159 protein-coding genes, 5 tRNA genes and 8 pseudogenes (2 of these 172 cut by a window edge) are annotated in these 230,686 nt (G+C 73.0%); 64 read left to right on the top strand and 108 right to left on the bottom strand.

Annotated elements, in window-relative coordinates; genetic code table 11:
- Both OYE22_RS24130 and OYE22_RS24125 read left to right on the top strand, forming a co-directional pair.
- Positions 1 to 259 carry the 3' portion of a protealysin inhibitor emfourin gene (locus OYE22_RS24130; protein ID WP_187062578.1) on the top strand. The gene continues 8 nt to the left of window position 1, outside the view, so only the last 259 of its 267 coding nucleotides appear in the window; its start codon lies off the left edge, out of view; it ends in the stop codon at positions 257 to 259.
- 73 nt (positions 260 to 332) lie between these two features.
- Positions 333 to 1,166: a GNAT family N-acetyltransferase gene (locus tag OYE22_RS24125; protein ID WP_277322340.1), complete on the top strand. Its 834-nt coding sequence runs from the start codon at positions 333 to 335 to the stop codon at positions 1,164 to 1,166.
- 120 nt (positions 1,167 to 1,286) lie between these two features.
- Here the strand turns inward: OYE22_RS24125 and era are convergent, their stop codons facing one another.
- The 7 genes from era to OYE22_RS24090 all read right to left on the bottom strand — a co-directional run bounded on the left by era (position 1,287) and on the right by OYE22_RS24090 (position 8,873).
- The gene (gene era, locus OYE22_RS24120; RefSeq protein ID WP_277322339.1) at positions 1,287 to 2,228 is read right to left on the bottom strand and encodes a GTPase Era; all 942 of its coding nucleotides are present in this window, start codon (positions 2,226 to 2,228) and stop codon (positions 1,287 to 1,289) included.
- A 244-nt stretch (positions 2,229 to 2,472) separates the two neighbouring features.
- Positions 2,473 to 2,961 carry a hypothetical protein gene (locus OYE22_RS24115; protein WP_277322338.1) on the bottom strand — a complete coding sequence of 163 codons (489 nt, stop codon included), beginning with the start codon at positions 2,959 to 2,961 and terminating at the stop codon, positions 2,473 to 2,475.
- The gene (locus tag OYE22_RS24110; protein ID WP_277322337.1) at positions 2,958 to 3,311 is read right to left on the bottom strand and encodes a cytidine deaminase; all 354 of its coding nucleotides are present in this window, start codon (positions 3,309 to 3,311) and stop codon (positions 2,958 to 2,960) included. Before OYE22_RS24110 ends, OYE22_RS24115 begins: the two co-directional genes overlap by 4 nt.
- An 85-nt stretch (positions 3,312 to 3,396) precedes the next feature.
- Positions 3,397 to 4,740 carry a hemolysin family protein gene (locus tag OYE22_RS24105; protein ID WP_277322336.1) on the bottom strand — a complete coding sequence of 448 codons (1,344 nt, stop codon included), beginning with the start codon at positions 4,738 to 4,740 and terminating at the stop codon, positions 3,397 to 3,399.
- 10 nt (positions 4,741 to 4,750) lie between these two features.
- The gene (ybeY, locus tag OYE22_RS24100) at positions 4,751 to 5,248 is read right to left on the bottom strand and encodes an rRNA maturation RNase YbeY (protein ID WP_277322335.1); all 498 of its coding nucleotides are present in this window, start codon (positions 5,246 to 5,248) and stop codon (positions 4,751 to 4,753) included.
- Between the two features lie 103 nt (positions 5,249 to 5,351).
- Positions 5,352 to 7,454, bottom strand: coding sequence for a PhoH family protein (locus OYE22_RS24095; protein ID WP_277322334.1), 2,103 nt, complete (start codon positions 7,452 to 7,454; stop codon positions 5,352 to 5,354).
- A gap of 294 nt (positions 7,455 to 7,748) precedes the next feature.
- Positions 7,749 to 8,873: a PfkB family carbohydrate kinase gene (locus OYE22_RS24090; RefSeq protein WP_277322333.1), complete on the bottom strand. Its 1,125-nt coding sequence runs from the start codon at positions 8,871 to 8,873 to the stop codon at positions 7,749 to 7,751.
- 598 nt (positions 8,874 to 9,471) lie between these two features.
- Here OYE22_RS24090 and OYE22_RS24085 point away from each other — a divergent pair.
- Positions 9,472 to 9,633, top strand: a pseudogene (locus OYE22_RS24085) (alpha/beta hydrolase); the annotation flags it as partial.
- Between the two features lie 212 nt (positions 9,634 to 9,845).
- Complete coding sequence (locus OYE22_RS24080; RefSeq protein ID WP_277322332.1) at positions 9,846 to 10,394, top strand: RICIN domain-containing protein; 549 nt, start codon at positions 9,846 to 9,848, stop codon at positions 10,392 to 10,394.
- An 89-nt stretch (positions 10,395 to 10,483) separates the two neighbouring features.
- Here OYE22_RS24080 and OYE22_RS24075 read toward each other — a convergent pair whose 3' ends face one another.
- From OYE22_RS24075 to hrcA, 7 genes are all read right to left on the bottom strand, one after another.
- On the bottom strand, positions 10,484 to 11,419 hold the full coding sequence (locus tag OYE22_RS24075) for a ribonuclease Z (RefSeq protein WP_277322331.1): 936 nt from the start codon (positions 11,417 to 11,419) through the stop codon (positions 10,484 to 10,486).
- Positions 11,420 to 11,424: 5 nt separating this feature from the next.
- Positions 11,425 to 11,784, bottom strand: a complete 360-nt coding sequence (locus tag OYE22_RS24070; RefSeq protein ID WP_277322330.1) for a histidine triad nucleotide-binding protein — start codon at positions 11,782 to 11,784, stop codon at positions 11,425 to 11,427.
- 222 nt (positions 11,785 to 12,006) lie between these two features.
- A complete protein-coding gene (locus OYE22_RS24065) occupies positions 12,007 to 12,447 on the bottom strand; it encodes a hypothetical protein (RefSeq protein ID WP_277322329.1) in 441 nt (146 codons plus the stop codon).
- 265 nt (positions 12,448 to 12,712) lie between these two features.
- The gene (locus OYE22_RS24060) at positions 12,713 to 13,456 is read right to left on the bottom strand and encodes a 16S rRNA (uracil(1498)-N(3))-methyltransferase (protein WP_277322328.1); all 744 of its coding nucleotides are present in this window, start codon (positions 13,454 to 13,456) and stop codon (positions 12,713 to 12,715) included.
- Entirely contained in the window at positions 13,453 to 14,571 is a 1,119-nt protein-coding gene (locus OYE22_RS24055) for a nitronate monooxygenase (RefSeq protein WP_277322327.1), read from the bottom strand. Before OYE22_RS24055 ends, OYE22_RS24060 begins: the two co-directional genes overlap by 4 nt.
- A 285-nt stretch (positions 14,572 to 14,856) precedes the next feature.
- Positions 14,857 to 15,990, bottom strand: coding sequence for a molecular chaperone DnaJ (gene dnaJ, locus OYE22_RS24050; RefSeq protein WP_277322326.1), 1,134 nt, complete (start codon positions 15,988 to 15,990; stop codon positions 14,857 to 14,859).
- Positions 15,991 to 17,007 carry a heat-inducible transcriptional repressor HrcA gene (gene hrcA, locus OYE22_RS24045; protein ID WP_187064880.1) on the bottom strand — a complete coding sequence of 339 codons (1,017 nt, stop codon included), beginning with the start codon at positions 17,005 to 17,007 and terminating at the stop codon, positions 15,991 to 15,993.
- Positions 17,008 to 17,207: 200 nt separating this feature from the next.
- Between hrcA and OYE22_RS24040 the strand changes: the two genes are divergently transcribed.
- Together OYE22_RS24040 and OYE22_RS24035 are read left to right on the top strand one after the other, a co-directional pair.
- Positions 17,208 to 17,942: an MBL fold metallo-hydrolase gene (locus tag OYE22_RS24040; RefSeq protein ID WP_277322325.1), complete on the top strand. Its 735-nt coding sequence runs from the start codon at positions 17,208 to 17,210 to the stop codon at positions 17,940 to 17,942.
- A 234-nt stretch (positions 17,943 to 18,176) separates the two neighbouring features.
- Positions 18,177 to 19,028, top strand: a complete 852-nt coding sequence (locus tag OYE22_RS24035) for a DUF3097 domain-containing protein (protein WP_277322324.1) — start codon at positions 18,177 to 18,179, stop codon at positions 19,026 to 19,028.
- 64 nt (positions 19,029 to 19,092) lie between these two features.
- On the opposite strand, the gene OYE22_RS24030 is transcribed toward OYE22_RS24035, so the two are convergent.
- From OYE22_RS24030 to lepA, 5 genes are all read right to left on the bottom strand, one after another.
- Positions 19,093 to 19,665: a Uma2 family endonuclease gene (locus OYE22_RS24030; protein WP_277322323.1), complete on the bottom strand. Its 573-nt coding sequence runs from the start codon at positions 19,663 to 19,665 to the stop codon at positions 19,093 to 19,095.
- A 153-nt stretch (positions 19,666 to 19,818) separates the two neighbouring features.
- On the bottom strand, positions 19,819 to 21,051 hold the full coding sequence (gene hemW / locus OYE22_RS24025) for a radical SAM family heme chaperone HemW (RefSeq protein WP_277322322.1): 1,233 nt from the start codon (positions 21,049 to 21,051) through the stop codon (positions 19,819 to 19,821).
- Between the two features lie 168 nt (positions 21,052 to 21,219).
- Positions 21,220 to 23,544, bottom strand: a complete 2,325-nt coding sequence (locus OYE22_RS24020; protein ID WP_277322321.1) for a SpoIIE family protein phosphatase — start codon at positions 23,542 to 23,544, stop codon at positions 21,220 to 21,222.
- Between the two features lie 648 nt (positions 23,545 to 24,192).
- Complete coding sequence (locus OYE22_RS24015) at positions 24,193 to 26,079, bottom strand: long-chain fatty acid--CoA ligase (protein ID WP_277322320.1); 1,887 nt, start codon at positions 26,077 to 26,079, stop codon at positions 24,193 to 24,195.
- Positions 26,080 to 26,321: 242 nt separating this feature from the next.
- Complete coding sequence (lepA, locus tag OYE22_RS24010; protein ID WP_277322319.1) at positions 26,322 to 28,196, bottom strand: translation elongation factor 4; 1,875 nt, start codon at positions 28,194 to 28,196, stop codon at positions 26,322 to 26,324.
- 234 nt (positions 28,197 to 28,430) lie between these two features.
- Here lepA and rpsT point away from each other — a divergent pair, with 234 nt between their 5' ends.
- On the top strand, positions 28,431 to 28,697 hold the full coding sequence (rpsT, locus tag OYE22_RS24005) for a 30S ribosomal protein S20 (RefSeq protein WP_277322318.1): 267 nt from the start codon (positions 28,431 to 28,433) through the stop codon (positions 28,695 to 28,697).
- 431 nt (positions 28,698 to 29,128) lie between these two features.
- Here the strand turns inward: rpsT and OYE22_RS24000 are convergent, their stop codons facing one another.
- Complete coding sequence (locus OYE22_RS24000) at positions 29,129 to 30,289, bottom strand: GDSL-type esterase/lipase family protein (RefSeq protein WP_277322317.1); 1,161 nt, start codon at positions 30,287 to 30,289, stop codon at positions 29,129 to 29,131.
- Positions 30,290 to 30,732: 443 nt separating this feature from the next.
- On the opposite strand from OYE22_RS24000, the gene OYE22_RS23995 reads away from it, so the two are divergent.
- Positions 30,733 to 31,737, top strand: coding sequence for a hypothetical protein (locus tag OYE22_RS23995; RefSeq protein WP_277322316.1), 1,005 nt, complete (start codon positions 30,733 to 30,735; stop codon positions 31,735 to 31,737).
- A 344-nt stretch (positions 31,738 to 32,081) separates the two neighbouring features.
- On the opposite strand, the gene holA is transcribed toward OYE22_RS23995, so the two are convergent.
- Complete coding sequence (gene holA, locus OYE22_RS23990) at positions 32,082 to 33,071, bottom strand: DNA polymerase III subunit delta (RefSeq protein WP_277322315.1); 990 nt, start codon at positions 33,069 to 33,071, stop codon at positions 32,082 to 32,084.
- Between the two features lie 473 nt (positions 33,072 to 33,544).
- On the opposite strand from holA, the gene OYE22_RS23985 reads away from it, so the two are divergent.
- Positions 33,545 to 33,772 carry a hypothetical protein gene (locus OYE22_RS23985; RefSeq protein ID WP_277324298.1) on the top strand — a complete coding sequence of 76 codons (228 nt, stop codon included), beginning with the start codon at positions 33,545 to 33,547 and terminating at the stop codon, positions 33,770 to 33,772.
- An 80-nt stretch (positions 33,773 to 33,852) separates the two neighbouring features.
- Here OYE22_RS23985 and OYE22_RS23980 read toward each other — a convergent pair whose 3' ends face one another.
- Both OYE22_RS23980 and OYE22_RS23975 read right to left on the bottom strand, forming a co-directional pair.
- Positions 33,853 to 35,382, bottom strand: coding sequence for an MFS transporter (locus tag OYE22_RS23980; RefSeq protein ID WP_277324297.1), 1,530 nt, complete (start codon positions 35,380 to 35,382; stop codon positions 33,853 to 33,855).
- A gap of 14 nt (positions 35,383 to 35,396) precedes the next feature.
- Positions 35,397 to 36,143 carry a helix-turn-helix domain-containing protein gene (locus tag OYE22_RS23975; RefSeq protein WP_277324296.1) on the bottom strand — a complete coding sequence of 249 codons (747 nt, stop codon included), beginning with the start codon at positions 36,141 to 36,143 and terminating at the stop codon, positions 35,397 to 35,399.
- A gap of 274 nt (positions 36,144 to 36,417) precedes the next feature.
- On the opposite strand from OYE22_RS23975, the gene OYE22_RS23970 reads away from it, so the two are divergent.
- Positions 36,418 to 37,914, top strand: coding sequence for a substrate-binding domain-containing protein (locus tag OYE22_RS23970; RefSeq protein WP_277322314.1), 1,497 nt, complete (start codon positions 36,418 to 36,420; stop codon positions 37,912 to 37,914).
- Here OYE22_RS23970 and OYE22_RS23965 read toward each other — a convergent pair.
- From OYE22_RS23965 to OYE22_RS23955, 3 genes are all read right to left on the bottom strand, one after another.
- Positions 37,817 to 40,582, bottom strand: coding sequence for a ComEC/Rec2 family competence protein (locus OYE22_RS23965; protein WP_277322313.1), 2,766 nt, complete (start codon positions 40,580 to 40,582; stop codon positions 37,817 to 37,819). The two genes, OYE22_RS23970 and OYE22_RS23965, sit on opposite strands and share 98 nt — an antisense overlap.
- A gap of 293 nt (positions 40,583 to 40,875) precedes the next feature.
- Complete coding sequence (locus tag OYE22_RS23960) at positions 40,876 to 41,886, bottom strand: ComEA family DNA-binding protein (RefSeq protein WP_277322312.1); 1,011 nt, start codon at positions 41,884 to 41,886, stop codon at positions 40,876 to 40,878.
- Between the two features lie 1,121 nt (positions 41,887 to 43,007).
- Positions 43,008 to 43,544, bottom strand: coding sequence for a hypothetical protein (locus tag OYE22_RS23955; protein ID WP_277324295.1), 537 nt, complete (start codon positions 43,542 to 43,544; stop codon positions 43,008 to 43,010).
- Between OYE22_RS23955 and OYE22_RS23950 the strand changes: the two genes are divergently transcribed.
- Positions 43,536 to 43,772 carry a hypothetical protein gene (locus OYE22_RS23950; RefSeq protein WP_277324445.1) on the top strand — a complete coding sequence of 79 codons (237 nt, stop codon included), beginning with the start codon at positions 43,536 to 43,538 and terminating at the stop codon, positions 43,770 to 43,772. The two genes, OYE22_RS23955 and OYE22_RS23950, sit on opposite strands and share 9 nt — an antisense overlap.
- Here OYE22_RS23950 and OYE22_RS23945 read toward each other — a convergent pair.
- Positions 43,683 to 43,880, bottom strand: a pseudogene (locus tag OYE22_RS23945) (helix-turn-helix transcriptional regulator); the annotation flags it as partial. The gene OYE22_RS23950 and the pseudogene OYE22_RS23945 overlap by 90 nt on opposite strands.
- Before the next feature lie 217 nt (positions 43,881 to 44,097).
- Between OYE22_RS23945 and OYE22_RS23940 the strand changes: the two are divergent.
- Positions 44,098 to 44,874, top strand: coding sequence for an SDR family oxidoreductase (locus OYE22_RS23940; RefSeq protein WP_277322311.1), 777 nt, complete (start codon positions 44,098 to 44,100; stop codon positions 44,872 to 44,874).
- An 839-nt stretch (positions 44,875 to 45,713) separates the two neighbouring features.
- Here the strand turns inward: OYE22_RS23940 and OYE22_RS23935 are convergent.
- The 7 genes and pseudogenes from OYE22_RS23935 to OYE22_RS23905 all read right to left on the bottom strand — a co-directional run bounded on the left by OYE22_RS23935 (position 45,714) and on the right by OYE22_RS23905 (position 55,852).
- Positions 45,714 to 46,559, bottom strand: coding sequence for a DegV family protein (locus OYE22_RS23935; RefSeq protein WP_277322310.1), 846 nt, complete (start codon positions 46,557 to 46,559; stop codon positions 45,714 to 45,716).
- 146 nt (positions 46,560 to 46,705) lie between these two features.
- Positions 46,706 to 47,611: a hypothetical protein gene (locus tag OYE22_RS23930; protein ID WP_277324294.1), complete on the bottom strand. Its 906-nt coding sequence runs from the start codon at positions 47,609 to 47,611 to the stop codon at positions 46,706 to 46,708.
- Between the two features lie 180 nt (positions 47,612 to 47,791).
- Positions 47,792 to 48,663, bottom strand: a pseudogene (locus tag OYE22_RS23925) (IS5 family transposase).
- Between the two features lie 660 nt (positions 48,664 to 49,323).
- On the bottom strand, positions 49,324 to 52,218 hold the full coding sequence (leuS, locus tag OYE22_RS23920; RefSeq protein ID WP_277322309.1) for a leucine--tRNA ligase: 2,895 nt from the start codon (positions 52,216 to 52,218) through the stop codon (positions 49,324 to 49,326).
- Between the two features lie 400 nt (positions 52,219 to 52,618).
- Positions 52,619 to 53,170, bottom strand: a complete 552-nt coding sequence (locus OYE22_RS23915; protein ID WP_348652240.1) for a hypothetical protein — start codon at positions 53,168 to 53,170, stop codon at positions 52,619 to 52,621.
- Positions 53,171 to 53,265: 95 nt separating this feature from the next.
- Positions 53,266 to 54,948, bottom strand: a complete 1,683-nt coding sequence (locus OYE22_RS23910) for a HAMP domain-containing sensor histidine kinase (protein WP_277322308.1) — start codon at positions 54,946 to 54,948, stop codon at positions 53,266 to 53,268.
- Positions 54,949 to 55,156: 208 nt separating this feature from the next.
- Positions 55,157 to 55,852 (bottom strand): response regulator transcription factor, encoded by a 696-nt coding sequence (locus OYE22_RS23905; protein ID WP_277322307.1) that lies wholly within the window; start codon positions 55,850 to 55,852, stop codon positions 55,157 to 55,159.
- A gap of 133 nt (positions 55,853 to 55,985) precedes the next feature.
- On the opposite strand from OYE22_RS23905, the gene OYE22_RS23900 reads away from it, so the two are divergent.
- The 4 genes from OYE22_RS23900 to OYE22_RS23885 are packed head-to-tail and all read left to right on the top strand — an operon-like array spanning position 55,986 to position 59,588.
- Entirely contained in the window at positions 55,986 to 56,633 is a 648-nt protein-coding gene (locus tag OYE22_RS23900; RefSeq protein WP_277322306.1) for a hypothetical protein, read from the top strand.
- Positions 56,630 to 57,706, top strand: coding sequence for a peptidoglycan-binding protein (locus OYE22_RS23895; RefSeq protein WP_277322305.1), 1,077 nt, complete (start codon positions 56,630 to 56,632; stop codon positions 57,704 to 57,706). Before OYE22_RS23900 ends, OYE22_RS23895 begins: the two co-directional genes overlap by 4 nt.
- The gene (locus tag OYE22_RS23890) at positions 57,703 to 58,398 is read left to right on the top strand and encodes an ABC transporter ATP-binding protein (RefSeq protein WP_277322304.1); all 696 of its coding nucleotides are present in this window, start codon (positions 57,703 to 57,705) and stop codon (positions 58,396 to 58,398) included. The genes OYE22_RS23895 and OYE22_RS23890 overlap by 4 nt, the downstream gene beginning before the upstream one ends.
- On the top strand, positions 58,395 to 59,588 hold the full coding sequence (locus OYE22_RS23885; RefSeq protein ID WP_277322303.1) for an ABC transporter permease: 1,194 nt from the start codon (positions 58,395 to 58,397) through the stop codon (positions 59,586 to 59,588). Before OYE22_RS23890 ends, OYE22_RS23885 begins: the two co-directional genes overlap by 4 nt.
- A gap of 76 nt (positions 59,589 to 59,664) precedes the next feature.
- Here OYE22_RS23885 and OYE22_RS23880 read toward each other — a convergent pair.
- The 10 genes from OYE22_RS23880 to OYE22_RS23835 all read right to left on the bottom strand — a co-directional run bounded on the left by OYE22_RS23880 (position 59,665) and on the right by OYE22_RS23835 (position 65,718).
- Positions 59,665 to 59,737 (bottom strand) — tRNA-Ala (locus tag OYE22_RS23880).
- 97 nt (positions 59,738 to 59,834) lie between these two features.
- Positions 59,835 to 60,068, bottom strand: a complete 234-nt coding sequence (locus OYE22_RS23875; RefSeq protein ID WP_176161576.1) for a hypothetical protein — start codon at positions 60,066 to 60,068, stop codon at positions 59,835 to 59,837.
- Positions 60,069 to 60,071: 3 nt separating this feature from the next.
- A complete protein-coding gene (locus OYE22_RS23870; RefSeq protein ID WP_277324444.1) occupies positions 60,072 to 60,332 on the bottom strand; it encodes a hypothetical protein in 261 nt (86 codons plus the stop codon).
- Positions 60,333 to 60,837: 505 nt separating this feature from the next.
- A tRNA-Ala gene (locus tag OYE22_RS23865) sits at positions 60,838 to 60,910 on the bottom strand.
- 137 nt (positions 60,911 to 61,047) lie between these two features.
- Entirely contained in the window at positions 61,048 to 61,701 is a 654-nt protein-coding gene (locus OYE22_RS23860; RefSeq protein WP_277324292.1) for a histidine phosphatase family protein, read from the bottom strand.
- The gene (gene rsfS / locus OYE22_RS23855) at positions 61,698 to 62,150 is read right to left on the bottom strand and encodes a ribosome silencing factor (RefSeq protein ID WP_277322302.1); all 453 of its coding nucleotides are present in this window, start codon (positions 62,148 to 62,150) and stop codon (positions 61,698 to 61,700) included. Before rsfS ends, OYE22_RS23860 begins: the two co-directional genes overlap by 4 nt.
- Before the next feature lie 170 nt (positions 62,151 to 62,320).
- Positions 62,321 to 64,528 carry a LytR C-terminal domain-containing protein gene (locus OYE22_RS23850; protein ID WP_277322301.1) on the bottom strand — a complete coding sequence of 736 codons (2,208 nt, stop codon included), beginning with the start codon at positions 64,526 to 64,528 and terminating at the stop codon, positions 62,321 to 62,323.
- A gap of 10 nt (positions 64,529 to 64,538) precedes the next feature.
- Complete coding sequence (nadD, locus tag OYE22_RS23845) at positions 64,539 to 65,150, bottom strand: nicotinate-nucleotide adenylyltransferase (protein ID WP_176161579.1); 612 nt, start codon at positions 65,148 to 65,150, stop codon at positions 64,539 to 64,541.
- A gap of 43 nt (positions 65,151 to 65,193) precedes the next feature.
- Positions 65,194 to 65,364 (bottom strand): hypothetical protein, encoded by a 171-nt coding sequence (locus tag OYE22_RS23840; RefSeq protein ID WP_277322300.1) that lies wholly within the window; start codon positions 65,362 to 65,364, stop codon positions 65,194 to 65,196.
- 159 nt (positions 65,365 to 65,523) lie between these two features.
- Complete coding sequence (locus OYE22_RS23835; protein ID WP_277322299.1) at positions 65,524 to 65,718, bottom strand: hypothetical protein; 195 nt, start codon at positions 65,716 to 65,718, stop codon at positions 65,524 to 65,526.
- Between the two features lie 96 nt (positions 65,719 to 65,814).
- On the opposite strand from OYE22_RS23835, the gene OYE22_RS23830 reads away from it, so the two are divergent.
- Positions 65,815 to 67,017: a M48 family metallopeptidase gene (locus OYE22_RS23830; protein WP_277322298.1), complete on the top strand. Its 1,203-nt coding sequence runs from the start codon at positions 65,815 to 65,817 to the stop codon at positions 67,015 to 67,017.
- A 92-nt stretch (positions 67,018 to 67,109) separates the two neighbouring features.
- On the opposite strand, the gene OYE22_RS23825 is transcribed toward OYE22_RS23830, so the two are convergent.
- From OYE22_RS23825 to proB, 5 genes and pseudogenes are all read right to left on the bottom strand, one after another.
- Positions 67,110 to 68,282, bottom strand: coding sequence for a hypothetical protein (locus tag OYE22_RS23825; RefSeq protein ID WP_277322297.1), 1,173 nt, complete (start codon positions 68,280 to 68,282; stop codon positions 67,110 to 67,112).
- A 297-nt stretch (positions 68,283 to 68,579) separates the two neighbouring features.
- A pseudogene (locus OYE22_RS23820) lies at positions 68,580 to 69,170 on the bottom strand (hypothetical protein); the annotation flags it as partial.
- A gap of 169 nt (positions 69,171 to 69,339) precedes the next feature.
- Positions 69,340 to 70,632 (bottom strand): glutamate-5-semialdehyde dehydrogenase, encoded by a 1,293-nt coding sequence (locus tag OYE22_RS23815; protein ID WP_277324291.1) that lies wholly within the window; start codon positions 70,630 to 70,632, stop codon positions 69,340 to 69,342.
- 157 nt (positions 70,633 to 70,789) lie between these two features.
- A complete protein-coding gene (locus OYE22_RS23810) occupies positions 70,790 to 71,239 on the bottom strand; it encodes a hypothetical protein (RefSeq protein WP_277322296.1) in 450 nt (149 codons plus the stop codon).
- 278 nt (positions 71,240 to 71,517) lie between these two features.
- Positions 71,518 to 72,621: a glutamate 5-kinase gene (gene proB, locus OYE22_RS23805; protein ID WP_277324290.1), complete on the bottom strand. Its 1,104-nt coding sequence runs from the start codon at positions 72,619 to 72,621 to the stop codon at positions 71,518 to 71,520.
- Positions 72,622 to 73,271: 650 nt separating this feature from the next.
- Here proB and OYE22_RS23800 point away from each other — a divergent pair.
- The gene (locus OYE22_RS23800) at positions 73,272 to 75,386 is read left to right on the top strand and encodes a hypothetical protein (protein ID WP_277322295.1); all 2,115 of its coding nucleotides are present in this window, start codon (positions 73,272 to 73,274) and stop codon (positions 75,384 to 75,386) included.
- A 144-nt stretch (positions 75,387 to 75,530) separates the two neighbouring features.
- On the opposite strand, the gene obgE is transcribed toward OYE22_RS23800, so the two are convergent.
- The 9 genes from obgE to OYE22_RS23755 all read right to left on the bottom strand — a co-directional run bounded on the left by obgE (position 75,531) and on the right by OYE22_RS23755 (position 91,022).
- Positions 75,531 to 76,967 (bottom strand): GTPase ObgE, encoded by a 1,437-nt coding sequence (obgE, locus tag OYE22_RS23795; RefSeq protein ID WP_277322294.1) that lies wholly within the window; start codon positions 76,965 to 76,967, stop codon positions 75,531 to 75,533.
- 174 nt (positions 76,968 to 77,141) lie between these two features.
- The gene (gene rpmA / locus OYE22_RS23790; RefSeq protein ID WP_176161586.1) at positions 77,142 to 77,396 is read right to left on the bottom strand and encodes a 50S ribosomal protein L27; all 255 of its coding nucleotides are present in this window, start codon (positions 77,394 to 77,396) and stop codon (positions 77,142 to 77,144) included.
- Between the two features lie 14 nt (positions 77,397 to 77,410).
- Positions 77,411 to 77,731 carry a 50S ribosomal protein L21 gene (gene rplU, locus OYE22_RS23785; RefSeq protein ID WP_176161587.1) on the bottom strand — a complete coding sequence of 107 codons (321 nt, stop codon included), beginning with the start codon at positions 77,729 to 77,731 and terminating at the stop codon, positions 77,411 to 77,413.
- Positions 77,732 to 78,138: 407 nt separating this feature from the next.
- Positions 78,139 to 82,503, bottom strand: coding sequence for a ribonuclease E/G (locus OYE22_RS23780; RefSeq protein ID WP_277322293.1), 4,365 nt, complete (start codon positions 82,501 to 82,503; stop codon positions 78,139 to 78,141).
- Positions 82,504 to 82,778: 275 nt separating this feature from the next.
- Entirely contained in the window at positions 82,779 to 83,522 is a 744-nt protein-coding gene (locus OYE22_RS23775; RefSeq protein ID WP_277322292.1) for a TIGR03936 family radical SAM-associated protein, read from the bottom strand.
- Between the two features lie 277 nt (positions 83,523 to 83,799).
- Complete coding sequence (locus OYE22_RS23770; protein WP_277322291.1) at positions 83,800 to 85,521, bottom strand: protein kinase; 1,722 nt, start codon at positions 85,519 to 85,521, stop codon at positions 83,800 to 83,802.
- A 142-nt stretch (positions 85,522 to 85,663) separates the two neighbouring features.
- The gene (locus tag OYE22_RS23765) at positions 85,664 to 87,601 is read right to left on the bottom strand and encodes a TIGR03960 family B12-binding radical SAM protein (RefSeq protein ID WP_277322290.1); all 1,938 of its coding nucleotides are present in this window, start codon (positions 87,599 to 87,601) and stop codon (positions 85,664 to 85,666) included.
- Positions 87,602 to 87,774: 173 nt separating this feature from the next.
- Complete coding sequence (locus tag OYE22_RS23760) at positions 87,775 to 89,511, bottom strand: CYTH and CHAD domain-containing protein (RefSeq protein ID WP_277322289.1); 1,737 nt, start codon at positions 89,509 to 89,511, stop codon at positions 87,775 to 87,777.
- 161 nt (positions 89,512 to 89,672) lie between these two features.
- Entirely contained in the window at positions 89,673 to 91,022 is a 1,350-nt protein-coding gene (locus OYE22_RS23755; protein WP_277322288.1) for an alpha/beta hydrolase, read from the bottom strand.
- Positions 91,023 to 91,180: 158 nt separating this feature from the next.
- Between OYE22_RS23755 and OYE22_RS23750 the strand changes: the two genes are divergently transcribed.
- A complete protein-coding gene (locus OYE22_RS23750; RefSeq protein ID WP_277322287.1) occupies positions 91,181 to 92,176 on the top strand; it encodes a winged helix-turn-helix domain-containing protein in 996 nt (331 codons plus the stop codon).
- 152 nt (positions 92,177 to 92,328) lie between these two features.
- Positions 92,329 to 94,971, top strand: a complete 2,643-nt coding sequence (locus OYE22_RS23745; protein ID WP_277322286.1) for a SpoIIE family protein phosphatase — start codon at positions 92,329 to 92,331, stop codon at positions 94,969 to 94,971.
- A gap of 139 nt (positions 94,972 to 95,110) precedes the next feature.
- Here the strand turns inward: OYE22_RS23745 and rodA are convergent, their stop codons facing one another.
- The 9 genes and pseudogenes from rodA to OYE22_RS23700 all read right to left on the bottom strand — a co-directional run bounded on the left by rodA (position 95,111) and on the right by OYE22_RS23700 (position 107,474).
- The gene (gene rodA, locus OYE22_RS23740) at positions 95,111 to 96,310 is read right to left on the bottom strand and encodes a rod shape-determining protein RodA (RefSeq protein ID WP_277322285.1); all 1,200 of its coding nucleotides are present in this window, start codon (positions 96,308 to 96,310) and stop codon (positions 95,111 to 95,113) included.
- Complete coding sequence (gene mrdA / locus OYE22_RS23735; protein ID WP_277322284.1) at positions 96,307 to 98,571, bottom strand: penicillin-binding protein 2; 2,265 nt, start codon at positions 98,569 to 98,571, stop codon at positions 96,307 to 96,309. Before mrdA ends, rodA begins: the two co-directional genes overlap by 4 nt.
- A gap of 118 nt (positions 98,572 to 98,689) precedes the next feature.
- Positions 98,690 to 99,430 (bottom strand): rod shape-determining protein MreD, encoded by a 741-nt coding sequence (gene mreD / locus OYE22_RS23730; RefSeq protein ID WP_277322283.1) that lies wholly within the window; start codon positions 99,428 to 99,430, stop codon positions 98,690 to 98,692.
- The gene (gene mreC / locus OYE22_RS23725) at positions 99,427 to 100,365 is read right to left on the bottom strand and encodes a rod shape-determining protein MreC (protein WP_277322282.1); all 939 of its coding nucleotides are present in this window, start codon (positions 100,363 to 100,365) and stop codon (positions 99,427 to 99,429) included. The genes mreD and mreC overlap by 4 nt, the downstream gene beginning before the upstream one ends.
- Before the next feature lie 309 nt (positions 100,366 to 100,674).
- Positions 100,675 to 101,694: a rod shape-determining protein gene (locus OYE22_RS23720; protein ID WP_277324289.1), complete on the bottom strand. Its 1,020-nt coding sequence runs from the start codon at positions 101,692 to 101,694 to the stop codon at positions 100,675 to 100,677.
- Positions 101,695 to 102,014: 320 nt separating this feature from the next.
- Positions 102,015 to 102,428, bottom strand: coding sequence for a nucleoside-diphosphate kinase (gene ndk / locus OYE22_RS23715; protein ID WP_176161598.1), 414 nt, complete (start codon positions 102,426 to 102,428; stop codon positions 102,015 to 102,017).
- A gap of 385 nt (positions 102,429 to 102,813) precedes the next feature.
- Positions 102,814 to 103,146: pseudogene (locus OYE22_RS23710) on the bottom strand (DUF4233 domain-containing protein); the annotation flags it as partial.
- Positions 103,147 to 103,159: 13 nt separating this feature from the next.
- Positions 103,160 to 104,704 carry a folylpolyglutamate synthase/dihydrofolate synthase family protein gene (locus tag OYE22_RS23705; RefSeq protein WP_277322281.1) on the bottom strand — a complete coding sequence of 515 codons (1,545 nt, stop codon included), beginning with the start codon at positions 104,702 to 104,704 and terminating at the stop codon, positions 103,160 to 103,162.
- Between the two features lie 136 nt (positions 104,705 to 104,840).
- Positions 104,841 to 107,474: a valine--tRNA ligase gene (locus tag OYE22_RS23700; RefSeq protein ID WP_277322280.1), complete on the bottom strand. Its 2,634-nt coding sequence runs from the start codon at positions 107,472 to 107,474 to the stop codon at positions 104,841 to 104,843.
- A gap of 140 nt (positions 107,475 to 107,614) precedes the next feature.
- Between OYE22_RS23700 and OYE22_RS23695 the strand changes: the two genes are divergently transcribed.
- On the top strand, positions 107,615 to 108,688 hold the full coding sequence (locus OYE22_RS23695; protein ID WP_277322279.1) for a hypothetical protein: 1,074 nt from the start codon (positions 107,615 to 107,617) through the stop codon (positions 108,686 to 108,688).
- A gap of 144 nt (positions 108,689 to 108,832) precedes the next feature.
- Positions 108,833 to 109,774 (top strand): hypothetical protein, encoded by a 942-nt coding sequence (locus OYE22_RS23690; RefSeq protein WP_277322278.1) that lies wholly within the window; start codon positions 108,833 to 108,835, stop codon positions 109,772 to 109,774.
- Between the two features lie 95 nt (positions 109,775 to 109,869).
- On the opposite strand, the gene clpX is transcribed toward OYE22_RS23690, so the two are convergent.
- The 5 genes from clpX to OYE22_RS23665 all read right to left on the bottom strand — a co-directional run bounded on the left by clpX (position 109,870) and on the right by OYE22_RS23665 (position 115,049).
- Positions 109,870 to 111,156: an ATP-dependent Clp protease ATP-binding subunit ClpX gene (gene clpX / locus OYE22_RS23685; protein ID WP_176161603.1), complete on the bottom strand. Its 1,287-nt coding sequence runs from the start codon at positions 111,154 to 111,156 to the stop codon at positions 109,870 to 109,872.
- Positions 111,157 to 111,319: 163 nt separating this feature from the next.
- Positions 111,320 to 111,985 (bottom strand): ATP-dependent Clp protease proteolytic subunit, encoded by a 666-nt coding sequence (locus OYE22_RS23680; RefSeq protein ID WP_277324288.1) that lies wholly within the window; start codon positions 111,983 to 111,985, stop codon positions 111,320 to 111,322.
- A 47-nt stretch (positions 111,986 to 112,032) separates the two neighbouring features.
- Positions 112,033 to 112,650, bottom strand: a complete 618-nt coding sequence (locus tag OYE22_RS23675; RefSeq protein WP_269475461.1) for an ATP-dependent Clp protease proteolytic subunit — start codon at positions 112,648 to 112,650, stop codon at positions 112,033 to 112,035.
- 492 nt (positions 112,651 to 113,142) lie between these two features.
- Positions 113,143 to 114,597: a trigger factor gene (gene tig / locus OYE22_RS23670; RefSeq protein ID WP_277322277.1), complete on the bottom strand. Its 1,455-nt coding sequence runs from the start codon at positions 114,595 to 114,597 to the stop codon at positions 113,143 to 113,145.
- 375 nt (positions 114,598 to 114,972) lie between these two features.
- Positions 114,973 to 115,049 (bottom strand) — tRNA-Pro (locus tag OYE22_RS23665).
- A gap of 192 nt (positions 115,050 to 115,241) precedes the next feature.
- Between OYE22_RS23665 and OYE22_RS23660 the strand changes: the two genes are divergently transcribed.
- Positions 115,242 to 115,315 (top strand) — tRNA-Gly (locus OYE22_RS23660).
- Positions 115,316 to 115,862: 547 nt separating this feature from the next.
- Here the strand turns inward: OYE22_RS23660 and OYE22_RS23655 are convergent.
- The 4 genes from OYE22_RS23655 to OYE22_RS23640 form a co-directional block, all read right to left on the bottom strand.
- Complete coding sequence (locus OYE22_RS23655; RefSeq protein WP_176166046.1) at positions 115,863 to 116,057, bottom strand: hypothetical protein; 195 nt, start codon at positions 116,055 to 116,057, stop codon at positions 115,863 to 115,865.
- Between the two features lie 1,182 nt (positions 116,058 to 117,239).
- Positions 117,240 to 117,785: an HD domain-containing protein gene (locus OYE22_RS23650; RefSeq protein WP_348652239.1), complete on the bottom strand. Its 546-nt coding sequence runs from the start codon at positions 117,783 to 117,785 to the stop codon at positions 117,240 to 117,242.
- A gap of 101 nt (positions 117,786 to 117,886) precedes the next feature.
- Positions 117,887 to 120,430, bottom strand: coding sequence for an FtsX-like permease family protein (locus OYE22_RS23645; protein ID WP_277322276.1), 2,544 nt, complete (start codon positions 120,428 to 120,430; stop codon positions 117,887 to 117,889).
- Positions 120,427 to 121,386 (bottom strand): ABC transporter ATP-binding protein, encoded by a 960-nt coding sequence (locus OYE22_RS23640; protein ID WP_277322275.1) that lies wholly within the window; start codon positions 121,384 to 121,386, stop codon positions 120,427 to 120,429. The genes OYE22_RS23645 and OYE22_RS23640 overlap by 4 nt, the downstream gene beginning before the upstream one ends.
- A gap of 379 nt (positions 121,387 to 121,765) precedes the next feature.
- Between OYE22_RS23640 and OYE22_RS23635 the strand changes: the two genes are divergently transcribed.
- Positions 121,766 to 122,995, top strand: a complete 1,230-nt coding sequence (locus OYE22_RS23635) for a cation:proton antiporter (protein WP_277322274.1) — start codon at positions 121,766 to 121,768, stop codon at positions 122,993 to 122,995.
- Between the two features lie 122 nt (positions 122,996 to 123,117).
- Here the strand turns inward: OYE22_RS23635 and OYE22_RS23630 are convergent, their stop codons facing one another.
- The 3 genes from OYE22_RS23630 to OYE22_RS23620 form a co-directional block, all read right to left on the bottom strand.
- On the bottom strand, positions 123,118 to 124,257 hold the full coding sequence (locus tag OYE22_RS23630) for a PP2C family protein-serine/threonine phosphatase (protein WP_277322273.1): 1,140 nt from the start codon (positions 124,255 to 124,257) through the stop codon (positions 123,118 to 123,120).
- 263 nt (positions 124,258 to 124,520) lie between these two features.
- Positions 124,521 to 125,366: a DNA-formamidopyrimidine glycosylase family protein gene (locus OYE22_RS23625; RefSeq protein ID WP_277322272.1), complete on the bottom strand. Its 846-nt coding sequence runs from the start codon at positions 125,364 to 125,366 to the stop codon at positions 124,521 to 124,523.
- A gap of 180 nt (positions 125,367 to 125,546) precedes the next feature.
- Positions 125,547 to 126,032, bottom strand: a complete 486-nt coding sequence (locus tag OYE22_RS23620; RefSeq protein ID WP_277322271.1) for a ribose-5-phosphate isomerase — start codon at positions 126,030 to 126,032, stop codon at positions 125,547 to 125,549.
- A 157-nt stretch (positions 126,033 to 126,189) separates the two neighbouring features.
- Between OYE22_RS23620 and OYE22_RS23615 the strand changes: the two genes are divergently transcribed.
- Entirely contained in the window at positions 126,190 to 127,692 is a 1,503-nt protein-coding gene (locus OYE22_RS23615) for an amino acid permease (RefSeq protein WP_277322270.1), read from the top strand.
- A 125-nt stretch (positions 127,693 to 127,817) separates the two neighbouring features.
- On the opposite strand, the gene OYE22_RS23610 is transcribed toward OYE22_RS23615, so the two are convergent.
- On the bottom strand, positions 127,818 to 128,417 hold the full coding sequence (locus OYE22_RS23610) for a biotin transporter BioY (protein WP_277322269.1): 600 nt from the start codon (positions 128,415 to 128,417) through the stop codon (positions 127,818 to 127,820).
- A 292-nt stretch (positions 128,418 to 128,709) separates the two neighbouring features.
- Between OYE22_RS23610 and OYE22_RS23605 the strand changes: the two genes are divergently transcribed.
- The 5 genes from OYE22_RS23605 (at position 128,710) to OYE22_RS23585 (ending at position 136,962) form a co-directional block, all read left to right on the top strand.
- Positions 128,710 to 130,116 (top strand): amino acid permease, encoded by a 1,407-nt coding sequence (locus tag OYE22_RS23605; protein WP_277322268.1) that lies wholly within the window; start codon positions 128,710 to 128,712, stop codon positions 130,114 to 130,116.
- Positions 130,117 to 130,383: 267 nt separating this feature from the next.
- Positions 130,384 to 131,805: an amino acid permease gene (locus tag OYE22_RS23600; RefSeq protein ID WP_277322267.1), complete on the top strand. Its 1,422-nt coding sequence runs from the start codon at positions 130,384 to 130,386 to the stop codon at positions 131,803 to 131,805.
- Between the two features lie 256 nt (positions 131,806 to 132,061).
- Positions 132,062 to 132,703, top strand: a complete 642-nt coding sequence (locus tag OYE22_RS23595) for a superoxide dismutase (protein WP_176161617.1) — start codon at positions 132,062 to 132,064, stop codon at positions 132,701 to 132,703.
- 329 nt (positions 132,704 to 133,032) lie between these two features.
- Complete coding sequence (gene pepN / locus OYE22_RS23590) at positions 133,033 to 135,621, top strand: aminopeptidase N (RefSeq protein ID WP_277322266.1); 2,589 nt, start codon at positions 133,033 to 133,035, stop codon at positions 135,619 to 135,621.
- Positions 135,622 to 135,945: 324 nt separating this feature from the next.
- The gene (locus OYE22_RS23585) at positions 135,946 to 136,962 is read left to right on the top strand and encodes a hypothetical protein (protein WP_277322265.1); all 1,017 of its coding nucleotides are present in this window, start codon (positions 135,946 to 135,948) and stop codon (positions 136,960 to 136,962) included.
- On the opposite strand, the gene OYE22_RS23580 is transcribed toward OYE22_RS23585, so the two are convergent.
- Both OYE22_RS23580 and OYE22_RS23575 read right to left on the bottom strand, forming a co-directional pair.
- On the bottom strand, positions 136,946 to 138,238 hold the full coding sequence (locus OYE22_RS23580; protein WP_277322264.1) for a serine hydrolase domain-containing protein: 1,293 nt from the start codon (positions 138,236 to 138,238) through the stop codon (positions 136,946 to 136,948). The genes OYE22_RS23585 and OYE22_RS23580 overlap by 17 nt on opposite strands.
- A 215-nt stretch (positions 138,239 to 138,453) precedes the next feature.
- Entirely contained in the window at positions 138,454 to 140,229 is a 1,776-nt protein-coding gene (locus tag OYE22_RS23575) for a TIGR03767 family metallophosphoesterase (protein ID WP_277322263.1), read from the bottom strand.
- A gap of 508 nt (positions 140,230 to 140,737) precedes the next feature.
- Here OYE22_RS23575 and OYE22_RS23570 point away from each other — a divergent pair.
- The 3 genes from OYE22_RS23570 to pepN (OYE22_RS23560) all read left to right on the top strand — a co-directional run bounded on the left by OYE22_RS23570 (position 140,738) and on the right by pepN (OYE22_RS23560) (position 147,955).
- On the top strand, positions 140,738 to 141,010 hold the full coding sequence (locus OYE22_RS23570) for a DUF1876 domain-containing protein (RefSeq protein WP_277322262.1): 273 nt from the start codon (positions 140,738 to 140,740) through the stop codon (positions 141,008 to 141,010).
- A 754-nt stretch (positions 141,011 to 141,764) separates the two neighbouring features.
- Entirely contained in the window at positions 141,765 to 145,094 is a 3,330-nt protein-coding gene (locus tag OYE22_RS23565) for a S8 family serine peptidase (RefSeq protein WP_277322261.1), read from the top strand.
- A 254-nt stretch (positions 145,095 to 145,348) separates the two neighbouring features.
- Positions 145,349 to 147,955, top strand: a complete 2,607-nt coding sequence (gene pepN / locus OYE22_RS23560; RefSeq protein ID WP_277322260.1) for an aminopeptidase N — start codon at positions 145,349 to 145,351, stop codon at positions 147,953 to 147,955.
- Between the two features lie 166 nt (positions 147,956 to 148,121).
- Here the strand turns inward: pepN (OYE22_RS23560) and OYE22_RS23555 are convergent, their stop codons facing one another.
- From OYE22_RS23555 to OYE22_RS23535, 5 genes are all read right to left on the bottom strand, one after another.
- Complete coding sequence (locus tag OYE22_RS23555; RefSeq protein ID WP_277322259.1) at positions 148,122 to 149,090, bottom strand: acyl-ACP desaturase; 969 nt, start codon at positions 149,088 to 149,090, stop codon at positions 148,122 to 148,124.
- A 148-nt stretch (positions 149,091 to 149,238) separates the two neighbouring features.
- A complete protein-coding gene (gene alc, locus OYE22_RS23550) occupies positions 149,239 to 150,477 on the bottom strand; it encodes an allantoicase (protein WP_277322258.1) in 1,239 nt (412 codons plus the stop codon).
- A gap of 362 nt (positions 150,478 to 150,839) precedes the next feature.
- The gene (locus OYE22_RS23545) at positions 150,840 to 151,835 is read right to left on the bottom strand and encodes a LysR family transcriptional regulator (RefSeq protein ID WP_277322257.1); all 996 of its coding nucleotides are present in this window, start codon (positions 151,833 to 151,835) and stop codon (positions 150,840 to 150,842) included.
- 332 nt (positions 151,836 to 152,167) lie between these two features.
- Entirely contained in the window at positions 152,168 to 152,410 is a 243-nt protein-coding gene (locus OYE22_RS23540) for a hypothetical protein (protein ID WP_187059818.1), read from the bottom strand.
- 502 nt (positions 152,411 to 152,912) lie between these two features.
- On the bottom strand, positions 152,913 to 153,176 hold the full coding sequence (locus tag OYE22_RS23535; RefSeq protein ID WP_277324287.1) for a hypothetical protein: 264 nt from the start codon (positions 153,174 to 153,176) through the stop codon (positions 152,913 to 152,915).
- Positions 153,177 to 153,887: 711 nt separating this feature from the next.
- Here OYE22_RS23535 and OYE22_RS23530 point away from each other — a divergent pair.
- Positions 153,888 to 157,034: a beta-N-acetylglucosaminidase domain-containing protein gene (locus tag OYE22_RS23530; protein WP_277322256.1), complete on the top strand. Its 3,147-nt coding sequence runs from the start codon at positions 153,888 to 153,890 to the stop codon at positions 157,032 to 157,034.
- A 552-nt stretch (positions 157,035 to 157,586) separates the two neighbouring features.
- Here OYE22_RS23530 and OYE22_RS23525 read toward each other — a convergent pair.
- On the bottom strand, positions 157,587 to 158,123 hold the full coding sequence (locus tag OYE22_RS23525) for an HNH endonuclease (RefSeq protein ID WP_176161630.1): 537 nt from the start codon (positions 158,121 to 158,123) through the stop codon (positions 157,587 to 157,589).
- 278 nt (positions 158,124 to 158,401) lie between these two features.
- Between OYE22_RS23525 and OYE22_RS23520 the strand changes: the two genes are divergently transcribed.
- The 9 genes from OYE22_RS23520 to OYE22_RS23480 all read left to right on the top strand — a co-directional run bounded on the left by OYE22_RS23520 (position 158,402) and on the right by OYE22_RS23480 (position 168,494).
- Entirely contained in the window at positions 158,402 to 159,472 is a 1,071-nt protein-coding gene (locus OYE22_RS23520) for a mechanosensitive ion channel family protein (RefSeq protein ID WP_277322255.1), read from the top strand.
- A 336-nt stretch (positions 159,473 to 159,808) separates the two neighbouring features.
- Positions 159,809 to 160,963: an ROK family transcriptional regulator gene (locus tag OYE22_RS23515; protein ID WP_277324286.1), complete on the top strand. Its 1,155-nt coding sequence runs from the start codon at positions 159,809 to 159,811 to the stop codon at positions 160,961 to 160,963.
- Between the two features lie 405 nt (positions 160,964 to 161,368).
- Positions 161,369 to 162,715 (top strand): ABC transporter substrate-binding protein, encoded by a 1,347-nt coding sequence (locus tag OYE22_RS23510; RefSeq protein WP_277322254.1) that lies wholly within the window; start codon positions 161,369 to 161,371, stop codon positions 162,713 to 162,715.
- Positions 162,716 to 162,726: 11 nt separating this feature from the next.
- Positions 162,727 to 163,716, top strand: a complete 990-nt coding sequence (locus tag OYE22_RS23505; RefSeq protein ID WP_277322253.1) for a sugar ABC transporter permease — start codon at positions 162,727 to 162,729, stop codon at positions 163,714 to 163,716.
- Positions 163,717 to 163,719: 3 nt separating this feature from the next.
- Positions 163,720 to 164,628 carry a carbohydrate ABC transporter permease gene (locus OYE22_RS23500; protein ID WP_277322252.1) on the top strand — a complete coding sequence of 303 codons (909 nt, stop codon included), beginning with the start codon at positions 163,720 to 163,722 and terminating at the stop codon, positions 164,626 to 164,628.
- Positions 164,629 to 164,634: 6 nt separating this feature from the next.
- A complete protein-coding gene (locus OYE22_RS23495; RefSeq protein ID WP_277322251.1) occupies positions 164,635 to 165,918 on the top strand; it encodes a 6-phospho-beta-glucosidase in 1,284 nt (427 codons plus the stop codon).
- On the top strand, positions 165,909 to 166,904 hold the full coding sequence (locus OYE22_RS23490; RefSeq protein ID WP_277322250.1) for a BadF/BadG/BcrA/BcrD ATPase family protein: 996 nt from the start codon (positions 165,909 to 165,911) through the stop codon (positions 166,902 to 166,904). The genes OYE22_RS23495 and OYE22_RS23490 overlap by 10 nt, the downstream gene beginning before the upstream one ends.
- Before the next feature lie 464 nt (positions 166,905 to 167,368).
- Positions 167,369 to 167,647 carry a hypothetical protein gene (locus OYE22_RS23485; RefSeq protein WP_277322249.1) on the top strand — a complete coding sequence of 93 codons (279 nt, stop codon included), beginning with the start codon at positions 167,369 to 167,371 and terminating at the stop codon, positions 167,645 to 167,647.
- Complete coding sequence (locus OYE22_RS23480) at positions 167,640 to 168,494, top strand: hypothetical protein (protein ID WP_277322248.1); 855 nt, start codon at positions 167,640 to 167,642, stop codon at positions 168,492 to 168,494. Before OYE22_RS23485 ends, OYE22_RS23480 begins: the two co-directional genes overlap by 8 nt.
- A 270-nt stretch (positions 168,495 to 168,764) precedes the next feature.
- On the opposite strand, the gene OYE22_RS23475 is transcribed toward OYE22_RS23480, so the two are convergent.
- A complete protein-coding gene (locus OYE22_RS23475; protein WP_277322247.1) occupies positions 168,765 to 169,307 on the bottom strand; it encodes a hypothetical protein in 543 nt (180 codons plus the stop codon).
- 389 nt (positions 169,308 to 169,696) lie between these two features.
- On the opposite strand from OYE22_RS23475, the gene OYE22_RS23470 reads away from it, so the two are divergent.
- From OYE22_RS23470 to OYE22_RS23420, 11 genes are all read left to right on the top strand, one after another.
- Positions 169,697 to 171,169 (top strand): hypothetical protein, encoded by a 1,473-nt coding sequence (locus tag OYE22_RS23470; RefSeq protein WP_277322246.1) that lies wholly within the window; start codon positions 169,697 to 169,699, stop codon positions 171,167 to 171,169.
- Between the two features lie 13 nt (positions 171,170 to 171,182).
- Positions 171,183 to 172,229 (top strand): glutamate ABC transporter substrate-binding protein, encoded by a 1,047-nt coding sequence (locus OYE22_RS23465; RefSeq protein ID WP_277322245.1) that lies wholly within the window; start codon positions 171,183 to 171,185, stop codon positions 172,227 to 172,229.
- A gap of 24 nt (positions 172,230 to 172,253) precedes the next feature.
- The gene (locus OYE22_RS23460) at positions 172,254 to 173,603 is read left to right on the top strand and encodes a hypothetical protein (protein WP_277322244.1); all 1,350 of its coding nucleotides are present in this window, start codon (positions 172,254 to 172,256) and stop codon (positions 173,601 to 173,603) included.
- Between the two features lie 47 nt (positions 173,604 to 173,650).
- On the top strand, positions 173,651 to 176,431 hold the full coding sequence (locus OYE22_RS23455; protein WP_277324285.1) for a serine/threonine-protein kinase: 2,781 nt from the start codon (positions 173,651 to 173,653) through the stop codon (positions 176,429 to 176,431).
- A gap of 369 nt (positions 176,432 to 176,800) precedes the next feature.
- The gene (locus tag OYE22_RS23450) at positions 176,801 to 178,330 is read left to right on the top strand and encodes a protein phosphatase 2C domain-containing protein (RefSeq protein ID WP_277324284.1); all 1,530 of its coding nucleotides are present in this window, start codon (positions 176,801 to 176,803) and stop codon (positions 178,328 to 178,330) included.
- Positions 178,331 to 178,606: 276 nt separating this feature from the next.
- Positions 178,607 to 179,965, top strand: a complete 1,359-nt coding sequence (locus tag OYE22_RS23445) for a VWA domain-containing protein (RefSeq protein WP_277322243.1) — start codon at positions 178,607 to 178,609, stop codon at positions 179,963 to 179,965.
- Between the two features lie 201 nt (positions 179,966 to 180,166).
- Positions 180,167 to 182,029 carry an FHA domain-containing protein gene (locus OYE22_RS23440; RefSeq protein WP_277322242.1) on the top strand — a complete coding sequence of 621 codons (1,863 nt, stop codon included), beginning with the start codon at positions 180,167 to 180,169 and terminating at the stop codon, positions 182,027 to 182,029.
- Positions 182,030 to 182,220: 191 nt separating this feature from the next.
- A complete protein-coding gene (locus OYE22_RS23435) occupies positions 182,221 to 182,625 on the top strand; it encodes a globin (RefSeq protein ID WP_277322241.1) in 405 nt (134 codons plus the stop codon).
- A gap of 393 nt (positions 182,626 to 183,018) precedes the next feature.
- The gene (locus OYE22_RS23430) at positions 183,019 to 186,486 is read left to right on the top strand and encodes an ABC transporter permease (protein ID WP_277322240.1); all 3,468 of its coding nucleotides are present in this window, start codon (positions 183,019 to 183,021) and stop codon (positions 186,484 to 186,486) included.
- A gap of 3 nt (positions 186,487 to 186,489) precedes the next feature.
- On the top strand, positions 186,490 to 189,507 hold the full coding sequence (locus tag OYE22_RS23425; protein WP_277322239.1) for an FtsX-like permease family protein: 3,018 nt from the start codon (positions 186,490 to 186,492) through the stop codon (positions 189,505 to 189,507).
- The gene (locus OYE22_RS23420; RefSeq protein ID WP_277322238.1) at positions 189,504 to 190,643 is read left to right on the top strand and encodes an ABC transporter ATP-binding protein; all 1,140 of its coding nucleotides are present in this window, start codon (positions 189,504 to 189,506) and stop codon (positions 190,641 to 190,643) included. Before OYE22_RS23425 ends, OYE22_RS23420 begins: the two co-directional genes overlap by 4 nt.
- Positions 190,644 to 190,902: 259 nt before the next feature.
- Here OYE22_RS23420 and OYE22_RS23415 read toward each other — a convergent pair whose 3' ends face one another.
- The 7 genes and pseudogenes from OYE22_RS23415 to OYE22_RS23385 all read right to left on the bottom strand — a co-directional run bounded on the left by OYE22_RS23415 (position 190,903) and on the right by OYE22_RS23385 (position 199,945).
- Positions 190,903 to 191,766, bottom strand: a complete 864-nt coding sequence (locus OYE22_RS23415; protein ID WP_277322237.1) for an alpha/beta fold hydrolase — start codon at positions 191,764 to 191,766, stop codon at positions 190,903 to 190,905.
- Positions 191,767 to 192,390: 624 nt separating this feature from the next.
- A pseudogene (locus tag OYE22_RS23410) lies at positions 192,391 to 193,125 on the bottom strand (hypothetical protein); the annotation flags it as partial.
- Positions 193,122 to 193,586: a thioesterase family protein gene (locus OYE22_RS23405; RefSeq protein WP_277322236.1), complete on the bottom strand. Its 465-nt coding sequence runs from the start codon at positions 193,584 to 193,586 to the stop codon at positions 193,122 to 193,124. The gene OYE22_RS23405 and the pseudogene OYE22_RS23410, both read right to left, overlap by 4 nt.
- Positions 193,587 to 193,592: 6 nt before the next feature.
- The gene (gene ettA, locus OYE22_RS23400; protein ID WP_277322235.1) at positions 193,593 to 195,257 is read right to left on the bottom strand and encodes an energy-dependent translational throttle protein EttA; all 1,665 of its coding nucleotides are present in this window, start codon (positions 195,255 to 195,257) and stop codon (positions 193,593 to 193,595) included.
- A 574-nt stretch (positions 195,258 to 195,831) separates the two neighbouring features.
- On the bottom strand, positions 195,832 to 197,289 hold the full coding sequence (locus OYE22_RS23395) for a Cys-Gln thioester bond-forming surface protein (RefSeq protein ID WP_277322234.1): 1,458 nt from the start codon (positions 197,287 to 197,289) through the stop codon (positions 195,832 to 195,834).
- A gap of 214 nt (positions 197,290 to 197,503) precedes the next feature.
- The gene (locus OYE22_RS23390) at positions 197,504 to 198,007 is read right to left on the bottom strand and encodes a single-stranded DNA-binding protein (protein ID WP_277322233.1); all 504 of its coding nucleotides are present in this window, start codon (positions 198,005 to 198,007) and stop codon (positions 197,504 to 197,506) included.
- Between the two features lie 360 nt (positions 198,008 to 198,367).
- Positions 198,368 to 199,945, bottom strand: a complete 1,578-nt coding sequence (locus tag OYE22_RS23385) for an MFS transporter (RefSeq protein ID WP_277322232.1) — start codon at positions 199,943 to 199,945, stop codon at positions 198,368 to 198,370.
- Between the two features lie 241 nt (positions 199,946 to 200,186).
- Here OYE22_RS23385 and OYE22_RS23380 point away from each other — a divergent pair, with 241 nt between their 5' ends.
- Complete coding sequence (locus tag OYE22_RS23380; RefSeq protein ID WP_277322231.1) at positions 200,187 to 203,087, top strand: BTAD domain-containing putative transcriptional regulator; 2,901 nt, start codon at positions 200,187 to 200,189, stop codon at positions 203,085 to 203,087.
- Positions 203,088 to 203,623: 536 nt separating this feature from the next.
- Here OYE22_RS23380 and OYE22_RS23375 read toward each other — a convergent pair.
- Positions 203,624 to 205,363, bottom strand: a complete 1,740-nt coding sequence (locus OYE22_RS23375; protein ID WP_277322230.1) for a SpoIIE family protein phosphatase — start codon at positions 205,361 to 205,363, stop codon at positions 203,624 to 203,626.
- 272 nt (positions 205,364 to 205,635) lie between these two features.
- Between OYE22_RS23375 and OYE22_RS23370 the strand changes: the two genes are divergently transcribed.
- Together OYE22_RS23370 and OYE22_RS23365 are read left to right on the top strand one after the other, a co-directional pair.
- On the top strand, positions 205,636 to 206,037 hold the full coding sequence (locus OYE22_RS23370; RefSeq protein ID WP_277322229.1) for a hypothetical protein: 402 nt from the start codon (positions 205,636 to 205,638) through the stop codon (positions 206,035 to 206,037).
- 110 nt (positions 206,038 to 206,147) lie between these two features.
- Positions 206,148 to 207,045, top strand: a pseudogene (locus OYE22_RS23365) (IS5 family transposase).
- A gap of 163 nt (positions 207,046 to 207,208) precedes the next feature.
- Here OYE22_RS23365 and OYE22_RS23360 read toward each other — a convergent pair.
- The 3 genes from OYE22_RS23360 to OYE22_RS23350 form a co-directional block, all read right to left on the bottom strand.
- Positions 207,209 to 207,886, bottom strand: coding sequence for a hypothetical protein (locus OYE22_RS23360; protein WP_277322228.1), 678 nt, complete (start codon positions 207,884 to 207,886; stop codon positions 207,209 to 207,211).
- 1,213 nt (positions 207,887 to 209,099) lie between these two features.
- A complete protein-coding gene (locus OYE22_RS23355; protein ID WP_277322227.1) occupies positions 209,100 to 210,842 on the bottom strand; it encodes an ABC transporter ATP-binding protein in 1,743 nt (580 codons plus the stop codon).
- Positions 210,839 to 212,788: an ABC transporter ATP-binding protein gene (locus OYE22_RS23350; RefSeq protein ID WP_277322226.1), complete on the bottom strand. Its 1,950-nt coding sequence runs from the start codon at positions 212,786 to 212,788 to the stop codon at positions 210,839 to 210,841. Before OYE22_RS23350 ends, OYE22_RS23355 begins: the two co-directional genes overlap by 4 nt.
- Positions 212,789 to 213,044: 256 nt before the next feature.
- Here OYE22_RS23350 and OYE22_RS23345 point away from each other — a divergent pair, with 256 nt between their 5' ends.
- Complete coding sequence (locus OYE22_RS23345) at positions 213,045 to 213,752, top strand: TetR/AcrR family transcriptional regulator (protein WP_277322225.1); 708 nt, start codon at positions 213,045 to 213,047, stop codon at positions 213,750 to 213,752.
- A 108-nt stretch (positions 213,753 to 213,860) separates the two neighbouring features.
- On the opposite strand, the gene OYE22_RS23340 is transcribed toward OYE22_RS23345, so the two are convergent.
- From OYE22_RS23340 to OYE22_RS23325, 4 genes are all read right to left on the bottom strand, one after another.
- Complete coding sequence (locus tag OYE22_RS23340) at positions 213,861 to 214,727, bottom strand: AraC family transcriptional regulator (RefSeq protein WP_277322224.1); 867 nt, start codon at positions 214,725 to 214,727, stop codon at positions 213,861 to 213,863.
- Between the two features lie 101 nt (positions 214,728 to 214,828).
- Positions 214,829 to 215,605 carry a phytanoyl-CoA dioxygenase family protein gene (locus tag OYE22_RS23335; protein WP_277322223.1) on the bottom strand — a complete coding sequence of 259 codons (777 nt, stop codon included), beginning with the start codon at positions 215,603 to 215,605 and terminating at the stop codon, positions 214,829 to 214,831.
- A 168-nt stretch (positions 215,606 to 215,773) separates the two neighbouring features.
- Positions 215,774 to 216,256, bottom strand: coding sequence for a GNAT family N-acetyltransferase (locus OYE22_RS23330; protein ID WP_277322222.1), 483 nt, complete (start codon positions 216,254 to 216,256; stop codon positions 215,774 to 215,776).
- 64 nt (positions 216,257 to 216,320) lie between these two features.
- A complete protein-coding gene (locus tag OYE22_RS23325) occupies positions 216,321 to 217,379 on the bottom strand; it encodes a helix-turn-helix domain-containing protein (RefSeq protein ID WP_277322221.1) in 1,059 nt (352 codons plus the stop codon).
- Positions 217,380 to 217,485: 106 nt separating this feature from the next.
- Between OYE22_RS23325 and OYE22_RS23320 the strand changes: the two genes are divergently transcribed.
- A complete protein-coding gene (locus OYE22_RS23320) occupies positions 217,486 to 218,382 on the top strand; it encodes an alpha/beta hydrolase (RefSeq protein ID WP_277322220.1) in 897 nt (298 codons plus the stop codon).
- Positions 218,383 to 218,428: 46 nt separating this feature from the next.
- Here the strand turns inward: OYE22_RS23320 and OYE22_RS23315 are convergent, their stop codons facing one another.
- The gene (locus tag OYE22_RS23315; protein WP_277322219.1) at positions 218,429 to 219,085 is read right to left on the bottom strand and encodes a TetR/AcrR family transcriptional regulator; all 657 of its coding nucleotides are present in this window, start codon (positions 219,083 to 219,085) and stop codon (positions 218,429 to 218,431) included.
- Positions 219,086 to 219,180: 95 nt separating this feature from the next.
- Between OYE22_RS23315 and OYE22_RS23310 the strand changes: the two genes are divergently transcribed.
- Positions 219,181 to 220,677, top strand: a complete 1,497-nt coding sequence (locus OYE22_RS23310) for an MFS transporter (RefSeq protein ID WP_277322218.1) — start codon at positions 219,181 to 219,183, stop codon at positions 220,675 to 220,677.
- A 203-nt stretch (positions 220,678 to 220,880) separates the two neighbouring features.
- On the opposite strand, the pseudogene OYE22_RS23305 reads toward OYE22_RS23310, so the two are convergent.
- The 3 genes and pseudogenes from OYE22_RS23305 to OYE22_RS23295 form a co-directional block, all read right to left on the bottom strand.
- A pseudogene (locus OYE22_RS23305) lies at positions 220,881 to 220,976 on the bottom strand (IS5/IS1182 family transposase); the annotation flags it as partial.
- 81 nt (positions 220,977 to 221,057) lie between these two features.
- Positions 221,058 to 222,932: a TerD family protein gene (locus OYE22_RS23300; RefSeq protein WP_277322217.1), complete on the bottom strand. Its 1,875-nt coding sequence runs from the start codon at positions 222,930 to 222,932 to the stop codon at positions 221,058 to 221,060.
- A gap of 304 nt (positions 222,933 to 223,236) precedes the next feature.
- A tRNA-Arg gene (locus OYE22_RS23295) sits at positions 223,237 to 223,309 on the bottom strand.
- A gap of 377 nt (positions 223,310 to 223,686) precedes the next feature.
- Between OYE22_RS23295 and OYE22_RS23290 the strand changes: the two genes are divergently transcribed.
- The 4 genes from OYE22_RS23290 to OYE22_RS23275 all read left to right on the top strand — a co-directional run.
- Positions 223,687 to 225,660: an ATP-binding protein gene (locus tag OYE22_RS23290; protein WP_277322216.1), complete on the top strand. Its 1,974-nt coding sequence runs from the start codon at positions 223,687 to 223,689 to the stop codon at positions 225,658 to 225,660.
- A gap of 965 nt (positions 225,661 to 226,625) precedes the next feature.
- A complete protein-coding gene (locus tag OYE22_RS23285; protein WP_277322215.1) occupies positions 226,626 to 228,734 on the top strand; it encodes a GTPase in 2,109 nt (702 codons plus the stop codon).
- Between the two features lie 358 nt (positions 228,735 to 229,092).
- Positions 229,093 to 229,533, top strand: coding sequence for a hypothetical protein (locus OYE22_RS23280; RefSeq protein WP_277322214.1), 441 nt, complete (start codon positions 229,093 to 229,095; stop codon positions 229,531 to 229,533).
- Positions 229,523 to 230,686 carry the 5' portion of a hypothetical protein gene (locus OYE22_RS23275; protein ID WP_277322213.1) on the top strand. It continues 1,998 nt past the right edge of the window, so only the first 1,164 of its 3,162 coding nucleotides appear in the window; its start codon is at positions 229,523 to 229,525; its stop codon lies beyond the right edge, outside the window. Before OYE22_RS23280 ends, OYE22_RS23275 begins: the two co-directional genes overlap by 11 nt.

The following is a 230,686-nucleotide window of genomic DNA, read 5'->3' as shown; positions in this document are numbered from 1 at the left end:
TACCGTCACCAGAACCGGCGGCTTCGCCGGCATCACGCGCCGGGCGGGCCTCGACAGCACCGGCCGGGCCGACGCCCCCCACCTGGAGGAACTGGCCCGCGCCGCGCTGGCCGACGGGGCACCGGACCGGCCGGCGGGCGTGCCCGACGGCTTCCAGTACGGCATCGAGGTGGACGGCGCCACGGTCTACTGCGCCGACCCGCGACTCAGCGCGGCGCAGCGGGAGTTGATCAGGACGGTGCTGCGGGAGGGGGCGTAACCGGCGCACCCCGGCCGACTACGGAGCGTACAAACCACTGGCCCGCGCAGCGGGGTGTTGCTTGGATCGCGACATGATCTCTCACCACCCCACGCTGGATCGCCTGGAGCGGTACTACGACGCGGTGTTACGCCCGCTCGCCCGGGCCGAGGATGTCGGGCCGCTGACCCTGTTCGTCCGCGACGGGGCCGGCTGGCCGCTGTACGCGCGGCCTGCGCTCGGGCTGACGGCGGGCGTGAGCGCGGACGACGTGGACCGGATGCGAGCCAGACAGCGGGCGCTCGGCCTCCCGGAGAGCTTCGAGTGGGTGGCGGAGACCACGCCCACGCTGCGCGCCGCCGCGCAGCGGTCCGGCCTCGTGGTGCGCGAGCACCCGCTGCTGGTGCTGGGGGCCGGCGCGCTGCTGCCGGTCGTGCGCCACCGGCCCGACGGCGTCACGGTGCGCATGGTGGCCCCCGCCGATCCCGCGCTGCCCAGCGCCCTGACGGTGCCGCACCTCGCGTTCGCGGAACCCGGCGGGCGGGTCGGCGCGACGGGGCTCGCGGAGTTGGAGGCGGCGCTGCCCCGGCACGGCGGGCAGCCGGCGGTGCGGACCGTCGTGGAGGGGATCAGGGCCGGGCGGACGGCGGTCGCGGCGGCCGTGGACGACGAGAGCGGGCTCGCGCTGTGCGCGGGCCAGCGGCACGTGGTCGCGGACGTGAGCGAGATCGTCGGCGTGGGCACGCTACCGGCGGCGCGCCGCCGCGGGCTGGCGCTCGCGGTGACCTCCGCGCTCGCGACGGACGCCCGCGCCCGCGGGGTGCGCACCGTCTTCCTGTCCGCGTCCGACGCGGAGGTGGAGCGGCTGTACGAGCAGATCGGCTTCGTGCGGGTGGGCACGGCGATGGTCGCGAGCCCGGCGGCGTGACGCCGGCCCCGGGGCGGTCGCCCGGCACCGGCCGGGACCGCTCGGGGCGGGCCCGCGCCGGAGCGCACGCCGGGGCACAGGGCCCCGGCTCACCTTGCCGGGATGGCCCGGAGCTGTTGCTCAGAAACCGAGCTTGCGGAGCTGCTTGGGGTCGCGCTGCCAGTCCTTGGCGACCTTGACGTGCAGGTCGAGGTAGACCGGGGTGCCGAGCAGGGCCTCGATGTGCTTGCGGGACTTCATGCCGACCTCCTTCAGGCGGGCGCCCTTCGGGCCGATGATGATGCCCTTCTGGCTCGGCCGCTCGATGTAGACGTTGGCGTGCACGTCGAGGAGGGGCTTGTCCTTGGGGCGGTCCGCGCGCGGGATCATCTCCTCGACCACGACCGCGATGGAGTGCGGCAGCTCGTCCCGTACCCCCTCCAGGGCGGCCTCGCGGATCAGCTCGGCGACCATGACCTGCTCCGGCTCGTCGGTCAGGTCGCCCTCCGGGTAGAGCGGCGGGCTCTCCGGCAGGAGCGGCACGAGCAGGTCGGCGAGCAGGTGGACCTGGGTGTCCGCGACGGCCGAGACCGGCACGATCTCGGCCCATTCGATGCCGAGGTCGCGGCCGAGCTGGTCGATGGCGATCAGTTGCTCGGCGAGCTGCTGGGAGTCCACGAGGTCGGTCTTGGTGACGATCGCGACCTTGGGCGTCTTCTTGATGCCGGCCAGTTCGGTGGCGATGTAACGGTCGCCGGGCCCGAGCTTCTGGTCGGCGGGCAGGCAGAACCCGATCACGTCGACCTCGGCCCAGGTGGTCCGCACGACATCGTTCAGGCGCTCGCCGAGCAGCGTGCGCGGCTTGTGCAGGCCGGGGGTGTCCACGAGGACGAGCTGCGCCTCGGGGCGGTGCACGATGCCGCGCACGGTGTGCCGCGTGGTCTGCGGCCGGTTGGAGGTGATGGCCACCTTGGTACCGACCAGAGCGTTCGTCAGGGTGGACTTGCCCGCGTTCGGGCGACCGACGAAACAGGCGAAGCCCGCGCGATGGGGAGCTTCCGAAGAGGGAGTACGAGCGCTCATGCGGGCTATTCTCCCCGATCGGGGCACCGGCCCCGACCAACCGGGCCCGCTACGGGCCCGGCCGGGCCCGCCACCACCGGTTCCGCGCGGCCGTCGGCGGGGTCGGCCCGCCACCGGATCGGCTCGACGGAACGGGTGGCGCGGCGCAGCGGGCCAGTTCCCTGCCGGCGGGGCGGGGCCGACTCGTCGAGCGTGCGGTCCAGGTGCGGCAGCCGGCCCACGGGCCCCCTCGACTCGGCGGTGGCTACCGGCGCTCCAGCAGCCTGCGGGCCAGCCAGGCCACGCCGCCCACGGTCAGCAGCACGGTCGCGATCAGCACCAGCCAGCTCGTGCCGTTGCCCTGGGACCAGTCGTAGGCCAGGCCGGCCCAGCAGATCGCGGTGGCGGCGACCGTGCAGAGCGCGGCGACGGGGCCCATCAGTTCGGCCCGGCGCGTGTGACCTCGGCCGGCGTAGATCCGGCGTACGCCCTCCGGCAGCAGGATCAGCGTCCAGGCGAGGGTGACCCAGGCCAGGCCCTCGCCCTCCACCACGACGCCCAGCAGCAACAACGAGCCGCACACGAGCAGCGCCCAGTCCATGGCCGAGCCGCCGGTTGGCGCGGCGGCCGGGGTCCCCTGGTGGGCGGCGGCGCCGGTGGGCTCGTCGGCGCCGGCCGCGCCGGGGGCGGCGTCGGGGGTGACGTCGGCCGAAGTGGTCAGGGAGGCGCGCTCGGGCTGGTCGCCCGCGCTCACCCGGCGGTCACCGTGGCGCGCGGCGTGCCGTCCGGGCCCGCGAGGATCACCGGGGTCAGCGGCCCGCCGAGGTCTCGCACCGCCGCCCGGTCCTCGTCGGAGACGGCCGCGACGTCGCTGACCACTGCGGCGGCCTCCAGCGAGGTGGCGCCGCTGGCCACGGCCATCGCGACGGCCGTGCGCAGCGCGCTCAGGTGGAGCGACTCCAGGGCGACGGTGCCGGCGACGTAGGTGCGCCCGGTCTCATCGCGGACGGCCGCGCCCTCGGGCACGCCGTTGCGCGCCCGCGTGGCACGGGCGAGCGTGATGATCTTCTGGTCTTCCGGGGCCAACGCCGTCGTATCGCTCATGTGCACGAGGATACGGCGACGCTGGTGGGGGCCCGGTCCCAGGCGGAAGCACGCGTCAGCCCGCGCGCGGCGGCGGCCCGCGCGGCTAGCGCTCCGCTTCCACGCCCCGCGCCTCCGCCTCCGGCTGTGCCGGGTCTTCCGTCTCGCGTACGGGCTCGACCAGGACCGTCAGGATGCGGTTGCGCCGGCCGGCCGAGGACTCGGCGGTCAGGCGCAGGGCCGTCAGGTCCGGGTCGGTGGCGTCCTCGCTCAGGTCGACGTCGGCCACCGCGCCGGCGATCGGGACCCGGCCGAGCGACTTGGCCAGCAGCCCGCCGACGGTCTCCACGTCCTCGTCGTCCAGGCGCAGCCCGTACAGCTCGCCGAGGGTGCCGATGTCGAGGCGGGCCGTGACGCGGTAGCGGTCCTCGCCGAGGCTCTCGACGGGCGGCAGCTCGCGGTCGTACTCGTCGGTGATCTCGCCGACGATCTCCTCCAGGATGTCCTCGATGGTGACGATGCCGGCCGTGCCGCCGTACTCGTCGATGACGACGGCCACGTGGTTGCGCTCCTGCTGCATCTCGCGCAGCAGGTCACCCGCGTTCTTCGTGTCGGGCACGAACGTCGCCGGGCGCATGGCGGTGGAGACCAGGTCGCTCTCGGAGTCCCGGTTGACGTGCGTCTTACGGGCGAGGTCCTTGAGGTAGACGATGCCCACCACGTCGTCCTCGCTGTCCCCGGTGACCGGGATGCGGGAGAACCCGGAGCGCAGCGCGAGGGTCAGGGCCTGCCGGATGGTCTTGAACCGCTCGATGGCGACCAGGTCGGTGCGCGGCACCATCACCTCGCGCACCAACGTGTCCCCCAGCTCGAAGACGGAGTGCACCATGCGGCGCTCGTCGTCCTCGATCAGCGACTCCTGCTCGGCGAGGTCCACCATGGCGCGCAGCTCGGCCTCGGAGGCGAAGGGGCCCTTGCGGAAGCCCTTGCCCGGGGTGAGGGCGTTGCCGATGAGGATGAGGAGTTGCGGGATGGGGCCCATCACGCGGGCCAGCGGCAACAGCACGTAGGCGGCGGCCGTGGCCGTGTTGAGCGGGTGCTGCCGGCCGATCGTACGGGGCGAGACGCCGACCGCGACGTAGGAGACGAGGACCATCACGCCGATCGCGATGGCCAGCGCCTCCCAGGTCTCGTCGTACGCCCGCACGCACGCGTAGGTGACGACGGCGCCGGCCGCGACCTCGCAGGCCACCCGGACCAGCAGCGCCACGTTGAGGTAGCGGGTGGGGTCCTCGGCGACGGCCATCAGCTTGGCGCTGCCGCGCCGGCCCGAACGCACCGCCTCCTGCGCCCGGAAGCGCGTCGTGCGCGCCAGGCCGGCCTCCGCGCAGGCCGCCAGCCAGGCGACGACGACCAGGAGGACGGCCGAGGTGATCAGTTGTGCGGTCATCAGGCGGCGCTCACCTGGTGGTGGGGGCCGGGGACGGGCCGGTCATGCCGCGCTCGGCCCGCCAGTCGTCCACGATGGCCTTCTGCAGGGCGAACATCTCGGCCCGCTCGTCCGGCTCCTCGTGGTCGTAGCCGAGCAGGTGCAGGCAGCCGTGCACGGTGAGCAACTGGAGTTCCTCGTCCATCGAGTGCTGCGTCGGGGCCTGGGCGCCCTGCTGCTTGGCCACCTCGGGGCAGAGCACGATGTCGCCGAGCAACCCCTGGGGCGGCTCGTCGTCGTCCTTGCCCGGTGGGCGCAGCTCGTCCATCGGGAAGGACATGACGTCGGTGGGGCCTGACAGGTCCATCCACTGGATGTGGAGCTGCTCCATGGCGTCGGCGTCGATGACGATGATCGACAGCTCGGACAGCGGGTGGATGCGCATCCGGGCCAGCGCGTACCGGGCGACGTCCAGCACCGCCTGTTCGTCGATGTCCGTGCCGGATTCGTTGTTGACGTCGATCGCCATGGGGCTGTTGATCTCTCCGATTACCGATGCCGGTTAGCTCGCCGTGCCGCACCACGCCGCGACCACCGGGTCGCGGCGGGCGCGGGCACGGCCGGGGGCCTGCTCAGCCCGACTGCCCGGTGCGGCTGTCGTACTGCTCGTACGCGTCGACAATACGGCCGACGAGCTTGTGCCGGACGACGTCGGTGCTGGTGAGCCGCGAGAAGTGGACGTCCTCGACGCCCTCCAGGATGTTCTGCACCTGCCGCAGACCGCTCTTGGTGCCGCCCGGAAGGTCGATCTGGGTGACGTCACCGGTGATTACTATCTTGGATTCGAAGCCGAGCCGCGTGAGGAACATCTTCATCTGCTCGGGGTTCGTGTTCTGCGCCTCGTCCAGAATGATGAACGCGTCGTTGAGCGTGTTGTGCGTAAGCAGGTAGTCCTGGGTGACGTACAGCGAGTCCTCTGCGGCGACCTGGATGCAGACCGTCTCCTCGCGACCTGCCGGCTCGATGCTGTCGATGAAGCGCATGGGACGTCCGCCGCCTCCGGCCGTGTGGTACTTCTCGGCCTTGCGGGCGAGACGGAAGGGCTCGATGCCTTCGGGGAGGCGGATGTCGATGACGTGGGCGTCGCGGCGGTGGTGCACCTCGCGGCCCTTGACGCTACCGGGTTTGCGCCCTGCGACGGCCCGACGCCTGGCATATGCGACACCGCCCAGGGACTGCACCAGGGCGATCACGTCGTCGCGGAGCAGGATCGACGTCGTCCCGTACTGGATGCGGCAGGTGCGGTCGGCCTGCGCAACCGGGCCGCCGTCGGAGTCGAGGAGCCCCTGGAGCACCGCGAGCCGGACCTCGGCGGAGTTGTGCAGGTAGGCGTCCGGAACGAACTTGGTGTGCGAGCGGCAGCCGAGCAGATCCAACTCGCGCAGCGCATGCACCACCGGATTTTCGAGCGTGACGACGTCACCAGGCTCCTTGATCCGGTTCAGGACGTAGTCGGGCCCTCCCCTGGGGCGCGCCTGGGTACCCGGCAACGCGGCTTCCAGCGATGCGGCGAGCTCCGGGTCCTCGGTCGAGAACGACGGGGTGGTGGACCCCGTGATACACCCGTCGCCCAGCAGGAGCCCCAATGCGTACGGGTCGACAGGGACCTCGCGCTCGGGGAAGCAGACCGGCGCGGTGAGCAGTGGCAGCTCGTACCGGCGTGCGTGCGCCGCCCGCAGGTTGCCGATCATCTCCTGGGTCTCCAGGACCCGCCACGGCTTGTTGCGGCGCTTGTCCGCAGCCGTCCGTACGGTCCACAGATGCTCACCGCAGCATAGGGTCCAGGAACCGTCCTGGGCCGTGACGCGGTAGATGTCCCGCTCGCCCTGCGGGTAGACACCGAGGACCGGCGTCGGCTCACCGTTCGAGCCGACGACCAGGTCGCCAACCTGCAGGTCTCCAATGGGACGCCACCCGTCCGGTGTGAGGACGTTGGTGAACACAGGTTGGCTGCGCCCCCGCATGTACGCCAGCGGCGCCACCTCGATCGTGCCCGCGGCCATCAGGCGCGGGATGGAGTCGGGGTCGAGCATGTCGTGCAGCGCGTCGTAGAGCGGGCGCAGGTACGGGTCGATCTTCTCGTAGAGCGTGCCGGGCAGGAAGCCGAGCCGCTCGCCCGCCTCGACCGCGGGCCGGGTCAGGATGATGCGGGTGACCTGCTTGGACTGGAGCGCCTGGACCGCCTTGGCCATGGCCAGGTAGGTCTTGCCCGTGCCGGCGGGGCCGATGCCGAAGACGACCGTGTGCTTGTCGATGGCGTCGACGTAGCGCTTCTGGTTCAGGGTCTTCGGGCGGATGGTGCGGCCCCGGTTGGAGAGGATGTTCTGCGTGAGGACCTCGGCGGGGGTCTCCGCCTGCTCGCCGCCGTTCTCCGCCGCGCGCAGCATGGCGATCGAGCGCTCCACCGCATCCTCCGTCATGGGTTGACCGGTGCGCAGCACCAGCATCATCTCGTCGAAAAGACGCTGGATCAGAGCGACTTCCCGCTGGTCGCCGATCGCGCTGATCTCATTTCCCCGGACGTGGATGTCGGTGGCCGGGAACGCGTTCTCGATCACGCGCAGCAGGGAGTCTCCGGAGCCAAGGACCGTGACCATCGGGTGCTTGGCCGGAACCGTGAAGTGGGCGCGTGCCTGCCCCTGCGCGGGGCTCTGGGCTGTGGGTGTCTGCGTCATGGGCCGGCTCTGGGGCCTGCTCATCCCTCTTTCCGTGGTTCAGCGGCTTGGGATACCCAGCGTACGACGCCGCACTGACAAGACCAGAGCCTTTTATCGAGGGCCGCGGCCGGTCGGTGCCCGGCGCCCTGCCACGACGTGAACGCGCGCCGACGCTCCGGCGGCTTCCACGCGGAGCACCGACAGGCGCGCCCCGGGTGAGCGTCAGGGCCGGGCCGGGGTCGGATCGGGGCCGGTTCAGAGCGCGCTCGGGGGACGGACCGGGGCCGGTTCAGGGCGCGCTCGGGGGCCGGTTCACGACTGGCGGAAACCGATGGTGGGTACCGCACGGCGCAGCGGCCAGGGGCGGGGCGCGGAGGGCAGCAGGCCGTCCAGGAACGCGTACCGGCGCAGCGCGCTGCCCTGCCCTGCGACCAGGCTCTGGTCGTCGAAGGTCCGCACGTGCTGCCACCAGGCGGCGATCTCCACCCAGCCCGGCGCGGACAGCGATCCGCCGAACTCCTGCACCGACAGGGCGGCGGTCAGGCCGGCGAAGGCGAGCCGGTCGGCGAGCGGCCAGCCGGCCAGGCTGCCGGTGATGAACCCGGCCACGAAGACGTCCCCGGCGCCGGTCGGGTCCAGCGCCTCCACCGCGATCGCGGGCACCTCGGCGCTCTCGCCGGTACGGCCGTCCACGGCGTACGCGCCTTCGGCGCCCAGCGTCACGACCGCCACCGGCACCTTCTCGGTCAGCGCGCGGGCCGCGGCGCGCGGGCAGTCGGTGCGGGTGTAGCGCATCGCCTCGACGGCGTTGGGAAGGAACGCCTCGCAGTGCTCCAGGTCGGCGAGGTCGGCCGGGTCCCAACGGCCGGTGTCGTCCCAGCCCACGTCGGCGAAGATCCGGCTGCCCCGGCGCGCGGCGTGCGCGATCCACTCCTCACGGCTGCCGGGCACCAGCGAGGCCACGCAGGCGCGCGCCGGCGGCGGGCACTCCGGGGCGGGCTCCCCGTCAAACGCCCCCTCCGCCGCCCCCGCCCGCGTCGGCGGCGCTTCGTGCCCGTGCGAGACCATCGTGCGCTCGCCCTCGTACGCCATGGAGACGGTGACCGGCGAGTGCCAGCCCGGCACCGTGCGCGACAGCGACAGGTCGATGCCCTCGCCACGGTCGAGGGCGTCCCGGCAGTAGTCGCCGTACATGTCGTCGCCGAAGGCGGCGGCGAGTGAGGTGCGCAGCCCGAGCCGGGCGAGCGCGGTGGCCATGTTGGCCACGCCACCGGGGCTTGAGCCCATGCCGCGGGCCCAGGACTCGGTACCGCGCACGGGAGCCGAGTCGAGGCCGGTGAAGACGATGTCGAGGAAGACGGGGCCGGTCAGGTAGACGTCGCAGGCCGGGTCGTCGGGGCGGCGGACGGCGGCGAGCGGATCGAGCACCGGGCGCACTCCGCCCTCGCCGGGAACCGGCGCGCCGAGCGGGCTCCTCCCTTCCCGACGCCCGGGCCCGGCACCTGGCCTGGCCCCGGTTCCCGGCCCGGGGCCGGTCCCTGGTCCGTCCCCCGGGGGCCCCGGGTGTGCGCCGGCGGACGTTTCCCCGTGCGCGGTTCCCGGCCGCCCGGCGCACGCCCCGGGGCTCGACTCGGCGTGCGCCTCACCGGTCCGCGCGCGGAGGGCCGCGCCCGGCCCGCCGGCCTCCTCGGGCCGCTCCGGCGGCTCGTGGTGGGCCCGGTCGTCGCCGTTCGCCCGGGTGGCGCCGTCTCCGTCTCGCCGTGTCACGGTGTCGCTCCCTTGCCGTACCTCGCTGTACTGCCCCCGCACGACCCAGCCCCGGGTGCCCTGCCGTACCGCGGGCGCGCCGGACGGTGCGGGTGGGGCCAGTGTGCCCGATCGCCGCGTACGCGCCCGGCCGGCGGGGCGGCTCCGGGACGGGCCCCGGGTCGCCGTGGCGCCGTGCGAAAGGGGCCGCGCGGAGGCGCTGAGCGCGGGTGTCCACGCTGCTCCCCCGTCGTCTCGTCCCTCGCCCACCGCCGCGAAGGAGTAGACCCTGCGTGAGGCAGCGGTGACGCCCGAGGGGGACCGGATGCGCTGGGTCGAGCTGCCCGGACGGCAGCCGGCGCGCGTCTACGCCCACGGCCTGGGCGCCTTCTCGCCGGCCTACCTCACGGCGAGCGCGGCGCATCCGCCGCTGGCCGGCCACCGTTCGCTCGACCAGAGCCGGGCGCGAAGGGTGCGCTTCCCGAGCAACTCCCTTGCGCCGACCCCGTGCTGCGCCCATCGGAGCGGGTCGCCGACCGGCTGAGCACTCCGGTCTTCAGTGGCGGCGGAGCAAACGGATGAACGCCGACTATTCGGCGTTTCTCATACTCATACCGCGCCAATCCTGCTAAGGGGGTCAACTTCGGAACAAGGAGCACCAACATGCGCGTTCGCGCGAAAGTTCTGCGCTGTCTGTCCACCGTCGCCGTCACGGCCGCCGCGGCGACCGCCCTGCCGGCCAGCGTCCAGGCGGCCGAGAGTTCGGCCATGCTGCCCCGTGAGGGCACGATCAGAACGTTCGCCAGCAAGTGTCTCGACGTCCACCGCGGCAGCCAGGCGAACGGCGCGCCGATCATCCAGTACACCTGCGGTGCCGGCAAGGCGAACCAGCGCTTCGACTTCATCCCGGTCGGCGGCGGCCTGCACAAGATCCACCCCACCCACACCAGCGGCAAGTGCCTCGACGTCGCCAACAGGAGCACGCGCGACGAGGCCCCGATCATCCAGTACTCCTGCAAGCCCGGAGGCAGCGACGCCAACCAGCGGTTCCGCATCGTCGCCGACGGCGGCGACCGGGTCCTCATCAAGACCTTCGCCGGCAAGTGCTTCGACGTGAAGGGCGCCAGCACCGCGAACGGCGCACCGATCATCCAGTACCGGTGCAAGGCGCCGGGCGCCAACGCGAACCAGAGGTTCCGCATCATCGCCTGACCGGCACCCCGCACAGCGGCAGTGGCGCGCGTTCGGGGCCCGCGCCACCGCCGCTCACGCTCGCGGGCCGACCCGCGAGCGACCCCGCGTCACTGGCCGCCCGTGCCGGCCCGAGACGGCACGGCCACCCGCATCAGGTCGCTGGCCACCACGAGTTCGCCGGCGAAGCCCGCCGCCCGGGCCTGCCGCTCGAACTCGGCCGGGTCGCCGTAGCGCTGCGAGAAGTGTGTGAGCACCAACTGCCGCACCCCCGCCTCCGCCGCGACGCGCGCCGCCTGACCAGCCGTCAGGTGACCGTGCTCGCGGGCCAGCGCCTCGTCCTCGTCCAGGAACGTCGACTCGATGACGAGTTGGTCGCACCCCTCGGCGAGGGCGTACACGCCGTCGCACAGCCGGGTGTCCATCACGAAGGCGAAGCGCTGCCCCCGGCGGACCTCGCTGACCTCCTCCAAGGCGACCGTGCGCCCGGCGACGCGCACCTCGCCCTCCCGCTGCAACCTGCCGACGAGCGGCCCGGCCAGGCCGTGGGCGGCGAGTCGGTCGGGCAGCATGCGGCGGCCGTCCGGCTCCACCAGGCGGTAGCCGTAGGACTCGACCGGGTGCGAGAGCCGCGTCGCCGTGAGCGTGTACGCGGAGGTGGTGGCGAGCGTCGCGCCCGGCCCGCGCACCGGCTCCTGGGCTATGTCGACCGTCTCGCGATAGGCCGTCGCGTACCGCAGCCGCTCGAAGAACCGCTGGCCGCTGGCCGGATAGTGGGCCGTGATCGGATGCGGCACCCGGTCGAGGTTGATCCGCTGGATGACCCCGGCCAGGCCGAGCGAGTGGTCGCCGTGGAAGTGCGTGACGCAGACGCGGTGCAGGTCGTGGGCCGCGACCCCGGCGCGCAGCATCTGCCGCTGGGTGCCTTCACCGGGGTCGAAGAGGATGCCCTGGCCGTCCCAGCGCAGCACATAGCCGTTGTGGTTGCGGTGCCGGGTCGGCACCTGGCTCGCGGTGCCCAGGACGACCAGTTCACGTACGGACAACTGGCTTACCCGGGAGGCCAGTTCAGGCCGCGACCGCCCAGGACGTGCGCGTGCGCGTGGAAGACGGTCTGGCCGGCGCCGCTGCCCGTGTTGAACACGATGCGGTAGCCGGTGTCGGCGATCCCCTCGTCGACGGCGACGAGGCCGGCCTCGCGCAGGACGTCGGCCGCAGCCTCCGGTTCGGCGGCGGCCAGCGACCCGGCGTCCGGGTGGTGGGACTTGGGGATAACGAGGACGTGCGTGGGAGCCTGCGGGTTTATGTCGCGGAAGGCGAGGGTCGTCGCCGTTTCGCGCACCACGGTCGCCGGCACCTCCTTCGCCACGATCTTGCAGAACAAGCAGTCGGCCTGCGGTTCTCCCGCCATCGCCGCGTCTCCTTAGCACCGTCCGTTGGGGTACGTCGCATGCTAGCGGCCCGGTGGCGCGGGCCCGGTCGCTGCCCCCGCCGCGCGGTACCCCGATGTCGTCGCGCCGGGTCGCCCGCCGGCGTCGCACGGCGGGCGGCGGGCGGCGGGCGGCGGTGGAGCGGGGACCGGCCGGGCCGGCTCCGATCGCGGTCCGGCCGGCCGCGCCTCCGGGAACACGCCCTAGGCGGACCGGCCACTTCCGCACTCGCCGATCAGGTCCGCCTCGAAGACCACGCGGCCAGCCAACTTGCCGGTCAGCGCGCCGCGTACGCAGCGGTCCTTGCGTACGTAGCTGACGGTCCCGCCGATCTCCAGGTCCTGGCTCTTCTCGGTCTTGCCACGGCAGCTCACCTGCGCGCGGCCCGTGTTACGTGCACGTGGCTTGCCACTCGCCTCGTTCTCCTCCCGTTTGATCTGTGCCGTGCAGGTCAGCCACTGCACGTCGATGCCGCCGCGCTCCAGCGCCCGGGTCCCCACCTTGTCCGTGGTGACCGCGACCGTGGATGCCCGCAGTCCGCCCTCGACGTCGTCGCACGCCGCCAGCGTGCCCAGTGCCGCGCCGACCGCGCCCAGTGCGATGACCGTGTGCCGCCATCGCCGTACTCGTGTTGGTGCCCCCATGGAGTGCAGCCTGCCACCCCCTCCCACGTGCTCGAAAGGGCACCATCGGCCACTCGTTTGGGCACCCCGTCACCCGTGTGGGGCACACTTCGCGCGATCACCGGGCCGTACGGGCCGGCATAGGCGAGACATCGGTACGCGCGCGGGCACCCCGCGCGCGCCCCCGTCGGCATGCGCGCGCCCCTCGTCCGGCGTCACGGCCGCCCCACGCCTTACCCCACACCGCGCGGGAACCCGTCGCGTCGCGGGTGGCTCACCCCAGTGGCTAACCCCACCGGCCGGTGCGGCCGAGCAGCAGCGCGAGGGCCGCCGTGCCCGCGGTGGAGGTCCGCAACACGCTGGGCCCGAGCCGGTAGGGCTGGGCACCCACGGCGGCGAAGGCGGTCAACTCCTCCGGGGACACGCCACCCTCGGGCCCGACGACGAGCACGACCTCGCCCCGCGTCGGCAGCTCGGCCGTGGCCAACGGCTGGGAGCCCTCCTCGTGCAGCACGGCGGCGAAGTCGGCCCGCGACAGCAGCTCGGCCACCTGTGGCGTGCTCATTGCCTCGGCGACCTCGGGGAAGCGCAGCCGGCGCGACTGCTTGCCCGCCTCGCGCGCGGTGGCCCGCCACTTGGCGAGCGCCTTGGCGCCCCGCTCGGCGCGCCACTGGGTGATGCAGCGCGCGGCGGCCCACGGCACCACCGCGTCCACGCCGGTCTCGGTCATGGTCTCCACGGCGAGTTCGCCCCGGTCGCCCTTGGGCAGCGCCTGCACGACGGTGATGCGCGGCTGCGGCGCCGGCTCCCCCCGCACCTCGTCCACCTCGACCGTCAGACGGTCCTTGCCCTCCACGGCGGTGACGGTGCCCGAGGCGCCTCGGCCCGCCCCGTCGGTGAGCACGATCTCCTCGCCGACCCGCAGCCTGCGCACCGAGACCGCGTGCCGCCCCTCGGGGCCGGTCAGCGTGAGCGCGGCGCCGACCGCCGCGCCCTCCAGGGTGTCGGCGACGAAGACCGGCGCGCTCACGCCACGCCTCCGGCGCCCGACCGTGGCTGCGGCGCCGCCAGCCCGGCCCGCGCGGCGAGCCCCGCGCGGGCGGCCTCCAGCTCGTCGACGAGGACCTCCACCAGGTGCCCCGCCGGCATCTCCCGGGCCAGCCGGTGCCCCTGGCCCGCCCAGAGCGCCATGCCCTGCGGGTCACCGGCCTTGGCGGCGGCCTTGCGCAACCCGGAGGTGAGGTGGTGCACCTGGGGGTAGGCGACGGGGGCGTACGGGCCGTGCTCGCGCAGGAAGCGGTTGGCCAGGCCGCGAGCGGGGCGGCCGGAGAAGGCGCGGGTGAGTTCGGTGCGGGTGAAGGTGGTGTCGGTCATGGCCCGCTTGTGCAGCTCGTGCGCGCCGGACTCGGGGCAGACCAGGAACGCGGTGCCGAGCTGCGCGGCGCTCGCGCCGGCCGCCAGCACGGCGGCGATCTGCGTGCCGCGCATCAGTCCGCCGGCGGCGATCAGCGGCAGCGGCACCGCGTCGCGCACCAGCTCGATCAGGGCCAGCAGCCCGAGCCCCGCGCCCATGCCCTGGGCGTGCGGGTCGTCGCGGTGCGTGCCCTGGTGGCCGCCGGCCTCGATGCCCTGGACGCAGACGGCGTCGGCCCCGGCCGCGTGCGCGGCCAGCGCCTCCTCCACGGTGGTGACGGTGACCACTGTCACGGTGCCCACCCGGGCCAGCGCCTCGCACACGGCGCGCGTCGGGCAGCCGAAGGTGAAGGAGACCACCGGTACCGGGTCGTCGAGCAGTATGGCGAGTTTGGCCTCGTAGGCGTCGTCGTTGCCCGAGTCGGGGTCGCCGAGCGGCGTCTCGTACCAGGCGGCCTCGCCCGCCAGTTGCTCGGCGTAGACGGCGACGGCCGAAGGGTCGCTGGTCGCGGGCTGCGGCATGAAGAGGTTGACGCCGAAGGGCACGTCGCTCTGCGCCCGCAGGTGCTTGATCTCCTCGTACATCGCCGCCGGCGTCTTGTACCCGGCGGCGAGGAAGCCGAGGCCGCCGGTCGCGCCCACGGCGGCTGCGAGCTGCGGGCGCGAGGCGCCGCCCGCCATGGGGGCCTGCACGATCGGATACCGGGAGAGACCGGTCAACGCGGAGGACATGACCACATCGTGTCACGCCCTCCACAGCACCGGGTAACGCCCCCGAGCGTCCACTCCGTGGACGCCCGCCACGCACTCCCCACCTGCCGGGCACGCGCCGTTCACGCGGTGCGCACGCCGCCCACACGTACGGAAGCGGCACCGTGCCCTCCCGCGCCCCGGCGCACCGCCCGCTCCCGCCCCGGCGCTCACCGCGCCGACGCACCCACGCGAAGGGCGCCGGTCCCGTACGCGACGGAACCGGCGCCCACCGGCGATTCATGGCCCGAGCAGCCGGGCCGGGCCTCAGCGGCCGTTGAACGCGTCCTTGAGCCGCGAGAACAGCCCCTGCTGGCCTGGCTTGAATTCGCCCAACGGGCGCTCCTCGCCCCGCAACTTGGCCAACCTGCGCAGGAGTTCCTCCTGCTCGGGGTCGAGCTTGCTCGGGGTGGTGACCTCCACGTGCACGATGAGCTGGCCCCGGCCGCCGCCGCGCAGGTGCGTCACGCCGCGCCCGTGCAGCGGGACCGACTGGCCGGACTGGGTGCCCGGCCGGATGTCGATCTCCTCCAGGCCGTCCAGCGTCTCCAACGGCACCTTGGTGCCGAGCGCAGCCGCCGTCATCGGGATGGTGACCGTGCAGTGCAGGTCGTCGCCGCGCCGTTGGAAGACCGGGTGCGACGCCTCGTGGATCTCCACGTACAGGTCGCCGGCGGGGCCGCCGCCCGGGCCGACCTCGCCCTCGCCCGCGAGTTGGATGCGGGTGCCGTTGTCCACGCCCGCGGGGATCTTGACCGTGAGCGTGCGGCGCGAGCGCACCCGTCCGTCGCCCGCGCACTCGGGGCACGGCGTGGGCACCACGGTGCCGAAGCCCTGACACTGCGGGCACGGCCGCGAGGTCATGACCTGCCCGAGGAAGGAGCGGGTGACCTGGGAGACCTCGCCGCGACCGCGGCACATGTCACAGGTCTGCGCCGAGGTGCCGGGCGCGGCACCCTCGCCGCTACAGGTCGTGCACACGATCGCCGTGTCGACCTGGATCTCCTTGGTGGTCCCGAACGCCGCCTCGTCCAGCTCGATGTCGAGCCGGATCATGGCGTCCTGGCCACGCCGGGTCCGCGAGCGCGGGCCGCGCTGGGAGGCGGTGCCGAAGAAGGCGTCCATGATGTCGGAGAAGTTGCCGAAGCCGGCACCGAAGCCGCTCTGGCCGCCGCCCGACGCGTTGGACAACGGGTCGCCACCGAGGTCGTAGACCTGCTTCTTCTGCGGGTCCGACAACACCTCGTAGGCGGCGTTGATCTCCTTGAAGCGCTCTTGCGTCTTCGGGTCGGGGTTGACGTCCGGGTGAAGCTCACGCGCGAGCCTGCGGAACGCCTTCTTGATCTCGTCCTGAGAGGCATCGCGCCGCACGCCCAGGACGGCGTAGTAGTCCGTCGCCACTTACGACTCCGCCAGGATCTGTCCGACGTATCGTGCCACTGCGCGTACCGCTCCCATCGTTCCGGGGTAGTCCATGCGGGTCGGTCCGACCACGCCGAGTTTTGCGACTGCCTCGTCGCCCGAACCGTAGCCGACAGCGACCACGGATGTGGAGTTCAGGCCCTCGTGAGCGTTCTCATGACCGATTCGCACGGTCATGCCCGAATCCTTGGCCTCGCCGAGCAGCTTCAGGAGGACGACCTGCTCCTCCAGGGCCTCGAGCACCGGCCGGATGGTGAGCGGGAAGTCGTGGCCGAACCGGGTGAGGTTGGCCGTGCCGCCGATCATCAGCCGCTCTTCGGTCTCCTCGACCAGCGTCTCAAGCAGCGTCGCGAGGACCGTGGAGACCGTACCCCGGTCCTCCTGCTCAAACGATTCCGGCAGGTCCTGCACGAGTTGCGGCACGTCCGCGAACCTGCGCCCGACCACCCGACTGTTCAGGCGCGCCCGCAGGTCCGCCAGGGCCGTCTCGCCCACGGGCGCCGGGCAGTCCACCATCCGCTGCTCGACCCGGCCCGTGTCGGTGATCAGTACGAGCATCACGCGGGCGGGAGCGAGCGCGAGCAACTCGACGTGGCGCACCGTGGAGCGGGTCAGCGACGGGTACTGCACCACCGCGACCTGCCGGGTGAGCTGGGCGAGCAACCGCACCGTGCGCCCCACCACGTCATCGAGGTCCACCGCGCCGTCCAAAAAGTTCTGGATGGCCCGGCGCTCCGCCGGTGAGAGCGGCTTCACACCGGCCAGCCGGTCCACGAACAGGCGGTAGCCCTTGTCGGTGGGGATGCGGCCGGCGCTGGTGTGCGGCTGGGCGATGAAGCCCTCGTCCTCAAGCGCGGCCATGTCGTTACGCACCGTGGCCGGCGAGACGCCGAGCTGGTGCCGCTCGGTCAGCGCCTTGGAGCCCACCGGCTCCTCCGTGCCGACGTAGTCCTGGACGATGGCGCGAAGAACCTCAAGTCTGCGTTCGCTCAGCACCGCGCACACCTCCAGTCAAACCGTCTATCAGGGGACTTTTCCTGGCACTCATCACACCCGAGTGCCAAATCCCCTGAGCCAGTGTACGGCCGGTCGCCACGGTCCGGGCAAGAGTGGCCCCGGTCGCTGACGGGTGGGGGCTGGAAACCGCCACCGCACCGGCCGGGCGGGCCGCCCCGCCGGGGACTAGCGTCTCCCCCATGGACAGCGTGACGGAAGAGCGCGTACGCGAGCGCTGGGAGGTGCTCGCGCCGGATGTCGCCCGGCGCCGGCTGCCCGGCTGGGACGCCACGGTCGGGGCCGTGGCCGGCCCGGAGGGCGTCCTCGTGGTGGACACCGGGGCGACGCTGCGTGAGGGCGCCGAGATCCGCCGGGAGGTGCGCGCCCTGTTCGGCCGCCCGGTCACCCACGTCGCCCTCACCCACCCGCACTTCGACCACGTGCTCGGCACGGCCGCCTTCGCCGGCGTACAGGTATACGGGGCGGCGGGGCTCGCGGACGTGCTGGAGCGGGGGCGGGAGGCGTTGCGCGCGGACGCGGTGCGCCACGGCGCCGACCCCGAGGCGGTCGCCGAGGCCGTCGACCTGCTGGTCTGCCCCCGGCACTCGGTGAGCGGCGAGGTGACCGTCGGGCTCGGCGCCGGACGCCAGGTGCTGCTGGCCAACGTCGGCCCCGGCCACACCGGGCACGACCTGACCGTCCTGGTACCGGGCCGGCCCGAGGTCGTCTTCTGCGGCGACCTGGTCGAGGAGTCCGGCGAACCGCAGGCGGGCCCGGACGCGGTCCCGGCCCGGTGGCCGGCGGCCCTCGACCGGCTGCTGACGCTCGGCGGCGAGGACGCGGTGTACGTGCCGGGGCACGGGGCGGTCGTGGACGCGGCGTACGTCCGCGCGCAGCGCGCGGAGTTGGCCCGCCGCTACGCGACGGCGCCCTGACCGGCGCCCACCGACCCAATTCACGCGCGGGGCACGCGCCGGCGCCCGCGGGCGGGCCTGTGCGGCGAGCGGGCCAGACGGCAAGCGGGCCCGGGCGGGGTGGCGTACGCGGTACGGCGCACGCGGTGGCGGCCCGCGGCACCGCGCACGCCGCGCGCGCCGGGGCGTGATGGGGGGACGCCGGGCGCGGTGGGTGCGCCGGGCGGGAGCCGGGCGGAAGCTATCGTCTGCCGCATGCGCAGCAGACAGTACGGGCCCGACCTGACCCCGCCCTGGAAGAAGCCCACATCCGTGCCCGAGGTGGCGGCCGAGGTGGATCTCGTGGTGGAGGAGGTGGCCACCGGCTTCTGCGGCGCCGTCATCCGCTGCGAGAAGACCGCCGAGGGCCCGACCGTCACCCTGGAAGACCGTTTCGGCAAGCACCGGGTGTTCCCACTGAGCCCGGCCGGCTTCCTGCTGGAGGGCCGCCCGGTCACCCTCGTACGGCCACGGCCCGGCGCCGGCGCGGCGCCGGCGGCCGGGGGTGGCGGGAAGGCGCGCACCGCTTCCGGCTCGATCGCCGTCCCCGGGGCGCGCGCCCGGGTCGCCCGCGCCGGGCGCATCTACGTGGAAGGCCGCCACGACGCCGAGTTGGTCGAGCGGGTGTGGGGCGATGACCTGCGCATCGAGGGCGTGGTCGTGGAGTACCTGGAGGGCGTCGACGACCTGCCCGCCATCGTCCGGGAGTTCGCCCCGGCCCCGGACGCCCGGCTCGGCGTCCTGGTCGACCACCTGGTGCCCGGCTCCAAGGAGTCCCGCATCGCGGCGGAGGTCAGCGCGGACGGCGGCGACGTGCTCGTCGTCGGGCACCCGTACATCGACATCTGGCAGGCCGTGAAGCCCGCCTCGCTGGGCATCCCCGCCTGGCCCGTGATCCCGCGCGGCCAGGACTGGAAGACGGGCGTGTGCCGCGCCCTGGGCTGGCCGGAGAACACGGGCGCGGCCTGGCAGCGGATCCTGGGCTCGGTCCGCTCGTACAAGGACCTGGAGCCGGAACTGTTGGGCCGGGTCGAGGAGTTGATCGACTTCGTCACGGCCCCGGCGTGAGGCGCGGCCGTCGGCTCCCGACGTGTGACGTGCGGGCAACGGCGTACGGCCCCGACGTGCTGGGCTACGGCCCCGCGGGCAGGGTGCCGAACTCCGAGGTGTCCAGCTCGATGTCCAGCACACCGATCGGCACCGGCTCGCCGAACTCGCTGGTGCGCTCGGTTCGGTAGTCGGCCGCCTCGCCCGCGCCGTACGGCTCGGTCAGCAGCACGCAGGTCGCCGCGTACGGGTCGATGACCAGGTACGCGGGGACCTGCCCGGCGGCGTAGATCGAGCGCTTGGTGACGTGGTCCCGGTGATTGCTCGTCTTGGAGACGACCTCCAGGAGGAGGGTGGTCGCCGGCGCTGGTACGAGCCGGGAGCGACCGTCGAAGGCGTCGTGCTCGATGACGACGAGGTCCGGCTGCGGCTCGCTGGCCTCGCCGGGGATGGCGATGTCCTGCCTCTGCATCGGATACCAGCGGTTCTGCGGAATCTGGTTCTGCACCTGCAGAACGATCATGTTGTGGACCCAGTCGGGCCCGCTGGTCATGACGATCTCCCCGCGGATCAGCTCCGCCCTGAGTTCACCGGGAGCCTCCAGCGTCGCGAAGATCTCCCTGATGTCGGTCACCAGACGGGCCTTCGCACCACTCATCCCCGTGGACCTCCCCATGTGCGCCGCGACGTGTGGGGGCAGCGTAGAAACGACCGGGAGCAGGGCGTCGGGCTCCCGCACGCATTCACCCGTTCGAGCGGCCAGCCCGCCGGCCACTCCGTCCGTCAGCAAGCCGGTCAGTCAGCCGCTCAGTCAGTCAACAAGGTCCCGCACCACCGCGTCGGCCAGCAGTCGGCCGCGCAGGGTCAGTACGGCGCGGCCCCGCTCGTACGGGTCCGGCTGTAGCAGGCCGTCGGACAGGGCGCGCTCCGCAGCGCGTGCGCCGGCGGGGGCGAGGATGTCCAGCGGGCAGCCGTCCGCGAGGCGCAGTTCCAGCAGGATGCGCTCCACGCGGCGATCCTCGGCGCTCAGCACCTCGCGGCCCGCGCCCGGCGAGCGCCCCTCGGTGAGCGCCTGCGCGTACGCCCCCGGGTGTTTCACGTTCCACCAGCGCACGCCACCCACGTGGCTGTGCGCCCCGGGGCCCGCGCCCCACCAGTCGGCGCCGCGCCAGTACAGCTCGTTGTGCCGGCAGCGGCCGGCCTCGGTGGTGGCCCAGTTCGACACCTCGTACCAGGCGAACCCCGCGGCCGTGAGCGTCTCCTCGGCGATCAGGTAGCGGTCGGCGTGCACGTCGTCGTCGGTCATCGGGACCTCGCCGCGTCGGATGCGGCGCGCGAGCTGGGTGCCCTCCTCGACGATCAGCGCGTACGCCGAGACGTGGTCGGGGCCGGCGCCGAGCGCGGCGTCGAGGGAGGCCCGCCAGTCCGCGTCGCTCTCCCCCGGCGTCCCGTAGATCAGGTCGAGGTTGACGTGCTCGAACCCCGCGGCGCGGGCCAGCTCCACACAGCGCTCGGGGCGGCCCGGGGTGTGGGTGCGGTCGAGCACCTTCAGCACGTGCTGGCGCGCGCTCTGCATGCCGAGCGAGACGCGGTTGAAGCCGCCCTCGCGCAGCGTGGCCAGGTAGCGCTCGTCCACGGACTCCGGATTGGCCTCGGTGGTGATCTCCGCCCCGGGGGCCAGGCCGAACTCGTCGCGGATCGCCGCCAGCATCCGCACCAGGTCCGCGGCGTCCAGCAGGGTCGGCGTGCCGCCGCCGACGAAGACGGTCTCGACGGGGCGCGGATCGTCCCCAAGCACCTTGCGTGCCAGCCGCACCTCGTCGGCGACCATCGCGGCGTAGTTGTCCCGGGAGGCGAGCGCGCCGCCGGAACCGCGCAGCTCGCTGGCGGTGTAGGTGTTGAAGTCGCAGTATCCGCAGCGGGTCGCGCAGTACGGAACGTGCAGGTAGAACCCGAGCGGTCGCGCCCCGGCCCCGTCCAGGGCGTGCCGCGGCAGCGCCCCGTCGTCGGGCATGGGCTCACCGTCGGGCAGTGCAGAAGGCATGTACCCATTCTCCGGCATCGCCCGGGCGACCGGGCCCGCCACCGCTGCGGTGGCGGGCGCGGCGCGGTGGAGCGGGACGGCGCAGGTCACAGGGTAGGGCGGGCGCGCGGGCCGGGGCGCGCGCCGGCGGGCGGCCCCGGCTCGGGTCGTGAGCGGCGGCGGGCGGGGTCAGGGCGCCGCCTTGAGCACGAGCATCGCCAGGTCGTCGTTGGGCGGCGCCGCCCCGAACGCGTGCACGGCCGTGCGGACGCGCTGGGCCACCTCCTGCGCGCTGAGCCCGGCGCACATCGCCAGCGCCCGCGCCAGGCCGTCGTCGTCATCGAACTGCGCGTGGTCCGACCTGCGCTCGGTGACACCGTCCGTCACGCACAGCAGCGTCTCGCCCGGCAGCAGGTCGAAGGTCTCACTCTCGTACCGCACGCCGTCCAGCACCCCCAGCAGGAGCTGCGGCGCCGCCCGCGCCACCACCCCGCCGTCGGCCCGCAGAAGCAGTGGCAGCGGATGCCCGGCGCTGGCCAGCGTGCACCGCACGCCGCGCCGCGCGCCTCGCGCGCCCTCCCCCGCCGGACCGCTCCGGCCCTCGCCCCGGGGCTCCCCGTACGCCATCGGGCCGTCGCCCGGCACGGACTCGCCAGGCGACACCGTCTCGCCGTGCGGCGCCAGCCCGCCTCGGGGCGCCGGCTCGCCGTGCGGCACCGACCCGTCGGGCCCGTCGTACGGCGCCGGCCCGTCGAGCCCGTCGTACGGCACCAGTTCGCCGTAGAGCAGGGACAGGAACCGGGACTCCCCCGGCCCCTCGGCCGCGACGGCGGAGGCCGCCGCCTCGACGGCCTTCTCGCCCAGGGTGCGGTTGAGCCGGTCCAGGACCTCGGTGACGCCGTAGCCCTCGCGGGCGAGCAGGCGCAGCACCGGGCGGGCCAGGCCGGTGACGACGGCCGCCTCCGGGCCGTTGCCGCACACGTCGCCGAGCGCGAAGCACCAGCGTCCGTCACCGGCCGGGAAGACGTCGTAGAAGTCGCCGCCCGCGCAGGTGCCCCCGGCCGGCTCGTAGACCACCGCCGTGTCCATGCCGGGGATCGCGGCCAGCCCGCTGGGCAGCAGTCCGCGCTGGAGTACCTCGCTGATCTGCGCCTGTCGGGTGTACTGGCGCGCGGCCACGACCGCGAGCGCGACCCGGCGCGCGAGGTCCTCGAAGAGCCGCGCCACCTCGTCCGGAAGCTGGCGCAGCCCGCTCCGGCCGATCAGCAGCGTGCCCACCGACCGGCCGCCGGTGACCAGTCCGCAGGCGAGCGCCGCGCCGCCGGGTCCCGCCGCGGCAGGATCGCCGGGCCACGGCCAGGGCACCGCGCGGCCCCTGGCGGTGGTCGGCAGGGTCGGCGGGCGCTCCCCCACCTGGCGTCGCAACTCGGCCATCTCACTCTCGCTGGCGTGCCAGACCCAGGGGGCGGCGGGTCCGGCGTCCGCGGTCTCCAGCCACACCGCGCACCAGTCGGCCAGCCGCGGCACCAGAAGCTGGCCCGCCAGCAGGGCCACCTTGTCCGCGTCGAACTGGCCGGCCAGCAGGTCGGACGCCTCGGCCAGGAAGGAGAGGCCGCCGTGGCTGAGCAGTTCCGGCGCGCCACGGTCCTGCGCGGTCTCGCGGAGCGCGGGGGCCAGCACGTTCGCGGTCCGCAGGTCGGCGCCGGGAGTCCGGTCGCCGGGGTCCTGGTCGCCGGGGTCTCGGTCGCTGGAACCCGCCTCGCGCGCCGGCGTAGCGCCCCCTTCGGCGTACGCGCTCCCCGGGGTGGGTGTCGGGCCCTCGGCGGGCGCGGGCCCCACCGGTAGCCGGAACCACACCGTCTTGCTGGCCCGGCGGTAGATCGTGCCCCAGGAGTCGGCGATGGTGCCGACCAGCCGTAGACCGCTGCCGGGTCGATCGCCGCCGCCCACCACGGCTCGCGCGCCCCCGCGCGCGACCGTCCCCGCGGCGACCCCGACCGCGCCGGCGCGCGGCAACCCGTCGACCGTGCCGACGGCCTCGGGCGCCGCCTCGTACAACGCTGACTGGCCACGGACGGCGCGGGCCGGGTGGTGGTCGGTCACCTCCGCGTAGAGCGTGGCCCCGGGCTCGGGCGCCTCGGCCGGCTCCAGTGCGCAGCGCACGACCACGCCGGTGCCGGCGTGCACCACGGCGTTGGTGACCAGTTCACTCACCAACAGCACGGCGTCGTCTCGGAGTTGACCCGTGATCAGCTCGCCCTGCGGCATCCCGTGCGCGGCCCAGTCAGCCAGCGCGTCCCGCACGAACCGCCGCGCCGCGGCCGGCGCCAGCACGTCACCGGGCAGGGCCGTGCGGCAGATGCGCCCGGGGGCCGGGACAGTGGCGGAAGCGCTGCCGGGCGGAGCGCCGGGGACCAATGCGTCAGGTCTCGGGACCGCCGTACCGTCCCCCTCGTACGCTCCTACGGCCTCGGCGCCGCGGGCGCCCCACTGCGCGTTCACACCCGTACCCATGCACTCCCCCGGGGGTTCTCGTGCACGCCACCCGTCCCCCGTCGGGCCCGGCCCACGACGTGGGGACGCGAGGCGTCCGCGCGGGCCGGAAGGACGTGCGTCACGTGGTGTTCGCCCACCACGTGGCTCAATGTCCTGATACCGACAGCGTGGCAGAACGCTCGCGTTCATATGCGCCGAGTTACGGAAATGGGCTGCCATGAGCTGCGATATGACGCGTACGACCACAACTGCGCCCCACTCGGCCCCCGTTTCCCCAACGGGTGGTGAACGGGACCGGGGCTCGAAGTGACACTAGCCCGCCTCGGGCACCACCGGGTACGGTTCGCGCCGGCGCGCCGACTACGCCGGCGACTTGGCCGGAACGCGATCACCCCACACGCGGCCCCACGGCCAGCCGATCCGATCAGGCTTCCGATCGGGCGTCCGGGCCGGTGGGCGCGGGGGGGGGCGCCGCCCCGCCCGCGCCCGCCGACAGGGCTGACCGCGCCCCGCCCTGCCAGGTGGGGCGAAACGGGGACGGGCGGCCGGGACAGTGCCCCGGCCGCCCGTAGAGCAACCCACCCGCAGGGCAGCCCGCCCGTAAGGCGGCCCGTCCGCGCGGCCGCCCGGCCGCTCACGCGCGCCGGCGGAACGCGCCGGCGCCTGTTATGCCTCGCGCGCGCCGGCGTACATCTCCTCGATGAGTGCCTTGTACTCGCGCTCGACGACCGGGCGCTTGAGCTTGAGGCTCGGCGTGAGTTCGCCGTGCTCGATGTCCAGGTCGCGGGGGAGCAGCCGGAACTTCTTGATCGTCTGCCAGCGCTGGAGGCCCTCGTTGAGCTGCCGTACGTAGCCGTCGATCAGCTCCTGCGTCTCCCGCGCCGCGGTGACCTCGGCGTAGTCCTTGCCGGCCAGCCCGTTCTCCTTGGCCCAGTCCATGATCGACGGCTCGTCCAGCGCGATCAGCGCCGTGCAGTAGTTGCGGTCCGCGCCGTGCACCAGGATGTTGGAGACGTACGGGCACACGGCCTTGAACTGGCCCTCGACCTCGGCCGGCGCGATGTACTTCCCGCCCGACGTCTTGATCAGGTCCTTCTTGCGGTCGGTGATGCGCAGGTAGCCGTCCGGGGACAGTTCGCCGATGTCGCCGGTGTGGAACCAGCCGTCCGGCTCCAGCACCTCGGCGGTGCGCTCCGGCAGCCCGTGGTAGCCCGCCATGATGCCCGGGCCGCGCAGCAGGATCTCGCCGTCGTCGGCGATACGCACCTCAAGGCCGGGCAGCGCCTTGCCGACGGTGCCGGTGCGGTAGTCGCGCGGGTTGACGAAGCTGGCGGCGCTGGACTCGGTGAGCCCGTACCCCTCCAGGATGTTGATCCCGGCGCCCGCGAAGAAGTAGCCGATGTCGGGGGCGAGCGCGGCCGAGCCCGAGACACAGGCCCGCAGCCGCCCGCCGAAGGCCGCGCGCAGCTTGGCGTAGACGAGCTTGTCGGCGATGCCGTGCTTGGTGCGCAGGCCGAGCGGGACGCTGGCGGTGCCGGTGGCTCGGAAGTTGTCCTGGGAGACCCTGGCGTACTCGCGCGCGACCTCGGCGGCCCACTTGAAGATCTTGTACTTGGCCGCACCGCCCTCCCGGGCCTTGGCCGCGACGCCGTTGTAGACCTTCTCGAAGATGCGCGGCACGGCGGCCATGTACGTCGGCCTGACCACCGGCAGGTTCTCGATGATCTTGTCGACGCGACCGTCGACCGCGGTGGTGTGCCCGACCGCGAGCTGCCCGGCGACCAGCACCTTGCCGAAGACGTGCGCCAGCGGCAGCCACAGGTAGCCGATGTCCTCCTCTTCGAGGAGTTCGATGGCCTCGATGGCGCGGCCCATGTAGGCCCAGGCGTCGTGCGGCAGGCGTACGCCCTTGGGGCGCCCGGTGGTGCCGGAGGTGTAGATGAGCGTGGCGAGCTGGTCGGACCGCAGGCCCCGCACCCGGTCCCGCACGCTGTCCGGGTGCTTGGCCAGGTACTTCGCGCCCCGACGCTCCAACTCGGCGAGCGAGAGCACCCAGCCCTCCGGGTCGCCGTCGGCCGGCACCGCGTCGGCCTCCTCGATCACCACCACGCGCTCCAGCGCGGGCAGGTCGGCGCGGCTCGCGCGGGCCTTGCGCAACTGTTCGGCGTCCTCGGCGATGAGCACCCGGCTACCGGAGTCGGAGAGGATGAACGCCGTCTCCCCGTCGTTGGTGGACGGGTAGATCGTGGTGGTGGCGGCGCCGGCGCAGAGGACGGCCAGGTCCGCGAGGATCCACTCGACCCGGGTGCTGCTCGCCAGGGCGACCCGCTCCTCGGAACCCAGCCCCAGGTCGATGAGGCCGGCCGCGATGGCGTAGACGCGGTCGGCCGTCTCGGCCCAGCTCATCGACCCCCAGTCCGACGGCCCCTCGCCCGACGCGGGCGGGATCGGATAGCGGTACGCCTCCCTCTCGGGTGTCGCCGCGACGCGCTCCACGAAGAGCGTGGCCATCGATGGCGGCCGGTTGTCGAGCAAGGCTTGGGTGTCGGTCACGGCTTCCTCCCGGGCCCGCCTCAGCGTTAGTGACTCATGAGTAACCTTCGAGCAGTGATCAGAGTAGATGGCCGCGCCCCGGTGCGTAAGGGGCTGCAACCTCCTTGTTAAAACAGTGACCGGCGCCTTTGCGCGCGCGGACAGGCGAGGGGCCCGCAGCGCGCGGCTGCGGGCCCCGATGCCCCCACGACCGGACGGGACCGGCCCGCATGGCGGGGGCGGGCCCAGGTGGGGCGGTGTCGCTACTTCTTCGCCTTGGCGTCCCCGCCGTCGGAGTCCGAGGACAGCACCGCGATGAACGCCTCCTGCGGCACCTCCACGCTGCCGACCATCTTCATGCGCTTCTTGCCCTCCTTCTGCTTCTCAAGGAGCTTGCGCTTACGGGAGATGTCGCCGCCGTAACACTTCGCGAGCACGTCCTTACGGATCGCGCGCACCGTCTCACGGGCGATGACGCGGCTGCCGATCGCGGCCTGGATGGGCACCTCGAAGTTCTGCCGCGGGATCAGCTCGCGCAGCTTGGCCACCAGGCGCACGCCGTAGGAGTACGCCTTGTCCTTGTGCGTGATCGCGGAGAAGGCGTCCACCTTGTCGCCGTGCAGCAGGATGTCCACCTTGACCAGCGAGGCGGTCTGCTCGCCGGTGGGCTCGTAGTCGAGCGAGGCGTACCCACGCGTCTTGGACTTGAGCTGGTCGAAGAAGTCGAAGACGATCTCGGCCAGCGGCAGCGTGTAGCGCAGTTCGACGCGGTCCTCGGAGAGGTAGTCCATGCCGAGCAGCGTGCCGCGGCGGGCCTGGCACAGCTCCATGATCGCCCCGATGAACTCGCTGGGCGCCAGCACCGTGGCCCGCACCACCGGCTCGTACACCTCGGCGATCTTGCCGGTGGGGAACTCGCTCGGGTTGGTGACCGTGTGCTCCGCGCCGTCCTCCATGATCACGCGGTAGACCACGTTGGGGGCGGTGGCGATCAGGTCGAGGCCGAACTCGCGCTCCAGCCGCTCCCGGATCACGTCCAGGTGCAGCAGGCCGAGGAAGCCGACGCGGAAGCCGAAGCCGAGCGCGGCCGACGTCTCCGGCTCGTAGACCAGCGCGGCGTCGTTGAGCTGCAACTTGTCGAGCGCGTCCCGCAGCTCCGGGTAGTCCGAGCCGTCCAGCGGATACAGGCCCGAGAACACCATCGGCTTGGGGTCCTTGTAGCCGCCGAGCGGCTCCGTGGCGCCCTTGCTGAACGCCGTGATCGTGTCACCGACCTTGGACTGGCGGACGTCCTTCACGCCGGTGATCAGGTAACCCACCTCGCCGACGCCGAGCCCGTCGGACGCCGTCATCTCGGGCGAGGAGACGCCGATCTCCAGGAGTTCGTGCGCGGCGCCCGTGGACATCATCCGGATGCGCTCGCGCTTGTTGAGCTGGCCGTCGATCACACGGACGTAGGTGACGACGCCGCGGTACGAGTCGTAGACCGAGTCGAAGATCATCGCGCGGGCCGGGGCGTCGGCGTCGCCCACCGGCGCGGGCACCGTGTCCACCACGCGGTTCAGCAGCTCGGCCACGCCCTCGCCGGTCTTCGCCGAGACCTTCAGCACCTCGCTCGGGTCGCAGCCGATGAGGTGTGCCAGTTCGGCGGCGAACTTCTCGGGCTGCGCGGCCGGCAGGTCGATCTTGTTGAGGACCGGGATGATCGTGAGGTCGTTCTCCATCGCCAGGTACAGGTTGGCGAGGGTCTGCGCCTCGATCCCCTGGGCCGCGTCCACGAGCAGGATGCAGCCCTCGCACGCGGCGAGCGAGCGGGAGACCTCGTAGGTGAAGTCCACGTGGCCCGGGGTGTCGATCATGTTCAGGACGTGGGTGGAGCTCTGGAACTCGCCCTCGGTGGGCGCCCAGGGCAACCGGACCGCCTGGGACTTGATCGTGATGCCACGCTCACGCTCGATGTCCATACGGTCCAGGTACTGCGCGCGCATCTGCCGCTGCTCCACCACACCAGTCAGCTGGAGCATCCGGTCGGCGAGCGTGGACTTGCCGTGGTCGATATGCGCGATGATGCAGAAGTTACGGATGAGAGCCGGATCGGTACGGCTCGGCTCCGGCACGTGGGTAGGGATCGCGGGCACGCAGGGGTCCATTCGGTGATTGAACGCAGCTAGCAGCTAGGTGGGACGTGGTGACAGTCCCGCCCATCGTCCCACGAGTGGCAGCCGCCGTCTGGTTTGGGAGGCCACAGCACCTGCTGGTAATCTGGACGACCGTGCCTCGTGACCTCTCTTGTACGCGGCACTCTGGGGAAACGCCCTTCGGGGCCTTTCCCGGAAAACCGAGAAATCCGACGAACCTGCAAAGGCTCTTTCGTGGCGAACATCAAGTCCCAGATCAAGCGGAACAAGACGAACGAGAAGGCGCGCCAGCGCAACAAGGCCGTCAAGTCCTCGCTCCGTACCGCGATCCGCAAGACCCGTGAGGCCGTGGCCAGCGGTGACCTGGAGAAGGCCACCGTCGCCGCCCGCGAGGCGTCCAAGAAGCTCGACAAGGCCGCCAGCAAGGGCGTCATCCACAAGAACGCCGCCGCCAACAAGAAGTCGGCGCTGGCCGCCCAGGTTTCCGCCCTGAGCGCCTGATCCACCGCCTCACCAGCGGTTACGGCCAACTTCGGCCAACCGCGAACCGTGGCTGACGCCCGCGAGGCGATCACCTCGCTCGCATTCCACGCGTCACCCGACGGTGCCTGACCGAGCTTCGTTCTCCACGTCGATACGGACTCCGCGGACCCTCTCTCCCGCGCCGTACGGCAGTCGTCCCGCCAGCCCCGGAGCGCACGCTCCGCAGGCCGGTCACCACGACATCGCACGACACGCGGCCTGCGTTCGCCACGCGGGTGTCGTGCGCTTAGCTCGCGGATTCTTCGCCAAGGCCCCGCGCCCCTTCCGATTCCCCCGGAGGGCGCGGGGCCTTCGGCGTACCTCCCGGCGGCGGCGTTGGTCCTCGGGCGGCGGCGTGGGTGCGCTGACCCTGGTGCGCTGGCGTGGTGATCGTGACGGTGACGGTGGAGCTAGTGCGGGGCGAACGGGCCGCCGGCGGCGAAGGCGATGCGGGCGAAGCGCTCGCCGATCAGCGCGTGGCCGCCGGCATCGGGGTGGAGCAGGTCGGGCAGCGGGAGGTCGGCGAAGTCCCGCTCGCCGTAGAGATCGCGCCCGTCGAGGTAGTACAGACCCGGGTCGGTGGCGGCGCGCTCGGTGACCACGCGCGACAGGTCGTCGCGGATGACGCGCAGGCTCAGTCGCCCGGTGGCGACATCCGCCGGATCGCCGAAGGTCCTGAAGCGCGGCACGGGGGCGTCGGGGTCGGGCGCCGTGGGCCCCGGGGCGTCCTCGACCAGCGGGCAGTGGATCGGCGAGACGACCAGCAACGGGGTATCCGGGTGGCCCTCGCGCACGGTGTCGAGGAAACCGTGGACGGCCGGGGCCAGGGCGCGGCGGCGCATCAGGTCGGTGTTCACAAGGTTGATGCCGATCTTGACGCTGATCAGGTCGGCCGGCGCGGCCCGGATGGCGCGCGCCGTGAACGGGTCGAGCAGGGCGTTGCCGTTCAGCCCGAGGTTGGTCAACTCGACGCCCGCGCGGGCGGCGACGATGGCGGGCCAGGTCCGGGTGGGGCTGGCGATCCGCACGCCGTGGCTGATGGAACTGCCGTGGTGCAGCCACACCCGCCGCCCGGACTCCGGGGCCGGCCGCAGGGGGGCGTCGGCGCGCAGCGCGCGGAGGTGGGTGACCTCCGTCTGCGGGAGCCAGATCTCGATGTCCTTCTCGCCGGCGGGCAAGCCGGCGAAGCGTACGGTGCCCGGCGCGCCGGATGCGTACGCGACGGCCCGCGTCACCGGGTCGACGGTGACGGTCGCCCCGCCGGACGGCGCGGCCTGCGCGGCCAGCCGGCCGTCGACCAGCAGGTCGTACCGGCCGGCCGGGCCGGCGACCGCGCCGCGCTGCACGGTGCGGGTGGCCAGCACGTCCAGCTCCAGCACGGTGGCGACGCCGCGCAGGGCCAGGCGCACGCCGGCGGACTGGGACGCCATCAGGGTCAGGTGGTCGTCGTGCGCCTGGGCGATGGCGTGCGGTGGAAGCCGGCGCGGGAGGAGGCCGTCGGCGGTGGCCTCGGCGTGCAGGGCGCCGCGCAGCATGGCTGGTGCGAGGGGGATGGTGACCAGTTCCGTCATGGGTGGTGCGCTCCTCCGTAAGCGGGTCGACAGGGTGCCGTACCGCGCGCCGCCGGGCCGCGATCGACGCTGCCCCCCTTTCCCTTCCCCAGCACGGCCGCCCCGGCCCGCCCCACCGGAGGCGGAGCTTCCCCCCTACCGCCCGCGCGGGCCGCGGTCCGCCCGGCGCGCTACCGGCGTGCCGGGCAGTGGTGTCTTGGGGAGCCGGCGTAGGAGGTGATGGCGGGCACCGGGTGGCGTACGAGGCGTGGACCGCGAGGTCCCCGGCCCCCGCCGTGGTCGCCGTGGTGGTGTGCGAACGGCGGTTCGGGGGGCTGTTGTCGGGGCGCGTGCCAGCGCGCGGTGGGGGTGGAGCGGGGGCGCGGCGCGGTGAATGTCGCGGTCCGGAAGCGATGCCGCGGACAGCACCGGGACGGCTTGGGGGGTCGGGTAATGTGCACGCCATGTCGACACCGGGGGATCAGCCCAATCCGTACGCCCAGCCACCGTCGAACCCGTACGGAAACGTCCCAGCACAGCAGCCGGGCGGGCAACAACCGGGCCAACCAGCGCCCCATCCGTACGCGTATCCGCCCACTCCGGCCGGCTCGCAGCCGGGACAGTCCGCCGCGGCGCACCCGACGATGCCCGGCGGCGTACCGACCCAGCCACCAGGTCAGGCACCCGGCCCGTTGGGACAGCCCGCGAGCCCCTATCCCGGCCAGGTCGCGGCCGGTTACGGCCCGGGAGCCCCTACGCCCGCCGCGCCCGCCAGTGGCTCGAAGAAGCGCGGTCCGCTGTGGGCGCTGGGTGGCGCGGTGGTGGCCTCGGCCGTCTGGGCTGGCGTCACCTTCGCCACGGGCGGCTTCGAGGGCGACCCGGAGCCCGAACTCGGTAGCTACGCCTACACCGGCAACCTGTGCGACTACACCGACTACGCCCCGATCAAGAAGGCCGGGTTCAGCAAGGAGGAGTCGACCGGGGAGAAGAAGAACCCGTTGGCGAGCGGCACCGAGCACGAGGCGCTCGACACGATGCAGTGCAACACCGACCTGGAGGCGGAGAACACCAGCAGCTCCGACTACGCCTCGACCTGGCTCTCCACATCGGCCCTGCTCCACCGCGAGACCGACCCGGAGCCGGAGTTCGAGGCGCAGTACCGCGCCTACGAGAACCAGCGCGGGACCACGTACACGTACAAGGTCGCCCCGGTTCCCAACCTCGGCGACGAGGCGTACGTGGTGACGCAGGTGGAGAAGGACGGCGAGGACGACGGCAGCTACGTCATCCTCGGGGTCCGCGACGGCTGGATGACCTACCAGTTGTCCTGGTCCAACTACATCTCCAGCAGCTCCAGCGTCACCCCGCCGGACAGCAAGAAGGTGACCGAGATGCTCTCGGAGAGCGCCAAGTCCACCATGGAGCACTGGCAGAAGCAGGAACCGCTGCCGAAGGACGAGTCGGAGTAGTCCTCCCTCCTCCGCGCCCCGGCTCTGCCGGCCCGGCGGGAGCCGCTGCCCGCTCTCGCCGGTCCGGAACGTTCCGCATGGCCCTGGCCCCCTCTGGAGAGTTTCGCGTACGTACGGCCTCCCTGGAGCGGCCGCCTCGCGGCGGCGCTTCCGGGAGGACGCGACACGCCAGGGCCGGCGCCGGAGGCGGTAGAGAGCCGAGACCTGCGGGCCGGCGGCTCTGCGGGACGGCATCCCGTGGCACGGCGTCTCCGGTGGCCGGACTCGGCCCTCAGGTGCCCCGGCCACTCGGCGCCGCCGCATACCGCGCAGCCCCGCGTATGCCAACGGGCCCCGGCCCAGGGTCAGCCGCGGCCGGAACGGGCGGCCCGGGCCACGGCGACCACGGCCTTCTCCAACGCGTACTCCGGGTCGTCGCCACCGCCCTTGACCCCCGCGTCGGCGTCGGCCACCGCCCGCAGGGCTATGGCCACGCCATCCGCCGACCAGCCGCGCATCTGCTGTCGCACCCGGTCGATCTTCCACGGCGGCATGCCCAGCTCGCGGGCGAGGTCGCCGGGGCGCGCACCGCGCGGGGCCGAGGCCAGCTTGCCGATGGAACGCACCCCCTGCGCCAACGCGCTGGTGATCAGCACCGGGGCCACCCCCGTACCCAACGCCCAGCGCAGCGCCTCCAGAGCCTCCGCCGTCCGCCCCTCGACCGCACGGTCGGCCACGGTGAAGCTGGACGCCTCGGCCCGGCCCGTGTAGTAGCGCCCGACGATCGCCTCGTCGATGGTGCCCTCGACATCGGCGGTGAGCTGGGTGCAGGCGCTGGCCAGCTCCCGCAGGTCGCTGCCGATGGCGTCGACCAGGGCCTGGCACGCCTCCGGCGTGGCGGAGCGGCCGATGGCGCGGAACTCCGACCGTACGAACGCCAGTCGGTCGGCCGGCTTGGTCATCTTGGGGCAGGCGACCTCGCGTGCCCCGGCCTTGCGAGCCGCGTCGAGCAGCCCCTTGCCCTTCGCCCCTCCCGCGTGCAGCAGAACGAGCGTGATCTCCTCGGCCGGCGCCGCCAGATACCCCTTCACGTCCTTGATCGTGTCGGCGGAGAGGTCCTGCGCGGAACGGACCACCACCACCTTGCGCTCGGCGAACAGCGACGGGCTGGTCAACTCGGCCAGGGTGCCCGGCTGCAACGCGTCCGGGGCGAGGTCGCGCACGTCCGTGTCGGGGTCGGCGGCGCGCGCGGCCGCCACCACCTGCTGCACGGCGCGGTCGAGCAGCAGGTCCTCCTGGCCCACGGCCAGCGTCACGGGGGCGAGCGGATCGTCGGTCGTCGTCTTCTTGGCCATCGCTCACAGCATCCCACGCGCCACTGACACACCGGACGACCAGCCCGCTCCCGCCTCCGCTCGCCGCCTCTCGCGTCCATGTCAGCTCCCTCTCCCGCATGCCTGCGGCCTTCCTTGCTCTGCTCTGCGCCGTGCCCTGTGCCCGGCCCCTCGGGTACGCCGTACCCGAGCCTGAGCCCCGCGCCGGCGCCGGCTCGCCCCTCGCCTGGGACTGCCCAGGGCGGGGTGGCTGACCGTCGTCGCCTCCGGGCCGAGCGACGGTGTGGCGTCGCGCTCGCGTGTGCGCGTGGGCGCGGGCGTGCGCCCGCGCGGGGTCGCCCGTCTCGTGGGGTGACCTGTCTCGTGGGGTGGCCCGTCTCGCGGGGCGTCCCCTCTCGCGGGGTAGCTGGGAGCGCTCGTCCGCCGTCGCGCACAATGGGCCGGTGAGCGCACGCCCCCTGACCGACGAGCAGCCCGAACCCGCGACCCGCCACCTGCTGGTCCTCCCCGACCGCGACGCCGCCGAGGCCGCGGCCCAAGAGGTCGTGGACCGCTTCGGGCTCAGCGAGGAACCGCAGGTCGTACGGGAGGCGCTGGCCGGAGAGGACGACGCCGAGGACGCCCAGTGGCTCGTCGTCATCGAGGACCCGGAGGCGGCCCTCGCCGTGCCGGCGCTCGACGCCTTCGCCGCGGAGTACGACGGGTGGCACGAGGTGGAGTGAGGGTGGCGTCGGGCGGCGCCGTCACCCATGGCCTCGCCCCGGCTCCCGCCGCTACCGCCCCCTGCTTCTGGCCCCCCTTCCTACCTCGGGGATCCTTCTCCCTCTGAGGGCGCCATGGCCTCCGCCGCGACCCCGGGCCCCACTCCGGCCGCCGCCCCGGTCCGGTCGCCCGGCCCGGCCTTGGTTCCCAGCCCGACCTGGGTTTCCGGTTTGGCTCCCGGTCCGGCCTCACTTCCCGGTCCGACCTTGGTTCCCGGTCCGGTCTCGGTGTGCGGCCCGTTCCCGGTCCCCCGCTCGGTCTCGGAGCCCTTCCCAGTCCCGCGCTCCCCCGGCGCGTCGGTCGCGTCCGGTGCGTCGGTCGCGGCGGCGGGGCCGGCGACGGCCTCGGCTTCGGGTGTGGGCAACTCGCGTATGTGCGGCACCGGCGACGGCAGGACCCACAGCAGGCACAGCACGGCACCCGCGGTTCCGATCCACAGGGTGGGGCGCAGCCCGATGGTGGACCCGAGCGCGCCTGCGGTGAGGGCGCCCAGCGGGCGGACGCCGTGGGTGAGGGTGCGGTAGGCGCCGGTGACCCGGGCGCGCAACGCGTCCGGTATGAGCGCGGCCTGCAGGGAGCTGACGGAGACGTCGGCGATCATCGCGCCCACGCAGGAGCCCAGTTCCGCGAGGAAGAGCAACCCCAGGACGAGTGGCGTCGGCCCGCCCGCGAGCGGCACGAGCAGCAGCGGAGCGGAGAAGAGGGTGTATCCCAGGACGGCGGAGCGGCCGATGCCCAGGCGGCGGGTCACCCGTCCCGCCGTGGCCGCGCCGACGAGTCCGCCGGCCGCTCCCACCGCGAGCACGATCCCGAGCAGGCCGGCGCCCAGCCCGAGTTCTGAGGTGACGTAGAGGACGAAGAGGGTGTGGAACATGAAGTTGAAGAACTGGATGGTGGAGGAGGCCGCGAAGGTGGCGCGCATGACGGGTGAGCGCATGATCCACCGCAGGCCGGCCGTGAAGTGTCCCTTGGCTGGCGCCGAGGGCGGCGGCTCGACGGGGTCGATCCTGGTGAGGCACCGCGCCGACAACAGGTAGGTGAACGCGTCGGCCACCAACGCGAGCGGAGCAGCCAGCATCTGCACGAGGAAGCCGCCGGCGCTCGGCCCCGCCACGTAGGCGAGCGAACGGCTGCCGTTGATCAGCGAGTTGGCCTCGACGTAGCGCGTGCTGGGGACCAGCGCGACGAACAGCGTGGCGTTGCAGACGTCGAAGAGCACGGTCAGCGAGCCGACGGCGAAGGCCGTGAGGTAGAGCTGGGTGAGGCTGAGGACGTCGAAGGCGTACGCGACGGGCAGGGACGCGATGAGCCCGGCCCGCGCGAGGTCAGAGACGATCATGATCCGACGGCGGCTGGCCCGCCGGTCGACCCAGGAGCCGGCGACGAGCGAGAACAGCAGCGCGGGCAGCAACTGCGCGGTGGCGAGCCACCCCATCTCGGCCGCGTCGGCATGCAGGATGATCACCGCGGCGAGGGGTAGCGCCAGTAGGGAGATCTGGTCGCCGATCAGAGAGACGCTCTGGCCAACCCAGTATCGACGGAACGGGCCTTGGCGCAACAGCGCAGGCACTCTCTCAGCGATGTTCACGTGCCCTCCGGGTTCGGAATGTCGCTCACTGCCGCCTCGCCCGGCGTTGCCGGGCCCGCCCCTGCGGGCTTCGTTCCTGCGGGGTTGTCCAGCCGCTGCCCGTCGCTGTCCGCCGCCGCCGACGTGGCCTCCACCGCTTCCCTGTGCGTCGACGCCGCGTCGGTGGTCCGGCTCGCCTCGGAGACTGATCCTGTCGCTGCCACCTGCGGCAGCGCGAAGCCCGCCTGGATGACCTGCACGAGCCGAGCCCCCGGCGGTCGTGAGTCCGGTCGCGTCCCACGCGCTTCGAAGGGACGCAGCAGCGCATCGATTTGCTGCTGGACAGCGGACAGTTCGCCCGCTGTCAGGTACAGCAGGGCGTCGCTGATCCGACCGGCCTCCTGCCAGTCTCGCGGTAGCGTGCGTGCCTCGATCGCGGCGCTGAGCAGCTCGGAGTACCGCTTCACGACCGCGAGCTCCACCGCTTCCGCGGCGTCGGCCAAGGCCGGTTCCGGGGAGTAGGCGGGCCACTGGGTGAAGCGCGCCGTAGCACGCCACGGCTTCTCCCTGCCCCAGCCGCCCCCTGCCGCCTCGACCAGGCCGTACTTGGCGAGCATCCGCAGGTGGTACGAGCAACTGGCCACCGACTCGCCGATCAGACCGGCCGCCCGAGTCGCGGTACAGGGCCCTTGGGCGCGGAGCAGGCCGACCAGACGCATCCGTGTGGGGTGGGCGTAGGCCCGCAGGGCACGTGGGTCGGCCAACCACGTCTCGCGCGCCGGGGGTTGCGCCGGACCCGAGGCGTCGGATCGCCCTGGGCCGTGGGTGACGCCTTCGCCATGCTCCGACATCTTCTGAAGCTAGCTTTAGAAAGGCTTCTTTACCACGGTCCGTACAGGGGGCATGCGCATACCAACGGGACGACACCTGGCGGCCAGTAGATGAATCTCTGGTGTTGGCCCAGCCAAGCGGGCGCGGAGTACGAGCCTCCTTCGTAGATTTCTCGCATCCCTGTACGACCATGTGTGCGAGGTTGCCGTGGCAGTCCCTGACACCGAGACGTTCCTGACAGCCGCCGGCCTGGTACTGACCGGCGCGGTCTGGGCAGTGGAGCGCTTCCTCCCCGGCCGCAAACGCATCGGCTACCGCGTGCAGATGGACACAGCGGTCAGCATGAACCCTCAGGCCGCTCGCGACATCGTGCAGCTTCGGCTGCTGCTGAACGAGCAGGAAGTCACGGACGCCACCGTGGCGTTGCTGCGGATCGAGAACGATGGCAGCAAGGACGTCGCGCGCCACGACTACCAGGAACCGCTCGTCGTCGAGTTCCCCGGCCGCACGATCCAGGCAGTGACGGTAACCGAGACCGATGCCTCGCTGCGTTCGATGCTGACGCGCAACAACGGGCTGCGTGTGGCGGGCGACCGACTCACCCTGCCCGCCGTGCCGCTCAACCGCAGGGACCACTTCAAGCTCCTCGTCCTGCTGACCGGGGACGGCGATCAGGTGACGATGAGCGGGTTCCTGAGCGGCGGCTCCATCCGGCGCAACGCGCAGCGTCGCGGGCCCAGCAAGCTGAGCCTTGCCCTGGGCGGGGTGTTCATCATCCTGATGGGGTTGCTCGGTGGACTGCTTATTCGCAACTCCGACGATGAAGCGGCCAACCCGGTCTGCGCGACGGGCGAGTTGGTCATCGACGGTTCGACCGCCTTCGCCAAGCCGATGAAGGCCATAGCCAACGACTACCAGAAGCAGTGCCCCGGGGCCGAGATCGAAGTGCGCCATAGCAGCAGCCTGGACGGGCTCAGGAACCTGAGCCGCGCCGGCCGCGACCACCCCGACCACCAGCCCGCCTTCATCGCCATGTCGGACGTCCCCGCCCCGAGGATCGACAGCTACAAGGATCTGATGGCGCACCGACCGGTCAGCGTCGTCCCGCTCAGCGTGGTGGTCAACCGTGAGAGCGGCGTCAAGAACCTCACCACGGAACAACTGCGCGGGATTTTCAGCGGCAAGCACACCAACTGGAAGGATGTGGGCGGCAAGAACGTGCCGATCAACCTGGTCACCCGCGACTCCCAGTCCGGCACCCGGATCACCTTCGAAAGGGAGGTGTTGAAGGGCGCGCCCACCGGCCAACCCGCCGGGCTTTCCGACTGCACCACCAGAATCAATCAGCCCTCCTCCCGCCCCCAGCACTGCGAGGCGTCGGTCACGGAGTCCGCCTTGGAGGCCGTAGACCAGGTGTCGGGAGCGATCGGCTACGCGGAGACGTACCAAGCGGGCTTCTACCGTAACGTCACCGCCGTGCAGCTCAACGGAAGAGCACCAGAGATCGCGCTGAACAAGCCGGACGGCTACCCCTTCTGGGCAACGGAGCGCCTCTACACCTACCAAGAGCCGCGTGACGGCTCTCTGACCGCCAAGTTTCTGACCTTCATGAACGGCCAGAATGCCCAAGTTCTGTTGCAGGCTCACCAGCACCTCCCCTGCTCCACGAAGGCGAACTCCTACCACCACGCCTGCGCCCGCTGATCGACGCCCTCGGCACACCACCGGCTCCGGTGATGGCCACCGCACCGTCGACATCGGTACGCAGCACCCGCGCGCCCTGCTCGCGCAGCGCGGCCACGGTGCGAGGGGCCGGATGGCCGTACGGGTTGTCCGCACCGCATGAGATGAGCGCCAGTCGAGGTCGAAGGCTGCGCAGCAACTGATGGTCCTGGTGGGCCGACCCGTGGTGCGCGACCTTCAGCACGTCGACCGGGCCGAGGTTTGGGTGGGCTGCCAACAGTGCGCGTTGCGCCGTCGGTTCCAGGTCGCCGAGGAGCAGAAGGGTCAGCCCAGCCGTGCGGACGAGCAGGGTGACGCTGGCATCGTTCGCGCCGGTGACGGCACTCACGTCGGCCGCGCCGGCGCCACCGGGGAGGGTTGGGGCGCCTCCCGGGTGCGCGGTATCGGGCACGCCCGTCGGCGCCGCGGACCCGGGCGCCACCCGTGGGGGCCACAGCACCTGCCAGGAAAGGCCGCTGGTGCGACGCCGCTCACCCGGTACCGCTTCGAGGTGTTTCACGCCGGCCTTCGACACCGCCCTGCGGACGAACGCGGCCTGCCCCGGGGGCTCCCGCAGACTCGTGGTCTCCACAGCGCCCACGGCCCGGCCACGCAGCACACCTGGTAGACCCGCCACGTGATCCGCGTGGAAGTGGGTCAGCACGACCAGCGGGACCCGCACGATGCCCAGGTCCCGCAGGCAGCGGTCCACCGCACCCTGGTCCGGGCCGGCGTCGACGACCACCGCCGTACCCTCACCGGCGGCCAGCACCAGCGCGTCACCCTGCCCCACGTCGCAGGCCACCATCCGCCAGTCGGGCGGCGGCCAACCGGTGATCACCCGGACCAGGGGCGCCGGGCGCACGACGGCCACCATCAGCAGCAGCGCGCAGACCACACACAGCCAGGGATGGCCCAGGGCACGCCGGGCCAGCAACACGACGACGACCGTGACCCCGGCCAACAACAGCGCGCCGCCCCAACTGCCCGGCCAGCTCACACCCGACCCCGGCAGCCCAGCGCCAGTGCGGGCCACCGAAGCCAGCCACTCCACCGGCCAGCCGGCGCACCAGGCCAGGCCCACCGCGACGGGCGGAGCCAGCGGGCCCACGGCCAAGGCGGCGAAGCCGAGAACGGTCGCGGGTGCGATCGCCAACTCAGCCAGCAGGTTGCAGGGGATCGCGACCAGGCTCACCCGGGCCGCCAACACCACGACCACCGGAGCACACACCGCTTGCGCCGCGGCCGCCGCGGCCAGCACCTCCGCCAGCCGTCCCGGCACGCCACGGGCCCGCAGCGCGGCGCTCCATCGCGGGGCGATGGTGAGCAGCGCGCCCGTGGCCAGGACGGACAGGAGGAAGCCGTAACTACGGGCTAGCCACGGGTCGTACAGCAACAGGGCCAGTACGGCAGCGGCAAGCGCCGGCAGGAGCGTTCGACGGCGCCCCGTCCCAATGGCGATCAGAGTGATCAGCCCGCAGGCGGCGGCCCGTAACACGCTCGGTTCGGGGCGGCACACCACCACGAAACCCAGGGTCAACACGCCGCCGAGCAGCGCGGTCAGCCGGAGCGGCACCCCGAGTCGAGCGGCCAGCCCGCGCCGCTCGGCCCTCGCCGCCATGTGCGGCGGCCCGATGAGCAACGCCAACACGATCGACAGGTTGCTTCCTGAAACGGCAAGCAGGTGCGTCATGTCGGTGGCCCGGAACGCTTCGTCGAGGTCGGGTGGCACGCGTGAGGTATCACCTACGACGAGGCCCGGCAGCAGCGCTCTCGCATCGGCGCTCAGTCCGTCGGAGGCGGCCCGGAGACCGGCGCGCAGCCGCCCCGCCGTACGCTGGAGGTCGCCCGGCCCGGCGAGCACCAGAGGTGGGCGCTCGTCATCGGTACGCAGCACGGCGCCGACGCGGTCCCCGTCGCGAGTCGGTGGCACCACCCGTACGCGTACTCGAAGCCGTGTTGAGGGGAGAAGCTCTCTCCACCGCGCGTCCGCCGTCGTAGATGGTTCACCGGAGCCGCGCAGACCACCCGGGTCTGAACGACGCGAGCCACCCGGGTCCGAACGCCCGCCGCCCGTCGCCTCGGCCTCGTCGTACGCCGCCGACGCCTCACCCGCCCGGGCCGTGCCACGCAGGTCAACGATCAACAGCACCGGCGTGCGCGTGCGCACGACGCGCTGGAGGGGGCTGCTGCCTGCTCGGTGGGTTGGCGTGTGCTCCGTCGCCCTGACTCTGTTCGCCACGGCATCGATGGCGAGGGCTGGCGGGGTGGACACCGGGCCGCGCACCCGGGGCCTGATCAGACGCGGATCGCCTGTGACGGTGAGGTCGACCTCCGCCTCGGCGTGCTCTTGGGCGAGCTTGGGGATGAGCCCCCGGTGGCTGTCCGCCGCGTGGAGAGCCGCGACGGCGGCCGTCGCGGTAGCGCACAGCAACGCGATCACCACCGCGGTCGCGCTCCCCGCCCGGCGGCGAGCTCTTGCCGCCCCCGTCTGGCTCAGGGTGCCCGCCCGCCGGCCCAGGCGCCACGTAACGCCCAGCAACACCGCCGCGGTGGCGAGGGCCCCGGCGCAGCAGATCGTGACCGACGTCGGGTCTGCCTCAAGTGCCAGGGCAGCGGCCAGCCATGCCGCCAACACGGGTGGGATCAACCGGAGATCGGCCGGGCCCTCACCGCTCCGCGCGCCGGCTGGAAGCCCGCGTCGGTTTGCCGCTCCGTCCCTCCCTGCCGCGGCGTTGTTCGTAGCGGCAGGCGTGCTGGCTTGTGGCCGCACAGCCGGCGCGGGCGCGGGGGCCGCGCTGGTCCCCGCGCGGGGCGGCCCGCTGGGCGTGGGGAGTCCGCGGGCTGACCCGGCGGAGAGTCTGCGGGCTGACCCGGCGGAGAGTCTGCGGGCTGACCCGCCGTGGGCGCGCGCGGGGCCCGCCCCCCGGGTCTCGTGGCCAGTCATGGTTGGACGAGGGGGCGTAGATCGGCGAACCGCTTGTCACCGATACCGGTCACTTCGCGCAGTTCCTCAACGGAGTCGAACCCGCCGTGCTGGTCCCGGTAGTCGAGGATGTGGCGCGCGAGGACGGGGCCCACCCCGGGGAGGCCGTCAAGCTGCTCGGCCGTCGCGGTGCTCAGGCTGACAGGGGCCCCGGCCGTTCCTCCGGCCGTGGCTCCGGCGCCGGAACCCGCCGGGAGACCCGACGCACCGGTGCCGGGCACGCCGTTCACGCCGGCAGATGACGCGCCGCTCACCGGCGCACCGCCTGCGCCTGGCCTGACGCCGACCGCGATCTGTTCCCCATCGACGAGCACCCGAGCCCGATTCAACTCGCTGAGTCGCACACCAGGCTTGGCTCCCCCAGCCGCCTTGATCGCATCGGCCACACGCGAACCTGCTGGCAGACGACGCACACCCGGCGCGCGCACCTTGCCCGCCACATCGACCACGACGATGCGGTCCGCACCCGCGCGGGGCGTCGCCGTGGGCCCCGTGCCCGTGCCCGGCTCTTGCCGGCCCGACACCGGCTTCGCGGGCGGCTGCTCAGGAGGCGCGCTCACCGTCTCCGGGCGTCCGCTCCAGAAGTGGTGTGCAGCCATGGCCACCGCCACCAGCAGCACCACGACCACCGCGAGCAGCGCCCTGGGGCGAATGGCACATCGTTCCTGGAGCCATAACGGCAATCGTTCAAAGACCGCCAGGCGCAGGTCGCGCAAGCGCGGTCCGGGGTCGGGGTGGCCCCGCAGGGTGGCTGGTCGCGGCTCCCCGCCAACCCGTCCGTCAGCCTCCGCTTCCTCAGTGAGCGCGCCGTCGCCCGGCTTGTACGACGCGCGCCCGTTACGCCCGGCGAGCGGGTCCCCGGCGCCCGCACCCGTGTCCCTCCCCGCAACGGCCTGGCCGGTCGAGCCGTCGCCGCGGAGGCCACCATCGAAGACAACGCCGTCGGCGAGGTCGTCATCGCACTCCATGTCTCCCTCGCCCACACGCCGCGTGGACGTACCTACTGCCTCCTCCGTGCTCTCAGCCTGGTCACTCACGCCACCCGACGGAGCCGAGGCCCTCCTTCGAGTCACGACGCGGGCGCCCGCTGGAGCGGTGTGCCGCCCTGACGTTGCCCCGCCAACGTCATCAGCGGTTCCCCAGATGCCGAGGTCATCCGCGATCGGTTGCCTTACTCGCGAAGCGGGCCCCCACCGCGTTGGCCCCGCCATGGCCACCGCCGTCACCCCGAACCATGCGTCCCTTTGCATCGGCTCCTCCCCACGCCGCGAATCCGTCTCCGCCAACACTCCGAATGACCCCGCCATCGCTGGCACGGTGCTCGCGATGTGAGGAGTTGGCCCATCTCCAGGCGAGCCAGCCACCGCACTCGCGCGAAGTGGCCCGCTTCCGGTCTCGTCGCCTGACCCTGGCGACGTAAGGCCAGCCACCGTCCCGGTCGCGGAGGGCCTGGTACGACCTGGACCGCCCGTCAGGTTTCGCGCGGGTTCTGTCCACCCCGACCCGGACTCCGGCCGCCCATCGGCCGGACGCCCCACATCGCCAGGCTCCGTTACGGGCACACCCGGACTCAGCAGCCCGGAAGCCCGCGAACGCCCCACTCCGCTGCCCGACACCCGTTTCCGTCGCCTGCCACGCTGGCTGCGAGCGAGGCCAGTGGATGGCGCGGGCCCTCGTGGGCCGAGGCCCAGGAGCCGTTTCGGGGCTCCGTGAGCGCCAGAGCCGCCGAGCAGCCCTCCCACAAGCCCGATGCTCACTGTCCGTGTTCGATTGCTCATGTCGATCGACGGTAAGGGTCCGCCAGCAATCTCGCTGAGGCTTTCCGCGATCCGTGGATAACCGAAGCCCTGTGGAAAACTCGGTCACCCGGGCGAGCGCATTCAAGCTCGGCAACTACCGCCGCGGCCAGGTGTGTTGCTTTACTCATGACGTGGGCGGCGCTGAGGTCTTCGGAGCTGGCGACGGCGAGCGGCGAGTGGCCATGGGCGGGGTGCCCAGACCGCACGCGCGATCATTCCTCGACTTCACGGCCGGCCGCACGACTCAACCGATCACAGTGAGTGAGAAAAGGGAGCGAGAGGGGAGGGGTTCACCGTGTGTCTGCGGGCGAGGGGTGCGCCTGTGGGCCGGGGGTGGTCCAACTATTCAGCATGCGCAGGGCTTCGGCTGTGGCTGAGCCGGGCTCCGCGTTGTAGACGCACAGGGTTTGATCCGGATCGCCGGGGGTCTGGAAGGACTCGTACGAGAAGTGGAGGTGACCGACCACCGGGTGCAGATAGGACTTGGTGCCGTGGGTGCGGCGCAGGACACGGTGGTCGTTCCACCAGGCAGTGAACTCCGTGGAGCGCAGGATGAGTACTCCCACAAGATCGGCGAGCCGCCGATCGTGAGGATGGCGGCCCGCTTCGAGGCGGAGTACGGCGACCGTCTCGGCGGCGATCTGCTCCCAGTCCACCACACGGTCCCGGGCTTCCGGGTCGAGGAGGTAGTAGCGAGCAAGGTTGCGTTGTGGGGCGGGAAGGGCGTCAAAGTCGGTCAGTACTTCGCGTGCCAGCCGGTTGGTGGCCAGCACGTCGGTGCGCCGACCAAGAATGAAGGCGGGGACGTGGTCCAGGGTGTGGAGCATGAGGTGCAGGCCGGGGCGGACTCGCTGGGGTCCTGTGGTGGAACGGCGAGACGGGGTGGGGCGCGCGAGGAGGTCGACAAGGTGCTCGCGCTCCGCGAGATCGAGTTGGAGGGCGCGGGCCAGGGACTCGACGACTTCCGGAGAGGGGGAACCGGCACGACCCTGTTCCAGACGGGTGTAGTACTCGGTGCTGACGCCGGCGAGGCGGGCCACCTCGCCTCGGCGTAGTCCGGGAACCCGCCGCGCGCGGCCATCGCTCGACAATCCCACTCGGTCCGGGGTGATCCGGGCACGGCGCGAGCGCAGAAAGTCCGCGAGTTCGCCACTTCGATCCATGTCCCCAGTGTGAGCCAGGCTCTGGCGGCACAAGCCTCGCTGGGTGGCCCTGCCAGTACCTGTCTCGCCGGGGCCCGCCCTCCCGGGACTCGTCTGCTCAGGGTCTGCTCCAGCCCCGTGAGCGCGACTCCGAGCTGGTGTGCTGGATGCGTGGCGGCCGACCACGTTGGTCCCGGCTTCGCTCCCCCGTTCTTCGCCTCTTTCGAAAGGTCTGCCCATGTCTACACAACCTTCCGCGCAGCCTCTACTCGGCCGCGTAGCGGTCATCACCGGAGCCTCCAGCGGCATCGGGGCGGCCACGGCCGAACATCTGGCAGGGCTGGGCGCGACCGTCGCCATCCTGGCCCGGCGCGCCGAACGGCTCGACGCTTTGGCCTCTCGAATCGAGAAGCGGGGCGGCACGGCGCTGACGCTGGTTGCTGACGTGACCGACGCGGCGACGGTTCAGTCGGCCGCCGACCGGGTGGCAACCGAACTGGGAGGTGCGGATCTGCTGTTCAACAACGCGGGCCTGATGTTGCCCGCCCCCGTCGAGGATCTGCGGGCTGATCAGTGGCGGCGCCAGATCGACATCAACATCACCGGCGTGATGAACGTGATCGGGGCGTTCACCTCACAGTTGGTGGCCTCGGCGCGTGTACGCGGTGTGGCCGACCTGATCAACACCTCGTCCATCGCAGCGCAGAACATCTTCCCCAACTTCGCGGTCTACTCAGGCACCAAGGCGTACGTCACGCATCTCTCCCGTCACCTGCGCGTGGAGTTGGGCCCCAAGAACGTACGGGTAGCGGCGCTCGAACCGGGAATTGTCGAGACCGAGTTGCAGACTCATGTGACCGACGAGGGGGCGCGTGAGTGGTTGGCGGGTTCCAAGGAGACCGTGGAGTGGCTGACGCCGCATGACATAGCCGAGATCGTGGGATTCATCGCGGCACTGCCACCCCGGGTGAACTTCCAGCAGGTGACGGTGATGCCGACGCGCCAGGCGAGCTGAACACTCTGGCGACCCAGCTTCGCCAGGCTCGCCAGCCCTGAGACCGTGCCGCGAACCGGTTCTGACCGCAGGGCGCCGCAAGGCCCGTACAAGCCGGGTCAGGAGCGCTCGGCGTCCAGGCCAGGCACCGCCGCCCGTGCCCCGGGGTTACGTCTAAGGCCCAGGACGCTCCGTAGTCCGCGCGACCGGTTCCGGCTCGGCCCATCGATCTCCCCCTGGAGCTGGCCAGCCACTCGACCACCCAGCATCCGCCCCCGCTCAGCCAACCACACGGTCACGCCACCACCACGGCCGCGCAGTCACCCGACCCAACCCAACCAAGCCGGCCACCCGCCCCTCGCCAACCCGGTACCCGACCGTGCGGCACTCAGCCGTCCGCACTCGACCACCCCGCCACCTCCAACCACCCGCTACCCGCCTCGCCGTCATCAGCAGAGACCGCGCGCCACAGCCCTGGAACAGGAGGCCACCATCAACATCACAACCGACTCGGGAGCCAGCTTCCGGAGGACCGGGCGGGAGCCGTGCCGCAGACCCGGGGGCAGAGAAGTTGCACGGCTCGCTTGTCGCCAACGCACAAGGCGGCACCCGGCACACGAGGAACGACGAGCTGGTTCGCTGCCGCGTACGCAGCGCAGTCATCGCTTGTTCGTTGCCACCCCCGCCCGGCCACCAGCCATCGCCCAGTACCCCGGCTACCAGTCACCCAGTCGCCGCCCCCGAGCACGGCCACCAGTCACCAATCACCGCCCTGACCACCAGCCACCAGTCACCGCCCCGGGCACCGGCCACCGACCACGGGGCACCGGGCACCAGCCGCCGGCCACCGGCCACCGGGCTCAGCGTGGCGAGACGACCGCGCCGAGTAGGCCAGGCCCTGTGTGGGCGCCGATCACCGCGCCTACCTCGCTGACGTGCAGTTCCACCAGGCCGGGCACCCGTGCGTCCAGGCGTTGCGCGAGCTGCTCGGCGCGCTCACCGGCCGCCAGGTGGTGCACGGCGATGTCGACCTCCTGTACGCCCGAGCGTTCCACCACGATCTCCTCCAGGCGGGCGATGGCCTTGGACGCGGTGCGCACCTTCTCACGCAACTCGATGCGCCCCTCGTCGAGTTGGAGCAGGGGCTTGACGGCCAGGGCCGACCCCAGCAGGGCCTGGGCGGCGCCGATGCGGCCGCCCCGGCGGAGATAGTCCAACGTGTCGACATAGAAGTAGGCGGAGGTGCCCACCGCTCGCTTCTCGGCCGCGGCCACTGCCTCGCTCATGGTGCCGCCCGCCGCCACGGCCTCAGCGGCCGCCAAGGCGCAGAAGCCGAGCGCCATGGCCACCATGCCCGTATCGATCACACGCACGGGGACGGGCGCACCCTGTGCGGCGAGCAGTGCCGCGTCGTAGGTGCCGGAGATCTCGGACGACAGATGGAGGGAGATGATGCCGTGGGCGCCGGCGTCGGCGGCCCGTTGGTATGCGGCGGCGAACGTCGCAGGGCTCGGCCTGGAGGTCGTGACCGAGGTCCGCTTCTGGAGTGCGTGGGCAACGGAACGGGCGGAGATCTCGGTGCCCTCTTCCAGCGCCTCGTTGCCGAGCACCACCGTCAGGGGGACCGCGGTGATGTGATGTCGCTCCATCGCCTGCTGCGGCAAGTAGGCCGTGGAATCGGTGATGATGGCGACATGGCGGGACATGGTTCGCAGGCTATCGGTGGCTGGCCAATGCCGATAGCTGGGGGTGATCGGCGCCGGTCACGACTCCGCTGCCCGGTTGGGAGAGGACACGCGGGGAGAGCCGATACGGGTTCCGCTTGTGCCGTCGTCGGGCGTGGCTTGGACGCTCATGTGGTGTTCTCCGGACGGGCGGCCTGCTGCCAGGGGTAGGTCTTCCGGAGCCTGGGGTCTTCAGCCGTCAGGGCTCGTGGGCCTGGGGCGTCCGCCCCCTCGGCGCCGCCGTCCACAGCACGACCATCCGTGACGTGCGGCCCCGACCCTGCCTCCTGCTCCGACCCCGCACTGGCCGCTGCGGTCGCACCGGGCCCCTGCCCGGGCCTCTCGCTCGACAGTCCGGCGGCTGACACCCCGGCCGCTGACGGTCCGGCCGCTGACGCGCCCGCGGGTCCGGTCGGGCCACTCGATCCGAAGGGGGTGCTGGTTCCCGTAGCGGCTTCGGCCGCTCGGTCGATGTCCTCGGCGAGGCGCTCGGACCGCCAGTGCCGCAGGGCGGCGGCCTCCATCTGGATCTGGCTGTCCAGGTCCGCGAGGTCGTCCTCGGCGAAGCGGCCAGCCCGGTCCTGGATCGCCCAGCGCAGCGAATCGGCGGAGCGCGTCACCCGCTCCGTGCGCTCGCGCAGCTCCGGCAGGCGCGCGGCGATACGGCTGCGGTCGGGCTCGGCCTCCAGCCGTCGCAGATCGGCGTCCACGTCGTGGCCGTGTGTGCTGAGCCGCTCGAAGAGCGCCAGCGACTCGGAGAGCGAGGCGTCCTCGGTAGCGGCGGCGTCCAGCGCCTCCCGGGTCGCGCGCATCGACGTGCGCAGCGAGATCCGCAACTCGGCGATCTCCGCCACGGGGCCGAGCTGCGTGTACTGCTTGGCGCGCAGTTTGGTGTCCTCGACCGTGCGCCGGGCCTGGGTGACCGTGCGATCGACACCCCGCTTCGCCGCCTTGACCACCTTCACGGTGGCGTACACACCGGCGAAGACGCAGAGCAGGAAGAACAGCCCCAGGATTGCCACTACGGCTTCCATCGTGCTCCCGCGAGTCTCAGAGGTCAGCAACGCCGCGAGGCTGTCGTGGCCGGGTTCCCGCGCGCGGGACCCGACGACGACGGCCATCGCCTCTACCGTAAACCGCGCGGGCGGGCTGTGGGTTCCCCGCGAACCCGCAACCCGCCCCTAGGTGTCATCCCCTAGGCGGTTTCGTTTGGATCAGCAGGCGGACCAGAGGAAGATGCCTGCGATGTGGAGTCCGGCGAGGTAGATGGTCGCGGTCTTCTCGTAGCGGGTGGCGATGCCGCGCCACTGCTTCAGGCGGTTGATGCACCGCTCGACGGTGTTGCGCTGCCTGTACGCCTCGCGGTCGAAGGCCGGAGGTCTGCCGCCTGCCTGTCCGCGCTGCCACCGGTTGGCCTGCTGGTCGGCCCGTTCCGGGATCACCGCGCGGATGCCGCGTCTGCGCAGGTGACTGCGGATCGCGCGGGAGGAGTACGCCTTGTCGGCCAGGACCAGGTCCGGCCTGGTGCGGGGCCGTCCAAGAGGGCGGGGAACGCGCAGGCGGGCCATGACGTCCGTGAAGGCGGGTGCATCTCCGGCCTGTCCGGCGGTGAGGACGAACACCAGCGGCCGGCACCGGCCGTCGGCCGCGAGGTGGATCTTCGTGGTCAGTCCGCCGCGGGACCGGCCGATGGCGTGATCGTCCGGCTCGCCGGCCGGGGCCCCTTTTTACGGGCCCCGGCCGCATGCTGGTGGGCCCGCACGATCGTGGAGTCCACCGAGACGGCCCAGCTGACGTCTTCGTCCGCGTCGGCTTGGGCCACCAGGGCGGTGAACACCCGCTCCCACGTGCCGTCGACGGCCCACATCCGCAGCCGGTTGTAGACGCCCCGCCAGTTGCCGTACTTCTCCGGCAGGTGCACCCACTGGGTACCGGTCTGGAACTTGAAGGCGATCGCGTCGATCACCTCACGATGGTCCCGCCAACGGCCACCCCGTTGCGGCGTCCGGTCGGGGAGCAACGGCTCAATCCGCGCCCACTGCGCATCAGTCAACGGCACACCCGGACCAACGACTGACTGATCCAAACGAAACTGCCTAGGCCCACGCCCCGTACCCGCGCGCCGGCCTGTGCGCAGGTCACGCAGGTCGCGACACGTTGCGAGCCCCGGCCACGCCAGCGCTCCGCTCAATCAACGCGACGGCGTCGCGCGTACCGGGCAGGGACACCGCCGACCGGTAGGAGCCAACCAGGGGGCGCTACCAGCCGGGCACCGCCGCAGCCAGCGCCCCGAAGCAGGCAGCCGCCATCCAACGGAGCCCACGGCCAGCATGGCCCCACCGTGACGCGTACCAGTCAGTTCTGCGAGGTGCGGGGACAGTGTCGATGACAGGCCACGACAGAACTGGGCTACGCAGCACAACTCCACGCCACAACCCCACGCCAAGACCCGACCGAGCCCGGCCGGACCCGACCAGACTCAGCCGGACCCAGCCAAACTCAGCTGCACCCGATCAGACTCGGCCGGCCCCAGAGCGAGCCACGTGCCAAGGCGCACGGCCGTGGCCTACGCCTCCGGCGCCTCACCGGCCGACATCCACCCACAACCAGACCGCGGATCACCCGCCGCCCCAGACCACGCGCGACGGAAACCGGGTCACCGAGGCCCGCCGACCGCCGGCCGGCGGGCCCCACACCTCACCCCTCGCGCCTCACATCCCACACCTCGCGCCTCACGTCCCACACCTCACGCCGGGACGATGTTCACCAGCTTTGGCGCGCGGACGATCACCTTGCGGATGCCCGCGTCGCCGAGGGCGGCGATGACGGCCGGGTCGGCCAGGGCGCGCTGTTCCAGTTCCTCGTCGGAGATGGTCGGCGGCACCTCCAGGCGCGCCTTGACCTTGCCCTTGAGCTGAACGACGCAGGTCACGGCCTCGTCCTGGACGTAAGTCGGGTCGGCGACGGGGAACGGGGCGTGCACGACCGACGTCTCGTGGCCCAGCCTGCGCCACAGTTCCTCCGCGATGTGCGGGGCCAGCGGCGCGGTGAGCAGCACCAGGGACTCGGCCACCGTCCGCGGCACCTCGCGCACCTTGGTGACGTGGTTGTTCAGCTCGGTGAGCTTGGCGACGGCCGTGTTGAACCGCAACTGGGCCAGGTCCTGCGAGATGCCGTCGATGGCCTTGTGCAGCGCGCGCAGCAGCGACTCGTCCGGCTCCGCGTCGACGACGGTGACCTCGCCGGTCGCCTCGTCGACGACGTTGCGCCACAGCCGCTGCAACAGCCGGTACTGGCCGACGACCGCCCGCGTGTCCCACGGCCGGGAGACGTCCAGCGGGCCCATGGCCATCTCGTACAGGCGCAGCGTGTCCGCCCCGTACTCGGCGCAGATCTCGTCCGGGGTGACGGCGTTCTTCAGCGACTTGCCCATCTTGCCCAGCAGTCGGCTGACCTTCTCGCCCTGGTAGTAGAACGCGCCGTCGCGCTCCTCCACCTCGGCCGCCGGCACGGCGATGCCCCGGCTGTCGCGGTAGACGTACGCCTGGATCATGCCCTGGTTGAACAGCTTGTGGAACGGCTCGGACGAGGAGATGTGCCCCAGGTCGTGCAGCACCTTGGACCAGAAGCGGGCGTACAGCAGGTGCAGTACGGCGTGCTCCTGGCCGCCGACGTACAGGTCGACGCCGCCGGTGGGCTGGCCGTCGCGCGGGCCCATCCAGTACTGCTCGACCTCGGGGTCGACCAGCCGGTCGCTGTTGTGCGGGTCCAGGTAGCGCAGCTCGTACCAGCACGAACCCGCCCAGTTGGGCATGGTGTTGGTCTCGCGGCGGTAGCGCTTGAGGCCGTCGCCCAGGTCCAGTTCGACGTTGACCCACTCCGCGTTGCGGGACAGCGGGGTCTCCGGCGAGGTGTCGGCGTCGTCCGGGTCGAAGGTGCGCGGCGAGTAGTCCTCGACGTCCGGCAGCTCCAGCGGCAGCATCGACTCGGGCAGCGTGTGGGCCACGCCGTCCTCGTCGTAGACGATCGGGAACGGCTCGCCCCAGTAGCGCTGGCGGCTGAACAGCCAGTCGCGCAGCCGGAAGTTGACCGCGCCCTCGCCGATGCCGCGCTCGGTCAGCCACCGCGTCACCTTGGCCTTGGCGTCCCGGACGACCAGGCCGTCCAGGGTGACCTCGGCGCTCGCCGAGTTGATGATCTTCGCCTCGTACGAGTCGAACGAGTCGTCCCAGGTGCTGGGGTCGGTGCCACGGTCGTCGCTCGGCTCGACCACGCAGCGCATGGGCAGCTCGAAGGCGCGCGCGAAGGCGAAGTCACGGCTGTCGTGCGCCGGCACGGCCATGATCGCGCCGGTGCCGTAGCCCATCAGCACGTAGTCGGCGATGAAGACGGGGACCCGCTCGCCGCTGATCGGGTTGGTGGCGTACGCGCCGGTGAAGACGCCGGTCTTGTCCTTGGCCTCGGCCTGCCGCTCCACGTCGGACTTGGCCGCCGCCTGCTTGCGGTAGGCCGCGACGGCCTCGGCCGGGGTCGCGAAGCCGCCGGTCCACACCTCGTGCGTGCCCTCGGGCCAGGCGGCCGGAACGATTCGCTCCACCAGTTCGTGCTCGGGCGCCAGCACCATGTACGTCGCGCCGAACAGCGTGTCCTGGCGCGTGGTGAAGATCGTGATCCGCGCGTCCCCGTCGGCCGCGACGGGGAAGTCGACGCGGGCACCCTCGCTGCGGCCGATCCAGTTCCGCTGCTGAAGCTTGATCGCCTCCGGCCAGTCCAGGGCGTCCAGGTCGTCCAGCAGCCGGTCGGCGTAGGCGGTGATGCGCATGTTCCACTGCCGCAGCTTGGCCTTGAAGACCGGGTAGTTGCCGCGCTCGGAGCGGCCGTCCGCGGTGACCTCCTCGTTGGCCAGCACGGTGCCGAGCCCGGGGCACCAGTTAACCGGCGCGTCCGAGGCGTACGCCAGGCGGTACTCGCCCAGCACGCCCGCGCGCTCGGCGGCGCTCAGCTCACTCCAGGGGCGCCCGTCCGGGGTGGCGCGCTCGCCGGACGCGAACTGCTCCACCAGGGTGTCGATCGGCCGCGCCTTACCCGCCCGCGGGTCGTACCAGGAGTTGAAGATCTGGGTGAAGATCCACTGGGTCCACTTGTAGTACTCCGGGTCGATCGTCTCGATCGACCGGCGGTTGTCGTACCCCAGGCCCAGCCGGCGCAACTGGCGCCGCATGTTCACGATGTTGGCCTCGGTGGAGACCCGCGGGTGGGTGCCGGTCTGCACCGCGTACTGCTCGGCGGGCAGGCCGAAGGCGTCGAAGCCCAGCGTGTGCAGGACGTTGTAGCCGGTCATGCGGTGGAAGCGGGCGTACACGTCGGTGGCGATGAAGCCCAGCGGGTGGCCGACGTGCAGCCCCGCGCCCGACGGGTACGGGAACATGTCCATGATGAACTTCTTGGGCCGCTCCAGCACCGCCCCCGGCTCGCCCGCACCGGCGCGTCCGGCCAGGTCACCGGTCGGGTTGGGGACCTCGTACGTGCCGTTGGCGTCCCAGAAGTCCTGCCAGCGTGCCTCGATGTCGACGGCCAGCGCCGCCGTGTAGCGGTGCGGCGACGCGGCTGCGGTCTCGGCCGCGGTGTGGGTCTCGCTCATCGTCCTCAAAGCTCCATCGATCGTCTCTGCCAGCGGATACGTACGGAAACGAAAAATCCCCTCGCACAGGAGGGGACGCCGCGCCGATGCCGACCGGCTCTCGCTTCGGTCGGTACTGATCAGCGCGGCTCGCTAAGCAGAAGGCGTACGGCACGCATGGGGTCAGGTTACCGCAGCGGCTCAAGCACCCGCACCGTACGCCGCCCGGCCCCGGCCCACCCCGGCCCGCCCAGATCCCGGGCCCGCCAGCCACCCGCGACCGACGGGCCACCCGGAACCGGCTGGCCGGCCCGCCACCCGTCGCCGCTCGCCCGCCACCCGCCGTGGGCCCGACGCCGCACGCCCGCTCTGCCCGCCGTGCCCGCCGTGCCCGCCAACGGCGCGGCGCGCCGGCCGCCGCTCAACCGTTGCGGAACTCCGCGCACCGGTAGGGCCCCAGCGGGTCGCCGTCGGAGGGGCGGATGGTGACCTCGACGTCGTCGGTCCTGACCTTGGGGTCGAGCACGGCCTGGGCGCGCGCCATGGTGCACACCAACTGGCCGGTGCCCAGGTCGCGCCCGTCCGCCGGGTAAGGGCCCTCGTAGCGCACGGTGACCCGCGATCCCGAGCCGGTCGCCGAGGCTCCGCTGAGCTGGACGAGCGAGGTGAGCCCGTCGCGCTGCTCGGCGGGGGGCGGGCCCTGGGCGAGCAGCTTGATCACCGAGTTCAGCTCGGTGACCTCCCGGTCGAGCAGCGGCACCGCGCGCAGCCCGCCCTCCGACGCGTAGTACAGCCGCATCCCGCGCGTCAGCCCGGACGCGGGCTCGCCCGCGTCCACCACGCCGGTCGGCTGGACGCCGCAGCCCACCAGCCCGAGCACCAGGCCGAGGCCGAGCGCCAGCCCGAGCACCCGAGCCGGCGCCCGCCCCGCCGCCCGCCGCCGTGACAGCGACCGCGCGAGGCCCCGCGACACGGGCCCCGGCGTGGCGCCGATCCCCGATGCCGCACGGGTCCCCGATGCCGCGGGGGTCCTTGCCGCGACGACCGCCACGCCCGCTCGCCAGCCGGTCACTGGGTCACCTCATCCGCACATCCCGTGCGCCCCGTACGCCCCGCACCGCCCGTACGCTCCCCACCGCTCGTACCCTCCCCGCCGCCCGGACGCTCCGCGTCTCCCGCGCGTCGCAGCGGCAGCCGCAGTGTGAAGACCGCACCGCACGACCCCCCGCCGACTCCCGCGCCCCGGCCGGCACCCGAGTCCCGGCCGACACCCGAGACCCGGCCGTCCCCGACCGTCATGTCCGCCCCACCCGCCATGCCAGCCCCATCAGCTTGTTCCACCCCACCCGCCACCTCAATGGTTCCGCCGTGTAGGCGCGCGTTCTCCAGGGCGATGGCCATGCCCAGGCCGCTGCCCTGGCCGCTCGCGTCGGCCGCGCCGCGCGTGCGGGCCGCATCCGCCTTGTAGAACCGGTCGAAGACCCGGTCCCGGGCCCACGGTGGCAGCCCGGGTCCGTGGTCGGCGACCGTGAGCGTCACCCACTCCCCGTCCGCCGCGCCGACCGTGGTGAGGCTGACGATCACGGGCGGGGCCCCGTGCCGCAGCGCGTTGCCCACCAGGTTGGCGACGATCACGTCGACGCGACGCCGGTCGACCACCGCCCGCACGCCTTCGTCGAGGTGCGTGCGCACCCGGTCCGTCCAGCCGCGCAGGGCCAGCGTGGCCCGTACGGTCTCGGCGAGGTCGGTCTCGGCCGCGTTCAGGTGCGCGGCCTTCGCGTCGAAGCGGGAGATCTCCATCAGGTCCTCGACCAGCCGGGACAGCCGTGCCGTCTCCGCGCCGACGGTGCGGGCCGCCCGCGCCGCGTCCGGGGGAAGCTGGTCGGCGTCCTCCTCCAGGACCGTCGCCACCATCGTCATGGCCGCGAGCGGGGTCCGCAGTTCGTGCGAGACGTCCGCCACAAAGCGGCGCGCCTTGGCCTCCTGCTCGCGCAGCTCCGCGTCCGACGCCTGGAGCGCGTCGGCGGTCTCGTTGAAGGTACGGGCCAGGTCGGCGAGTTCGTCGTGCCCCCGAACGGCGACCCGGCTCCCCAGGTCGCCCGTCGCGAGCCCACGGGTGGCCCGGCCGAGCTTGCGTACCGGGCGCAGGACCGTCCCCGCGGCCAGCAGCGCCAGCAGCGCGGCCAGCACCACCACCGGCACGATGCCCGCCCGCACCGAGTCCAGCAGGGCGGCCGTGTCGTCCCGCTCGGCCCGCAGGTCGGCGATGGCGAAGACCTCAAGCCCCGAGGTGCGGCGGTCGCCGTCGGCGTACCGCACGGGCATGCCGACGACCAGGTACGGTTCGCCGCGCCAGGCCACGCGCTGGAACTGGGCCTGCTCGCCGGCGCGCACGGCGGCCCGCAGCTCGGCGGTGATCCGGCCGGCCGTCTCGGCGCGCGCGTCGGAGACGGCGACCAGGTCCTGGTAGCGGGCGACCACGGGCCTGGAGCCGATGCCCTCCGAGACGCGGGCCGCGAACCGGGACAGCGACCGCTGGTCGGGCGGTACGTCGAAGTCGGCGGCGACGGCGGTGGCCCGCTCCCGGAGGTCGCTCACGGCCGCGCTCTGGGCCCGTTGCAGCACGGCGGTGCGCGCGTCCCGGTAGGCGAGCGCGGTCGCGGTCGCCGCGCTGATGAGCGTGGCCAGGACGAACGTGACGACGAGCCGGGTACGCAACCCGCCGACGAGCCGACGAGAGCGCCGCGTCACTCCCCCACCCCACACCCGCCTCACAGCACGCCACCCGCCGGTGCCTTGGCGCCCCGAGCCCGGTCCGCGCCCCGAGTCCGGTCCGCGCCCCAAGTCCGCATCCCGAAACCGGCCCGGCGCCCGACGGCAGCCAGAGTCCCGACGCCAGCCCGCGCCCCGACGCCAGTCGGAGCCCCGGCGCCAGCCCACGGCCCGCCGGCATCCCCGTTCACAGCGGCCCGAAGCGGTAGCCGAAGCCGCGCACCGTCTGAATGTACCGAGGCTTGGCCGGCACGTCCTCCAGCTTGGCCCGCAGCCGTCCGACCGCGGCGTCCACCAGCCGCGAGTCGCCCAGGAACGTGTGGTCCCAGACCGACTCCAGGAGTTGCTCCCGGCTGAACACCCGGCAGGGGGAGGCCGACAGCTCAAGGAGGAGCCGCAGCTCGGTGGGGGGCAGCGCGAGCCGCACCCCGTGCTTGGTGACGGTCAGGCCGGCGCGGTCGATCACCAGCCCCGCGAGGTCGGTGCCCGCCTGCCGCCCCGCCCCGGACGGCTCCGCGCGTCGCAGCGCGGCGCGGATGCGGGCTTCGAGGACGGGCGCGGTGACCGGCTTGACCACGTAGTCGTCGGCGCCCGCCTCCAGGCCGGCCACGATGTCCTGGTCGTCGCCGCGCGCGGTCAGCATGATGACCGGCAGGACGGCGGTCCTGGCGCGGATGCGGCGGCACACCTCGAAGCCGTCCAGGTCCGGCAGCATCAGGTCGAGCACGGCCAGCTCGATCCGCCCGCCGCCCGGGCCGTCCAGCAGGGCGAGGGCCTCCTCGCCGGTGGCGGCCACGTCGACGTCGTACCCGTGCCGGCGCAGCACGAGCTCCATTCCGTCCCGTACGGACGCGTCGTCCTCGATGAGCAGCACGTGCGACATGCGGATGATTATGGGCACCCGAGCGGCCGGTCCGCCGCCCCGGGCGGGGGCGGATGTGCAGGTCGGGGGCATTGTTACGTTCTCATCATGTGGCCATGGAACGGTCATCACGTGGCCTGCCGAGGGTTGCGGCATGGGTTCCCCAACGATCTCCCCGACCCCGGTCCGACTGCGGCTGGCCGCGCTCGTCGCGGCCCCCGTGCTCGCCCTCTCGGTGGCGTGCGGCGGTGACGACTCCGGCGGTACGCGGTCGGACGACGACATCGCCTCGGTGCCACAGGCCCCGTCAGCCTCGCGGTCCGCACCGGACACACGCGCCCCGGACAGCCGCACCGCCGGCAAGAGCGCCTTCTACGACGCCCAGTTGTCGTACGTCCAGTGCATGCGCGCCAAGGGCGGCTACCCGGACTTCCCCGACCCCAAGCTCAGCGGCTACCTCGACTGGAAGAAGGTCAACGCGATCGGCTCCCAGCCCGGCCGCAACGAGGGCATCAAGGGTGGCAGGAACGGCGTCTGCGTCTCGGAGCTGAGGAAGACCATGGACGCCGAGCCCAAGCGCGACCAGCAGAAGGACTACGAGTCGATGCTCGCGCACGCCAAGTGCATGCGGGACAACGGCGTCTCCCGGTTCACCAACCCGACCATGAGCGGCGGCAACGCCCAGCCCGGCGGCGACCCGAACCCCGGCTCCCCGGTCATCGACATCGAGTCGCCGGCGTACGAACAGGCCCGCGAGGCGTGCAAGGGCAAGCTGCTCGAAGGTCTGGACGGTATGCAGTGAGGCGCGGCACCGCGTTCCGCGCGTGCGGCGCGGTGGCCGTCGTGGCCGCTGCCGCCGGGGGCGTCTGGCTCATCGGCGACGGTGGTGACGCCGACGCCCCGGGGCGCGGCGGCGACCTGCCGCCCGCCACCGCCACCGTCGTGCGCACCGACCTCGTGCGGGCCAAGACCGTCGACGGCAAGCTCGACTTCGCCCAGCGGCGCCCCGTCAAGTCCGCCGTCGAGGGCACCGTGACGGTGGCCGCCGTCGAGGGCGCGTCGCTGTCCCAGGGCCAGGCGCTGTACGAGCTGGACGACAAGCCGGTCACGCTGCTGTACGGGCCGGCCCCGATGTTCCGCGAGATGCGGGTCGGCGACCGGGGCACCGACGTGCTGCAACTGGAGCGCAACCTGCGCGACCTGGGGTTCGGCGCCGACCTGTACATCGATCCGCGGTACGACGAGGACACCGAGGCCGCCGTCAAGCGGTGGCAGAAGTCCCTGAACCGCACCCCCACCGGCCGGGTCGGCCGGGGCGACGTCGTCTTCCAGCCCGGCCGGGTCAAGGTGGTCGCGGCCGACGCGGCCCTCGCCGACCAGGTCGGCCCGGGCGACCCGGTCCTCACGGTCGCCTCCACCAAACCCGTCGTACGGGCCGAGCTGGAACTCGGCGACGGCGCCCTCACCGCCCGCGACACCAAGGTCGAGGTCACCCTGCCCAGCGGCAGGACCGTGCCCGGCCACGTCGCCGGGACGGTACGCCCCGAGGCCTCCGCCGACGGGGGTGACGCGGCCCAGGAGGGCATCACCGTCGAGGTCGTCCTGGACGGCTCCTCGGCGCTCGCGTCGGGCGAGGACACCAGGGCGTCGGCGAGCGTGAGGTTCGTCAGCGAGGCCCGCGAGGACGTCCTCGCCGTCCCCGTCGAGGCGGTCATCGCCTTGCGCGGCGCGGACGGCGGCTACGGGCTCCAGGTCGTACGGAACGGCACCAGCACCGTGGTGCGGGTGGAGACGGGCATGACGGCCGACGGGCAGATCGAGGTCAGCGGCCCGGACGTGCGCGAGGGCATGCGGGTCGGAGTGGCGAAGCCATGACGCCGGTGATCGAACTGCGGGATGCCAGCAAGGCGTACCCCGGCGGCGTGCACGCGCTGCGCGGCGTGAACCTGACCGTCGAGGAGGGCGAGCTGCTGGCCGTCGTCGGCCCCTCCGGCTCCGGCAAGTCCACGTTGCTGCACGTCATCGGCACGCTCGACCGACCCACCTCGGGCACCGTTCGGGTCGCCGGCTACGACGTGGCCACGCTCTCCGACTCCCGGCTCGCCGCGCTGCGCGCCCGCTACATCGGCTTCGTCTTCCAGCACTTCCACCTGTCGGCGGGGCGCGACGCGGTGGCCAACGTCGCCGACGGGCTGCTGTACGCGGGCGTGCCGCTACGGGAACGGCGCGCGCGGGCGCGCGAAGCGCTGGCCAGGGTACGCCTCGACCACCGCTTCGCGCACCGGCCGCACGAGCTGTCGGGCGGTGAGAAACAGCGCGTGGCCATCGCCCGCGCCCTGGTCGGCGAGCCCCGGCTGGTGCTGGCCGACGAGCCGACGGGTGCGCTCGACACGGCGTCCGGCGCGGTCGTCATGGAGGTGCTGCGCGAGCTGAACGCGGCCGGCACCACCATCTGCGTCATCACCCACGACAACGAGATCGCGCACGCCCTGCCGCGCCGGGTGCGCTGCCGGGACGGCGAGATCGTCGCGGACTCGCGCACCCCGGCGGAAGGGGCCCGGCCATGACGAGGGAGCTCAAGCCCGCCCGGCTGGCACCACGGGACATCCTCCGCGTCGGCGCGGTCGGCCTGCGCGCGCGCCGCGCCCGCGTGGTGCTCTCGGCGCTCGGCATCGCCATCGGCATCGCGACCATGGTCGCGGTCGTCGGCCTCGCCGAGTCGAGCCGCGCCGACCTGATGGCCCAGCTCGACCGGCTCGGCACCAACCTGCTCACGGCCGAGGCCGGCGACGACGTCACCGGGCAGGAGGTGAAGCTGCCGAAGAACGCGGTGGCGATGGTCGAGCGCATCGGCCCGGTGCGGCACGCCACGGCGACCGCCAACGTCGACGCGCGCATTCGCCGCAGCGACGTCGTCCCCCAGGAGCGCACCGCCGGCGTCACCGCCCAGGCGGCCCGCCTCGACCTGCTGTCCACACTGGGCGGCGAGGTCGCCAGGGGCACCTGGCTGAGCCAGGCCGGCGAGCGCCTGCCGACGACGGTGCTCGGCGCGGTGGCGGCAGAGCGGTTGGGCATCACCCGCACCGGCGAGTCGATCATGATGAACGAGACGCGCGTGGTCGTCGTCGGCATCCTCAAGCCGATCGAACTGGTCCCGACGCTGGACCGGGTGGCCATGGTCGGATTCCCCGCCGCCGAGCGTTACTTCGGCTTCGACGGCCACCCCAGCACCATCTTCGAGCGCTCCACGGACGCCTCGGTCGAGGACGTACGGGCGGTGCTGGCCCGCACCGTCAACCCCGGCGACGAGTCGGTCGTCAAGGTCTCCCGCCCCTCGGACGCGCTGGCCGCCAAGGCCGCCACGGACGAGAGCCTGACCCATCTGATGCTGGGCCTCGGCGCGGTGGCCCTGCTGGTCGGCGGGGTCGGGGTGGCCAACACCATGGTCATCTCGGTCCTGGAACGCCGCCAGGAGATCGGCCTGCGCCGCTCGCTGGGCGCCACGCGCAACGCGATCCGGCTCCAGTTCCTGACCGAGTCCCTGCTGCTCACGGCGCTCGGGGGCGGCGCGGGGGCGCTGCTCGGCGCGGCGGCCACGTACGGCTTCGCGCGGTCCCGGGGCTGGGCGACGGTCGTCCCGCCCTGGTCCCTGGCGGGCGGCCTGGCCGCGACGCTGGCGATCGGCGTGGTCGCGGGCCTGTACCCGGCGATCCGCGCCTCCCGCCTGCATCCGACGGTGGCGCTGAACTCGGCGTGAGAACAGGGGAAAACCAGAAGATCCCGTCCGATGTGATCGGACGGGATCTTGGTAACTCCATCGAGGAGTTCTTCTGTGGAGCTAAGGAGAATTGAACTCCTGACCTCCTGCATGCCATGCAGGCGCTCTACCAACTGAGCTATAGCCCCAAAGTGTTTCCCGCTTCGGTTTCCCTCGGCGGCATCGCCTACATTACACGGACCGGCTGGCCTTTCGCCAAATCGGTTCTCCCGGCGGCCGCCGCGACTACGCCGTGGCGAACGAGTAGAACCGCTTCAGAGTGCAGTGCTCGTCCAACAGCCGCCCGTAGATCGGCTCGCCCTCAAGCTCGCGGTACGTCTCGATGGGGTCGCCCTTTATGATCAGCGCCCGCGCGCACTCGACACACCAGTACTGGTAGTCGGCGTTGAGCGGTTCCATGTCGCGGACGATCGGCGTGCCGCTGCCACACCAGTCGCATTTCCGGCTGTGCGCACCCATCAATCAGCTCCAGCTATGACCGCAGGACGTGCACACATAGGAGATCCCGCCGTTGTCGCCCAGCACTTGCGCCACGTGCGCCGAGCCACAGGCCGGGCACTGCAACACCGTGACGTCCCTCGTCGACCGCGCCCCGTGGGGCATCGCACCACAGGGGCCGACGGGGCACGTAACGCGCGGCGCGTACTCCGGCAGCCAGTCATATCCCTGTGCTTCGGCGATCTCCAGCAGGTCGTTGACCTCCTCCAGGACGCTGGTCGGCATCGCACCGCCCCTCCCATCGGCACCGTCCCCTCGCGGCGATCTCGATTCTGTCATGCGAAGGCGTGCGGGTCAGCGCCTGGTCACAGCGTGATCTCCCCCGCGCCCCCCACGAACCGAAATCCCCCACCACACACCTGACGCCCCACCACCCCCCGCCCCCCACCGCCCCCTTGCCCCGACAGCCAGCCCCAACCCCACCCACACCAGCGCCCCCGCCCCGCCACAGCCGCGCACCCCGCGTCGGCGCAGCCGCGCACCCCACTCCGCTACGGCGAAGCCGAGCACCCCCACCCCGCGCCGGCGAAGCCGCGCTCCCCCGCCTCGCGCCGGCGAAGCCGCGCTCCCGCGACGGCGAAGCCGAGCCCCCGGCTCACCAACTCCGAGGAGGGCACCCCGCGGGGGCCGCGGGTGGCGAAGCCCCCGCCCCGCGAGGCGAAGCCGAGCAGAAACGACGAAGGCGACCCGGTCCGCGCTTTCCGCGGACATGGGTCGCCTATCGCCTTCGTGGAGCTAAGGAGAATTGAACTCCTGACCTCCTGCATGCCATGCAGGCGCTCTACCAACTGAGCTATAGCCCCGCTGTTCCGTCTCGGAGGTGAACCCATCGGGTGGGGCTCACTTCCGTGCCGTGAACGAGTAGAACTCTAACCCGTGACCTGGCCGAATGTGAAATCCGGGGGCGGCGGTGGAGCTGGGCCCACGCGGGGGCCTGGGCTCAGTCGTCGTCGCCGAGGACGGGTTCGGGCAGGGTGCCCGCGTTGTGCTCCAGGAGGCGCCAGCCGCGCGCGCCCTCGCCGAGCACGGACCAGCAGCAGTTGGTGAGGCCGCCGAGGGACTCCCAGGTGTGCGGGTCCAGGCCGATGAGCCGGCCGATGGTGGTGCGGATGGTGCCACCGTGGCTGACGACGACGAGGGTGCCGTCGTCGGGCAGCTTGTCGGCCATGGCCGACACGAACGGCGCGGCCCGGTCGGCCACCTCCGTCTCCAGCTCCCCGCCGCCGCGCCGGACCGGTTCGCCGCGCTTCCACGCGGCGTACTGGTCGCCGAAGCGGGCCATGATCTCGTCGTGCGTGAGGCCCTGCCACTGGCCGGCGTACGTCTCGCGCAGCGCCGGGTCGTGGGTGACGTCGAGCCCGGTGAGGGCGGCCAGCTCGGCGGCGGTGGCGGCGGCCCGGCGCAGGTCGGAGGCGATGATCGCGTCCGGGCTGAGCGCCGCCAGGAGGCGGGCGGCGCGGCGGGCCTGGGCCACGCCGGTCTCGGTCAGCTCGATGTCCGTGGAGCCCTGGAAGCGGCGCTCGAGGTTCCACGCGGTCTGGCCGTGCCGCCACAGGACGATGCGGCGGCCACGGCCGCGCTCGGTGCCGGTCAGCGCAGCTCACCGTCCAGGCCGTCCTCGCCCTCGTCCGCCGCGGCCTGCGCCTTGGCGTGCTCGGCGCCCTTGCCCTGGGTGGCGACGGCGTCCGCGGGCAGTTCGAGCTGGGGGCAGTCCTTCCACAGCCGCTCGAGGGCGTAGAAGACGCGCTCCTCGCTGTGCTGGACGTGCACCACGATGTCGACGTAGTCGAGCAGCACCCAGCGGGCGTCGCGGTCGCCCTCGCGGCGCACCGGCTTGGCGTCGAGCTCCTTGTTCAGCCGCTCCTCGATCTCGTCGACGATCGACTTGACCTGGCGGTCGTTGGGGGCCGAAGCGAGCAGGAAGGCGTCGGTGATGGCGAGCACGTCGCTGACGTCGTAGGCGATGATGTCGTGCGCGAGCTTGTCGGCCGCGGCCTGAGCGGCGGTCTTGATGAGCTCGGTGGAGCGGTCCGTGGCGGTCACAAGCAGGGCTTTCCGGTTGGTGGTATCCCCCGTGACAGGACCGGGGGCGCGTTCCTCAAGGGTCTCACGCCGCACCGACACTTCCGCCAGCCCTTTACGCGCCCGTGGCCCGGGTCCCGGCGCGCGCCGGGACCCGGACCGGGCTTCGGCCCGGTCGCGGGCCGGGGACCTCAGCCCTGCTGGCCCTTGTAGTCGCGGCCGAGGACGACCGTGACGTCGGCGTTGGCCGCGCCCTTGCCCTGGCGTACCGCGCTCTCCGGCAGCCCGAGCGTCGCGGCGACCTCCTTGGCCTGGCCGGCCTGCGCGGCGTCCGCGTAGCTGACGCGCGAGGTGGGCTCGGCCGCGCCGGTGCCGCCGCCGACGACCGTGAAGCCGCCGTTGACCAGGGAGACCTGCGCCGAGCTGGCCTTCTTGTCGTCGCCCGTCGCGTCGCGCACGCTCACCCGCGCGGGGCTGCCTGCCGCGTCGTCCGGCTTCTTGACCGAGCCGCCGAGCACGTCCTTGACCACGTTCTCGGTGGCCTCCTGGCTGAGCGTGCCGTCGCTCTGCACGTCGAGCAGGTCGGTGGCGTACGAGCCGTCCTGGGCCCGCTGGGCGAGTCCGGCCAGCGAGGCGCCCAGTTGCTTCTCGGACAGCGAGGGATCGGGGATCTGGGAGAGCTGTTCGACGGTGGTGGTGGCCTTCTCCGGTTCGGTGGAGACCTTCTTCAGCACGGCCTCCATCACCTGGCCGAACCGGGTGAGCTGCTTGGCCTGGTCCTCGCCCGGCTCCTGGTGGGTGGCGTACGCGACGGCGCCCTGGCCGCCGAGCTGTACGTCCTCGCCGCTCTTGACCAGCGGGGCCTCGCCCTGCTTGGCGCCCGGGACCGCCACGTCGGTGTCCAGCGTGATCCCGCCCACCAGCTCGACCAGGTTCTCCAGGTAGGGCGTGTCCAGGCGCCAGGTGCCCTGGATCTCGGAGCCGAGCAGCGTGCTCAGGGCGTCCCTGGTGCCGCCCGCCCCCTCGTCCTCCACGGCGTTGCCGAGGGTGGTGGTGCCGTTCTCGCCGGCGACGGCGAGCGCGTTGGGCAGCAGCACGGTGCTGCCCTTCTTCGTCGTCTCGTTGTCCACCAGCAGCGCGCTGGAGCTGCCACCGCCCTTGGTCTCGCGCAGGTGCACGACGATCACCTGGCGCCGCTGCGGGCCGTCCGTGGCCGCCTCGTCGTCCCCGCCGCTGGAGACGCCCGGCAGCTTGTCGGCGTACCAGAGGTAGCCCACGCCGCAGCCGACGACGAGGGCGAGCGCGGCGACGAGTCCGATCAGGCGGGTGCGCAGTTGCCGCTTGCGCCCGTCGCGCCGCTCCGAGCGGGTCTCGGCGAACTTCAGCCAGTCGATGACGTCTTCCGACTCCTCGTCCGGCTCCTCGATGAACGAGAACTGCTCGGTCCGGTAGTCGTCGTCCGCCCCGTCAGCGCCTTCCCGCCCCGGAGCGCCGCCCTCGCCCTGGGCAGGCCCCGAACGCCCGGGTGCCTCGTCGGAGCCCCGGCCCGGCGCGCGGTCGGTCGCCGGCGCCTGCCGCGCCTCGGCCTGCCGAGGCAGCCACGCGCCGTCGGCGGATGCCTGCCCCGGCCGGCCCTGCTCGCCCGGACCCTGGTCGGGCCGGGTCTGGGCGGGCTGGCCCTGTCGCGGCACCCGGCGGTGGGTGGCCGTCTGGGGCACGGGGCGGCCGTACGCGTCGTAGCCGTAGCCGTCCGGCGGGGACGCTGGTGATTCCTGCGGGGCCGTCGGCGCCGCGTGGCCGCGCCGGCCGGTCGGGTTGGGCTGGTCGGCCCCGGGTGGCCGCGGGCCGTCGGGACCCTGGCCCTGGTACGGCTGGGGCTGGTCGGGCTGGGCGGGGTACGCCTGCGGCGCGCCGTAGGTGTCGGGGAAGCCGTGCTGGCCTTGCGGGGCCTGGCCCTGCCGCGCATGTGGCTGGTGCGGGCCGCCGCCGTACGGGTCGTAGGGCGCCGGCTGCCCCACGCCGGGCCGCTGCCCGTACGCGTCGCCGTGCCCCTGCCCGGGCTGCGGCGCGCCGGGGCCGCCGTACGGGTCGTAGCCCTCGCCCTGCGGGTAGCCCTGCTGGTAGCCCTGTTGCTGGCCCGGCGCCGGGTAGCCGGCCTGGTCGGGCTGCTGGTAGGCGTCGTAGCCGTAGCCCTGGGGCTGCTGCGGGTAGCCGCCCTGCTGGTAGCCGTCCTGCGGATAGCTCCCGTCGGCCTGGTAGGAGGACTGGTAGGGCGCCTGGTAGGAGGCGCCGGGCGGGTACCCGGCGCCGGTGCCGTACGGGTCGGCCGGGGCGTGGGGGTCGTACGGCCTGTCCCCGGGCCAGTCGTCGGGCGGAGGCGGGTCCTGTCGGTCGTTCACCGGTGCCCCTTCAGCCGTCGTCGCGGTACAGCTCGCGCTTGTCGATGTAGCGCACCACGCCGTCGGGCACCAGGTACCAGACCGGATCGCCCTGCGCGACGCGTGCTCGGCAGTCCGTCGAGGAGATCGCCAGCGCCGGGACCTCGATCAGCGAGACGCCGCCCTCGGGCAGGCCCGCGTCCGTCAGTATGTGCCCCGGCCTGGTCACGCCGATGAAGTGCGCGAGCGAGAACAGGTCCGCCGCGTCGTGCCAGGTCAGGATCTGGGACAGGGCGTCGGCACCGGTGATGAAGAACAGGTCCGCGTCGGCGTTCTCGGCCCGCAGGTCGCGCAGGGTGTCCGCGGTGTACGTCTTGCCGCCGCGGTCGATGTCGATCCGGCTGACGGAGAACTGCGGGTTGGACGCGGTGGCGATCACCGTCATCAGGTAGCGGTCCTCGGCCGGGGACACCGTCTTGTGGCTTTTCTGCCACGGCTGTCCGGTCGGCACGAACACCACCTCGTCCAGGTGGAACTGTGCGGCCACCTCGCTCGCGGCGACCAGGTGTCCGTGGTGGATCGGGTCGAAGGTCCCGCCCATCACGCCGAGTCGCCGCTTCACGGACGCTGTCTGTTCTCCCATGCGTGCAGACCCTACTAAGCGCGCTCGTACCCCGGCGCCGAGGTCAGCGGTCCCGGTTGAAGCGCGTGGTGATCCACAGCAGCAGGAGCAGGACGAGCAGGGCTCCGCCACCGGTCAGGTAGGGGTTGAGGCTGTCGTGCTTGCCACCGTGCTCGCCGCCGCCCTCGGAGGCGAGCGTGGCCAGGGTCGCGTGTGCGGTGTGGAATGCGGTCATCGTCAGCAGGACCTATCCGGGGCGGTCCCCAGGCCACGCGGCTCGGGGAGGGTCGGGCAGAAGACTTCCGGCACATCGTATGCGGCGACCTCGCGCAACCTCACGCCGACTCCGCACGTCTTGTCGACTGGCAGGCCCGGGGCGGGGTCCGACGGGGGCTCAGTCCTGCCCACCCGCCCCTCGGTAGCCGCGCAGCAGGAACCAGGCGAGGAGGACGGCGCCCACCACCCCGACGACGATCACCGTGCGCAGGACGGGCCCCGCGCCGCCGCCGTGCGAGCCACCGCCGCCGGGGGTCGCGGTGGGGGTGGGGACGGCGAGTACGACCTCGTGCAGGCCGGTGAGGTAGTGCATCACTCCACGGTAGCCACGTCGTCCGCACGTCCTAGGGTGGGGTGGGGCCAAGAGGGGCGACAGGGGCCACGACCGGCAGTCACACGAGGGGGCACGATGAGCGACAGCAACACTCACGGGCACGAGCACGTACCGAGCCGCGAGCGCAGGCGATTCCCGGGGATCTCCTCCCGCGCCTACGAGCACCCCGCCGACCGGTCCGCGCTGGTGGCGCTGCGGAAGTTGAGCGGATTCGACACCGTCTTCAAGACACTCAGCGGCCTGCTCCCCGAGCGCAGCCTGCGCCTGCTGTTCCTGTCCGACTCGGTGCGGGTGAGCGACCGCCAGTTCGCGCACCTCAACGACATGCTGCGGGACGCCTGTTACGTGCTGGACCTGGAGAAGGTCCCGATGATGTACGTCCAGCAGGACCCGAACCCGAACGCCATGTGCATCGGTCTCGACGAGCCGATCATCGTGCTCACCACCGGCCTGGTCGAGCTGCTCGACGAGGAGGAGATGCGGGCGGTCATCGGCCACGAGGTGGGACACGCCCTGTCGGGGCACGCCGTGTACCGCACGATCCTGCTGTTCCTCACCAACTTCGCGACGAAGGTCGCCTGGATCCCGCTCGGCAACATCGCGGTGATGGCGATCGTGACGGCGCTGCGCGAGTGGTTCCGCAAGTCGGAGCTGTCGGCGGACCGGGCCGGGCTGCTGGTGGGCCAGGACCTCAGGGCGTCGATGCGCGGCCTGATGAAGCTGGCGGGCGGCAACCACCTGCACGAGATGAACGTGGACGCCTTCCTGGAGCAGGCCGAGGAGTACGAGGCCAGCGGCGACCTGCGCGACTCCGTACTGAAGATCCTCAACGTGCTGCCGCGCACCCACCCGTTCGCCACCGTGCGCGCGGCCGAGCTGAAGAAGTGGGCGGCCAGCCGCGACTACCAGCGGATCATGGACGGCCACTACCCGCGCCGGGACGAGGACAAGGACGCCTCGGTCAGCGAGTCGTTCAGGGAGTCGGCGAGCCACTACGCGGACACCGTGCGCGGCAGCAAGGACCCGCTGATGGGCCTGGTGCGGGACATCGCGGGCGGCGCCGGCGACCTCGGCGGCAAGCTGCGCGACAGGTTCACCGGCGGCGGCCGGAACGGCGGCTCCGACGCCGGCGGCCCGGCCGGCGGCGAGGGTCCCACCGGCGGCAGCGGCCCGACCGGCGACGGCCCGGCGGGCACCGGCCCGACGAGCGACGGAAGCGGAAACGGCTCCACGGGCGACGGCGGCACCGGCCCGACGGGCGGCGACGCGGGCCGCTAGCCGCGCGAGCGCACGGCCCCAGGCCGGCCCGCGCCGGGGCTCCACGGGCCCCGCGAGGGCCCGCCCGGGGCCCCGCACGGGTCCCGCCCGGGCTAGCGGCGGAGGCCCGTGCCCGAGGGCTGCGCGTCCGGCGCCAGCACGCCGCAGAGCGAGTCGGTGGGGCGCCCGGTCGCGTACGGGTTCGTACCGGCCGAGGCGTCCGCGGGCGCGTTCTGCCCGGCGAACAGCGGCTGGAGGTAGGCAGCGGCGTCCGTCGCGCACGCCTGCGGCCCGGCCTGCAGGGCGCTCTCCACGATCTCCACGTGGTGGTCGCGCAGGTCCTCCCGATCGAAGCGGAGCCGCGCCTCGCGCCGGACCGTGAACAGCGAGTGCGGCCCGGTGCCCGGCACGGTGACCGGCTCCGCCAGGTCCCGGCCGGCCCCGGTGCCGGTCGCGCCGGTGGCCGGGGTGTCGTTGCGCGAGGCGTGCGCCGCGGCGCGGCGTACGGCGTACACGTACGTGTGATCGGCGACGACCTCCAGGGCCGTGGAGTTCACCTCGGTCACCCGCATGCTCCCCCGCACCCGCACCGGCTCCCTGGCCAGCGAGACGCGCTCGGGGTCGAAGCGCATCACCCAGCCGGTGGCCGCGTGCCGCCCGTCGTCGGCGGGGCGGGACAGGCTCTCGTCGAACTGGCCGAGCTGGTCCGGGTCGATCAGCATCCGGACCGCGCGGGCGTCGCCGCCGGCCAGCGTGTCCGCGTCGAGCGCGGAGTGCACCAGGAACTCCTTGGCCGTGCCGAGCGCCTCCCGCACCTGGTCCTCGGAGAAGTGCGCGGTGCGCTTCACCGCGGGCAGCGTGATGCCCTCGGCGCCGATGCGGAACGCGCGCGCCGGGCTGCCCGCGTACAGGTCGTCCGCGGCGCCGCCGGGCACCTCACCGCGCGGGGTGAGCGGCACCAGCGTGCTGCGCAGCGGCTCGGCGGCGCGCGTCGTGGGCTTCTGGTACGGGCGTTGGACGCCCATGTAGACGGCGGTGGCGAAGGCGATGGCGATGAGCAGGACCAGGATGACGGCCTGCTGCGGCGAGCCGCGCTCGCGCCGTCGGGGGCCGCCCCGGCTGCGCACGGCCGGCGTGTGGTCGCCGATGCGCTCCTGGGCGGAGAACTCTTGTAGGGGGGCGGCACGGACGAACGATTCGTCGAACACGACGGAGCGGTACTCGTCGTCACCGCCACCCGGGGCGCTCTCAGGTGTCCCCTCGGGAGGGTCTCCAGGCCCGGTCATATCACCAGAGTAGGCCGGCGGGGCGGTGGATAAACGTCCCCCGGCCACGACAAGTTCGGACGGAAGCGCACGCGGTCACGGCAGTCGGGGCGCGACGGCGGCCGGTGGCGCGATGGTTTGGGCGGATTCGACGGTGTCGGTGGAGACGGTGGGTCCGGGGGACGCGATCGGTGGGTTGGGGAGATCGGGGGCGTGGCCCGCGTCGCGTACGTCGGGCGGGTCGAGGTCCGAGAGCCGGACGTCCGCGCCCCGCCGCTCCGTTCCGGAGAAGGACGCCTTGGACTCGTCGCCGGGCGCGCCCGGCGCGCCGTCCACCTCGGAGCTGGCCGGCGGCGGGCTGGGGTCCTGTCGGTTGCCGCCGCCGGAGGCGCCCCGGTAGACGGCGGTGAAGGCCATGGCCACCACCCCGATGCCCATCAGCACGGCCAGCACCCAGGCCACCGGGCGCTGCCAGTACGCGTGGCCCCGGTAGGGGCGGCCCGCGTCGCCGTACTCGCCGTACGGGCCGAACTCCTCGTCCGCGTCGGGGTCGTCACCCGCGTGGCCGTATCCGTACCGGCCGTCGTGGCGCGGGTCGTCGGGGTCGTGGCCGAACTCGCCGTCCGGCCCGTATCCCTCGTCGTAGGGATCGTCGTCGCGGGCGCCGCGGCGCCCGCCGCGGGTCGCCTCGGCCTCCGCGCGCGCCTGGGCGGCGGCCAGCATCCGCTCGACGGCAGAGGGTTCATGGACTTCGGCGGACCGCACGAAGTCCTCGTCGAAGACCACGGAGGCGAACGCGTCCCCCTCGCCCGCCGAGGGCGAGGTCGGACCCAGTTCGGCAGCCCCGTGGTGGTGGTCGTCGGGCTCGTCGCCGTCCGGGAACGGCTTGCCCCCCACGTCGTCCGGCACGCGTCCAGGTTAGCCCTGGGAGGTCGGTTTGGGCAGGGCGGACGGAAAGTCCGGGGTATTCGCTCCGGAGCCGTTCGAGTGGCGGCCCGGCCGCGCGACCGGCGCGTCGCCGCCCCCGACCGCCTCGGCCCCGGCCCGCGCGGACGGCCAGGCCGGGACCCGGAGGCGGCTACCGTACGTGTCCGTCGCCGGTGACGATGTACTTGGTCGAGGTCAGCTCCGGCAGCCCCATCGGCCCACGGGCGTGCAGCTTCTGGGTGGAGATGCCGATCTCGGCGCCGAACCCGAACTGGCTACCGTCCGTGAACCGGGTCGAGGCGTTGACGGCCACCGTCGTGGAGTCCACCAACTGCGTGAACCGGCGGGCCGCGGCCTGCTCGGTGGTCACGATCGCCTCGGTGTGCCCGGAGGACCACCGGCGGATGTGCGCGATCGCGGCGTCCAGCGAGGGCACGACGCCGGCCGCGATGTCGTACGAGAGGTACTCGGTGGCCCAGTCCTCGTCGGTGGCCTCGGTCACGGTGGCCGTGGACCCGGCGCGCTCGGCCGCGACGCGCACCGCCGCGTCGCCGTGCACGGTCACACCGGCCTTGGCGAGCGCCTCCAGCGCCCTCGGCAGGAACGCCTCCGCGATGTCCTGGTGCACCAGGAGGGTCTCGGCGGCGTTGCACACGCTGGGCCGCTGGGCCTTGGAGTTCAGCAGGATCTCCACGGCCATGTCGAGGTCGGCGCGCGCGTCCACGTACACGTGGCAGTTGCCGGTCCCGGTCTCGATGACCGGCACCGTGGACTGCTCCACGACGGTGCGGATCAGCGAGGCGCCGCCGCGCGGAATGAGCACGTCCACCAGGCCGCGCGCCCGCATCAACTCGCCGACCGCCTCCCGGCCCTCGCCCGGCACCAACTGCACCGCGTCCGCGGGCAGCCCGGCCGAGGCGACGGCGTCGCGCACCACCGCGACCAGCGCGGTGTTGGAGCGGTAGGCCGAGGACGAGCCGCGCAGCAGCACCGCGTTGCCGGACTTGAGGCACAGCGCGGCGGCGTCCACGGTCACGTTGGGCCTGGCCTCGTAGATGATGCCGACCACCCCGAGCGGCACCCGGACCTGTCGCAGGTCGATGCCGCCCGGCAGGGTGGAGCCGCGCACCACCTCGCCCACCGGGTCGGGCAGGGTCACCACGTCCCGTACGTCGGAGGCGATCGCGGCCACCCGCTGGGGGGTCAGCGTGAGCCGGTCCACGAGGGCGTCGGAGGTGCCGGCCGCGCGCGCCCGCTCGACGTCCTCGGCGTTGGCCTCGATGATCTCGGTGGCCCGGGCGCCCAGCGCGTCGGCGATCGCGAGCAGCGCCGCGTCCTTGGCCGCGCGCGGCAGTGGCGCCAGCGTGGCGGCGGCCTCCCGGGCGCGGCGGGCGGACTGGACGACGGGGGAGGGTGCGGATTCGCTGCTGCTCATGCGCGGCAGCCTAGCGGCGCCGCCGCGCGGGCCCCGGGCCATCTCGTCCTGCGAAACGCCCGCCCGGCCCGCACCCGCCCGCCGCCCTCGCCGGGCCGGCGGCACCAGCCCGGGCGGCGACGGGCCCGCTCCCGGGGGCTCGGAATGGCCCTGTGACGCGTAGCGCCTAGTACGGGTGCACGCCCACCGGCGACGTCGGGGTCAGGCCGTGTCCCTGGGTCATGCGGTGGTGGTACGTCCCACGGTCGATGACCTCAAGGCCGACGATCTCCCAGGGCGGCAGCTTGGCCGTCGAGCGGTGCTCGCCCCACAGGCGCAGCGCGAGCGCCGCCGCGTCGTGCAGGTCGCGGGCCTCCTCCCAGTAGCGGATCTCCGCGTGGTCTTCCGCGTACCGGCTGGTCAGCAGGAAGGGGTGGTCGTGCGCCAGGCGCTCCAGGCCCCGCCGCACCTCGGGCAGCGGGACCACGGGGCCCGAGACGCTCAGCGTGATGTGCCACATCCTGGTGGTCTCGCGCTCCCGCGGGGCCTGCCCGTCCGCCGCCGCGCCGGCCTCCGCCGGCTCGCCCGCGTGCTGCTCCCCCGTGTTCACGCTGGTCAGTCTGCGTTCCTCGGTCATCGTCCGACGGGTGCGGGAGGCTCCCCCGCCCCGGGACTGCGCCACTGGGCGCCCTCGTCTCACCGGCGGCCTCCTGTTGCTCGCCGCTCCGCTCGCCCCCGAGCGAAGCCCTGTGGTGCTCGCTGGGAGACCGCTTTCCCCGTGCGGCCCCGTTCAACAAAGTTGACCAGCCCGCGGCGGGTGATGTGGCGGTTTTACGGAAGGTCCTCGGCGAAAGGTGGCTCTTTTGCCGCTTTCCCTTCGGTTCGCTTCGCCTCGCGGTGCGCCGGTGACGCCCGTCAGGGGGCTAGCACGACCAGATCGTCGCGGTGCACGACCTCGCGCTCGTACGTCGGGCCCAGCTCGCGCGCCAGGTCCCGGGTCGAGCGGCCGATCAGCTTGGGCATCTCCCGGGCGTCGAAGTTGACGAGGCCACGGGCCACCGGGCGGCCCGTGGCGTCCCGCAGTTCGACCGGGTCACCCGCCGTGAACTCGCCCTCGACGGCGCTGATCCCGGCCGGCAGCAACGAGGTGCGCCGGTCGACCACGGCCCGCACCGCCCCCTCGTCCAGCACCAGCGCCCCGCGCGGCGCGGAGGCGTGGGCCAGCCACAGCAGGCGGCCGGTGGAGCGGCGGCCGGTGCGGTGGAAGAAGGTGCCGGTGGGCCGGCCGAGCAGCGCGTCGGCCGCGCGGCTCGCCGAGGTGAGCACGACCGGCACGCCGGCCGCCGCGGCGATCCGCGCGGCCTCCACCTTGGTCACCATGCCGCCGGTGCCCACGCCGGCCCGGCCCGCGCTGCCGATGGAGACGCCCTCCAGGTCGGCGGGGCCGGCGACCTCGGCGATCCGGGAGGTGCCGGGGGTGCTCGGGTCGCCGTCGTAGAGCCCGTCCACGTCCGAGAGCAGCACGAGCAGGTCGGCGCGGACCAGGTGGGCGACGAGCGCGGCGAGCCGGTCGTTGTCCCCGAACCGGATCTCGTCGGTGGCCACCGTGTCGTTCTCGTTCACCACCGGGATCGCGCCCATGGCCAGGAGCTGGTCCAGGGTCCGGTAGGCGTTTCGGTAGTGCGCGCGGCGGCTGGTGTCGTCGCTGGTCAGCAACACCTGGCCGACCCGTCGCCCGTACCGTGCGAAGGAGGCGGTGTAGCGGGCCACCAGCAGGCCCTGGCCCACGCTGGCAGCGGCCTGCTGGCGGGCCAGGTCGCGGGGGCGGCGGTCGAGGCCGAGCGGTGCGAGGCCGGCCGCGATGGCGCCGGAGGAGACCAGCACGATCTCGCGGCGCTCGTCGTGCGCGGCGGCCAACACGTCCACCAGCGCGTCCACCCGGTCGGCGTCGAGCCCACCCGCCGCGGTGGTCAGCGACGAGGAGCCGACCTTGACGACGATCCGGCGCGCGGAGGTCACCTCGTCGCGCGCCTCGACACCCGCCGGGCCCTCCCCCGCCTGATCGCCCGCCGACGTGTGCGCGCCCGCTCGCGCCGAGCCGTCCTGGCTTGCCACGGCCGTTGCCACCTGCCCCTCAGTACCGCACTCGTCGCTGTCCACGTTCGTGGGCAATGTACGGCAGCGGGCCACCCGGCCGGGCGGGCGTTCGCCAGCCGGACGGCCCCCGCGCCGCCGCGTTGCCGGGCCGCCCCGGCGCCGCCTCGTGGCCGCCTCGCTCGGCCGGGTGCCGTACGCCAGCCGGCCGCGCCGGCGTGCACCCGCCGGCCGCCGCGCCGTCCGTTCGCCGCGCCGTCCGTTCGCCGCGCGGGGGCGGGCGTCCTACGGTGAGGAGGCGAACGGCCTCGGACGGCGGGGCCGGGCGCGGGCCGACGCGCCCGCGAGCGCGTGGCGTGCCTCGATCATCCGTCGAACACCAGGCAATTGCCCCAGTTCGCGGCTCTTGTCCCCGCAGCGGATTGTCACCGGGCCTGACCACGGCATACCGTCGGTGGTCAAACCGTATCCAGACGCTGTCGCTCAGGTGACGGCGCGCGGAACGGATGGCCAACGTGTGGCCGTTTGCTCGTTCCCCTCGTTTCCGTCGCTCTCCTCTGCCAGGAGCCCACCCCGTGCCCTCTGCCGGAATCGCCCCCCGCCGACTCGTCCAGTTGGCGGCACTGCTCGCGATGATGGTGTTCTTCACCACTCAGCTCATCGGCGCCCTGCTCCCCAACGTGCCGCTCTTCATCGGCGCGTCCGCGGCGGGGCTCGCCCTCGATCTGTACCTCCAGCACAAGCAGCCGGGTCTGCTGTCGCTGCTGAGCAAGGTCCGCTTCGACGCCACGGTCCGGCAGTTGCTGCGCGACATGCTGATCATGGTCGGGCTGCTCCGGGTCGAAGGCGTCGACCCCACGCACGAGCAGGCGCCGCTCACCGTCGGACTGCTCGTCTTCTACATCGCGCACTTCGCCTGCCAGGCGATCGCGATACTCATCAAGCGCCGGCGGCTGCTGCCGTTCGTCACCCGCAACATCGACGCGAGCGCCCTGCGCCTGACCGCCGCGCCGCCGCGCCTGCTGGCCCGCCAGCCCGCCCGCCGGCTGCTGCGCTTCGCCGTGCCGGCCACCGCCGGCCTGCTGGCCACCGCGGCCACCGAGGACGCCGCGTGGGGCTGGGCCGGGCTCGGCATCGCGCTCGCCCTCTCGCTCGGCAGCGTCGCCTGGCTGAGCACGTGGCTGCTGCCGCGCAAGCGGGCGGTGGCCGAGCAGCAGGCCCTGGAGTGGCTGGACCAGTGGCTGGCCCAGTACCAGCCGACGGTCGGCATGTACTTCTCGGGCGGCACCTCGTCCGCGTACCAGGCGAACATGTGGCTCTCCACGCTCGCCGCGCTCGACGGCAACCCGATCATCGTGCTCCGCGAGCGGTTCATGGTGCAGAAGATCGACGCCACGGACATCCCGATCGTGTGCATCCCCAAGGTCGTCCACCTGATGCGGCTCGAACACACCACGCTCAAGGTGCTGCTGCACCCGGCCAACTCCGGCAAGACCTCGCAGGTGCTGCGCATCCCCTCGATCAAGCACGCCTTCATCAACCACGGCGAGAGCGACAAGCTCTCCAGTTGCAACCCGTACGCGAAGGCGTACGACGAGGTGTGGGTGGCCGGGCCGGCCGCCCGCGAGCGCTACCAGCTCGCCGACATCGGCGTCGACGACCGGGACGTGGTCGAGGTCGGCCGCCCCCAGCTCGCCCCGATCGCCCCGTACGCCGGCGCCCCCACCGGTGCGTACACGCAGGTGCTCTACGCCCCCACGTGGGAGGGCTGGGACGGCAACCCGGGCAACACCTCGGTCATCCTCGCCGGCGAGAACATCGTCCGCGCGCTGCTGGCCGACCCCGGCGTGCGCCTCCTCTACAAGCCGCACCCGATGACGGGCTCCGTCGACCCGCGCGCGGGCCTGGCCAACGAGCGCATCAAGGCGATGATCGCCGAGGCCAACACCCGCCGCTCCGGCGCGCGGCCCGGCCCGGAGGCGGCGGCCGAGCTGGCGCGGTGCGCCGAGGCCCTGCAGAACGTGACCACGACCTCCTTCCGGCGCGACAGCGACGAACAGGAGCGGATGCTGCTCCAGGGCGCCCCCGACAGCGACCGGGCCGCCGCGGTGGACGCCGCCGTCGCCGCCTGGGAGGACGCCTTCTGGGCCTCGCTGCCGGAGTGGGAGCACCAGATCGTCACCGGCCCGCGACCGGCGATCTTCTCCTGCTTCAACCACGCCGACCTGCTGATCTCCGACGTCTCCAGCGTGGTCTCGGACTACCTGAGCAGCGAGAAGCCGTACGCCGTGGCCAACACCAGCGGACTGTCCGAGGAGGAGTTCCGGGCCGGGTTCCCGACCGTGCGCGCCGCGGCGATCCTCACCCCGGAGGCGGACGGCGTGCCCGCGCTGCTCGACGCGGTACGTCACCCGGAGCGCGACCCGTACGCCGCCGAGCGCGCCGCGCTCAAGGTGCACCTGCTCGGCCCGTCCGACCCGCCGTCGATGGTGCGCTTCAACCAGGCGGCCCAGGCCCTGTGCGCCGAGGCCGACGCGCGCCGGGCCCGCGTCGAGGCACGCGCCGCGCAGCCCACGGACGGGGACGCCGCCGCGGCCCTGGTGGCCGACGTGGACGACGGCGTACCGGCCCTCGACCCGGCGCAGGGCGAGCCCGACGGCGCCAACAGCGACACCACCGCCGGGGTCTGACCCCGGCCCGCCCCCGCCGGCCGGGCCACGGCCCGGCCGGCGGGGGCGCCGGCACCGTGCCGGGCAGCCGAAAGGCCCTGAGAAGCAGGCTGCTTCTCAGGGCCTTTCGGCTGAGCCGGCCGGGAGCGCTCGGCTCCCGACCGCTCAGAAGGGCTTGAACTGGTCGAACTCCTGCTCCGCCTCGTCCCGGGCCGCGTCGCGGTCCCGGCGGCGCTGAGCGGCCGGCCGGGGGGCCTCAAGGCGGTGGTCTTCGCCACGGCGGCCGAGCATCTCGGCGCCCGCGGCCATGGTCGGCTCCCAGTCGAAGACGACGGCGTTCTCGTCCGCGCCGATGGCGACCCCGACGCCGGCCCGGGCACCCGCCTTGAGCAGCGCGTCCTCCACGCCGAGCCGGTTGAGCCGGTCGGCCAGGTAGCCGACGGCCTCGTCGTTGTTGAAGTCCGTCTGGTGCACCCAGCGCTCCGGCTTCTCGCCGCGCACCCGGAACAGGTCGTCGCCCTCGGCGGTGACCGTGAAGCCGGCGTCGTCCACGGCCTTGGGCCGGATGACGATCCGCGTGGCCTCCTCCTTGGGCTTGGCCGCCCGCGCCTCGGCGACGATGCCCGCGAGCGCGAAGGACAGCTCCTTCAGGCCCGTCCGCGAGACCGCGGAGACCTCGTACACCGGGTAGCCGCGGGCCTCCAGGTCGGGCCGGATGATGTCGGCGAGGTCCTGGCCGTCGGGGATGTCGACCTTGTTGAGGACGACGAGCCGCGGCCGGTTCTCCAGGCCGCCGTACGCGGCCAGCTCCGCCTCGATGGTGTCCAGGTCGCTCAGCGGGTCGCGCTCGGACTCCAGCGTGGCCGTGTCCAGCACGTGCACCAGGACCGAGCAGCGCTCCACGTGGCGCAGGAACTCGAGGCCCAGGCCACGGCCCTGGCTCGCGCCGGGGATCAGGCCGGGCACGTCGGCGATCGTGTAGACGGTGGCGCCGGCGGTCACCACGCCCAGGTTGGGCACCAGGGTGGTGAACGGGTAGTCGGCGATCTTGGGCTTGGCGGCCGACAGCACGGAGATCAGGGACGACTTGCCCGCGCTCGGGTAGCCGACCAGCGCCACGTCGGCGACGGTCTTGAGCTCCAGGACCACGTCGCCGGCGTGCCCGGGCTCGCCGAGCAGCGCGAAGCCGGGGGCCTTGCGGCGGGCGGAGGCCAGCGCCGCGTTCCCCAGGCCGCCGCGGCCGCCCTGCGCGGCCACGTACGTGGTGCCCTGGCCGACCAGGTCGGCCAGCACCTCGCCGTTCTTGTCCAGCACGACGGTGCCGTCGGGCACGGGCAGCACGAGGTCGCCGCCGTCCTTGCCGGAGCGGTTGCCGCCCTCGCCGGGCTTGCCGTTGGTGGCCTTGCGGTGCGGCGAGTGGTGGTAGTCCAGCAGCGTCGTGACCGACTGCTCGACGACCAGGATCACGTCACCGCCGCGCCCGCCGTTGCCGCCGTCGGGCCCGCCGAGCGGCTTGAACTTCTCGCGATGGACGGAGGCGCAGCCGTGGCCTCCGTTACCCGCGGCGACATGGAGTTCGACGCGGTCCACGAAGGTGGTCATGGGATGTGCCTCCAGTTACCTGCATACAAAGATGTCTACTGCGTGCTGCCTGGTGGGACAACACGCGAAAGGCGGACCCTCTTCCCGCACCGGGACTCCATCGGAGTCCGTACGGGAAGGGAGGTCCGCCTCCGCGAAAGAACCGTTACGCGCGGTCCGCCGTGATCAGGGTGATCAGGCGACCGGAACGATGTTCACGACCTTGCGGCCGCGGAAGGTGCCGAACTCCACCGCGCCGGCGTTCAGCGCGAACAGGGTGTCGTCACCGCCGCGCCCGACGCCGGAGCCCGGGTGGAAGTGGGTGCCACGCTGGCGGACCAGGATCTCACCGGCGTTCACGACCTGACCGCCGAAGCGCTTCACGCCGAGCCGCTGAGCGTTGGAGTCGCGACCGTTCCGAGTGGACGATGCGCCCTTCTTGTGTGCCATCTCTCCTCAGTCCCTTACTTCGCGGCCGTCGGGATGCCGGTGACCTTGATCGCCGTGTACTGCTGGCGGTGGCCCTGACGACGCCGGTAGCCGGTCTTGTTCTTGTAGCGAAGAATGTCGATCTTCGCGCCCTTGTGGTGGTCCACGACCTCGGCCTGCACCTTGATCCCGGCCAGCACCCACGGGTCGCTGGTGACCGCGTCGCCGTCGACAACGAGCAGGGTAGAGAGCTCTACCGTGTCGCCAACATTGGCGGTGGAAATCTTGTCAACCTCAACGATGTCGCCGACAGCAACCTTGTGCTGGCGACCACCGCTGCGCACGATGGCGTACACGCGGATCTCGCTCTCTCGCTAGTAAACGGGACCCCTGATGCCAGCCGCTCACACGGGCCGAAGGCTCATGAGATCCGAGTGGACGAGCGGCCTCTACCGAGGAGCCCGAGGGCCCGCGTCGGAAGGGAGTTGCTCAGGGGTTTGGCGTACAGACGCCGACGGTCAAGATTACGGCGTGCCGCGCCGCAGGGTCAAACCGGCCCCGCCCGGGCCCCGGCCGTACCGCGCGCCACACCCGCCACAGCGGGCCAGCCACGCCGCCGCCCGCGCTCCCCGTCCGGACGACTCGTACGGGATCGCTCGTACGGGACTCATTGAGCAGGCCCGCCGGAACCGGGAGCGCCGCTCCCCGGGCCCGTGGCGGGTCCGGGGAGCGGCGCTCGGTGGGCGGCTGCCGCGCGGGGCGGTCAGTCCTCCGTGGTGGCCGACACGGCCGACGTGGTCGACTGCTCCGCGGCGGCGGTCTTCTTGGCGGCCGTCTTCTTGGCGGTGGCCTTCTTGGTCGCCGCCCTCTTGGCCGGGGCCTTCTTGGCGGCCGCCTTGGTGGCCGGGGCCTTCTTGGCGGCCGTCTTCTTCGCGGTGGCCTTCTTGGTCGCCGCCGGCTCGTCCGCCTCCGGGGTCGCCGCGTCCTCGGCACCTGCCGCCTCGGGCACCGCTGCCTCGGACACCGCCGCCTCGGGCTCCGCCTTCTTGGCCGCCGCCTTCTTGGCCGGGGCCTTCTTGGCGGTCGCCTTCTTCGCGGTGGCCTTCTTCGCGGTGGCCTTCTTGGCCGGCGCCTTCTTCGCGACCTTCTTCGCCGCCGGGGCCGCCTCCTCCGTCGCGGCCTCCTCCTCCGCCGCCTCGACCAGCGCGTCGGGGGCGGGGGCCGTGGCCGGCTCCGGCACCTCGGTGGGCGCCGGCTCCGTCACGGGCTCGGCCGGGGCCTCGGCGACGGCGCGGTCCGTGCCGGACGGGCCGACCACGACCACGGCCGCCTCCGCGTCGGCCGGCGACCCGGCCGGCGCGGTGACCTTGCGCGTCACCCGACGGCGAGCGCGCGGCGGCGCGGCGGGAGCGGCCGGCTCGGCGGCCTCCACCACCGGGGTGGCCGGCTGCGCGACCGGCTCAGGGGTCGGCTCGACGACCGGCTCGACGACGGCCGGGGCCGGCTCCACCGGGGCCGGGGCCTCGGCGACGGGGGCCTCGGCGGCGGGAGCGACCGGCTCCTCCACGCTCACCTCGGCCTGCCGGGGCGAGCCTGCAGGGGCCGACGCCTTGCGGCTGGCGCGCCGGCGACCGCGTCGCGAGGCGGCCGAACCGCGTCCCAGCTCGGCGGCGGCCTGCGCCTCGGCGGCGCTGCCGAACCACTCCTCCTCCGCCTCCGGGGCGGCGACCTCGACCGGCGCGGGCTCGGTCACCTCTGCCGGGGCGACCTCGGCCGGCGCGGGCTGGATCGCCGGGCGCTCGGCCTCGGCCGGCGCGTGCACGTGCTCGTGCTGGTCGCCGCCGCCCTTCTTCTTCTTGCCGCGCTTGCCGCCGCCCCCGCCACCGACGGAGGTCGGCTGGTCCATGTGGACCAGGACGCCACGCCCGTTGCAGTGCACGCACGACTCGGAGAAGGACTCCAGGAGCCCCTGCCCGACGCGCTTGCGGGTCATCTGCACCAGGCCCAGCGAGGTCACCTCGGCCACCTGGTGCTTCGTACGGTCGCGGCCCAGGCACTCCAGGAGGCGACGCAGCACGAGATCCCGGTTGGACTCCAGGACCATGTCGATGAAGTCGATCACGATGATGCCGCCGAGGTCGCGCAGCCGGAGCTGGCGCACGATCTCCTCGGCCGCCTCCAGGTTGTTCCTGGTGACCGTCTCCTCCAGGTTGCCGCCCTGGCCGGTGAACTTGCCGGTGTTGACGTCGACCACGACCATCGCCTCGGTCCGGTCGATCACCAGCGAACCGCCGCTGGGCAGCCAGACCTTGCGGTCGAGCGCCTTCATGAGCTGCTCGTCGATCCGGTACGTGGCGAACACGTCCACGTCCGACGTCCACTTCTGGAGCCGGTCGGCGAGGTCGGGCGCGACGTGCGAGACGTACCCGTGGATGGTCTCCCACGCGCCGTCACCGCTGACGATGACCTTGGAGAAGTCCTCGTTGAAGATGTCGCGCACGACGCGGACGGTCATGTCCGGCTCGCCGTACAGCAGCGTCGGGGCGTGCGAGCTGCCGCCCTTCGCCTTCTGCTGGATCTCCTCCCACTGCGCCTGCAGGCGGGCGACGTCCCGGGTCAGCTCGTCCTCGCTGGCGCCCTCGGCCGCTGTGCGCACGATGACGCCGGCGTCCTCGGGGACGATCTTCTTGAGGATCTGCTTCAGCCGCGCCCGCTCGGTGTCCGGGAGCTTGCGGCTGATGCCGGTCATCGAGCCCTCGGGCACGTACACCAGGTAGCGGCCGGGAAGCGAGACCTGGCTGGTCAGCCGGGCGCCCTTGTGGCCGATCGGGTCCTTGGTGACCTGGACCAGGACGGACTGGCCGGACTTGAGCGCGGTCTCGATGCGACGCGGGCCGTGGCCCATGCCGAGCGCCTCGAAGTTGACCTCGCCGGCGTACAGGACCGCGTTGCGGCCCTTGCCGATGTCGACGAACGCGGCCTCCATGGACGGCAGCACGTTCTGCACCTTGCCCAGGTACACGTTGCCGACGTAGCTGGTGGCCTGCTCCTTGTTCACGAAGTGCTCGACGAGGACGTTGTCCTCCAGCACGCCGATCTGGGTGCGCTCACCGCTCTGCCGGACGACCATCACGCGCTCGACGGCCTCGCGGCGCGCCAGGAACTCCGCCTCGGTGATGATCGGCACCCGGCGCCGGCCCTGCTCGCGCCCCTCGCGGCGGCGCTGCTTCTTGGCCTCAAGGCGCGTGGAGCCCTTGATGGACTGCACCTCGTCGGAGGGCTCGACGTCCTTGGCGCGTCGCTCGCGCGGCTCACGGATCTTGACGACCGTACGCTCCGGGTCGTCCCCACCGGTGGCGTCCGCGCCGTCGCCGCTGCGCCGGCGCCGACGCCGACGGCGCCGGCTGCTGCTGGAGCCGCCGCCCGTCGCGTCGTCCTCGCCCGCACCGCTCTCGCCGTCCTCGGCGTGCTGCTCCTCGTCGGCGGGCTCGGCCTCGGGGGCCTGCTCCGCGTGGTCGGCCTGCTCGGCCTGGTCACCGTCGGTGTGCTCGTCGGCGCCCTCGGCGTCGAGCGCCTCGCCCCGGCGACGGCGACGGCCACCGCGGCGGCGGCGGCGCGAGGGGCGGTCGCCGCCCTCGTCCTCGGCCTCCGCGTCGTGCTCCGGCTCGGCGGCGCCGTCGGCGAGCGCCTCGTCCGCCTCGTCGGCCGGCTCGGTCGCGGGCTGACCGGCCCCGCTCGGGGCCCTGGTCTCGGTCACGGCGCGCTCGGCGGCCGGCTCGTCCTCGACGGCCCGGCGCCGGCGGCGGCGCCGGCTGCTGGTGGTGGCCCGCTCCGCGGCGGGCTCCTCTTCCTCGTACGCGTCGTCCTGCCGTCCGGCCGCCGCGGCGGCGGCCGCCGCGGTCTCCGGGGTCTGGAACATCGGCTCGGCGAACACCGGCGCCTGGAAGACGGCGGTCGGCGGGCGCACGGCGCGCCGCCGGCCCCGCACCGGCTCCTGGGTCGGAGTACTGCTGGTGGCCTCGGCGGGCCGGGGCTCGGCGGCGGCCTCCGGGGCGCTCGCGGCGGGCGCGACCGGGTCGCTGGCGGCCCGCTGGCGGGTACGCCGCGTCGCGGGCGCGGGCTCCGGCGCGCTCTCCCGCTCGTCGGCGACCGGCTCCTGCGGTTCGGCGGTGGCCGTCCTGCGCACGGCACGGCGCCGGGTGCGCGACCTCGGCGCCGGCTCGGCTGCGGCTTCGGTGACGGGCTCGGCCACGGCTTCGGCGGCGGGCTCGGCGACGACCTCGGCGGCCGGCTCCTGGGCGGCGGCGTGGTCGGCGGCCACCTCGTCGGCGGGCGTCTCGGCGCCCTGCGCGGGGCCGGCCGGAGCGGTGGCCTTACGGGTGGCGCGGCGACGGGTACGGGCGCGCGGAGCGGACTCCTCGGCGGCGGGCTCGTCAACGGCGTGCGCGACGGCGGGCTCGGCCTGCGCGGGGGTGGCGGCCGGGGCCTGCTCGGCCACCGGCTCCTCCTCTTCCTCGGCCACGGGCGCCTCGTCGGCGGGGCGCTGCGAGGCGCCGGCCGGGGCGGTGGCCTTACGGGTGGCGCGGCGACGGCTGCGGGCGCGCGGAGCGGACTCCTCGGCGGCGGCCTCGTCAGCGACGGCGTCGGCGGTGGTCGCGACGGGGGCGGTCGCGACGGGGGTGGCGGCGGCGACCGGCTCGGGCTGGGCGGCGGCCTCGGTGGCGGCGGGTGCGCCGGCCGGGGCGGTGGCCTTACGGGTGGCGCGACGGCGGGTACGGCCGCGCGGGGCGGCCTCCGCGTCGCCGGCCGCACCGGCGTCGGGGGCGTCAGCGGCGGCGCGCGGCTCGTCCGCCGCGCCGGAGGCCGCGATGGCGGCTACGGAGGCGGCGGCCGGGGCGGTCGGCGCCTCCGTGGAGGCCGCCGCTGCCGCGTCGTCACCGCTCAGCGCGGTGGCGTCGGTCTTCGCGACCGGGGGCCCGGCGGGCCGGGAGGCGGCGCGGCGCCGGCGGCGCGGCGGCAGGGTGCCGCTGGGGCTGTCCCCCAGCGGTGCCTCGGCGCCTGGCCGGTCCGCCGATTCGGCCACGTGCTGGGCCTGTGTGGATTCGTGGGGCTCAATTGGTTCGAGCATGCGGGCGGTTCTCCCGTCACGCTCCCGGGCGCCGCGCCTGATTCCGGCCGCGGCACCGCGTGATGTGCGCGGTACCGCCATCCGGGGCGCGGGCGCCGCACGGGAGCTGTTGTCTCGCTCGCCGGGTCCCGTTCTTGGGCACCGGCGAAAGTCTCCTGGTCAGTGCGCCTGCCGCAGCCGGGCGGCTGCCCGTGAGCGGCGGCGCGTCGACGACCATCCCTAGCCGGGACCTTCCGGCGCTCCCCCGCGAGCGGGCGTTGCCCCCGGTACGGCGGTCATTCCGGCGCCGTGGGTGGGGCGGCCTGGACTGCCTCGCGGTCGGGTGCGAGCGGATCGGTCACCGTGTCGGACTCCTCATCGAGCAGCCCCTGCGCCAGCCTGGTCACCGCAGCGGGGACCGGCGGCGCCAGGTCGGCCGTAGCGCGGAGACCGGACAGGACGTCGTCGGGTCGCACGGCAGGTGTCACATGCCGAACAACCAGGCGCAGTATCGCACAGCCACCATTGCCCGGCCTATCGGCCTGACCTGGGAGCGCTTCCAGTCCGACGACCGCTCCACGCGCGTCGAAGCTGCGCAACCCGTTTTTCGTGCGCCGTTGCACCTCCACGGTCTCCGCCGCGAGGAAGGCCGCGACGGCGCGCTCGGCCGCGGCGTGTTCCACGCCGTCGAGCCGCAGCTCCCACACCGACGCCTGGAGCCGGTCGGCCAGTCCCGACGTGGTGGCCTCCACCGCGTCGGTGACGTCGAGGCCGTCCGGGAGCGAGGTGTTGAGCAGCGTCCGGAGCTCGTCCGGGTCGCGTCGCTCGGCGAGCTGGATCTCCAGGTACTCGGCCTCACTGCCGGTGCCCGTGGGCGCGGCGTTGGCGTACGAGACCTTGGGGTGCGGGGTGAAGCCCGCCGAGTACGCCATGGGCACCTCGGCGCGGCGCAGGGCCCGCTCGAAGGCACGCTGGAAATCACGGTGGCTGGTGAACCGGAGGCGGCCGCGCTTGGTGTAGCGCAGTCGGATGCGCTGCACCGCGGGAGCGGGCGGTGGGCCTTCGGGCTGTCGCTTGCCCAGGGTGACGTCTCCTTGCCTAGGGCCGGCCAGGTCGTCAGCCCGCGCGCAGTGGGGGCCGCACCGGCTGTCGCCTGCCCGTGTCGTCCGGTCCGGCGCCCCGCCGCACGGCGGTGGTCGGCGCGTGGACCTTCTCCCTAGGGTACGCGTCGCCCGCGCCCCGAGTGCTCCCCGGGGGTTGACGGCCCGCTCCGGACCCCGCTGTGACCTGCCCCGACACCGGGGCGGGGCGCGCGGGTCAGCGGTCGCCGCCGGTGGCCGGGACGCTCATCAGGTCCACCACGAACAGCAGCGTGTCCGTGCCCTTGATCCCCTCGGACGGCAGTCCCTTGGCGCCGTACGCCTTCTCCGGTGGCACCGCGAGTTGGACGCGGCTGCCGGCCCGCTTGCCGACCAGCGCCTCGTCCCAGCCCTTGATCACCTGGCCGGCGCCGATGAAGAAGGTGTCAGGTCGGCCGCGCCCGTGGGAGGAGTCGACGATCCGGCTCTGGCCCCAGACCTGCATGACGAAGTGGACGGAGATGCTGCTGCCCTTGTCCGCGGCGCGACCGCTGCCCTCGATCAGCATCTCGACCACGAGCCCGCTCGGCGGGTCTCCGGTCGGCGCGGCCATCGTGGGCTTCTCGCCGAACGCGGTGCCGGCGATGATCTCGGGCAGTCGCCCGTCCCCGCTTCCGTGCGGGGGGTCCGCGCTCGGCCCGCTCGACACCTCGTCGTGGCCGGCCGGCTCGCTCGGCGTCGGGTGCTCGCTGGCCCGGTCCCCCGCGCCGGCGCCGTCGCCGCTCGGCTCGCGCGACGGGCGGTGGTCCTTCGCCCCGTCGTCGGCGTCGCCGCCGAGACCGCGCCAGAGCGCGACCGCCCCGCCGACGGCCACCGTTGCGCCGCCGCCCGCGACCGCCACCAGCAGGGCCCGCCGGGACGCGGTGCGACGCGCGGCGGGCACGCCCGTGGGCTGAGCCGGTATCGGGGCCGGGGCCGGGGGTATCGGCGGCGGGGGCAGCGTCCCGTAGGCGGCCGGGCCGAACCCGGGCGCGGGCGGCGTGGCGGCCGGCGCGGGCGCGGCGGGCCGGGCCGCGCCCGGTGGCGCGGGCCGGGCGGGCGGCGCGAGCGCGAGGGTGGCGCTGATGTCGGAGGGCAGCCAGCGGCGTTCGTGCACGGTGTCGGGCACGGCGAACTCCGCGCGCAGCCGCGCCACCGTGGGCCGCTCGGCCGGGTCCTTGGCCAGGCAGCGGGCGAGCGTGGGGCGCAGCGCGGCGGGCACGCCGGACAGGTCCGGGTCCTGCTCGACGGTCCGGTAGACCATCGCGAACACGTCGCCCTCGCCGTACGGGCCACGGCCGGTGGCCGCGTAAACGAGGGTGGCGCCCAACGCGTAGACGTCGGTGTGCGGCCCGACGGCGTCGCCGCGCAGTTGTTCGGGCGCCATGTAACCGGGGCTGCCCGAGAGTTCGCCGGTCCGGGTGATCTGGGTGTGCTCGGTGGAGCGGACGATGCCGAAGTCGATGACGCGGGGGCCGTCGTCGGCGAGCAGTACGTTCGAGGGCTTGAGGTCCCGGTGGGTGAGGCCGACGGCGTGGATGGCCTCAAGGGCCCGGGCGGTCCCGGCCAGCAGGGCGCGCAGCGCGTCCTCCGGCAGCGGCCCCCGGTCGGCGACGGCCTGGGTGATCGGGACGCCGGCGATGTACTCGGTGGCCAGCCAGGGCCGGGGCGCGTGCGGGTCGGCGTCCAGGACGGCGGCCGTGAAGCGGGCGTCGACCCGGCGGGCGGCGTCCACCTCGCGGGCGAAGCGGCGCCGGAACCCCTGGTCGTCGGCCAGCTCGGCGCGCGCCACCTTGAGGGCGGCGATGTGTCCGGTGACGGCGCGGCCGAGGAAGACCACGCCCATGCCGCCGCTGCCGAGCCGCCCGAGCAGCTCGTATCCACCCACCGACCGCGGATCGCCCGCCTCCAGCGGCTTCATGCACCGGCCCTCCCCGTAGCCCGGTGCGCGAGCCTACCCACGCCGCGCGAAAGCACACCACAGCCCCGTCCACCCCGACTGACCTCGGGGTGGACGGGGCTGTGGGGCCGGCCGGCGCGGGCCAGGCCGGCCTGATGGCGTCTTAGGAGCCGCCGCCCCCGACGACGGTCAGCGGCAGCAGCTTCTTGCCCGTGGGGCCGATCTGGATGCTGGTGTCCATCTGGGGGCAGACGCCACAGTCGAAGCACGGCGTCCAGCGGCAGTCCTCGACCTCGGTCTCGTCGAGCGCGTCCTGCCAGTCCTCCCAGAGCCAGTCCTTGTCCAGGCCGGAGTCCAGGTGGTCCCAGGGGAGCACCTCCTCGTAGGTGCGCTCGCGCGTGGTGTACCAGTCCACGTCCACGCCGAAGTCCGGCAGCGTCTTCTCGGCGCAGCGCATCCAGCGCTCGTACGAGAAGTGCTCGCGCCAGCCGTCGAACCGGCCGCCGTCCTCGTACACCGCGCGGATGACCGCGCCCACCCGCCGGTCGCCGCGCGAGAGCAGGCCCTCGACGATGCCGGGCTTGCCGTCGTGGTAGCGGAAGCCGATGGAGCGGCCGTACTTCTTGTCGCCGCGGATCTTGTCGCGCAGCTTCTCCAGGCGCGCGTCGGTCTCCTCGACGGAGAGCTGCGGCGCCCACTGGAACGGCGTGTGCGGCTTGGGCACGAAGCCGCCGATGGAGACGGTGCAGCGGATGTCGTTGGACTTGGAGACCTCGCGGCCCTTGGCGATCACGTTGACCGCCATGTCGCCGATCTGGAGCACGTCCTCGTCGGTCTCGGTGGGCAGCCCGCACATGAAGTACAGCTTCACCTGCCGCCAGCCGTTGCCGTACGCCGTGGCGACGGTGCGGATCAGGTCCTCTTCCGAGACCATCTTGTTGATGACCTTGCGGATGCGCTCCGAGCCGCCCTCGGGCGCGAAGGTCAGGCCCGAGCGGCGGCCGTTGCGGGTCAGCTCGTTGGCCAGGTCGATGTTGAACGCGTCCACCCGGGTGGAGGGCAGCGACAGGCCGATCTTGTCCTCTTCGTACCGGTCGGCCAGCCCCTTGGCGATGTCGCCGATCTCGGTGTGGTCGGCCGAGGACAGCGAGAGGAGGCCGACCTCCTCGAAGCCGGTGGCCTTCAGGCCCTTCTCCACCATCTCGCCGATGCCGGTGATGCTGCGCTCGCGCACCGGGCGGGTGATCATGCCGGCCTGGCAGAACCGGCAGCCACGGGTGCAGCCGCGGAAGATCTCGACCGACATCCGCTCGTGCACGGTCTCGGCGAGCGGGACCAGCGGCTGCTTGGGGTAGGGCCACTCGTCCAGGTCCATGACGGTGTGCTTGGAGACCCGCCACGGCACGCCGGACCGGTTGGGCACGACGCGGCCGATGCGCCCGTCGGGCAGGTACTCGACGTCGTAGAAGCCGGGCACGTAGACCCCGCCGGTCCTGGCGAGGCGCAGCAGCAGCTCCTCGCGGCCCCCGGGGCGGCCCTCGGCCTTCCAGCCACGGACGATCTCGGTGATCTCCAGGACGGCCTGCTCGCCGTCGCCGATGACCGCGCAGTCGATGAAGTCGGCGATCGGCTCGGGGTTGAACGCCGCGTGCCCACCGGCGACGACGACGGGGTGGTCCTCGGTGCGCCGCGCGGCCTCCAGCGGGATGCCCGCGAGGTCGAGCGCGGTGAGCATGTTGGTGTAGCCCAGCTCGGTGGAGAAGCTCAGGCCGAAGACGTCGAACGCGCTGACCGGCCGGTGGCTGTCCACGGTGAACTGCGGCACGCCGTGCTCGCGCATCAGCTCCTCGAGGTCGGGCCAGACGCTGTAGGTGCGCTCGGCGAGCACGCCCTCGCGCTCGTTCAGCACCTCGTAGAGGATCATGACGCCCTGGTTGGGCAGGCCGACCTCGTACGCGTCGGGATACATGAGCGCCCAGCGGACGTCACACTCGTCCCACTTCTTCACGGTGGAGTTCAGCTCTCCACCCACGTACTGGATCGGCTTCTGCACATGCGGGAGCAGAGCTTCGAGCTGCGGGAAGACCGATTCGGCAGACATACCCGGGAACCTTCGTGAGCTGACGGAGGACACGCCCCACCGCCGACGGCGAGGGACGGGTGACCCTCAAGCCTAACCCGCCCCACGCGGCCCTCACTCCCACCGCCCGCCCCGGCCGCGGTTCCCGGGCCGGGGGCGGGCGCGCAGGGCGGGCTCGCCGGGGGTGGGGTCGGTCACAGCAGTCGGCGCGGTGGCGGGTCGAGGACGGCGGCCCACACGTAGGGGAGTTCGCGCTCGCGGGCCGCCGCGACGGCCTCCTCGCGGCCGTACAGCAGCCCGAGCGTGAACGTGCTCTCGCCCGCCGCGTGCGCGCGCACCGCGATGGCCCGCAGCGCCTCGCGGGCCCGCACGCTGTCCTGGTGGTCGCCGAGTACCTGCTGCACGCGCTGGAGCCGGCCGGCCAGCTCCCGGGCCCCCTTGCCGAGGGCCAGCTCGGCGGCCTCGGCCGCGTACCGGGCGCGCTTGGCGGCCTTGCGCGCGGCGTGCAGCGCGCCGTCGCGCTCGGGCCCCGGGGGCAGCGCGAGGGCGGCGTCCACGCGGCGGGCGAGCCGGTCCGTCTCGGTCAACACGGCGGCGCGGACCACCTTGCGCGGCGGCCTCGCCGCGGCCGGGCGCAGCAGCGGCGGCGCCCCCTCGCGGGTCCTGGGTGGGTCGGCGCGCAGCGCGTCGAGCGTGGTGAGCAGGTCGAGGTAGCGGGGGCCGTCGAGCGCCGCGACGAGCCGCTGGCGCGCGTCAGCGTGCTCGGCGCGGGCCCAGACGGTCAGCCGGGCCCGTACCGGGCCGAGCCGCTGTTCTTCGGGGACCGCGTCGAGCCCGGCCGTCAGCCGTTCGGCCAGCACCTCGCGGTCCCGGTCCACGCCCAACTCGCCGGCCAGCCACTTCAGTTCGGCGCCCACCGGGTCGGCGGCGGCCCGGTCCAGCACCTTGCGGTAGGAGCGCAGGACGCTGCGCAGGCGGCGTGTGGCGACCCGCATCCGGTGCACGGCGTCGGGAGCCTCGCGCCGGGCGGCCGGGTCGAGCGCGACGATCGCCGCGACCTGCCGCCGCACCGCGTCCAGCACCACGTCGCCGGCGGTCAGCTCGGCGGTCGGGTCCCCGCCGCCGAGCAGGGCGTCCGCGCCCTCGCGCCGGCGGGCCTTCTTCGGCGGTCGGGGTTTCTTTTGTTTCTTCGGTTTCTTCCGCGCGCCGTCGCCGTCACCGTGCGCGGCGCGGCGCTCCTCCCAGCGCGCCTCCGTGGCCGGTACGGACTCGACGTGCGGCGCGGCCGTCTCGGCCAGGGCGCGGGCCAGCTTGGAGGCCGATCCGGCGGGGCGCAGCCCCAGGGTGGTCAGGTGGCGCTCGACCGCGTCGAGCAGCGCGGGGTCGCCGCCCGGGCCCAGTTCGGCCTCGACCTCGCTCCAGCGGACGGGCGCGTCGGACGAGCCCGCGCGGCGCGCGCTGACCTCGTCGGCGCTGATCTCCGCGAGCGGCTCGCCGGCCGCGTCGACCAGCCGCCAGACGGCGCGCCGGGTGCGCAGTTCGACCAGTGGGCGCAGCGGGGCGTCCAGGGTGCGCGAGCGGGTCAGGGCGGCGAGTTCGGGCGGCACCCCGTCGCTGAGCGGGGCTCTGATCTCATCCCGCACCACGTCCCCGCCGTCGCTGGTACGCGGGGCGCCCTTGGGGCGTACGGGGAGCTTGAGGTGCCAGCCCTCGTCGGAACCGCCGGTGCGGCGGCGCAGCGTCACACCGTCCGCCGCGAGCCGCTGGTCGGCGGTGTCGTAGTAGGTGGCGTCGAGCGCGGTGACGCCGTCGTCCAGGACGGAGGCGACACCGGGCAGTTCGGCGAGGGCGGACAGCGCGGCGAGGTCGAGTGGCGCGCCGCCGGGCGCCGCCTCGTACTTCCGTTCGATTTCTCGTACGGTGCGTGACATGGCCGCAATGTACGCCCGGGCGGTGCGCGCGGCGAGCAGTTCGACGGGCTCGGTCACACCCCGCGCGGGGGCGCGGTGGAGGCCGACGCTGATGCCGGGCGCCGCCTTCCGCGCTCCCCCGCGCGGTCGCCACAAGGTCGCCACGGGGTCGCGCGCCGCCGTCAGGGCGCGCCGAGGTGGCGGGTGAAGAAGGCGCGGACGAGGTGGCGCAGCAGCGGCACCGAGCGCGCCGGGTCGATGGTGCCGACCAGCGCGGCGCGGGCCTCGGCGGTGATCAGGCCGGCGGCCTGGAGTCGCGGCGCCAGGGCCGCGTAGTCGGTGAGGGTCGCGTGGGTGGCACCGGCGATCTGCCGCCAGGTGGCGTGGCCCCGCGAGCGGGCCACCGCCGCCGACCAGGTGCGCTCGAACTCCGCGTCCCGGAACCCCTCCGTGCCCAGCAGGAGCAGCGGCCGGTCCACCCCGTCGCGGGCGGCGGGGAAGAGCGGGCCGAGGTGGCCGGGCGACGTCGCCGGGTGGCTCAGGTACCCCTCCAGGTTGGCCGCCGCCGCGATACGGCGGTCGTCGTAGAGGGCCTGCGCCGCCGTGGTGCCGCCCGCCGAGTGCCCGTAGACGCCCACCCGGCGCGGGTCGAGTGCGCGCGCGAGGCCGCGCGGCAGGGCGCTGCCTGGCTGGTCATGGCGGTGGCCGGCGCCCGGGTGAGCCAGCCGGACCAGGTGGTCCAGGACGAGGCGGACGTCGGCGATCCGGGTCTCGATCACGGTCTGGAACAGCTTCGGGTCGGTGCGCGGGTCGCCGACGAGGACCGACTCGCGCAGCGTGCCGTCCGGCAGCTCCACCTCGCTGGCGTCGCCCGGGTGGTCGATGGTGACCACGACGAAGCCGTGGCTGGCCAACTCCTCGGCCACGCAGGTGCCCAGGGTGCGCGGGTCGCCGCCGCCCGGGCTGTAGAGCAGCACCGGCCGCCGCCGCCCGGCCAGCGCGGGCGCGTCCAGGTAGGCGTGGGTCGTGGTGGCGGCCCAGTCCACGCCCGCCGACGGCACCAGCGGACGCGTCCGTGGCGCCCAGACCGCGAACGACGCGGCGGCCCGCGCCGTCATCTGCGGCATGCGCGGCCGGCCGCGCACGTCGCCGGCCGGGTACCACGCCGTCGCCATCACCTGCCGCACGCTGCCAGCGCCCAGCCACGGGTCGGGGCGCTTCCGGTCGACGACGTGCAGCACGCCGGCCCCGATCCGGTACGGGCCGCTCGGCGCCGGCAGCCGCATCCGGAGGCCGCCCGCCGCGCCGGCGTCCACCGGGGAGCCGGGACCCGGCGCGGCCCACGCCGGGCCCCGGCCGGTGAGCGCCACCGCGCCGCCGAGAACGGCCCCCGCGACGACCGCCCGCCGACCGACGCCGCCACCGTTGCCGCTACCGACACCGGGCCCCGAACGCCCCCTGCCGCCGCGTCCCACTCCTGCCCCGTACCCGTCGTCCCCGTTCCTGTTCCTGTTCCTGTTCCTGTTCGCCATGGTCACGTCGCACCCTTCCGTGCTCGGTCGCCGCGCACCCCGCGCGGGCCCCCGCCGTCGCGTGGCGGGTACGCCGGGAATACTGGTGGCCGGCCGGCGACGTGGGCGATCGTTGCGGCGCTGGCCGAAAGGCTGGCGCGCGGCCGTCAGGAGGAGTAGTGATCCGGGTCCACCTCACGGCCGCCGACCTGGCCCGGGTGCGGTTCGCGCCGCGTCCCGCCCCGCTCCAGGAACTGAACACCGCGCTGCTGACGCTCTGCCAGCCCGGGGACGCGCTGCGGTACGGGCCCTGGCGGCAGCGGCTGCTGCACCGCCTGCCGGACGCCGTCCGCCCGCTGCGCGACCTGGTCCCGGCCGCCCGCGCGCCCAGCTTCCTCGACGTGTTCGCCGACGACCTGCGCGAGGGCCTCGCCGCCCCGCGCGCCACCCCGGTGGCCGTGGTGCGCGCGGAGTTGGCCCGCGTGTACGCCACCCACCCCGCGCCGCCCCCGCCCTGGGTGCGCGACCTGCACCGGGGCGACGCCGACGCCTGGCGGGTGCTGCGCCAGGCCCAGCACGCGGCGTTCGAGACGATCCTGCGCCCGACCTGGTCCCTGGTGCGGGACCTGCACCGGGCGGAGTTCACCCGGTACGCCGTGACGGCGGCCGAGGCGGGCGTCGGCGCCGCGCTGTGCGCCGCCGTGCCCGGCTCCGCGCTCCGCGCGGACGTGTGGGAGCTGGCCGCGAACCGGGAGGCGGACGTACGCCCGGCCGGCCGTGGCCTGACCCTGCTGCCGACCTTCCACTGGTCGGGGGCCCCGCTCGTCGCCGAGCTGCCGGGCCAGCCGGTGTACGTGACGTACCCGGCCGGCCCGGGCGTGCCCCCGTCGCCCGCCACGGCCGGCGACCGCGCCGGGGCGCTGGCCACGGTGCTCGGCCGCGCCCGGTACGAGGCCCTGCTGCTGCTCGCCGAGGCCCACACCACCGGCCAACTGGCCCGCCGTCTCGGACTGAGCGACGCCACCGCGTCCGAGCACGCCGCCGCGCTGCGCGGCGCCGGCCTGATCACCACGGCCCGCGCCGGGCGCGCGGTGCGGCACCGCCGCACCGCGCTCGGCGACCTCCTGGTCAGCCCCGGCGACCACCGTCCACCCGCCCCGCCGACGGACGCGTAGCCCGCGCCACCCGCCCGCCGACACTCGCCCGACCAGCCACCGCCCCATCCGGCCCCCGGCCGGCCGGCGTCCTCCCGGCCGGCGTCCTCCCGACAGCGGAGCCGGCGGCCGGGCGCACTGCGGGGACGCGCACCGTGGGGCAGGGTGGACGCATGGGCAAGCCAGCACCGTCGAGGGCTCGCGTCCGGCGCTTCCCGCAGCGGCCTCAGAGCGTCGCGGCCGCGCGGCGCTTCGTGCGTGGTGCCCTGGACGGCACGTTCGAGCCGTTGGTCGACATCGCCGTGCTCCTGGTCAGCGAGCTGGTGACCAACGCGGTGGTGCACGCGGCCACCGAGGTCGAGGTGTCCGTGCGGGCCGTGGGCAGCCGGGTGTGCGTACGGGTCAGCGACCACCGGCCCTACCGTGGCTTAGCTCCCCGGAACTGCCCTCCGTACGCCGGTACGGGGCAGGGCCTGACCGTCGTCGAGCAGCTCACCTGGCGGCACGGGGTGGAGGTCGGGGACGAGCACAAGACGGTCTGGTTCGAGCTGCGGTCCGACGGTTGGCCGTCGCCGCCCTTCGGGTGGCCGCCCACCGACCCGCCGCCCGTGGAAGCCCGCGAGACCGTGATGCTGGTGGACCTGCCCAGGACGCTGTACGCGGCCTCCGAGCGGCACCGGCACGCGCTGCTGCGCGAGCTCTACCTCGCGGTGTCCGCCGGGGCCGATCTCGGCGTGTCGCCCGAGGAGCTGGCCGTCGCGCACGACATGAACAACGTCGTCAGCGCCCGCGTCACCGCCGCCCTGGAGCGGCACCCACCGCTGACGGACGTCCACTCGCTGCCGCTGACCATGCCGGCCGACGCCGGCGCCGCGGTGGAGACCCTGCGCCAGGTGCTCGACCTGGCCGAGGAGGCGGCGCGCGCGGAGCACCTGCTGACGCTGCCGGCCCTGCCGCGCCGGCGCGCCTTCCAGCAGTGGCTGCTGGACCAGATCAGCGACCAGCTCGACGGCGATCCCCCCACCGCGTGGACGCTGGTCCCGCAGGGGCCGGGCTTCAGCCCGTCCGAGATGGTGCCGTGGGACGCCGGCCTCCTCCAGGCGAGCAGGGTGCCGACCATCGCCGCCGACGAGGGCAACCACATCGTCGCGGCGAACGGGCCGGCCGCCGACCTGCTCGGCTGGTCCGTGGACGACCTCGTCGGCCGAAAGCTCACCGTCCTCATGCCGGAGCACCTGCGCCAGCGCCACGTGGCGGCGTTCTCCTCGCTGCTGCTCACCGGGCAGGCGCACATCCTGGGTCGCTCGGTGCCGCTGCCGGCGCTCCACCACGACGGCCACCTCGTTCCCATTCGGCTGATCATCCAGACCCAGGAGATGACCGACGGCAGCACCGTGTTCGTCGCCCAACTGGCCCCCCGGGCGACCGCGCCCGTCGACGGGTCGGGCGAACCGTCGGTCCGCGGCATGCCCCCGACGCCGCCCGAGGCGGCCGGGCCGTCCGCCCCGGCCGCGCCACGAAGCGAGGCCCGGCCGGCCGAGCCCGTCGCCGAACTGTCGGACCTGGAGCGGTTCACCCTGCTGGCCGGCCTGGGCAGCGCGCTCGGCAACACCGCGAACCTGCGCGAGGGCCTCCAGGAGGCGGGCCGCATCCTCACCCGGCAACTGGCCGACTGGTGCGTGGTCGACCTGCTGGACCAGCACGCCGAGGTGGACCGGGTCTGCGTCGTCCACCGCGACCCGCCTCCGGGGCGGTCGCCGCGGGCGTACGAGGGCAGGCTCCCGCCGATGTCCGACGTCGAGCGCGGCCCGCTGGCCCGCGTGCTGCGCGGCGCGGGCCCGCTGCTGCTCACCGAGGCTCCCGTGCCGGGCCAGGCCGACAGCCCGTTGGACGCCCAGTACCGGGAGCTGTTCGAGGAACTGGGGGCCACCAGCGCCGTCGTGGCCCCGCTGCGCTCGCGCCGGGAGGTCTTCGGGGCGCTGACGCTGGCCCGCGCCGACCGTGCCCGGCCCTTCACCAAGGGCGTGCTCTCGCTCGTCGACGACGTGGTGCGCACCCTGACCCTGGGCGTGGACAACGCCCGGCTGTACCAGGACACCCGGAACGTCGCCGAACGCCTCCAGCGCTCCCTGCTGCCCCGGCTGCCGGAGGTCGAGCACCTCCAGTTGGCCGCCCGCTACGTCGCCTCCTCCACCACCGCGCAGGTCGGCGGCGACTGGTACGACAGCTTCTGCGTCTCCGGCGGAACGGCCGTCGTCATCGGCGACGTCACCGGGCACAACCTCGACGCGGCCATCACGATGAGCCAGCTCCGCAGCATGCTGCGGGGCATCGCCATCGACCGCGAGGAACCCCCGCAGGTGGTCCTGCGCCGCCTGGACCTGGCCAACCACAGCCTGTCCCACGAACCCACCGCCACCTGCCTCTACGGCCTCGTCAAGGGCCCGCCCGGCGGCCCCTGGGAGCTGCGCTACTCCTCCGCGGGGCACGTGCCGCCGCTGCTGACCACCGCGGAGGGCGAGACCCGGTTCCTCGAAGAGGGCGCGGGCCTGCTCCTGGGCATGGACCCGGACGTGCCCCGCACCGAGGCGTGGAGCGAACTCCCGGCCCACTCGACCCTGCTGCTCTACACCGACGGCCTCATCGAACGCCGCGACGAACCTCTCGACCACGCCATGGCCAGGCTGCGCCGGCACACCGCGGCCCTGGCCCGCGAGCCGCTGGAGGTCTTCTGCGACGAACTCCTCATCGGCCTCGGCGCCGACAGCGCCGACGACCTCGCCGTCCTCGCGGTCCGCCCCACACCACCACGCTGACCGGCCGGGCCCACCTCCGCCGGGCCGCCCGACCCACCCCCGGCGACCCCCGCACGTGCCACCGCCCCGGCGGCACGTCCACGGGGGACGGCCGCCGGGGCGGTGGACGGTGCGACGGGCCCGCGCGGCGGGCCGGTCGCTAGGCCGATATCGGCCGCTGCACCCTGATCGACTGCAACAGGCCGATCGCTATCCACGCGGCGAACATCGACGTGCCGCCGTACGAGACGAAGGGCAGCGGCAGGCCGGTGACCGGCATGATGCCGAGCGTCATGCCGATGTTCTCGAAGGACTGGAACGCGAACCAGGCGATGATGCCGGCCGCGACGATCGTGCCGTACAGCTCGGGGGCGCCGCGCGCGATGCGGCAGGCGCGCCAGAGCACGACGCCCACGAGCAGGATGATGAGCCCGCCGCCGAGGAAGCCGAGTTCCTCGCCGGCCACCGTGAAGACGAAGTCGGTCTGCTGCTCGGGGACGAACTGGCCGGTGGTCTGGCTGCCCTTGAAGAGGCCGGAGCCGGTCAGTTGGCCGGAGCCGATGGCGATGCGGGCCTGGTTGGTGTTGTAGCCGACGCCGGCCGGGTCGAGCGCCGGGTTGGCGAACGCGGCGAACCGGTCGATCTGGTACTGGTCCAGGATGTTGAGCTGCCAGATCAGCACGATGCCCAGCAACCCGGTGCCGATGATGCCGGCGATCCAGCGGTTGGAGGCACCGGAGGCCAGCAGCACCGCCAGCACGATGACGGCCATCACCATCACCGAGCCGAGGTCCGGCATCAGCAGCACGATCGCGATCGGCACGGCCGCGATGGCCAGCGACTGGAGCACGGTCCGGTGGTCGGGGTGCTCCCGGTCGCCCGCGTCCACCTTGGCGGCCAGCAGCATCGCCATGCCCAGGATGATGGTGACCTTGGTGAACTCCGAGGGCTGGAGCGAGAAGCCGCCGGGGAGCTGGATCCACGAGTGCGCGCCGTTGACCGTCGAGCCCAGCGGCGAGAGCACCGCGAGCACCAGGACCACCGACAGCACGTACAGCACCGGCACCGCGCCGCGCAGGGTGCGGTGGCCGAGCCAGATGGTGACGACCATCAGGGCCAGGCCGATGCTGGTGTTGAGGGTGTGCCTGAAGAGGAACGAGTACTGGTCGCCGCCGGTCAGCTCGGTGCGGTTGCGGGTGGCCGAGTAGACCAGCACGGCGCCCATCGCGGACAGCGCGAGCGCCGAGATCATCAGCGTCCAGTCCAGCCGCCGCACGATCGAGTCGCGCGCCGTCAGCTTGCCCCAGGTGCCCGGTTCCGGGCTGAAGCGGCGGACGGAGAAACCGTCGGATGCGCTCACTGGTCCCGCCTCCCCGTCGCCGCGAGCGGCGGGGTGCCGGCGCTCGGCGCGGAGACCGGGCTACGGCCCGCGTCCAGCGTCGCGAGTGGCCGCTGGCCGCGCTGGTGAAGCGCACCCGCCGCCAGCACCGGCGCCGTCTCGACCGGCTCGGTCTTCTTCGGCGGCTTGATCTGCGGCGCCTCGATCGTGCCGTCCTTCTCGATCTTTGGCAGCTTGGCCTGCGGCGAGGGCAGCAGCGCCTTCTTCCGGTCGATCCCGCCCTTGGCGTCCACGCCGTACAGCGCGCTGTAGATGTTGCGCACGGCCGGGCCCGAGGCGCCGGAGCCGGTGCCGCCCTGGGAGATGGTCATGACGATCGTGTAGTCCTTGGTGTACGAGGCGAACCACGACGTCGTCTGCTTGCCGTGCACCTCGGCGGTGCCGGTCTTGGCGTGCATCGGGATCTTGTCCTGCGGCCAGCCGCCGAACCGCCAGGCGGCCGAGCCGTTGGTGACCACGCCGGCCAGCGCCTTGTCGACCTTGTCGAGGGTGTCGCCGCGCATCGGCAGCTTCCCGTGCGCGGTCGGCTTGATCTCCTTGACGTGCTTGCCGTCGGGGCTGACCACGGCCTTGCCGACGCTGGGGTCGTAGAGCGTGCCGCCGTTGCTGATGGCGCTGTAGATCGTCGCCATCTGTATCGGCGTGACGAGCGTGTCGCCCTGTCCGATGGAGTAGTTGACGCTGTCACCGGCGCGCATCTTCATGCCCTCGGCGCAGTTCTCGCGGGCGATCTGGGTGACGTAGTCCCGCTTCTTGGACTTCGCCTGCTTGCACCACGCGTCCTTGTTGGCCTCGTAGTAGTCCTTCTTCCACTTCCGGTCCGGCACCCGGCCCGCGACCTCGTTGGGCAGGTCGATGCCGGTCTCCTTGCCAAGCCCGAACTGGTGCGCCGTCTTGTAGAAGTGGTCGGCCGGCTTGTCCTTCGGCTTGTTCCCGCCGTCCTTCTGCCACTGCTTGTACGCCAGGTCGTAGAAGACCGTGTCGCAGGAGACCTCCAGGGCGCGGCCGATGTCGATCGGCCCGTAGCCCTTGGACTCGAAGTTCTTGAAGACCTGGCCGCCGATGTTGAAGGCGCTGCTGCAGTTGTACTTGTCGTCGAAGTCGTAGCCCGCGTTGACCGCCGCGGTCGCCGAGATCACCTTGAAGATCGAGCCGGGTGCCGCCTGGCCCTGGATGGCCCGGTTGAGCAGCGGGTAGTTGGAGTCCTTGCCGGTCAGGCGCTGGTAGTCCTTGCCGGAGATGCCACCGACCCAGGCGTTGGGGTCGTACGTCGGGTTGGAGGCCATGGACACGATGCGGCCCGTCTTGGACTCCATGACCACCACGGCGCCCGCGTCCGCCTCGTAGTTCCGGTTGGTGTTGCGGTCGTGCTCCTTGCGGGCGGCCTTCATCGCCTTGTCGAGCTCCTTCTCCGCTATGGCCTGCACGCGGGCGTCGATGCTCGTGACGACGTTGGCGCCGGGCACGGCCCGGTCGCTCTTGGCCTTGCCGATGACGCGGCCGAGGTTGTCCACCTCGTACCGGGTGACCCCGGCCTTGCCGCGCAACTGGCTGTCGTAGGTGCGCTCCAGGCCCGAGCGGCCGATCTGGTCGGCGCGCAGCAGCGGCGACTCGGTGTCCTCGGCCTTCTTGATCTCCTCGTCGGTGACCGGCGAGAGGTAGCCGAGCACCTGCGCGGTGTTGGCGTCACCCGGCGCCGCGTAGCGGCGCACGGCGGTGGGCTCGGCGCTGATGCCGGGGAAGTCCTCGGCCCGCTCGCGGATCTGCAGGGCCTGCTGGGTGGTGGCCTCGTCGGTGATCGGGATGGGCTGGTACGGGGAGCCGTTCCAACAGGGCTGCGGGGTCTTGGAGTCGCACAGCCGCACCTTGTCGGTGACGTCCTTGGTCTCCATGTCCAGCACCTCGGCGAGCCGGGTGAGCACGGCCTGGCCGTCGTCGGCCATCTTCATCAGCTCGGTGCGGCTGGCGGAGACCACCAGGCGGGTCTGGTTGTCGGCCAGCGCCACGCCCCTGGCGTCCAGGATGGAGCCGCGCACGGCGGGCTCGACCACCTGCTGTACGTGGTTGTTGCTGGCCTGGTTGCTGTACTCGTCGCCGTTGCGGATCTGGAGGTACCACAGCCGTCCGCCGAGCGTCAGCAGCAGCGAGAAGACCAGGATCTGAATGGCCACCAGGCGGATGGTGACCCGGGTGGTCCGCCCGGTCTCCGGGATGTTGCTCATCGTGTCCCCCTCTCCGCGCTCTCCACGCGCTCACCACGCTCACCGCGCTGACGGCCCCGCGGCCGGTACGGGTCCTCGTGTGGGCCCGCCGGCGCGGGCCGCCAGGACGCTTGCCGCATCACAGTCGCTTGGCCCCCTTGATGCGCGCGAGCTTGCCCTTGCCGGGCTTGGCCAGCAGGTCGCTGCGCGGGCTGGCGATCCGGGCCGACTTGCCGATACGGATGGTCTTGCCGATACGGGCCGGCTTGCCGGAGCGGGCCGCCTTGCCCCAACCGCCGGAGCCGCCCGCGCCGGAGCCGGGCGAGAGCCAGCTCAGCGAGCGGTCCCCGCCGGAGGAGGTGCCGCCGCCGTCGCTGAGCGGGTGGTTCTCGGTGCGCCGGGCCAGCGCCATCACCAGCGGTACGACGAACGGCGCGAGCAGCAGGTCGTACAGGGCGGCGGTGAACAGCAGCTTGCCGAGCCCGACGTGGCGGGCCGCGTCGTCGCCGACGAGCGCGCCGACGGCCGCGTACAGCAGCGTGGCGCCGATCGCCGCGCCGACGACCACGAGCATCGGCCCGGTGGCCGAGCGCGGCTGGCCCTTCTCCGGCTTGGCGAGCCCGGCCAGGTAGCCGATGACGCACAGCACGAGCGCGTACCGCCCGGCGGCGTGGTCGGCCGGCGGGGCGAAGTCGACCAGGAGGCCGGCGCCGAAGCCGGTGAGGGCGCCCGCGGTGTGCCCGTAGCCGAGGGCGAGCCCGAGGACGACCAGGAGCAGCAGGTCGGGCACGGCGCCCGGCAACTGGAGCCGGGCCAACACGGTGACCTGGATGATCAGGGCGACGACCACCAGGAAGGCCGAGAGGACGATGCGTTTCACTGGGCTACGCCTCCGGGCGTCGCGTTCGCGCTGGGGGTGACGGTGACGGTGACCTTGGGCACCGGCTTCTTGGCGGGCTTGGGCGGCAGCACCTCGTCGCGCGGGTTGGTGCGCGGCGGCTTGACCACGATGCCGACGATGTCGAGCTTGGTGAAGCCGACGTACGGGCGGACCTGAACCGTGCGGGTGAGGTCGCCGCGCGAGGGGTCGACCCGGACCACCTCGCCGACCGGGACGCCGGGCACGAACGGGCGGTCGGCGCGGGAGCCGAAGGTGACCATGCGGTCGCCCTTCTTCACCTTGGCCTTGCCGTTGAGGAGTTGCACGCGCAACGACCGGTCGCCCTGGCCGTTCGCGAAGCCGATCTCGCCGCTCTTCTCCAACCGGGTGCCGACGGTGAAGTCGGGGTCGTTGGCGAGCACCACGGTGGAGGTGGACGGGCCGACCGTGGTGATCCGGCCGACCAGGCCGTCACCGTTGATGACGGTCATGTCGCGGGCGATGCCGTCGTTGCTGCCCGCGTCGATGGTGACGGTCCAGGAGAAGCCCTGGGCCGCCCCTATCGCGATGACCTCGGCGCCCTTGATGCCGTACTGGCCTCGGCCGGCGGTCTTGAGCATCTTGTCGAGTTCGGCGGCGCGGGCGCGGTTGCGGTCGTCGCTGCCGAGTCTGTGCTTGAGTGCGGCGTTCTCGCGCTCCAGTGTGCTGATGCGATCGTGTCGCTCGTCCGAGTCCCGTATGGCGGCGATCGCGTTGCCGACCGGGTCGACGGCGGTGGCCACGGTGTCCTCGACCGGGCCGAAGACCGTCTGGGCCGCCGTGCGCGGTTTGTCGAGCGGGGAGTCCTCGCCACCGCGGATATCCACAGTGATCAGTGCGAACGCGATGGCGACCAGCAGCACTAGTAGCAGCCGGCTCTCTCGGGTGTCCCTCACGTACGGCGGCCGTGCCTTCCTCGTCGGACCGGCCGGTTTCGGGTCGGCGGCCGGTCGGGGCGTCCTACCTCAGTGCGAACGCTGTCCGTACGGACCGCGTCATGAGCTGGAGTGGTCCTGATACGTACCGCGCGGGTCTCCGGCGTACGGATGACGCGGGGCGCGTGGTACCGGTGATGGGCGGTGCGGTGGTGCGGTGGTACGAGGTGTGTGCTGTGGAGCTGGGCTTTTGCGACCCATTATGCGGGGGTTCCGCCGCGTCGGGACGCGGCTACCCGCGCGGCGGAACGCGTTCACCCAACCGTTGGTTCAGCGTCGCGGCTGCGAGTCGAGCACCTGCTGGAGGGCCTCGAACTCCTCCACGCACTTGCCCGAGCCGAGGGCCACCGAGTCCAGCGGGTCCTCGGCGATGTGGATGGGCATCCCGGTCTCGCGGCGCAGCCGCTCGTCGAGCCCGCGCAGCAGCGCGCCGCCGCCGGTGAGCACGATGCCGCGGTCCATGACGTCACCGGACAGCTCGGGCGGGCACTTGTCGAGGGTGGTCTTGACGGCGTCGACGATCGAGTTGACCGGCTCCTCGATGGCCTTGCGGACCTCGGCGGCGGAGATGACGACCGTCTTGGGCAACCCGCTGACCAGGTCACGACCGCGGATCTCGGTGTGCTCCTCCTGGTCGGACTCGTACGCCGAACCGATGGTGATCTTGATGCTCTCGGCGGTGCGCTCGCCGAGCAGCAGGCTGTACTCCTTCTTGATGTGCTGGATGATCGCGTTGTCCAGCTCGTCGCCGGCCACTCGGATGGACTGTGCCGTGACGATTCCGCCGAGCGAGATGACGGCGACCTCGGTGGTGCCGCCGCCGATGTCCACGACCATGTTGCCGGTGGCCTCGTGCACCGGCAGGCCGGAGCCGATCGCCGCCGCCATCGGCTCCTCGATGATGTGCACCTGGCGCGCCCCGGCCTGGGTGGACGCCTCGATGACGGCGCGCCGCTCGACACCGGTGATGCCGCTCGGCACGCAGACCACGACGCGCGGCCGGGCCAGATAACGGCGCTTGTGGATCTTAAGAATGAAATAGCGGAGCATCCGCTCAGTGATCTCGAAGTCGGCGATAACGCCATCCTTCAGGGGCCGCACGGCGACGATGTTCCCCGGCGTACGGCCGATCATCTTCTTGGCTTCCGCGCCCACCGCGAGAATCCCGCCGGTGTTGGTGTTGATCGCGACAACAGAAGGCTCGTTGAGGACGATCCCGCGGCCTCTGACGTAAACCAGCGTGTTGGCGGTCCCGAGGTCGACAGCCATGTCACGGCCGATGAACGACATGTTGTTCCCCATGAGGATGCGTCTGGCCTTCCCAACTTGAGCGAATGCTTGCTTGAGGTAGGCGTGATGTGTGCGCTTACGAGGCGCGGAAGGTTCCATCGTAGTCTCGCTCGCCGCGGTAGAGCGCGAGGGAGCCTCCGCCATTGTCGGCGGAACACGGGTCCGTCCCCTACTTATGGAGACGTCGTGTCGCGGCGATGCGTTCCCTCAAACGATGGGCATATGCCAGGGGACAACCGGAAAAATACGACCGCCCCCTGGGCAACCGGGTTCACCCACGTGGGTCGGGTGAAGAGACCCGACGGATATCCGACGTCTCGTCAGGCGAGACCGGGAAAGAAAATCTTCATCTCCCGTTCGGCCGACTCCTCGGAGTCGGAGGCGTGAATGAGGTTCTCGCGCACGATGGTGCCGAAGTCGCCCCGGATGCTGCCGGGAGTGGCGGCGATCGGGTCGGTCGGGCCGGCCAGCGTGCGCACGCCCTCGATCACCCGCTCGCCCTCGACCACCAGGGCCACGGCCGGCCCGGAGGTCATGAACTCCATGAGCGGCTCGTAGAACGGCTTGCCCACGTGCTCGGCGTAGTGCTGCTCCAGCACCTCGCGCTCCAGGGTCCGCAGCTCCAGCGCGGCGATCCGCCACCCGGCCTTGTTCTCGATGCGGCCCAGGATCTCGCCCACCAGACCGCGCCTGACCGCGTCGGGCTTGAGAAGGACGAGGGTGCGCTGGCTCATGATCGCGGCTCCTTGGGAGTGTGACGGGGGTTGGTGCGCCCGAGGCTACAGGGGGCGCGCCCCCGGCCCGCACCGGGCCCGGCCATGATCCACGTCGAGGCGTCGCGCGCGGCCGGCCGGGGCCACGCGCGACGCGCCCGCGGCGCTGCGCGGGTTACGCGGAGTCAGACGCCGGGCGCGCCGCGTCCGCTTCCGGTGCCGCCGCCCGCTGCCGCGGCGCCCTGGCCTCGCCGGCCGCGCCGGGCTCACCGACCTCGCTACCCTCACGCGCCTCGCCGGCGCCGCCGGGCTCCCCCGCGTCCCCGGTCTCGCCAGCGTCCCCGGTCTCCCCCGCGTCCCCGGCCTCGCCGGCCGCGGCGCGCGTCTCGGCCAGCTCGCGGGCCGCCTCGTCCATCGCCGCGAAGCGCGCCTTGGCCTCGTCGATGTGCCGCCCGTAGTGGATGGAGGCCCACCACAGGCCGGCGAACGCCAGGCCCAGGACGAACATCACCGGCACCACGAAGCCGCTCAGCACCAACCCGACCTGCAACGCCCAGCCGACCTGGAGCGCCCACGGCCAGCGCAGCATCCCGGACAGCAGCACGCACAGGCCCATGGCGATGCCACTGACCGTCCACACCGTGCCCATGGACAGGTCGGAGAGCTTCATGGCGACCAGGCCGGCGAAGCCGATGACGAAGAACTCGCAGATCAGGGTGGACGCACACAGCGTGCGCAGCGTTCGCATGCTCTTACTCCCTTCCCAGGAGCAGCCGGGCCTCGCCCACGGTGATGACGGAGCCGGTGATCAGCACGCCGGCGCTGGAGAACTCGCCCTCCTCCTCGGCGAGCGTGACGGCGACGTCGATCGCCTCGTCCAGCCTCGGCTCGACCTGCACCCGGTCGGGCCCGAAGACCTCGACGGCGACGGCCGCCAGCTCGTCCACGTCCAGCGCCCGGTCGTGCGCGTACCGCGTCACCACGATCTCGGTGAACAGCGGCTCGAACGCCTCCAGCAGGCCGCGCACGTCCTTGCCCGTGCTGCACGCGACCACGCCGATCAGCCGGCTGAAGGCGAACGCCTCGCTGACCGCCTCGGCCGCGGCCCGCGCGCCCCCCGGGTTGTGCGCCGCGTCCAGCACCACGGTCGGGCTGCGGCGCACCACCTCGAGCCGGCCCGGCGAGCTGACGCCCGCGAGCGCCGCCCGGACCGTGTCCAGGTCGAGCGTCCTGGCGTGCTGCGAGCCGATGCCGAAGAACGCCTCGACGGCGGCGAGCGCCACGGCCGCGTTGTGCGCCATGTGCGCGCCGTGCAGCGGGAGGAAGAGGTCCGGGTACTCGCCGCCGAGGCCGCGCAGCGTCAGGAGCTGGCCCCCGACCGCGACCTCCCGGCTCAGCACGCCGAACTCCATGCCCTCCCTGGCCACCGTGGCATCCACCTCGACGGCCCGCTTGAGCAGCACCGACGCGGCCTCCACCGGCTGTTGGGCGAGGACCACCGTGGCTCCGGCGGCGCCGTCGGCCCCGTCCAGGGCCTTGATGATCCCCGCCTTCTCGGTGGCGATCGCCTCGTGCGTGCCGCCCAGCCGGTCCGTATGGTCCAGCGAGATCGGGGTGACCACGGCGACCGCCGCGTCGATGACGTTGGTCGCGTCCCAGGTGCCGCCCATGCCGACCTCGACCACCGCGACGTCCACCGGCGCGTCGGCGAACGCCGCGTACGCCATCGCCGTCAGCACCTCGAAGAAGGAGAGCCGGAACTCCTGCTGGGCGTCGGTCATCTCCACGTACGGCTGGATGTCGCGGTAGGTCTCGATGAACCGCTCGGCTGAGATCGGGGCGCCGTCCAGGCTGATCCGCTCGGTGATCGACTGCACGTGGGGGCTGGTGTACCGCCCGGTGCGCAGCTCGAAGGCGCCGAGCAGGGCCTCGATCATCCGGGCCGTGCTGGTCTTGCCGTTGGTGCCGGTGATGTGGATCGCCGGGTACGCGCGCTGCGGCTCGCCGAGGATGTCCAGGACCGCCTTGATGCGCTGCACCGACGGGTCGAGCTTGGTCTCCCCCCAGCGGCTGGCCAGCTCCGTCTCGACCTCGCGCAGCGCGCGGTCCAGCTCGGGGTCCTGGGGACGGGACGGCACGCCGTCGTCCTGGGGCGGGCCGGCCTGGGCGCGCAGGGTGCGACTTCCCGCCTCGATCACGGCAAGGTCGGGGTCGCGCTCGGTCTCGGCCTCAATGATCTCGTCGAAGGCGTCGAGCCCGTCGGGCTCGGATTCGTCACTCGGGGGGCGCTCACTCACGGCGCCAGTCTACGAGGCGGGTCGGACACCGGGCGCGCGCCCGGCCCCGCACGCGCGCGAGGGGCCCCGCACCACGTTCGGTGCGGGACCCCTCGTACGGGTTACGCGTGCTCCTGCCGTTCGGCCCGCCGGACGGCTACGCCTCGGGCAGCGCCGCGAGCTGGGCCGTGATGCGGACGATGTCCTCCTCGGCCGTGGCCAGCCGCTTGCGGATCTTGTCGACCACCGGCTCCGGCGCCTTGGCGAGGAACGCCTCGTTGCCGAGCTTCCCGGTCGCCTGCGCCTTCTCCTTCTCCGCCGCGGCCAGGTCCTTGGCCAGCCGCTTGCGCTCGGCCGCCACGTCGATGGTCCCCGACAGGTCGAGCGCCACCGTCGCGCCCACGACCGGCAGCGACGCGGTCGCCGTGAAGCCCTCGCCCTCGGGCTGGAGCCGCAGCAGCGAGCGGATCGCCGCCTCGTGCGGGGCGAGCGCGGTGCCCGTCAGGTCGAGCCGGGCCGGCACCCTCTGGCCCGGCTGGAGCCCCTGGTCGGCCCGGAACCTGCGGACCTCGGTGACCAGCTCCTGGACCACCGCGATCTCCCGCTCGGCCGCCGCGTCCCGGAAGCCGCTGTCGGCCGGCCACTGCGCGACGACGAGGGACTCGCCCCCGGTCAGCGCGGTCCACAGGGTCTCCGTGACGAATGGGACGAGCGGGTGCAGCAGCCGCAGTGTCACGTCCAGGACCTCGCCGAGCACCCGCCGCGAGACGTCGGCCGCCGGGCCACCGGCCTGGAAGGTGGTCTTGGACAGCTCCACGTACCAGTCGAAGACCTCGTCCCACGCGAAGTGGAACAGCGTGTCCGAGAGCTTGGCGAACTGGTAGTCGTCGTAGTACGCGTCCACCTCGGCGACGACCGTGTTCAGCCGGGAGAGGATCCACCGGTCGGCCGCCGACAGCTCCTCGGGGGCCGGCAGCGGGCCCTCGACCGTGGCGCCGTTCATCAGCGCGAAGCGCGTCGCGTTCCAGATCTTGTTGGCGAAGTTCCGCGAGCCCTGCACCCAGTCCTCGCCGATCGGCACGTCGGTGCCGGGGTTGGCGCCACGGGCCAGGGTGAAGCGGACGGCGTCGGAGCCGTAGGTGTCCATCCAGTCCAGCGGGTTGACCGCGTTGCCGAAGGACTTGGACATCTTCTTGCCGAACTGGTCGCGGACCATGCCGTGCAGCACGATCGTCTGGAACGGCGGCGTGCCGTCCATCGCGTACATGCCGAACATCATCATCCGCACGACCCAGAAGAACAGGATGTCGTAGCCGGTGACCAGGATGGAGTTCGGGTAGAACTTCTCGACGCTCTCGGTCCGCTCCGGCCAGCCGAGCGTGGAGAACGGCCACAGGCCGGAGGAGAACCAGGTGTCCAGGACGTCGGTCTCCTGGTGCCAGCCCTCGCCCGTCGGCGGCTCCTCGTCCGGGCCGACGCAGACCATCTCGCCGTTCGGCCCGTACCAGACCGGGATGCGGTGGCCCCACCAGAGCTGGCGCGAGATGCACCAGTCGTGCAGGTTGTCCACCCAGTCGAAGTACCGCTTGGTCATCTCCTCCGGGTGGATCGCGACCCGCCCGTCGCGCACCGCGTCGCCGGCGGGCTTGGCCAGCGGGCCGACCTTGACCCACCACTGCATCGAGAGCCTGGGCTCGATGGTCGTCTTGCAGCGCGAGCAGTGCCCGACGGAGTGCTTGTACGGGCGCTTCTCGGCGACGACGCGGCCCTCGGCGCGCAGCGCGCCGACGATGGCGCTGCGCGCCTCGAAGCGGTCGAGCCCCTGGAACGGGCCGTGCGCGGTGATCACGCCGCGCTCGTCCAGGACGGCGGGCGCGGGCAGGCCGTGCCGCTGGCCGATCTCGAAGTCGTTCGGGTCGTGGGCCGGGGTCACCTTGACCGCGCCGGTGCCGAACTCCGGGTCGACGTGCGCGTCGGCGACGACGGGGATACGGCGGCCGGTCAGCGGCAGCTCGATCTCGGTGCCGACCAGGTGCCGGTAGCGCTCGTCGTCCGGGTGGACGGCGACCGCGGTGTCACCGAGCATCGTCTCGGCGCGCGTGGTGGCCACCACGACGGACGCCTCGCCCTCGCCGTACCGGATCGAGACCAGCTCGCCGTCGTCCTCCTGGTACTCCACCTCGATGTCGGAGATGGCCGTCAGACAGCGCGGGCACCAGTTGATGATGCGCTCGGCGCGGTAGACCAGCTCGTCGTCGTAGAGCTTCTTGAAGATCGTCTGGACGGCGCGGGAGAGCCCCTCGTCCATCGTGAAGCGCTCGCGCGACCAGGCGACGCCGTCGCCGAGGCGGCGCATCTGCCCGGAGATCTGGCCGCCGGACTCGTCCTTCCACTGCCAGACGCGCTCGATGAACGCCTCGCGCCCCAGGTCGTGCCGCGACTTGCCGTCCTTGGCCAGCTCGCGCTCCACGACGTTCTGCGTCGCGATGCCGGCGTGGTCCATGCCGGGCTGCCACAGCGTCTCGAAGCCCTGCATCCGCTTGCGGCGGGTGGCGGCGTCGATCAGCGTGTGCTCGAAGGCGTGGCCCAGGTGCAGGCTGCCGGTGACGTTGGGCGGCGGGATGACGACCGTGAACGGCGGCTTGTCGCTCGCCGCGTCCGCCTCGAAGTAGCCACGCTCTACCCAGCGCTCGTACAGCTTCCCCTCTACGTCGGCCGGCGCGTACTGGGTCGGCAGTTCGGGGGCGGGGCTGTGGTGCCCGTCGTGCGGGCGCTGAGTGTTGTCGGTCACGGGCCGATTCTACGGTCCCGGCGCAGGCTGTTACGAACCCGTTGCGCGCCCCGGGGTGAGGGCGCCTCACGGCGTCCGGGAGGATGCTGACTGAGGCGCGACTGTCGCGCGTGGCCTTCGACACACCGGGGAGACGCCCTATGAGCCACCACCAGCCGCAGTCAGGCCCCTACGGCGAGCAACCGGGGCCGTACGGCAACGCTGGTGGCCAGCCGCAGGCACCCAACCCGTACGCGGGCCAACCCGGTTACGGCTACCCCGCCGCCCCTGGCCCGCAGGGCCAGCCGGCCCAACCCGCGCAGCCCGGCGGCTACGGCCACCCCGCGCCCCCACAGCAGCCGAACCCGTACGCCCAGGGCGGCGGCTACGGCCAGGGCGGCTACGGCCAGCCTGCCCCGCAGCAGCAGCCACCGGCGCAGCCGAACCCCAACCCGTACGCCCAGCCGGGCCCGCCGTACGCGCACGGCCCCTACGCCCAGCAGCAGCCCGCCTATCCGCAGCAGCCGACGCAGGCCACGCAGTCGATGCACTCGGTGCAGCCGCAGCCCGGGCCGTACGGGCCGCCGACCGCGGGCGGCAGCGGCGGGGGGCGGCGCGGGAAGACGGGGCTGGTCATCGGCGCGGCCCTCGCGGTGGTGGCCGCCGCGGTCGGCGGCTACCTGCTCCTCGCCGGGGGCGAGGACACCGCGTACGAGCTGAGCACGCCGCAGACCGTGGCGGGCGACTACCAGCGCGTCGGCGAGGGCAAGGACGAGAGCAACCTGACCCCGGCGGGCAAGGCGCAGCTCAAGGAGATGCCGGTGGTCGAGGACGCGCACCCGGTCTCGGCCAACTACCAGACGCCCGGCCAGAAGAAGCTCCAGTTCAGCGGCGTGTGGGGGAAGGTGACCGACCCGAACCGGGCGGCGGACCTCGCGCTCGCCGTCATCACCAAGGCGCTCGTCGAGGACGGCACGGCCGAAACGGTCGGCAGCCCGCAGAAGTTCTCCCCCGACGGCTTCGACGGTGACGTGCTCAAGTGCCAGGAACTGAAATTCACCTCTCCCAAGGGAGCCATCACGGCCCCCGCCTGCGTCTGGGGTGACGAGAGCACCGTCGGCGTGACGGTCATGGCGGACCCGGCGGCCCTGGTCACCGGCGCCGGCATGACGTTGAACGAGGCGGCGGGGCTCGCCGCCGAGGTCCGCTCGGACGCCCGCGTCGAGGCCGGCTGACCGGCCCGCGAGCGGAGTCCGCGCGACCCCGCCGGCACCACGGCGGCCGGGGCCCGTCCACCCGAGGCCCCGGCCCCTCCCACGCCGTGCCCAACCACCGCTCCTACCAGCCGCGACACCGTACGCAGCAGAACGAGGGAACCCATGAGCTACCACCAGCCCGGCCCCTACGGCCAGCAGCCCCAACAGCCCCCACAGCCGGGGCCCTACGGCCAGGGCGGCGCGGCTGGAGACCCGGGCTACGGCTACCCGCCCCAGCCGCCCCAGCCCGGCCCCTACGGGCAGCCCCCGCAGGGCTACGGGTACCCGCAGCAGCAGCCGGGCCCGTATGGGCAGCTGGGCCAGTACCAGCAGCCGGGCCCGCCGATGCCGCCGCAGGGCGGGGGCAACAGGAACAAGACGGTCGGCATCGTCGTGGGCGCGGTCGTGGCCTGCGCGGCGGTCGTCGGCGCGGTCCTGTTGTTCAACGGGGGCGACGGTGACGACGATTCGGCCAAGAACAAGAAGAAGGACACCGTCGTCGGCGACACCGGCGGCCAGCAGGGTTCGGGCGGGACGGGCGGCACCGACGAGACCCAGCCGGAGGTGACCGAGCCGGCCCAGCGGTACAAGCTGACGACGCCGCTGACGGTCGCGGGCGACTTCCAGCGCAAGGGCACACCGCAGAACAGCACCGGCCCGGACGGCGAGGAGCCGACGGGCTTCACCACCGAGGGGTCGGTCTCGGCGGAGTACCACCAGGGAAACACCAAGAGGCTCACCCTCGTCGGCGCGTACGGCACGTCCACCGACCCGGAGGGCAGCGTCGACTGGTACTTCCAGAAGATGCGCACGAGCGGGAGCGCCGAGCCGCAGGGGACTCCACAGGAGTTCACCCCGACCGGCCTCGACGGCGTCGTCGTCAAGTGCCAGGTGGTCAAGACGAACTCGGTGCCCATCCAGACGTGCGCCTGGGGCGACTCCAGCACGCTCGGCTCCGTCATCTACGGCGACCCGGCCCTCGTGACCAACCCCGGCGCCGCGGACCTCAGCGCCGTCGCCGACGTCACCGCCCAGGTCTACAAGGACGCCCGCGCGCCGAAGTGAGGCAACCGCCTCCCCACATGACATACCGTCACGCGCGAGGGGCGCCCGGCCGGTTGGCCGGGCGCCCCTCGCGCGTCACTCAGTCAGGTAGCGCGCTACGCGCTCTTCTCGTGCCGCTCGTCCTTGCCGACGATGCGCGGCTCACGCGGCACCAGGGTCGGGTTCACGTGCGAGTGGACGACCTCTTCGGTGATGACGACGCGAGCCACGTCCTTGCGGGAGGGCACCTCGTACATCACCGACTGGAGGACCTCCTCCATGATGGCGCGCAGGCCACGGGCGCCGGTGCCGCGCAGGATGGCCTGGTCGGCGATGGCCTCCAGGGCCGGGCGGTCGAACTCCAGCTCCACACCGTCGAGTTCGAACAGCCGCTGGTACTGCTTGACGAGCGCGTTGCGCGGCTCGACCAGGATCTGGAGCAGCGCCTCGCGGTCGAGGTTGTGCACCGAGGTGATGACGGGGAGCCTGCCGATGAACTCGGGGATCATCCCGAACTTCACCAGGTCCTCCGGCATGACCTCCTGGAACTGGTCGCTGGCCTCGATCTCGCGCTTGGAGCGGATGGTGGCCCCGAAGCCGATGCCCTTGGCGCCCGCCCGCGACTCGATGATCTTCTCCAGGCCGGCGAACGCACCGCCCACGATGAACAGCACGTTCGTCGTGTCGATCTGGATGAACTCCTGGTGCGGGTGCTTGCGTCCGCCCTGCGGCGGGACGGAGGCCGTGGTGCCCTCCAGGATCTTCAGCAGCGCCTGCTGCACGCCCTCGCCGCTGACGTCGCGGGTGATCGACGGGTTCTCGCTCTTGCGGGCGACCTTGTCGATCTCGTCGATGTAGATGATCCCGGTCTCGGCCTTCTTGACGTCGTAGTCAGCGGCCTGGATCAGCTTGAGCAGGATGTTCTCGACGTCCTCGCCCACGTACCCCGCCTCCGTGAGGGCGGTGGCGTCGGCGATGGCGAACGGCACGTTGAGCATCCGGGCCAGCGTCTGCGCCAGCAGCGTCTTGCCGGAGCCGGTCGGGCCGAGCAGCAGGATGTTGGACTTCGACAGCTCGATGCCGTCGTCGCGGCTGCTCGCGGCCTCGCCCGCCTGAACGCGCTTGTAGTGGTTGTAGACGGCCACCGAGAGCGCCTTCTTCGCGGCCTCCTGGCCGACGACGTAGCCCTCGAGGAACTCGTAGATCTCGCGCGGCTTGGGAAGCTCCTCCCAGCGCACCTCGGAGGTCTCCGCGAGCTCCTCCTCGATGATCTCGTTGCAGAGATCGATGCACTCGTCGCAGATGTACACACCGGGGCCTGCGATGAGCTTCTTCACCTGCTTCTGGCTCTTCCCACAGAATGAGCACTTGAGCAGGTCGCCGCCGTCACCGATGCGTGCCACGAGGTGCTTCCCCTTCGCCTGGGATCTGCAACGCTTGCGCAGACCCGGGTGCTTGCCTATCGACGGTACCTTGCCGGGGCCCCCGTGCGGGCCCCCCTTGGAGCGACTCGATCCACACGGCATCGAGTGCACGCCAAGGGGGACCGCTCCCGACGCGGCGGGATCAAACCGAAACGGAACTCTTGCGGGTCGAGACGATCTGGTCCACCAGACCGTACGCCAGCGACTCCTCAGCGGTGAGGATCTTGTCGCGCTCGATGTCGTCGCGGATCTTCTCGATCGGCGTCGTGGAGTGCTTGGCCAGCATCTCCTCGAGCTGCGAACGCATCCGCAGGATCTCGTTGGCCGCGATCTCCAGGTCGGAGACCTGGCCACGGCCGGTCTCGCTGTACGGCTGGTGGATCAGGACGCGGGCGTTGGGCAGCGCCATCCGCTTGCCGGGCGTGCCGGCCGCGAGCAGCACGGCCGCGGCGGACGCCGCCTGTCCCATGCACACCGTCTGGATGTCGGGCTTGACGAACTGCATCGTGTCGTAGATAGCCGTCAGCGCGGTGAACGAGCCGCCGGGCGAGTTGATGTAGATCGAGATGTCGCGGTCGGGGTCCATCGACTCCAGGCACAGCAACTGCGCCATGACGTCGTTCGCGGAGGCGTCGTCGATCTGGACGCCGAGGAAGATGACCCGCTCTTCGAAGAGCTTGGCGTACGGGTCGTACTCGCGCACGCCCTGCGAGGTGCGCTCCACGAAGCGCGGGACGACGTACCGGGACTCGGCGACCGGGCCCTGGTACAGACCGCTACCGGCGTTGTTGTTCATCTGCGTGTTCACCATCCTGATGGCGTTCGGTGGGCTGGAAGTGGACGCTCGGGTGCCGCTCAGGCCCCGGTCCCGCCGCCGCCCGGAACGCTCGCGGCGGAGGCCATGACGTCGTCGATCAGGCCGTACTCCTTGGCCTCCTCGGCGGAGAACCAGCGGTCGCGGTCGGAGTCGCGGGTGATCTGCTCGACGGTCTGGCCGGTGTGGAAGGCGGTCAGCTCCGCCATCCGCTTCTTCGTGTGCAGCAGCCGCTCGGCGTGGATCTTGATGTCGGAGGCCGAGCCCGCCAGGCCGGCGGAGGGCTGGTGGATCAGGATCTCGGCGTTCGGCAGCGCGAACCGCTTGCCCGGGGTGCCCGCGCTGAGCAGGAACTGACCCATCGAGGCGGCGAGGCCCATGGCGATGGTGACCACGTCGTTCGGGATGAACTGCATGGTGTCGTAGATCGCCATGCCGGCCGAGATGGAGCCGCCCGGGCTGTTGATGTAGAGGTTGATGTCCTTGTCAGGGTCCGCGGCGAGCAGGAGCAGCTGCGCGGTGATCTTGTTGGCGATGTCGTCGTCGACCGGCTGGCCGAGGAAGATGATCCGCTCCCCGAGCAACCGGTTGTAGACCTGGTCGCCGAGGCCGCCACCGACGGTCGGCTCGCCGGCGGCGGAAGGCATCAGATTCGTCACGTATCCACCTGCTCGTTGATTCGACGGCCGCGAGCCGTCTCAGCGTCTTCGTGCGGACAGGGGTCAAGCGGCGCCTGGAGCCCGCCCCTCACGCTCCGGAGGCTTCCCGGAGCGCCACCCCCGCCCTCGTATCTACGGACCCTAACGCGCAGGTCGGACAACGCCATCCCGCATCCGGAACTGTTCGCTGTGAGCGCAGGCTCCGGGGCGCTGTGCGCCCGGTGGAGCGCCGGTCGACCCGTGTGCCGGCCGGCAAAGGCGAACGGGCCCCGCCGGGCCGGCGGACGGCCGCACAGCCCCGCCCGGCCGCCTTCCGGCACCGGGCCGTGGCCCCGGTGCGACGCGGTCGTACGGGTGTGCGCAGGGGGTCCCGGCCTTTCGACCACGGGTCGGCACGCGCCGGCCCGGGCGGGCGGGGGGACGGACACGGGTCCGGACGCGTGTGCGTCCGGACCCGTGCCGTGGTGTCCCGCGCCGGGATCAGGCCGGGGCTCAGCCCTCGGTCTTCTCCTCGGCCTTCTCGTCAGCCTTCTCCGCGGCCTTCGCGTCGGCGGCCTCGTCGGCCTTGGCCTCCGGCGCGTCGGCGCCCTCGGCCGCCTCCTCGCCACCGGCCTCGACGGTCTCGGCGGTCTCGTCCTCGTCGTCCAGGTCGACGACCTCGCCGTTGGTGTCGGTGACCTTGGCGGCCTCGACCACGACCGCGAGCGCCTTACCGCGGGCGACCTCGCCGACGAGCATCGGCACCTGGCCACCCTCGACCACGGCCTGCGCGAACTGGTCGGGGCTCATGCCGGAGGACTGCGCGCGGCGCATCAGGTGCTCGGTCAGCTCTTCCTGGCCGACCTGCAGCTCCTCCTTGCTGACCAGCTCGTCCAGGAGGAACTGGGTCTTGATGCCCTTCTCCGCCTGCTCCTTGGTCTCGGTCTCGAACTCTTCCTCGGTCTTGCCCTGGATCTCCAGGTACTTCTTGAGGTCGAGGCCCATCTGACCGAGCTGGTGGTTGACCAGGTTGTGCTTGCGGGTCTCGATCTCGTCCTGGAGGAGCTTCTCCGGGATCGGGATCTCGGCCAGCTCCAGGAGGGCGTCGAGCACCTTCTCCTGGGCCTGGGTGGCCTGCTCGTACTTCTTCATCTGCTCAAGGCGCTTGCGGCTGTCGGCGCGCAGCTCCTCCAGCGTGTCGAACTCGCTCGCCAGCTGCGCGAACTCGTCGTCCAGCGCGGGCAGTTCGCGGGACTTGACCTCGGTGACCTCGACCTTGACCTCGGCCTCCTTGCCCTCGGCGGAACCGCCCTTGAGTTCGGAGGTGAAGGTGGCGGAGCCGCCGGCGGAGACGCCGGTGACGGCCTCGTCGATGCCGTCCAGGAGCTGGCCCGAGCCGATGGTGTACGAGACGCCCGAGGCGACGCCGTCCTCCAGCACCTCGCCGTCGACCCTGGCCTCAAGGTCGATCGTGAGGGTGTCGCCCTCGGCGGCGGGGCGGTCGACCACGGAGGTGGTGGCGAAGCGGTCACGGAGCTGCTCGACCGACTTGTCGACGTCCTCGTCGGAGACCTCGACCGCGTCGACGGTGACCTCGATGCCGGAGTAGTCCGGGATCTCGACCTCGGGACGGACGTCCACCTCGGCGGTGAAGGCCAGCAGCTCGCCGTCCTTCAGCTCGGTGATGTCGACCTCGGGCTGGCCGAGGACGTTCAGCTCACCCTCGTTGACCGCCTCGGTGTAGAACTTCGGGAGCGCGTCGTTGACGGCCTCCTCCAGCACGGCGCCACGGCCGAACCGCTGGTCGATGACCCGGGCCGGGATCTTGCCCTTGCGGAAGCCCGCCACCGTGACCTGCTGGTTGATCTTCTTGTACGCCGCGTCGAGGCTGGGCTTGAGCTCCTCGAAGGGCACCTCGACAGTGAGCCGAACCCGAGTCGGGTTCAGGGTCTCCACGGCGCTCTTCACGGTTCGGTCTCCTTGGGGCTGACTTCTTGGGGTCTTCTGGTTCTTCTGAGTGTGGCTCTTCATGTGCGTGCCTGCGCGTGCTGCGACGTGTGGATGGTGCAGCGACGCTGCGGATCGCGCCCCTTGGCGAAGCGCCCGCCGTGTTACCAGGGGATACCAGGGGCGGGCCCATTCCCGTCATCACAGACACAGGCGCGCAGCTTGCATAGTAACCGCAAGCGAGAGCCGCCCCCTAACGGGATCATGCCCGTTCACAGCCGCCGCCCGAGACCCGGTCGGACCCACGGCGAAACGGGGCGGAACGGCGCCGACGGGCTGCGCCGTACGAACGACACGCCGCCCGGACCGTGGCCTGGGCGGCGTTCGAGGTGATGCTGGTCGGGGTGGCCGGATTCGAACCGACGACCTTCCGCTCCCAAAGCGGACGCGCTACCAAGCTGCGCCACACCCCGCCGGTGCGACACGTAGGGTACATGCCGATCGGACTGTCGGCTGCCACTTATTCCGGCGATCAGGCGAAGTGTGCGCAGGGCGGGGCTGACCCGCTACGATGCACCTCGTGCCACGGCCGGGCCCGCGAGGGCTCGTACGGGCCGGTGTTTTCGGTGGTCGCCACGGCGATCGCCCCACCTCACCGGTGGCGCGCGGGCGTAGCTCAATGGTAGAGCCCCAGTCTTCCAAACTGGCTACGCGGGTTCGATTCCCGTCGCCCGCTCCACTGCCTGCCCAACGGCCCGGCGTGCGGATCTTCCGCCGCCGGGCCGTTGGCGTTGCGAGCCGCTGTTCGGACCATCCGGCCGCTCGCGCGCGGTCGCGACCCCCGGGGATGTCGGGCGGCGCGGACGGTGTACGGCGAGGGGGCCACGGCGCCCGCGCTGGCGCTCCGCCGTGTTTGGGCCGCGCGGGGCGGGGGACTCGACCGCGGCGACGTGGCGTGAGACGGCCCGCGGACCGGCGGGCCCGCGGGAGGGGATGCCCGGTGCGCGAGGTGACGACGCGGCCCGGCGGGCGCGAAACCGAAGAATCGGGACACCTGAGAGACGAGTGGCCAGTTGCTCGTGTACTGACCCTTGTGCCGGGGGCGCGACGTGGGGAGACTCCCACACACCCCGGCCCTCCCCGGCCGACCGGCGTACGCGGCCCGGCGCCGGACGCGGGGGCGGCCCGCTCGCGCCGTGACGTACGCCGGTGACGTACGGAGAGCAGGCCGCACGCTCCGCCGCGTCACGCCCTCGCGGGCGCACACGGCGGACGCGGGAGGCCGGCTAGAACTCGATGTCGCTGATGCCCTCGGCCACGTTGTCCAGGAACTCCTGGATGTCCGGGGAGGCATCGGTCGAGGCGAGGAGGAAGCCGAAGAGCATGGCGACGAGCATGGGCCCTGCCTTGATCTTCCCAGCCCTGAAGATAAACGCCAAAATTATGCCAACCAGCAGCACAACAGACAGGGAAATAACCACGACTGATCCCTCGCCCTCGGTCGCAACACGTCTCTCCGGCCCGGGGAGGAGCACGGCCCCGCACACCCCCACCTGAACCATCGTGCCACCAAGTGAGTGATGGTTGGAGCCAGGTGACGAATCATTGGCCAACCGCGCATGCTGCTCGGACGGCCCTTCCGGGCTTCGATCGGGGGGCCCGAATCGCCTCCGGGAGTGATGGCAGGCCCGGATCTCGGGGGTACGGGGCGGTTCGGCGCGGCTCGGGTGTCCGATACACACCGCATAAATTCGGCCGGATCTCCTACCCTGGTGCCCCTTACAACGACATTGCTAACGGGAATTCTGCATATCTTCAACGCGCCATGAATCTGCGGACAAACTGCCCGTAAGCGTTGAAATTCCCGCCTCTTCCGCCAGCGTTGGACAACCCTCGCCAAGAGGGCCAATGCCGCGCGCCACAGGGCGAGTTGCCCTGCCCATGCTCGCTCGGAGAGACCACCCACGCGCGCTCGGTTGGCGCCCCGCCGGGGCCGAAGCGGGACTGGTACGCGTGCGAACAATGCGCAGTGGAAATTTCTAGCAAAGTTTTACCCATTCCTGGGGTGGCCACTATGGCGCCTCAGATGTTCGGCACCACCACCCCCGCCTCCCCCGGTGAGAGCGCGGTCCGCCAGCCCTGACGGGGCGCACCCACAGGTGCGGCCGGCCGGCTCTACCGCAGCGACAGCGTCCAGGAGTTGGGCGCGGCGCCGAGGACCAGGCCGGGGCTGACGCTCGGTCTGTTCGGGTGCCCGGCGGTGCTGGTGGTCTGCTTCCTCGCCAAGGCGCGCTCTTCGGCGGGTGGGCGGAGGCCCGTCCGTGGCCGCGGGGGCCGCCGCTGGGTGAGGTGGTGGTGACGGTGGTGGTCGGGCTGGTGGTCGCGGCGTCGCGCACGCCCCTGGTGCGATGGGCGTTCCGCTTTGCGATGGAACCGACGATGGCGTGGGGGTTCCGCGCCGGCCCGGCCGAGACCCGTCGGCGGCCACCGCGCGCGGGTGGCTGAAGCGACGCGGTGCCCAGGGGGCGCCCGGCGACGGTCGCGCGCCCCGGGCGCCGTGGGCCCGGGGCGCGGTGGCCCCGGGCGCCGGGCTCGGCATGCTCGGGCGCGATAGGCCCGGGCGCCGGGGCCCGGAGCGCGATGGGCCCGGCGCCGCCGCCCGGTCAGCCCTCGGCCGCCGGCCGGTCCTCGCTGTGCGGCCGATCCACGGTGTCCGGTCGGTTCTCGGTGTCCGGCCGGTTCTCGGTGTCCGGCCGGTTCTCGGTGTCCGGCAGTCCGAGGAGTTGTCGGGTGCGGGCGTACTTCGCGCTCAGCCGCTCCCGGGTCGCGGGGTCGAGCCGGGCCAGTCGGGCCGGGTCCGCGTTGTGGGCCACGTCGGCCGCCTTGATGAGCACGGCGCCCGGGGTGGCCCGCAGCCGGGCCGCGTACGCCTCGAGGGGCTCGCCCTGACGCTTGGTCATCGCGTCGATCAGCTCCTTGGTGTGTGGCGTCAGCGGGGCGGTGGCCAGCCAGCCGTCGGGCACGACGCCGTCCTCGAGGGCGTCGTGCAGCCAGGCCGCCGCGATCTGCTCGTCGTCGCCGCCGCGCTCGCGGACCCCGTGGGCGACGGCGGCCAGGTGCTCCACGTACGGGATGCCGGCCTTGTCGGTCTGGCCCGCGTGTGCCCTACGGGCGAGCGCCTCGACTTCCTCCAGTGTCAGCAGCGACATCTCGTGTCCTCACTCCGTGACCTGTGACCTGTGATCTGTGACGGCGGTTCGGGTACCCACTCTCGCCGGTCACACCTTCCGGGCGGGCGCCGGGCGGGTGGTCACTGCTTCTCGCCAGCGCCGACCATGCTCGTTCGGCGCAGCGCGAGCCGGGCCGGGAGTGTGCTGGACAGCAGGCCGACCAGGAGCGCGGCGCCGGCGAACGCCGCGTACAGACCCGGGGGGACGTACGGGCTGGCGCCGGTGATGCCGCGCGTCATGGGATTCAGCGTGATCAGCGCGATGGCGGTCCCGATGGCGACGCCCGCGGCGCCCACGAGCAGCGCCTCCCAGCGGATCATGCCGAGCACCTGGCGTCTCGTGGAGCCGATCAGGCGTAGCGTGCTCAGCTCTCGGCGGCGGTCGAGGACGGTCATGACCAGGGTGTTGGCGGCGGCCACGGCGGCGAACCCGCCGAGTACGGCGGCCATGGTGGTGTTGGCCCAGACGTTGATCTCGCGGTCCTTGTCCTGTGCCTCGGCGTACCCGTCGCGGTCGGTGACGGTGCCGAGCGGGGCCAGCGCGGCGGCGACCCGGTCCGGGTCGCTGCCCGGGGCCCGCTGGACGAAGACGTCCGTGTCGTAGGCGGCGGTCACGTGCGGGGCCAGCGCGGCGCGGGGCAGGGTGAGTTGGGCGACGCCGAGGCCACGGCCGTAGACGGCGACGACCTCGGGCCTCGCGGCCGAGCCGTCGGGCAGCACGATCTGGAGCCGGTCGCCGACCTCGACGTCGGCCGCGTCGGCGAGCAGCGCGTCCACGGCGACGGTGCCGGGGCGGCCGATGGCGGACTGGTCGCCGGTGCGTACGTCCAGGTCCTGCACGGTACGCAGCGCGTCGCCGGTGGCCGAGACGCCCTGGGCCGCGGCGCTGGTCAGCATGCGGGTCTCGCCGGAGCCGGTCGGGACAAGCACGCCGGCGCGCAACAGACCGACGGCGGTCCGCACGCCCGGGGTGCGGGCGGCGCGGGCGGCGGTGTCGGCGGGCAGGCCGTCGGGGGCGGAGACGATGTGGTCGGCGACGATGCCCGCGCGGCGCTGCTCGCTCCGGGCGTGGTCCTCGCTGGTGTGCAGGAAGACGAGGGTCGAGGAGAAGGCCATGGCCAGCACGATCGGAGTGATGGCGGAGGCCAGTCGGCGCGAGTTGGCCCGGGTGTTGGCGGCGGCCAGGCCGGCGGAGGCGCCGCCGGCGCGCAGCGGCAGGCCGATCAGCCAGGCGCAGAGGCGGGCGATGACCGGGCCGAGCAGGCTGACGGCGAGCATGAAGAGCATCACGACGCCGAGCGCGAGGTTGGCCGCGTCGTCGCCGCTCTCCCCCGCCGCGACGCGCGCCAGCACGACTCCGCCGACCAGGGCGCCGACGCCCAGCACCGTACGGATGACGCCGGGCCTGAAGCGTTCGACGGCGGCCTCGCTGAGCGCCTGGCCGGGCTTGATCCTGGCCGGGCGGCGGGCGGCGAGCAGCCCGGCGAGTACAGCGGCGAGCAGGCCCGCGCCGACCGCGCTGACGAGCGGTATCCAGGAGACGTGCAGGCGCACAGGCTCGGGTATGGCGCCCTTGTCCTGGAGTTGGCCGAACCACCAGTGGGCCAGGGCGATGCCGGGCAGGCAGCCGACGGCGCCGGCGACCGGCGCGATCAGCAGGGCCTCGGTGGCGATGGAGCGGCGGAGTTGGCGCGGGGTGGCGCCGATGGCGCGCAGCAGGGCGAACTCGCGGGAGCGCTGGCCGACGCAGAGGGTGACCGTGCCGGCCGCGGTGAAGACGGCGACCATGGTGGCGACGCCGCCGAAGCTGCCGCCGAGGCCCATCAGGACCTCCTTGGCCTCGGCGACGCCGGGCTCCTCGACGCCGCCCCGGTCGTCGCCGGTGTGCACCTTCGCCTTGCCGGCCACGGCCTGCCTGACCTGGTCGGCGAGGTCGGCGGTCGAGGTGCCGGGGGCGGCGAGCACGGCCACCGCGTCGATCTTGCCGGGGTGCCCGGAGAGGGCGACGGCCCGCTGGTCGGTGAGCCAGGCGGTGGGCGCCCGCAGGGCGGCGCGGGTCGCGGGCTTGGCGATGCCGGAGACCTCGAAGCGGTGCGCGCCGTCCGCGGCGGTGAGGGTGACGTGGTCGCCGACGCTGGCGCGCAGGGCGCGGGCGGTGGCCTGGTCGAGCACGACCTCGTGCGCGGTGCGCGGCGCGGCGCCCTGGGCGAGGTCGCCGCCGGTGAAGGCGGTGGAGCCCCAGCCGTGGGCGGTGACGGCACCCGTGCTGGTGCGCAGGGGGTAGCTGACGTCGGGGATGGCGGTGGCGACGCCGGGGGCCGCGGCGATCTCGCTGACGAGGGCGGCGTCGAGGCGGGCCGCGTCGGGCACCAGCTCGCTTCCGTCGTCGCCGTCGTCGCCGCCCCCGTCGGTGAGGCGCGCGTGCTGGTCGGCCGCGGCGACCACGGGCACGTCGGCGTAGCGCTGGGGCGGCGCGGAGGCGCGTACGCCGCTCTCCAGCAGGATGCCGCAGGCGGAGACGATGAGCGCGGCCATCATCAGCGCCACGAAGGTGCCGGCGAACGCGGCGGGCTTGAAGCGGACGGCCGCGCGGGCCAGGCCGTTGGTCAGGGAGCGCCCGGTCATGCCGCCGCACCCGCCATCGGGTGGTGCGCGGCGGGGCGGGTGCGGGCGGTGAGGGCGGTCATGCGCGCGGCGACCTGGTCGGCGGTGGGTCGGGCGAGCTGGTCGGCGATGGCGCCGTCGGCCAGGAACAGCACCCGGTCGGCGTAGCTGGCGGCGGTCGGGTCGTGGGTGACCATGACGACGGTGGCGGACAGGGTGTCGACGGCCTGCCGGAGCAGGGCGAGCACCTCGGCGGCGGTGCCGGTGTCCAGGGCGCCGGTGGGCTCGTCGGCGAAGACCACGTCGGGCTGGGTGACCAGGGCGCGGGCGATGGCGACCCGCTGCTGCTGGCCGCCGGAGAGCTGGCCCGGGCGGCGTCCGGCGTGCGCCTCGAGGCCGACCTGGGCGAGCACCCGGGCGGCGGCCTTCCGGTCCGGGCGGCGTCCCGCGAGCCGCATCGGGAGCAGCACGTTGTGCTCGACGGTCAGCGAGGGCAGCAGGTTGAACGCCTGGAAGACGAAGCCGAGGCGGCTGCGGCGCAGCGCTGTGAGCTTGTTCTCGTTCATCTCGGTGATCTCGGTGCCGCCGAGCCGCACGGAGCCGGCGGTGGGCCGGTCGAGCCCGGCGGCGCACTGCAGGAAGGTGGACTTGCCCGAGCCGGAGGGGCCCATGACGGCGGTGAAGCTGCCACGGGGCAGGGCGAGGTCGATGCCGCGCAGCGCGTGCACGGCGCCCGAGCCGCGCCCGTACTGCCGGCGCACGCCGCGCAGTTCGATGGCCCACTCGCCGCCCGGGGCGCCGGGCGGGTACGGTGGCGGCCCGTCGGCCGGCGTCGCGGTCCGGGGCCGCGCCGGCGCGCCGTACGGGCCGCCGGGTCCGGGGCCGTACGGGTCGCCCGTGGGGTGCCCGGTGCCGGCCGGCCCGGGTGTGGCGTGCCCCTCGGTCCGCTTGGTGCGACGCCTGTTCCGCAGCCCCATCGCCTGTTCCGTCCTTCGCTGGTCGTGGCGCGGTGGAGCGCCGTCGGTGCGCTGGCGTGGGCGCCGTCGGTCTGCGCCTCACGTGGTCTTTCAGCACCTCGAACGTACGGAGTGAAGGCGCGTCGCGACCATGGCGGTTGCTGGCGGATGCATGGTGGGGAAAACCCGATGGCCGGTGCGGGTGCTGGGCCGCCGGGTGGCTTCCGTCCGGGGCGTACGCCTGCTGGGCGCGCGTTGCGGAGGGAAGCCTTCCGGGTCGACCCGGGCGCCGAAAAGTCGTTTGGTAAACTAATTACATACGACTTCTTGACTCCCCCTTGACCTCACCGTCGGGCCAACCTCTGGAGGAGCCATCGGACACGCGGACACCCTCATCGCGATGGGCGGGGCGTTTCTCGCCGCCGCCGTGCTCGCCCGCCTAGGTGCGCGGATCGGGCTGCCCACCATCCCCCTGTTCATCCTGGCCGGCATCCTGCTCGGGCCGAACACTCCGGGCTTCGTGCTGGTCGACGACCCGCACGAGCTGGAGATGCTCTCCGCGCTCGGCCTGGTACTGCTGCTGTTCTACCTCGGCCTCGAGTTCCACATGGACGACCTCAAGGCCGGCGGGCGCAAGATGGCGCTCGCGGGCGGCTCGTACCTCGCGCTCAACGTGGGCGCCGGCCTCGCCTTCGGCTTCCTGGTCGGCTGGGGCACGTCCGAGGCGCTGGTCCTGGCCGGGGTGCTGGGCATCTCGTCGTCGGCGATCGTCACCAAGGTCCTGGTGGACCTCGGGCGGATCGGCAACCCGGAGACCAAACCCATCCTCGGCATCATCGTCGTCGAGGACATCTTCCTGGCCCTGTACTTGGCGGCCCTCCAGCCGGTGATCTCCGGCGCGGACAGCATGTCGGCCGCCGCCGGGGACGCGGGCAAGGCGTTCGGCTTCCTGCTGCTGCTCGCGGCGATCGCCCGCTGGGGCATCGGCGTCATCGACAAGCTGATCTCCACCCGCGACAACGAGCTGCTGGTCATCTCCTTCCTCGGCGCGGCCGTCTTCGTGGCGGGGGTCTCCGAGTGGTTCGGGGTCGCGGACGCGATCGGCGCGTTCATGGTCGGCCTGATGCTGGGCAGCACCACCTCCGGCAACCGCATCCGGAAGCTGGTGCACCCGCTGCGCGACGCCTTCGGCGCGATCTTCTTCTTCGCCTTCGGCCTGTCCATCGACCCCGGCGACCTGCCGACGGTGCTGGTCCCGGTGCTGATCGCGGTGACGCTGACGATCGTGATGAACGTGTTCGCCGGGCTCGTGGCCGCGCGGCTCTACGGCTTCGGCGCCGGCCCGGCGGCGAACATCGCTACCGCGCTGCTGGCCCGTGGCGAGTTCGCGCTGATCCTGGCCACCATGGCGGCGGGCGCGGGGCTCGACGAGCGGCTGTCCCCGTTCATCGCCGGTTACGTGCTGATCCTCGCGGTGCTCAGCCCGCTGGCGGCCGGCAGCTCGCACTGGCTGGCCCGCTTCCTCCCGGGCGGCCGAGACGCGGAGGGGCCGGGGCAGGCCGCGCTCCAGGGCAGCGCGGTCGGCGGCTCGGGCGGGGCCGGTCGCGACAAGGGCACCGACCCCGGCTGAGCGGCGCCGGCCGAGCCGGCACGAGGGGCCGGGCGCGTACCGCACGCGCCCGGCCCCTCGTCGTTCCCCGACCTCTCGCAGCTCACCGGCCTCCCGCAGCTCACCGGCGCCGCGTGGCTCGGCTACTCGCGGCAGATCAGGAGCAGCGCCCGGTCGTCGTTGACGTCCTTGGCCACCGACTCGATCAGGTGCCAGGCCGCGCCCTGGAAGCCGCTGGCCACGTAGCGGTCCGCCTCGCCGGTCAGCCGGTCGATGCCGTCGGAGATGTCCCGCTCGGAGGTCTCCACCAGGCCGTCGGTGAAGAGCATGAGCACGTCGCCCGGGCGCAGGCTGCCCTTGATCGGGTCGAACGTCGCCCCGTCGTACACGCCGAGCAGCGGGCCCTCGGCCGCCATCTCGTCCCAGCGTCCGGAGCCCGCGTTCAGTTGCAGCGCGGGCGGATGGCCGGCCGAGTACAGCTCGTAGTCCCCGCTGTCCAGGTCGAGCACCAGGTGGATGGAGGTCGCGAAGCCCTCGTCCCAGTCCTGGCGCAGCAGGTAGCCGTTGGCGGCGGGCAGGAAGCCGTGCGGCGGCAGCGAGCCGAGCAGCCCGCCGAACGCGCCGGACAGCAGCAGCGCCCGCGACGCCGCGTCCATGCCCTTGCCGGAGACGTCGGTCAGCACCACTTCGAGGCTGCGCCCGCCGTTCGTGCGGGCCGCGACGACGAAGTCGCCCGAGAAGGACTGGCCACCGGCCGGGCGCAGCGACATCTCACGGTGCCAACCGCGCGGCAGCGTCGGCAGCTTGCTCTGCACCCGGATGCGTTCGCGCAGGTCGAAGAGCATGGTTCCGCCGCCGCGCCAGGGCACCCCGACCCGGCTGCGGAACTGCGCGATCACCAGCCCGAAGAAGCCCACCGCCGCGACGACCAGGATGGTGCCGGGGGTCACCCGGTCCTCGCCACCGACGTACGGCTCAAGGACCGCGGCCTCGATGATCAGCGCGGTGGCCGAGGCGGCGTACAGCGCGAGCAGGCTGGCCGGGCGCAGCAGCAGGCCGCCGGCGACGATCGGCAGGACCAGTACGGAGGGGTCGCACCAGTCGGGTTGGGCGATGGTGCTGGCCGCGATGGCCGGTACGGCCGCGAGCAGGACGGCCAGGGCCAGCCAGTCGGAGCCGTCGCCGCGGAAGTAGTCCACTCCGGCCTTGCGCACGCTGGTGCGCGCCCGGTGTAGCGCCTTGCGCATCCGGGCCGTCGCGGACTCCACACCTCCGGTCTTCATCGCATCGGGACCTTATCCACCCTCCACCATGCTCCGCACGTTTCTCCGACTCCGACGCTGAATCCGACGCTTCGCATGGTCGCCCCCGGCGCGACCACGGATGGCGCGCCTCGGGCCGCTGGCCGAGAAGGAAATCCTAAGCGAAATGCGATCGCCTGTGCGGGTACGTCGCGAAGATCACCACCGGGCCCACGGGGCCGCGCACCCGCGCGCGGGCGGCACCCGACGCGGGGCGGGCGGCGGCGCGTCGGGCCCGGCGGGCGCTAGCGGGGCTGGCACCCCGGGCACCAGAAGAGGTTGCGGGCGGCGAGTTCGGCGGTGCGGATCTCGCCGCCACAAATGTGGCAGGACTGCCTGGCCCTGCGGTACACGTACACCTCTCCCCCGTGGTCGTCCACGCGCGGCGGACGCCCCATGGCCTCGGGGAGGTGCTCGGGTCGCACCGTGTCGATGCGGTTGTTCCGGACGCCTTCGCGCATGAGGTAGACCAAGTCGGCCCAGATGGCGTCCCATTGCGACCGCGTCAGATCACGGCCGGCGCGGTACGGGTCGATGCCGTGTCGGAAGAGCACCTCGGCCCGGTACACGTTGCCCACCCCGGCGACGACCTTCTGGTCCATCAGCAGCGCGGCGACCGTGGACCGACTGCGGGAGATCCGCCGCCAGGCGACCTCGCCGTCCCCGCTCGGGTCCGCCGCCACCGGCCGGTCGGCCGGCCCGCGCGCCCGCAGCGGGTCGGGGCCAAGGCGCTCGTGTATCGCCTGCTTCTCCGCGTCGGTGATCAGCGCGCAGGTGGTGGGCCCGCGCAGGTCCGCGTACGCGTCGGGGTTGGCCAGGCGCAGCCGCACGGTGTCGGTGGGTGGCGGCGCGGGGGCCGGGCCGAAGGTGAGCTTGCCGAAGAGGCCGAGGTGGATGTGGACCCAGCCGGCGGCGGCGAAGCCGAGGAAGAGGTGCTTGCCGTGCGCGTCGGCGGCGGTCAGCGGCTGGCCGTCGACGAGCGCGGCGCCGTCGGCGAACTTGCCCTGTGGGCTGCTCGCCCGCACCGGTCGGTCGGCGAAGCGCTCCCGGTAGTCCGCCGCGAGGCGGTGGATCGTATGCCCCTCAGGCACGGCTGGGTTCCTCCGGCTGCCGCGGGCCGGTGGCGGCGCTTCGCCGTCCGGCCCGGGCCGCGCTTGGTCGGGGGCCGGGTGCGGGGCCCCGCGGATCGGGATGGGGTGGGCGCCCCGCGGCCGGCCGGGCGGGGCGGTGCGTCGCCGGGCCGGGCGCGGGGCGCTACGACCCGCCGCGCCTCAGGGCTGCGGGTGGTGGGCCGGGATGGCGGGCAGGGTGCCGGTCAGCTCGTACGACGAGAGCATGTCGATGCGGCGGGTGTGCCGCTCCTCGCCCGAGTACGGCGTGTCCAGGAAGGCCGCGACGAAGCTGGTGGCCTCGTCCAGGGTGTGCATCCGGGCGCCGACGCTGAGCACGTTGGCGTTGTTGTGCTCGCGGCCGAGGCGGGCGGTCTCCTCGCTCCAGGCCAGCGCGGCGCGCGCGCCCTTGACCTTGTTCGCGGCGATCTGCTCGCCGTTGCCGGAGCCGCCGATCACGATGCCGAGGCTGCCCTCGTCCGCGACGACGCGCTCGGCGGCGCGCAGGCAGAACGGCGGGTAGTCGTCCTGGGCGTCGTAGATGTGCGGGCCGCAGTCGACGGGCTCGTGGCCGGCCGCGGTGAGCCACTCCACGAGGTGGTTCTTGAGTTCATAGCCGGCATGGTCGGAGCCGAGGTACACGCGCATGTGCTGAGTGTGGCACGAGCGGTGGCGGGTAGGCGCGGACGGGTCCTGAACACCGAGTTCCCGTGCGCAACGATTTGGAATCGCTTCTTCCGCTCGGCTTCACCCTGAGTTTGAATGCCGAAGCCGCACAGCGCACCACCAAAGCTAAGGATCGTGCATGAGTACGCAGCCGCCCCCCGTCAGGGTCGACGGGGCCAAGGACGCACCCGGGGCCCCCGGTGACGCGTCCGGCGATGGCCTCAAGGCCGGCCTGAAGAACCGACACCTGTCGATGATCGCCATCGGCGGCGTGATCGGCGCCGGCCTGTTCGTGGGCTCCGGCGCCGGCATCGCCAAGGCCGGCCCCGGCATCCTCATCTCCTACGCCATCGCCGGCCTGCTGGTCGTCCTCGTGATGCGGATGCTCGGCGAGATGGCCGCGGCCGACCCGACCTCGGGGTCGTTCTCGGCCTACGCGGACCGGGCGCTCGGGCGCTGGGCCGGGTTCACCATCGGCTGGCTGTACTGGTTCTTCTGGGTCGTGGTGCTCGCCGTGGAGGCGACCGCGGCGGCGGCGATCCTCACCGAGTGGGTGTCCCCCATCCCGCAGTGGGCGTGGGCGCTCCTGGTGATGGTCGTGCTGACCGCGACGAACCTGGCCTCGGTCGGCTCGTACGGCGAGTTCGAGTTCTGGTTCGCCGGGATCAAGGTCGTGGCGATCGCGGCGTTCATCGTCATCGCCGGGCTCGCGGTCTTCGGCGTGCTGCCGGACACCGAGGCGGTGGGCACCTCGCACCTGACCGGCGACGGCGGCTTCCTGCCCAACGGCCCCGGCACCATCCTGTCGGGCATGCTCCTGGTCGTCTTCTCCTTCATGGGCAGCGAGATCGTCACGCTGGCCGCGGGCGAGTCCGCGGAGCCGGCGAAGATGGTCAGCCGGGCGACCAACAGCGTGATCTGGCGGATCGGCATCTTCTACCTGGGCTCGATCCTGCTCGTGGTGATGCTGCTGCCGTGGAACTCGCAGGCGCTCCTTGACGACGGCCCCTACGTCGCCGCGCTGAACGAGATCGGCATCGCCCACGCCGGGACGATCATGGACGTGATCGTGGTGACGGCCGTGCTGTCCTGTCTGAACTCGGGCCTGTACACGGCCTCCCGGATGGCCTTCTCGCTCGGCCAGCGCGGCGACGCGCCCGCGTCGTTCGCACGGGTGAACAAGCGGGGCGTGCCGGCCGCCGCGATCTGGTCCTCGGTGGCCTTCGGCTTCGTCGCCGTGATCTTCAACTACACCTCACCGGACACGGTCTTCGAGTTCCTGCTGAACTCCTCCGGCGCGGTGGCCCTGTTCGTGTGGATGGTGATCTGCTTCTCGCAGCTGCGGATGCGCCCGATCATCGAGCGCGAGATGCCCGAGCGGCACACGGTGCGGATGTGGCTCTACCCGTACCTGACGTACGCGACGATCGCGCTGATCATCTTCATCCTCGGCTACATGCTCTACGACGACGAGGGCCGCGAGATGATGGTGCTCTCGCTCGTGGTGGGCGCGTTGGTGCTGGTCACCAGCCTGGTCCTGGACCGCAGGCGGGGACGCGGCGCGTCGGCCACGGCGGCGGCCGGGCCGGCCGACGCGCCGGAGCCGGCCAAGGCCCCCGAGGTGCCCAAGCAGCGCGCCTGACCCGGCCGGGCCGCCGGTCGCGGCCCCCCTGACACCAGAGCGCCCCACCCGCCCGTCCGGGCCGGTGGGGCGCTCTCGTGTGAGCGTGGCCCGGCCCCGCCCGGGGCGGGGCCGGCGCGGGTGGGTCAGGAGCGGCGGTCCAGGAGGCGCCAGGCGGCGGGGAGCAGGCCCATGGCCAGGGCCACCTTGAGCGCGTCGCCGAGCAGGAACGGGGTCAGGCCGGCGGCGACCGCGTCGGTCAGCGACATGTTGGTGGCCAGCGCCAGGTAGGGCACGCCGACCGCGTAGATGATCGCGGAGCCCACCGCCATGGTGCCCACCGTGCGGACCATGCCGCGGTCGCCGCCGCGCCGGGCCAGCGCGCCGACCGCGGTGGCCGCGAGCATCATGCCGATGACGTAGCCGAAGGAGGGGGCGGCGGCGCCCGACTCGCCCTCCGCGAACCACGGCATGCCGGCCATCCCGACCAGGGCGTACACCAGCAGCGAGAGCAGGCCGCGGCCGGCGCCGAGGGACGCCCCGACCAGCAGCGCGGCGAAGGTCTGGCCGGTGACCGGCACCGGCGAGCCCGGTACGGGGACGGCTATCTGCGCGGCGACGCCGGTCAGCGCGGCGCCCCCGACGACCAGGGCGGCGTCCCGGGCGCGGGCGCGGCCGTCGGACGAGGCGTGCAGCAGGTCGGCCAGGACCGAGCCGGGCCGAGTGGCGGTGGAAACAGTGCTCAACGTTTCTCCCCGAGAAGAGTCAGGACGGTGCGGATGGCCGAAGCGGCGCGGCCACAGCGACGTTAACCCAGCCCCTACCACCCGCCCACCGTGTACCCGGTACAAACCCGCGAGCCGACTCCTGGCGGGAACCGCACTCGGCCCGCGGCCCGGCGCCACGCTGCGGGTTCGCCGTTTCGGCTGGTCGCGTGATGCTCATCACGAAGCGGCGGGCGGTGGATGGATCGTTTTGCTGTTCCTCGCATGCGGCGGCGAGACTGTGGGCTCCCACCAATACGAGAGTACGAGCGCGATGCACGACACACCCACGTCCGGCGCGGCCGGCACGGAAGAACCGCTGGCCGGTGGGCTCAAGCAGCGCCACATGACGATGCTCGGGCTCGGCGGGGTGATCGGCGCCGGGCTGTTCGTCGGCTCGGGCGCGGGCATCGCGGTGGCGGGGCCTGGCATCGTGCTCTCCTACCTGCTCGCGGGCGCGCTCGCGATGCTGGTGATGCGGATGCTGGGCGAGATGTCGGCGGCGATGCCCGCCTCGGGCGCCTTCTCGGTGCACGCCGAGCGCGCCCTCGGCCGCTGGGCCGGCTTCTCGGTGGGGTGGCTGTACTGGTTCCTGCTGGTCGTCGTGTTGGCCGTGGAGGCGACGGGGGCGGCGGGCATCGCGCACGGCTGGGTGCCGGAGGTGCCGCAGTGGGCGTGGGTGCTGCTGTTCATGGTGGTGTTCACGGCCGCCAACCTGGCGGCCGTGCGCAACTTCGGGGAGTTCGAGTTCTGGTTCGCCGCCCTCAAGGTGGGGGCGATCGTGCTGTTCCTGGCGCTCGGACTGCTGGCGATCTTCGGGATGCTGCCGGACACCGACGCGGTGGGCCTGACCAACCTGACCGGCCAGGGCGGCTTCCTGCCCGAGGGGTGGGGCGGCGTGGTCTCCGGCGTGCTCGCGGTGGTCTTCGCCTTCGGCGGCCTCGAGGTGGTGACGATCGCGGCGGCCGAGTCGGACGACCCGGCGCGCGCGGTGGGCCGGGCGGTGCGCAGCGCGGTGTGGCGCATCGTCTTCTTCTACATCGGCTCGATGCTGGTCATCGTGACCGTGCTGCCGTGGACGGACATGGCCCCCGGCAAGAGCCCGTACGTGGCGGTGCTCGACCACGTCGGCGTGCCGGCGGCCGGGCAGATCATGAACGTCGTGGTGTTCGTGGCGCTGCTGTCGGCGCTCAACGCCAACCTCTACGGCTCATCGCGGATGATCTTCTCCCTTGCGGAGCGCGGCGAGGCGCCGCGGGCGCTGCTGCGGGTGGGGTCCGGCGGCGTGCCGCGCCGGGCGGTGTTCGCCTCGGTGGCCTTCGGCTTCGTCTCGGTGCTGCTCAACCTGAAGTGGCCGGATTCCATCTTTCAGTACCTGCTGAACGCCGTTGGCGCGGTGCTGCTCTTCGTCTGGGCGCTGATCGCCGCCTCGCAGCTTCGGCTGCGCTCGCGGATGGACCCGGCCGAGGTGGCCGCGCTGCCGCTGCGCATGTGGGCCTTCCCGTGGCTGACGTGGGCGGCTCTGGTCGCGATGGCCGGCGTCCTGGTGCTCATGCTGACCGATGACGGTGCCCGCCCGCAGTTGCTGTGGTCGGCCGGAGCGACCGCCACCGTGTTGGCCGTCGCGGGTGTACGAGAAGTGGTCAAGCGGCGCGAAGCGGCCGAAGAGCAGCCAACCTGACGATCGGTCGGGCACGCTACGTAACGATGCCGTCTGCATATCGGACAGGGCTGTCCGAACTGTTGTCCTGAGCGGACACCGGCCCCACACTGGCAGCTTCATGCGCACGTCAGGGCTCTCACGGACTGGACCTTTATCACCATGAAGCGGACCCCCGCGTTCCCCGCATCGGAGCGCGAGCCAACCAAAGGGGTAACGGACGGCAACGAAGCCGCCGCTACCGATAGCGTCAATCTTGGCCACGGTCTCAAGCAGCGACATCTGTCGATGATCGCGCTGGGTGGCGTCATCGGTGCGGGCCTGTTCGTGGGCTCCGGCGCCGGCATCCGCGCGGCGGGGCCGGCCATCGTCCTGGCGTACGCCGCCTCGGGCCTGCTGGTGATGCTGGTCATGCGGATGCTGGGCGAGATGGCCGCGGCCAATCCGGCGTCCGGCTCGTTCTCGGTGCACGCCGAGCGCTCGCTCGGCCCGTGGGCCGGGTTCACCGCCGGCTGGATGTTCTGGATGCTGCTGTGCGTGGCGGTGGCCGCGGAGGCCATCGGCGCCGCCGACATCATGGTGGGCTGGTTCCCGGACACCGAGTCCTGGATGTGGGTCGCCCTGTTCATGGTGGTGTTCACCGGCACCAACCTGGCGGCGGTGAGCAACTTCGGCGAGTTCGAGTTCTGGTTCGCGGCCCTCAAGGTCGCCGCGATCGCCGCCTTCCTGATCCTCGGCGTCCTGGCCATCATGGGCGCGCTGCCCGGCACCGACGCGCCGGGCACCGACAACCTCACCGGCGACGGCGGCTTCCTGCCCAACGGCGTGGACGGCCTGGTCGTCGGCCTGCTGGCCTCGGTGTTCGCCTTCGGTGGTCTGGAGACGGTCACCATCGCCGCCGCCGAGTCCGAGCACCCCCGCAAGGGCGTCGCCAAGGCCGTGCGCACCGCGATGTGGCGGATCGGCCTCTTCTACGTCGGCTCGATGCTGGTCATCGTCACGCTCATCCCGTGGGACGACATGGCGGTGGTCAACGACGGCCCGTACGTGGCGGTGCTGAACCACATCGACATCCCGGCGGCCGGCGACACGATGAACGTCATCGTCCTGGTGGCGCTGCTCTCGGCGATGAACGCCAACATCTACGGCGCCTCGCGCATGGCGTACTCGCTGGTCGCGCGCGGCCAGGGGCCGCGCTTCCTGAAGACGGTCAGCAACCGGGTGCCGCGCCGCGCGGTGGTCGCCTCGGCCGCGTTCGGCTTCCTGGCGGTGCTGTTCAACTACTGGTGGCCCGAGACGATCTTCAAGTGGCTGCTGAACATGGTCGGCGCGGCCGTGCTCGTGGTGTGGGGCTTCATCGCCGCGGCCCAACTGCGCATGCGGCGCCAGTTGGAGCGCGAGGCGCCGGACAAGCTCATCGTGCGCATGTGGCTCTTCCCGTACCTGACCTGGGTGGCGCTGATCGCCACGGTCGGCGTGCTGCTGCTGATGCTCCGTGAGGACGACACCCGCACGCAGCTCTTCTTCACCGCGGGGCTCGCGGTGGTCTTCGCCGTCATCGGCTACGTACGGCAGCGCGCGGCGGGCCAGGCCGGCGGCGTGGACGCCGCCGCCGTCGTGGCCGCCGCCAAGGCCGACGCGGACACCCCCGTCGCCTCCGGCGAGCCGGGCGGCAGGGCCGAGGCGCCCAAGGACGGGCCGAGCAGCTAGCGCGACACTCTTTCGACTGATCCACCCCGGCGCCGTCCGGGCCCGCTCGAAGCGGGCCCGGACGGCGCCGGCGCGTGGTGCGCGGCCCCGGCTGAAGGGGTGGCGGCGTACGACGGAGGCGGGATGGTCCCTCAGACCGGGGGACCACCCCGCCTCCGTCTTTTGGACCAGGTCAACGCCGCTCCGTGGCGCGAAATGGTCTTGCTGGTAGCGTGCACCTGCAAGTTAATTGCAATAAGCAGTCGGAGGGCTCGGCATGGCCATCTACACACTTCCTGAACTTCCGTACGACTACTCGGCGCTGGCACCGGTGATCAGCCCCGAGATCATCGAGCTGCACCACGACAAGCACCACGCCGCCTACGTCAAGGGCGCCAACGACACCGTGGAGCAGCTCGCGGAGGCGCGGGACAAGGACCAGTGGGGCGCGATCAACGGCCTGGAGAAGAACCTGGCCTTCCACTTGTCCGGGCACATCCTGCACAGCATCTACTGGCACAACATGACCGGTGAGGGCGGCGGCGAGCCGCTGGACAAGGACGGCGTGGGTGACCTGGCCGACGCCATCACCGAGTCCTTCGGCTCCTTCGCGAAGTTCAAGGCCCACCTGACCAAGGCGGCGGCCACCACCCAGGGTTCGGGCTGGGGCGTGCTGGCGTACGAGCCGGTCAGCGGCCGGCTCGTGGTCGAGCAGGTCTACGACCACCAGGGCAACGTCGGCCAGGGCTCGGTGCCCATCCTGGTCTTCGACGCCTGGGAGCACGCCTTCTACCTGCAGTACAAGAACCAGAAGGTGGACTTCATCGAGGCGATGTGGCAGGTCGTCAACTGGCAGGACGTGGCCAAGCGCTACCGCTCCGCCACCGAGCGGGCCGGCAACCTGCTGCTCGCCCCCTGAGCCGCGGCCGCGGCGGAAGCGCGGGCGGCACGCCGCCGGCTCCCGCGCGCCGGCCGCCCCCGACCTCCTGCTGACGTGATCGTCTTCTCACCCTTCACGTAGGCGGGCGGAAAAAGGCAGGGCCCCCACGCGATCGACGCGCGTGGGGGCCCTGTCGTGCCCGACCCTCCCACACGTCCCACGGGTCCCGCCGCACCCGTCCACGGGCCCGCCGTGCCGCGCCCCCGCGCGTCACCAGCTTCCATTCCCTCCCTTTATCACCTCCGTGCATCACGCATGAAATGATTCCTGCTGACCTACACATGAGACGAAGACGAGGGAGTCCCGTCGTGCCCGGTGAGAACCTGACCCGTGAAGAGGCCCGTACCCGGGCCGAGCTGCTCACCGTGGACGCGTACGACATCGCGCTCGACGTGCGCGGTGCCGTCGGGGCCCAGGAGGGCGACGGGCCGCGCACCTTCCGTTCGGTCACCACCATCCGGTTCCGCTGCGCCACCGAGGGCGCCGACTCCTTCGCGGATCTGCTCGCCCCCTCGATCACCTCGCTCACCCTGAACGGGCGCGCGCTCGACGTCTCCGAGGTCTACGACGGGTCCCGGATCGCGCTGACCGGCCTGGCCGCGGAGAACACGCTGACCGTGGACGCGCGGTGCGCGTACAGCAAGACCGGCCAGGGCCTGCACCGTTTCGTGGACCCCGAGGACGGCGAGGTCTACCTCTACACGCACTTCGAGCCGGCCGACTCGCGCCGGGTCTTCGCCAACTTCGAGCAGCCCGACCTGAAGGCCCCCTTCACCTTCGCGGTGACCGCGCCCGAGGGCTGGACGGTGCTCAGCAACGGCGAGCGGGACGGCGAGAGCACCCCGGCCGAGGGCGGCGGCACGCACACCCGCTTCGTGCCGACCAGGCCGATCTCCACGTACATCACCGCCGTCGTCGCCGGCCCGTACCACTACGAGCGCGACCACTACAGCCGGACCCTGCCCGACGGCAGCACGCTGGAGATCCCGCTGGGCGCGCTCTGCCGCAAGGGGCTGGCCAGGCACTTCGACGCGGACGACATCTTCACCGTCACCAAGCAGGGGCTCGACTTCTTCCACGAGCGGTTCGACTACCCGTACCCGTTCGGCAAGTACGACCAGGCGTTCGTGCCCGAGTACAACATCGGCGCGATGGAGAACCCGGGCTGCGTCACCTTCCGCGAGGAGTACATCTTCCGGGGCAGGGTCACCCAGGCGTCCTACGAGGCCCGCAGCAACACCCTGCTGCACGAGATGGCCCACATGTGGTTCGGCGACCTGGTCACCATGGAGTGGTGGGACGACCTGTGGCTCAAGGAGTCCTTCGCCGACTTCATGGGCGCCTACGCGCTGGTCGGCGCCACCCGCTTCACCGACGGCTGGATCACCTTCGCCAACCGCCGCAAGAGCTGGGCCTACCGCGCCGACCAGCTCTCCTCCACGCACCCGGTCACCGCCGACATCCGGGACCTGGAGGACGCCAAGCTCAACTTCGACGGCATCACGTACGCCAAGGGCGCCTCGGTGCTCAAGCAACTGGTGGCCTACGTCGGCGAGGAGGCGTTCCTCGAAGGCGCCCGCCGCTACTTCAAGCGGCACGCCTACGGCAACACCACCCTGGGCGACCTGCTCTCGGTGCTCCAGGAGACCTCGGGCCGGGATATGGCAGCCTGGTCCGCGGCCTGGCTCCAGACCGCCGGCGTCAACGCGCTCACCCCGCAGGCCACCTACGACGCGCAGGACAGGATCACCGAGCTGGCCGTGTTCCAGGAGGCCGCCGACTCGCACCCGACGCTGCGCCCGCACCGCGTGGCCGTCGGCCTCTACCGGCGCGCGGACGGCGCCCTGACCCGGTACGCGCGGGCCGAGGTGGACGTGGCGGGCCCGCGCACCGTCGTCAGCGAGCTGGCCGGCCTGGAGCGGCCCGACCTGATCCTGGTCAACGACGAGGACCTGACGTACTGCAAGATCCGCTTCGACGAGGGCTCGCTCGCCACCCTGCGCGGGCACCTCGGCGAGCTGACCGACCCCATGGCGCGCGCCCTGTGCTGGTCCGCGCTGTGGAACCTGACCCGGGACGCGCTCATGCCGGCCCGCGACTTCCTCGCCCTGGTCGAGGCGTTCGCCGGCGCCGAGACCGACATCGGCGTGTTGCAGATGGTGCAGTCGTGGGCCGGTTCGGCGCTGGCCCACTACACGGCGCCCGCCGCGCGCGAGGCCGCCGGTCAGGCGCTGGCCCAGGGCGCGCTGCGCGAGCTGCGGCAGGCGGAGCCGGGCAGCGGCCACCAACTGGCCTGGGCCCGCTTCTTCGCCGGTGCCGCCTCCGCCGAGGCCGACCTGCAGCTCCTGGACGGCCTGCTCGCCGGCAACGCGAAGATCGACGGCCTGGACGTGGACCAGGAGCTGCGCTGGACGTTCCTGGCCCAGCTCGCCGCGCACGGCGCCGCCGACGCGGAGCGCGTCGACGCCGAGCTGGCCCGCGACGACACCGCGTCCGGCAAGCGGCACCAGGTGCGCTGCCTGACCGCGCGCCCGTCGGCCGAGGTCAAGGCCGCGGCGTGGGAGTCGGTCGTGGAGCGCGACGAGCTGTCCAACGCGCTGGTGGAGGCCACCATCGCCGGCTTCGGGCAGTCGCACCAGCGCGCGCTGCTCGCCCCGTTCGCGCCCCGGTACCTGGCGGCCCTGGAGCGGGTGTGGCGGGAGCGGTCCATCGAGATCGGCATGTCCATCGTGACGGGCCTCTTCCCGATCCAGCAGGGCGACCAGGCCACGCTGGACGCCGTGGAGGGCTGGCTGACCGAGCACCCGGACGCCGCCCCGGCCCTGCGCCGGCTGGTCGCCGAGGGCCGCGACGACCTGGCGCGCGCGGTGCGCGCCCAGTCCCGCGACGCCGCCTGAACGAGGCGTCGCGCGGCGAGACGTAGCTCCGTGTGACGTAGCCGAGCGCGGCCGGGGGCCGGCCGGGGGTGTTCTCCCGGCCGGCCCCCGCGGCGTGTGGGGCCGCGCGCCTTCGCGGGTACGGGCACGGCTCGCCCTCGCGGGTACGGGAACCGCCCGCTCTCGCGCGGGGCGGGGGCCGCCCTTGCCCGGGGAGTATGCCGAGCTACCCGAATATGTCAGCGATGCTCGAACTTTTGCGCTTTGGTGCAGTGTTGTACCAATTTTCCGTCAGTTCTGTCACGGCGCTGACCCGCCGCCCCGGGGCGCGGGAGCCTGCGGGGCATGACCGCTGACTTCACCGCCCCGCGCGATGCCGCCACGCCTCGCCCCCTCGGCCACCTGTCCGCCACCCAGCGCCGCGTTCTGACCGAGCGCCAGTTGCGGGAGCACGGGGTGCCGGCGGCCCTGGTCGCCGAGCGCGGCCGGGCCGGCGGCCCCTGGCAGCAACTCCTGCCCGGCGTCTACCTGTTGCATCCGGGCCGGCCCAGCGGCGAGGAGCGGGCGGAGGCCGCGCTGCTGTACGCGGCACCACCGGGCGCGGGCCCCGGGCCGTACCCGCCGGCCGTGGTGACCGGGGCGGCGGCGCTCGCGCTGCACGGGTTCACCACCCTGCCGCCGCTGGCCGGCCTCGACCGCATCGACGTCCTGGTGGGCCACGCGTGGCGGCCGCGCTCGACGGCCTTCGTCCACCTGCTCCGCACGGCCGCGCTCCCCCGCCCGCAGCACGTCGCCGGCCTGCCGGTGGCCCCGGTGCCGCGCGCGCTCGCGGACCTCGTCCGCGACCTGCGCAGCGCCGACGAGGTGCGCGCGGTGTTGGTGGAGGCCGTGCGCGGCAAGCACTGCGAGGCGAGCGTCCTGGTACGGGAGTTGGCCCTGGCCCGCCTGCTGGACCAGCCGCAGGTGGCGGGCGCGATCGAGGGCCTGATGGCCGAGGGCCGCGCGGTCGCCGAGGGGCTGCTCTACCGGATGGTGCGCGAGTACCGGCTGCCGGAGCCGCTGTGGAACGTGGGGCTGAGCCTGCCGGGCGGCGTTTACCTGGCCGGCGTCGACGCTTACTGGCCGCGGCAGGCCGTGGCCGTCGAGCTGGTGGCGCGCGAGCCACGGGTGGACGGGCGCGCCCCCTGGCCACGGGACGCGTGTCGCCGCGAGCACCTGGCGGGCCTTGGCATCACGGCCATCCAGGTCACCGCGCGGCGGCTGCGGGGCGGCCTGGAGCGGCAGGCCGCGATCGTACGGACCGCGCTGATGGCGTCCGTCGATCGCGAGCCCGCCACCTCCCTCGTCATCCTGCCGCGTTGACCCGCGGCGCCAGGCTGGCGTGCCGGCCCTGCTCGACGGTGCGCACCACGCGCTCGCTCCCCTTCGGGGCGGCCCCGCGCGCGGCGTCGGCGCGGGCGGAGCCTGCGGTAGCGGCGTCGGTGGCGCCACCGGTTGTGCCGCAGAACTCCGCATCCACCACGGCCATGCCCTGGCCGGTCCAGTCGGCGTTGAGGTTCAGCGCGATCTGGTGGCGGCCGTCCTCGCTGGAGAAGGCGTACGAGGACGAGCCGTTGATGCCGCCGTCGTGGCCCCAGACCGTGGTGTCGCAGGACAGGCGCAGCTCGGCCACGCCGAGCCCGTACCGCAGCGGCACGTCCTCGCCGACCGGCACGGTGGTCTTCATCTCGGCCAGCGCCGCCCGGGGCAGCAGCCTGCCCTGGAGGAGGGCGGCGTAGAAGCGGTTGAGGTCGGCCGAGGTGGAGATGGCCTCGCCGGCCGCCCAGCCCCAGGAGGGGTTGAGCAGGGTGGTGTCGTGGATCTTCCCCCGCGGGTCGTCGGGGAACTTGCTGTAGCCGCGCCCGTGCGGCCGCGGCATGCTCGCCCTGGTGCCGGGCAGGGTGGTCGAGCGCAATCCCAGCGGCTTGATGATGCGCTGCCTGACCTGCGTGGCGTACGGGGTGCCGGTCACCTTCTCGATGATCAGGCCGGCCAGCATGTAGTTGGTGTTGGAGTAGTTCCAGCCGGTCCCGGGCTTGAAGTCGGCCTTGTGGCGCATGGCGATGGCGATGGCGTCGCGCGGCGTCAGCGTGTCGTAGCGGTGCTTGAGGAAGCCCACGCCCAGGTAGGTCTTCCCGAACTCCGCGTCGGCGGTGTAGTTGAAGATCCCGCTGGTGTGGTTGAGGAGTTGGCGGACCGTGATCGCGCGGCCGTCGTGGCCGTTGCCGCGCACGAGGCCCGGCAGGTAGGTGTCGACCGACGCGTCCAGGTCGACCTTCCCCTCGGCCTGCAACTGGAGCAGCACGGTCGCCGTGAACGTCTTGGTGATGCTGGCGATCCGGTACCGGTCGTGCTCGCCACGCGGCTTGCCCGTCCTCAGGTTCGCCACGCCCGCGTCGCCGTTCCACACCCCGTGCTCGTCGCGCGCCTGCGCCAGCGCCCCGGGCACGCCGGCCTCGTCGACCTGCGCCTCGAGCGCGGCCCGCGTCGCCGCGTGCCCGGCCTCCCGCGCCGCGCCGCCCCGGCTGCCGTCGGTCGCGCCCGCGACGGGCGCGCTCAGCACCGCGGCGCCCAACGCGGCGACCGCGGTCGCCCCCACCACGACGGTTCGTATCGCCCGTGCCCGCATCCGCGATCACCCTCTTCTCCGCGCGTCACCGCGCGTTGTCCGCCTCGCGTTCTCGCTGTCGTGAGGACATGACGTCGGGCGCGCCGGGAGGGTTGATCAACTGGGCGGCGCCGTGCGCCGCGTCACACCGTCCGGCGCCACGCCCTGGCGATACCCGAGCCGTGGCGCCGCGCCGTGGGCCGCTACTACCGCTTGCGCAGCAGCAGTTCGGCGTTGCGGTCGTGCGGGTCGCCGGCGAGCGCGGTGCTGCGGCCCGGGGCGTTGAAGGCCAACTCGCGGTAGAGGGCGGCCAGGCCGGTCTGGGAGAGGTCGGTGTGGTCCGCGCGGTACGGGGCGGCGGACTCGATGAGGGTGGTGAACAGCGACAGGGTGCCGTCCCGGTTGTCCACCAGCTCGATGACGCGGGCCAGTTGGGGGAAGTCCACATGGGACGCGGTGGTGATCTCCCAGAACGTCTTGCGCGGGGTGATCTCGTTCTTGTGGCTGTGCCCGTTGATCCAGGCGACCACCTGCGGGTGGCGCTGGAAGAGGGCCACCAGCTCCGCGCCGCTGTGCCGGGCCTCCTTCGGCCGGGCCGGGTCGCGGTTCATGTTCTTCATGCTGCGGCTGTAGTGGTGGCTGAAGACGATGACGTGCTGGTCGCGGTGTGCCTTCAGGGTCCGCTCCAGCCAGCGCAGTTGGGCGGTGCCGACGGAGCCGGTGTAGTGGCCGCCCGGGTCGGTGGAGTCCAGGCTGACGCCGATGACGTCGGCGGAGATGCGGAACGTGTAGTAGAGGGTGCCCGCCTCCAGGTTGGCGCGGGTGTAGCCGTGGCCGACCGGGCCGGCACCGGTGTGCCGCGGGTCGAGGTGGGCGGCCAGGTACTCGCGGGGCGTGAAGGGCGCGCGCCGCTCGTCGGGGGTGACGGTGCGCATCCCCTTCGCGTGCGTGCGCAGCAGCTCACGCATCCGCTTGCCGGTGGGGTCGGCACCCACCTTCTCGGCCTCGGCGAGCTTCTTCGCGTCGGCGGCGGGGATGAGTTGGATCTTGCGCCGCCCGGTGGCGAAGTCGGCGAGGAAGCCGCCGCCGAAGGCGTAGGAGCCGCCGTTGAGGTCGTCGTGGTTGCCGATGGTGGAGTACCAGGGCATCCGCAGCCCGGGGCTGTTGACCTCGCGCAGCGCGGCCTTGAGGAAGCCGTCCAGGCGGGGGAAGCCGAGCTTCTTGTCGGCGTCGCGCAGCGCGCTGTCCGGGTGCCAGAACTCGCGCAGGCCGCTGTCCTGGACGCCCTCGTAGCGGCGCGGGTCACCGGTGTTGGGGGTGATCCGGCCGCCGCTCATGGCGGTCAGGAACCAGTCCAGCTCGACCTTCGCGTTGTTGTCGGTGTTGTCGCCGGTGGTCATCGCGAAGGAGAGCGGGGCGCCGGTCGCCGGGCCGTACCGCAGCGCGTTGACCCGCTCGACGAGCGAGACGGCGCCGACGACGGTCAGCGCCTCGTGCGGACGCCAGGCGCTGACCCGGCCCGAGCGCAGGAACTCGTACCGCAGCGGGTGCTGCACGTCGGTCAGGTGCAGGTCGGTGAGTTGTACGAAGGAGGCGAGCGTGGTGCGCCGGTCGGCCCGCCCGGCCTTGGCGGCGGCCAGCTCGCCGCGCACCGTGCGGGCCCAGCCGGGCCCCTCGCCCAGCCGCCGGTACGCGCCGGTGCCGCGCGGGGTGGCGACGCCGCGCAGCGTGGTGCCGGCGGCCGACGGCCGCGCCGGGGCGGCGGGCACGGGGGCGGCGCGGCGCTCGACGTCGGGGACGGTCGGCGCCGGGGACGGGGAGGCGGTGGCCGAACCGGAGTGGGGCCCGAAGGCGAGGCCGAGCCCGACGGCGGCGCCGGTGCCCCCGGCCGCGGCCAGCAGGGTGCGGCGGTTGACCGCGGCGACCGCCGAGGTGGCGGCGTCGGCGGCGGAGCGGATACGGGACCGGGCGGTACGGGACATGCGCGCTCTCCCCGATTCGATGCGCGGAAGCGGTACGGACGTTCGGTGCGGTTCGTGCGGTGCGGGCCTGCGGTGTGGACGTACGGGCGAGGGGCCGGCCGGTACGGCGACCGGTCAGCGCCTTCACGTTGGATCGTTGGCAGCGGGGGTGGCCTGTGCGTGAACGCGGCGGCAACGCGCGACGCCCATCTCCGCACGTGGATCACCCCTCCTGGCGACGGCCACGGACCGCTCGCCCACGGGAGTCGTGCCGGTCACCACACGTTCACCGGACCGGGGAACGGGCCGGGGTCACGGCCGGGCGGAGCGGCTGGGCGGCTGGGCGGCTGGGCGGAGCAGCCTGGCGACGGTCGGACCGCCGCTGGGCGGAACGGCGGCCCGGGGGCCCCGGGGAGGGGCGCGCAGAGGCGCCCGAAGGGCTCCTTGGCCCCGCGTGCGGGGGCCCGGGAGCGGTGCCAGCATGGGAGGGAAGGGGAGTAAAGGACGTGCTGTGTGTGAGGAGCCTCCCGTGACTGGCACGAAGAAGTGGACCACCGAGATCACCATCACCGAGGTCGGCCGCGAGGTGACCGCGGAGGCCAGGCTGCACGGCGAGAACAGCGGTTCGCTGGTGGGCTACGGCAGCGCCATCTGCAAGGTGACCGACGCCAACGTCCCCGCGATCGGCGACGAACTGGCCGCCGCCCGGGCCTTCTCCGACCTCAGCCACCAGTTGCTCCACAACGCCGCGGAGGACATCGAGGCGCATACCCGCCAGCCGGTGGACCACCTCCGGGTGTGACGAGCCGCCCACGCCGACGGCCGGCGCCCCGAGAGCGGGCGGGACTGACGCCCGCGCGCCCCACGGGTGCCCGGTGAGCGCGGCTACCGCTGGATGACCGCGGGTTGCCGCTACGTGACCGGAGGTCGAGGCCGCGCGACCGGCCGTTGACGCCTGGTGACCGCGAGTTGACAGTTACCGAGCGCCCGACGGCCGGTGGGTGACCGCCCGGTGAGCGCCCGGCCGCACTGCGGCCCGGGCCCGGCGAGCTCCGGCCGTGGCTTGCCGCACGAGGCGTACGCGAGCACCGGACGTACGCACGTACGCGTACGCCCCGACACACGCGTACACCCCGGGCACGCACGCCCCGACAAGCGGGCGACGACCGGCAGACACCACAGACGCGTCAGCCAGCACACGGCCGACCGCCGCCGCGCGCGCCACCAGCCGAGCGCCGGCGCTGACCTCCCACAACCCGCCCCCGCGCTCCCCGCCCTCCCGATAGGGCCGGGGAGCGCGTCCGCGTTCCCACCCTCGGGCCGGCCGGGCGCGCCCGCACGGCCCGGCCCCCACCCGCACCCCCGCTCGCCGCCGCAACCCGCAACCACAGCAGCACCCGCGTCCGCTTCACGGCATTGCGTACGCTTCGCCGCTCATTGCGAGTTGGCGGGAATATGCCAATCGGCATCTCTGGCTCGGGCAGCACTCCCCAAACAACGCGTCCTTACACAAGGGTGAACGGTCTATTGGCTCCGTATTCCGAACAAGGATGCCCATGTCCCGATCACCTGAAGACATATCCCGACGCAAGAGACGCACGGCCCGGGTCGTGCTCGCCGCGGGTCTGGTGGCGGCGCTGTCCGCGACCGGCGTGGCGCCCGTCCTCGCCGACGAGCCCACCCCCGGCGGCGCCCCGCCCGCCTCCGCCAAGCCGGCCAAGCCGGCGGGGGACAAGCTCGGCGCGGCCGACGCCAAGCTGCTCGCCGAGGCCAAGGCCGAGGGCGACAAGACGATCACGATGATGGTGGCGGCCCAGCCCGGCTCGACCGACCGTGTCGCCGACACCCTCGACGCCGTCAAGGGCGCCTCCGTCGGCCGCACCTACGACAAGCTCGGCTACGTCCGCGCCACCGTGCCGATCGCCCGGGCCGACCAGGCCATCGGGGCGGCCAAGCGGATGGCCGACGTGCACGGCATCGACCTCAAGCACGAGATCAAGCTCCCGGACCCGACGCCCGGCGCCGACGCGGTGCGCGGCGGCTCGTCCGCGAAGTCCGGTTCGTACCCGGCGCCGGACAAGAACACGCCGGCCCGGAACCCGTACCAGCCCGCGCACGAGACGGGCGCCGTGGACTTCGTGAAGCAGAACCCGCGCGCCGACGGCCGAGGTGTGACGATCGGCGTGATCGACTCCGGCGTGGACCTCGCGCACCCCGCGCTGCAGAAGACCACCACCGGTGAGCGCAAGATCGTGGACTGGGTGACGGCGACCGACCCGATCACCGACAACGACGGCACCTGGCGCCCGATGACAACCAACGTCTCGGGCCCGTCCTTCTCCTACCAGGGCCGCACCTACACCGCCCCGGCGGGCGCGTACCAGGTCAGCCGCTTCCAGGAGAAGATCACCGACGGCGGCCCGGACGGCAGCGACTACCACGGCGACGTCAACCGCGACGGCGACAAGACCGACTCCTGGGCGCTGCTCTACGACGCGGCGAAGGGCACCGTCCGCGTCGACCTGAACGACAACGGCGACTTCACCGACGACACGCCGATGAAGCCCTACCGGGACGGGTTCCAGATCGGCTACTTCGGCACGGACGACCCGAAGACCCCGGTCGCCGAGCGCTCGCCGTTCGTCGTGGAGATCCGCAAGGACGTGTCGCTCGACCCGCTGGGTGGCTCCAACGTCGGCAAGAAGGCCGACTTCGTCAACGTGGGCATCATCGAGTCCGAGCACGGCACGCACGTGGCGGGCATCACGGCGGCCAACAAGCTCTTCGGCGGGAAGATGAACGGCGCCGCCCCCGGCGCCAAGGTCGTCTCCTCGCGGGCGTGCAGTTGGAGCGGCGGCTGCACCAACGTGGCGCTGACCGAGGGCATGATCGACCTCGTCACCAAGCGCGGCGTGGACATCGTCAACATGTCGATCGGCGGCCTGCCGCCGCTGAACGACGGCAACAACGCGCGCTCGGAGCTGTACACCCGGCTCATCGACACCTACGGCGTGCAGCTCGTCATCTCGGCGGGCAACAGCGGCCCCGGCGCCAACACCATCGGCGACCCGTCGCTGGCCAACAAGGTGATCAGCGTGGGCGCCGGCGTCTCGAAGGAGACCTGGGCCGCCAACTACGGCTCGCAGGTGAAGCGGGAGTACAACCTCTTCCCGTTCTCCTCGCGCGGCCCGCGTGAGGACGGCGGCTTCACGCCGACCCTGGTCGCCCCGGGCGCGTCGATCAACACGACGCAGACCTGGATACCCGGCTCGCCGGTCAAGGAGGCCGGCTACGAACTGCCGGTCGGCTACAGCATGCTGCAGGGCACCTCGATGGCCTCGCCGCAGGCGGCCGGCGCGTCCGCGCTGCTGCTCTCGGCGGCCAAGCAGCGCGGTATCAAGCTGACCCCGGCCACCCTGCGCACCGCGCTGACCAGCACCGCGCACAAGATCCCCGGCGTGCAGGCGTACGAGCAGGGCGCCGGCCGGATGGACATCGTGGACGCCTGGAAGTCGATCCGGCGGGGCGCGCACGGGCACGCGTACACGGTCAAGGCGCCGGTGAAGACCGCGCTGTCGGACTACCTGAAGACCCCGGGCTTCGGCACCGGCGTCTACGACCGCGAGGGCGGCCTGAAGGCCGGCCAGTCCCGGACGTACGACGTGACCATCACCCGCACCACGGGCCCGGACCGCGCGGTGCGGCACACGCTGAAGTGGCGCAACAACAGCGGCGCGTTCCGGCTGGCGGGCGGCTCCTCGGTGGTGCTGCCGCTGAACAAGCCGGTCACCGTCAAGGTGGTGGCCAGGCCCGGCGCGACCGGCGTGCACAGCGCCATCCTGGAGGTCAACGACCGTCGCACCGAGGGCGTCGACCACCAGATCCTGAACACCGTCGTGGTGGCGAAGCCGCTGGCGGGCCCGGCGTACGCGGTCAAGGAGTCGGGTTCGGTCCAGCGCAACGCGCCGACCTCGTACTTCGTGAACGTCCCCAAGGGCGCCAAGACGCTTGAGGTGGCGCTCGGCGGGCTGCGCGACAAGAGCCAGACCCGGTTCGTCGCGATCAACCCGTACGGCGTGCCGGTCGACTCGACCTCGTCGATCGCCTGCTACCCGAACTACGACAACCCGGCCAACACCTGCCGGCCCGACCGCCGCGCCTACCCGAACCCGATCCCGGGCGTGTGGGAGATCGAGGTCGAGTCGCGGCGCACCTCGCCGGTCCTGGACAACCCGTACCAGCTCACCGTGAACGCGCTGGGCAGCACCTTCTCGCCCGAGACGCAGACCCTCGCGGAGGCGAAGGTCGGCCAGGCCACGCCGGTGGAGTGGAAGGTCAGCAACGGGTTCGGCCCGATCGACGGCAAGCTCCAGGGCGGCCCGCTGGGCTCCGCCCGCACCGAGCGGCCCACGATCAAGCAGGGTGAGACGCAGACCAGCCAGGTCACGGTCGCCGAGGGCGCCTCGCGCCTGGACGTGGCGATCGGCGGCGCGGCCGACGGCAAGGCCGACCTCGACCTGGCCGTCGTCTTCAACGGCCAGGTGGTGGGCGAGTCCACGTCGTCCGGCTCGGACGAGAAGGTGTCGCTGCGCTCCCCCAAGGCCGGCGTCTACACCATCGAGGTGGCCGGCTACGCCGTACCCGCCGGCAGCACCGCCTACGACTACCGGGACCTGTTCTTCGCCCCCTCGCTCGGCGAGCTGAAGGCCGACGGCGGCAAGCGGATCACGCTCGCCAACGGGCAGTCGACGCAGGTCACCGCCGATGTCGTGGTCGCGGGCCCGGCTCCGGAGGGTCGCACGTTCTTCGGCGAGCTGTCGCTGGTCAATCAGGCCGGCACCAGCACCGGCGGCGGCAGCGTCCGGATCGGCAAGGTCATTCCGTAGTACGCGGCAGTAGACGGCAGCACGCCGTAGTACGAGTACGCGGCCGGCCCCGCGGACCCTCGCCCCGGACAGGCGGAGGTCCGCGGGGCCGGTGTCACCCGGCGGGGCGAGCCGACGCCATTGGCTCGCCCCGCCGCGTCGTGCCGGCACCGGCCACGGGATGGGCGCGATATTCAGCGGGGCCGCCCCGCGCGGCGTGGAAGGATGGCTGGTCACTACGGCTGACGTACGTCGAAAAGTTAGGAGATGCCCAGGTGCCTGGCACGAATCTGACCCGCGAAGAGGCGCAGGAGCGGGCGCGCCTGCTCACCGTCGACGCGTACGAGATCGAGCTCGATCTCTCCGGCGCGCAGGAAGGTGGCACTTACCGCTCGGTGACCACGGTCCGGTTCGACAGCGCCGAGGGTGGCGCTTCCTCGTTCATCGACCTGGTCGCGCCCGCGGTGCACGAGGTGGTGCTGAACGGCACGGCGCTGGACGCGGCCGAGGTCTTCGCCGACTCCCGGATCGCGCTGCCCGACCTGCGCGCGGGCCGCAACGAGCTGCGCGTCGTGGCCGACTGCGCGTACACCAACACCGGCGAGGGGCTGCACCGGTTCGTCGACCCGGTGGACCAGCAGGCGTATCTGTACACCCAGTTCGAGGTGCCTGACGCGCGCCGGGTCTTCGCGTCCTTCGAGCAGCCGGACCTGAAGGCGACGTTCCAGTTCACCGTGGTGGCCCCGGAGGGCTGGACGGTGATCTCCAACTCGCCGACGCCCGAGCCGAAGGACCGCACCTGGACCTTCGAGCCCACGCCGCGCATCTCCAGCTACATCACGGCGCTGATCGTCGGCCCGTACCACAGCGTGCACAGTACGTACGAGAAGGACGGGCGCTCGGTGCCGCTGGGCATCTACTGCCGCCCCTCGCTGGCCGAGTTCCTGGACGCGGACGCGATCTTCGAGGTCACCCGGCAGGGCTTCGACTGGTTCGAGGAGAAGTTCGACTACGCGTACCCGTTCGCCAAGTACGACCAGCTCTTCGTGCCGGAGTTCAACGCCGGCGCGATGGAGAACGCGGGCGCGGTCACCATCCGCGACCAGTACGTCTTCCGGTCCAAGGTGACCGACGCGGCGTACGAGGTGCGGGCCGAGACGATCCTGCACGAGCTGGCCCACATGTGGTTCGGCGACCTGGTCACCATGGAGTGGTGGAACGACCTGTGGCTGAACGAGTCGTTCGCCACCTACACCTCCATCGCCTGCCAGGCGTACGCCCCGGGCTCGAAGTGGCCGCACTCGTGGACCACGTTCGCCAACTCGATGAAGACCTGGGCCTACCGGCAGGACCAGTTGCCGTCCACGCACCCGATCATGGCCGAGATCAACGACCTGGACGACGTGCTGGTCAACTTCGACGGCATCACGTACGCCAAGGGCGCCAGCGTCCTCAAGCAGCTCGTGGCCTATGTCGGGCAGGACGAGTTCTTCCGTGGCGTGCAGGCGTACTTCAAGCGCCACGCGTACGGCAACACGCGGCTGAGCGACCTGCTGGGCGCCCTTGAGGAGACCAGCGGGCGCGACCTGAAGACGTGGTCGAAGCTGTGGCTGGAGACGGCCGGCATCAACATCCTGCGCCCGGAGATCGAGACCGACGCGAACGGGATCATCACCTCCTTCGCCGTCCGCCAGGAGGCCCCCGCGCTGCCCACCGGCGCCAAGGGCGAGCCGACGCCGCGCCCGCACCGGATCGCGATCGGCGCCTACGACCTGGACGCCAACGGCAAGCTGGTGCGCGGTGCCGGGGTGCCCGACGGCGAGGACTGGGGGCGGATCGAGCTGGACGTGGACGGCGAGCTGACGCCGGTCCCGCAGTTGGTCGGCAAGCCGCGCCCCGCCGTGGTGCTGCTCAACGACGACGACCTGTCGTACGCGAAGGTGCGCCTGGACGAGGAGTCGCTGCGCCAGGTCACCCAGCACCTGGGCGACTTCGCCGAGTCGCTGCCGCGCGCGCTGTGCTGGGCCTCGGCGTGGGACATGACCCGCGACGGCGAGCTGGCCACCCGCGACTACCTGGAGCTGGTGCTCTCCGGCATCGGCAAGGAGTCCGACATCGGCGTCGTGCAGTCGCTGCACCGCCAGGTGAAGCTGGCCCTTGACGTGTACGCGGCTCCCGCCTGGCGCGAGACCGGGCTCGCGAAGTGGGGCGAGGCCGCGCTGGAGCACCTGCGAGCCGCCGCGCCCGGCAGCGACCACCAGTTGGCGTGGGCCCGCGCGTTCGCCGCGACCGCCCGCACCGACGAGCACCTGGACCTGCTGGCCGCGCTGCTCGACGGCAGCCAGTCCATCGAGGGCCTGGCCGTGGACACCGACCTGCGCTGGTCGCTGCTGCTGCGGCTGGCCGCCACCGGCCGCGCCGACGACGCGGCGATCGACGCCGAGCTGGAGCGGGACAGGACCTCGGCCGGCGAGCAGCACGCGGCCAGCGCCCGCGCGGCGCGCCCGACGCCGGAGGCCAAGGCGGAGGTGTGGGCGGCGGTCGTGGAGTCGGACACGCTGCCCAACGCCATGCAGGAGGCGGCCATCAACGGCTTCGTCCAGGCCGACCAGCGCGAGCTGCTCGCGCCGTACGCGGAGAAGTACTTCGCGGCGGTCAAGGGCGTCTGGGACGACCGCAGCCACGAGATCGCCCAGCAGATCGCGGTGGGCCTCTACCCCTCGTTGCAGATCTCGCAGGCCACGCTGGACGCCACGGACGCGTGGCTGGCCAGCGCCGAGCCGAGCGCGGCGCTGCGCCGCGTGGTGACGGAGAACCGCGCGGGCGTTGAGCGGGCGCTGCGTGCGCAGCGGGCTGACGCCGACGCGGCAGCGGCGGCATAGCGCGGCTGCGGCATAGCGCTCTCGCGGCAGCGGCGGGCTGAGGCTTCCGCGTGGCAGAGGCGGGCCGCGACCGTCGACGGACAGGGGTCGGCCCCCGTCCCTCCTGGTGGGGGGGCGGGGGCCGATCGCGTGGTGGCGGGGCTCGCGTGCCGTCGCCGGGCGGGGGCTAGCGGCCCCGGGCGGCCCGGCGGGCGAGCAGCGCCTCGCGTCGCTCGTCGAAGCGGGTCGCCTGCTCGTCGAGCCCGCCCATGAACATGCCCAGCTCCTCCTGTGCCGCGAGCCCGTCCGGGCCGAGCCCGGAGATCTCCAGCACCTTGAGGTAGCGCAGCACGGGCTGGAGCACGTCGTCGTGGTGGATGCGCAGGTTGTAGATGCCGCCGATGGCCATCTGGGCCGCCGCCCGCTCGAAGCCGGGGATGCCGTGGCCCGGCATCCGGAAGGCCACCACCACGTCGCGCACCGCGCACATGGTCTGGTCGGGGGCCATCTCGAACGCCGCCGAGAGCAGGTTGCGGTAGAAGACCATGTGCAGGTTCTCGTCGGTGGCGATGCGCGCCAGCATCCGGTCGCACACCGGGTCGCCCGAGTGGTGACCGGTGTTGCGGTGCGAGATGCGGGTGGCGAGTTCCTGGAAAGCGACGTACGCGATCGAGTGCAGCATGCTGTGCGCGTTGTCGGACTCGAACCCCTCCGACATGTGCGACATGCGGAAGCGTTCGAGTTCGACGGGGTCGACGGCGCGGGAGGTGAGCAGGTAGTCCCGCATCACGATGCCGTGCCGGCCCTCCTCGGCGGTCCACCGGTGCACCCAGGTGCCCCAGGCGCCGTCCCGGCCGAAGAGGGTGGCGATCTCGTGGTGGTAGCTGGGCAGGTTGTCCTCGGTGAGGAGGTTGACCACCAGCGCCACCCGGCCGACCGAGCTGACCTTGGACTGGTCGGGGGCCCACGCCTCGCCGCCCATCACACCGTCGAAGTTACGGCCGTCGCTCCACGGCACGTACTCGTGGGGCATCCATTCCTTGGCGACGCCCAGATGCCGGTTCAGCTCGGTCTCGACGACCTCTTCGAGCGCGTACAACAACTGGCTGTCGCTCCATGCGGCCTTTCCCGGACGACGAGTTATGGCGGTGGTCACAGCGGGGACTCCTGGGGACGGGGAGTAACGGACTACTGGGGACGTGTCCGACCTACGGTTCCGTAGGTTACGACAACGTAGGTTAAAGCGTCCGTAAACGCCAAGCCGTCGCCTTCCGCCCGGCCCGTGTGACGCGTGGGGCGCGGGGTCAGTCGGTGAGTGCCGCGTAACGCTCCACTAGGCGGGCCTGGCCGGTGGCGGTCAGGGCGCCGTGGGCGCGCAGCCGGGCGATGCCGCCGTCCGGGTAGACGTCGAGGCGCAGGTGGGTGGCGGTGGCGGGGGCGGCGAGGCGGAAGCGGTGCGGGGAGTCGGGGCGCAGGGCGGTGCGCGGCAGGATCTCGTACCAGGACGCCTCGTCGGCCGGGTCGGCGGCCGTGGCGTCGCAGCCGTACACCGCGGCCCAGCCCGCCGCGTTGCCCTTGAGGTAGGCGGTGTCGATCTCCAGGGCACGGATCTCGCCGTGCCCCGCGAGCCGGAACCGCACCCAGTCGTGGCTGCCCCGCTCCCGGCGCCGGCGGTTCTCCCAGCCGTCGTCCATCTGGCGGGCCAGGTCGGGGCGGATGATGTTGGTGGGGGGTGAGTAGAAGCGGTCGGACGCGTCCTCGACGGCCCCGCCGTGCACCACCGACGCCAGGTCGAAGGTGCCGAGCAGGCCCAACCATTCGGGGTCGGGGACCACCGTGCCGTGCACCCGCAGCCGGGCGATCCCGCCGTCGGGGTACTGGCACAGGCGCAGGTGGGTGAAGCGCCGCTCCGCGTCGACGGCGAAGCCGTTGGCGGCGTGGCCCCGTACGGGCGTGGGCGGCACCAGCGGCTCCCAGCGCACCGCGTCCGAGAGCAACTCCCGCGCGCTCGGCGTGCCCGGGACGGCCGCGGCCTCGACACTGACGCGCTGCGGGTAGTTCCCCCGAAAGTGGGCGGTGTCCACGACCACTCCGTGGACGACGCCGGGCACGCCGAGCCGGAGCAGCGCCCAGTCGTGGTCCCCGTCGGCCGGAAAGGGGTGGTCGGCGCCCGTGCCCCTGCGGCGCCGGGTCTCCCAGCCGTCCATCACCTTGCCCTTGTGGCCGAAGGCCCGCGGGTCGAACGTCGCGGGCCCGGGCAGCAGCAGGTTCTCGCGCTCCGCGAAGAACTCGTCGTTGGCGGCGACGACCCCGCCGCCCAGCCGCCGGTCGGCGAGGTCCACGAGCGCGGCGAACGGGAACTCGCTACCCCGGTAGTCGGCGTACGGGTCGCCGCCACGGTACGGGCGCGCGTCGGCGTCGGCGTGGGAGTCGGCCCCGGGGGCGGTGTCGGTGGTGGTGGTGTCGGTGTCGGAGGGTGTGGGCGGCGGCGGGGCGGGGGTCGCGGGGGTCGGGTCGGGGTGCGCGTCGGAGCTGGCCGGCATGGAGGATCGCCTTTCGTGGGCGGGGCCGCCTGGCGGGATCGCCGGGTGGGTTCGCTTGGCGGGTCGCTTGGCGGAGGTGGCGTGGCCGTCGCCTGGCCCGGGTGGCGCGGTTCGCGTAGCCCGGGTGACGTGGTCGCCTGGCCCGGGCGCGGGGGCCTCACCGGGCGCCCGCGCCGGATGGCGGGACGGACGCGCGCGGTCGGCGCGGACGAGCACGAACGGCAGGCGGCGGGTGACGGGTGGCGGACGGGCAGCGGCAGGCGGCGGCGGTGAACGGGTGGCAATTGCGCGGGGGTTGGCCCGCTACCCGAGCGTGGCAGCCGCGACCTCGCCGGTCCATCGAAAGTTTCTGACCGGACTTTTCAGTTGAGCTGAACGTTCTTGCCCTTTCCCGCACGGGCCACGCCCGGAAGCGGTTCGATGCGTCGCGCCGTCGGCTGGCCGGGCCGCGCGGCCGCCACGGCGTGTAGCGCGTCCAGCACCCGGGCGGGGCCCGGCGCCCCCTCGGCCCCCTTGCGCACGGCGGCCACGACGTGCCGGCACGGCCGGTCGGCACGGAGCACCCGCACGGCGACCGCCGGGTCAGCGCCGCCGTACTCCGCGGCCATGGCCATCCTCGGCACCAGCGCGACGCCCATCCCGGCGGCGACCAGGGCCAGGATCGAGGGCCAGTCGGCGGCGGCGTGCGCCTGCTCGGGTACGAATCCGGCCGCCTGGCACGCGACGGTGGTGATCTCCGACCAGGGCCCGCTGCTGCCGTAGATCCACGCTTCCCCCGCCAGGTCCGCGAGGCGCAGGTCGGGCGCGGCGGCCAGCGGATGCCGGGCGGGCAGCGCGACGTCCAGGGGGTCGGCGAGCAGGGGTACGCGCGCGAACTTCGGGTCCCGCGCCGGCGGCGCGTGCGCGGCCAGCGACAGGGCCAGGTCGACGGTCCCCCGGGCGAGCAGTTCGTACGCCTCCGCCGCCTCGGCCTGGTGCACCCGCACCTCAAGAGCGGGGTAGCGGCGGCGCAGTCGCTGGGCGGCGGGCACCACGAGGGCGGGGATGGCGGTACTGAACGCGCCGACCCGTACCCGCCCGCTCTCCCCGCGCCGGTACCCGGCCAACTCCGCCTCCGCCCGCTCCAACTGGGCGAAGACCTCCTCGGTGTGTCGCAGTACGAGTCGGGCGGCGTCCGTCAGCCGCACCCGCCGCCCGTGCGCCTCAAGCAGCGGCACGTCCAACTGCTTGGCCAGCCCCGAGAGCTGCTGCGAGACCGCCGACGGCGTCATGCGCAGGGCCTGGGCGGTCGCGGTGACCGTACCCAGCTCATCGAGGGTGCGCAGCACGCGGAGCTTTCTGACATCCCAGTCCGCCATGGGCAAACGCTACCCAGCCCGGCCCCGCGCGGAGCCCACCGCGCACGCCCGGACCCAACGCCTCCCCCACCCGGCCGACGGCCCACGGGGCCGGGCCACGGCTCACGGTTCGGCTCGACGGCTCACGGTGGTGCGGTGGCCCACGGCGGTGCGGTGAGCGGCGGCGCGGCGGTCGTACGTGCGCGGTCAGGGGCCGTACGGGTGGAGGCGGGGGTCGTAGGCGTGTGGCCGGGCGGCGGGCCAGCGCGCGCTAGCGGATACGGCCCCGAAGTCCGGGCACACCAAAGGCGCTCACGGCGTGCGCCGCGAGCGCCTGACGGTGGAGCGGGGCTTCAGCTCGTGGTCTGCTTGTCGCTCTTGCTGCCGATCATCACGAGGCCCGCGATCACGAGGAACGACACGATGGGAGCGGCGACGTAGAGGCCGAGCGTCTCCATGACGCTCAGACCCGGACCCGGGTCGTCACCGTCGTCGCGGGTGAGCGCGAACGCGGGGGACGACATCAGCAGCATCAACGTCAGCCCGGCGGTGATCGTACCGGCGCGCAGGGCGTTCTTCTTGGCCTTAGTGCTCACAGCAGCAATTTACCCAACGGGCCCCGGCACCGCGCGCCCGGGGTCCGTAACGTCCGCCCGGCTCTCGCCTGGGCTCGCGGAGGAACGCCGTTACGGGCGGTCGCCGGCCGGGTCGCCGCGGCTTTGACGTGCCGGGACGCGGGGCGGCGTGGCGCGAAGGTGGGAGGCGGCACGGTGCGGAGCGCGGGCGAGGGCGCCGACTCGGGGACGCGCGGCGAGGCTGGCGCGGGGCGAGGCTGGCGCGTGGTTAAGGCAAGGGGAAAGGCAGGGGGAAACGGTTCAGCCGGCGGAGCGCTGAGGTCTGGGCCCGGTGTGGCGCGCAGGTCCGGGCCCGGTGTGGCGCGCGCGGAGGTTGGGGTTCCCCGTACTCGTTCTCAGTGCTCGGGTGTCGACGGCCGGGTCTCGGTATCGGCGCTGGTCCACCCGTCGCGCGGGTCACCGCGCCCGCGGCGCACCCTGCCCCCGCTCTCCCGCGCGCGCTGTGATCATCGGGCGGCGGCGGTCAGCAGGCCGCGGGCGCCGGTCCCATGTCGGCGCGCTCGACCGGGTAGGCGGCGGCCGTGGGCTCACTGGTGAGCGGACGCTCGGCACCCAGCGGCGGCTCGCTGGTCAGCGGCGCGGCGTCGGACAGTGGCGGTTCGCTGGTCAGGGGCTGCTCGAACCCGCAGGCACCGGAGCCGTCCAGCGCCGACTCGGGGTCGGACACGCCCTCGTAGAGGTCGGGCTGGGACGGCTCCGCCTGTTTGGAAAGGGTGTGCGGGAAAATGTGCACGGGCGCGGCCACACGGGCCTCCTGATGTCGGTGGGCGGTGAGACACGTCGAGCCCTACCCATTGCGAGCCGAGACAGACGCATCTCACCCTTTAACGTGGTCCAGGTCACATTCTCGCCCCGGCAGGCGATTCCCCGCTCCCCACGGCCGTTCACAGCGAGATATAGCCCGAGCAGCGCACTGTGACGACGGATTTACGGACCGATCCGAGTCATCGACCCCCATCCAAACGCCCCCACAACCGGCGATCGCGGCACTTCGGTCACCGTCGTTGACACCTCGAACAGCCGAGTGGTGGGTTCGACGAACCGGTCAACTCGCGGCACCCGCACGCCACTCCGCGCCCGCCCGCGCGGCCACCGCTCAACCCACGCCGACCCCGCCCGCGCCGCACTCGGGTTCGGGTACGGGATCTGTGCACGAAGGCGGCGAGGACACGACCGTAGCGCGTTGTGGCGGGCGCGGTGACTCGTCATCCACACCCCCATTCGCGTTATCCGTTTAGCCCACAACTAGTTATCCACAGCCCTCGTCACGCCTTCCCCGCATCCACCACAATCGCTGTATCCGCCACGTCCCACGGCTCCCTGCCGCGGACGACGCAAGGCGCTGGACGAGTTCTGGACGAGTTAAGGAGGGGCTGTGCGGCTCCGGGGGAACAGGGCGCGGGCGACACGGACCACGGGCGCCGCGGGGGCGACCGCCATGGCCGCCGCCATCATCGGGGGACTGCTCGGTCCCGCGCCGAGCGCCGTCGCCGCCCCCGCGCCGGGGCGACCCGAGGTGCCCAGCGCTGCGGAGTCCCCCGAGACCTCCGTCGACGGGCTGCCCCCGGTGTGGCCGCGCCCCCAGTCCATGCGCGCCGCTGGCCCGCCCGCCCCGGTCTCCACCACCGTGACGCTGGTAGCCCCCACGGACGCGGACCCGCACGCGCTGGGCGTGCTGCGCTCGGCGCTGCGTGCCGCCGGCGCTCGTACGGTGACCGACGCGGTCCCCGGCGATCGGCTGCCCGCCGACGGCCTGGTCGTCCACGCCGGGGGCCCGAGCGCGGACGACGCGCTGCGGGCGCTGCGCGCCCCGGCCAGGGGCGACCTGCCCAGCGGCGGTTACCGGCTTGCGACCGGGCTGGTGCGGGGCCGCGCCACCCTGGCCCTGTCCGGAGTCGGCCCCGACGGCCTCTTCCACGCCGCGCAGACCCTGCGTCAGCTCGCCACCGACCGCGGCGAGAAGCCCGGCGCATCGCGCGCGCTGCCGGGCGTGAGCGTGCGCGACTGGCCCGCGACGCGCACCCGCGGCATCACCGAGGGGTTCTACGGGACGCCGTGGTCGCACCAACAGCGCCTGGCCCAACTGGACTTCCTGGGCCGCACGAAGCAGAACCGCTATCTGTACGCGCCGGGGGACGACACCTTCCGCCAGGCCCGCTGGCGCGACCCGTACCCCGCGAGGCAGCGCGCCGAGTTCCGGGAGCTGGCCGACCGCGCCCGGCGCAACCACGTCACGCTCGGCTGGGCGCTCTCCCCCGGGCAGGCCATGTGCTTCTCCTCCAACGAGGACCTGCGGGCCCTGGAGCGCAAAGTGGACGCGATGTGGGCGCTCGGCGTGCGCTCCTTCCAGCTCCAGTTCCAGGACGTGAGCTACAGCGAGTGGCACTGCGACGCCGACGCGGACGCCTTCGGCTCGGGTCCCGAGGCCGCCGCGCAGGCGCAGGCGACCGTGGCCAACGTGCTCGCCGCGCACCTCGCCAGTCGGCACCCGGGCGCCGAGGCCCTGTCGCTGCTGCCCACCGAGTACTACCAGAAGGGCGCGACCGAGTTCCGCGAGGCGCTCGCCGACGCCCTGGCCCCGCAGGTGGAGGTGGCCTGGACGGGCGTGGGCGTGGTGCCCAGGACGATCACGGGCCAGGAGATGGCCGAGGCCCGCACCGCCTTCGACCACCCGTTGGTCACCATGGACAACTACCCGATCAACGACTACGCGCAGGACCGCCTCTTCCTCGGCCCCTACTCCGGCCGCGACCCGGCCGTGGCCAGCGGCTCGTCGGCGCTGCTCGCCAACGCGATGAAGCAGCCGACGGCCTCCCGCATCCCCCTGTTCACCACCGCCGACTTCGCCTGGAACCCGCAGGGGTACCGGCCGCACGACTCGTGGCGGGCCGCGATCGACGACCTCGCGGGCGACGATCCGCGCACCCGTGCCGCCCTGAACGCCTTCGCCGGCAACGACGCGTCCTCGCTCCTCGGCGGCTGGGGGCGCGACCGCTCGCGGACCGTGCCCGAATCGGCGTACCTGCGCCCGCTACTCGACGAGTTCTGGGCGGCGCGGGAAGCCGCCCAAGGCGGCGGCCATCCGGGTGGCACACAGACCGCCGAGAAGTCGGACCGGGCCGCTGAGGAGCGGTTCGCGCGCGCGGCCGAGCGGTTGCGTGCCGAGTTCCACACGCTGCGCACGGCGCCCAAGCTCCTGGCCGGCACGTTCGACGGCGAGGTCGCGCCGTGGTTGGAGCAGTTGGGCCGCTTCGGCGCGGCCGGCGAGCAGGCCGTCGCGGCCCTCACCGCGCAGGCCGGCGGCGATGGCGCGGCGGCCTGGCGGGCCCAGCGCGAACTGCGCACGTGGCGGGCCCGGATCGCGGCCAGCCCGGTCACGGTCGGCAAGGGCGTCCTGCCGGAGTTCCTCACCCGCGCGGTCACCGAATCGGACGCCTGGTGGGGACTGGATGCCACGGGCGGCAGGGAGCGGGCGCGGAAGCTGTCGCCCAACGCGGGTGCGGAGCGGGCCGCGGACGGCGACCCAACGACGGCGTTCCGGCCCCCCGCGCCGCCCGCGTCCGGGGCCCCGGGCGACCCCGCGGGTGAGGCCCAGCGGGCGGAGCCCGTCACCGTCACCTTCGGCGAGCGGCGCCCGCTCAGCGCCGTGACGGTGCTCACCACGGGGTCCGCCGCCCAGGACCCGGACCGGGCCGCCCGCTCGATAGGCCAGGTGGAGGCCCGCGTGCCCGGGCACGGCTGGCGGCGGCTCGGCGAACTGTCGGCCAGCGGGTGGACCCAGGCGGCGGGCAAGGGGGTGCGGGCCGACGCGGTGCGGCTGCGCTGGGACGCGGGCGTGCGGCCGCCGGCCGTGCAGGAGGTCACGCCCTGGTTCGCCGACGCCCCGGCGGCCGAGTTGGGCCTGTCCCAGACGGAGGCGGACGCGGAGATAGGCGGCCGGCCGGCGCGGGTGAAGGTCTCGGTGGCGGGCCGCCGCCCCGGCGACGTCAGCGGCAACCTCACGGTGCGCGCCCGCGACGGGTTGCGCGTCACGGCACCGTCCCAGGTGACGGCCCCGAGGGGCGGCACGGCGACCGCGGAGGTCGAGATAGCCGTGCCGGCGGGCACCAAGCCCGGGGCGTACCGGCTGCCGATCCGCTTCGGTTCGGAGGAGGTCACGCTGACCGTGCGAGCCCACCACCGCACCGGCGGCCCGGACCTGGCCCGGAAGGCGCGCGCCACCTCGTCGGCCGACGAGACGGCGGAGTTCCCCGCGTCGGCCGTGATCGACGGCGACCCGAGCACGCGCTGGTCATCGCCCGCCACCGATCACGCCTGGCTCCAACTGGAACTGGACCGCCCGACCCGGCTCGGCCGCGTCGACCTGCACTGGCAGGACGCGCACGCCTCCCGGTACCGGATACAGGTCTCACCCGACGGCCGTACCTGGCGCACGGCGGCGACGGTCCAGGACAGCGCGGGCGGTCGGGAGACGATCCACGTGGACGCCCCCGACACCCGCTTCATACGGGTCCAGGGCGACGAGCGCGCGACACGCTTCGGGTACTCGCTGTGGTCGGTACGGGCTCACGCGGTCACGCCGTAGCGCGGGAGCGTTGGGGGCGCCGTAGCGCCGGAGCGCCGTAGGCGGGACGGCAGGCGCCGGCTGGCCCGTCGACGAGGGCGAGGGCGCCGGGGGGCGGGGTGGAGGGAGGGGGTGGGGAGGGGCGGGGGCGGGGGGAGGCCCCCAGGAAGGCCACTCTCCCCACCCGAGGGAGCGGCCCCCGAACGCACCCCCGCCCTGAACGAACCCCCCAACGAAACCACCCGATGGGGACCTCCCGAACGGAACCACCCCGACGGAACCACCGACGGGTATCACTCGATGCGAAGCACCCGAACGGAGCCGCCCCCAACTAGCGCCGCGCCCGACCAGCGCCACGCCCAAAAGGAGCCGCCCCCAACCAGCGCCACGCTCGACCGGCCCCACGCCCAACCAGCGCCGCCCCCGACCGACGCCACGCCCGGCCGGCGCCGCCTTGACCAGCGTCACGCCCAACCAGCCCCGCGCCCAAACGGAACCGCCCCCTGCCGACGGCGTCAGGCGCACCGCGCACTGCGTGCGCGGCGCCGCGTACACATGACGATGGCCCGGTTCTCAGGCGGATACGCCGTCGATCCGAGCCATCGCGTCTTCCGCGCCGTACGGCTGCAGGTATGGCAGCCAGCGCGGGTCCCTATGCCCGGTGCCGATGATGCGCCAGGCCAGGCCGGACGGTGGGGCGGGTTGGTGGCGCAGCCGCCAGCCGAGTTCCGCCACGTGGCGGTCGGCCTTGACGTGATTGCAGCGGCGACACGCCGCGACCACGTTCTCCCAGGCGTGCTGGCCGCCCCGACTGCGCGGGATGACGTGGTCGACGCTGGTTGCGACGCCACCGCAGTAGGCGCAGCGGCCGCCGTCCCTGGCGAACAGGGCGCGGCGGGTCAGCGGAACGGGGGCCCGAAAGGGGACCCGCACGAACCGCTTCAAACGGACGACGCTCGGTGCGGGTATCACGCGGGTCGCGCTGTGCATCAGGGCGCCTGACTCCTCAAGGCTGACAGCTTTGTCATTGAGGATGAGTACGAGCGCGCGGCGGAGCGGTACGACGCCGAGCGGCTCGTACGACGCGTTGAGGACCAGAACATGCGGCACGGGTGCCTCCCTGTACGCCGGCGGCGCGTGGCTCGCGCCGGGACGATCTCCCCTTAGTGTCTACGCAGCCCTGGTGAGAGCGCCACCACCACCAGGTAACGGACCAAGAGTGTTTTCAACCACAGCCTGTTCATCTCGTTGTTCACGCCCGCGCTGCTCGTAGTTGTCGTTGGTTGTCGTTCGAACATCACAACGAGACACCTGTGCGTGCCCCGTTAGTGTGGAGGGTCTGCCGAGGCGCTTTTGCCAGGCATATCCCCACAGAAGGGTTACTTGCCGTGCTCCGGTCCGCCGCTCCGTCCGCTGACGCGACGCCACCCGCCACGGCGCTCGACGAGACGCAAGAGTCCGCGGAGAGCGCCGCGAGCTGGCTCGGGGAGAACTGGTCCGACTGGTTGGGTCTGGGCCTGCGCATCCTGCTGATCGTGATCATCGCGTTCGTGCTGCGCTCGGTGATTCGCCGGTCGATCACGCGGTTGATCTCCCGGATGAACCGCACCGCGCAGGCCGTGGACGGCACGGCGCTCGGCGGGTTGCTGGTCAACGCGGAGCGCCGCAGGCAGCGGTCCGAGGCGATCGGCTCGGTGCTGCGCAGCGTCGCCTCGTTCATGATCCTCGGCACGGCGGCGCTGATGATCCTCTCCGCCCTGGAAATCAACCTCGCGCCGCTGCTCGCGAGTGCGGGCGTCGCGGGCGTGGCCATCGGCTTCGGCGCCCGCAACCTGGTCACCGACTTCCTCTCCGGCGTCTTCATGATCCTTGAGGACCAGTACGGCGTGGGCGACTCGATCGACGCGGGGGTGGCCTCCGGCGAGGTGATCGAGGTCGGGTTGCGCGTGACGAAGCTGCGCGGCGATGACGGCGAGATCTGGTACGTACGCAACGGCGAGGTCAAGCGGATCGGCAACCTCAGTCAGGGCTGGTCCACGGCGGGCGTCGACGTGCAGGTTCGATACGACGAGGACCTGGAGAAGGCGAAGAAGGTCATCCTTCGCGCGGGCGAGGAGATGGGAACCTCGCAACCGTGGGACGAGGCGCTGTGGGAGCCGGTGACGGTGCTCGGCCTGGACGCGGTGTACCTGGACTCGATGGTGATCCGGGTCTCCGCGAAGACCATGCCGGGCAAGTCGCTGAGCGTGGAGCGGGAGTTGCGCTGGCGGATCAAGCGGGCGCTGGACGCGGAGGGCATTCGCATCGTGGGCGGCCCGCCGCCCACCGGCGAGGGCGCCGCGCCGGCCCCCGACCCCACGGCCGGCGTCGCCGCGCCCTCCGCCCTGGCCAGCCCGACCTCACCGCAGTCCCTCGCGGCCTCGCCGATACCGCCACCGCCCCCGAACCTCCAGAAGTAACCCCCACCCCACACCAGCCCCCGCCCCAAACTCCGCTTCCCCACTCCCCCACTTCACCCAGCCGCTCCACGCCAAGCCGCGCCGCGCCTGTCAGGGCGCGGCGCGGCGCCGCGTTGCGGGGGTGGTTCGGGGCGGGCCGTCGATAACGCTTTGGGTAGGCGTGGACGGACGTTCGGATCGAACCATTGACGAGGCGCGGATGGGCGCCTACCTTCCTGTTCACCGTTAGGAAACTTTCCTAATAGATGGCGCGGCAACGGGGCCCGTCGTCTGAGCAGCGAAGGGCGGTGGTCAGCCATGGTCGGTACGCCAGGAACGCCACGCGTGTTGCGGGCCATGAACGACCGGGCGGCCCTGGACCTCCTGGTGGCTCACGGGCCGCTCACCCGCACCCAGCTCGGCGAGCTGACCGGCCTGTCGAAGCCCACCGCGTCGCAGTTGCTCAGCCGGCTCGCGGCGGCGGGCCTGGTGCGCGCCACCGGCACCGCCACCGGCCGCCCCGGCCCCAACGCCCAGCTCTACGAGATCAACGCGACCATCGCCTACGTCGCGGCGCTGTCCGTCGACCCGCTCGGCGTCACGGCGGTCGTCGCCGACCTGGCGGGTACGGTCGTCGGCGAACACCGCCTGCCGGCCGACGCGATGGCCGACGGCGTGCGCGACCGTACGTCCACCGTGGTCGTCGAGGCCGTGGACGGCGCGCTGCGGGCGGCCGGGCTCGGTCGCGACGCGCTGCACCGTACGGTCATCGGCACCCCCGGCGCGCTCGACCCGCGCACCGGCGCCCTGCGGTACGCGCCGCATCTGCCCGGGTGGCAGTCCCGTACGGTGCGGGAGGACCTCACCGCCGCGCTGGGCACCCCGGTGGTCATCGAGAACGACGTGAACCTGGTGGCGCTGGCCGAGCACGACCGGGGCACCGCGCAGGACTTCGACAACTTCGTGCTGGTCTGGGCCGACGAGGGCGTGGGCGCCGCGATCGTGCTGGACGGGGCGCTGCTGCGGGGCGCCACCGGCGGCGCGGGCGAGATCGGCTACATGCCGCTGCCCGGCGCCCCGCTCGCCCGCGAGGCCGAGACCTTCGCCCGACCGGACGCCGGCGGCGGGTTCCAGCGCCTAGCCTCGTCGCCCGCCGTCCTCGCGCTGGCGCGGGCGCACGGCATCTCGGCCCGGGACGCGCCGGCCGCGCTGGCCGAGGCGCTGGCGACCCCGGGCGCGGGTGACGCGGTCCTCGCCGAGTTGGCCCACCGGCTCGCCACCGGCATCGCCTCGGTGATCGCGGTCGTGGACCCGGAGCTGGTCGTGCTCTCCGGTGAGGTCGCGCAGGCGGGCGGGGAGCGGCTGCTCGCCCTGGTGCACGAGGAGTTGACCGGACTCGCCCTGCCCCGGCCGCAGTTGCGGCTGAGCGCGCTCGACGGCAGCCCCATCCTGATCGGCGCGCTGCGCACCGCACTGGCCGACGCCCGCGACACCGTCTTCGATACCGGCTGATCGCACCGCCACCACCGCGACCGACACCACCACGACCAGCACCCCCTCCCGCTACCGCCCTCCCCAGCCTCTCGTCCCCCGATCGTCCCTCCCCTCCCTCCGCCTGCCCACCGCGCCGCTCATCCCAGCGCCCTCTCACAACCCCGGTGTGCCGCCATGTCTCTCGTACGACTCTTAGCCCCGTAACCCCGCCGGCTCCGCAGCCTCCCGTGGCCGTCATGGCTACAGCTCAACAGCTCTGTAGCTCTCGACTCCCCTGGCTCTCACGGTTCCCGTGGCCCCCGGCTCCGGCGAGTCCCGCGATTCCCCATCGCTCCGCTCGCCTCCCCTCACACCCGAACCGATCACACCACCCGAATCACCCGTCCCACCCGCACCCTTTCCCCGCCGCTAAGGAAGTCCGCCATGCCGCGAACGCGTACGCACCGCGCTCCGGCCGTCCTCGCCGCCGTGCTCGCCACCACCGGGCTACTGCTGGCGGGGTGTGCCAATCCCAGTACCGGTAGCGCGAACGACGACCCGACCAAGCCCGTGACCCTGAAGTTCTGGCACGGCTGGGCCGAGCCGAACGAGGTCAAGGCCATCAATGACAGCATTGACCGGTTCGAGGAACTGCATCCGAACATCAAGGTGAAGGCCACCGGCAACGTCACCGACGTCACCATGAACCAGGCGCTGCGCGCCGGCGGTGGCAAGGCTCCCGACGTGGTGTCCTCCTTCACCACCAACAACGTGGGCCAGTACTGCTCATCGGGCATGTGGGTCGATCTCGACCCGTTCATGAAGAAGACGGGGCTGGACAAGAACAAGGTCTTCCCGAAGACGCTGTTGGACTACACGCAGTTCGAGGGCGAGCAGTGCGCGCTGCCCTTGTTGGCCGACGCGTTCGGCCTGTACTACAACAAGGACGCGTTCCGGAAGGCGGGCATCGAGCGTCCGCCGCGCACGATGTCGGAGCTGAAGCGCACGGCGGTGAAGCTGACGCAGCGCAAGGGCGACAGATATCAGCAGCTCGGTTTCATGCCCAATTTCCGGCTCTACCAGAACAGCCCGGACCGGATGTTCGCGCAGTGGGGTCCGCGTTACTTCGACGAGGACGGTAAGGCCCGGTTGGCGGACGAGCCGGCCGCTAAGGACTTCTTCACCACGCAGCGAGACCTGGTCAAGGCGCTGGGCGGGTACGGGGCGCTGGAGAAGTTCCGTACGACGTTCGGTGACGAGATGTCCTCGCAGAACGCGTTCCTGACCGGGAAGCTCGCCATGCACATGGACGGCGAGTGGCGCGGCCTGATGTTGAACGACGCGAAGGCCGACTTCGAATGGGGCACCGCGCCGATGCCGGTCCCCGACGACCAGGCCGACACGTACGGTCGCGGCTATCTGACGGGGACCGTCGCGGGAATCGCGCACAGCAGCAAGCACCAGAACGCCGCGTGGGAGTTGGTGCGTTTCCTGACCGCGGACACCGACCAGGTGGTGGCGTTCGCCAACGCGATTCACAACGTGCCGTCCACGAAGGCGGCCCTGGCCTCGCCGAAGCTTGACGCCGATCCGACGTTCCGCACCTTCCTCGGCATCGCCCAGCACCCGGACAGCGTCGCGCTGCCGCCGTCCATCAACGGTGGGCAGTACGTGCTCGCGCTCCAGGACTTCGCCTATGACGCGGAGTCGGGAAAGATCGACGATTTCGACAAGGGGCTGCGAAAACTCGATGACCAGATAGACGCCGACACTCTTCAAGCGCAGAATTGACGGGGCCCACCATGGCAAGAACACGTAAAGCAGTGGAGGCCGTCCCGTCCGGCGGGTCGGACAACGCCGCGGCGTTGCGCCGCAAGCACCAGCGGGACCGGTTGCGCACCCTCGGGTTCCTCTCTCCCTGGCTGATCGGATTCACCGTCTTCTTCGGTTATCCGCTGATCGCCACCGTCTACTTCTCGTTCATGCACTACAACCAGATCGAGCCGGCCACGTTCGTGGGCTGGCGGAACTGGAAGTACGTGTTCGAGCAGATGCCGCTGTTCGGCCCCGCGCTGTGGAACACGCTGTGGCTGGTCGTGGTGATGGTGGCGCTGCGCGTCGTCTTCGGTATCGGGATCGGGTTGCTGATCACGAAGTTGAAGACGGGTGTCGGCTTCTTCCGGACGGCGTTCTACCTGCCGTACCTGGCGCCGCCGGTGGCCGCGACCGTGGCGTTCGTCTTCCTCCTCAACCCGGGCACCGGGCCGGTGAACGAGGTGCTCGGCGCGGTGGGCATCGAGGCGCCGAACTGGTTCAACGACCCGGACTGGGCCAAGCCGTCGCTGGTGATGCTCTCGTTGTGGGGCATCGGTGACCTGATGGTCATCTTCATGGCCGCGCTGCTGGACGTGCCCAAGGAGCAGTACGAGGCGGCGGAGTTGGACGGCGCGGGTTCCTTCGCGAAGTTCCGTTACATCACCTGGCCCTCGATCCTGCCCATCGTGATGTTCGCGGTGGTCACCGGGACCGTGCAGACCATGCAGTACTACACGCAGGCCCTGGTGGCCGGAAAGCTCGCGTCGGGTGTGAGCGTCGGCCCCGGCACGACGATTCAGCCGGGATATCCGGACCACTCCACGCTCACCGTGCCGCAGCTCGTCTATTCGCTGGGTTTCCAGAACTTCAACACCGGCGCGGCATGCGTGCTCTCCCTCGTGTTGTTCGCCATCGCCATGGCCGTGACCACCCTGCTGATGCGCAAGCGCGCCGGGCTGCTGACGGCGGAGGACTGATCCATGACCACCACCGCACTTCCCCCGCGCGCCACGCGCGCCTCCCGGCCCACGCCGACGCCCGCGCAGGTGGCGGCCCGTGCGCGCCGCAAGTCCGTGCTGCACTGGATAGCCGTGCACACCGGCGCGCTGGCCGCCGCGTTGTTCTTCGTGTTGCCGTTCGTCTTCGTCTTCCTCACCTCGGTGATGAGCGACAGCCAGGCGATGAGCGGTGACCTGTGGCCGCACGAGTGGCGCTGGTCGAACTACGCGGACGTGTTCAACACGCCGGGCTTTCTGACCTGGTGGCGCAATTCGCTGCTGTACGCGGGTCTGGGCACGCTGTTCACGGTCTGTTCGTCCATTCCGGTGGCGTACGCGCTGGCGAAGTTCCGCTTCCGTGGCCGGCGCGGCGCCATGATCCTGGTCATCTCCACGATGATGCTGCCGCCGCAGGTCATCGTGATCCCGATGTACCTGGTGTGGGCCCAGCAGTTCGGGCTCTCCGGGTCGCTGTGGCCGCTGATCATCCCGATGGCGTTCGGCGACGCGTACTCGATCTTCCTGTTGCGTCAGTTCCTGCTGACGATCCCGAAGGAATACCTGGAGTCGGCCCGTGTGGACGGCTGTGGGGAGATACGTACGCTGCTGACGATCGTCGTGCCGATGGCCAAGCCGGGCATAGCGGCGATCGCCCTGTTCCAGTTCTTCTACTGTTGGAACGACTATTTCGGCCCGCAGATCTACGCGGCACAGAATCCCGGAGCCTGGACGCTGAGTTACGGTCTTGAGTCGTTCAAGAGCGCGCACAGCGTCAACTGGAACCTGACCATGGCGGCGACGCTGCTCGTCATGGCGCCGGTCATCATCGTTTTCTTCTTCGCACAGAAGGCCTTCGTCGAAGGCGTCACTCTCACCGGAGTAAAGGGCTAATTGGCTATGAAGCTCGCAGTGGTCGGCGGGGGTTCGACCTACACCCCCGAACTCATCGACGGATTTGCCCGGTTGCGCGACGCGCTGCCGCTGGAGGAACTGGTTCTCATCGACCCGGCGGCCGACCGGTTGGAGTTGATCGGCGGCCTGGCGCGGCGGATCTTCGCGAAGCAGGGTCACCCCGGCAAGGTCTCGTGGACCTCGGACCTGGACGCGGGCGTGGACGGCGCGGCCGCGGTGCTGCTGCAACTGCGCGTCGGCGGCCAGGCCGCCCGTAACCAGGACGAGACGTGGCCGCTGGAGTGCGGCTGCGTCGGGCAGGAGACGACCGGCGCCGGCGGCCTGGCCAAGGCGCTGCGTACGGTGCCGGTGGTGCTGGACATCGCGGAGCGCGTACGCCGGCGCAACCCGGACGCGTGGATCGTGGACTTCACCAACCCGGTGGGCATCGTCACGCGCGCCCTGCTGACGGCGGGCCACCGCGCGGTGGGCCTGTGCAACGTGGCGATCGGCTTCCAGCGCAAGTTCGCCAAGCTGCTCGACGTCGCCCCCGAGCAGGTCTACCTGGACCACGTGGGCCTCAACCACCTCACCTGGGAGCGGGGCGTGCGTATCGGCGGCCCGGAGGGTGAGAACGTGCTGCCCCGGCTGATCGCCGAGCACGGCGAGGCGATCGCGGCCGACCTGCACATGCCGCGCACCCTCGTGGACCGGCTCGGCGTGGTCCCCTCGTACTACCTGCGCTACTTCTACGAGCACGACGCCGTGGTGCGCGAGCTGAAGTCGAAGCCGTCGCGGGCGGCCGAGGTCGCGGCCATCGAGAAGCAGTTGCTGGACCTGTACGGGGACCCGGCGCTCGACGAGAAGCCGGAGCTGCTCAGCAAGCGTGGTGGCGCCTTCTACTCGGAGGCGGCCGTGTCGCTGACCTCCTCGCTGCTGGGTGACACCGGTGACGTGCAGGTCGTGAACACCCTGAACAAGGGGACGCTGCCGTTCCTGCCGGACGACGCGGTGATCGAGGTGCCGGCCTCGGTGGGCGCCGGCGGTGCCACGCCGCTGCCGGTCGCGCCGCTTGAGCCGCTGTACGCGGGGCTGACCTCGCACGTCACGGCGTACGAGCACCTCGCGCTGGAGGCCGCGCTGCTGGGTGCCGACGCGGGCGAGAAGGCCGGGCGGCGCGCGGTGTTCGAGGCGCTGCTCGCGCATCCGTTGATCGGCCAGATCGAGTACGCGGACCAGCTCACGGACGCGCTCATCGCTCACAACCGGGAGCACCTGGCGTGGGCCTGACGGGTTCTGTGCTCGCCATCGACGCGGGCAACAGCAAGACCGACGTGGCGTTGCTCGGCACGGACGGCTCGGTACTCGGCTCGGCCCGTGGTGGTGGCTTCCAGCCGCCGATGGTGGGCACCGAGCGTGCCATCGCGGGCCTGGCCGGCATCGTCGCGCGGGCGGCGGCCGACGCGGGGCTCGGCGAGGCGCCGGGCGCGCTGGCCGAGCACGTCTCGGCGTGCCTGGCCAACTGCGACCTGCCGATCGAGGAGGAGCGGCTCACCGAGGCCATAGCGGCGCGGGGTTGGGGGCGTACCGTCACGGTCACCAACGACACCTTCGCGCTGTTGCGCTCCGGGCTGCCGGACGGGAGCGAGCCGGCCGGCGTGGCCGTCGTGTGCGGCGCGGGCATCAACTGCGCCGGGCTGGCCCCGGGCGGGCGCACCGCGCGTTTCCCCGCGATCGGCCGGATCTCCGGTGACTGGGGCGGCGGCGGCCACCTGGCGGACGAGGCCCTGTGGTGGGCGGCGCGGTCGTGGGACGGGCGTGGGGAGCGCACGGCGCTCGCCGACGCGCTGCCCGCGCACTTCGGCCTCACCGACATGCTGGAGCTGATCAGCGCGCTGCACCTGGGGGACGTGGAGCGCGGTCGGCGCTACGAGCTGACGCCGGTGCTGTTCGCGGTGGCCGACGCGGGGGACGCGGTCGCCCGCGCGATCGTGGACCGGCAGGCGGACGAGGTCGTCACCATGGCCACGGTCGCGCTGTCCAAGCTCGACCTGCTGGGCGAGGAGGCGCCGGTGGTGCTCGGCGGCGGGGTGCTGGCGGCCCGCCACCGGCTGCTGGACGACGGTGTGCGCGAGTTGCTGGCCGAGCGCGCGCCGAAGGCCCTGGCCCGCGTTGTGCAGGCGCCGCCGGTGCTGGGCGCGGCGCTGCTGGGCCTGGACCACATCGCGGCGGCGCCCGCGCTGTACGAGCGGCTGCGCGCGGAGTACCCGGGGTAGGCGGCGCGGCCCGCCTGGCGTGGCCCCTCGGGGCGGTGCGGGGCGGCCTCGCCGGGCCGTGCCGTACCGGGCCGTGGTGGAGCGGTGCGGAACGGGTCGGGTGGGGCGCTCGGGGCAGTTGCCCGGAGCGCCCCGCTCGGCGCGCCCCCCGGTGGGCGACGCGGCCGCGGGTGGCGCGCGCCCGCGGGTGCGTGTCACGGCCCCCGGCGGGCCCGCGCGCCCGGCCGTGGAACGGCGGCGGTGGCGGGTCGGCCGTGACGGGTCGGCGAACCCGCGCCCGCCACCCGGCTTATCCGGCTAGTCCGTTTTGCATAACAAGAGGCCGTGAGTAGTAACTTCCCATCTATTGTCCCTCATTCGGAGCACCCCCCAGTAGGCCATCCCGTCGTTAACCGGACGTGACTTCATCCACCGCGCTTCCCGGTCCGACAGTCCCGGCCGCGCCCCTCACGGAGTCTCATCGCATGGGGGACTGGGTTCTCACGGCCACGCCACCAGGCAGCCCCCGAGGCTTCACACGCGCCCACCTGCAACGCGGCGCCGAGTGCGTCCAACTCCGTTATTGCCAGGCCGAGTTGGCCGATCTGGCCGCCACCATCAAGGGCATCGAGACGGACTTCGCGCGGCGCTGTGACGCACTGCGCGCCTCCGGCGGAGCCGAGTCGGCCCGCGCGCCGGCCAGCCGCTTCGAGACCCCGTTCGCGGACCAGCGCGCGCCGCTGCCCCAGGACCGCCATGCATGAGCGCTACGACTACGGCGGCTACGGCGGGCGTGGCCCCGAAACCTTCCCGCACCCCGACTTCGGCCCGGGCCACGAGTCCGGCCTCGGCTTCACGACGACCTTCGGCGGCCTCTCGGCGTACGACCCGACGCCCGTCGGGCCCGAGCCGGCCACCGGGTTCACCACCTACGACACCTTCACGGCCACGCCCGAGACGCTCACCGCCCCCGACCTCGCCGTGCTCGGCGGGCACTGGGACTCCGAGGCCGAACTGACCCAGCTCCTGCGGGAGTCGGCCCAGACCGAGCAGCTCGACCCACTCACGGTGACCGGGGCCATCCCCGCGCCGCGACTGCCCCAGCCACCGACCACGCACCGCCGCCGCCGCTTCCGTCGGCTGCGCACGGCGCTGCGTACCCGGCCCGAGCGGACGGTGACCCGGGCCGAGGTGCTGAGCTGCCTGATCGCGGTGCTCGTGGCGGTCATCGTGGCGCTGGTCAGCGTGCTCGGCGGGATGTGCGCGCACGAGCCGCTGCGGCAGGTGGTGGCGCCGAACGTGGCGCACCACCTGACGACCTGGTGGCCGGTCCTCATCTACGGTCCCTGGCTCGCCGCCTCGCTGTCGATCATCCGACACGCGGTGCACTACCAGCGGGCCCCGCACGCGTGGCTGATCGTGGTGCTGTTCAGCGCGTTCTCGGTGGCGCTGGCCGTGGCGCACGCGCCACGGACGGTGGGCGGCGTCGCCGTCGCCGCGCTGCCCGCGATCGCCGCGCTGACCTGCTTCCACCAACTGGTCCGCCAGATCACGCTGACCAGGCCGCCCCGGCGCTCCGTCCCCGGCCAGCACGGGGCACCCCGCCGCTAGCCACCCATCGGCCCGGGCTCGCGCCGCCCGCCGGACCTCCGGCGCGCGCCGCGAGCCCGGGCCCTCGCATGCCTGGGCCCTCGCACGCCTGGGCCCCGCATGCCCGGGCTCGGCCCCATCCGCGGAGCCGGCCCGGCCGGCTGGGCGGCCACCTGGCGAGCGGTGGCTCTGGCGAGCGGGCGCCCGCCGCACGTCGCGGCGCGTCCCGCGCGCGGCCGGGCCCGGGCCCCGCTCAGAGGCGGCGCGTCCCGCATACGGCCCGCGACCTGTTCAGAGGCGGACCCGGATGCCCTCCGGGGCGTGTCGCTCCACGGCGACCAGGAGCGCTTCCCGGTCCATGCCGGGGCCGAAGCGGGCGAGCAGGGCCGCACCCTCGCTGGTGTGCCGCCGCCTCGGCAGCCGGTCGACCCCCTCGATCGCGTCGTCGATGACCCACAGGCGCAGCCAGCCCGCCTCCCGCCCGGCCCCGGCGTCCAGCCGCCGCACGCGGCTCCACGGCACCCGGAAGGTGGCGCGGCCCGCGGAGCGGGCGATGACGCCGCGCTCGTCGAGGCCGACCGCGTCCGGCGCCAGGTAGTCGTCGCGCACCTCCCGCAGCACCCGCAGCCCGGGCGGGAAGGAGATCAGGCCGAGGACGACGAGACCGGGCAGCGCCACCCAGGGTCCGACCTGCTTCGCGATGGCGCCCGCGATCACGAGCGGCAGGCAGAAGTGGGCGAGGAGGCGGAGCCAGGAGGCCGTGTCCGGCGGAACCCGTTCTCGGACAAAAAGGGTGCCGGGCCCGAAGTCGGAAGGTGGCTGGAAAACGCGCATACGCGTTCCTTTCGGCTTTTCTCTCGCTCTCTCGCGTTCCGGCCCCGCGGGGGTGCCGTTCACCATGCCGTGGTCCGGGTGTCGCGGCATGAGCCGCCCAGGGTGCCATGTCGCGGTGCCGGCGCCGCGACCAGCCCCTCCCCGGGAGCCGCCCGGGGCGGACCCGGCGGCCGGGCCCAAGGGGGGAACCGAACGTCCCCGGCGCGCGTGTTGGGTGGCGGGAGCGCGGGGGAACGGCAGGCCGGCGGCGGCCAGTCCGGGGCCCGGCGCACGATCCGCCCGAGTCCGGTGTGGTTGTCGGTGCCTGCCGCCATACTGCTTCCGACAGGTGCCAACCGTCCCGTTCCACCGGGCTCAGGTCCGCCACCAGCGAACCAGGGGGAGGTCTCGTGTCACACCCGCCGACCGGCGGTATCGCGCCAACGGCCGCGCCCGAGCGCCCGGCCGCCTCCCCCACCCGGGCGGCGCCGCCCGCGCCGTCGCCGCCTGCCGAGCCCGCCGCCCGCCGCCCGGCCTGGCGTGAGGGCCTGGACACCCTGCGCGCGGCGGCGGTGACCGAGCCGGGCCGACTGCGGGCGATCGGCGCCGTGCTGGCCGGCCTCGTGGTGCTCTTCGGCGCGCTCGCCGCCTGGCAGGTCGACGCGCGTACGGACGCGGCCCGCGCCGTCACCGGGCGCAGCCAGCCGCTGAGCTCCGACGCGGCCGAGATCTACCGCTCGCTGGCCGCCGCCGACGCCACCGCCGCCAGCGCCTTCCTGGTCGAGGGGCCCGAGCCGCCCGCCCTGCGCGAGAACTTCGACCGGGACCTCGCGCACGCCTCCAGCCTGCTGGTCAAGGCCGCCGCCTCCAGCGGGGGTTCGGGCGCGGCCCGCGCGCGGATCGACCGCCTGGTGCGCGACCTGCCCCGCTACACCGGCCTGGTGGAGTCCGCGCGCGCCAACAACCGGCAGGGCCTGCCGCTGGGTGGCGCCTACCTGCGGCACGCGAACGAACTCATGAGCACCCAACTCCTCCCGGCGGCCGACGAGCTGTACCGGACGCAGAGCGACCAGCTCACGGCCGACTACGCACACGCGCGGGCCTGGCCCTGGGTGGCGTTCGGCGCGGGCGTGCTGGCGCTGGCGGCCCTGGCGTGGGCCCAGCACCGGACCTACCGGCGGACCAACCGGGTCTTCAACCCGGGCCTGCTGGCGGCGACGGCCGCGACCGCGGCGGCGCTGGTGTGGCTGGCGGCCGGACACGCGGTGGTCCGTTCCGGGCTCGGCGAGTCCGACCGGCACGGCGCGCGGTCGCTGCGGGTGCTGGGCGAGGCGCGGATAGCCGTGCTCCAGGCGCGGGGCAACGAGAACCTGGTGCTGGTGGCGCGGGGCGCGGTGGTGCGCGAGTCGCCCCCGTACAAGGGCCAGGACGCCTACGAGGTCGGCTACGACGAGCGGATGCGGGCGCTGCTCGGCACGGCGCCGGCCGCGAACTCCCCCGACGCCGAGGCCGGCGGGCTGCTGGGCCGGGCCCAGCGGCTGGCCGACGACGCGTCGGGGCGCGGGCCGGTCGACGAGGCGATCCGCGCCGCGCGGGAGTGGCAGCACCGACACGAGGGGGTCAGTCGGGCCAACGAGGAGGGCGCGTACGACGCGGCGTTGGAGATGGCCACCGGCGCGCGGGGCAGCACCGGCGAGTCCTTCGAGCAGGTGGACGCCGCGCTGACGCGGGCGACAGCGCACGAGCGGCGGGAGTTCGAGCGGGCCGTGGACGACGGGCGCGACCTGGTGGCCGAGTTGCCCGTCGGCGCCGGGGCGCTGGCGCTGGTCGGCGCCGTGAGCACGGTGCTCGGCGTGGGCCGCAGGCTCTCGGAGTACCGGTGAAGGGGGCACGAGGATGACGAGGGTGGCACGCGGGGAGGACGAGGCGGGCCCGCGCCCGCCGGGGCGGCGGCGCGCGGTGGCGCTGTCGGCGGTGGGCTGCGCCCTGGCGGCGCTGGCCGCGCTGCTGGCGCCGGCCGCCCTCGACGGCCCGGGCGAACGGGGCCGACCGGCCCCTGAGCGACGGGCCGCGCCCCCGGCGCGGGACGCGGAGGGCGCCGCGCACGAGAGCTGTGAGCGGCCGGAGGCCAGCCTGCGCCCCTCCCCCGACTCCGGGCCCGCCGTGCGCCGGATCAAGGCCCGCGCCTCCGGCAAGCTGATCGCCGGCGTGGACCAGAACAGCTACCGCTGGGGGTACCGCGACCCCGCCACCGGCGACCTGACCGGCTTCGACATCGAACTGGTGCGGGCCATCGCGGAGGAGATATTCGGTGACCGCGACGCGGTGGTCTTCCGTACCATCCCCACCAACCAGCGCGTCCCGGCGCTGCGCGAGCGCAAGGTGGACATCGTCGTACGGACCATGACGATCAACTGTGACCGCGTCACGGGCAGGAACAAGGTCGCGTTCTCCACCGCGTACTTCCAGGCCGGACAGCAGCTCCTGGTGCCCCGCGACTCGCCCATCACCTCCTACGGGCCGACGTTGCGCGGCAAGCGGGTGTGTACGGCCAAGGGTTCGACGGGCGAGCAGCGGCTCGACGACGAGCGGCGGGGCACGCGGTCGCTGGGCGCGACCAAGGTCACCGTGCCCAACCAGCTCGACTGCCTGGTGCGGCTCCAACTCGGCCAGGTGGACGCCGTGTTCACGGACAGCGCGCTCGCCGCCGGCCAGGCGGCGCAGGACCCGTCGGTGAAGCTGGTCGGCGAGCCGGTCACGCGGGAGCCGTACGGTGTGGCGATGCACAGCGACGACACCGACCTGGTGCGCCGGGTGAACAAGGTGCTGGAGGATTACCGCAGGGGCGGGGCGGACAGCCCCTGGATGCGGGCGTACCGCGAATGGCTCCAGGACGACCTGCCGGGTGTCAAGGCGCCACCCAAGCCCGTCTACAAGGACTGACCGCACGCACAGGAGAGGTGATCGATGGCGGCCTCGGGACCCGCACCCAGCTCGTCGGGGATGCCCCAGCTCCCGGTCATGGACCGGGAGGAGGTGGACCGCGCGCTCGCGCGCCTCGGCGCCGAGCACGAGGCGATCGAGACGTCGCTGCTGGCGTTGCAGGACCACGCCGGACGCAGGCTCCTGGAGGGCGCCGACCTGGCCGGCACCACCAAGGCGCGCTGGGCCGCCGCCGAGCAGACGATCTCCCAGCTGTGGACGTACTACGACGCGTACGCCGCGGCCTGCGCCAAGGCCCGCGAGGTGCGCGCCCGGCGCCGCTGGCCGGGCCAGGCCGAGCTGGTGGAGTTGACCGAACTGCTGCGTGGCGAGCACGTCACCGTGCCCGGAGACGCGCTGGCGCCCGCGCCCCGGCTCAGCGAGCGGTTCACGCTCGACGCCCTGGTGGAGCGCATGAACAGCGGGTACGCGCGGGCGCTGGACGTGGTGGTCACCGCGGACGCCGTCTGGTCGGCGTTGCCCGCCCGGATCGACATGCTGGCCGCCGAGTTACAGCGCACGCGTTCGCTGGCGCACTCGGTGGGCGTACGGCCGGGCGAGCACCCCTCGGGGGACGACCTGGAGCAGATCACCGCCGAGCTGACCGCGCTGCGCGCGGAGGTCATCCGCGACCCGCTGGCCTTCTGGTCCGGCGCCTCGCCGAGTTCGGCGCCCGGCGGCGGCCGGCCCGACACCGAGCGCTACGACCGGGCGGCGCGCGCCCTGGAGGACGTGCGGCGCGAGATCGAGGCGGTGCTCACCGTGCGGCAGGACGCGGAGCGGCGGCTGATGCTGCTGCGCGACCTGCTCTCGCGCGCGGACCGCACGCTGACCGAGGCCCGGCAGGCGCGCGGCGAGGTGCTGGCGAAGATCGCCGCGTCCGACGTGCCCGCCGTCAGCGGGCCGTCCACGGCGCTGCACGAGCAGTTGGCGCTGGCCGCCGAGTACCGCAGGCGCTCCCAGTGGCACCGGCTCTCGCCGCTCCTGGAGAGCCTGGAGCAGCGGGCCGATGACGAACTGCTGCGGGCCCGCGAGTCGTTGACGGCCGTGACCGCGCCGCTGGCGGTCCGCGCGGAGCTGCGCGGCAGGCTCGACGCGTACCGGGCCAAGGTCGTCCGGCACGGCATGGCCGATGACCCGCTGCTGGTGGAGCGGTACGACGCGGCCCGGCGGCTGCTGTGGAGCGCGCCGTGTGACCTGCGCGCCGCGGAGCAGGCCGTGCTGCGCTACCAGCAGGCGGTGGCCGACACGCTGACACCCCATCCGCCGGCCGGGCACGCCCCCGGGTCGGAGGTCGGTGGGCCGGGGCGGGCGGGTCCCGGGGGGCGCGGGTGAGCGCCGACGACTGCCAGCGCCCGGACTGCGCGGGCGCCTACGAGGACATGGGCGGCGGGGAGCTGTACTGCGACACGTGCGGCCTGGCCCCGGTGGTCTCCCCCAGCGGGTTGCTGACCGCGCCGCCGACGGGTGTGGCGGGCGAGGGGCGCGCGGCCGGTTCGGGCCGCCCGGGCGGCGCGGGCTCCGCGACCGGCTCCTCCTCCGTGCCCACGCACTCCGCGCGCTCGGCCTCGGGGCGCTCCACGGGCTCGCGCCGCTCGGTCTCGGGCCGGCTGCCCCGGGCGGCGGGGCACACCTCGGGCCGCTCGGTCTCGGTGGTGAGGTCCTCGGGGCCGGCGTCCTCGTCGGGCCGCAGCCGGTTGGGCGCGGGCCTGGTGAGCGTGGAGCGGGTGCCGCGCCCCGACCCGCACACGGCCGTGCTGGCCAACCCCGAGGTGCCCGAGCGGAAGCGGTTCTGCAGCCGCTCGGAGTGCGGCGCCCCGGTGGGGCGGGCGCGCGGCGCGCGGCCGGGCCGTACCGAGGGCTTCTGCACCAAGTGCGGCCACCCGTACTCCTTCGTGCCCAAGTTGCGCCGAGGCGACGTGGTGCACGGGCAGTACGAGGTGGTGGGCTGCCTCGCGCACGGCGGCCTGGGCTGGATCTACCTGGCCGTGGACCGGGCGGTGGCCGACCGCTGGGTGGTGCTCAAGGGGCTCCTGGACACCGGCGACGAGGACGCGCTCGCGGTGGCGCTGGCCGAGCGGCGGTTCCTCGCCGAGATCGAGCACGCCAACATCGTGCGGATCTACAACTTCGTCGAGCACCTCGACCAGCGCACCGGCAGCCTCGACGGCTACATCGTCATGGAGTACGTGGGCGGCAAGTCGCTCAAGCAACTGGCCAACGAGCGGCGCGGGCCCGACGGGCGGCGCGATCCGCTGCCGGTGGAGCGGGCGTGCGCGTACGGCATCGAGGCGCTGGAGGCGCTCGGGCACCTGCACAGCCGCAACCTGCTGTACTGCGACTTCAAGATCGACAACGCGATCCAGCAGGGGGACCAGCTCAAGCTGATCGACATGGGCGCGGTGCGGCGGATGGGCGACGAGGACAGTGCCATCTACGGCACCGTCGGCTACCAGGCGCCCGAGGTCGCCGAGCGCGGCCCGTCGGTCGCCTCCGACCTGTACACGGTGGCCCGCACGCTGGCGGTGCTCACCTTCGACTTCCAGGGCTACACCACGGTCTTCGCGGACAGCTTCCCCGACCCCGGGCACATCGAGGTCTTCCGCCGCTACGAGTCCTTCTACCGGCTCCTGACGCGGGCCACCGACCCGGACCCGGAGCGCCGGTTCGCCTCCGCCCAGGAGATGGCCGACCAGCTCACGGGCGTGCTGCGGGAGGTCGTCGCACTCCAGTCGGGCCGGCCACGGCCGGCGCTGTCCACGCTGTTCGGGGCGGAGACGCGGGTCGTGGACACCCAGGTGTTCCCCGACGGCGCGGAGTCCGACGCGCTCGGCGCGCGGCTCGGCGCCGGGCGCGGGCGGCGCGCGCAACTGGCCGCGGCGGCCTCGCGCACGCCCCTCGGGAGGCCGGACCCGGCCGTCGCCGGCCCGGCCGTCGCGGGTGGGCCGGGCGCCGTCACGGGCGCGCCGGCGGGCGGCAGCGCACCGGCGCCAGGCGGCGCGCTCGGCCTGCCCGGCGTGCCGAGTCAACCCACGCGCCCCCGCGAACGGGTACCGCTTTCGGGGACGGCCGCGCCGGGCACGGCGGGCGCGGCGGCGGGGCTCGCGAGCGGCGCGGCGTCCGGCGCGGGCGGGTCGGCGGTGGTCGGTGAGCCGAACGCGGTCGCCGCCGGGGCCGCGGCCGTCGCGGGGGTCGTCCAGCCGTTGGACATACGGGCCGCCGCGCTGGCGCTGCCGGTGCCGCGCGTCGATCCGGGCGACCCCAACGCGGGCTTCCTGGCCGGACTGCTCGCCGCGGCGCCGGCCGAGCTGAGCGCCGCCCTGGCCGCCGCCCCCGCGGACTCCACGGAGCTGCGGCTGCGTCGCGTACGGGCCGAGTTGGCGCTCGGCGACGACCGGGCGGCCGGGCGGCTCCTCGACGCGCTGGAGGCGGTGCGCCCGGACGACTGGCGCGTCATCTGGTACCGCGGGCTGCACGCGCTGGCCAGCGGTGACCGGGTGACGGCCGCGGTCTCCTTCGACGCGGTCTACGACGCGTTCCCCGGCGAGACCGTGCCCAAGCTGGCGCTCGGCGTGTGCGCCGAGGCCCTGGGCCAACTCGACAACGCCGCCGCCTACTACCACCTCGTGTGGGCGACCGACCCGAGCTTCGTGAGTGCCGCGTTCGGGCTGACCCGGGTGCGGTTCACGACGGGCGACCGGGCCGGCGCCGTGGCGGCCCTGGAGTCCGTGCCCGAGGCGTCCATCCACTACACGGCGGCCCGCGTGGCGGCCGTACGGGCGCGGTTGCGGCCGGGCGCGTGGGCGGTGGGCGGGGCCGCGCCCGCCGAGCGACTCGCCGAACTGACGGCGGCGGCCGATCAGGTGGAACGCCTTGCGGAGTTCGGACTTGACCCGGTAAGGCGCGAGCGACTGCACACCGAGGTGCTCGGCGCCGCGTTGGACTGGGTACTCTCCAGCGGCAGCGGAATCCCGCAGGCCGCCGGACCCGAAGCGGCGACGGGAGCCCGACCCGTGCTGCTCGGCAGCCGCCTGGACGAGCGCGGGCTGCGCTTCGGTCTGGAACGCTCGTATCGGGTACTCGCCCGGCTCGCGCAGCGGGGCGAGGAAAGGATCGAATGGGTGGAGCGGGCCAACCGGCTCCGCCCCAGGACGTGGGTGTGATCGATGTCGCAGAAGCCTCGGCTGTCAACCTGCCCGAGCTGTGCGGAGCCGCTTGACGCGGAGGACAACTTCTGCGGCGCGTGTGGCACCAGTGTCAGCGCCGCGAGAACGGCGGCGCCCGGCGCGCGCGGGGCTCACCCAGCGCCGACCGGTGCGGGCGACGGCCGGGGCCAGAGCCCCGCCGCCGGCCCCGCGCGCGGCGCTGACGCGAGCGCCGCTGCCGGCGCCGTCGCCGAGCCCGGGCTCGGCTTCGCCCCCGGGTACGCGCCACAGGCCGGCCCGGCGACGCCCGTCGCGGGCGCTCCGGGCGCCGTGCCCGCGGCGTGGGACGCGCGGGCCGCCGCCCACTTCCCGTACGCCGACACCGCCGTGCCACCGGCTCCCCGCGCGGCGGGCGGCGCTGGCCAGCCCGGCTCCGTACCGCAACCCGGCGCGGCGCCCCGTGGCCCGGCGGGCGCCCCCACGGCCGGCGCGCCGATCCCGCAACAGTCGGCCGGGGCCGCGCCATGGTCGGCGTCGCGGGCCGTCCCGGCGGGGCCGGGCGCGGAGGCGGCGGGCGGACACGGGGCGCCCGGACCCGCCTTCCCCGCGCTCACCCCGACGGTGCGCCCCATCGCGGGCGGCGCCGAACCCGCCCCGGGCCAGGCGGTGGCGCCTACGTCCGCCGCCCCGGGGTACGGGAGCTGGGCGACCGTGGACGCGGAGGTGGCGCCGCCCGACCCGCGTGAGTCGGCCACCCTCGATCCGCTGGCCGGCATCGACGAGCCCACCCTGGTGATCAGCGCCGGCGCCGGCCCGGCCGACGACCACGGGCCCCGTCCCGACCGGGAGCCGGCCGGCCAGCCCCCGGCCCCCGAGGCCACGCCGGCCGGACCGGAACAGCCAGCGCACCCGGCACCGCCCGCCGGTGGGGCGGCGCCGGCGGGGGCCACCTCGGCGGGCGCGGGGGGCGCGCCGGGGGTCGGGGCGCCGCGACCGGCGCCGCGCCGGTGCGGCGAGTGCCGGGCCGGCGCCATCGACGACGACGGATACTGCGAGAACTGCGGACACGCGCAGCCTCGGGAACGGGATCACATGGAAGAGGAGTTGGCGTTCGTCGCCGCGGCCAGCGACCGCGGGCTGCGACACCACCGCAACGAGGACGCCTTCGCCCTCTCGGAGGCGGAGTTGCCGGACGGTTCGCCCGCCGTGGTCGCCGTCGTCTGCGACGGCGTCTCCTCCGCCACCCGCCCCGACGATGCGTCGGCCGCCGCGGCCCGGGTGGCCGGCGAGCGGCTGCAGACCGCGCTGCCCCGGGGCACGCACCCGCAACAGGCCATGCACGAGGCGATCATCGCCGCGGCCGAGGCGGTCAACGCGCTGGCCCAGGAGGCCCGCCCGGCCCACCGCGACCCGCACCGCCACGAGAACGCGCCGGCCTGCACGATCGTCAGCGCCGTCGTCGCCTCGGGCATCCTGACCGTCGGCTGGATCGGCGACAGCCGCGCGTACTGGGTCCCCGACGACCGCGCCACGCCCGCCGCCCGGCTCACCGAGGACGACTCGTGGGCCGCGCAGATGGTCGCGGCCGGCCTGTTGTCGGAGCAGGAGGCGTACGCGGACGAGCGGGCGCACGCCATCACGGGCTGGCTGGGGGCGGACGCGTACGAGATCGAGCCGCACACCGCCGCGTTCAAGCCCGACCGGCCGGGCGTGGTGGTGGTCTGCACGGACGGGCTGTGGAACTACGCCGAGTCCGCGCCCGAGATGGCGGCGGCCGTGCCGCCGGACGCCCGGGCCCGACCGATGGACAGCGCCCGGAAGTTGGTCGGTTACGCGCTGGAGGGCGGGGGCCACGACAACGTAACGGTGGCGGTGGTGCCGTTCCCGCTGCCGCCGGAAGGGGCAGGATCGGCCTGACGACGGGTCGGCGCCGGGGCGCCGGCAGCGGCGGGAGAGCAGGGCCCGCCGGCGCCTCACGGGGCGGCGGCGGAACGCGAGGAGGGCGGCGGCCGGGTCGAGCGGGCCGCCACGGGAGAGCACGAGGCCACGGGGGCGAGGGGGCTTCCGCGGCGCCACGGGGGATCACCGGGGTACGGGCACGCCGTCAGGGAGCCGTCGGCGAGCGCGTCCCCCGTCCGCCCATGTGTCGATGAGTCCACGCGGAGCGTCGAGGGACGTCAAGGAGCGGAACGGATGGCCAACTTCTCCAAGTCGAACGTGCCACGGTTCTCGGTCGAGGTGTACCAGAACGAGTTCCTGCCCGAGGGCGGACGCGACGTCAGCGCGATCGTCACCGTCACCGCCACCGGCGGCGGCACCACCGGCCGCCTGCCGCTCGTCTCCGTCGGCCCGCACGACGCCGCGGCGCGGCAGCGGGGGCCGAGCGCCGCCGTGGCCGTCATGGTCGACTGCTCCGGCTCGATGGACTACCCGCCCACCAAGTTGCGGCACGCGCGGGAGGCGACGGCCGCGGCGATCGACACGCTGCGCGACGGCGTGGCCTTCACCGTGATCGCCGGCACCCACAAGGCGGCCGAGGTCTACCCCGGCGGCGGCAGGCTCGCCCGCGCCGACGCGGCCACCCGCGCGGCGGCCAAGGACGCCCTGCGCACGCTGCGCGCGGGCGGCGGCACCGCGATCGGCGAGTGGCTGCGGCTCGCGGACCGGTTGCTGCACACCCGGGACGCGGCGATACGGCACGGCATCCTGCTCACCGACGGCCGCAACGAGCACGAGAGCCCCGAGGCGTTGCGCGCGAGTCTGGGCGCCTGCGCGGGGCGCTTCACCTGTGACGCGCGCGGCGTCGGCACCGACTGGGAGGTGAAAGAGGTCACAGCGATCGCCTCGACCCTCCTGGGAACCGCCGATATCGTGGCGAACCCGGCCGAACTGGCCGAAGACTTCCAGCGCATGATGGAGTCCGCTATGGGGAAGGAAGTCGCGGATGTCGCGCTGCGTATCTGGACTCCCCAGGGCACGGACGTCACATTCGTGAAACAGGTCGCCCCCACCGTCGAGGACCTCACCCACCGCCGCGCCGACGCCGGGCCGCGCTCCGGCGACTACCCCACCGGCTCCTGGGGCGACGAGTCCCGCGACTACCACGTGGCGGTGCGGGTGCCGGCCGCCGACGTGGGCCGGGAGATGCTGGCCGCGCGGGTGGCGCTGGTGCTGCCGAGCCCGGACGGCACCCCGCCCCGACCACTGGCGCAAGGGCTCGTACGCGCCGTGTGGACGGCCGACCTGACGGCGTCGACCTCCATGAATCCGCAGGTCGCGCACTACACGGGGCAGGCGGAACTGGCCCGGGCGATCCAGCAGGGCCTCGATGCGCGCAAGTCGGGCGACTGGGACGGAGCGACCGCGAAACTGGGCCGCGCGGTGCAGCTCGCCGCCGCCTCGGGGAACGCCGAAACGGCGAAACTGCTTTCGAAGGTGGTGGACGTCGTGGACGCGGTGACAGGTACTGTGCGACTGAAAGCGAAGGTCGCGGACGCGGATGAGATGACCCTCGAAACGCGCTCCACCAAGACCGTTCGCGTAAAGAAATAACGCGGGTACGCGGCCGGGCGACCGGCCGGGCCGCCCGCCACACAGCGGGTCACGACGGGCCGCCACGGCCCCGTCCGACCACCAGTTCCACCAGCGACACCAGCAGCACCCGTAGCACACAGCAGCACCAGCAACACCCGTAGCGAACAGCACCAAACTGCACCAATGCCAAGAAACGGCACACGAGGGGGAATCACCGACATGCCGACTTGCCCAAACGGCCATCAGTCGTCGGCCGAGGACTACTGCGAGGTGTGCGGGCACCGCATGTCGGCCGCACCCGCCGGCGCCGTTCCCCCGCCTCCGCCGCCGCCCGGAATGATGGGCCCGCCCAACCCGCCACCGCCGCCCTCCCACCCTGGCCCACCAGGGCCTGGCGCGCCGGGCGGGTACGACGGTCCCGGCGGCCCGGGTCAGGGTCGCGGCTTCGACGGCCAGGGCGGTCCCCCCGGACCCGGCGGCCCCGCCGGCCCGCCCGGACCTCCCGGTCACGGCCCGGGTCCCGGCGGCTTCGACAGCCAGGGCGGCCCCGGCGGCTTCGGCCCCGGCGGCCCCGCGGGCCCGCCCCCTCCCGGTGGCCCCGGCGGTCCCGGCGGCTTCGGCCCCGGCCCCGGTGGGCCTGGCGGTCCCGGTGGTCCCGGTGGCTTCGATGGTCAGGGCGGCCCCGGTGGTCCGCGCGGCTTCGACGGTCCCGGTCGGCCCGGCGGACCCAGCGGGTTCGACGGCCCCGGTGGACCTGGTGGGCCCGGCGGCCCGTTCGGCCCGCCCGGCGGCCCCGGCGCGCCGGGCGGTCACGGTGGGCCGGGTGGTCACGGTGCTCCCGGTGGGTACGGCTACCCCGGTGGGCAGCCCGAGTCCGGCTTCCAGCCGGAGCTGTGCCCGCAGTGCCGTACGCCGCGCGAGGCGCAGGCGCCGTTCTGCGAGGAGTGCCGCTACAACTTCATCACCCAGTCGGCCACCTCGTACACGCCCTACAGCCCGGCCCCGGCGCCCGGCCAGGGCGGCTTCCCGCCGCCTCCGTCGCAGGGGCAGCCGCCGCAGGGCCCGCCGCACGGTCAGCCCCCGCACCCGCACGGGCCCGACGCCTCCCAGCCGCCCGGTCCGCAGGGTCCGCCGCGGCCTGGCCAGGACTACCAGGGCGGCCACCAGCAGCAGAACCGGCCGCCGGAGCCGCCGCACCTGTCCCCGCTGCCGCCGCACGCCGGTGGCCCGCAGGGTGGCGGCCAGGGCGAGCAGCGGCCCGGGGGCCCGCCGAGCGGGCAGGGCTTCGGGGGCGACGACGACTGGATGCTCCCGCCGCCGAACACCCCGGAGGCGTCGGCCGCCGCGCCGCCGCACGGCGCTCCGGCCCCCGCCGCGCCCCGTCCGTTCCCGGACGCGCCCGGCCAGGGCCCCGGTGGTCGGCCGCCGTTCCCGGGTGACGACGGGTTCCCGGGCGCGGCCCCGCCGCAGCACGGGCAGCCGGCGTTCCCCGGCCAGCCCGGTCAGCCGCCGGCCGCGCCGCCCCACCAGCAGGGGCAGCAGCACGGACAACCGCCGCAGCACGGCCAGCCGCAGCAGCAGGGCCAGCAGCAGCACGGTCAGCCGCAGCAGGACGGCGGCTACCGGCCCGACGGGGCGTACCAGCAGGGTCCTCCCGGTGGCGGGCAGGCCGGTTCGGACAACTGGGTCGCCGTCGTCGCGCCGGACCGCGAGTACTTCATGGCGATGATGACGCGCAGCGGCCCCGAGGCCGCCGGGCTCAACCTGCCCGCGTACTCGCCCGAGCAGCAGGTGCCGCTCTCCGGGAACCAGATCACCATCGGTCGCCGCAGGCACAGCACGGGCGAGGCGCCCGACATCGACCTGTCGCGCCCGCCGGAGGACCCGGGCGTCTCGCACCAGCACGCGGTGCTCGTGCCGCAGTCGCACGGCGGCTGGGCGGTCGTGGACCAGGACTCGACCAACGGCACGACGATCAACGGCGGTGACGAGCCGATCCAGCCGTACGTGCCGGTCCCGCTCCAGGAGGGCGACCGGGTACACGTCGGCGCGTGGACGACGATCACCCTCCGCAGGGGCTGACCCGCCCCTGACCCGCACGGTCGCCAACGGGCCCGCCCCACATCGGGGCGGGCCCGTTCGCGTCGCCGTCCCCGGCCGCCCCACGCCGCGCCGACCGCCCGGTGGTGGGTCGCGCGGTAGTGGGTCGCGCGGTGGCCGGGGGTGGTCCTACGACTTCCGGCCTCCGTCGCGGTATCTGCGACCATGGAGGGGTGAATGAGATTCCGCGCGGCACGCTGCAGGAGCAGACCTTCTACGAGCAGGTCGGCGGCGAGGAGACCTTCCGGCGCCTGGTGCACCGCTTCTACCAGGGCGTCGCGGAGGACCCGTTGCTGCGGCCGATGTACCCGGAGGAGGACCTCGGCCCGGCCGAGGAGCGCCTGGTGCTCTTCCTGATGCAGTACTGGGGCGGCCCCCGCACCTACAGCGACCAGCGCGGCCACCCCCGACTGCGGATGCGGCACGCGCCGTTCGCGGTGGACCGGGCCGCGCACGACGCGTGGCTGCGGCACATGCGGGACGCTGTCGACGAGTTGGACCTCGCGCCCGAGCACGAGCAGCAGTTGTGGAAGTACCTGACGTACGCCGCCGCCTCGATGGTCAACACCCCGGGCTGAGCGGCCAGCACGCCGCACCGGGCCGCCGGTAGGAGCAGCCCGTACGAGCCCCCCAGGCCACCGGAACGTACAGCCCGTACGAGCCCCGGGCCGCCCGTACGCCGAACCGGCGGGGACCCGACGGCGGCCCGGCGGCCGACGGCCCGGGAACGGGCCGTTCCGGACGGCGTCGGCGATCACCCCGCATACCCTCTGTATCGCATAGCGGACACTGCGTATCGCATGTCGGTCACAATCGGATCAAGCCCAGACCGCAACCGCTTTCAGACCGCACCTTTCTCTGACAGCATCCAGGCACGCTGCCGAGTCGACACACCGCCGTCACCTCCGTGACCGCGCGCCGTCGCTGGCTGGCGACGGGACCGGTGGGCGGGGAGCAGCGCGGGGGGTTCAGTGGCGGGCTTTGTGTTCCTGCGTGTCCGTGCGCACCGATTGCTGTTGGCGGCGGCGTTGTTGACGGTGCTGCTGACGACCGCGGTGCTGGCCACGCTGGGCGCGTTCAGCGCGGCCATCGGCGACGCGGGGTTGCGGCACGCGCTGCGCGAGCGCAGCGCCGCGCCGGCCGCGCTGCGGGTGGCCACGGACCTGCCGGAGTCGGAGCGCGCGGCGGCCGAGCGGGCCGTGCGGCGCGGCGCCGAGCGGACGTTCGACGGCCTGCCGGTGACGCTGCGTTCGATGGCGCGCTCGGGCCCGTACGCGCTGCCCCGCGAGCTCCAGTCCGCCGCGGCCCGACAGGGCGAGCCGGATCTCACGCTGTTCGCCGCGATGGACCGCACCCGCGTCACGCTGACCACCGGCGCCTGGCCGAACGGCGCACCCCAGGAGCCCGGCAAGAGCGGCAAGAGCGCTGCGAACGGCAAGGACGGCAAGGGCGACAAGGGCGACAAGGCCGCCGCGGCGCTGCCCGTCGCGCTCCCGGAGACCGCGGCGGCCCGCCTCGGGCTGCGCGTCGGCGCTGACCTGACCCTCACCGACCGGCTGTCGGGGCCGCCCGTGCGGATCCTGATCACCGGCCTGTACCGGCCCAAGGACCGCACCGATCCGTACTGGCAGTTGGACGACCTAGGCGGCAGCGGCGTGCGGACGCTGGCGTTCACCACGTACGGGCCACTGCTGACCGATGACGCGGCCTTCCGGGACGAGCGCGTCGCCCAGGCCGGGATGTCCTGGCTGGCGACGGCGGACTTCTCGGGGGTGAGCGCGGACGACGTGGACGGGCTGCGGTCGGCGGCCGAGCGGGGGCGGGCCGCGTTGGCGAAGGACCCGGCGCTCGGCGGTCCGGAGGTGAGCACGGGGTTGCCGACCGTGCTCGACCAGGCCGACCGTTCGCTGCTCGGGGCTCGTTCGACGCTGCTGATCGTGACGCTGCAACTGGTGCTGCTCGCCGGGTACGCGCTGTTGCTCGTGGCCCGGCTGCTCAGCACGGAGCGGGCCGGCGAGACGGAACTACTGCTCGCCCGTGGCGCGTCCGGCCCCCGGATCGCGCGGCTCGCGGCCATCGAGGCACTGTTGCTGGCCGGGCCCGCGGCGGTGGCGGCACCGCTGCTCGCCGGGCCGCTGATGGAACTCATCGCCGCCTACGGCCCGTTGGCGCGCGTCGGCCTCGATCTGGACACCGGGCTGACCTGGCAGACCTGCGTCATCGGCGGCGCCGTGGCGCTGGGTTGCGCCGCGGCCGTGGTGGCGCCCGCGCTGCTCGGGGCCCGGGCGCGCGGCGGCCCCTCCGTGGTGCGCGCGCGGGCCAGCGCCCTGCCCGCGCCGCTGCGCGCCGGCGCGGACGTGGGCCTGCTGGTCATCGCGGGTGTCGCGTACTGGCAGCTCGACCAGCAGTCGGACGACGGCGGCGGGGTGCTCAGCGGTGACGGCGGCGCGCTCGGCGTGGACCCGGTGCTGGTCGCGGCCCCCGCGCTGGCGCTGCTCGCCGGCACGGTGCTCACGCTGCGGCTGCTGCCGCCGGTCGCCAGGATCGCCGAGCGGCGCGCGGCGCGCGGGCGCGGCCTGCCCACCGCGCTCGCCGGCTGGCAGCTCGCCCGCCGCCCGCTGCGCGGCGCGGGGCCGGTGCTGCTGCTCGTACTGGCCGTGGCCATGGGCATGTTCGCGGTCGGCCAGGGCGCCTCCTGGGAGCGTTCGCAGGACGACCAGGCGGACTTCGCGGCGGGCACCGACGTACGGGTCCTGTCCAGCCGCATCCCGCAGCTCGGGCAGGGCGGCGCGTACGCCTCGGTGCCGGGGGTGGCCGCCGCTGCGCCCGCCGCCCGCGTGCAGTTCGGGCTCTCCGGCGGGCGCGGCGCCTCGCTGCTCGCGCTCGACGCGCGGCACGCCAAGGGCTCGCTGTTGATGCGCGAGGACCTGGCCGACCGGGACGCGCAGGCCGTGTTGGACACCGTCGCGCCGCGCGAGGCCGTCGAACGCCCCGGGATCGCGCTGCCCGGCACGCCCGACGAACTGCGTCTGACGGCCCGGCTCGGCGCGCCCGACGCGCCGGGCGGCACCTCGCCCAGCAAGGCTTCGGCAGCCGTCACCGTGACCATCGAGGACCGCTTCGGCGTCCCGTACCCGCTGCGGATCGGCCAACTCCCCGTCGACGGCAAGCCCCGCACCCTGGTCGCCGGGATCGCGCGGACCGCGGGCGCGCCGGGCGGCAAGCCCGCCGGGCCGCTGCGGCTGACCTCGATCAAGCTGGACCTGCTCCAGTCGGCCCGCGCGGAGCGGCACGCCTTCGAGGTGAGCGAGCTGCGGGCGGTCGGCGCTGACGGGGCGGCCGAGGCGGTGCCGGTGCCGGACGGCTTCGACTGGCGGGCGACGGCCACGTTCGCGGAGGAGGAGCCCGGCAACGTCCGGGCCAGGCCGCGGGCCGAGCGCCCCCGGCACACCGCGGACCGGCCGCTGACCGCCGGTTACGACACGGGCCACCACGTCGGCGACGACCTCATCCCCTCGCGCCCCACCAGCACCTTCACCTTCGCCGCCCCCTGGCCTCGGCAGCCCGGCCCGCTGACGGCCGTGGCCACCGACCGCTTCCTGGACTCCAGCGGCGCCAAGGTGGGTTCGACGGTCAGCGTGCCCGTCGCGGGCGAGACGCTGCCGGTGCGCGTCGTCGCCGCCGTGCGCGCGCTGCCCACCACGGGTGCCGCGGCCGAGCGCACCAGCGGCGCGGCCACCGCGGCGGGCGACGACCAGGGGGCGGCCGACGCGGCGGCCACCGGCGGTTCCACGTCGGACGGTGGCGCGCTGCTCGTCGACTTCCGGGCCGTCAACCAGGCGCTGGCCGCCCGCGACTCCGCCGCCCTGCCGCCCAGCGAGTGGTGGCTGCGGCCAGCGCCGGGCAAGGGCGAGCAGGTGGTGGCCGCGCTGCGACAGCGGCCCGACACCGACCCGGCGCAGGTCATCGCCCGTTCGGAGATCGCCGACGACCTGCACGACGACCCGTTCGGCGCGGGCCCGCAGGCCGGGCTGGCCGCCGCGGCGCTGGTCGCGGCGGCGCTCGCCGCGGTCGGTTTCGCCGTCAGCATGGCCGGCTCGCTGCGCGAACGCGCGGCCGAGTTCGGCGTCCTGCGCGCCCTCGGCGCCCCCCGGCGCCAACTCGCCCGCATGGTGGCGGCGGAACAGGCGCTGCTCATCAGCCTGGCGCTGGCCGTGGGACTCGCCCTCGGCACAGTGCTGACCCGGGCGGTGGTGCCGCTCATCGTGTTGACCGGCGAGGCGGCCCAGCCGGTGCCCGAGGTTCTGGTCGAACTGCCGCTGTGGCAGGTCGGCGGGGTGCTCGCGGCGGTCGCCGCCGTACCCGTACTGATCGTCGCAGCGGTGGCGCTACGACGCGGCGATCCGGTCGCCACACTCCGCCACCGGGGAGGTGAGTAGGCCATGCCCGCGTCCACGGCAGACCACGAGGGGCCCGAGCGGCCCACGGAGGACGGGCCGACCACCGCCGACGAGGCGGCGGCACCGGACCGGTCCGACCAGTCCGGCCGGTCCGACCGGTCAGCGGGTGGCGACGGTTCGGCCGCCGGCCGCCGCGCCCCGGTCGTGACCAACTGGGTCAGGCTGCGGCTGCGCGCGGCGCCGGGCGCGGCGCTCGCGCTGGGCGTGCTGGTGCTGCTGACCTCGTTCCTGGCCGCCGCGTTCCCGCGCGGGGTCGACGCGTACGAGTCGCACGCCATCCGCGACCAGATCAACGCGGCCTCGCCGGACCGCAGCGCCTACCAGGTCACCTCGGGGCCGCCGGGCGCCCAGCGCCCGCAGCGCGAGCGGGCCGCGGCGCTGGCCCCGGGGCCGCTGGGCGAGCAGTACCGCGAGGTGCGCGAGCGCCTGCCCGACCTGGTGCGGTTCGACCCCGCGCAGTCCGCGTACGGGGTGCGCACCCCCGAGGCGCTGGTGGCCAGCGACGCGTGGCTGCCGCGCCCGGACGGGCTGCCGCCCAAGCTGACGCTGACGGCCCAGTCGGGCCTGGCCGAGCACAGCCGCGTGCGCGAGGGCCGGCTGCCGCGCGGCACGGGCCCCACCGCCGCCGACGACGGTGCGCGGGGCGCCGAACAGGCCGACCGGTTGGAGGTCGAGGCGGCGGTCACCCGGGAGACCGCGAAGGCGCTGGGCCTGCGGATCGGTTCGCGCGTCCACCTCGACGCGGTGGGCACCACCGCGCTCTCCGCGCGGATCGTGGGCGTCATCGACCCACGGGCCCCGCGGGAGACGTACTGGTCCATCGAGCCGCTGCTGCGCTCCCCCGGCCTCGCGACGGAGAAGGTGTCGGGCGACACGCCCAAGCGCTTCTGGGTGGGGGCGCTGCTCCTGGCCCCCGACGCCGGGCCCGCCCTGCTCTCCGCGACCGGCACCCCGCAGACCTTCTGGCGGCTGGCCAACGACCCGGGCCACCTCACCGGCCGCGACGTGACGCGCCTGCGCGAACAGGTCGCCGCGCTGGAGAACGGGCCGACGCTGGTGGCGATGCGCGAGGCGATCGGGCCCACCGCCGCGATCAGCACCGAAGTGGACGCCATCGTCGGCGAGTTCGGCGACATGCGGAAGGCGGTGGCGCCCGTGGTGGCCGTCGCCGCGTTCGGCGTGGGTACCGTCGCCGCGATCGTGTTGCTGATGGCCGGCGGCCTGGCCGCCGCCAGGCGCCGCGCCGAACTGACCCTGCTGCGCTCCCGTGGCGGCTCGCTCGTCGGCGTCGGCCGCCGGCTGCTGGCCGAGACCTCGGTGGTCGCGCTGCCCGCGGCGGCGCTCGGGTTCACCCTGGCCGTCGTGCTCGTACGGGAGGCGCGGCTGGTGCCGGCGCTGCTGGCCGCCGCCGCGGTGGCCGTGCTGGCCTGCTGCGCGCTGCCCGCGCGGGCCGTCGCTGCCCACCGGCGGACGCTGACCAGCATGGAGCGCACCGACGTGGTGCGGGTCAAGCCGTCGCGCCGCCGCGTGGTCGCCGAACTCACCGCGCTGGTCCTGGCGGTGGGCGCGGTGGCGGCGCTGCGCCAGCGCGGTACGGCGGGCGGCGAGGTGGACGCGCTGGTCAGCGCGGCGCCCGTGCTCGTCGGGGCGATCGCCGCGCTGCTGCTCGTACGGCTGTACCCGCTGCCGCTGCGGCTCGCCGCCCGCCCCGCGACCCGGCGCCGGGGCGTGCTCGGCTTCCTGGCGCTGGCCAGGGCCGGCCGCGCGCAGGCCACCGGGGCGCTGCCGCTCCTCGCGCTGATCATCGCGCTGTCCACCGCGTCGTTCGGCGGCTCGGTGCTCGCCGGCGTCGACGACGCGCGCGAGCGCGCCTCGATCCTGGCGGTGGGGGCCGACGCGCGCGTGGACGACAGCAAGGGTCTGTCGAAGGGCCTGGCCGCCGCGCTGCGCGAGGTGTCGGGCGTGCGACAGGTGGTGCCCGCGCACATCGAGTACGACCTGTGGCTCAACGACGACGGTGACCAGGTCGCCCTGGTGGCCATCGACCCGGCCGCGTACAACAGGCTCGCCCGCCACGTGGGCATGGACCAGGTGCCGGAGCAGGCGCTGCGCGGGGCCCGGGGCGCCGTGGTGCCGGCCATCGCCTCGCCCGGTGTCGCCAAGCGGCTGGGCACCGGGCCGCAGAAGCTGCGCCCGCTCGGCGGCGACATCACGGTCAAGGTCGCCGCCGTGCACGAGGGCACTCCGGCGACGCAGACCAGCGAGTACCTGCTGATCGACGCGGACCGGCTGGCCCGCCCGTACCCGACCGCCATGCTCATGGCCGGCTCAGGCGCGCACGGCTCGGGCATCGACATGGACGCGGTACGCGCGGCGGTGGGCACGGGCGCTTCGGCCGCCGACCGGGGCGCGGACGCCGCGGCCCGCGCGGCCGGCCTCACGCCGCGACAGGGCGACGACGCCGGGAAGGCGTCCGGGCGGGGCGAGGGCTCGGTCCGCGTCAAGGCGCGGGCCGAGGAACACGCGGCGCTGGCCGACTCGCCGCTCCAGGACGGTACGGAGCGGCTGTACGCGGCGGCGGTGGCGGCGGGCGCCGGGTACGCGGCGCTGGCCGTACTCCTCTCGCTGCTCCAGGCCACCCCGGAGCGCACGGCGCTGCTGGCCCGGCTGCGCACGATGGGGCTCACCCGGCGCCAGGGCCGGCGGCTGCTCGTCCTGGAGGCCCTGCCGCAGGCCCTGCTCGCCGCGTGCGGCGGCGTGCTCGTCGGCTACGGCACGATCCGGCTGCTGGCGCCCGGCCTCGATCTGACGCGGCTGGCGCTGTCCGCCCGCACCGGTTTCGACGAGCTCGGCACCGTACGCCTGCACGCCGACGCGCTGTCGCTGCTGATCCCCGCGGTGGGCGTGGTGCTGCTGACGCTGGCGGTGGTGCTGGCGCAGGCGTGGTGGAGCGGGCGCCGCAAGGAGAACACCGAGCTGAGGGCGGGAGAGAGCCGATGACGCAGACGGCGGCAGGCACGGGCGGGCACGACGGCCAGGGAGACGGCGGCGTGGATGGGGGTGCCGGGGGCGGGGGCGCCGGGCGTCGGCCGGCCGTGCCGTCGCTGGCCGAGCTGGAACGCCGGGCCACCTCGCGCCGCGACCGCCCCGCCTTCGGCCACGACGCGCTGATCACCTGCGACCGGCTGGTCCGCGTCTTCTCGACCGACGGCGTCGAGGTGCAGGCGCTCCAGGGGCTCGACCTGCTGGTGTCCGAGGGCGAGTTGATGGCCCTGGTGGGCGCGTCCGGCAGCGGCAAGTCCACGCTGATGAACATCCTGGCCGGCCTGGACGTGCCCACGGCCGGCGCGGCCTCGGTGGCCGGCAGTGACCTGCTGAACATGGACGCGAAGGCCCGGCTGCGCTACCGCCGCGACATCGTCGGCTTCGTCTGGCAGCAGACGGCCCGCAACCTGCTCCCGTACCTGACGACCATCCAGAACGTGCTCCTCCCCATGCAGTTGCGCGGTCGCGGCCGACAGCGCGCGGCGCGCCTGAAGCACGCCGACGAGCTGCTCAAGATGCTGCGGATCGACCACTGCCGGGACAAGCGCCCGCAGCAGATGTCCGGTGGTGAACAACAGCGCGCGGCCATCGCCGTCGCACTCGCCAACACCCCCTCCGTCCTCCTGGCCGACGAGCCGACCGGCGAGCTGGACTCGGCCACCGGCGAGGAGATCTTCGCCGCCTTCCGCACGGCCAACGCCGAACTCGGCACCACCATCGTGATCGTGACGCACGACCAGACCGTGGCCAGCGAGGTCCGCCGAACCGTCGCGATCCGCGACGGCCGCACCTCGTCCGAGGTGCTGCGCCGCACCGAGGTGGACGCCGAGACGGGCCAGGAGTCCCTGGTGGCACGCGAGTACGCGATGCTCGACCGCGCCGGCCGGCTGCAACTCCCGGCCGACTACACGCGGTCGCTCGGCATGGAACACCGCGTCCTCCTCGAACTCGAACCCGACCACATAGCCGTCTGGCCCGACCACTCCCCACCCCCCGACGCCCCCCAGAACGGCGCGGACGGCGGGGGCGGCGAGGCTGACGGGGCGGACGGCCAGGGCGGTCAGGGCAACGCGAGCGGCGCACGGCCGTAGCCACCTGATCCGGCGGCGCCCATGGTGGGAGCGTGACCGGAAGCCCCCTGCCCGCCCGGCCCGCCGACCACCTGCCTGTCCGGGCGACCGTACGGACAGCGGGTAGGCCGGCGGTGGCACGGACGGAGTCACCGGGGTCAGCAGGGTCAACCAGGCTCGTACGGACTTGCCGGCCGCCGGGGTCCGTACGGACGCGGGTCAGCCGGCCGAGCCGAGATACGGACCGGGCCGGCGGCCAACCCGGGCCGGACGGCACGGGTCAGCGGGTGGTGCCGCGCTCCACGAGCCAGCGCAGCGCCGCCTCGGCGCCGCTCAGGACCGAGATGTGCCCGTCATCCTCACGTAGGCACAGTTCGGCCGAGGGGATCTGGCGGGCCAGCCATCTGGCGTGTGAGCTGGGCACGATGCGGTCAAGGCCGCCGTGCAGGACCAGTGTCGGCGCGGCGACCCGCGCGGGGTCGACCCCCCAGGGGGCGACGTAGGCCAGGTCGTCGGCTATGAGCCCACCCGGCCCCGCCGCCACCGCCGGGCCGACGACGTCCGCGAACCACGCCCACTCCCCGGCCAGGGCGGCGTGATCGGCCGGAACGAACATCTCCGGGTCGTACGCGGCGCTCGCCTCGTACCGCTCCTTCGCCGCCCGGCCCGCGGCAGCCGCGCGCAGGGACGCCGCTCCCGAGTCCGTCATGCCGGCGAACCAGTCGAGCCCCACGGCGTCGAACGGCGCCAGCCCCGCCACGCTGACCACGCCCACCACCCGCTCCGGCAGCCGCGCGCCGCATGCCAGGGCGTGCGGGCCGCCACCGGAGTGGCCCAGCACGGCGAACCGGTCGATGCCCAACGCGTCGGCCACGGGAGCGGTGTCGTCGGCCGCGGACGCCACGCTCCGGCCCGGCCTCGGCGTCGAGCCGCCGTACCCGGGGCGATCGTACGAGACCCAGCGCACCCCGAGTCGGGCCGCGGCCGGCAGGAGCGGGCGGGGCGGGGCGCCGATGTTCGGCGTGCCGTGGTGCCAGAACACGGCGAGCCGTTCGTCTTCGCCCGGGCCGCCCGTGTCGTAGACGCGCAGCCTGCGGCCCCCGCCCAACTCCAGGTCGGACTCCGTCACCCGGTCATCGCCCATGCCGCACCCGCCCTCTCCTGCCGCCGCCACCTCTGCCGCACACCACCACAACCCGCGTGGCGCATCACCACCCCGGCGCCCGCCGCGTCCCGGAGGCCCATGGCGCCACGAGCACCTGGCGCCCGCGAACCGTTGCCGGGGGCACACCCGGCCATACGTGCTCGGTCCTCGACCTCGCGCCGCTCCCCCACCGCCTCACGCGGCCAGCCGCCCCACACCGGGGCGAGCCCGCTATGCCGGGGTGACGGAGAGGCCGGGCGGGCCTGCCGTGCGCACGGCTATGGACCCGTACGGCGTCCGCAGCCGCAGCCACCCGCGGGCGGCGAACAACACCAGCGGTGGCTCCGCCATCCCCGGCGCCGCCCCGGCCTGCCCCGCTCCGTGCGCGGCGGGGGACGCCACCGGCGTCGGAGTCGGGCTCGCGGGCACGGTCTGGGGCGGGGTCGCGGGCACGGGCGCCGCGCGCAGCGCGGATGCCGGGCTTTCGGCTACCGCCGTGGTCGGCGAGCCGACGGTCGCCACCTCGGGCTCGGGCGCTCGGACCGTTCCCGTGCCGAGCGTCGCGGTGGGCGGTGTGGGCGACCCCGGGCGCGGAGCCGTCGCCGCGTCTTCGCGGGGGTAGGTGGGTCGCAGGAAGCCCACGGCCTGCGCCGCGTGCACGGCCCGCAGCGGCAGTTCCGTCTCGCCAAGGGTGCGGGACCAGATCTCACGGCCGATCCGGTCGCGCTCCGCGCGTGTGCGCAGCTCCGGTGCCAGTGCCTCGTCGCGGGCCCGGAACTCCGCGACCGCCGCCGCCACCGCCCCGCGCACCGCCCGCGCGTCGGGCAGCCCGGCCACGCGCTGCCAGCCGCCCCGTGGCGGCAGCACCCCGGCCCACGGCGGGCCGGTCACCGGCTGCGGCACCACGACGGTCAGCCCGCGCGGCCCGTCCGCGCCCGGCGCGGTCCGGCCCGCGCCGACCTCGTCCACGACGTCCCCGGCGCTCTGCCGGGCCGCGTCCACCGCGTCGGCGAACTGCCCGGCCGAGACCGTGACGTCCAACTCCCACGGCACACCGGCCACACCGTCGCCGGCGCCCGACCCGGCGGCGCCGGCGTCCCCGGCAGAGGCATCCGCCGCCGGCGTGGGCTGAGCCACCGACGGGGGCGGCACGAGTACCGCCGTGCGGATGGCCAGCACTTCGAACGAGGCCGGGCGGCCGAAGACCGCGAGCACCCCGCCCGGGCGCGGCCCGGCACTGGTCACGCTCGCCTGGAGCCGCACCGCCGCGGCCCGGTCGTAGTGGATCAACCGGGCCAGGAAGGCGGCGAGATCGGCCGCCTCCCTGGCATCGGCGAAGTGCAGCGCTGGCGCCGTCATGCGGCGACGGCCTCCTCCGACTCGTCGTCGCGCTTGCGCCTGCCCTTGGCCGGCGCCTCCTCCAGGTACTCCGTCAGGAAGCGCTCCTCCACCGGCGTGATCCGCCGGGGACGACCGGCGTCCAGGTCGTACGGAACGACGACGGTGGAGGCCCGCACGTACACGGTTTCCCCGTCCTTGACCTCGTACGAGAGGGTCAGCGACGCGGCGCCGATCTTCGTCACCCAGGTCTCGACGAGCACCGGCTCGTGTCGGTGCACGAGCGGCTTGCGGTAGTCGATCTCGTGTCGGGCCACCACGGAGCCGCCCGCGAACGCGTCGCCCTCGGCCTCGGCCGCCAGCCGCCACATCAGGTCAACGCGCGCCTCCTCCAGGTAGCGGAGGAAGACCACGTTGTTGACGTGCCCGAAGGCGTCCATGTCCGACCAGCGCAGCGCGCACTCGTACTTGTGCCGTGCCATCGCAGCTCAGCCCCTGGTCAGCTTCTTGTACGTGGCGCGATGGGGCCGGGCGGCGTCCGGGCCGAGCCGCTCGACCTTGTTCTTCTCGTACGACTCGAAGTTGCCCTCGAACCAGAACCACTTCGACTCGCCCTCGTACGCCAGGATGTGCGTGGCGACGCGGTCGAGGAACCAGCGGTCGTGGGAGACGACCACGGCGCAGCCGGGGAACTCGAGAAGCGCGTTCTCCAGCGAGGACAGCGTCTCGACGTCGAGGTCGTTGGTCGGCTCGTCGAGGAGGAGCAGGTTGCCGCCCTGCTTGAGGGTGAGCGCCAGGTTGAGACGGTTGCGCTCACCGCCGGAGAGCACGCCGGCGGGCTTCTGCTGGTCCGGGCCCTTGAAGCCGAAGGCGCTGACGTAGGCCCGCGAGGGCATCTCGACCTGACCCACGTTGATGTAGTCCAGCTCGTCGGAGACGACGGCCCACAGCGTCTTCTTCGGGTCGATGTTGGACCGGTTCTGGTCGACGTAGGAGATCTTGACGGTGTCGCCGACCTTGATCGTGCCGGAGTCCGCGGTCTCCAGCCCCTGGATCATCTTGAACAGGGTGGTCTTACCCGCGCCGTTCGGGCCGATGACGCCAACGATGCCGTTGCGCGGCAGGGTGAAGGACAGGTCGTCGATGAGGACCTTGTCCCCGAACGCCTTGGAGAGGTTCTCCACCTCGACCACGACGTTGCCCAGGCGCGGGCCCGGCGGGATCTGGATCTCCTCGAAGTCCAGCTTCCTGGTCTTCTCCGCCTCGGCGGCCATCTCCTCGTAACGGGTCAGACGCGCCTTCGACTTGGCCTGCCGGCCCTTGGCGTTGGAGCGGACCCACTCCAGCTCTTCCTTGAGGCGCTTGGCGCGCTTGGCGTCCTTCTGCCCCTCCACCTTGAGCCGGGTGGCCTTCTTGTCGAGGTAGGTCGAGTAGTTGCCCTCGTACGGGTGGGCCCGGCCGCGGTCGAGCTCCAGAATCCACTCGGCGACGTTGTCGAGGAAGTACCGGTCGTGGGTGACGGCGACGACGGTGCCGGCGTACTTGGCGAGGTGCTGCTCCAGCCACTGCACGGACTCGGCGTCCAGGTGGTTGGTGGGCTCGTCGAGGAGCAGCAGGTCAGGGGCCTCAAGCAGCAGCTTGCAGAGCGCCACGCGACGGCGCTCACCACCCGAGAGGTTGGTGACCGGCCAGTCACCCGGCGGGCAACCCAGGGCGTCCATGGCCTGCTCAAGCTGGGTGTCGAGGTCCCAGGCGTTGGCGTGGTCAAGATCCTCCTGGAGCTTGCCCATCTCCTCCATCAAGGCGTCCGAGTAGTCGGTCGCCATCAGCTCGGCCACCTCGTTGAAGCGCTTGAGCTTGCCCATCAGCTCCGCGGCGCCGTCCTGCACGTTCTGCAGGACCGTCTTGGACTCGTCCAGCGGCGGCTCCTGGAGCAGCATGCCGACGGTGAAACCGGGCGCGAGGAAGGCATCACCGTTGGACGGCTGCTCAAGACCGGCCATGATCTTGAGAACGGTCGACTTACCCGCACCGTTCGGGCCGACGACACCGATCTTCGCGCCCGGCAGGAAGTTCAGGTTGACGTCGTCGAGGATCACCTTGTCGCCATGGGCCTTTCGGGCCTTGCGCATGGTGTAGATGTACTCAGCCAAGAGAAACCGTCCGGCAATCATGAGAGTGGGCAGATAGAACCATCTTGCCGTACGGGTAGAGCTGGGCGAAAACGAGTAAGGTCCCCGGCCGCCAGCCGTCCGCTCCGGCATCGCGCGGCCTGTCGGTAGGCCGCGCACGAGCTGTACACGTCATCCGTCCGAGCGCCCCACCGGCCCGCCGCCGCACGCTCGCTTCCCGGCTTCGGGCCCCACCCCGCACCGCCCTCGGGCTGGCCCCGCATCCGGGGCGAGCCGACCCGGCCCGGATGCGGGACGAGCCGACTGGGCCCGGGCCGCCCCCTCCGACGCGACGGTGGTAGTGACGGGTCCCACAGTCCGCACCGGGACACGACCGTGCACATTCGGTTACCCGCCTCGGTCATCCGGCGGTCACCGGGCCACCTGTCGATGGCCGCCGGCCGCCAGACGCCGAGTAGCTTCCCGTCTCCGTCTCCGTCCCCGTACGCGCCGCCGACGCCGGACCGTCCCGTGAGCCATGGGCAGGGGCCGTGGGCGTGGGCCACGAGCGTGAGCCGTGGGCGGGACCGAGGGCCGTGAGCGTAGGCCGCGGGCCCTACTCGTTCGGCTCGCTCGGCGGTGTCGCCCTCTTCCTGCGGGCGAGGAACAGCGCACCGCCACCGACGACCAGCAGCGCACCCGCTATGCCCGCGATCAGGGCAACCGGACTGCTGCTCCCGGTGTCGGCGAGGTCACCGCTCTCGGGCGCCGCCATCTCGTTCCCCGTGGTGCCGTCCGCTGCGGCGGGGCTCGGTCGCGCGGTCGGCGGGGCCCCGTCGCCGGCGACGGTGGAGGCGTCGTCGGCGCGACCACCTTCGGTCACGGTCTGGCAGTCCAGCGCCCCGGTGAAGGTCTTCTCCAAGCCATCCGGGCCGACGAGCGTGAACCGGTACGCCTGGTCCTCCTGCGTCGGCACGGTGATGGTCTTGGTCGTGGACGGGACGACCGTGTACTCGCGCCCCGCCAGCGTGTAGCTGAACGCCGCGTCGCCCTTGTTCGCCACCGTGACGTCCACACCGCCCTTGGCGCAGTTCTGCCTGGCCGAGATCGCCGGTATGGCCCCGCTCCTGGCCCAGATCGCCGTGGCCTTGGCCGAGACGGTGCTCTCGCTGGAGCCCGCCAGGATCTGCGTCTGGCTCTTGGTGTGCTGCCCGACGCCGGTGAAGGCCCGGCCGACGGGCACCTTGGCGGACGCCTCCACCGTCAGCCCGGCCGTGCCGTCCGGCGACCCGGCGGGCACGTCGAGGAAGAGTTTGGTGCCGTTGACCGCCCGCGTGATCGGCTTGCCGTTGCCGTCGACCACCTTCACGCCGGAGGGCACGGTGGTCGTGGGCGGCGCGACGGTGACGCTGCTCGCGTTGGTCCGCACCGTCACCGGGCCGAGCCGCTTGCCGGTCTTGCCGGCGATCGCGGGCGGGTCGAGCGTGAGCGACGCCCTGGGTTCCGCGACGGTTCGCGCCGCCTTGTACAGGTAGTCGGCGAGTTTCTCCGCCTGGGGGTCCACGGCGTCCACCCGGATGTGATCCGAGTAACGCCAGATCGCCACCTGCGTACCGGCTGCGGCGGTCTTCTCACTCAATGTGCCCGTGCCGGCCACTTCGGCCAGTCGGTCGAGGTCGTTTATCTGCGGGTAGGAGTGCTGGAGAATCCAGCGAATCTTTCCCGCGTCGGGGTTGTCGTGGAGCGACGAGGACTTCCAGGGCACTTCCTGGTACTTCGCCTGGTCCTGGGTCGGGTTGTGGATGTCGACGCAGTAGCTCTGGATCGTGCCGCCATTGTCGACGGACATCTCGAAAAGGCCTGCGCCGATCTTCTGAGCCTTGCCGCCCTCGCGAATGACCGCCTGATCGAAGGTCTTGAGGCCGCCGAGCGTCGCCGTCGCGCCGCCACGGTGCATGGGCACCTCGTCCGCCGCGGCCGGCCCCGCCACGCCGATCGCACCCGCAGCGACCAGCCCGAAGGTCAGGGCCACGACGGCAAGGCGGCCGGTACTCCGCCTCGTGACAGAAAGCATGGATTTCCCTTCCAGGGCAGGCGCGAGCGGTCACCGACCTGCGTCGCCCTGACAGCGAACTCAAAACCCGGGAGCCCTCGTTACTACGGACGGCGATCCTAAGTACGGGCCAGACCCTGACCCCCTGATAGCCAGGCTTGGCCACCGATCCGACTCGGAATCGTTATCCGCATCGCGGTTCACGGGTCACGATTATCGATAAATCCCCGTGGATTCATGGGGTCGTTGCCCCCATAGCCGAGATATCCGACACCGCTTCCCGGACTCCCCCTCCGGCCGCCGCTGCCACGAAGGGTTCAACTCCCGTTGGTACGCCCGAAGAGGGGACTTCAGGCGTTCCGGATGTCGGCTGCCTCACCTGAGTCACCCGCCGGAACGCCGACGTGCCGCGCGCCAGGTCGTGGCCGATGGCGAACGCGTCGAGGTCGGCCGAGAACCACCACTTCCCGTCCCGCTCCCGCTCCTGGATGCGCAACCGGCCCCGTACGATGAGCGGTTCACCGAGCGTCACCGAAGCGGCCACGTTCCCCGCCAGGGCACGCCAGGCCCGCACCGTGTAGAAACTCGTCCCGCCGTCCTCCCACTGCGTCCGCTCACGGTCCCAGCGTCGGGCGGTCACGGCGAGCCGGAACCGCACCACCGCGACCCCCGCCGCCGTCTCCCTGTACTCCGGCCGCGTCGCCGCGTTACCCACCACCGTCACTTCGGTCTCGTTCATCTCGCCCCTCGCTTCCTTGGCCACGCATCCGTCAGTCACTCATCCATGTGTCGCGCGTGCTCCGCGCCGCTGGGTGACCAGCCGTCCGGGCCGGTCCCGTCGCGCCCGATGGCACAACGGGACCGCCCCGCCACTCGCCGCTCGTGCGCTACCGCCTGCTCTGTGTGCTTCGTCGGTCGCACCCGCCGCGAGTGGTCCCATCGTGCGCTCGGCGCGAGGATCTCGCTGGAGCGTGTGGACAGACCAACGCCTGTGGATAACTCGCTCACACGTAAGGGGTGTTCACTCCATCGAACAGGCCGTTCGCCTCTCTGGAGCCCTAGCGTCAATGGCATGAAGACGAACGACGACCCATCGTGCTCAGGCTCCCCGCTCGGCCTTCTGGCCAGCAGGTTCCGCCGAATCCGCCTCGTCGCCCTTCGGCTCGTCGGCGCCGATCGTGCCGACGTGTCGCAACACGACGGCCGACAGGAACGCGAGCACCAGGGTGCTCACTGCGGCGACCAGCATGGCGACGTGCAGCCCCGATGTCGCGGCCTCCTTCGCCTGGTCGAGCCAGCCAGCGGGCAGCCGGTCCGCCACCGAGGACGCGCCGGCGAGGCTGTCGCCCGCCGCGTCGGCGACCTCGGGAGGCGTACCGTCCGGGAGCCGACCGTCGACGCGGGCACGGTAGACGGCGGTGGCCAGGCTGCCCAGGGTCGCCACGCCCAGGGCGAGACCGAGTTCCTGCACGGTCTCCGACATCGCCGACGCGGAGCCGGCCTTCTCCGGGGGCGCGGCCCCCACCACCAGGTCCGTGCCCAGGGCCGCGATCGACCCGAGCCCCAGGTAGACCAGCCCGAAGCCCACCACGAGCAGGGCGACCCCGCTCGTGGCGGTGACCTGGGTGAGGAGGGCGTACCCGAACGTCGCGAGCCCCAGCGCGGCGGCCACCACGATCCCCGCCGGCACGCGGCGCGCGACCAGCGGCGACCCGATCGCGGCCACGAGCATCATCAGCGCGGGCGGCCCCATCCACAGGCCCGCTTCGATCGGTGGCAGTTCCGCGACGAGCTGGAGTTGCTGCGTGATCAGCAGCATCGCACCACCGACGCCGACCAGCCCCACGAGCAGCACGCTCAGCGCGGCGCTGAACGTGCGGTTGGCGAAGAGCCGTACGTCCAGCAGCGGGCTCGCCAACCTGCCCTGCCGGCGGACGAACAGCGCCGCGCCCGCCAGGCCGATCACCGTGGCGCCGACGGTGGGGGCCTGGAAGCCGTCCACGGCGACCCGCTTCACCGCGTAGACGACCGGCAGGATCGCGACCAGCGACAGCGCGACGCTGAGCAGGTCGAACCCGCCGTTCCGCGGCGCGCGGTACTCGGGTATCAACACCGGCGCGACCACCAGGAGGACGATCGCGACCGGGACCGCGAGGAGGAAAGCCGAACCCCACCAGAACCGATCCAGCATCGCGCCGCCGACCACCGGGCCGAGCGCCATGCCGAGCGCGAAGCTCGTCGCCCAGACCCCGATGGCCAGCGACCGCTGGCGTGGGTCGGCGAACATGTTGCTGATCAGCGCGAGTGTCGACGGCATCAGCGTGGCGCCGGCGATTCCCAGCGCCCCACGCGCGGCGATGAGCACGTTGACGCTGTCGGAGTACGCGGCCACGACCGAGACGACCCCGAAGGCGGCCGCCCCGATCATCAGCAGCTTGCGGCGGCCGATCCGGTCGCCCAGCGTGCCCATGGTGATCAGGAAGCCGGCGATCAGGAAGCCGTACGCGTCCATGATCCACAGCTCTTGGGTGGCGCTCGGGTGCAGATCCTCCGCGAGCGAGGGGAGGACGAGGTACAGCACGGTGACGTCGAGGCCGAGCAACACGGTGGGCAGCGAGAGGACGGCCAACCCTCCCCACTCCCGAGGGCCGGCTCGGCGTACGGTCGGTGTGCTCATGGCATTCCCCTGCGTTGCATGTGCGCCGTGCGACGTACCGGGACGCCGCACGACATGGCGGTAGAGATCAATGAAGGTCGATGGAGATCGGTGGAGGTGGGTGGTGATCGGTCGAGCGGTGAACGTCGGGCTCGCGTCGCCGTCCGCCGAGGTGGCGGGAAGCGCCGCGAGGACGTGCGGTGTCACCCTGCCGACGAGCGCGCACGGTTTTCTGATGGTCCGCCGGAGCTAGGCTGTGACCATGCGCTACGGGGTGCTCGGCCCACTGGCCGTCTGGGACGCCGAGGGGCGGCAGGTCAAGGTCCCCGAGGTGAAGGTGCGTGCCCTGCTGGCGAATCTGCTCATCCACGGGGGCGGTCCGGTGCCGGCGGACCGGCTCATCGAGGACCTGTGGACGGGCAACCCACCAGGCGGGCCAGCCAACGCGCTGCAGACCAAGATCTCTCAGTTGCGTCGTGTGCTGGGCCGGGAACAGGTGGTCCGCGAGCCCGCGGGCTACCGGCTGCTGCTGGCCGACGACACGGTCGACGCCCTGCGGTTCCAGGAACTGGCCGAGGGTGCCCGCGCGCACGAGGAGTTGGCGGTCAAGGGGGAGATGTTCGCCGACGCTCTCGCGCTGTGGCGCGGCCCGGCCTACGCCGATGTCGCCGAGTCGCTGTTCGCCCGCGGGGAGATCTCGCGACTGGAGGAGTTGCGGCTGACCGTCCTGGAGGACCAGGCCGAGGTACGACTCACGCTCGGCGAGCACACGGCGCTGGCAGCGGAGCTGGGCGACCTGGTGGCGCGGCACCCGCTACGCGAACGACTGCGCATGGCCCACATGCGCGCGCTGTACCGGTCCGGGCGGCAGGGCGACGCGCTGCGGAGCTTCGAGGAGTTGCGGCGCCAGTTGGACGAGGAGTTGGGAGTGGCGCCCGGGCCGGCGGTCTGCGCCCTGCACGAGGCGATCCTGCGCCAGGACGCACACCTGGCGCCGCCGACCGTCGCCTCGCTGTCGTGCCGTACGAACCTGCCCACACCGCTGACATCGTTGGTGGGACGGAACGAGGCGGTCGGCCAGGTGCGGGCGTGGTTGGACTCGGAAACGGGCGCCCGGCTGGTCACGCTCACCGGCCTCGGCGGGGTCGGGAAGACGCGGCTGGCGATCGCCGCGGCGCGCGAGGCGGCCGATCGGTTCCCCGACGGGGTGTGGCTGGTCGAACTGGCCGGCCTGCGGGCCACGTCGTCCCCGGACGACATCGCCGAGCGGATCATCACGACGCTGGGGCTGTGCGACACCGCGGCGACCGAGCCGAACCTCGACGACCTGGTGGGCTGGCTGTGTCAGGCGGTGGCCGCCAAGCGGCTGCTGGTCCTCCTCGACAACTGCGAGCACCTGGTCGAGCCGGTCGCCGCACTCGCCGGCGCCGTCCTGGCCACGGTGCCCGAGGGGCACCTCCTGGTCACCAGCCAGGAAGCCCTCGACATTCCCGGCGAGGTGGTACACGCGGTGCCGCCGCTGTCGCTGCCAGAGCACACCGACCCGGGCGCCGTCGGCCGGTCCAGCGCGGTGAGGCTGTTCGTGGAGCGGGCGGCGGCAGCGGCGCCCGGCTTCGCCTTGGACGCGGCCAACGCACCGGCCATCTTCACGATCTGCCGCCGCCTCGACGGCATTCCGCTCGCCCTGGAACTCGTGGCTCCGCGCCTGCGGACGCTGACCCCGGATGAGCTGGCCACCTGCCTGGCCAGCCAGTTCCCCCCACCGGAGGTGCGGGCGCGCGGGTTGCCCGCCCGGCAGCAGACGCTGCGCGGCATGCTCGACTGGAGCTGGCGGCTCCTGGGCGCCGAGGAGCAGGCCGTGCTGCGCCGGCTGACCGTGCACGCCGACGGCTGCACCCTGCCGTCCGCCGAGGCCGTCTGCGCCGATGGGGAACTGCCCGCCGAGCGGGTGGCCGACCTGCTGTCGCGGCTGGTGGACCGGTCGCTGGTGGTGCGTGTGGCGGACCGGTTCCGGTTGCTGGAATCGGTGTCCGCCTACGGGGCCGAGCGGCTCGCGGAGGCGGGCGAGGTGACCGCCGTGCACGCCCGGTTCGTACGGTGTTACGTCGAGTTGGCCGAGCGGGCGAACGAGCGGCTACGCGGCCCGGACCAGCGGCACTACCTGGAGCGCCTGGATACCGAAACGGTCAACCTGCGCCGCGCGCTCGACCTGGCGATAGCCGAGGGCGCCACCGAGGACGCGTTGCGGCTGGTGAACACGTTGACGTGGTACTGGTTCCTGCGCGGGCGGCTCACCGAGGCCCGCAGGGCACTCCGGGCAGCGCTGGCCACGGGCGACGACGGAACCCCGCCCTCACGCCTGGGGGCTCGGGCCTGGCTGGCCGGAATCGAACTGCGCACCTCCTCGGCCGACACGGCCCCGCTCCCGGCCGATGAGGACCCGACCGCCGGCGTCACCGACCCGGTGCTGCGGGCACGGTTGCAGTGGTTCGTCGGCACCGGCCTGACCGGCCACGGCCGGCACCACGCGGGCCGGCGCCTGCTGGTGGAGAGCCTGACCGCAGCGCGCGCCGCCCGAGACCGTTGGGGCGAGGCCGCGGCGTTGGTCGAGTTGGCCAGCCACGAGACAGCCCACGATCACGGCCAGGCGTCCGCGGAGCTGGCCGCCGCGCTGTTCCACGAGGCCGGCGACCGCTGGGGGCAACTCCGCGCCACCCGGTCACTGGCGCTCGCGGCCGAACGCGACGGCGACCCCGCGCGGGCGGAGCGGCTGCACCGCGAGGCCCTGCTGGTGGCCGAGGAACTCGGCCTGTGGACGGAGGTGATCGAGACGTTGATCTGGCTCGGCCACACCGCCCTGGCCGGCGGCCACGCCCAACGGGCGACGGAACTGTACGAGCGCGCCCTGACCACCTCGACCGAACGGGCCTACGGTCGCGGCGAGATCGGCGCCGAGATCGGCCTGGGCCGCGCCGCACGCCTCCGCGACGACCGGGACGCCGCCCAACGCCACCTGTACCGCGCCCTAGCCAAAAGCCGTTCCTCGGGCCACACAGCCGGCGCCACTGCGGCCCAGGCGGAGCTGAAGCTCGTCTCCCGAGCCGTACAGATGACCGAGGAGTACCGCCTCAAGCCTGCCGGTGTCACCTTCCTCGGGGAATAGGGCGGCATGCTCGCAGGATCCGTCTTCCGGCGCGTCCTGGCCAAGGCCCGCGAGGAAGTTCTGACCGAGCACGAGCGCAGGCGCTCCCTCTCGGCTGCCTCCCGAGGCGACCCCACGTCACTGTCTTGGCCGGCGTGGGCCGCCGGGCGGGTCGGAAGAGGGGTGCGCCAGTTGCCTGGCAGGGCCCGGGCTCGCGATATGCACAGGGACGGCCGCTGCCGCTCGTGACGCTCTTACTGATGGCCTGCCAGGAGCCCTCGCTAAGTGGCCCGGAGGTCGAAGCGCGAGGGAAGGCCAGGCGCGGGGTGCTGCCTTCGTCGGCATGGCGACTTCCCGGGCGACGTCACGGACTGCGTTCTGGCCCCGCCTGGCCCCGCTCACCGGCGGGGCGGCGTGGTGTCTGTGTCGCGCGCGGTTTCTCGTGCGACACAGAGAGGCGTCGAAGTTTCAGCCCACCGGCTCAGGAGCTTCGGCCCACCGGCTCAGGCCCTTTGGCCGTCTCCCGCTCCGCCTACTCGATCTGCCCCACACGCGAGTCAGGCAGGTCCAGCGGGAGGGGGCGTGCGCAGCGCGATCATGGCGACGTCGTCGTCGTTGTCGCTGGGCCGGACCTGGTCCAGTAGCAAGTCGCAGAAGGAGTCGAGGGGGCGGTGGGCGAGGGAGGCCGCATGTCGGCGTAGGCGGTCAAGCCCGTGATCGATGGAGTGGTGCGGGGATTCGACCAGCCCGTCGGTGTAGAGGACGAGGGTGACCCGTGGAGGCAGGACGGTGACGGAGTCGGGGCGGGGTCTGGTGACTCCGGTGCCGAGCAGTATGCCGTGAGCCTCGTCGAGGTAGCTGGTCCGACCATCGTGGGTGACGAGCAGGGGCGGCGGATGGCCGGCGTTCGTCCAGCACAGGCGCCACAGTGCGTCATTCCCGAGGGTGAGCCTGGCGAAGATCATGGTGGCCATGGCCACCTCGGCTATGTGCATCACGGCATCGTCGAGCCGTGTGACGACGGCGCTGGGCGGGGCCTCGGAATGGGACCAGGCGAAGGCGCGCAGCATGTTGCGGACCTGCGCCATGCCGGCTGCGGCGTCGAGATCGTGTCCGACGACGTCGCCGATGGCCAGTGCGTGGGCGTGGGCGCCCAGGGCGAAGGCGTCGTACCAGTCGCCCCCAACGGCTGAGGCGTCCGGAGCGGGCTGGTAGCGCGCGGTCATCTCCAGCCCGGACAGGACGGGCAGTTGGGGCAGCAGGTGGCGTTGCATGGTCTCGGCGACTTTGCGCTGGCGCTGGTACAGGCGCGCGTTGTCCAGCGCCAGGCCCGCCCGGCGGGTGAGGTCCTCCAGCAGCGGCAGGTCGGCAGAGGTGAAGGCGTCGTGGCGCTGGGCGCGGCCGAGGGTCAGGGCACCGAGTACGTCGCGCAGGCCCCGAATGGGCGCGATGACGGCGGAGTGCATACCCGTCGCGGTGAACAGGCGTCGCTGCTCGACGGCGATGCCGGAGTCGGGCGGACCTTGGTAGGTGGCGGGACCGGCGAGGGAGGATGCGGCGCCGCGCAGGGCCCGTGACAGGGGCATCGGCGACTCCGCCGGCACCGGAGGCATAGGGCCTTGCAGGTCGTCCCGCTCGACGAGAATGCCGTCCTTGTGCTCCATCACGAGCACACGTCGCACTTCGTCACGTTCGGTGAGCAGGTCGAACACCGCCCAGTCCGCGAGCCGGGGCACGGTCAGGGCCGCGAGCCGGTGCAGCGCCTCGTCGATGTCCAGGGTGGACGTGAGCCGTGTGGTCGTCTCCGCCAGCAGGGCGAGTCGGTCCAGTTCCGACAGCGGCGCGGAGTGCCCACCGTCGCTGTGGTGGTCGTTTGGCCGCTTGGCCTCGTACAGCAGCGCCAGCCCACCTGTCCCGCCCCGCTCGGGTGAGTAGGGCATCACCAGCCAGGACAACTGGACGAGAGTGCCGTCCCCACGGGCGAACCACTCGGCATCGCCATGCCTGGTGTCGCCCGTGAGGAGCGCCTCCCTGATCTGGCAGCGCGTGCGCGGCACCGAGTGCCCGTATCTGTCCCGGTGCAGCAGGTCGTGGAAGTCCTGACCCACGAGTTCCGAGGCGTCCCTGCCCAGCAGGCTCTGGGCCGCGTTGTTGACCGCGACGATGAGGCCATCGTCATCGACCGTGATGGCGGACGCCCGCAGGTTTTCCAGCGTTTCGCCGAGCAGGGCCTGAGACCGCGCCTGATGCCCGGAACGGGGAGCACTGTCCCTGCCGAGAGCGGCGACGTCGTCCATGTCCCTCCTCTGCTCAAGCGTCGGCTCAAGCGTCGAATGGAGTCGAGTACCCCGCCCTGGCTCCGTCATGCACGAAAGGCGCGTGTGCCCTACCGCGAGCCCCCGACGCGGGGCCCGCCCACGTTATGCCCAGCGGAGCCGGGCCGTAGCCCCGTCCGAAAGTGTGACGAGGAACTGTACGAGCGGGCAGCCGGCCTCCTCCAGCATGGCGACCGCGTTCGCAAATTGGATCTTGAATGGGTGTGGGCCTTCCGGGTTCGATGTGGATTGCGATGTCCACATCGAACCCGGAGGGTCTCGTGCCCAGTCTGTGGATCAGGGAGACGCATCTCTTGGGGCCACTGCACCAGTTCTTCGCCACGCGATTCTTCGGCCCCGAGCGACGGGCGGTGCTGGCCGCAGGCCTGCCCGAGACTCAGGCGGCCGAACAGCACCACCACGAACAGCGAGAACGGGCGCTCGACGAGGCCCTGCGGAACCTCCGGAAGAGGCGCGATCGCCAGTTCTCCGCATCCGAACTCGCCGCCGACACAGTCGGCGCGACGGCCCGCGTCGCGGCGGAGGCGATGGAAGCCGGCCGGGCGGACGGGGCACCGCTTCCCGTCTGCGTGGCGCCCCCGGCAGGACTCGAACCTGCGGCCAAGCGCTTAGAAGGCGCCTGCGCTGCCCAGTGATTTATAGTACCTGACCTGCGAAAACGCACTCTTCCTCGCGAACATCCCCGGAACCTGTGGGACGTATGTGGGGTAAATGCGCTCCTGGGACCTGTCTGATGATCGATTTTGTGGTGCGTCATGGTGAGCTGACGGATGCGGCGTGGGAGCGGATGGCCCGCTGCTGCCGGGTGTTGACGGGCGGGGTCGTCCATGGCGGGATCACCGGCAGGTGATCAACGGGGTGTTGTGGCGGTCGCGGACCGGCACACCCTGGCGTGACCTGCCGGAACGCTATGGACCATGGCAGACGATCTATGAACGGTTCGCCCGCTGGGAAGCGGACGGCACCTGGGCTCGCCTGCTGGAACACTCCCAGGTCCGGGACGACTCCGTTGGGTCGCGGAATGGACGGTTTCGGTCGACTCCACGATCAACCGAGCCCACCAGCATGCCGCCGGAGCCCGCAAAAAGGGGCGGCGGCAGGGGAGGAACTGGAAGATCCGGCACGCGCGACGGCTGGTCAGACGCTCGGCCGGTCCCGCGGCAGGCTGACCACCAACGTCCATCTCGCCTGCGACGGACGCGGCCTGCCCCCTGGCCGTCGTCCTCGCGCCCAGGCAACGTCGACGACTCCACCGCCTTCGACGAGGTCAGGGTCCCCCGGGCCGACGCCGATCGGCCCCGTCTCAGGCCCGAGGCGGTCATCGCGGACAAGGCGTACTCCTCCCGAGCGATCCGCCAGTCTCTGCGACGCAGGAGTATCCAGACGGTGATACCAGAGCAGCGGATCAAAGGGCCAACCGTGCGCGGCGCGGTCAGACCGGCGGCAGACCGCCGGCATTCGACCGCGACCTCTACAAGGCCCGTAACGTGATCGAACGCTGCTTCAACCGCCTCAAGCAGTTCCGCGCGATCGCCACCCGCTTCGACGAACTCGCCACCCGCTACAGGGTCGGACTCCACCTCGCGGCACTCGTCCTCTGGCTCCGCGAACCAACCCAAGAGCATTTGCCAGACAGTGCCTAAGGGCTGGAAGAACAAGCTGGCCCAGCGTTGGCAGGACGCCCGCCAGGCCGTCGTGGTGGTCCGGGAACTGCTTCAGCAGTTGCTCGAGCCGCTGGGCGGCCTCGACCCCTCGGGGACGGTCCGATCCGCCCGAGTCACCGGCACTCGCGTCCGATTGGAGGACTCACGGACCGACGTCCTCGATCGCGGCCGTCTGTCGGACGCGTGCCGTCTGGAGCTTGGCTAGGTCGGCGTAAGGCACGGTCTGGGGAAGATCCTCGCTGATAACCCGAACCAGCGTGCCACCGAGACGGGTGACGATCATTGTCTGCGGGCCGGTGAACGCATCGGTCTCGTCCGTGTCCAGCCGAACCTCCAAAGGACGGGCCCGGCTGCCGGCCTTGCTGCGCTCCCCGGCCGCCAAGCCCTTCATCGCCACCTGGGCGTCTCCCGGCGTGCCGAAGGCGTAGATACGGAAGACGACCTGACCGCCGGAGACTGATTGCCGGATGAAGGACGATCCCAGAGCGATGAATCCCTCGCACTTGGTGCCCGTGTCCTGCCGGCACGTCCTGAGGGCCTCCTCCGGTACGTCGATCTCGGCGCCGAAGCCTTCCCACCCGTCCGGGGCACTCTCCGTGTCGACCAGTGCTCTGCACACCTGGTCCTGGGTGAGTACGATCGGTGCCTTCGCTTCCCGGTCGTCGCCGGTGGCTCGCTCATCCTTCTGGCTCGCATTGGCGGATGCCGTGCTGTCCCCGCGGGCCGCGGATTCCCCGTCTCCGGAGCAGGCGGTGATCCCCGTCAGCATCACCGCACCGACCGCCAACCCCCGAACCATCCGAAACACCTGCAACCCCAACCTCTCCTGTCGAGTCAACCCGCGCCCACCAGCGGTTCCGCACACCCCTGGGCGCCGGTCGCTGCGGCTGCGGAAACCCTACTGAAGAGACGGCTGAGCAGCCGGCCGGCCTCCAACCTGCCCGGGCGTCAGAGCACCAACCACGGCTGACACATACGCTCTGGCCTTCTCCCCCAGCACCGGCGCGCGGCGCACCGACTCACGATCCGCAAGTATGAAGGCGCGACCGCTGAACGCGACGAGCACCGCGACAAGATGGTGAAGGCCGTTGGCATCCTGGCCACTCAGCCGCGTGGTCGCCCAGAGCGCGCTGGTCCAGGACGACTGCCTGCGGCAGGCGCAGGTGGCCCACAAGACCCAGAAGTGGATGGACCTCGCCACCCAGGTCCTGGTCTACCGGGTCACCTGCGAGACCACATGGACCGCCTCACCGAACCCGCCCCGGCCACCCCCTAGCCCGCCGAATGGTCGGGCCCACGGACCTTGGAAGCCGCCCTGGGTCGAGCGCACCAGGCCCCAACCGTCATCCTCGCGCGGGTCGGCGTGGGCATTCGGCGGCGGCTGCCCACGCCTTACTTCGGCTGGACCATGTCGTGGACAGCCCCGAGGTGCGCCAAGTCAGCGACCACGCCCTGCTCCTGGCGACCTTCAGCCTTCCTGACCTGCGCCGCCTCCTGGCCTAACCCACCTCATCATGTGGCACATCATCCTCCCGGCGGGGAGTCTTACCGTGCTGGCCTTCCCACGATGGAGTCGGCTCCACGCCCTCAGCGCCTGCTGGGGAGTATGCCTTGCGATCGAGCTTTTCCAAGCCACCGGAGACAGGGTGGGCGACATAGACGACGTGCTGTGCAACGGCTTCGGAGTTCTGGCAGGAGTCGGACCGGCACACGTCTGCCTCCACCTCATACGGCACCACCGCGCCCGTCATCGAGCGCGCCACAGCCACGCGCCCCCTCGCGCATGGTCCCGCAAACACGACGCGACCCCGCCGGGGGTTCTACGCCTCCGGCGGCCATCCCACGTCGCCGGGACTCACGCGTTGGTGCCCACAGACGTAGATGAGTGCTGGTCCTGACCCCGGTCACCTATCTCACCCCTGCGGGACACCACACGTCTGGCCTTTATCCCTACGCCCCGCACCTCCACAATCGCATCCCAAAGCGAGGAAACCGGGTGCCGCGTGCGGCGCCCGCGCCGAGGGGAGCCGCTGTCAGGGAGCGGGCGGCACGTCAGCGGTCCAGCCGGTGGCCGTCGGCGTCAGCGCGATGTGCCAGAAGTCGGCGTAGCGGCCACCGCGGCGTAGCAGTTCGTCGTGCGTGCCCTCCTCCGCGATGCGGCCGTCCGCCAGGAAGACGACGCGGTCGGCACGGCGGACGGTGCGCATCCGGTGCGCGACCATCACGACCGTCCGGCCCGCCATGAAGCGTTCGATGCCTTCGTGGACGGCGGCCTCGTTCACCGGGTCCAGTGCGGAGGTCACCTCGTCGAGGAGGACGATGGGCGCGTCTTTGAGGAGCGCCCGTGCGATCGAGACGCGCTGGCGTTCGCCGCCGGAAAGCAGTGCGCCGCCCTCGCCGACGTTGGTCGCCCAGCCACCGGGCAATCGCTCGATCACCTCGTCGAGGCGCGCCGCGGCCGCCGCCGCCCGTACCTCGGCGTCCGAAGCGTCGGGGCGGCCGAGGCGTACGTTCTCCTCGATCGTGCCGTCGAAGAGGTAGACGTCCTGGAAGACGATGGCGATCCGCGCCATCAGCTCCCGGGTGTCCATCTGTCGCACGTCTGCGCCGCCGACGCGTACCGTGCCTGCGTCGACGTCGTAGAACCGGGCGAGCAGTTGCAGCAGGGTGCTCTTGCCGGCGCCCGAGGGACCGACGACGGCGAGCCGCTGCCCCTGCGGCACGGTCAGCGAAGCGCCGTCGAGCACCGTGCGGTCGCCGTGCCGGAAGGTGACGGATTCGAACCGCAGGTCATAGCGGTCCGGGCTGACGGGCTCGGCGGGTTCCGGCAGTGGTTCGGTGCGCAGCACCGCGTCGAGCCTGCCGAGGACGGACCGCGCGCCCCGGAGCTTGCCACCGATGTCCGACAGCGAGAGCAGCGGGTCCGCGCAACGTGCCGCGAGGACCAGGACCGCCAGGAGTTCCGCCGCTCCCACGTCACCACCCAGCGCGAGGAAGGCGCCCAGGACCAGCAGGCCGGTGAACACCGCCTGCACGACGAGGGTGAGGCCCACCACTCCGGGAAGCGCCGACAGCGTGGAGCGGCGCGAGGCGCGCTCGACGTGGCGGAGCGAGTCGTCGAGCAGTTGGAAGCGTTCGGCGGTCCGGCCGCCGGCCCGCAGTACCGGCTGCGCCCGGAGGTACTCGATGACCCGCCCGGTGGCCTCGTCGTCGCGTACGGCCCGCTCCGCGTCACCCGCGGCCATGGAGCGACCGGTGCGGATCTGGACGGCCGTGACGAGCGGGGCGGCGGCCAGCGCGGCAAGGCCCAACTGCCAGTTGTACGCGAGCATCACGGCGACGATCGTCAGCGGCGTCACGGCGGCGGAGATGAACGGTGCGAGCAGGTGCGCGATCACGCTCATCGCCTGCAGCACGCCGCGACCCGCCAGGACGGACACCTCCCCGACGCGGTTGGCCCCGTACCAGCCGATGGGTAGTCGGGCGAGGTGGTCGCCGAGCCGGTGGTACATGCCGCGCAGCAGCGAGCTGCCAACGTGGAAGCCGGAGAGGTCGCTGAGGTAGCGCAGCACCGCGTAGAGCGCGAAGGCGCCCGCGAAGGCGGCCAGCCAGGGCCAGGCGTCCTCGGGTGCCGCGCCGAACAAGGTACGCAGGACGGGCACGAGGAAGGCGTAGGACAGGCCCTCGGCTACCGCCGCCGTCGTCATGAGAGCCAGGGTGCGTCGCAGCGGCCGGGCGTACTCGCGGCCGAGGACCCGCAGCAGTGTTCCGATCATCGGGGCTCGTCTCCTCGCGGTGTGCCGCTGGGGCCGTTGGGGGCCTTCACGGGGGTGTGGTCATCGGGCCGGTCCGCCCGGTCCGATGTGGCGGCTTCGGTGTCCGCCGTCTGCTGGGAGCGCCAGAAGTCGGCGAACCGGCCGCCGCGCGCGAGGAGTTCCGCGGGTGCGCCCTGTTCGACGATCGCCCCGTCGTCCAGCATGACTACGGTGTCGGCGTCCCTGATCGTCTCCGGGCGGTGGGCGATGACCAGGATCGTCCGGCCGCCCCTCAGGGTCGCGAGGGCCCGGTGAACAGCTTGTTCGGTCCGCGGGTCGGCGAAGGCGGTCGCCTCGTCGAGCACCAGCACGGGTGTGTCGGCCAGGAGTGCGCGGGCCAGCGAGATCCGCTGTGCCTCGCCGCCGGAGAGTCCGGTGTCTTCGCCGATCACCGACTCGTAGCCGCGGGGCAGCTCGAGGATGCGGTCATGGATGTGCGCGAGGCGGGCGGCGCGTTCCACGGCCTCGCGATCGGCGTGTGGCACCGCCAGGGCGATGTTGTCCGCGACCGACGCGCGCAGCAGCCGTACGTCCTGGAAGACGAAGGAGACCGTCTCGTGGAGGTGCCTGCCGCCGAGATCGCGCAGATCGACGCCGCCGATGGTGACCGAACCCCCTGTGGGGTCGAAGAACCGGGGCAGCAACTGGACCAGCGTGGACTTGCCGCTGCCCGAGGGGCCGACGAGCGCGGTGACGGTGCCCGGTTCGAGCACCAGGTCGATGCCCCGCAGTACCTCGCGTCCCGTCTCGTACCCGAAGCGGACGCCGCGCAGTTCCACCCGGTGTCCTCGCGGCGCGCGGGGGTGGGTGGGCTCCGGCAGCGGCGGAACCTTGAGCACGTCCCGTATCCGGCCGAGGGCGCGCCTCGCGGCCTGTAGTTCGTCGAAGCCGTGGCCCAGGGCGGCCACCGGGGCGGTCAGGCCGAGACCGAGCAGCAGGAAGGGCAGCAGGTCGGCAGGGGCCAGGCTGCCGTTGGTGATCAGAGCCGTGCCGCCGGTCAGCACGACGAGCAGGACGAACGGCGGCGACAGCACGAGCTGCATGCCCGCGGCCGGCTTGGACAGGCCGTGCACCCAGCGGTGGAAGGTGTCGACGAACTCGTCCGCGGCCGTGCGGAACCTGCGGTGGGCGCGCCCGGACCCGCCGAACGCCTTAATCACCGCGATGCCCTGTACGAACTCGACGACGGAACCCGCGATCCGGCTCATGGCCTCGTCGAACTCCTTCTGTTCGCGCAGTCGGGCCGGCGTCATCATCAGGGGTACGAGCGCCACGGCCAGGGCCACCGGTATCAGCGTGATCAGTGTGAGGCGCCAGTCGATGGTGAACAGGTAGACGAGGGACGCCAGCGGCACCACGAACGCGGAGACCAGTTCGCCCGGAGCATGGGCGATGAACGGGTGTACGGCGCTCACGTCCTCTCCCACCACCTTGGCCAGCTCGCCGGTACCACGCCGGGAGAACCAACCGATCGGCACCCGGCCGAGACGTGCCGCCAACTGCCGGCGGAGCGTGAGCTGCACCCGCCCGTCGACCAGGTGCCCGATGCCGGACGACGCCGCGGTGAACAGCAGCCTGACGAACAGCCCGCCCGCTCCCGCCAGTACGGCGATCCAGACGTGGCGGTGGTCGGTGGGCCCCGGCGCCAGCAGGGCACGGCCGATCTCGACGACCGCGAGCAGCGGCGCCAAGCCCGCGAGGGCCCCGACGACCTGGAGAACCACCACGGCGGCGAAGCTGGAGGCGTGTGGCCGCAGCAGCCGCGCCATGTCCACCGCTACGGAGTCCGCTGCCGGGTCCGCCGCCGGCCCAGGTCCTGCCGAGTCCGTGCCCGGCGACCGGTCGTCGTCACCGTGGGGAGGTGGGGCCGACGGCTCGCCCGGCTGGACGAGGTCAGTAGTGGTCATCGTTCTCGTTCTCCCGTCATGGGCGGGCCTTGCCGTCATGGTCACGCTTTGGCCGGCGGCCCGCTGGAGCTGTGTCGGCGGAGCGAAAAGACTTTCGGAACGCGTTTCGAAAGTAGCATCGAGGGCCCGTGACGGGGAACGCATCGGCGAGATCCGGCCGTCGGTGGCCGGATGACGGCCCCGGGGGAGCGGCTCGGTCGGGCACTCCGTTCCGCCCCCGCCCGGCCGGGCAGCGTCGACGCGGCATGATGGGACGATGCCCTCGACCCCCGCATCGTCCGCGTCACCCGCACCACACGGCCGCACCGGCAGGCCACCGCTGACCTCCCGCGCGCAAATCCTGGAGGCGGCGCGCCGGCTCATCGACCGGGACGGCTGGGAGAAGCTGACCCTCCGACGCCTCGCCGCCGAGACGGGCATCGGCACGACGACCATCTACCACCACATGCGGGGCAAGGACGATCTGCTTGTTCTTCTGCTCAACCAGTACCTGGGCCAGGTCGAACGGCCCGAGCCGCCCGCCGACCCGCGGGACCGCATCGTCGCCACCGCGCTCGCGGGCCACGATGTCCTCGCGGCCTGGCCATGGGCGGCGGAGGTCGTCACGGCCGACGGGTTCGTCGGCCTCCTGGACGAGTCGGCGCTGTGGATGGTGGAGGACATCGTCTCCGGGGCGCACGACTACGGCTGCACGCCCGAGCAGTCCGTGCACATCTTCCGCAGCATCTGGTACTACACCGTCGGCGAGATCCTGGTGCGCGCCCGCTCCCCGCACCGGCTCGTCGACCGCGAACTCCCCGCCTTCCGCGACTCCTTCGACGCGGACCGGGCCCCTCACCTGGCCGCCGTCAGTGACCGCTGGGCGGAGTTCGCCGCGCGGGACACCTACCCGAGGGGGCTGCGCGCGTTCGTCGACGGGCTGCTCGCGCAGACCACGGCCGAGATTCCCGGCGAGGGTGGATAGGTACGGGCTTCGCCGCCGTCGAGGCGCGCCCGCTGGTCAGGACGGCCTGCCGTAAGGTCTGGCCGCCTTCCGCCATCGCATGGGCCGATCGGTGTGAGGGCGCCGCGTTCAGCCGTGTTCGTGCTCGACCGGGAGCCATAGTTCGGCCTCGGCTTCGGTCTTGTCCGGCGACAGGCGGGTGCGCAGGATCTCAGGACCGGTGCGGGTGCGGTACGGGTTCGATGGGAACCACTCGGTGAACACGTCCCGCCACAGCTCCTGGATGGCCCGCGGTGCCGGCCCAGAGGCGGTGAAGAGTGCCCAGGTGCCGGCCGGGACCTCCAATGCGCTCGTACCCTCCGGAGCGACCGCGGAGGTGATCACGCCGTGGTAGTAGTCGAGTTCGGTGCCCTCGGTGCGGCTGGGCTCCATGCCGTCGCAGACCGTGACGATGCCGTGCGGCTCCTGGTCAGACAGCTTCTCCAGGCGCTCCAGGGTCTGCGGATCGATCCCACGGACAAAGTCCGTGATCGCCTGGTTCAGGCCGGTATGCACCAGCGGTATCCGGGTCCTGAGCCCGACGACGGTGAAGTCCGCCTTGTCCAGGACGCGGTAGCGCATACGACTGCTCCCTTCGACGGTGAGACGGAAAGCCATTCGGGACTGGGAGACGAGCGCGGCGCCGGTACGTCGGGCCTCGCTGGGCCCGATGCCGTGCATGGCGCGAAACGCCCGTGCGAACGCTTCGCCGGAGCCATAGCCATAGCGCACCGCGACATCCAGCAGTGTGTCGTGCCCCGCGAGTACGTCGGCACCCGCGAGCGTGAGCCGACGGCGTCGGATGTACTGCGGCAACGACATGCCCGCGAGCGCGGAGAACATCCGACGCAGGTGATGCTCCGAAGTGGCCGCGATGCGTGCCAGCTCGGCTACGTCGACAGCCTGGTCCAGCTGATGCTCGATGTGCTCCATGGCCTGGTTCAGCCGCTCCAACATGCCCGTTCCTCTTGTCCTTTCTCCTTCACCACCACCGCCTTGCCGGCGACGGCGGTGAAGCACACTCACCCTGCGCCGTGGTTGGTACTGTCCCCGCTTGGTCAGGGGGTGTCCTGTCCCAGGCCCCGACGGATCGCCTTCTCCACAGGTGAGTACGCGCCGTCGGCCCGTTCCAGTTCGTAGGGTGCGGCCGGCAGGAGTGGCGGCTGCGCCATGAAGCGCGGGCGCATCCCATGATGCGGTTGTGCCGCGTGTACCAGGAAGGGATGGCACAGGTAGACGTCGCCCGGGGACCCGGTGGCCAGGGCAAGTGGCCGGTGGTCGGATGCCGCCACCAGTTCGGGCGCCAGGACCAGTCCGCTTGCCCCGTCCTGCCCGTACTTCTCCAGCACCTTTGGCACGTCGAGGTGCGAGCCGACGCGAATCCGGGTCGGGGCGTCGTCTTCACCGACCTCGCTGAAGAGGAACAGCATCAAGAGCGCCCGGCCCTGGGAACACAGATTCGTGAAGTACCAGCTCTCGCCTTCCGGTAGATAGCTCCCCTCGATGTGCCAGCCCGCGTCGTCCGGCTCCTCCTCGTGCGGGAAGCGCAGTGGGAACGTGCCCAGCGAGTAGCGCGGCTCCCAGCGCCCCTCGCCGACCAGCAGGTCGTACGCGCGATGCAGGGCGGGTGAGTTGGGCGCGGCGGCGAACGGCCCCTGTGCCATACCGGCCACCCAGTGCACGGGCTGCGTCCACGTCGACGGGTCGTTCGGGTCGCAGCCCGTCTCCCGCCACAGCAGCCGCGCGCAGTCCGCGGCCACGCGCGGCGCGACAGCACCCTCCAACTTCACGAAACCGTCACGGAGGAAACGGGATACCAAGAACGTGTCATCCATGCCCCCATCGTGCGGTGGCACCGGCCCGGCCACCCGACATTCTCCGCACCGCCTTTATCGGGCGATCACCAGATCGCGGTGAGGCGGCGTGCACAACCACCCGGCCGCCATCGTTCCCGTCACCAACGGCAGGCCCGTGCTGCTGGCACGGCCCGCGCTGCCAGCGGCTTACAACGGGGACCGCAACGTCACCGACTGGCTGGTGAATCCGTTCCGTTCGTAGAAGCTGATCGCGTCGGTGTTACTGGAGTACGCGCTTACCTCGGCCAGTTCCGCCCCCGCTTCCTTGGCCCATGCCAGGAACTGCCCCACCAGACGGGCGCCGAGTCCACCGCGGCGGTGGGCGGGCCGCAGGTACAGGCTCACGAGCGTCGCGGACCTCGCTGGTCTCTTCGCGCTCCCCTCGGCGACGCTCGCGGTCAGGTGTCCGACGACCTGCCCGCCGTGGTCCGCCACGAGAAGAAGCCTGTTCGGGTCGTCTATCGCGGCGGCGAACTCCTGGTGTCCGAACTCGCGGGGCCAGCCCACATCGACGCTGGGGTCCCTTGTGCCCGCGTCCTCCGCGAACAGGGCACTGCTGGACTCGACCAGCCCGTCCATGTCGGTGTTCCGGGCACGGCGGACCATGACTTCAAGCTGTTGATCACTCATGCGCCAGGACAGTAATGCAAAGCACTGATGTCCGTGGAAACACCGAAAAAAGGGGGAGCGGACGCTATCGTCCCACCTCAGCAGCCGGCCAGCCGTCGATCAGCCGCCGCGTCGTGAGGGCGAGCCTGGCCCGTATCAGGCCGGTGGGCTCGGTGAGTTCGATGCCCAGAGCCTTCCCGATCTGTTCGATTCGGCGGGCGACGCTGCTGTGGTGCATGTGCAGGAGGTCGGCGGCCCGGCGAAGGGAGCCCGTGGCGCAGTAGGCGTCCAGGATCTCCAGGTCTTCCGGGCGGGCGGCGACACGGACGAGGGCGGCCACGTCGGGGTTGCCGCGTGCGATGTCGTGGGGTATCTCGGCCAGCAGCGCCAGCGCGCCCAGGTTGTCGTAGTGGATGACTGGCTCGCGTCGGGTGGTGAAACGGAGGGCGGTGCGGGCTTGTCGCCAGGAGTGGTCGGGGCTTCCCGGGGCGCCGATGCCCGCGCGTACGCCTGCGGGAATGCGCTCCGGCTCGATGGTGGTGGCCAGGATGACGCCCACGTCGCCGACGGGTGCCGCCTTGACCGGGCGTCCCGGGCAGACCAGGGTGCCGATCTCGCCGAGGGGGACTTGCGAGCGTACGGCGAGGACGCGAAGCGGCAGGCCGGCGGCGAAACCCAGGAGTCGCAGCGCTCGCGCCCTGGCCGCCTCGTCGGCGTCGGAACTGATCACCAACTCGACGAGGGCGGGGTCGGCCATGGTGGTGCGGGCCGGGCCGTACCGCTCGACGGCTGACGCGACGGCGAGGGCGAGCCGGTCAAGGAGTACTTCGTCAAGTGAGCCGGGTGTGCCGGGGCGCTCCAGCCACACCGTGCCCAGTTCCTCCTCGTCGAGGGTGATCGGCGCGGTGGAGGACGCGCGTTGTGGCGGGACGGACGCTTCCCTGCCGTCGGGCGCGATGCGGATCATCCATCCCGTGCCGTGGAGCCGTATACCGGCCACGCACTCGGCGAGGCCCGCCGAGGCTCGTGCGAGGGCCGGGAGGTCGACCCGGCGGCGCATCAGTGTGTCGTAGAACGCGACGACGCGCACCACGCCTTGGACGTGTGAATCGAGTTGGGACAGTCGTTCGGCGAGTGCCTCCATGACGTCAGAATAGACACTGCCGGTGCGCCGACTGGCGCGTGATCACGCCGCGACGCCCGACAGTTGGCGGGCGATCGCGGGTAGCGCGACGGTGAAGATAGTCCTCATGAACCCCGAACTTGAAGCATTCCTCCCGTTTCTTCCAGCGATCGACATGACCGATCCGGTCGCCACACGTCAGAGCTTCGCCGAGCGGGCCGCCTCCACGCCGATGCCGGAGATCTCGAACATGGAGATCGAGAACCGCACGGTGCCGGCCGAACCCGACGTGGCGGTGCGGATCTACCGCCCGCACCAGGCCCAGGGCGCCATCCTCTGGCTACACGGCGGCGGAATGATCTTTGGCGATCTGGACACCGAGCACCCGTGGGCCAGCAGGATCGCCGAAGGCTCCGGCGCGACGTTGATCTCGGTGCATTACCGTCGGTCCCCCGAGAACCAGTTCCCGGCCGCCTTGGACGACGCCTACGCCGTACTGACCTGGGCGGCCCAGAACGCGAGCGAACTCGGCATCGACCCGGAGCGGATCGCGGTCGGCGGGCACAGCGCGGGCGCGGGGCTCGCCGCCGCCGTGGCGCTGCGGGCGCGCGATCAACAGGGGCCGGCGATCAGCTTCCAACTCCTCAACGAACCCGGGCTCGATGACCGGCAGGAGACCTGGTCGCAGCGGAACTTCACCGACACGCCCTGGCACAACCGCGAGACGCTGGCCACGGTGTGGCGATACTACCTAGGCTCCCAGCCCGCCACGCCGTACGCCGCCCCGGCTCGGGCCGAGGACCTGTCCGGCCTGCCGCCCGCCTACATCGCCACCGCCGAGTTCGACCCGGTGCGTGACGAAGGCATCGAGTACGCGTCGCGCCTGCTGCGCGCGGGCGTCTCGGTCGAACTGCACCAGTGGCCCGGTACCTTCCACGGCTCGCAGGCGATCATCTCCGCCCAGGTCTCTCAGCGGCAGATCGCCGAACTCGCCGCGGCCCTGCGCCGCGCCATGGCCGAGTGAGACCGACACGGGCTGGGCCTTGTCGGCCCCCGCGGCCTCTCGGCCGTCAGCGGCGGACCGCGTATGCGCCCAGCCCGTTCTCCACCAGCCCGAAGACCTCCTGGGCGAGGGCGACCATGGCCGGGTAGATCTCATCGACGCTCTGCCCCTCGCTCCGGCGCCGGTGGATCTCGTTGACGAGGGAGGTGCGGGCCGCGGCGATCTGCATGGCGACACACTGTGCGACCGCCTCGCCCGTACCGCCTCGCTCCCGGCCCGCCTCGGCGATCAACTCGTCCGCGAGCAGGCGTGTGGTGCGGGCGCTCCAGGCGTAAGTCCGGGTCAGCAACGCGGAAGTCTCCAGGATCAGTTCGCGTACACGCAGGTTCAGCGGGTCGGGGTTCATCCCGATCGACGCCTCGCGCGCCGCCAGCTGTTCGAGGAACTGCCGGTGCACGGCCGCCACGGCGGACTCGCCCGGCGAGCGTTCGCGTACCGCGCGGGCCAGCTCGTCGGCGTGCTCCTCCAGGGGCTTGAGGACCAAGTCCTCCTTGGTTCCGAAGTAGTTGAAGACCGTCATCTTCGAGACGCCCGCGGCTTCGGCGATCTCCGTCACCGGCACCTCGTCGAAGCTCCGCTCGACGAAGAGTCCGATGGCGACCCGCCAGATCCGCAGCGAGGTCTCCCGCTTCTTGCGCTCGCGCAGCCCCATACGTTCGGCCATGACCTTGACTTTACCAAGAACATTTTTGTGCTGAGGAGAAAAATTGACTCGGTACATGAATTGGTGTCACCGTGGGCTGCATGGCCTCTCCATCCATGACCCCCCTGAGGCGCAACATCGCCTTTGCCGCCTGTCTGGCGACCGTGACCCTCGCCGTCTTGGACATGCAGATCGTCTCCGCGGCGACGGTGCCGATCGTCCGCGACCTCGACCCCGTCCACGGGGTGGACCGCATCCCCTGGTTGATCAGTGCGTACAGCCTGGCGGCCACCGCCGCCCTGCCCCTGTACGGCAAGCTCTGCGACGTCATCGGTGCCAAGCGCGTCTTCCTCGGTGCCGTGGCCGTCTTCCTTCTCGGCTCCGGGCTCTGCGGCGCCGCCCAGAACATGGACGCGCTCATCGCCTTCCGGGCGATCCAGGGCATCGGCGGCGGCGGGCTGATGAGTGTCACCCTGGTCGTCATGGCCCAGCTCATGGCCGCAGCCGGAAGACCGGGCTCGAACGGCGGCAACATGGGCGGACTGATCGCCGGCGCCGGCATGACGCTGGGTCCAATCGTCGGCGGCTCCCTCGCCGACCACGCCGACTGGCGCTGGATCTTCTACATCAACCTGCCGCTCGGCGTCGCCGTCCTCGTCGCCGCCGGCTACACCCTGCGCCTACCACGGCAGACCGTCGCCCGCCGCATCGACTTCCTGGGCGCCGCCCTCGTGGCAGCCTTCGCGAGCGCGCTGCTGCTGGTGACGGAGTGGGGTGGCACGGACTACGCCTGGTCTTCGGCTACGATCCTCGGGCTGATCGGCGCCGCGGCGCTGCTGCTCGCACTCTTCCTCTGGCGACAGGCGACCGCCCCGGAGCCGATCCTGCCGCTATCGCTCCTCAGGCACCCGCTGCTGGGCGGTTCCTTCGCCATCCAGACCCTGCTCGGCATGGCCTTGACCGGCTCGATCGTCTACGTCCTCATGTATCTCCAGCTCGCCCGGGGCATCGCCGCGACGCAGGCGAGCCTCTATCTGATCCCCATGGCGATCGGCATGGTCGTCATCGGCCTCGTCTCCGGCCGGTTGGCCTACTGCGGCTGGACGACCCGGACCTTCGTGGTCTCCGGTACGGCGACCGCAACGATCGCCCTGGCGCTCCTGGCGACGAGCGGTACCGGTACCAGCCTGTGGCTCATACGAGGCGAGATGCTGCTGCTGGGCCTCGGCTTCGGACAACTCCTCGGCCAGCTCATCCTGCTCGCGCAGGAGACCGCCCCGGCACACCAGTTGGGCGTGGCCACCACCTCGGCGCGGTTCTTCCAGACCCTGGGCAGCGCGCTGGGCACAGCGCTGTTCGGCACGGTGCTGGCCCGGGTGTACGAGTCACGGGTGCCCGGATCGACGACAAGTGCCATCGCCCACCTCCGGGGCGAGGCCCAGGCGGAGGCGGTACGCGGTTTCGTGACGGCCGCCCACTGGGTCTTCCTGTGCGCGGCCGGCGCGATGGCGCTCGCCCTGCTCCTGTCCGTACTGCTGCCGAAGCAGCCGCGCCCGGCGCGACCGGAAGCCCGGCGGCAGCCCGCAGAAACGGTCCCGGCCAACGACGGGTAGCGGGTGCGGTGCAGGAGGGCCGGGTGCGACACAGGCGGCGAGGGCCTCCATGGCGGGCGGCAGAGGCCAGCTGACGCGCCGCCCGGTGGGCAACCCGGGAACCACGTCCGACAACTGGCGGAATACTTTTGGGCGTCGCCCGGGGGACGGCCCCCATGAAGCCGGAACGCGAGGCTTTTCTCCCGTCCCCCGTGGTGGCGGGTGGCGAGTTGGTCAAAGCGGGTAGCGATCGCGCGGAACTGCTTGAGGCGGTTGAAGCAGCGCTCGACCACGTTGCGGGCCCTGAAAAGCTCGCGATCGAAGGCCGGCGGTCTGCCGCCGGCCTTCCCTCGCCGCAGGCGGTCTCGTTGAAGCGGCTGCCGCCGTACGGCATCGCCGACTCAGTCGGAGATGTCGACGCCGTAGCCGCGTGCCAGGTCGGCGAGTCCGTGGTCGTAGCCCTGTCCGATGGCGCGGAAGCGCCAGACGGGACCGCGCCGGTAGATCTCGGCAAGCAGCAGAGCGCGTTCACTGGTGGCCGCGTCCAGGGTGGTCCGTGCGAGCGCCGCCGCACTCTCGCCGGGCACAGCGGCCACCTGGACCGCGCCAACGTCCCCGAACGTCACGTCTCCGTCGATGGCAGCCGCGACCACAACCTTCCGCGAGGCCGGTGGAAGCGAGGCGAGGTCAAGGACGATGGTCTGTTCGGCGGGGCCGTCGGTGAGGAGGCGGACCGTGCCGCCGGGGTTCTCCGGGGCACCGTAGAACACGAAGTCCTCGTCGAAGGTGACCTGTTCATCCTCGTCGAGCACGAAGGCGACCACGTCGATCTCGCAGCGCTCCTGCGGCGCCCAAGTCGCAGTGACCTGCCACTGAGGCAAAGGAGTCCCGGCAGGTGGCGCCGGCAAATCGATCACCCCGCCACGGGGCAGCACACGCGGAGCCCGCGACCGATCGGCGGCAGCCTCCGCCACTCCCTTCTCCGCCTCCCGCTCTGCCAGACCGGCATCGGCCGCAGGATCACCCAGCCACTCCCCGTCGCGCACCGGGAGTCCCAGCTCTGCGATCCGTTCCATACGGCGATCGTCCTCCCCGCCGGGCAGGACGACGACGTCGGTGACGCTGCGCGAGAGGTTGACGGCGGCGGAGCCGCCCAATTCGACGACGCGGCTGCGGGCCGCGACCGCCTCGGGGTGCTCGCCACCCAGGACGAGCACCCTCCGCCCAACCAGCGGTTTGTCCGCTGACGAGGCCGGCGCGGGCTGCGACGGGCGCGGAGCCGGCACGGTCGGCACCGATACAGGCGCGCCCTCCGGCACGGACGTATCGGTCTTCGGCATGGGGGCTTGATGGAGCACTCCCGGCCGTACATCGACGAGGAGCTTGAGGAAAGTGTCCTCGTCGATGACCGGTACACCCTCGGCCACGGCCCGTCGGGCCTTTGCCGAGTCGGACGTGGAGTCGTTGGTAACCAATGCGCTGGTGTGCCGACTGACTGAGGACATCACATTCAGCCCGGCAGCCACCGACCGCGCTACCAATTCGGCACGCGAGGTCACGGTCTCCCCGGTGATGGCGATCTTCATTCCCTGGACGAGCGAGCCGCCCGGTTCCAGCCGCCCAGGGTTGCGGTGCGCACACGGCGTCTTCGGCGGCTTGGGCGCGAACCGCGGGTCCTGCCGGGGCGGGCACGCCACCAGCGGCAGCGGCAGATCGAGCGCGGCTGCCTCCCGCAAAGTGGCGCGGAGGATTCCCGCGAGCACCCGGGTGTCGTCCAGTGCGTCATGCGCCCGGGCTTGCGGTACCCGGTAGTGGGCGGCCAGCGTGCCCAGCTTCATGTCTGCGGTGGGCGGATCCACCTGCCGGTTGAGCGCAAGGGTGCACAGACGCCGCGTCACCGGCAGGTGCAGGCGGGCCCGCGCGAACTCGTGGGCCAGAAAGTCGTAGTCGAACTGTGCGTTATGGGCCACCAAGACCCGGTTCTGGAACAGAGCCCCGATCCGCTCGGCGACCTGTTCGAAGGTCGGCGCCTCGCGCAGCCGCTCGGCGGTCAGGCCATGGACGTGCACGGGCCCGGGGTCGCATCCCGGGTTCAGCAGTGTGGAGAACTCCCCGGTCTGCTCACCGTCAGGCCCGACGGTCACCACCGCGATCGACAGAACGCGATCCCGCCGGGGGATGAGCCCCGAGGTCTCGACGTCCACGAGAGCCCAGTCGAGGGCATAGTCGCGCCTGCCGGATATGGACGTGTCGAGAGCGGGGGACCGGAGAGCCATGGCGGTAAGGATGGTGCGGAAAGGTCTGTTCCATCAACCTGGGTTCCGATCTACCCCGGTATGCGCCAAGCGTTGAAGGCTGCCCCCGCGAGTCGGCCGCAAGAGACCGCACCCCGCACTTCGGGAACTTTTCGAGAAGAACACTCGACAAAACCCGTGTGGAACCGCTCCCCGTCAAACTCTCACACTCGCCTGCGATGAGCCCGTCGGGCCTCGCGATGTCAGTGGGCTGCACTCACTAACAAGCCCCTGACCACCAGAAACGCCCTCCTGGAAGGAGGACGCAAAACAACATGATCAAGAGCGCCCCCGGCAGGACTCGAACCTGCGGCCAAGCGCTTAGAAGGCGCCTGCTCTATCCACTGAGCTACGGGGGCCGGTTGTGGCCGCGAACGGCGGGTGAAGCCCCGGGCGCCTGCGTCTCCGACCGTTGGGCCGTTGTGCCGACGGCCGAGCGGGGCGGAACCGTGACGTTGCCGGGACAAGGATAGGGCTCCGTACGCCTCATCCCGGTTGCTTCACCTCCGTGGCACGTTGTGGAGGTTCCGTGAAGCGATGCCGATAATCGCAGGCAGGTGCGAATCCTGCACGGGTTTTCACGCAACAGCGGGCGGGTGTTGTGCACTCGTTATGCCTGCGCCTCAGCCGCCACGCCGCTCCCCCGTCCCTTCTGTGGTGATCCGGGCGGGTCTCATCGGCGCGCAGAGGGGGGTATACGCTTCAAAAGCTAAGCAAAAGCGGGCATTGTTCCCATGTGGCGACCTTGACCGTACGGCCCCGACTGCTCGACGCGCTGTCCGCACTGCGTGACCGTGTTGACGCCACACGCTTCCCGCTCCCGCTCCCCGGCGCGGCGCGCGCCCGGCGCAGCCGTGCCGAACTCCTCGCCCAGCTCGACGACTACGTCGTGCCCCGGCTCAGCGCTCCCGAAGCGCCGCTGCTCGCGGTGGTCGGCGGCTCCACGGGGGCCGGGAAGTCCACGCTGGTCAACTCGCTCGTGGGCCGGCGGGTCACCGAGGCGGGCGTGCTGCGGCCCACGACGCGCACCCCGGTCCTGGTCTGCCACCCCGAGGACCGCCACTGGTTCTCCGGCCGGCGCGTGCTCCCGCACCTGACCCGGGTGTGGATGCCGGTTCAGGACGGCCCGCCGGGGCCGGGTCACGAGGCGTACGACGTGTCGTACGACGACCCGTACGGCATGGGGGACGGCCGGGCCGGCGGTGGGGGCGGGCTCGGGCCGCGTCACGGCCCACGCGACGGCCCGGGACGCGGCTCCGGCCTCGGGTCCGGCCTTGGTCTCGGGGGCGGCGGGGTGGCCGGGGCGTACGTGGTGCGGGGGCGGCACGCGGGGTACGGCGGCTACGCGGACGGCGAGGGGCGTGGGGGGTACGCGGACGGTTACGGGGACTACGACGGCTATCCGGCGCTCGACGGGCTCGGTGGCGCCGGGGGGCGGGCGGCTGACTACGTGCCCGACGAGCCGTACGACGCGCTGGTGGACTCGTTGCGGCTGGAGACGGACCCGGCGTTGCCGCGCGGGCTGGCCCTGCTCGACGCGCCGGACATCGATTCCCTCGTCACCGAGAACCGCGAACTCGCCGCCCGGCTCATCTGCGCCGCCGACATCTGGGTCCTCGTCACGACCGCGACGCGGTACGCCGACGCGGTGCCCTGGCACCTGTTGCGGACCGCCAGGGAGTACGACGTGACGCTCATCACCGTGCTCGACCGGGTGCCGCACCAGGTCGCCGCCGAGGTCGCCCGCGAGTACGCCACGTTGCTGGACGAGGCCGGGCTCGGCGGTGTGCCGAGGTTCACCATTCCGGAGCTGCCGGAGTCCGCGGGCGGCGGCAGTGGGCTGTTGCCGGCCTCCGCGGTGGCGGCGCTCCGGGACTGGCTGGCGCGGCGCGCCGAGGACCCGGTGGCCCGCGCGGCGGCTGCCGCGCGCACCGCCGAGGGGGCCGTCGCCGCGCTGCGTACCCAGGTGCCCGCGCTGGCCTCCGCCGCCGCGGCCCAGCACTCCGCGGCCGTACGGGTCGCCCAGCGCGTCGTCGACGCGTACGCGCGGGCCGAGGAGCGGGCCCTGCGGGAGATCGCGCAGGGCGCCCCGCTGGCCGGTGACGCGCTCACGCACTGGCACTGCTATCCACGGGACGTGGCCCCCGGCGCGCTGCTCGACGCCCTCGCCTCGTCCCTGGCCACGCTGTTGACCTGCGTCGTCAGCGCCGCCGACGCGCGGATCGACCTGGCGAGCCAGCGCGACCCGGCGGCGGAGGCGACGCTTCCGAGGCCGGACGCGGCCGGGGTCGCGGGCCGGGCCGGGGTGGCCGCGCGGCACTGGCGGCGTTGCGTCGAGGAACTGGCCGAGGAGGAGTCGAGCGTCGCCGAGCGGGCCGCACCGCCCGATCCGGACGCGGTCGCGGCCCTGGCGATCACGGGGCTGCTCGGCGGGCCCCGGGCCCGCGCCGCCGGCGAGGCGCTCGCGGACATGCTCGGCGTGCACGGCGCGCTCCGGTTGCGGGAGCGCGGCGGGCGACTCCTTGAGGAGTGCGTACGGCGTGTCCTGGACGCCGAGCAGGAGCGGTTGCTCGCCCCGTTGGACGCGCTCGACATCGCGGCGGAGCAACAGGCCGACCTGATCGCCGCCCTTTCGGTACTGCGGAAGGAACACCCCCGCGCGGCGGCATGGCCGCCGGCACGGCATGCATCGGAGCGGAGAGAGAGGTGACCGAGATGACGGCCATGGAGCCGGGCCCGGAGTCCGAGGGCGACCGCACGACCACGACGGGCGGTGCCGGGGAGGGCGACGGCGAGAGCCCCGGGGCGGTCACTGGAGCGGGCTCCGGGGATGACGGGGGCGAGGCGACCGTCACCGCTCCCGCCCCTCCGCCTGTCGCAGTCTCTGTTCCTGTTCCCGCGCCCGGGCCTGTGCCCCTTCCCGTTCCTGGCCTCGCTTCCGACGGCGTTGTTGGTGCCGGTGGTGATGGCTCCGATGGTGCGGCGCAGGGTGACGGGGCGGAGCGTGGTGGGGTGGCGGACGCGGCGGCCGGGGGGCTGGCCGAGGCGGTACCGGGTGTGCCGGAGTTGGGCGTTCCGGGCGGGGCTCCGGCGGTCTCGTCGCGGCACTCCTGGGACGACGGGTTGATCGCGCGCCGGGCCCCCACGCCCGTGGAGACGGATGGCGAGGGTACGGCGGCCGCGCTCGATGGCGGCGGGCACGCGCCGGGCACGGGTGACGACGAGGGAGCAGGGAGCGCGCAGCGCCCGGCGGACTCAGGGGACGCGACCGGCGCGGAGGACGCGGGGGCCGCTACGGGTACGGCGGAGGCAGCAGGCCCGACGGACGCCGCCGACTCGTGGGTGAGCGAAGACTTGGAGACGGGCCGGGGCTCGGGAACGAGCCAGGGCTCAGTAACGAGCCAAAGCTCGGGAACCGGCCAGGGCTTGGGGGCGGGTGGGGGTGCCGCTGTCGCGGGTGATGCTTCCGTGCGCGGGGGCGCGAGGGGCATCGGCGCGGGCTCGGTAGCCGACGGGGCGCTCGAGGAGGATGCAGACGCTGACGCGTACGCCCTCGCCCGCGCCGTGAGCCTCCCGGGCCGCCGAGGGGACGGGGCCGCACCGGCGTACGGCCAGGGAGGCGGAGCCCCGTCGGCGTACGGGGGCCGGTACCGGCGGGGCGCGCTGGGGTTCGGCGTGGCGGGCGACACCCTGGGGGCGGCGGCGTTGCGGAACCGGCTCGCGGCGCTGCGCGAGGTGGTCGCGCTGTCCCGTGGCCGGGTGGACGGGCGGACGCTCGCCGAGGCCGAGAAGGTGCTCGACCAGGCTGCGGCCCGGGACCGCTACTCGCACGGCCACACCGTCGTCGCCCTCGCCGGTTCGACCGGCAGCGGGAAGTCCACGCTGTTCAACGCGCTGGTCGGGGCGCCGCTCGCGGCGGCCGGCACGCAACGGCCGACCACCTGCGCGCCGCTGGCCTGCTCGTGGAGCGAGGACGCCGAGGGGCTGCTCGACCGACTCGGCGTCCTGGTCGCCGACCGCCACCGCCCGGCCCGGCCGTACGACCCCGCGTTCGCCGGGCTCGTCCTCATCGACCTGCCCGACCACGACTCGGTCAGCGTCGGGCACCGGGCCCGGGTGGAGCGGCTGCTCGGGCTCGTGGACGTGATCGTGTGGGTGGTCGACCCGGAGAAGTACGCCGACGCGGTGTTGCACGAGCGCTATCTGCGCCCGCTGGCCGGGTACGCCGAGGTGATGGTCGTCGCGCTCAACCAGGTCGACCGGCTGCCGGGGAACGCCGCCGGGCAGGTGGTGGACGATCTGCGCCGGCTGCTCGACGAGGACGGGGTCGCGCTCGGCGAGCACGGCGAGCCCGGCGCGACGGTGCTGGCACTGTCGGCGCTGACCGGCGAGGGTGTGGGCGAACTGCGCGAGACGCTGGGGCGGTTCGCGGTCGACTGCGCCGCGGCCGAGCGACGGCTGACCGCGGACGTGGACGGGGCCACCCTGCGGCTGCGCCCCGCCTACCTGGCCGAGGACCACGCCGGGCTGAGCGAACGGGCCTGCGAGGAGTTCGAGGACGGGCTCGCGGACGCGGCGGGCGTGGTGGCGCTCGGTCAGGCGGCCGAGCGCGCGTGGTCGCGCGCGGCGGCGCACGCCTGCGGCACCCCCTGGGCCCGGCTGGCCGAGCGGCGCGCCACGGGCCCGCGCCGGCGCCCCGCGCCGGCGGATCCCTCGGTGGCGGCCCGCCCGTCCGGCATCAGCGACACCAGCGACACCAACGACGCCTACGCCCGCAGCAGTCCGGGCGGCGACACAGGCGACAGCACCAGCGGCACGGCGGACGCGGCGGACACAGCGAGCTTGACGGACGGAGCCCGGTTGCCCGGGGGGCGGGGCGGGGCGTGGGAGCCGCGCGCGCGGAGCGGGGTCGCGGGGGCCGGGGAGTTGGTGGGGGCCGGGGGCGTCCCCTTCCCCGCGACGGAAGGCGGCGGGCCCGAGTTCCGGGTCGCCGCGAGCGACCTCGCGGCCACCCCGCGCGGGCCGGCCACCGACACCGCCCCGGCGCGGAGCGGTTCGCCGGCGGCCGGCGCCGAGGCGTCCCCCGCCGGCGTACCCCGGGGCCGGCTGGCCGCGCCCGCGCCCGGCATGCCTCTGCCGGCCGAGGCCGCCACCCCCGTACCGGCTCAGCACGGCGTCCCCGCACCGGCCGAGCCAGCCGCCCCCGTGCGGGCGGAGCGGGTGGCCGCTCCGTCGGTGGCGCGGCCGGCCGTCGAGTACGCCGTACGGGCCATGGCCGACGATGCCGCGGCGGGCCTGCCCCGGCCCTGGGCCAGGGCCGTGCGCGAGGTGGCGCGGGACGCGGCCACGGGGCTGGCGGAGGCGCTGGACGAGGTCGTGGAGGAGGTCGCCGACCGTGCGGTGAACGCCCCTGGGCGGGGTGGTTCGCCGTTGCGCGGGCCGCGCTGGTGGGCCGCTGCGGCGCTGGCCCAAAACGCGTGTCTGGTGGCACAACTGGCCGGCCTGGTCTGGTTGCTGGCCGCCATCGCGGGGCTGGTCGGCGGGGCGTGGTGGGTGCCGACGGCGCTGCTGGTGGCCGGCTGGTTCACCGGCCCGGCGCTGGCGCACCTGTGCGCGTGGGCGGCGCGCGGCCCGGCCCGCCAGCACGGCGAGGAGGCCGAGCGGCAGTTGCGGGAGCGGGTGGCGGAGTGCGGGCGCGAACACGTCCTGGAGGCGGTGTTGGCGGAGCTGGCGCGCTACCGACAGGTGCGCGAGCGGTACGTGGTGGCCGCCGGCGGGGTGTGAGGCGGGGCGCTCGGCCCGGCGCGGGCCCGGGGCCGGCTGGGCGCGGGGCCGGGGGTCGGCCGGGTACGGGGCGGGCGCAGGCCCGGGCAGGGAAGTGAGCGCGCCTCACAGGAGAACCGGGCACCCCCTGCCTCCCCATCCCCGCCCCCATCCCCCCACCCCCCGTCACCCCGTTCACCACCCACGTCACGCGTCCCGTTCGACATGAGACGGTGACAGGGGCGCGGCGAGCCCCGGCGCGGGGCGTAACGCGGCCCGGGCCGGGCGCGGGGCGCGCCTCGCCGCCACGGGGGCGGTGCCATGGAACCGACGTGGCGCCCGCGGGCGTCAGGGTGGGATACGGACGGAGGGAGTCGGGGTGTTGGAGGACTTGGTCCTGGCGGGCGGGGGCGCCGTGGTGGGGGCGATGGCCACCGACGGCTGGCAGGTGGCCCGCGACGGCGTGGCGCGGCTGTTCAGGCGCGGCGGCGACGAGGCGGCCGCGGGCATCGAGCGGCAGTTGGACAGCGACGCGGAGCGGGTAGCGCGGGCCGAGGACGCGGAGCGCGTACGGAACCGGCTGCTGGTGTTGTGGGCCGAGGAGTTGGAGACGTTGGTGCGTCGCCATCCCGACCTGGAGCAGGAGCTGCGTGCGCTGATCGACGAGATCAGGGCGGCCAGCCCGCGGGCCGAGCCGCGCATCAGCCAGCACAACTACGCCAGGGACAACAGCCAGCAGTACAACACCATCAACGGCAACGTCATCGTGCACCACGGGACCCCGGCGGAGCGGGCGACGGAGACCACCGGTGAGCCCTGACCTGCCGCCGCGGCAGGTCTTCCACGTCAACAGCGGGCACGTCTACGGCACCATCGGCGCCGACCTGCACGTCTACCGGGACCGCGGGCCGGTCTACGTGCTCGCGCCGTACCGCTCGCGCGCGGTGGCACCCGAGCGGGTTCCGCTCTCCCAGCCCAGTCGGCTGCTCAACGCGCGGTACGAGGTCGTCGCGTTCACCGGCCGGCGGCGGGAGTTGGCCAAGCTGGCCGACTGGCGCGACGGCACGGCCGCCCGGCTCGCCCTGACCTGGCTGCACGGCCCGGGCGGGCAGGGCAAGTCCCGGCTGGCCGCCCGGTTCGCCACCGAGAGCGCGGCGGCGAACTGGAAGGTGGTGACCGCGACGCACGGGGCGGGTGCGGTGGTGGCCTCCACGGGCGGCGACGACCTGCGGGTGGACGGGGCGGCCGGCGTGCTGCTGCTCGTGGACTACGCCGACCGGTGGCCGGTCTCCCACCTCACCCTGCTGCTCAGCAACCAACTGCTGCACCACGACGTGCCCACCCGGGTGTTGCTGCTGGCCCGCGGCGTCTCGGCGTGGCCGGCGCTGTGCGGGGCGGTGGAGCGGGCGGACCTGGGGGCCGACACGGCGGACCTGCCACTCGGGCCACTCGACGCGGGGGCCGACGCGCCGGCGGACGGTGGCGGGGCCGGCGGCGCGCGGGGCCCGGGGGCGCGCGCGGAGATGTTCCGTACGGCCCGCGACTCCTTCGCCGCCTACTACCGGATCGACCCGGAGGCCATCGCGCCGCCCGACTACCTGGACCGGTCCGAGTTCGGGCTCACCCTGGCCCTGCACATGGCAGCCCTGGTGGCCGTGGACGCGCACGCGCGCGGCAGCGGCGTACCGCACGGGTTGCCCGAACTCGCCGCGTACCTGCTGCGCCGCGAGCACGAGCACTGGAACCGGCTGTACGAGAACCGGGTGGAGGGGCTGGAGTACGCGACGCCCACCGAGGAGATGCGGCAGGCGGTGTTCGCCGCGGCGCTCACCGGCGCCACCGGGCACGGGGCGGGCACCGCCGTGCTGCGCCGCCTGGAGGTGGCCGAACCGCACCGGCTGCTCGCCGACCACGCCACCTGCTACCCCTCGCCCGGGGGCGACACCGTCCTTGAGCCGCTCTACCCCGACCGG

The sequence above is a fragment of the Streptomyces sp. 71268 genome (assembly GCF_029392895.1).
Classification (GTDB): domain Bacteria; phylum Actinomycetota; class Actinomycetes; order Streptomycetales; family Streptomycetaceae; genus Streptomyces.
Note: the sequence above shows the minus strand (reverse complement) of the source record. Positions and strands in the feature narration are given on the sequence as shown.

Coding starts and splice junctions, on each gene's coding strand:
- OYE22_RS24125 (WP_277322340.1), top strand. CDS start 333: ATGATCTCTCACCACCCCACGCTGGATCGCCTGGAGCGGTACTACGAC.
- era (WP_277322339.1), bottom strand. CDS start 2,228: ATGAGCGCTCGTACTCCCTCTTCGGAAGCTCCCCATCGCGCGGGCTTC.
- OYE22_RS24110 (WP_277322337.1), bottom strand. CDS start 3,311: ATGAGCGATACGACGGCGTTGGCCCCGGAAGACCAGAAGATCATCACG.
- OYE22_RS24105 (WP_277322336.1), bottom strand. CDS start 4,740: ATGACCGCACAACTGATCACCTCGGCCGTCCTCCTGGTCGTCGTCGCC.
- ybeY (WP_277322335.1), bottom strand. CDS start 5,248: ATGGCGATCGACGTCAACAACGAATCCGGCACGGACATCGACGAACAG.
- OYE22_RS24095 (WP_277322334.1), bottom strand. CDS start 7,454: ATGACGCAGACACCCACAGCCCAGAGCCCCGCGCAGGGGCAGGCACGC.
- OYE22_RS24080 (WP_277322332.1), top strand. CDS start 9,846: ATGCGCGTTCGCGCGAAAGTTCTGCGCTGTCTGTCCACCGTCGCCGTC.
- OYE22_RS24070 (WP_277322330.1), bottom strand. CDS start 11,784: ATGGCGGGAGAACCGCAGGCCGACTGCTTGTTCTGCAAGATCGTGGCG.
- OYE22_RS24065 (WP_277322329.1), bottom strand. CDS start 12,447: ATGGGGGCACCAACACGAGTACGGCGATGGCGGCACACGGTCATCGCA.
- OYE22_RS24055 (WP_277322327.1), bottom strand. CDS start 14,571: ATGTCCTCCGCGTTGACCGGTCTCTCCCGGTATCCGATCGTGCAGGCC.
- OYE22_RS24040 (WP_277322325.1), top strand. CDS start 17,208: ATGGACAGCGTGACGGAAGAGCGCGTACGCGAGCGCTGGGAGGTGCTC.
- OYE22_RS24035 (WP_277322324.1), top strand. CDS start 18,177: ATGCGCAGCAGACAGTACGGGCCCGACCTGACCCCGCCCTGGAAGAAG.
- OYE22_RS24030 (WP_277322323.1), bottom strand. CDS start 19,665: ATGAGTGGTGCGAAGGCCCGTCTGGTGACCGACATCAGGGAGATCTTC.
- hemW (WP_277322322.1), bottom strand. CDS start 21,051: ATGCCTTCTGCACTGCCCGACGGTGAGCCCATGCCCGACGACGGGGCG.
- OYE22_RS24020 (WP_277322321.1), bottom strand. CDS start 23,544: ATGGGTACGGGTGTGAACGCGCAGTGGGGCGCCCGCGGCGCCGAGGCC.
- OYE22_RS24000 (WP_277322317.1), bottom strand. CDS start 30,289: ATGACGGAACTGGTCACCATCCCCCTCGCACCAGCCATGCTGCGCGGC.
- OYE22_RS23995 (WP_277322316.1), top strand. CDS start 30,733: ATGTCGACACCGGGGGATCAGCCCAATCCGTACGCCCAGCCACCGTCG.
- holA (WP_277322315.1), bottom strand. CDS start 33,071: ATGGCCAAGAAGACGACGACCGACGATCCGCTCGCCCCCGTGACGCTG.
- OYE22_RS23960 (WP_277322312.1), bottom strand. CDS start 41,886: ATGGAGTGCGATGACGACCTCGCCGACGGCGTTGTCTTCGATGGTGGC.
- OYE22_RS23955 (WP_277324295.1), bottom strand. CDS start 43,544: ATGCTCCACACCCTGGACCACGTCCCCGCCTTCATTCTTGGTCGGCGC.
- OYE22_RS23940 (WP_277322311.1), top strand. CDS start 44,098: ATGTCTACACAACCTTCCGCGCAGCCTCTACTCGGCCGCGTAGCGGTC.
- OYE22_RS23935 (WP_277322310.1), bottom strand. CDS start 46,559: ATGTCCCGCCATGTCGCCATCATCACCGATTCCACGGCCTACTTGCCG.
- OYE22_RS23930 (WP_277324294.1), bottom strand. CDS start 47,611: ATGGAAGCCGTAGTGGCAATCCTGGGGCTGTTCTTCCTGCTCTGCGTC.
- leuS (WP_277322309.1), bottom strand. CDS start 52,218: ATGAGCGAGACCCACACCGCGGCCGAGACCGCAGCCGCGTCGCCGCAC.
- OYE22_RS23905 (WP_277322307.1), bottom strand. CDS start 55,852: ATGTCGCACGTGCTGCTCATCGAGGACGACGCGTCCGTACGGGACGGA.
- OYE22_RS23900 (WP_277322306.1), top strand. CDS start 55,986: ATGGGTTCCCCAACGATCTCCCCGACCCCGGTCCGACTGCGGCTGGCC.
- OYE22_RS23890 (WP_277322304.1), top strand. CDS start 57,703: ATGACGCCGGTGATCGAACTGCGGGATGCCAGCAAGGCGTACCCCGGC.
- OYE22_RS23885 (WP_277322303.1), top strand. CDS start 58,395: ATGACGAGGGAGCTCAAGCCCGCCCGGCTGGCACCACGGGACATCCTC.
- OYE22_RS23875 (WP_176161576.1), bottom strand. CDS start 60,068: ATGGGTGCGCACAGCCGGAAATGCGACTGGTGTGGCAGCGGCACGCCG.
- OYE22_RS23870 (WP_277324444.1), bottom strand. CDS start 60,332: ATGCCGACCAGCGTCCTGGAGGAGGTCAACGACCTGCTGGAGATCGCC.
- nadD (WP_176161579.1), bottom strand. CDS start 65,150: ATGGGAGAACAGACAGCGTCCGTGAAGCGGCGACTCGGCGTGATGGGC.
- OYE22_RS23840 (WP_277322300.1), bottom strand. CDS start 65,364: ATGACCGCATTCCACACCGCACACGCGACCCTGGCCACGCTCGCCTCC.
- OYE22_RS23835 (WP_277322299.1), bottom strand. CDS start 65,718: ATGCACTACCTCACCGGCCTGCACGAGGTCGTACTCGCCGTCCCCACC.
- OYE22_RS23830 (WP_277322298.1), top strand. CDS start 65,815: ATGAGCGACAGCAACACTCACGGGCACGAGCACGTACCGAGCCGCGAG.
- OYE22_RS23825 (WP_277322297.1), bottom strand. CDS start 68,282: ATGACCGGGCCTGGAGACCCTCCCGAGGGGACACCTGAGAGCGCCCCG.
- OYE22_RS23810 (WP_277322296.1), bottom strand. CDS start 71,239: ATGACCGAGGAACGCAGACTGACCAGCGTGAACACGGGGGAGCAGCAC.
- obgE (WP_277322294.1), bottom strand. CDS start 76,967: ATGACCACCTTCGTGGACCGCGTCGAACTCCATGTCGCCGCGGGTAAC.
- rpmA (WP_176161586.1), bottom strand. CDS start 77,396: ATGGCACACAAGAAGGGCGCATCGTCCACTCGGAACGGTCGCGACTCC.
- OYE22_RS23780 (WP_277322293.1), bottom strand. CDS start 82,503: ATGCTCGAACCAATTGAGCCCCACGAATCCACACAGGCCCAGCACGTG.
- OYE22_RS23770 (WP_277322291.1), bottom strand. CDS start 85,521: ATGAAGCCGCTGGAGGCGGGCGATCCGCGGTCGGTGGGTGGATACGAG.
- OYE22_RS23765 (WP_277322290.1), bottom strand. CDS start 87,601: ATGTCTGCCGAATCGGTCTTCCCGCAGCTCGAAGCTCTGCTCCCGCAT.
- OYE22_RS23760 (WP_277322289.1), bottom strand. CDS start 89,511: ATGTCACGCACCGTACGAGAAATCGAACGGAAGTACGAGGCGGCGCCC.
- OYE22_RS23755 (WP_277322288.1), bottom strand. CDS start 91,022: ATGGCGAACAGGAACAGGAACAGGAACAGGAACGGGGACGACGGGTAC.
- OYE22_RS23745 (WP_277322286.1), top strand. CDS start 92,329: ATGGGCAAGCCAGCACCGTCGAGGGCTCGCGTCCGGCGCTTCCCGCAG.
- mrdA (WP_277322284.1), bottom strand. CDS start 98,571: ATGAGCAACATCCCGGAGACCGGGCGGACCACCCGGGTCACCATCCGC.
- OYE22_RS23720 (WP_277324289.1), bottom strand. CDS start 101,694: ATGTCGTTCATCGGCCGTGACATGGCTGTCGACCTCGGGACCGCCAAC.
- ndk (WP_176161598.1), bottom strand. CDS start 102,428: ATGAGCCAGCGCACCCTCGTCCTTCTCAAGCCCGACGCGGTCAGGCGC.
- OYE22_RS23695 (WP_277322279.1), top strand. CDS start 107,615: ATGAGCCACCACCAGCCGCAGTCAGGCCCCTACGGCGAGCAACCGGGG.
- OYE22_RS23690 (WP_277322278.1), top strand. CDS start 108,833: ATGAGCTACCACCAGCCCGGCCCCTACGGCCAGCAGCCCCAACAGCCC.
- OYE22_RS23650 (WP_348652239.1), bottom strand. CDS start 117,785: ATGTCGCTGCTGACACTGGAGGAAGTCGAGGCGCTCGCCCGTAGGGCA.
- OYE22_RS23645 (WP_277322276.1), bottom strand. CDS start 120,430: ATGACCGGGCGCTCCCTGACCAACGGCCTGGCCCGCGCGGCCGTCCGC.
- OYE22_RS23640 (WP_277322275.1), bottom strand. CDS start 121,386: ATGGGGCTGCGGAACAGGCGTCGCACCAAGCGGACCGAGGGGCACGCC.
- OYE22_RS23635 (WP_277322274.1), top strand. CDS start 121,766: ATGGGCGGGGCGTTTCTCGCCGCCGCCGTGCTCGCCCGCCTAGGTGCG.
- OYE22_RS23630 (WP_277322273.1), bottom strand. CDS start 124,257: ATGAAGACCGGAGGTGTGGAGTCCGCGACGGCCCGGATGCGCAAGGCG.
- OYE22_RS23620 (WP_277322271.1), bottom strand. CDS start 126,032: ATGCGCGTGTACCTCGGCTCCGACCATGCCGGCTATGAACTCAAGAAC.
- OYE22_RS23615 (WP_277322270.1), top strand. CDS start 126,190: ATGAGTACGCAGCCGCCCCCCGTCAGGGTCGACGGGGCCAAGGACGCA.
- OYE22_RS23605 (WP_277322268.1), top strand. CDS start 128,710: ATGCACGACACACCCACGTCCGGCGCGGCCGGCACGGAAGAACCGCTG.
- OYE22_RS23600 (WP_277322267.1), top strand. CDS start 130,384: ATGATCGCGCTGGGTGGCGTCATCGGTGCGGGCCTGTTCGTGGGCTCC.
- OYE22_RS23595 (WP_176161617.1), top strand. CDS start 132,062: ATGGCCATCTACACACTTCCTGAACTTCCGTACGACTACTCGGCGCTG.
- OYE22_RS23585 (WP_277322265.1), top strand. CDS start 135,946: ATGACCGCTGACTTCACCGCCCCGCGCGATGCCGCCACGCCTCGCCCC.
- OYE22_RS23575 (WP_277322263.1), bottom strand. CDS start 140,229: ATGTCCCGTACCGCCCGGTCCCGTATCCGCTCCGCCGCCGACGCCGCC.
- OYE22_RS23565 (WP_277322261.1), top strand. CDS start 141,765: ATGTCCCGATCACCTGAAGACATATCCCGACGCAAGAGACGCACGGCC.
- alc (WP_277322258.1), bottom strand. CDS start 150,477: ATGCCGGCCAGCTCCGACGCGCACCCCGACCCGACCCCCGCGACCCCC.
- OYE22_RS23545 (WP_277322257.1), bottom strand. CDS start 151,835: ATGGCGGACTGGGATGTCAGAAAGCTCCGCGTGCTGCGCACCCTCGAT.
- OYE22_RS23530 (WP_277322256.1), top strand. CDS start 153,888: ATGGCCGCCGCCATCATCGGGGGACTGCTCGGTCCCGCGCCGAGCGCC.
- OYE22_RS23515 (WP_277324286.1), top strand. CDS start 159,809: ATGAACGACCGGGCGGCCCTGGACCTCCTGGTGGCTCACGGGCCGCTC.
- OYE22_RS23510 (WP_277322254.1), top strand. CDS start 161,369: ATGCCGCGAACGCGTACGCACCGCGCTCCGGCCGTCCTCGCCGCCGTG.
- OYE22_RS23505 (WP_277322253.1), top strand. CDS start 162,727: ATGGCAAGAACACGTAAAGCAGTGGAGGCCGTCCCGTCCGGCGGGTCG.
- OYE22_RS23500 (WP_277322252.1), top strand. CDS start 163,720: ATGACCACCACCGCACTTCCCCCGCGCGCCACGCGCGCCTCCCGGCCC.
- OYE22_RS23495 (WP_277322251.1), top strand. CDS start 164,635: ATGAAGCTCGCAGTGGTCGGCGGGGGTTCGACCTACACCCCCGAACTC.
- OYE22_RS23485 (WP_277322249.1), top strand. CDS start 167,369: ATGGGGGACTGGGTTCTCACGGCCACGCCACCAGGCAGCCCCCGAGGC.
- OYE22_RS23480 (WP_277322248.1), top strand. CDS start 167,640: ATGCATGAGCGCTACGACTACGGCGGCTACGGCGGGCGTGGCCCCGAA.
- OYE22_RS23475 (WP_277322247.1), bottom strand. CDS start 169,307: ATGCGCGTTTTCCAGCCACCTTCCGACTTCGGGCCCGGCACCCTTTTT.
- OYE22_RS23465 (WP_277322245.1), top strand. CDS start 171,183: ATGACGAGGGTGGCACGCGGGGAGGACGAGGCGGGCCCGCGCCCGCCG.
- OYE22_RS23460 (WP_277322244.1), top strand. CDS start 172,254: ATGGCGGCCTCGGGACCCGCACCCAGCTCGTCGGGGATGCCCCAGCTC.
- OYE22_RS23455 (WP_277324285.1), top strand. CDS start 173,651: ATGGGCGGCGGGGAGCTGTACTGCGACACGTGCGGCCTGGCCCCGGTG.
- OYE22_RS23445 (WP_277322243.1), top strand. CDS start 178,607: ATGGCCAACTTCTCCAAGTCGAACGTGCCACGGTTCTCGGTCGAGGTG.
- OYE22_RS23440 (WP_277322242.1), top strand. CDS start 180,167: ATGCCGACTTGCCCAAACGGCCATCAGTCGTCGGCCGAGGACTACTGC.
- OYE22_RS23425 (WP_277322239.1), top strand. CDS start 186,490: ATGCCCGCGTCCACGGCAGACCACGAGGGGCCCGAGCGGCCCACGGAG.
- OYE22_RS23420 (WP_277322238.1), top strand. CDS start 189,504: ATGACGCAGACGGCGGCAGGCACGGGCGGGCACGACGGCCAGGGAGAC.
- OYE22_RS23415 (WP_277322237.1), bottom strand. CDS start 191,766: ATGGGCGATGACCGGGTGACGGAGTCCGACCTGGAGTTGGGCGGGGGC.
- OYE22_RS23405 (WP_277322236.1), bottom strand. CDS start 193,586: ATGGCACGGCACAAGTACGAGTGCGCGCTGCGCTGGTCGGACATGGAC.
- OYE22_RS23395 (WP_277322234.1), bottom strand. CDS start 197,289: ATGCTTTCTGTCACGAGGCGGAGTACCGGCCGCCTTGCCGTCGTGGCC.
- OYE22_RS23390 (WP_277322233.1), bottom strand. CDS start 198,007: ATGAACGAGACCGAAGTGACGGTGGTGGGTAACGCGGCGACGCGGCCG.
- OYE22_RS23385 (WP_277322232.1), bottom strand. CDS start 199,945: ATGAGCACACCGACCGTACGCCGAGCCGGCCCTCGGGAGTGGGGAGGG.
- OYE22_RS23380 (WP_277322231.1), top strand. CDS start 200,187: ATGCGCTACGGGGTGCTCGGCCCACTGGCCGTCTGGGACGCCGAGGGG.
- OYE22_RS23375 (WP_277322230.1), bottom strand. CDS start 205,363: ATGGACGACGTCGCCGCTCTCGGCAGGGACAGTGCTCCCCGTTCCGGG.
- OYE22_RS23370 (WP_277322229.1), top strand. CDS start 205,636: ATGTCCACATCGAACCCGGAGGGTCTCGTGCCCAGTCTGTGGATCAGG.
- OYE22_RS23355 (WP_277322227.1), bottom strand. CDS start 210,842: ATGATCGGAACACTGCTGCGGGTCCTCGGCCGCGAGTACGCCCGGCCG.
- OYE22_RS23350 (WP_277322226.1), bottom strand. CDS start 212,788: ATGACCACTACTGACCTCGTCCAGCCGGGCGAGCCGTCGGCCCCACCT.
- OYE22_RS23345 (WP_277322225.1), top strand. CDS start 213,045: ATGCCCTCGACCCCCGCATCGTCCGCGTCACCCGCACCACACGGCCGC.
- OYE22_RS23340 (WP_277322224.1), bottom strand. CDS start 214,727: ATGTTGGAGCGGCTGAACCAGGCCATGGAGCACATCGAGCATCAGCTG.
- OYE22_RS23335 (WP_277322223.1), bottom strand. CDS start 215,605: ATGGATGACACGTTCTTGGTATCCCGTTTCCTCCGTGACGGTTTCGTG.
- OYE22_RS23330 (WP_277322222.1), bottom strand. CDS start 216,256: ATGAGTGATCAACAGCTTGAAGTCATGGTCCGCCGTGCCCGGAACACC.
- OYE22_RS23325 (WP_277322221.1), bottom strand. CDS start 217,379: ATGGAGGCACTCGCCGAACGACTGTCCCAACTCGATTCACACGTCCAA.
- OYE22_RS23320 (WP_277322220.1), top strand. CDS start 217,486: ATGAACCCCGAACTTGAAGCATTCCTCCCGTTTCTTCCAGCGATCGAC.
- OYE22_RS23315 (WP_277322219.1), bottom strand. CDS start 219,085: ATGGCCGAACGTATGGGGCTGCGCGAGCGCAAGAAGCGGGAGACCTCG.
- OYE22_RS23310 (WP_277322218.1), top strand. CDS start 219,181: ATGACCCCCCTGAGGCGCAACATCGCCTTTGCCGCCTGTCTGGCGACC.
- OYE22_RS23300 (WP_277322217.1), bottom strand. CDS start 222,932: ATGGCTCTCCGGTCCCCCGCTCTCGACACGTCCATATCCGGCAGGCGC.